Origin of the sequence: Mesorhizobium ventifaucium, assembly GCF_935822925.1 — a bacterium.
GTDB classification, from domain to species: domain Bacteria; phylum Pseudomonadota; class Alphaproteobacteria; order Rhizobiales; family Rhizobiaceae; genus Mesorhizobium; species Mesorhizobium ventifaucium.
Genome location: NZ_CAKXZS010000001.1, coordinates 1 through 180902 on the forward strand (window position 1 = coordinate 1; position 180902 = coordinate 180902).

Below are 180902 nucleotides of genomic sequence, written 5' to 3' on the forward strand. Positions count from 1 at the left end.
CTATGTGTCCAGAATGGACCCTAGGAAAAGTGGTGCCCAGAGGCGGAATCCAAGCGGTGGAAAACTTGCTCTGTTTCCAAATGGTTAGGACTCACGCAATAGCAGGACTAGCCAACAAAAATACCAACAAAATATTTCTGTGGATTGGTTCGGTTCCCGATATCGCTCTATTCGCTCAATGCCATCGCGTCCCAACCTTATCTCAAAAGCCCATTGCTGTCGCTACTCGAGTTTGGTCCAGATAGGTCCTCTCGATCGCATTGCATGGTGCGTGAGCTAATCGCAGGTCCGCTGCCTCCGATTCCCGACCTCTGATCGCTCTACCATTGAAGATGGCGGAGAGAGCGTATTTCGATTCCCTTCCCATCCCATTGGAAATAACTGCATCCTGCTCGCAGAACTACCGTCAGTCTGGGATGTCGGGGCTCGCTTTCCTCAGCGAGCCGAGATCGGGCAGCAGGTGCTCGTGGAAATGCTTTACATTCCATCCAGGTAGCGATGACGATAAAGTTCCAGCATCTCTTCAATCGCTTCGGCAGGCACTCGACGGGTCGAAATCTTGCCCAAACGCCGGTCGAGCAACCCAACTTCCCCAGCCTCTTGTAACGGTCGCGGGCGAAATTGCCGCCCCGACCGCCAAGCAACTCGCCTGCCTACATCATCGAAAGATCGCCGCCATTCCAGCGGCTCAAAACCTCTACAAACTTCTGCATTCTCCGGTCCTGTAGCCATGCTGTCCGTTTCATCCCCAGCCTCCATGCGCTGGCGAAAACCGGACAACTCACGTGCTACCTAATCTGGACAACTCATCTGCTTACGAAACGCGCTCATGCGGCGCTTGCATGACGCACCATGTGAGGCTATATTCTGCCTCAAACGGATGGAGAGTGAGATGCTAGCGTTCGGAAATGTCGCCGACGTGTTGGGGCTGCCCGTCAAAGAGGTGGCGGCGCGGTCGCCTTTCGGGCTGATCTCCCGGATCGAGGATGGACTTCCTATTGGGGCACTCGAGCGTGTTGCACGTCTTCTGGCGCCTGGCGATGCTCAGTTCAAATACCGGCTGATCCCCAAGGCGACCTACGAGCGGCGTAAGATGGTACATCGTCTCTCATCGGACGAGGGCACACGATTGGCCCGCGTGGCGCGCGTCTGGGGTCTTGCTGTCGATGTCTGGCAGAACGAAGAGGAAGCGCGCGATTTCTTGTTTCGGCCGCACCCGATGATTGAGGACAAGCGACCGATCGACGTCGTTATCCTGAGCGAGTTCGGCGCCGAAATGGTGGTCGATATCCTCGGAGGTCTGAAGTACGGCAGCGCTGCGTGACGGCGCAGACTCTCGATCGCACCTTATCGTCCTTTCGCATCGGCGATCCGGCCGGCACCTATCCGATCTTCGACGCGACCGGCTCGACAATCGCGCCAGGGCGATGGAATACGCCCGGAAGTCCTATCATCTACACCAGCGAGCACTATTCGACGGCCCTTTTGGAAAAGCTGGTGCATGGCAGCGGCCGCCTGCCGCCCAACCAGCACTACATCGAAATCACGATCCCGCGCGGGCTGAGCTACGAGGTCTTTTCCCAGCCGTCACTGCCGGGCTGGGACGCGATGCCGGCGACGGTGAGCCAGGGATTTGGCGAAACCTGGTGTTTAGAACGGCGCAGCGTCATCCTGCTGGTGCCGAGTGTCGTGGCGCGTCTCGATTGCAATGTGCTGATCAACCCGGCGCATTCGGAGTTTTCAAGGATTCAGACAAGTCTGCACCAGCCCGTCTACTGGGACCGACGGCTGTTTGGCGCGTAACGGGAGTGAGCCCGCCGCAGCCAGAGATCATGCTTCGAGGTAACCGAGATCTGAGGCCAGGGCGCGCAGGGAATTCTCGCCGATGCCTTCTTTGGCGAGATGGCGCAGTGGCGACATCGTCGCGGTGAGGATTTTGGCCAGAAAATCGCGCCGGTCGAATGGCAGCACCGAATCCAGCGCATCGAGCGCCTCCGCACGGCGGAGTTTTTGGTCTGGTACGGGCCTTGGCAGGCGCGCATCCACCGACGGCTTGCCTCGCGCTGTTCCTTGCCGATGCGCGCCAGGCGCGCCAAGAAACTCCTCATGTGCAAGAATCTCCTCATGTGAACGATGCCGCCGCCGGCGCGGCCGTGCAGCCGGTAGACTGGTCCTCCGAGCTGCTGCGCCTCGGCTAGCATGAATTCAACGGCTTAGCTTGGCGAGGTGGAAGGCCCGCACCCTCGAAAACTGCCCGGAACGGAAAAGCATGCTTTCAGCTTGGCGCTTCAACAACGGCCCGGTCTCGCGATCCGCGAAGTCTGGCGTCAGGCGGGCAGGTCGACTTTGGCTTGGCTTCCGCCCAGGAACCGCGATCACGAGGCTACTAGGCCGGCCCGGAATGGCCGCTCGGCAACGTCGTGATTGTCGACTGACAGAGAGCCGATGCGCGATGGAGATCTCTGATGGCATGTCTCGGACAATCCCGTGGGCCGAGATCGCCGGTCCGCTGGTGACGGCCGAGGACGCCATCGCGCGTCTCGACGAGCGGCTTTCCCGTTCGCCGGTGCGTGACGGTTTTGTCGAGCGGTTTCATTTTCACGATGCGGCGGCCGTGCTTTGGCTCGAGGGCGAATTTGTCCATGTCGAGGATCTCGTCCTGCACGATGCGCATATGGACATCCGCACGCCCACGCACGAACTCACCCGCGCGCGCACGATCCTGCGCGCTCACCGTCAGATCTTTGGCAACGCAGCTGATTGGGCGATCGGCAGGGACGGGATGCGGCAACTCATCGGGCGCGGCGGCGGCGGGGCGCTGCGGAAGGGCCGGGAAGGCGAGGGGACACCGGAGCCGCAGATGCACCCAGATGAGACAATCGAGACGGACGGGCCCGATCCGCTGGCCGAGGAGTTCGCAGCCATCGACGCCGTGCTCGCGCGCTCAAGCGCGGTCCTCGAAGGTGTCGCGGTCGAGCGGCCGTCACGGCCGCAAACGACACCTGAGCGGGATCCGCTAGTCTACGACGCGGATTGGGACGAGCCCGCCCGACTCGACGACTGGCGTACGCTGCTCGATCGCACGGCCGATCTTTCGCCCGTATTGGCAGCTGCGGTGCTTTGGGACGCTTGGGAGGACATCGGCCCGCTGCAGCATCAGCCTTGGCTTGGCACCCTTTTGGTGGCAGCCACACTGCGGCAGCGTCGCAAGACTATCGCTCATCTGCCGGCTCTCAACACGGGCTTGCGTGTGATCGGCCGCGAACGCCGACGCCATCGCAACAGGACGGAGCGATGGCTGGCCTTCTTCGACGCGGTTGTGGAAGCGGCCGCGCTCGGCCTAAAGGAACACGACCGCCTGGGGATGGCGCGAGAACAGATGCTTCGCCGCACCAGAAACCGACGCGGCAACTCGAAACTGCCCCAGCTGATCGACTACGTCCTGTCGCGGCCCCTGGTGTCCAGCGCGATGATCGAAAAAGACCTGAAGGTGACGACGAGAGGTGCGCTTAACCTTGTCGGCGAACTCAATCTGCGTGAGGTGACGGGCAGGGGGCGTTATCGTGCTTGGGGGATCGTTTAGGTCGGCGATGGTGCGACCAAGCACCGAGACGTCAAGGGTTCCGGTTCCCCGCAGGGCAGAATAGAAGCTGGCGCTGGAGATCAGTCAAAAACCCTGGCAAGCGCTCAGTGCACTTGCCGCGTCCGATGGACCAGGAAGATCGACACGGCGCAGGCGACGCTGACGACCAGCTCTGCCTCGTCATCTCCGAGTTGCTGTCCCTCCCGAATGTGTCGCGCCCGGTCTGAAGCAAAGCCCCAGAGCTTTTCCACGGCCTCGTCGAGCGGGCGAGGAAGGTTGAGGCGTGGCACCAGGCGGCCGAGTGTCAGTCCCGGTTCGTTGGCGATGTCGCGTGCAACGCTTTCCAGCGCCGCAATGGAATGCTGGATAGCGCCTGTCCTGTCAGGCTCTGGCCGGCGGGAAATGTCGCGCAAAGCCTCGCGGATTTCGGGGCGGCATTTGTGCGTCCGGTCGCTGTTAGGGCCTCGACGGCGTTGATGGTCGCGGCTGTAAAGGGGGCGCTGCCGCGAAACACGATGCCCTCGTTGTCCTTCAACTCCCAGCCGATGCCCTTTTCGCGGAAAAATCCGTTCAGCTCGTCCCGAAACTGATCCGCCTGCTGATAGTGGAGGCTGCGATGCAGGCGTTCTGCGATGTCATAGACCTTGAACCATTCGCAATCTTCGAGCAGCCCCCGAACCTCATCCCAGATGTTCGGGTATTCGGACCAGTTGTTGCGGTCGGGCGCCACAAATAGGACGGTGCAGACCACATCTCGAATGCGGGTCGGCCCCATTCCTGCGTTGACGGCGATCTGCGCGATGGCAAAGCGTAGATCATCTGGCGCGTCTTCCCGGATGGTGATCTCCGGTTCGGCCGGCTTGAAGCCGTAGCGATCTGAAAATTCTGCGACATGGCTGAAACTATACGATCGAGGCAAGGTTGAATGCGTCCCGGCACCGGAACATTGCATTTGTCCACCTAGCGGAAAACTCGGTTGGCGTCTCGGCGCGATTTGAAGGTCAGCCGATGGAGATTTGGAGTTCGTTCACCTCCACGATAGCGGCAATCTCCGAATAGAGGTCGACCGCTTGGGCCCGATGCAGAGATCGAGATGGCCAGGGAATAGCGCCTTGTCCTTTACCCGCTTCTGGCCGGTGTGCGATTTTCACCAGCCGCCAACGGGATAGACGGCGATGGCGTCATGACCCGCAAGCTCGATCGCACGGCCACGCCACAGATCGCAGTGTAGCGATCCCGCCTGATTGGCCTTGGGGCCGAGCAGCCAGCAGCTTGCTTCCGCTCCGGTTTAGGCCCCGTCTTTTTCCTGGCTGGCGGAGATGCGGCTTCTGAACCGCGCATTCGTCTCGGTGCGTTTCTTCATGTCGAAGCGGAGCCCGAAGGAGCGGTAGGTGTCCGGCCGGGTCGCGGCCTTGCCGGAGAGGTTCGGCTCGATGAAATAGGAGAGCGTCACCTTCATGACGACGATTCGTTCTCGATCTGCTCCAGCGCCGTTTTCGGCCAGGGCAGATCGTAGAAGTGCATCTCGTTGAAGACACCACTCAAAACCTGGTTTTCCAGTCAGTTCTCGCATTCAGCTACCCCCTTTTGTTCCTCGTCGTGCCACGAAGTCCTGGCATCCGTCCTGGGCGGCTCCGTAAGAGCACGTGCAAGTGCGGCATACGTGATCTTTGGCGTCGCGCGGGTCGCGGGTCCCGATAGCCGAACAGCTCTTGGACGCTGTTCGGGACGGCACGTTGATGCTGTTGGCTCCGAGCATCGAGTGCAAATGGACCTCTCTCTACTGCTTTCTCGACGACAACATCATCGAGATCGACAGGGGCGATCGCACGGGTCGCCGGTTTATATCTCTTGAAGGCGGGGGAGAATAGGTCGGATCTTCGACATGTCGGACGTGCGACACAGCGCCATCACCGTAATCGTATTGTTTGGAAACGATTTCCTCATTTGGCTCGACACTTGCGAGGCTGCTGGCGCGGATTGAAGAGAACTCATTCCAAGGGAGTCAGGGGCGCATGGCGACTGCCGCCGTCGCGGTCTGGACGCATTGGCCGGAGGTTTGATGAACAAAAACGTCAATCTGAATTTGGAAGCTCGCGCCAAGACTGTTGGGCGGCCTGAGACATCACTCGCACTCTTTGGCGGAAACCCTATTGTTTCTCCTGGGCGGATAGCGCCATGGCCGGCAACAAAGAGAAAGCACCTCAAGGCACTTCGCACGGTCGTAGAGAGTGGAAAATACCATCGCGCCAACCACCCTATTGTATCGGATCTCGAGCGGCGTCTTACCGACTGGGCGGGGAACTGGTCTGTTCGCGCTGTGGGAAGTGGTACTGCAGCCATCCATGTGGAACTTGACTACTTCAAAGATCGAGGGAACCGCGTTGTCACCGCCGCGCTCAACTGGCCAGGCGCCGTGGGCCCGATTTCGATCAGCGGCCTTGAGCCAGTATTCATAGACGTCGATCTGGACCTGGCCGGTATTGATGAGGGGGCCGCGGCGAGTTGCTTTGAACCTGATGTTGCGGCCGTCCTCATTACGCATCTTTTTGGCAACAACATATTTACACCGAGACTGAGAGCCGTTGGGCGAACGAGGGGAATCGCGATCATTGATGATGTGTGCCAGTCAATTGGTGCCATCAAGAACATTGTCAATGGTATGTATATCGACAGCGATGCCCTTGCACTGTCGGGAAACGGCGCCAAACATCTGGGGGCAGGTGAGTTGGGATTCGTAGTCACAAAGGACCCGAATCTCATACAGCATGTTGATCATGTGTCCTTGACTAGCTCGTCCAGGAACGGGGCACGGATTTTTTCTCCAAACTCGCAGGGATACAATTACCGACCCAATGTGTTCTCGGCCGCGATAGCCAGGTCTCGCGTGAAGGGTCTCGATAAGCAGCTCCAGAAGCGGAGAAGCAACGCGACGCTACTCTGGAATATGGTCGAGCATCTTCCTGGCTTAGTGCCGCTTTTCGATCCGAATGATCACCATCAGTCGATGCTCAACTTTCCTCTGCGCATCGACCTGGAACGGTTCGGCTTTCCTGCTGGTCCGGCGGCGAGAGATTTTGTCGTGAAGTTGCTGCAGGCTGAGGGTGTACCGGTTTGGGTCTGGCTGACAAAGCCCGTCTTTGAGTATTTGCCGGGCATTCGCAAAAAATGGCGTGCGGCGGATTTTCCAAAGACGATCAAGCTTCTGGATACGATGTTTTATGTCTCCGAAATCGCCCCGCCGAACGATGCTGAGGTGATGAAGCTCTATGCCGACGCATTTCATAAGGTCTGGGAGGTCCTTCCAAGATTGGTCTCCAATACCCGGAAGTTGCAAGCGCCGCTTGAGTTTTGAAGAAGGATGGAACATGCAGCCGGCCATAAAGGGTTTTCCGCCTTACGGCATTTCCGTTGTGGTGAAGTTCGGTGGAAGCCTGATGCGCGATCTAGAGGCGTGTAGGGCGGCTTTGGCTGAGCTGGAACGCCTGGGGCGCCGCGGTCATCGAATTTTGATCGTTCCAGGAGGCGGGATACCAGACAAGGCTATCGAGGCTGTTGACGCGACACATCCGCTGGCCCCATTCACGGCTCACCATGCATGTGCTCTCGCCCAGGATCAGACCGCCTATATGTTGTCTGATCCCGCCCTGTCATCCGATCTCGTCGCGTGCTCGACATTGGGCCAGTGCCGGTTCCGCCTGAGAGAAGGCAAGATCCCCGTACTGTTACCGTCTCAGATCCTGTTCGCCCTAGATCCGGTGGAGTGGAGCTGGGATGTTACATCTGATGCGGTCGCTGCCTGGATCGCTTGGCTTACGAATACTCCGAAGCTCGCGATCCTGACGGATGTCGACGGCGTTTATCGTAATGCTTCGACGGGTGATCCCACGGCCCTGATCGCTGAAAGCAGCGCCGATGAATTAGGCCGCCTTGGTCACACTTCAATTGATGCCTGTGCCGCTCACTTCATGTCACAGCACGGGCTTTCCGGCGTGGTGCTCAACGGTGCCCACCCGCATCGCTTGGGTGATTGGCTTGAGGGGAAACAAGTAACGGGCACACGTATCACGTCTACACCTCACATCATTTCTGCGCCGCAAACTGCATTGGGGGCCGCGTAAATGTCTTCTTTGGGGTTGACGGTTTACGGGCCCGAGGTCGCAAAATCCGGCCTGACTGCAGCACTTGACGATTTCATTCGCCGGAAGACAGAACTTGAAATCGAGGAACGATCCTTTGCCGTCCACAGTCGCACTTCCATTGAAGCGTTCTATTCCCTCACGGGATCAACGGGCGGGAAACACTGGCCGCTCGTGCTGGACCTGTTCGACATGCGGCCGGTCTGTGCAACACTATGGATCGGGGACAGCGCTTTATCGAGCCTTCAATATCTGAAGGGCAAGACCCAGCCTGCCCAAGCGGCCAAAGGAACCATTCGCAGTCGCTTTTACTGCGATAATCCAGTCACGAATCTTGTCCACGTCAGCGACAGTGAGAGCTTGATGGACGAGGAACTCAGAATTCTTCGTGCTCACTCCACGGGGACAGGCGACACAAGTTGGCGGGCGCTCAATTCCGGCCGGATTTCACACTCATCGTTCCGCGTGCTGCTTACAAGCTTGGGGAATACCCAAGCACCTCAATCCGACATCTGCAACAGTGGCGACGATGCGGTTGCGAACGCACGCGCTGCATTCGAGCAGGCAGAAGCGCTGGCCGTTAGCTGCGGAATGCTGGAGACAGTCCAAGGATTTCTCGCGGGTGACTTTGCCAGCCTGGAATACCTCCTCAACAGGGTAGGCGGGCTTTCAGCCTGGGACCGCCTTCTGCTCGAGGCGGGCCTTTTTGCGATGCCTTACTGGAACTCACTCATCAATGACTCGCCGGCATTGCTGACTGGTGAGGGAGCATGATGTCGGGCGTATTGTGCACCGCGCTCACGGCGATGGCGCCTAATCGATCAGAAGAGAGTTGGCTCGCGGGCAGCAGCGTCATCGCTCATCTCCTAGAGCGAATCCCAAACGACATTGATATCCATCACCTTCAACAGGACGCATTTGAACATGCAATCGAGCAAGACACGAATGTACTGACACGATTGGGGTTCGTGGCAACTGAGTCAAACGTTTCCTTTAGTGAACTCGAAAGAACCTTTGTCCATGCGCTAGGAACAGTAAAAATCGACTGGGTTATAGAGCCTGAGAGGCCGAAGCCTCTTATTTTTGATCCGACCATCGGTGTACGCGCCAACTATGCGGCCGTCGTGGCACGCAAAATCGAGATGTACAAACACGGCCGCCTCGCCAAACACCGAGAGGATCTTCTTTGCCTGCTCCGCAGCAAAGCTTCCATGGAGACCGAACTCGACATCGCATGCTTCAGATCTCAGCTCGCCGCGTTGGAATTGAGAGCGCCTACCATGAGACGAAACTGATGAACCTGCCTATCGGGAAATCCCACATGACGAACGTAGAAGAAATAAGAGAGATCTTGGCCTCAAGCCAAAACCGCAGTTTTCCATTCCACATGACCGAGTTCGGATTAGATTTGGTTGTGCAGGAAGGGGTGTTTCCTCCAGAAGAGTTCGTTGGCTGGCGATGGGCGACTGAGAATTTCCCCCCGGTTCATGGACTAGAGGTCCTAGAAATCGGGTGCGGGTTTGGTCTGCCTGGCCTGCACCTCGCGAGAGCGGGGGCCAGATCTGTGACGTCCGTTGATATAAACGCCCGCGCAGTCGCCAACACGATTGAAAATGCCGCCCGAAACAACATCTCTAACCTTGAAGCTTTCGAAAGCGACGTTTTCTCTAATGTGCGGCCCAAGCGACGGTTCGATATCATTTTCTGGAATTTTCCCAGCCGGTTCGCCCCGGACGACTATGAACATGAAAACGATCTTGAACGTGGGATAATCGACGCTGGATACGCTTTGCTACGGAGATTCTTATCAGAGGGGCCGGAGTGGCTTACGAACGATGGCCGGATAATCATGGCCTTCGGTAGCGACGCCCGCGATGACATTCTTTCACAGATTGTACGCGAAAACCGGCTTGAAGCATCTATACTAGTTCAGGGATCGCGGCAGGCTCGGACAGCGACATATCGGCTTGTGCAAGTCCGTAAGGGTCACGAAGAGCCATATAGTCGGTTCAGCCAGTCTCGGGTACTCACCGAGCGCGACTCGGGGGCTATATCCGGCCGGCGTCACCAAAGTTTCGATAGCACCAGTCCCTATCGGTAAGAGAAACGAAAATCTGTCCATCTACGCGCATGCGGGAGAAGGCGCACGCATACAAGATGCCGACGGGAACAGCTATGTTGATTTTCACAACAATTTTTCGACCTTGATCCACGGACATCGGCACCCGGCAACCATCGCAGCTATTGCTTCTCAACTGGAGCGCGGCACTTGTTTGGCAATCCGACGGTAGCTGACATCGATCTCGCACAGGCGATTTGCGAGCGCATTCCCGCCATCGAGCGTGTTCGCTTTTTGAACAGTGGGACTGAAGCATTAATGTTCGCGATAGAGGCGGCCAGAGCCATGACCGGCCGCACTCGGCTAGCAAAGCTCGAGGGAGCTTTTCATGGTACTTACGATTGGGCTGAGGTGAGCGCGCGCAGCAGCCCTAACAATTGGGGAGGTGACTACCCGAAATCAAATCCACCGTATCGCAACACGCCCCCGCATGTATGCGAGGAAGTCGTCGTTTTGCCACTCGACGACACCGCACGATCGAAGACCATTATCGAGCAGCATGGTTCCGACCTCGCCTGCATTGTTGTCGATGTGCTTCCCTGCGCCGCGGGCATGATCCCGCTCAACCCCGACTACTTGACCATGCTACAGGACACTGCGAGAAGGCATGGGATTTTGTTGATTAGCGACGAGGTTGTGTCCTTTCGAGTTCACTACCACGGTGCTTCTGCAGCGAGAGGTTTCCACCCTGATCTCGTAACATTGGGCAAGGTGGTAGGCGGCGGATTACCCATCGGGGTGGTAGGCGGGACCTCCGCGACCATGGAAGCCTTCGCTCCCCACGATAGTGCGACAGTACCTCAAGGTGGAACGTTTTCAGCGAACCCACTCACGATGGCCGCCGGTCGCGCTGCACTTGCCGCGCTGACGGTGGGCGAAATTGACCGGATCAACGAACTTGGTAACTACCTCCGTCAACAAGCGGAGGAGTTTGCCTCCCAGGCGGGCGTGGCTATCACGGTGCAAGGGGCCGGATCGCTGTTTCGATTCCATGCAAAGCAGCACCGGCCATTGTCGTATCGCGAAGCCCATCATGATATCGCGGAAAGCGAGGCTCTGCGACGACTGCACGCCGGGATGCTTGAACGCGGCATTTATGTAGCGGCCCCTTTCTGGGGGGGGTATTTCGACTTCAGTGACAAAACTTCACGTCGACGATTTCCTCGATGCCTTCCGCGCATGTCTCCGCGAAACTCCCGATCTCAAGAGACTCGATCGGAGAACTGCCACATGAGCGAAACCACGTCGCCACCGGAATCGGAGATCGCCCTGTTCAGCTTGCTAGTCTGCGACCTCACCGCGTTCGATGACTTTGACACTCAGCTGCTCGCCCTCAATCTGTCCACTTTAAGAGCGGAAAGAGCTGCCGTGGGCGATATTGATCAATTGCTCAGCGCATACAGTATGCTACGGGCAGAATCCGCTCCGGGCGATGTTGCGTACCGTTGCCAAGCACTTCGCAGCAACGGAGACTTTGAGGAAACGCTCAAGCAGATCCTCTATCTTCTTTATTTGGGATCGATTCGCGTCAACGGACACTGGAAACGTTGCGGTTGGAGGCAGCATGAAGACGCGCTCGTTTGGAAGGCGCTTGGCGTTCATTCCCCTATGACCCGGGGGGAGGGTGAGTTTGGCGATTGGGCCGATAGACCGCGACACCGGGCTCGGACGGACCAGCGGAACGAGCGACTGGCGTGAGCATTGACCTCCGCGACGTCGCGATAATCGGATCTGGATTCGCAGGCTCCCTGATCGCAAGTTCATTGGCTGAAGCGGGCATGGATGTTGTGCTGATCGAAGCTGGCTTGCCAATCGAAGACGAGAGGCACGTCAGGCAATGGCGACGCGAGATATTTGCCAACTCAGATGAAGCCGAAATCTTCGCCCCATATGCGGACCTCCTTGCCCCACAAGATAGGGAATACAAATCCGAATATTACGTCCAAGAGGCTACTGGAGCCGACCGTTTCGAAGGTCAGTATCTGCGCGTTGCTGGTGGAACAGGCCTTGCCTGGTTAGGGACAGCGTTGCGTATGTGCCCGAACGACTTTCGGATGCAGACGACATATGGCCGGGGGCGAGACTGGCCAATCACTTATGCGGACTTGGAGCCATGGTACTGCTTGGCTGAAGAAGCAACTGGAGTGGCCGGCAGCCCGGAAGCCGACGTCTCCTTGAATTCATCGAGAAGCAAGCCCTTCCCCATGCCAGCTATACCGCAAAGCTACGCTGATCAATACGCAATTGCTCGGATCAAGGGCCTGCAATTTGCTTCTCAGGAAATCCGTATTGTGCCTACTCCTCAAGCCCGTAACTCAATTGACGGGTATAACGGCCGGCCACTTTGTGAAGGGTATTCGTCCTGCGTGCCACTTTGCCCAATAGGCGCAAAATACGATCCTTTAGTACATTTACGACGCGCACTATTGAATGGAGCGGAACTGCTTGTGGGCGCGGTCGTCTCGAAACTGGACGCGTCCAGCGACGGCCGGATAACTACCGCTTGGTTCGAGCACAGCGACGGCTCGACCGGAAGCCTCCAAGCCCGCGTGTTCGTATTGGCTGCGAATGGGATAGAGACGCCGAAGTTGCTGATGCAGTCCAATCATCAATCTGCCGCTGGACTGGCGAATGAGAGTGGTCTGGTCGGATGTAATCTTATGGATCATGCTGAGAAGCACTCCTGGGCTCTCGTTCCTGATCCGATTTTTCCTTACAGAGGGCCACAATCTACATCGGGGATTGAAATTCTGCGTGACGGGCCATTTCGGAAAGATCGAGCAGCATTTCGGACCGCGCTGCGCAATGACGGCTGGCGCAACGTTAATGGCGCCCCGTATGGTGAAGGAGCTTTATCATCCGCTGCGGTCGGAGGGACGTTAGTTGGTTTGGTCGACCAGCAGGGTCTTATCGGTGAGGATTTGTTCAATGCGGTCCACCGCATAGGAATTCGACAATTTGCACTGCAAAGCATTGTTGAAATACTTCCAAATCCGTCTAACCGGATTACGCTCTCCTCGGAGAAAGACGGCCTTGGCTTGCCTCGTCCGGAAATTCATTTCCGGCTCGACAAATACAGCCGCGATGGGATCGCGGCCGCAGCACGCCTTCATCGAGAGATCTTTCGCGCGTTACGCTGCGACCAAATGGAGTGCGGCATTCATTTGCAAGACGATAGAACTGCGTCGGATGCCGGTGGCAGCCATATTATGGGCACTACTGTCATGGGAAACGATCCAAAGACGTCGATCGTAGACGCGAATTGCATGGCACATTCCCACAAGAACCTTTTGGTTGCCAGCAGCGCAGTTTTTCCGACAGGAGCAGCGGCAAATCCGACGTTGACAGTATGCGCACTTTCCCTTCGGCTCGCCGAATATCTCAAAGAGACAATGCATGCGCGTTAGCCATGGTCGCCGTTCTTCCCTTTTGGGTCGATGTCGTTCAGGCGGCAGGTGGTGATGGATGTCAGCATGACGGCAGCCCGGTCGGCGCCGCGCTGGCTCCCGGCAAATGTCCACGCACCCCTTCCCAGGGCCACACCTCTCAATGCCCTTTCTGCGGCATTGTTGGTCAAGCACATTCTGCCGTCATCGATGAAGCGGGCAAAGTCGTCCCAGCGCGAGAGCATGTAGTTGATCGGCTTGAGGACATCGGAGGAGCGCGAGAAGGTATCGCGCTCGTGGAGCAACCACTCGTGCATGTCATCGAAGAGCGGCTTGCTCTTTTCCTGCCGCACGGCACGCCGCTCGTCAGCGCTGCGGCCGTTGATGGCGCGCTCGATGTCGAAGAGCGCGTCGATGCGCTTGACCGCCTCCAGCGCCGTCGGGGAGATCGGTTTGCCATTCCTCTTGCCCTCGCGGGCATTTTTCTCGACGTCGGCCAGTTCGAAGAATCCCCTGCGCGCATGCGCAAAACAGAATGCGGGCGTGATCGGCAGCTCTTTCCGCTTCGGAACGAAGAGCGGATTGAAGCCGCTATAACAGTCGACCTGCAGGATGCCGCCGAACCGGGCCAGATGTTTTTGTGGGTGCTCACCTCGTCGGTCGCTCGAGGCGTAATAGACCGCCGCCGCCGGCGCGGCGCCGCCGAACGGCTGATCGTGGCGCACATACGTCCAGATACGACCGAGGTCGTGTAAAAACGCGATTGCAGATTGCGTATGACGGCCGCTGTTTCGCTGTTTCGAGCGTGGCAGCGATGAGGCCGCTGGCGGTCGGGGGCGTGATCAGGCGGCGATTGCCGTCATCAGCGGCTTGACGCCGAAGATGTTGATCATGCGCTTCATGTTGTAGGCGAGCACCTGCAAGCTCATCTCGGTTCTGACCTGTTCCAGGGTCTTTGTCAGGAAATGGGTGCTGCCCATCCACGCCTTCAGCGTTCCGAACGGGTGCTCGACGGTCTGCCGGCGGATGGTCATGGCATCCGGCATGCGATCGAGCCTGTCCTGCATCTTGTCGAGGACGCCTTCGTGTTGCCAGCGCTTCAGGCGCTTGTGCTTGTCGGGCGTGCATCTGGGTTTGAGCGCGCAGGACGCGCCCGAGCAAGTCCGGCGACTTGCTAAAATAGCGGGCGAACAGCGACACCTGTTGCAGATACGAAGCTGGGTGTTGAGCGCGAAGTTGCGCACCTGCATGTCCTCGCTCATGCGCTGGCGAAGTTGGGTCATGACAAAACTCCTCCTTTTGTCTGATGGAATGGGCTGCAAGCAGCCACTCCATGCTGACGCAGTCGGAGCTTGTTGTGGACACATGACCAGCACGACAGACGACGCGATCAGATCACGCTGTCGGCACTCACCCTCCTTGCCGCTCCGCATTCGCGGAGCGGGTTAGTCCTAGTCAAGGAATGGAGAGGTGCGCATTACTTGATGTATGGCTTGACGTACGATGCTGGCAGTTGCCCTCTTGCGTGATCGGGCCGCCGGCATCGATGCCATGACCTGAAAAACCTGCTTGGCGATATCCAGACGGATTGTAGTAAACTTCTCCATGGACGGCTCTCCCTCATGTGACTTGCGGCGGCCACAGTATGGCACTTCGATGCCGGAGCGGAGGCCGTCCATACCATCAGGTCACGCCGCTTGTTCGTAGCGCCCGCACGGTTCCATCCTTTTGTGTGGGCTTTCAACATTTCTTGTCCAGCTTCGGACAAAGAAGATTGCGAATTTCTTCCGTCGACGCCTCCTCAGTGCAAAAGTCGTGTGGCTCCCTAGCCTTAAGTCAAATGGCGCGGTGCTTGCTTCAGAGAAAGCACGTACAAGGCTGGGAGCAAGACCATTGCTGATTCCGCGAAACTCCTTACACGCGCACGAGGAGAGCGTCGCGACTTTCGTTGAACCTCGGCACATGGTCGACTCCCGGAGTTTATCGTCGGCAGCTGCATTGCGCTTGGCTGGGCGGAGAGGGCCGACGCGCCAACGCGTGGTGCTCGCCGAATTGCCGTCGACTGGTCCTCATCAGCATGTGCGTGCCGAAAAAGTCCGTGGAAGGCTTACGCAAGCCGAGATCGGCGTCTCGCGAGCAATCCTCCACAACGCGCTGAACCAGTATCCTGAATCGGGAGTTTTGGGCGTTCTCACAGTTGACGCATCATACGCCTATTTCGGTACGGACACTTGCGATCACCATCACCTTTTTCCTCAACATCAATGTGCATTGAAGCGCCACAAGAGTAGAAGGCCGGCCCGAGCCGCCCGAATACACTTAGATCAGCCAACCGACCTGATCATTCGGATGGCAAAGACGAGGAGGAGCCAAGACGTCGCCAACATCCGGATGGCAAAGAGGAGGGGCCGCAAGAGCTTGCTATACCCAGGTCACCTGTGTCAGTGCCAAGCGCGGCGTCCTGTTCTCGCTGCCCCTCGCCTTCACCCGATCTGCTCGTTCTATGAACGGCCAATTTTGAAAGGCCCCCTGGGGAGTTTCGAGAAGGAGGGAATTGACGCGGCCTACTGCGTGTTCGACCACGACGCCTCCGTCGTCAGCGCATGGTCAAACCTTTGCGTCTGCGGGATGTCAAGCGTATCCCGGACGGCTCAGGCGAGATCACGTGCAAGTTGGGCATCGAGCGGTGGATTCGGTATGCGGCCGTGGTGCCACGCCGCCGTGATCAATGATTGAGCAATTGTGTTTCTCAGACGGCAGCGAGAGCAACCCCTATAGGGTGTCGTCGCCGCAAAACGTTCTTGAAACGTCCAAGACCCGTTAAACCTGAGGCCGACAAAGCAGCCATTCTCGTAATTACCACTGCCTCGAAAGTCGACGAATTACACCCGCTGGATTTGCTGGACCTGCGCTTGGCGATCCCATGCGGCATCTTGTGCTGGATATTGGAGCAACGTTCGGATCATGCGGCTGAATGGTGATTATAGACTAGAAGCCTATCGGCGGATGCTTCGCATCCGTCGGTTCGAAGAAGAGGGTATTCGCCAATTTAACGGTGGCAAAATCCCTGGTCCCTTTCACTCGAGCGTGGGTCAGGAAGCCGCTATTGTGGGAGCATGTCTCGCGCTTCGGTACGATGACACGGTGACTGGAACGCACCGTTCGCACGGTCATCCCATCGGAAAGGGTGCTCATCTGAACGCTCTTATGGCCGAGCTTATGGGCAAGGAGGACGGCATTTGTAAGGGGCGTGGGGGATCGATGCATCTTGCAGATCGATCGGTCGGCATCATCAGTGAATCGGCCATTGTGGGGGGAGGCATCCCAATCGCGACGGGATGCGCGTTCGGCGCAAAAGTGCGGCGCATCGACCAGGTCACTCTCTGCTTTTTCGGCGACGGAGCGGTCAACCAGGGCACTTTCCACGAGTCTCTCAACATGGCCTCGCTGTGGAAGCTTCCCGTAATCTACGTTTGCGAGAACAACGGCTTCGCGATCACGACGTCAGTAGCGCAAAGCCACGGGCAGCCCGACATCGCTCTGCGCGCAGCAGGCTACGGGATGCCGGGTGTGACCGTCGATGGGCAGGATGTGAGCGCCGTCTACACCACGACAGCGGAGGCGGTTACACGGGCGCGAGCGGGTGATGGCCCGACTCTCGTGGTTGCCAACACATATCGGTTCGATGAGCACGATTTCCGCTTGGTGATTCCGGGGGAGCCTTATCGATCGATTGAAGACGTCGAGGCTCACAAACGCGACCGCGATCCGATTTTGCTCTATCGCACTCGGCTCATCGAAGAAGGGGTAAACGACCAGAGCTTAAGAGCAATCGAGTACGAAGTCGCCAAAGCCGTCAAGCAGGCTGCAGAATTTGCGTTGTCCAGCCCCATGCCTCGGCCCGAAACTTTGCCCGACTACATGTTCAACTCGCCCCTCCCAGGACATTGCGGCCCCGCAGCTGGGCAGCACAGGAATTGATCGACATGCAAACTGCTGACAACAAGCCCGCCATGACGCGCTTGACGTATCTCGAAGCGCTCGTGCAGGCGCAGATAGAGGAAATGGAACGTGATGAGCGCGTCGTCCTGATGGGAGAGGACATCTTGGTCTTTGGCGGAGACACAGTTGTTCAGCGCTTCGGAAATAACCGAATTTGGAACATGCCGATTTCAGAAGGCAGTTTCACAGGACTGGCAATCGGGGCTGCCATCAACGGATTGCGACCGGTTCTTGATCTCACAACTGCCAGCTTCATCTATCTCGCCTCAGATCAGATCATCAACCAGGCGTCAAAGTTGCGATATATGACTGGAGGCCAGATCGACATTCCGATCGTGTTCCGTTGCTGTATGCATTCGGTCGGTGCCAAGGCGGCACAGCATGCCGACCGGCCCTATCCGTTTTTCATGAATGTGCCGGGCCTCAAGATCATCAGCCCGACAACTGCCGCCGACATCAAGGGGCTTATGAAATCGGCCATTCGCGACGGCGATCCTGTACTCGTCTTCGAGGACCCCCGCCTGTGGCCGCTGAAAGGCGATGTGCCCACAGATCCAGACCATCTAATCCCAATCGGCAAAGCGGATGTGAAGCGGGAGGGGAACGACGTTACTCTTGTCGCTATTGCCGGCGCGATACGCCCCACGATGGAGGCTGTTAACGCACTCGCTGAAGAGAGTATTTCGGTGGAAGTGATTGACCCACGCACCTTGAAACCGCTTGATCATGAGACGATCAAGTCGTCGGTTGCCAAGACGGGGCGGCTTGTTGTCGTAGAGAATGGGCATCGGGTCTGCAATGTCGGAGCCGAAATCGCCGCAGTTATGGCGGAAGAGGCGTTCGATCTATTGAAGCGACCGATTCTGCGAGTGTGCGCCCCTGACATTCATGTCCCCTTCAGCCCTGCACTCGAGAAGGACTTCTTCGCGACGAAGGAACGAATTATCACCGCGGTACTGCGGCTGCTCTAATATTTCAAAGACGCTGAATTGAGTGATACCAACCGACATCGGATACTACTGCGATCCACCAATTCCACAACTCCGACATGCTCGATAAATGGTGGCCTCCGACAGCCGTGGGCCGCAGCGCCGAAGCCAAGTCGAGTGAGGAAATACCTGCGGCAGTAAAGGATTTCGCCGAGCGAAAAGGTTGCAGGCGCTCAAGTGAAATATCCGCGGTGCTCAGCGTACCTAATCGTTGCGGCTATAGGTCGAAAGTAGGACGAACAAACGACCGAACGGGCAAGGAGACCTTATGCAGAACCTCATGGTGAATGGCGCGGCAATTCCGGTGATCGGGCTTGGGACCTGGACGCTGAAGGGCGAAGTCTGCTCGGAGTTGGTCATGCATGCCCTTTCGTTGGGCTACCGCCATCTCGACACTGCGTCGACCTATGAGAACGAGAGTGCGGTGGGCGAGGGACTGCGATTTTCCAGCGTACCGCGCGACGAAGTCTTCGTCACGACCAAAGTCTGGCTTACCCAGATCGCGCCGGGAGACCTGGAGCGATCGGCCGAGGAGAGCCTGAACCGCCTTGGCCTCGACACGGTCGACCTGCTGCTGATTCACTGGCCGAACCCGGAAATTCCGCTGGCGGCATCCATTAAGGCGCTGAACGCGGTTCGGGATTGCGGCATGGCTCGGCACATCGGCGTATCGAACTTCCCCACCGAGTTGCTTGCGGAGGCGGTGCGCCTATCGAATGCCCCGCTTGTGGCCAACCAAGTCGAGTATCATCCCTATCTCGACCAGATCAAGGTCCATACCGCCTGCCGCGCAGCGGGCATGGCGATGGTCGCCTATAGCCCGCTCGGCCGAGGCGAAGCGTTGTTTGAACAACCGGCAATTCGGGACGCCGCCGAGCGCCACCGAAAGAGCCGAGCACAGGTTGTGCTTCGGTGGCATGTGCAGCAAGAAGGTGTCGTCGCCATTCCGCGCACCGAGCGCAAGGAGAGGCTGGCTGAAAACATCGACCTGTTCGATTTCGAGCTTTCCTGCGAAGAGATGGCAGCGATTTCGTGCCTTCGGTCGCGCAACTTGCGCATTTACGATCGCGATTACTCGCCGAAATGGGATGAGCCTGCTTAGGGCCTAAGCTTCGGTAACGGGTTGGTGCAGGTAAGTCCAAAAGAAGTAGCGAGCAGCCCGCCGCACAACATCTTTCGATGGCCGATCCTGTCAGACAGTGCGCCAAATCCAGGTAGAAATCCTGCCATGAGAAGCGAATAGGCGTTGACCATCCACAGCTTTTCCGATGTCGAGGCGCCTAGCTGTTCCGTAAGATGCGGCAGGGTGACGTTGAGGACCGTCATATCGATGCCGACAAGGGCGAGCACACCGGACAGGGCGGCCAAGCAAAACCACGGGCGAGGCATCATGATTAGATCCGAAAGAGCGGCTGATGGCGGAATCCGGTGGAGGACAGCGGATGGTGGTGCGCCAGAGATCGTCGAGGTCCCGACCGCCCATCCGCAGCGTCTTACACCGTTAGCGCGACTTCATCGGGGACTACGGACAGATGGTAAGGTTCTTCTGACGTCCCCTCGACTATGGCCAGCAGATCTTCCAGGCGGCTAAGAATGCGTGTGGCTCCCGCTTCCTTCAGGCGCAAAGCGTGGGAAGGGGTGCAGTGTCCGCCGCCTACAAAACCCACAGCGGTCATGCCAGCTGCAATTGCTGCCGTCACACCGGCTATGCTGTCTTCAATGACGACACAGTCGGCGGCCGACATGCCCATCTTTTCGGCAGCATAGAGAAAGATGTCCGGCGCGGGTTTACCGTTTCGTACCAACACGGTGGAGAAGATATTAGGATAAAAGAGGTCGAACAGATCTGTCTTTGCAAGGGCAAGCCCGAGTCGGTTCGGTGCGGAACTCGAGGCCACGCAGCAGGGTATCTGCAGCGCGCGGATCGTCTCGCGCGCACCAGCTATCGCGGTGAGTTCGGAGAGGTATAGTTCCCGAACACGCTCATCGATGCGGGTGGAAAAGTCGGTCGGAAGGGGCGTGCCCAACTGCGCCTCGATCATACGATACATGTCATTGGCTGGAACACCGGCAAACTGATGGACCGCTTCCTCGACTGTGATGGGACGGCCGATACGGGTTATCTCTGCGGCTTCAGCGGTACTGACGATTATCTCGCTGTCGACCAGCACACCGTCACAATCGAAGATGACCAGCTTTGGTTTGGTGTCCATTATTCATATTCCGAGGAGCGGGCTCGACGTTGGCCCGCTGCAATTCAAGTTACTGGCGGTAGTTTAGGCATCGGCGGATGCACAACTGTACTGTCGGTCCTGTTCGCGAAGCCAGGGCCGTTAGGGCACGCATAATGGATTAATAATCGAAATGCAATGGTATTTATGGAGTGATTCTTACTTGCCGTCTGATGTCCGCGCCATGCCTTTGGCGTGGTCGGCAATAGCGATGGCCAGGGCTTCGGCAAGGAAGACGGCCCGGGGCAGGGCGATCATCTGTTCACGAAGACCAGGCTGCGGCAGCCGCGCCATTTGCAAGACGGCATTCGAAACTTTCGCAAGACTCGACTTCGGATGGCAGGTAATCGCCAACGAGAAGGCGCCAATATGGTGAGCTTTGCGCAGGAACTCGACAGTGTCGGGTGAGGCGCCTGATTGAGAGATCGCAATGGCGGCGTCCTCCTTTGTCATGGTCTCGGCGGCTTCATGGGCGTAGCCAGCATTGGCGAAGAAGCGGGCGTTAACGCCGCTGCGCCGCAAACGATGAAACAGCACCTCGGCGGCAAGTCCAGAATCGCCGGAGCCGTAGATGTTGACGTGGCGTGCGCTTAATAGGGGCAGCGCGGCGGAAGCCAGTACCTCGGGCTGCACTAGCTGTCGCGTATTCAATACGGAGCGTGAAATCAGCGAAACCGTTTCATCGAGGGAGTTGACGGTCAGGCTCACGCCCCTGTTGGGCTCGCTCTCGAGCCGCCCAACCTCGGCGGCAAGGGCGAGCTTGAAGTCAGTGAACCCTTTGAACCCAAGCTCGCGGCAAAGGCGGAATATCGTCGCCTGCCCGCTTTGAGAAGCTGCGCTCAGTTCGCCAAGAGATTGACGAACAGCCTTTTTGGGGTTTTCGAGGATGTACAGAGCAACCCTGGCCAATGCATTGGGAAAGTCTAGCGCGGTCTCCACTTTCAAGAGAACCGGCGTATGCGTCTCGTTCTCTTGTGAGGAAAGCCGCGAGCTCTCACCTTGCATGGCCATATCATTCTCCGAACTCGATCAGAATCTCGCATGGCGTCGCCTGCGCTTGCATGCCTAAACCTCATAGGGCCAGAACACTCTACCGTCCAACCCGTTGAAAACAACCGCTGGAAGTTTTGGGTATGGCTTTGTCTGCTGGGAGACGCACCGACGGAGGAGTGCGGGACCGCCTGGTGGCGGCGTCACTTCAGTTTCGCTACGATGGAGCGTTGCGCCAGCTTCACAATGGATAATAAATCCGTAGTCATTGTCATAGAAGTGATAAGAAACTCCAATATGGACACGTCCACGGAGGAGAGCAATATGACAGGATCCGCAGTTCGGATATCGAAAATCGCAAAGGGATATGGTGCGAGCCGGGTATTGAGAGACATTGATCTGGCGGTTGATGCCGGCGAGTTTATGACCATCGTGGGGCCATCGGGCTGCGGGAAGTCGACGCTGCTGAAGATTCTTGCAGGCCTCGACCAGCCGGATGGTGGATCGATCGAGATAGGCGGCGAGAGCGTGAACCAGCTCCGCCCGAGCCAACGCAACATTGCCATGGTGTTTCAGTCCTATGCGCTATACCCGCATATGCGGGTGCGGGACAACCTGGCAATGCCGTTGATCATGGCAGACTTGCCCTTCGTGGCGCGAATGCCTGTGATCGGTCCTCTAGTGCCCGGTATGAGTGCAAAACGCCGCCAGATAAGTTCGACTGTGAGAGACGTCTCGAAGTCGCTCGGCATCGAAGCGCTACTTGAGCGCAAACCAAGCGAGTTGTCAGGAGGGCAGCGCCAGCGTGTGGCGCTTGGACGTGCGATGGTGCGCCAACCCGGCGTCTTCCTGATGGATGAGCCGCTCTCCAACCTGGATGCGGCGTTGAGGACACAAGTTCGCACCGAACTGGTCCAGCTGCAAAAGCGCCTGAACGCGACATTCCTCTATGTGACCCACGACCAGGTCGAAGCTATGACGATGTCGGACAGGATCGCCGTGATGATGGACGGTAGGATCGTTCAAGTGGCTACACCCGCGGAGATCTATGCTGCGCCGGCAGACATTCGAGTGGCGCGTTTCATCGGATCGCCGCCAATCAACATTCTTCCAGCCAACATCGGCGAAGCGGGTATCGTTGGTCTCCTGGGTGAAAGCCAGAATTTGCGTACCGCTTTGAGGGCGGGAGAAAAGGCGCAAGTCGGCATACGCCCTGCAGATGTGACGGTGGCCGCGCACACGCGGGCGCGCGGCGCCTCTTCAAGCCATGAAGGTCGATTACTTCACACTGAGAACCTCGGAAACGAGATCATTCTCCATCTTACTCTCGCTGGCGACCGACAAGTTCCATTTACGGCGCGGCTGCCACAGAGGGAATGGGCGACGATCCAGGCGAGTGGTGGGAATCCTAATCTTGTCCAGGTTGGACTGCCGGCAGAGCGCTTTCTCGTATTTAACGCTGCCGGCCGGCTTATCCCTTCGAAGGGGGTACAAGTCTCCAAACGGCTCGAGGCGGTGTCATGACCTCTCTTCCGACTTGTGGCACCTGTAGGCCGGCTCGCGCAGTTCCTGACAAGCTACGCGGGGTCAACGCAGCATATTTGTTCGCCTTGCCGGCCGTCGCGCTCATCGCGATCGTTGTGCTAGCTCCGATCGCCGTCGTGATCCTGCTGAGTTTCTCGAACTACAGCCTCGGAGCAACCGACTGGTCTCTTGTGGGGATTGGCAATTATGCCCAATTGGTCCACGATCGCAGTTTCTTGAATGCGCTCTCAAACACGGCTCTTTATGTTTCCGTCGTGGTGTCGATGTCGGTACTGCTGGGTTTGCTCCTCGCGATCCTGGTCCATGGCACCGGCCGTCTGAGGCGGCTCTATGAGGTCATCTTCTTCCTGCCTGTCGCCAGCACGCTCGTTGCGCTGGGGCTTGTATGGAAGTTCATGCTGCATAGCCGCATTGGGCCGATCAACGAGTTGATCGCCGCCCTTGGCCTCCAGCGCATCGACTTCTTCAACAACCCATCGATCGCGATTTTCGCGCTTGCCGCGATCGGTGTCTGGCACTTGGTCGGCTTCAATATGATCCTGTTTCTGGCCGGGCTCACCGGTATCCCGCGGGATCTTTATCAGGCGGCTGCGATCGATGGTGCCGATGGCTTTTGGGACCGCCTGTTTCGCGTCACATGGCCGATGCTCGGGCCGACGACCATATTCGTGACTATTACGTCGACGATTACTGCCTTCCAGGTCTTCGACACTGTCGCCGTGATAACCCATGGCGGACCGGCGGGATCGACCGATGTCATCCTCTATCAACTCTACCAGGCGAGCTTCCAATATTTCGAGACTGGCTACGCCTCGGCGCTAACCGTCGTCTTCCTGATCATCATGATGGCGATCTCGGCTGTGCAGATCTTTGCAGCGCGGGGGGTCCACTATTCATGACCTCCGCCAAACTTGACGTGTCTACCCAAGAGCTTCGCGCGCCGTCCTTGGCCCCGTCTCTCGCCGCTGCGGTCAGACACGGACTATTGCTGATTTTCGCGGCGATCATCCTTCTTCCGTTCGCCTGGATGATCCTCGCAGCGGTAAAGGATCCGTCAGACATTTTCTCCGATCCGTTCTCGCTCGATCCGGCGAAGCTGCGGGCTGTCGAGAACTTCAGCAAGGCCCTGACCGCCGCGCCGATGGGCCTGTTCATGCTCAACAGCCTGATCGTGGTCGTCGGGGTTCTGAGCGTACAACTTATCACCTCCGTTGCCGCAGCTTATGCTCTCGCGCAATTGAAGTTCCGCGGACAAACACTGCTATTCGGGCTTGTGTTATTTGCGCTGTGCATTCCGGTTCAGGTCCCAGCCCTGCCCATGTATATCGCGCTTGCGAAACTCGGGCTTCTCAACAGCTATTTTGCGCTGATGTTCCCCTGGTTCTTTTCGGCCTTTGCGATCTTCCTCTTCCGCCAGCACTTCCGCACGTATCCCCAGGAAATCATAAATGCCGCCAGGATTGACGGGTTCACGGAAATCGAGATCGTGCTCCGACTCATCGTTCCAAGCGCTCTGCCAGCGATAGCCGCGTTCTCGGTCTTCTCGGTGACCGCACATTGGAACGATCTATATTGGCCTCTGATCGTCGTCAACGTGACCGAGAAGATGACCGCCCCTTTGGGCTTATTGAACTTCCAATCGGCAGAAGGCGTCAGCTACGGGCCTCTCATGGCGGCCGCCACCATCATCACCTCGCCGCTAGTTTGCGTTTTCCTTCTGGCGAGGCGGTATTTTGTCGAAGGAGTGACGATGACCGGAGTGAAGTAACTTCCAATTCCGGGCCAGGCGGGACGTCTGGCTTCAGACCCAAGGCTGCACCGCCGCACCCAACAAACATAACTGTTTTTTTATCAACTCAGCGAAAGGAATATCGCGATGAGACAGACCTTGGCTTTCCTGATGGCTGCCGGCCTCACGGCTGCCGCCGCGTTCAGCGCGGCTCCGGCTCGTGCAGAAACCACACTTGAGGTCGTGCATGCCTACGGAGCGTTCCGCGAACGGTTCTACCAGCCGCTTGCCGACGCTTTCATGAAGGATCACCCCGACATCAAGATCAAGTTCCGTGCCCCGGCGACGGATTATTATGAGGGGCATCTGGCCGTTGCCCGCGAGGCCATGACCGGTCAGACGCCAGACATTTTCTTCGCCGGAATGAATCTACTTCCCGATCTTGCGTCGATGTTGGCGCCACGTAACCAGATCACGGACTTGAACCCTTTCCTCGACCAGGAAGGCCAGGCCTGGGTTGATAAAAACTACGACATAAACGTCCTTGAGCTCGGACGTATTGACGGGCACCAATGGGGCCTGCCGTTCAACGCATCGACCCCGATTGCTTACTTCAACGCCGACCTTATGAAGAAAGCGGGGCTTGATCCCCAGCAGCTTCCCAAGACCTGGGACGAGTTTATCGAAGCTGCAAAGAAGATCAAGCAGGCCAACAGTGACGTCGACGGAATGCAGATCAACCTGGCTCTAGGCGACTGGTTTTGGCAGGCCATGGTCTACAGCTATGGCGGCACGATGATGAGTCCCGACAGGACCAAAGTCACCTACGGTGATGATGCGGGTCTGAAAGCGGCTACGACTGTTCGTCGCCTTGTTGAAGAAGTGGGTATGCCTTGGATTGATGAAGATGCTGGCATGGCGCAGTTCGCGGCAGGCAAGCTGGGCATTTTCATCGGTTCGACTGGCGACATCCGTACCATGGACGATGCCATCGGCGGCAAGTTCAAGTTGGTCACCGGGACATTCCCGATGGGAGCCAAAGACGGCCACCTGCCGACCGGCGGCAACTTCGCAACGATCCTGACGCAGGATCCCGAAAAGCAGAAGGCGGCGTGGGAGTTCGTGAAATTTCTGACCAGCCCTGCCGGTCAGAAAGTGACTGTCCTCGGGTCCGGCTATATGCCGACAAACAAGCAGGCTCTGAAGAATGAATATCTCGGTGAGTTTTACGCGAAGAACCCTGACTGGAAGACCAGCTTGACGCAGTGGCCGATTGCTGTGGCCTATTTCGGCTATCCCAACGTCAAGAGCATCAAGGTCTGGAAGGCCCAGTCCGAAGTTCTGTTCCGCATCGGCAGCGGCGACGTCTCGCCAGTAGACGGCCTCAAGGAGATGGTCCAGTCCACCGAAGCGATTGTCAAGGAATAAGCAAGGTGAAGAACGGGGAGGGGCCTGTGCCTCTCCCCGTCTCCACCTCGTTCCGCCTCATCGAAAGCGAGTAGAATGTTGAAAATTATCCACGTCAGTGACACACATATTGCACCCGCCGGCCAGCTGGTGGTTGGTCTTGATCCGCACGAGCGCCTTAGGCAGGTTGTGCATGCCATCAACACGAACCACGGTGACGCTGCGCTTTGCGTCATCACAGGTGATCTGACTGATCGTGGCGACGAGGCTTCCTATCGGGCGTTTCGCGAACTCGTGAGCGAGCTCAAGATCCCTTACCGACTCCTGCTGGGAAATCACGACAACCGGGCGAACTTCCGGCGGGTCTTCGCAGATGCGCCTGTCGATACCCACGGCTTCGTTCAGTCTACCGCCGACTTCGGCGACATCAGGTTGATCTTCCTCGACAGCCTTCACGACGATCATCCGGGACTGGGGCGTCTGTGCAACGGGCGTCTGCAATGGTTGGAGGCAGCCCTGAAGGAGACTGCAGCTGCCGGACGCAGGTCGGTCGTCTTTGTGCACCACCCTCCTTTCTCTGTCGGCGTGAAAGTGTTCGAAGAAATGCTGATCGAAAACCCGGAGCCTTTTCTGAACCGGATCATTGCCGATAAGTCGCTAATGCACCTTGCCTTCGGCCACCTGCATCTCACGACGGCGGGCTCCTGGAACGGCGTTCCCTACAGCTGCAACCGTGGTGTCGCGCATCGCATTGCTTTGAGCCTCGAAGACAGCGTCGCCGAGTTCATCCAATCGGAGCCGACCTTCGACGTGATGCTCATCTCAAGCTCAGGTGTTCTTGTGCATCATACTGCGCCGGTTGCGGATAGCGATGTAATCGCCCGGGAATATGCGACGGAAGACGGTCGGGGGCGGCTCGTCATGATATGACACGCGCCTCAGGTGCCGCGGCGCGTTCCGATCCGAACTTCCTTGTCATTGCGCGAACAATCTTGACCGCTAAGCGGCAAGCTGCTTCGGCCGGTTCAGGAACGCGGCGATCAAGAGCCACAAAAATTGCTTCAGCCACCTGAGCAGGAGGGAGAAGTTGTAACCGGCTGCGGCCAGGATGGCGTTGATCGCATCGCCTTGGGTGTGAGCGAGGCCGCGACGCAGATCTGTCGGGTGGTTACCTTTCTTCATTTCATCCATTTCGGCTCGTGCGACAGGAAGCCGTTCGGCAGCTTTCGCCGCTTCGTACCCAGGCAATTCAAAACCCGTGCCAGTTCGGCGGCCTGGGATAATTGCAATTCTTTTCAAGCGGTTGACCGAAGGGATTTAAAAAATGGCCAAGCAAGTCCGTGTAGCGGACCCGACAAAGGGACAGGTGTGCAACAGCTCCTAACTTCGTCGGTAGGGCTCTGTTGCAAATATGGCTTTAGACGTTATGACCGTGGTGTGAGCGGCGGGCCGCCCTTAGTTAGTTAGATTTCCGCTGCTGGCGGTCGCTTTGGCTCAAGCCTCTACTTTCTGAAGGCGGTTTCGAGCATGGTCATTGCTTCCGACATCGTCGACGGATGTTCCGAGCCACATATGCGATGGCGCGGCGGTCGTCGGCGTACCGGCTATTGACGTAATCCCGCATAGGGGAACTGCGTTTGGTCCGACTCTGGAAGGTGCGCCAGGTCGCCCCCTCCATCGTGTCAAACACCCTGTCGACAAAGACGACAGGCACCTGCCCGATTGCGGACCCAGTCTCTGGAACCGGACTGATCACAGCGAATTTAGAAGAAGCCACGAAATCGTCGGACATCGGACAGCGCGCATAGCAGTCGAATGACGCGTGAATCCCGCTTCCCGCGGAGAATTCTACCCGCCATTCCTGGGAAGACGGTGGGCAACCGACACTACTGCCGGGTTTGTCGAGTGAGCGACACGGGTTGTTCGGCTTGGCTCCAGCTCCCACCATCATTCAAGTCATTGAATAGTATCGAGAACACTTATTCTGAGGCTTTCATGCGCAGTTGGCACGATTTTTGAAGCTTCCTCCTAGGAAGGCGGCAGGAGCTGCCGATTATCTGGCCTTGCCGGCGGTCACGACCGGCCAGACCTTGCTGGTGACGCCCCATATCGTCGTTGCGGATCTGATCAGACAAGGCCTCCTGGAAGTGATTCCCGGCTCGCGTGCGCCGAGCGGCATGCTGGCCTATGCGGTCGACCGCAGCGGCAATCCGGCTCTCGCCCGAGCCTTCTGCCGTTGGCTTACCCGGCTCTGCCGGAAAAAGACGGAGGAGGAGAACACCGGGAAAATCGTCGATCGAAAATCTGCAGCATGCCTGCGGCCGCATTCTCGCCGCCTGCGAAGCCCTTTCGGAAGGTGAGAATACCTATGAGCAAAGCAAAGCAACTGCGTGAGCGCATGGCCGATCGCGGCCTCGTCCACATCATGGCGGCCCATAGCCCGCTATCGGCCATCCTGGCCCAGGAGGCCGGCTTCGACGGTCTGTGGGCGTCTGGCTTCGAGCTTTCGGCGCTTTACGGTCTTGCCGATATGAGCCTGATCACGATGACCCAGCATCTCGATATGCGGGCGATCGCCAGTCAGTCGTCTCTGCCGATCGTCGCCGATATCGACACCGGCTACGGCAACGCCCTGAATGTCATCCACGCCATCCGCGAATACGAAAAGGCGGGGACGGCTGCCGTTGTGATCGAGGACAAGACCTTTCCGAAGGTCACCAGCCTTGCGGCCGACGGCCGTCAGGAGCTGCTTCGGATCGAGGAATTCCGGGGCAAGATCGAAGCTGCGGTCTCGACGCGCAGCGATCCGGACTTCCTTGTCATCGCCCGCACGGAAGCCTTGATCGCAGGGCTGGGCGAAGACGAGGCGCTGAAGCGCGGCATGGCCTATGCCGAGGCCGGCGCCGACATGATCTTGATTCACTCAAGAAGAAGGATCCGGCCGAAATCGAGAGCTTCTCCCGTGCTTGGAAAGGGTCTGTCCCGCTAGTCATAGTTCCCAACGCTTATCCGGAACTCGACGCCACGCGCATCCGCGCACTAGGGAACATCAAGATGACGATCTACGGCAACTATGGTATCCGCGCCGCAACGACTGCGATGCAGGATGCTTTCCGGCGGATCATCGCCGATGGCGGCGTACAGAACGTCCACAAAGACATCGTGCCCGTCGAAGAAATCTTCCGGCTTCAGAAGATGGACCAGGTCAAGGCTGACGAAAAGCGGTTCCTGGCCTGACACTGTCTGCGCCGAGCTGAAGCACTCGAGAACCTGCAATCGCTGCGTTCCCGTTGATGGCGGCCGAGCCAGGCGGTCGTCAACTCGGCTCCATTTTAGGATCGTAACGATGCTTGACCTGATTTAGTAGTGTGGTGCTACGCGGGTCCGTTCATGGCCCCGCTTCCGCTGTTCATGGGGAGCCGAACAGTTGGCAAATTTCGCCTGGCGACGAGAGTGGCCGGGGCGGCGACAATGGGGTCGACACCAGACCGGCATGATCGGGGTGGATACCTGTCTGACGGCTTTTGGGCGCCGAAGTTAGGAAGTGGCTCTAGCTACAGCCGAATACCGCCATCGCACTTGCTGTACACAGTCCATGGTCCTTCACGGTACATCCATGCACGCGGGAGAGGATGGGAACCGCCACCGAGGAGCCTTGCCGTCGATGCGCATGACTGCATCATGGGTTCGGATCGTTGCGATCCGCCGAATACAAGGTTGTGGCGCCTTTGCTGTCACGCCAGGCAGGCTCCCCTCAGGCCGCCCTTGCGCGCCAATCGCCGATCGGCTCCCGCCCAGACCCAGACCCGTCGATACTCCAATGCGAGGACTGTCATGACGTCCCTTCCCGGCAACGATAGCGCTGAGCTCGAGCCTGTCCAGGACGCTGCGCGCTGGCTGCGCCGGTGCCCCGCAAGAGGGGCATCCTGAACAGGCTCTGCGCGCGGCGCTCCGCCAGAAAGTAGGTCGGAACGGAGGGATGGCCGCAAACCGTCGAACAAAGGGATGCCCATCGAAAAATAATCCCCTTGACAGCAAAAGCCCCATACAAAGGCGCCACGGTCCGTTATCGACGCGATTAATCAGTCAGACCTGATCGTGGCGCTGGGCGACGTCTTCGGCTCAGGTCATGCGAGCATCATGATCCCAAGCACCGGCAGACAATAAGGACCTGGGACGGCCAGCTCGTATTCCTCGGAATGGCGGAGCAAGCGGCGGGATTCACGCACTATGTCGCCGCCCTCGACCAGCACGCATTCTTGGAGCCTTCCTTGCAAGCCTCTGGCGCGCAAGCGCAAGACGGGAAGGGCGCTAGTCTAGCGTTCGTGTTGAGGAAGATGGCGAAAGCGCCTGGGACGGCGACCGCGGAACCGAGATCCCGCAATAGGAGATCGCCGAACTGCCGAAGGTGTTGCCAACGCTTGTTCCCGCGGGGCTGACCTATGCCGAACTGTTCCGCACGATCAATGAAGCGGCGTTTCTCGATGCGTCATTCACCGTCATTCCGGACACTTTCCTTGGAATCTATTCTGCCGCCTTGACGACCCAACTGCGGATGCCCAGCCAGAACTGTTTCATCAGCAGCGCGCTGTGGCCTCGATCGGGCATTCATGGGGGCCGCCGTCGGCGGCGCCATCCCGGGGGAAAAGCGACCGCGGGTCATCTGCGGCGACGGCGGCTTTCAGATGACGGCGCAGGCATTGTCGACCATGGCAAAGATGAACATGAACGCCGTCGTCATCGTGGTCGACAACGGCCTCTACGGCTATGAGCAGTACCTCCTCGATCCGCGCTATTACAGGAGCACGACAACTCTGCCGCTGCCTTGTGCCGAGCTTTCCCGCTGGGACTATTGCGGCCTTGCCGCGGCAATGGGAGTTGGGCTGACGGCGAAGGCTGATTCTGTGGCGTCTCTCCGAATGGCTTTGGCGAATGCAAAGGGCCATACCGGCGGACTGTCGCTTGTACAGGCGATAGTGCAGTCGCGTTCGCTTCCGCCGGGCCCATAAGGAGCTGGCGGTTTACGCCAGTGCTTGGAAACCCGGCCAAAATAGCTCGAACTTGCCCGTGATAGGGTAGGCGATTCCAAAGCCGTTGGAGATCGCGAGGAGTTGATCCTCCTCATTTGGTTTCTTCTCAAGGACGATCAGCAGCGACATATTCTCCTTGGCGCGCTGCCTATAATCGAGCAACTGCCCCATAGCGGTTCGAATTGCGTATCGGGCGTTCGCCAGCTCGCATGGCTTTATTTCGGCAAGAATCGTGCCCCTGGTTCCATCGCGGTACCGAAGATCGACACCTGCCACGTTAGGCTTCAGGTCGCTGGCTCCGTTCAACACAAGGAAGTGTTCGAACCGCGCCTGTAGATTGCTGTGTTTCGGAGTGATCTGGGCCTCGTATGCCTTCACGTATCGAAGGTAGGCATCGCTGGCGGCGGAGGGGGTGTTACACCCTGCCATTTTTCTATCTGTTGTTTTTGCGCTTGGGCCGAATAAGCCGTCTAAGCAGCGGCGCGTTTGCCTCACGAACTCGCGAACCTCAGGGGGGCTATCTTTGGACGGTATCCACCAAGGCGTATGGCCCATCCACCCAGGACCTCGCCCTAAAGGCAAAGTGCGGCCCTCAAGTTCCAAGCGTTGCACGTCCTTTGCTAGGGCACGAATTCGATAGGTAGTCACTTCATCCCGGCGATGCTGCTTAGACGGAGGTCTCACAAACTCTTGCCGCTCGCGGAAGACAGTCGCGTTGCGGTACCAACCGACGACTTTTCGGCCCCTTTCATCTGGATCAGTCGCCGTCCATATGACGTCAATACCTTCAACAGAGTCACCAATTCCTCCGATAGTCTCGATTCGGATTTTTCGGTCCTTTTTTCCTTGGATGGTCTCCACGTGGCCATAAACATAACCGTCGCCGCAAACAGCGAAGTTGCACACCTCGTGGCCGATCTCGTTCTCCGAAACCCATTTTCCGCCCCCGACGATTTTGTCGGGCTTGCCAACGAGGCCCTCGTATCGGCTCATCCACCCAACGTTACAGACAGCATTTGCCCCACTAAGCCTTCCTAGCTCGCCCTCACAATTGGCAGGTTCCACTTTCCTGGCTAGGCGGCACTCCGTCAAGGTTTAAGGCGGAAGGAGGGCGCGAAAGAAGCCGCCCGCCATTTGACAGCGAATGGTCGCGAAAGCGCTGTCTGCTTGGCCAGGGTCGCTGCAAAGAGCGGCATCGGCTTCGAGGCCCAAGGTCCGGAAGCAGAGGCGTTTCGCGCGTCGGTCGACCCAGTTAGCGCTACCTTCCCGAACTTGAGGGTGATGCCCCTAGGAATTCAACGAGCCGTTGCTTCACGACATCAAGGTTACCCAGTTCGCACTCCCAAATGACTAGCGTTCTCCAGCCTTGTGCCTCAAGCTCATCCAGAGCGATCTGGTCCCTCGCCGCGTTCCTGGCAAGTTTCGGCTTCCAATACTCGACCCTCGATTTAGGCTGTCGGGCGCGGTTGCACGCTGGGTCTGAATGAGAGTGCCAGAAACAACCATGCACCATGATTACCGCCCGACGCGAAGGTAGAACGATGTCCGGTTTCCCCGGAAGATCGGAACGGTGCAATCTAAAGCGATACCCAGAGCGATGCAGAATCGAACGCACGATACGCTCAGGCGCGGTATTCTTCGCCCGCACGGCGCGCATGACCGCGCTTCGCTGTTCGGAGTAAATATTGTCGGTCATGTCAAATAAATTGGGCTCGACCACTTAATGCGCAACATTTATCGCGGAGTTTGCCGTCAGCTAGAGGACCAGGCAATTAACAATTCTGTGGCCTTATCGTTTGGCTCCTCAACGAAGCTTGCAGACGCCGTTCGTCTCTCCTAAAAGGAGAATCGGCAAATCACATTAGGTGAAGCAAGTTCGCGAACAGCAGCCGAAATGGCTCCGCCAGTGTCGAGGAGAGTGGTAATTCCCAATGGCGAGGGGGCGTTCTTGGGGGCAACATACAAGTACTACGAGTTCTTCGCCGGCGCGGGTATGGCACGTGCCGGACTTGAGGGTGGCTGGAAGTGCGTATTCGCAAATGATTGCGACGAACTGAAGCGGACATCCTACGCGGAGAACTGGGGCGACGATCATTTTGACAGGCGCGACATTGCGCTAGTCGAACCCAGTGATCTTAACGGCCTGGTCGATTTGGCATGGGCATCTTTCCCTTGCCAAGACTTGTCGCAGGCCGGCGCAAAGCTCGGCATTGGCGAAGCAGGCGGAGATGCGGCAACTCGCTCGGGCGCCGTTTGGCCGTTCCTTAGACTCATGCGATGCCTAGCGGACGAACGGCGACATCCCGTCTTGCTCGCGCTTGAGAACGTCGTTGGGCTTCTCTACGCGAACGGCGGCGCGGATTTCAGGGCCATCTGCACGGCACTGAGCGAAATCGGCTATCGCTTCGGCGCATTGATAGCGGATGCCTCGCATTTCGTGCCGCAGTCTCGCCCGCGCGTATTCATTATCGCGTTGCGTCGGGACGTTCCGTTGCCAACCGGAGTTCATGCCGAGCTTCCTACAAACCCTTGGCATACGCAGATTCTTTTGCGCGCCCGCGCAGGCCTTGGAGCCGCTGATGCGGCGAACTGGGTGTGGTGGACCCCCGGCGATCCGCCCGCGACATCGCGCGTCCGGCTCACCGACGTGATCGACCTTAGCGACGATGCCGAGTGGAACTCCGATGATGCAACAAATCGGCTGCTGGGGATGATGTCCAAAACCCAGCTGATCCGGCTCGCGGAGGCGAAAGCCATGGGTAAACCTGTGATCGGCAGCCTTTACCTCAGGATGCGCCCAAACGGTAAGGCAGGGAACATTCAGCGCGCGGAGATCGCATTCGGCGAGACACTCGGGTGTCTGCGAACCCCCAAGGGCGGCGCCTCCAGGCCACGGATCGTCGTGGTCGACGGCGAGAGAGTGCGCACGCGGCTGCTTTCCGAACGCGAGGCTGCTTCACTGATGGGCCTGGGCAGCGACTTCATACTCCCCAAGACTTATAACGAATGCTTCCGTTTAATTGGCGACGGCGTTGTCCCTGCGGTGGTTCGGTTCCTGGCCGACACTCTGCTTGAGCCGCTGGCAAGTCACGCGAAGGCGTTTGTCAGCCAGTCGGCGGACCAGAAAGCGTCCGCATGAATGCGGCCGCACAGGCATCGGACGGCTTCCCGGCAACCTTGCGTGACTGGGAACATACCCTCACCAGAGCGCTGCTGCGTGCAGACGGCGGCAACGCCGATCCCCTCCGATCTTTCGAGATAACGCCGGAAACTCTAGCGAAGCATTGCGGACACACGCCTGACCAGGCGAAGGAAGCCGAGCGCGCCTTCAAACGCGCCCTTCTCAGGGATCCGCGCCTTTACTGGTGCCTCCAATACGGCAGGTATTGGCCAACCACCTCGGAGGTGTCCAACTGCATGGCTATCCTCGCGCTGAGCCTCCTCGTCGACAGCTTGTTGGACGGCGAATATGAGGGTCAGGGCCAGTACCGGGCCAAGCTTGCGCAATGGCTCGGCACACATCGTTCTCTTATGAACCTGCGCGGCATAGCCGCGATGTGGGTGGAACTCGCCACATGGCTCGACAGCAGGGTCGAGTCAGGCGCGCCCTTCCGCCGACTCGTGCTCCCCGACAGCCCGAAGACGTGGACCCATATCGGGTACACGCGATACCTGTCATTTCCGACCAGGCGCGATGTCGCCTTGCTTCGCAGGCAGGTCGAACGAAACCCCGATATGGCCAAAGATCCGAGGGTGCTCGTAGGCGTCCTTGATCCCTTGGTCCACAGCGGCGCCGTGTCATACGGTTTTAAGAGCGCGTTCGAAGACTTCAGGCGAGCGCTTCGAGCGGGCGCCGCCTCAATAGACCATAGGTTCTGGCGCCTGGTCGCCTACGCTAGCCAACTCGCGGGCCATAAGGAGGGATCCCAGGCTTCGTTTTTCATGGAGTTCAACGAGGATGGCGAGCGTCATTACCGGGCCATGGGCGTTTCGCAGCTACTGTTTCCACCGGACATCGGAGATGCCGTGGTGTCGCCAATGCTCGGTGATAGCAGAAACTTGGGGCCATCAATCAGGCGCGGCATTCTGTTCTTTCGTTCCAGCGGTCTCGCCAGTTGGTCAGCGGTTGGCGAGCCTCCAATGGGCGTCGGACCGTTCCATCTCGCGGTCGCCGATCGCCACGTCCGGTCCGCCTCGATCACCGGGACGCGCTTCAAGCGCTCCGGCACGTGGCACGTCACGACCTCGCCTGTTGCGCAGGGCGCAATAGCCGACGTTTTGAGCCAGCTTGGAATCCGTGACGCGAAGCAAACTGTGCGCATGATCGGCTTGGCCGACGGCGTGCGCGTGGGCAAGGATTGGCTCGGCTGGCCGCGGTACCTTCCCCTTGTCGAAGGAGCGAGCGAAGATGTCGAAGTCATGCCGCTTTCGGGCGACAACGCCTCAGCTCTTGCCTGCGTTGATGGCACGCTTAGGGCAGAACGCCCGGTCGACGGCGACTTCGCTTTAGGCGACAGCGAGGGCCGCTGGACTCGCCGGGTAAGATTTGTGCCTCTGGCTGAGGTCCATCCTAGTTTAGACGCAGCAGCCTATTCGCAGCCGTGCCAAGCGGAATGGCGTTTGGCAATTGATCGGCCAATTGATCGCGCGCAACCAACGGATACCGCGTGGACCGACCAACCTTATGAGCATCAGGATATGCTCGAGGCGCTCTACGCGTCCGGCAGAAGCGGCATTCCCGAAGGGGAAGCCGTGGCGATCATCGACCGCGCTGTCGGCTCGCGCGCTTGGGACATGTTGCGCACCCTCCAGGAAGCCTCATTTCTCAGCGCCCGACTACGCGAACGGTGGCGCGGACGCGTTTTCACGCTCGGCCACCCAACGCTGACCGAGATCAAGACCGATGGCGGCGCCGCGGTGGTGGTCTCCGGCGCGTTGCCGGCCCGCCTTGAACAGGACTTCCGGGAAACCGTGATCCTGCAGGGAGGAACTCCCTTCCGTCGATTGTTCGAGAGATCGCAGGCGCCCGCGCTGGTCGGTGCCCTTCACGTCAACGCATCCGGCCTTGCCGACGCGCTGGGCTGGGCGATCGCGGAGGGGGCCGCGTCTCCTGATGGGAGCGCCGCCACACGGCTCATTGAGACTGCGGTTGTAGGAAGGAACTATGGCGCCGCCGGAGTCTGGGACTGGTCGCTCGGTCGTTTTCGCGCGGGCGCTAGCTCGGCTGGAGCGGTATCGCTAGTCAGGCTCGTTCATCCACATCGACGAGACCACGATTTGTACCGCGTGACCGGCGTAAGGCAGCGCACCTTCACTTCTCGCCACGCCGCGATCCTCGATGCACATCTTCAGGCGAGTCGGCCGCTCTTCCGGCTTCACGAGGGCAGGATCAGGCGTATCCCGGTTGAGGGCGCGCTTCCGCTTGAGGTCGCCACGGCGCTGCGGCTGCGGCGTCTGGTGAACGCAGGGACCTCCGCTCATGGTTGGGAGTACGCAGTTTCCCTAGATGATACTAGATGGTTGGCCGGGCTGATGCCGGGTTTGATTGAAGGGGTACGTCACTCGGCCGACGCCGACCCTGCCCGGACTTCCCGCCGCGGCCGCGGCGCGCGCCGGCCGCTATGGATCGGAGGAGGAATCGGGGCATGAAAGCCGACAACTATCCGACACAGTCAATCTCTTCGGCCTCGGAATCGAAGCTGTATATCGGTCGGTTCACGCGCCGCCAAGGCAACTACGGGACGGTGGCCGTTGTGGGCCGCGTGGGAGATGCTGGCATCGATGTCATCGAGGAACCGAAGCGCATCTTTCCGCGTGATGGGTTTGTCGAAACGCACGGGGTGGTCCACGCGGGCCTTGCTGTCGGTGATTGGGTCGAGTTCGATGCGACCAAGAACCAGCGGCCGCGCGGCCCTGAGTACAAGGCCGCCCACCTAAGGCGGATTCCGCGCTATGCGGTCTTGCCTGATGCCGAAAATGCGGTCTATCGCGCAATGTTGACTGGCGAAGGGTGGCGAGGCGACAAGCGGGCCGGACTCTGGGCCTTGCGCGTTTCCGGCGATCGGGTTCTCGTCGTGGAGTTCGAGGCAAAGAAGGATGGCGCTCTGCGCATCGCGCGCAAATCGGCTCGCGATGTGCGGTGGTGGGACTATGATGAGCGCCGTGTCTCACGTGTGCCCACCGACGAAGAGAGTATCTACTTTCCGCCGACGGAGGGACCTGCCGGCATCTTCGACTGGTCCAACGAGGCCGACCACGTAGCGCAAGTCATCCGCTCGCTATCGGACGTGAATGATCCCCATATCGCCGACCTGATCTCGTGGCTCGAGATGCACCAAGAGGAGCAGACTGGCCGCGTTTTCGCAGGGGCGATGGATCATGACGCGGCCCAGGCGTCGCTTCGGTCGGGCGAGCTAGCCCAGCGGCTCCGCGCCGATCGCGAGCTCATGAAGGCTTATCTGGACGCTGCGCTCTACGACGATGACGTGCGCGATGCCCTGGCGCAATGGGCGCGAGAGGGCCACGGAGCCGAAGCGGATCGCCTTCGGAGTGAGCTCGAGCGCGAGATTGCCGACGAGCGAACCCGCCTGACGAAAGAGCTGGGCAAAGAAATCGAACGGAACAAGAAGGAAGGGCTCGAGCGGCTCACGGTCGAGATCGCGGCGCTCGCCGAGCAGCGCCGCCATACGCTTGCGGCCGACGAACGAAACGCTAGGGAAGATCTCGAAAACGAACTTAAGGAGCTCGATGCTCGTTTCGCCGAACGCAAATCCGAATTGGAACTCGAGACATCCCGGCAGGAGGAAGCGCTGGCGGCGGTCAGAGAAGCGACGGTTGCGGCGACAAGCGAACTCGATTTGCTTAAAGCGGACACCGAGGAGGCGCGTTCGCGTCTGCGCGAAGCTTCCACCGAGGTCGATCGTCTGCTTGCGATTTCGGAGAAGCTGAGCGCGCCTGCTGCGACCGCAACGCCCGATCAGAAGACAGGTCCCGCGAACGGCATCGGGCCGCGGTTCCCCGACCGGCCCACCGTGCCCGCCCATGAAAAGGGCCGCGCCATCACTCAGAACCTCCTCCTCACCGACAACGGGAAGGATCAGCTCCGTCGGTTGGCGGTGCTGACCCTAGCGGGCGAGGTCCCCATCCTCTCTGGCTCGGACGTAGCGGATTTCCTGCGAGTCGCAGAAGCGACGCTGTGTCCCGGCCGTTTCACTGTGATTGATGCCGATCCAACGCTCATTTCGCTCGATGACCTCTGGTCACGCGCGGGCAGCGGCGCTCCAACGCTCGTCGCGGCTGCGGCAGCAGCTGCGGGGTCCGGTGCCGTGTTGGTTGTCGTCAGGGGCATTGACCGCTCAGGCGCCCGATTCTGGCTACCCACGCTCCGCGACGCGATACGCGGCGGCGGGCTGCCGCGGGGCCTCCTTGTTTGCTGCACCGTCGCCGACCGCAACCATGAAGAGGTTGCGGCCCTGCCGGACGATGTCCCGTGGATCGATACCCAAGGGACGTTCGTCGCGGGCGCTGCCTTTGCTGCGCCTATGGCTCTTAGCCCGGTGATGCTCGACCTCTCGGCGATTGATCCGGCCGCCGCGCCAGAAGACTTTTCAGAGGCAGCCCAAATCGTCCCCAAGCTTGGCTTCAAGCCTAGCGTCGGGCAAGCGATGCGGGTTGCGCGGATATTCGCTGAGGCCAAGGCGCTGCTTGACGACGACGGCGACGCGCGTCGGATCACTATCGAGCTTGCCCGCTCGATCTCTGGGCAAGCGGGCTAAGACGGCATAAGGGGGGATATTTTGCTTGATCCGATTGGCGGCTTCGACCGCATCAGGGACTTCTTTATCTCGTATGTTGAAACCAGCTTCCGCATCGCTGACAGATCGGTTGCCGAAGAGCGGCGGCGGCTGCTCAGGAAGACCAACATCTTCGCCACGTCGTCGTTCATCGAGCCAGTTTTGCGATACCGGACGCATGCGCTCACCATCGACAAGATGGTTGGCGTGTCGGATGGCCCGCTTGCCTACCTTCCCCGCCCAGTGCAGGTGGCGTTCGCCGAGCTTGCTCTTTCCGGCCTTTTCGACGGCAAGGACGCGACCGGCGAGGTGCGGCGGACCGGGCTGTATGAGCCGTATAGGCATCAGATAGAGATGCTGGAGCGCGGCATTAGGCCTGGGCAGCCCGGAATCGTGACCTCGAGCACGGGCTCAGGCAAAACTGAAAGCTTCATGCTGCCGATCCTTGCCGCGTTGTCGCGCGAGGCCGTCGGCTGGTCCAGGCCATCGGAAGGGTACTTGGCGAACCCGTGGTGGGGGCGCGACCGGGCTCGGTGGAGTCCGCAGCGTCTGGGAGAGAACCGCCCGGCCGCGATGCGGGCTCTGGTACTCTATCCAATGAACGCGCTCGTCGAAGACCAAATGGTGCGACTGCGTCGGACACTCGATTCCGACGAAGCCAGAAAAGTCATGGACGAGAGATTCGAAGGCAACCGCATCTTCTTTGGCCAATACACTTCGTCGACGTCGGTCACGGGCTACGAGGCCCATCCCCGCTTATCGGGCTTCGAAACCGAGAGGAAGCGTCGGCAGCGACGCGGGCGTGAGCTGCGCGCCGACATGCGGAAGGCTGCTGACGACCAGTTGGCCGCGCGAACTCACGACGAGCTCAAGCGCGTCAAGGCCGAAGCTGAAGGCAAGCGGGCACCCGACAAGACGCGCTTCATCTTCCCTTCGCTCGATGGCGGCGAGATGCTCTCGCGCTGGGACATGCAGGCAACGCCGCCTGACCTGCTCGTCACCAACGCCTCGATGCTTGGAGCAATGCTGTCGCGCGAAGTCGAGGAGCCCATCTTCGAGATAACCAAGGCCTGGTTGCAGGGGCGCGACGATGCATATTTTTACCTGGTGTTCGACGAACTGCACCTGATCCGCGGATCAGCGGGAACCGAAGTATCGTTCCTTGTGAAGTCGCTTATTCAGCGGCTTGGCCTCGACCATCCCGACCACCGCCACAAATTGAGGATCCTCGCATCGTCAGCGTCGCTCCCGATGGATGGCGAGCCTGGCGTCCAATCGAAGCGGTACCTGCGCGATCTTTTCGCTCCGTTTGGCACGAGCGCTGGCAAAGGCGATCTCGGGACCACCGACGAGAGCTTCTGGACGGAATGCGTTGTGAAAGGCGAGCCGGATATCCCGAATTGGAATGGCGGCGATGTCGATCCGCAGCCATTCGTCCGGCTCCTCGAGGCGGCGCGTCCCGATGGAACGGGTTTCGTAGCCAGGGTGTCGGAATCCGGCGAGCTAGATGCCGCGCTGGACGAGGTCGCTCAGGCGCTTGGTGTCACGGTGACCGGCGACCAGCGCGTCGCGCGCATCGCCGAAGCGTCGGCCGCGCTCATCACCAGGGCCTGCAGGGAAGGCGAGGGCGTCCGCGCGACCAGTATCGAACAGGTGGCGGCCAAGCTGTTCAGTGGGCAGGGTGAAGAGAACGCTGTCCGAGGGCTGATGCTGGCCCGCGCGTTGCCGGAGAGCTCCCAGTGGAAGGTCAGCGTCAAGCAAGGCACCCCATCGTTCAGGATTCACTCCTTTGTCAGGAACATAGAGGGACTCTTCGGCGCGCCTGAGCTCAAGGACGGCAAGGTCGGTTTCTTGGACCTTAGCGTCGAGCGAGGCCTTTCCCACGGCCAGCCGCAGGATGGACAGGTCCGCGGCCGACGGCTGTTTGAACTGCTGTATTGCGAAGCCTGCGGCGATCTGCTGCTGGGCGGTCAGCGCGGTCGACAGGTCGGAACGCACAGCGCCACTGAATTGCTGCCGTCGACCGCTGAGCTTGAGAACCTGCCGGAAAGAGCGGCGGCCGAGTATTACGACAAGATGTCGTTCGATCAGTTCGCCGTCTTTTGGCCTAGCCGCGAGGCGCCACAGGTCGACGGCCGGGGTTGGGACGGCTGGGAGGCGGCTCACCTCGATGCCGCATCAGGCGTCGTCGCGCTTGGAGAGACTGTTCCTGCCGGACGCATCGGGGGACGGCTATATCATCAGAATGTTGCTGCGGCGCCCAATGGCCGACGCACCGCGCAACCATTCTGCTGCCCAAAGTGTGGGACTGACTACTCTAATCGCCCGACGACATCACGCTCGCGGTCGCCAATACGGGCGTTTCGCACTGGCGTAAGCAAGGCGTCGCAACTCGTTGCCACCGAGCTGTTCGAACTGCTCTACGCGGTCGGTGCCGAGGCCAAGAGCATCGTCTTTTCGGACAGCCGGCAGGATGCCGCAAACCAGTCTCTCGAGATTGAGCGGCTGCACTTGCGTGACCTGAGGCGCGAGATTCTCGTGACCGTGGCGCGCGACTATCTGGCCCGAGTGGCTGCAAGCATGCTTGATACGGAGGCTGCCCTCGAGAAAGCGAAAAGGCTGATGCAAGCGGGAGATGGGGCCGGCGCAGCGCAGATTTTCGCCCAACTCGGCAGCCAAGCTCACGACCCACAGGTCTCGATCGAGAATCACAAGGTCCAGCTTGAACGCCTATTCAGCTATAAGGATGCCTCCCAAGGCGTAGGCGCCCTTATTGAAGAGTATGTCAATCTCGGCATCCACCCCTTCGATGAGCTCGGACGCAAGCCATATCAGCGGCGGCCTTGGTATGAGGCGTTCGAGAAGTCGGACGGTGCGGTAACTTACGCCGCCTGGTTGGACGACACCCAGCAAAGGGAACTCGGCATTTTGATCGAGCGAGAGCTCATGGAGCTCGTCGATGATGTCATCTTCGCCAACACTTTCTTTGCGCTTGAGGAGACAGGGCTCGCCTATCCCTCCATAAGCCGGGATACTGGCCCTGAGATCGACAAGCTTGACGCGTGGTTGCGGGTGTTCGCCACCGCGACTCGCGTGAAAGAAAACAAGTTCTTCGATGACACCCGAGCCACCGAATGGGATAGGGCCTCGAAGGTGCCCCTGACGAACCGCGTGCGCCGCTTCGCGAACGCCCTGCACGGGCCAAATGCGCTTGCCGAACTCGACGACGTGCTCATGGTGTTCGGGAAGAGCGGGCATGTGAACGGCATCGTGCAGGTTGGCCGTGTTTTTCTCAGGATCGCGCAGCCGGGCGATCCCTATTGGCGTTGCGAATCCTGCGAACGCGTCCACCTGCACCGCGGCGTCGGTAAGTGCACGCGATGCTACAAGGGCCTGTCCAACAAACGGAGTGGGCCCGTCGAAGAACTTTGGGAGGCCAATTTCCTCGGGCGGCGGATTGTGCGCGGCAAGCAAGACGATGTCGCTCGCTTCCGCTTGAGGTGCGAGGAGTTGACGGGACAGACCGATGACTTCTCTGATCGGTTGCGCAAATTCAAGGGCATTTTCGTCGACAAACTAGGCGAGGTGGCTCGGCTCGCCCGCGAAATCGATATGTTGTCGGTCACCACCACCATGGAGGTGGGCATCGACATAGGCTCTCTGCAGACCGTCTATCAAGCGAACATGCCGCCGCAGCGATTCAACTACCAGCAGCGCGTCGGACGCGCCGGCCGCCGCGGCCAAGCCTTCTCGTTCGTGGTTACATTCTGCCGAGGCCGGAGCCACGATGCTTACTATTACGCCCACCCAGCCGCGATCACTGGCGACCCGCCGCCGCCGCCGTTCTTGGCGACCGGCCACGATCCGATCCCAGAGCGCCTTCTGACGAAGGTCTGGATGCGTTCCGCCTTCCAGAAGGTGCGGGACGATTACGTCGATGCCGGAGGGACATACCCTGGCGACCTGCTGGTGCCGCCCGATGTGCATGGCGAATACGTACCGACAGACGACTACTACGACGACCCTGAAAATGCCGATTGGAGAGGCAGGCTCCGCGCTGCGCTCGACGCGACCATCGGCGTGCGTGACGCGTTCATCGAGGCGGCGTGCATCGATGTGGCCCAACGCGAGAGGATTCGCGCCGAAGTCACCTCCGACTACTTGGTCGACGAGATAGAAAGCCAGAGGCGGTTCAAGCCGAAGAATCGTCAAGGGCTGGCGCAGTTCCTCGCCGAGCGTGGCCTGCTGCCGATGTATGGGATGCCAACGCGCGTCCGACAGCTCTACCTCGGCTTGCGTCCTGAGTCCGACGAAAAGGACACCGACTATGATTGGTCTACCATGGATCGCGATCTGGATACCGCAGTCTTCGAGTTCGCTCCCGGGTCGGTGGTTACGAAGGACAAGCAGCGGCACAAGGTCATCGGCTTTTCTGGAACGCTCGCGCCGCCGGAACGACGCGGCAGGGATATGTCCCTGGCCGGCCTCTCTCATTGGAGAGAGTCGGAGCATCGGGTAGCCCTGTGCCCGGCATGCGGATCGGCAAAATACAGTCAGGAGCGACCACAAAGCCCAGAGCGGTGCGATGATTGCGGTATCGACATCGAACCTCACCAATTCAACGACTACGTTACGCCCGCAGCGTTCAGGACCGACTTTCGACCTTCAGGCGCCGATCTTGACGCTGTTGGCCGCATGGCGGTGCGAACCGTCGCGACTGTGCTGCACAGCGGCGAGCCCGTGGATACGGGACATCTGCGATTGCGGCGCGGCGCAGGCGTCACCATCATGCAACTGAACGACGGCGCCGACGATGATATGGGACAACCGACGCGCTTCACGGTCCAGGATGCGGAGGATCTCATTGTCGCTGTCCCCAGGATGGCTCCGACCACGCTCGCTGCTTCTCAAGCAATCGAGGTTGGACAGCTGATGCCGCCAGGTCGCTGGCTGCCAGATCCAGCGAGTGAGAGCACTTTCGGCCTCATCGCAAAAAAGGAGACGCATGCGCTCTATCTTGAATTGATGGCCTTCGACGAGCGTCTGACGCTGGATCGAGTCGCAAGGAAGGGCGGCTACAGCCATTTGCCCACTCGCTCTGCGGCGATCAGCGCCACTCAAATTCTTGTCCAGAAGGCCGCGCTCGACCTCGATGTCGCATCCGACGAGTTCGAGGCGCTTGAACCGCGTCTGCGCGAACGCAGGCCGATGCTTCAGATGGCGGACTCGCTAATCAACGGCTCCGGCTTGTGTAGGCGCCTCGGCGAAGACCGAAGCGATGGCATCCCGCACATCGTACACCTGATTCACGAAATCCTCTCGGATGGCGTCAAATGGCCTCTGGTGGACTTCCTCAGGCATGACGATGAGGGTGACCACGCCGCGCGGTGCCAGACATCATGCTATAGGTGCATCCAACGTTACGGAAACCGTTCCTATCATGGCCTGCTCGACTGGCGGCTCGGCCTGGCATATCTGCGCGCGTTGGTGGTGCCGGGCTACACGGTTGGCCTGGACGCGAAAGACCAGGAGTTTCCTGAGACGAAGGGCTGGCATGCGCGCGCGTTTGCGCTTGCAGATGCAGTAGCGGGCATGCGGCCGGACTCGCTTATCGCTGAGCTCCACCAGCCCTCCGGTCTGCCAGCGCTTCGGGAGCGACACCCGGGCGGAAACACCTTCCTGATAGTCAATCCGCTGTGGCGGACTGATGGCGATTTCGGCCGCAGGCTAAGCGGAGGGGCGACAGTGCGATTCGTCGACAGCTTCAACCTAGAGCGACGACCCTTGCGCGCCATAGAACTCGCGCTCGCGGACTGAACGTAAGGCAGAGGCGAGGCAGCCGACTCCGGCTTGAGGTGATTTCCGTAAACTTCCCAGCCGGCGCGATAGTTCAAGTCGCGCTTTCTACAATCGCTAGATCGCCGCGAGGCTGTTTGCGGCTGGACCCGCACGAGAACGTATGCAGTGACAGGGGAGAGGGTGAGGGGATTTGATGCCTGTAACGATGTGCGATCTAGCAAAGACGCTGCCGCTCCTGATCGGCCGTCTCCTAGACCGGGAGACAAAGCTTAAGCGGGGGCGGTTCCGCGAGGAGACGATGACCGACATCTTCACCGGCGCACTTGCGGCATTCGCCGGACCTGAGCTTGTCATCCAGTATCCAGATGAGGCCGTGACAGGCGGTGACCTTGATCTGCGGTTCTGGCACGTAGCTGCGGGGCACGAACTCCAATTGAGGATACAGGCCAAGCGCCTCAGTGCCGCCCGCAACGCCAAGAAGGCAGTGAATATTGCGCATCGCTCCTATCATGAGTTGCTGCACAAGCCGCCTCGTGCGGCCAAGTTCCAGTTTGAAACCCTGCTTGATGCACCCGCGCCTTGGGTGCCGCTCTACATGTTTTACAATCATCAATCTGCGGTGGATGACCGCTTCTTCGCGAGTGCCGGCCCGGCGGTGAGCGGGGTGAACCTCGCCTTTGCCGCCGATATCGCAAAGGAGCTGACGGCAAAGCTCAAGGCTGCGAAGGCCACACCCAAGTCAGTCAAGCATCACAAGCGGCTGAGCTATCTCCGCAAAAACCTGTTCGGACTAGAGGCAATATTGTGTCCGAGTGGCGATTGGGGTGGAGCAGGCGTGCCGTCGCCGGACCTGGTCTTTGCCTCGCTTCTTGGTCGCTGGGAGGTAAGCGGCAAGGGAAACGGACGGACGAAGGACGAGCAAGATGCCATGCGCATCCGGTCAGACCCATCCCGTGTCTCTCCTGAGGGGGCCCCCGGACGGCGCATTTCTGATGGGCCTTCCATAAGGGTAGATCATACACTCAAACGTCCGGCAGTCACGTTTATCTCTGGACGGACTGGCGACAACCGTACCCCTGTCATCACCGAACCTTCCAAGGGATAGCGGCGCTTGCCGCTGGTGACCGCTTCCCGCCGGTCGGTCTCACGCCCTCCACATGGTCGAGCGGAGTAAGTTCTGCATGTGCTCAGGCAGGTCAAGTTCGCAGCGCGCCTCGATCTCCAATAGGTACTTGGACTTGGCCAAGCGATCGCCTTCCCTGACCGCCGGGTAAGCGCAGACGGCCAGAAGGGCCTTTTCCTCTGCTTGGCTCGCTCTGTTGCGATCGGGGATGCTTCCCCCCAATTTCGTGAACTGCCTTGCCAAATGCCGCGTATTCTACCTTATGCGCCTCAATCAGCTCACACAACTCGCTGGACGGCACCAAGTCTTGCCGCCTGCGCTCTGAGGCGAGCGCCGTTGCTGCAACCGTCGACGAGACGACAGCGCTGCTGGAGTGGACCAGCACTGCGCGGCGGCTGATCTTCGACGTGGTGGCTACTCCTCTTCGATCAATGGCGGAAAAATCTGGTGTCGCAGGAACTGTAGCACGCGGGTTCGCACCTTCATGTCAGGATGCATGAGCATTGTCGTTTTTCTGGTCGTGCCATTCAGCGGGTCTTATCGGCCTCGGTCATAACCGGGCTTCCGGTTAGGAATTGACGAGGCCAACCGTCGAGATATTGTGTCGCCCTACCTGACCGCCGCCCTACCTGACCGCCCTGTCTCTCGTGCGATTTATGCCGACAGGAGTGCCTCAGCGCACTTTTCAGGATGACTTGAAACAACTTGCCGCCGACTTCCGCGTCTAGTCGCTCGCGAGGTGCCTCATCTCAGTCTTTAGGAGCTTGATGCGCTCGCTAGCTGTGACCTTTCCATAGGTTGTCCATCCGGCCCGGACTGGGAAAGCTGAGGTTGTCGAAGCTTCAGTGATTCTCGGAGGACCGGATGAACATCCACAAGAATGCCCGTCTGACGCCGCGCGGTCGAGAGCGAATTGTAAGGCAGGTCGAGAGCGGGCAGACGCCGCAGGCCGTGGCCGAAGCCGCAGGCGTCTGCCCGCGGACGGTCCGCAAGTGGGTCGACCGATATCGCCGCGAAGGATCGGCGGGATTGCGAGATCGCTCATCCCGGCCGCATCGGCTGCGCCAGCCAACGCCTCAGGCGGTTGTCGAGACGATCGAACGGCTGCGCCGCCAGCGCTGGACGGGCAAGCAGATCGCTGCCGAGGTCGGCGTCTCGCCAGCAACCGTCAGCCGTGTGCTGCGCCGACTGGGCTTGAACAAGTTGAGCGCGCTGGAACAGGAACCTGTGCGCCGCTATGAACGCGAGCATCCCGGTGAACTCATCCATCTCGATATCAAGAAGCTCGGCCGGATCGGCTCTGTCGGACACCGCATCACCGGGCGATATCCTGGTGCAATCAACCGCCACCACGGCATCGGCTGGGAGTTCGTCCATGTCTGCATAGACGATGCCTCGCGCATCGCTTTCGTCCAGGTCATGCCCGACCAGCGCAAGGAGAGCACCGTTGCCTTCCTCGAGGCTTCCGACGAACGCAACGCCGAGCTGCCGCGATGGCTCCACCGCTATAACTGGCATAGACCTCATGGCAGTATCGGCTCAAAACCGCCCATCAGCCGACTCGGTCTGGCCGGGAACAACCTATTGAGGCTCCACAGCTAGCAAACTGCATTGAGCACGTTGTCGCTGGTGCCCGAGTCTGACTGATGCAAAGAAGGCTGCAAATTTGTGCGACAGCGGGGGATCGATTTGCCATCTCTGGTCATCGACAGCAGCATGCTGCAATCGCAGGAATTGCGATCCTACCTTCAGGCGAGCCCAGACAACTTTGCGGTGCTCGCCGACTACGCCTGGATCGAGATCTACAAACAACGGACGCTGGAAGCCATCAAGCACGGCCTGTCCGTCGTAGGCGACTTCCCTGATCAGCTGATCCTGCTGCGGGCCAACGGCGAGATAATCCAGCTCGACCCAAAGGAGCCGGACCTGCGTGAGCGGATGCAGTTCAAGGGAACAGCCGACAGGATTCGTGAGATGGCCGCCATATTCAGAAGCGCCACAGTCGATGATGCGGTCATCTTGAGGCAACTCCATGGTCACTGGAATTTCGCGAACAGCCTGCTTCCGGTACTGATTGAAGGCGCAGTCGAAATAGCGGCATCTCTGCCCGAAATGGAAGAGCAGATGTTCACCAAGGCCGAAGTCCGCATCATCAGGACGAGCAGCCGATATTCGGCTGCGATGATGGAAACCATTTACGGCGCCGCCGTGCAGATATGGGAGACTCTCGCACAGGCCTATCGGTTGCCATGGCAGAATCTCGGAGACGGTCGCGTCGCTCAAACCTATCTCTTTCGATATGCGCTTGGATTGGTCATTCATCTGCTTTTTCGGATCAGAAGCGGCAGCCAACCTGTCAAGCGGATGGACAGGATGAGCAACGACATGATCGACCTGAGCTTCTGCGTCTATGCCTCTTACTTCGACGGCTTCATGACCGCCGACGAGAAAGCGCGTTGGATCCATGCAAACTTGGTCGCTGCCTTGGAAGCCGTGTCGCGCTGATTCCGATCCGCCCGGTGGACAACCGGATCGTTTTCGCGCCAGCTCTAAGGGACCCCTCCTACGAGAGGAAACCCTGGATGTGGTTCTCAAGGACGTGGCACTGATACGGCCTCATGTTCGGCTCAATGACCAACCACGAGGTGCAAGCGGAAGCGCGCTCCTCGATTTCCTGAAAGGCAACCGCCACAGGCGAACGATCGAGGTCAGCGACGAAGACATCTCGCAGTTCTGGAAGGCATCGATTGGGGAACTGAATATAGCGTTGGTCTTCTAGATGAGCAGTCCGACATCGTCCACGTTCACAGGGCACATGACCTGCCGCACGCTATCATCGGAGCCGTGCTGGGAGCCATGCTAGCGGGATGGACGCACGAGCTGCTGCCTTTCGAGATCGAGTAGAATGAGGACGGCGATGTTTAAGGCATGGGTAGGGGCCAAGTTCGGCGTGGCCGACAACTTCGTAAGTGGCAGGAGGGTTCTCGTCTTGGGCGAATCCCACCACGCAGATGAGCACCCGGTGGGAAGCGTGGTTCCGGAGATGACTCATGACACAATGCGACTCTACGCTTCGGGAACCCGTGAGCGCTGGAGGCGTACCTTCGACAATCTGGCGTGGGCGGTTTCTGGCAAGAACCGCCAGCACCTCGAGCGCGACGGCAAAAGGAGCGAACCCGAAGTCTGGGACTCTCTCGCCTTCTACAATTACATCCCGGTCGTTCTAGCGCCGCGTCCCAGGTCCTACAGGCCGACCAGCGCTCTATTTGGTGGTGAAAGGACAATCTCGGCGTTCGAACAGGTGCTCGCCGAGACAAAACCAGAAATCGTGTTGATTTGGGGCTATGAGCTTTTTCCGTGGGTAATCAGGAACCACTACGCAGACTACGAAGGGCACCCATGGTCGTTCTCCGGCGAGTGGATCGACCTGCCCCGAAATCCACCCATCCGCGCTGTGCGGATGAAGCATCCATCGACTGGCTTCTCGGCGGCAGCCTGGCATGGCGTGGTTCGACGTGCGTTGGATCAGGAATGGCCTTGAAACAAGGGACTCGCTACATCGCGGCGAACGCTTGGCGATCGTTCGCAGTTTTGAACAGCTTCGGGGTGCATCCCATCGCCTAGCGACGCTTGTCAGTCGGAGGGCGTTGAGGAAGACCTTCGAACTCAGCGCAGCGGCGGGCCGCCAACGAAAGTTTGCGTTGGCGAGCCATCCGCCGACGCGCTGTCCGGCATCGAAAATTGATTCCTCGTATGGTTAGTCGCCTGGCGTCCTTGACGAAGCTGATGATCAAGCCGGACCTGCGATCTTAAACATCCTCAGGCGGACTCGCCGTCGAGTTGCCGATTAAGACGACCCAGCACAGCAGCCTTCGCGTCGTCGACGCAATAGACCGGAAACTCGCTTCCAAGTTTGGCTAGGTGACTGCTCCAGGTCGATACCTGCCGCTCGAATTTTCCCGCTTCCAACTCAGCAGGGAATATCAACAGTCTCGGCATCGGATCGACCACAGGAGCTTCGGCTCCTGCGGCTATCCGGGCCACAAGATTGCCGAGCCGAGGCAGAGCTGCTTCTCCGGAAAGCTTCGTCGCCATCCGATGGAAGGTCCGTAGAAGCCTGCATGTCTCGACATAAGCTGCGGAAGCCGCGTCTCGGTAGACAGGGCGGCTGAGATATTTGTTGTAAACCCCCAGCTGCCGGATGACCTCAGGATTGCTCCTGCTGCGCAGCCTGCTGTCGCCCAGGGTTTTCGCCTCCCAGAAAACGACGTTGATGCGCCCCGCCCCGGCGTTCATCCAATGCAATCTCGATATTATTCAATGACTTGAATGATGGTTAGAGCAGGAGCCAAGCCGACAACCCGTGTCGCTCACTCGACAAACCCGGCAGTAGTGTCGGTTGCCCGAGCACGAACAGCTGTCGCGCGAGACGGTGCGCCGGCGCCTGGCCGAGAACGACCTCAAGCCCTGGCGCGAGGACATGTGGTGCATCCCTAAGGTCGATGCGGAGTATGTCGCGCGCATGTAGGATGTGCTCGACCTCTATGCCGAGACGCCCGATCCGAAGCGGCCGGTCGTGTGCTTCGACGAAAGCCCGACGCAGCTCGTCGGCGAGGTGCGCCAGCCGATCCCGGCCGCACCGGGAAGGCGGAGCGCTACGACTACGAATACAGGCGCAACGGCACCACCAATCTGCTCGTCTTCCTCGACGCTCACCGACCCTGGCGCAAGGTGACAGTCACCGAGCGGCGCGCCGCCGATTTTGCCCACTGTATGCGCGATCTCGCCGATGGCCATTATCCCGAGGCCGCCTGCATCCGCGTGGTGCTGGACAATCTGTCCACCCATACGCCGGCCGCACTCTACCAGGCTCTGCCGCCCTCAAAGCGCGACGCATCCTGCAACGGCTGGTGTTCCACTAGACGCCCAAGCTGCCAGCTGGCTCAACATGGTCGAGATCGAGATTCGCGTCCTGCGCAGTCAGTGCCTCGACCGCCGCATCGAAATCGCGACAGCCTCGTTGCCGAGGTCGCTGCTTGGGTAAACCAGCGAAACAATAGCGGTGCCCGCATCAACTGGATGTTCTCAACTGAACAGGCGGGCGAGCTGCTTTCGTGCTTTCGTCGTTTCATGCAAATTAGAGAAACTAAGTGTGCTTGGTTGCATGTTGTTTGTTCTTAGGTATCCGCTATTTATTACCGCTGTTATTGTAAGCTCAGCTTCTAAAGATGTGCATTCCTCCGGACTTCTGAATAAAGGCAAGGCAATGCGCGCGATGGTTAGGGTACCGAGCGTCAAGGAGGAGGACCATCGGCGCATTGGCCGTGAACGCAAGGTTCTGGTTGGTGAGCGGACCTGCCATGTCAACCGGATCAAGGGCCTACTGTTTGCTCAGGGCATCACCGGCTACGAGCCGCTGCGGCGTGACCGGCGACACCGGCTTGAGGAACTGAGGACCTGCGGCGGCGCGCTGCCTGAACATCTGAAGGGGCAAATCCGTTGCGAGCTCGACCGGCTCGAACTGGTGATCGCCCAGATCAAAGAGGTGCAGGCCGAGCGCCGCCCCAGGTTCGGTTCCTTTCAAGGCGCGCTATTTTCGGCGGCCAGTTCGCCGAAATTCTGATGTTGACCGAGGCGTCGGGAAAGTGCGCCGTGATCTTGCCAAGGCGCGCAAGAATCGCTGTCATGCAGTGCCTTGATCGTGTACATCTTAAACTTGCGCGGAGCGTCACGTCGGGAGGCGAGTGACCGGTATGCGATGGATGATCCTGCTGGTCGTTTTCAGTGCTATGGGATTTGTCCTCATTTCAGGACGTGATCGGACCATCGATATTGCCAACACCCTCGTCGAAAAAGGGCAGTTACGGGTTCTTGATGCCGATGAAGAGGAGACTCTTCGCCGTTTCCTCTCGGCATTGCTCTCCTCCGAAAAAGCTGGAGTCGAACTCGCCATTAATCGACGTTACCAGGACGGACCTCTGAACATCTATGTTGTTGATGCAGCTGCGAGGGAAGGCGCGCGCGTCGTTTCCCGTGGCAATGCGGCGTATGTTTCGTCTCCCGATATCCTCTTCATCGAAAGCTCTTACTTCAAAATTGGAGATACGAAGGTATTCGCGCGCTCAAACGATTCTCTCACCGAGAAGGTTCTGTCACCCCTGCGTGTCCAGGCATTTTTCGTTCTGGCCCACGAGATCGGTCACCGCCAGCTTCAGCACGGCCGCGAGTGGTTTGGATGGGAGGGACAGGCGCGCAGCTATGAACGGGAGTTCGAAGCGGACGATTTCGCCATCGCAGCGCTGAAGAGGCTGTACGTCAGTTCGCTCAGTAGAGAGCGTGCCGGTATCCCCGACCCGATTGCGACATCCTTCTTGGAGGAACCGGGACCATTAGAGCGCATAGCAGATCATCTTGGCCACGCCGTTGATTTCTTGGCGGATGAGGTCTTCGACAATCCGTTTCCCATCCTCGCGAACTCCGAAACTCACCCGGCCTTCTTCGGCCGGATGCGATCATTGCTGCAGCGCCTGACGATCGACGCAGAAACAGAAAAGGACGAGCCGGCTCTTGATCGACTGCGCTTGGCGGAAGCTGTCGCCGCGGCCAGCGACTATTTGCTTTCCTTGAAACCGATAGAGATCGAATATTCGAACAGTTTTCAATACGCCTATGTTACCGCCGAGCGGCTTGTCGTAATCGGCAATGACGGGCAGCCCGTCGCCGAAACGGCCTTAATCGACCTTGCGCCGGGACGGCAGTATCGGAAAAACCTGCCGGCCTCGCAGCGTGAGGCAACCGTTCGCTACGCTTGGCCGGGCGTTGCGGGTGAGACACTTGTTTTGCGTCGCAACGGGCACCTCGAGAGGACCGACAACAAATCGGGTGGTAGTCGGTCCACTGTCGATCTGACCGGCAAACTCGGAGATAACACCTGCATCAAGCAATTCCTCCTGCCACCAAATCCGCAATTCGCTCTAGCAACATCCTGCATCGAGGGGCGGCCGCAGGTAAGCATAATCGCCGCCGACGGCAGCATTCGGACGGTGCCCCTTCGCGAGCTTGCCTTTGCTGCCTCCAAGGCTGCCGGCCACAGCTCGGTTATTACCGAGAATTTCGAAGTCAGAGGCTTCGGTCTTGGGGCATCTGGCCTGCCCGTGCTGACTTACACAGATGGAAATAATGTATTTTTCGCCATTCTTTCAGCTTCCCTGGTATCGTCCCCTGCACGTAAGCTGACGCTTAAACCGCATGATTTGCCCGAGCCGATCGTCTATAATGGTGCGCGAGCCCTTCCGGGGGCAATCCTCGCCGATCTATCTGGTAGAGCGTATTACGCTTATGGTGCGCCGATCTTTCGCGATATTGGCGTTTTCGACGCCGAGACGATCTCGGATAGGCCGGTAGCATCCGTCGACCTTTCACCATCGGTGAGCGAGGACAGACTGAACACTCTGTTGCCGATTGCCTCTACTTTTCCGATCGGCCAAGGCCGCCTTATCATCAATCTCGGTCGCGAGGGCGCCTATCTGATGGACTTCATCGACAAGAGCTTGCTGCCAATTCGCCGATCAGGTTTTGATGCATTGGAGCAGGTATTCGCTAATGGTAACGGAGACTGGATATATTATCGGAAGTATGGAAATAGAATACTTGTGTTCAAAGGCAAGGAACATGGCGGATCGTAAACTGCTTTTTTCACAAATACTGGCAGCGGTGGGGCTGTTTTTTTGGTCGTACTACATTCTGACATACGTTCTAGGAATGCCGTTGTTTTTGAATACGGAAAGCGACAACCAGCTCGTGGCACAAATCGGGTTCGGGATTTACGGATACATAATCCTCCTCGTCGGCGTGATGTTGGGTGCCGTCTACCAGGAGCTGAAGATTGCGAAGGCGGACGGCAAAGGGCAGGTCAAGATCGGCGCCACCCTTCGCCGGGCGACGCGAACCGCTGACTTTTGGCTCGGGATCTTCGCATCGCCTGTTGTTTATGCAGTCCTCTTGCAAGCAATCGATATGACAAACGTGACGGCGAGCGCCTTCATCGGAATAACGCTAGTCGGTCTACAGAACGGTTTCGTCTGCAATACGGTCGCCGAGTCCTTTGTCAAAAATGGACCGTCGGGTCAGTCAGCGCCGTCGCCGAAGAATTGATTCTGCGCCCCGATATACATGAAACATTATCCGCATGTGGAAGAGGCCCGCGTGGAAAGCATGGTCGGCATAGCCGGTCTTTTCTGCTATCGAAAGAAAGCCGCACCGCACCGCTATCACGTCCCTTCCATCTTCTGGATGTCTCTATCAAAACACGAAACTCTCCGGAAACTTCGATGCGCCTAAAGCGATTGTTTTTCGACAGATAGCGCCGTGCGAGAGGTCGCGCAGCCCGGTCCTCGGACACTTCTCGGAGACTGCCTCGCATCCAAATCGTCGGTACAGACTAGTAATGCCTCTCCGCAGAGCTCCGATATGAGAGCGAAGTTTCTCCAATGAGCTTTAGGCCGCTGATGGGTTCTTTTGAAAACCCTGTGACACCTTTCCGCAGCGGGCTTGTTGTTTTTAGGGCGGTTAATTTTTCCGAGCACTCGTCGAACTTTCGTACCACTTCGCCCGTCACGCTGTTGTTGTTTTGGCGCTATAATCTCGCGCGATAGTTGGGGAGGAACTGGCGATGGAAATATCGAAATTCGCAGACGAGCAACTTGTCGATCAGATCGCAGCGGGCCGTGAGGCCACGCCACAGGCCGACCCGATGCGACTTATCGAACAGGTTGTTCACCGCGCAAGAGCCGGGGCAGGGGTGGACTTCGATGTCTTCGAATCTCTCCTCGGCGAAAACGACCTCGTCGAAATCAACTACCTCGAACGCGGTCTGTTGGCCGCCAGAGCCGTCTGCCGGATCAATGTTTCAGCGCCCGTCGGTGCCGGCAGCGATTGGGGCACTGGTTTTCTGATCGGGCCACGGCTGCTGCTGACCAACAATCACGTCATCGGCTCCGCCGAGGATGCTTTCAAAGCAACAGTTGAGTTCGGCTACGAGCTTGATGCCGAAGGCCGCCTCAAGCGAACGACTCGCTTCCGGCTCTCTCCTCAAGACGGCTTCGTCACGAGCCCCAAGGAAGTGCTCGACTACACGATTGTAGCGATTGCCGAAAGCAGCGAAGACGGCGCCGCGCCGATCTCGGACTTTGGTTTCCTCCGGCTCGACGCCCGGACCGGCAAGACGGAGGTCGGCCAATACGCAACGATCATCCAACATCCCGATGCGAAGACGAAGCGGATTTCGCTGCGCGAGAATAAGTTCGTCAAATACGGGGACGATGCGGATCCGGAGCGCGATAACTTCCTTTGGTACTCGTCCGATACCGCAAATGGTTCTTCCGGAGCGGCCGTATTCACGGATGCCTGGCAGGTGGTGTGCCTGCACCATGCCGGCGTTCCCGACCGCCAGATGGTTGACGGCGAAGAACACTGGATTCTGACCGACAAGACGACGGTCCCGGCCCGCATCGCCATCAATCTCCCGCCCGAAAAGGTGCATTGGCTCGCCAATGAGGGCGTGCGAATTTCCAAGCTCATCGCTGATGTCGAACTGCGAATTGGGGCCCCAGGGTTCGCGCGCTCTGCCCTCATCGATGATCTCGTCGCGGATGCGACTGGTGTAAAACCTTTTGCCGGAACAACGCCGGGAGAGAGCATCATCGGTCCGCCCATCGTTGCCGCGCCGGCGCTGCGGCTTGTGGCCACCGAAGCAAGACGCCGGCCGACGCGGCACACGCATCCGGCGACATATTTCGATGGACGCAATGGATATCTGCCGAATTTCCTGCCCGTCGAGATTCCGTTGCCGACACTTGGGCAGGATGCTTTGCAGCATGGTTCGCCGGCAAAGGTTGTCGGGGCAAGTGACGATGTTCTCCGCTATCAGCACTTTTCCGTGGTCCTAAACGCCAATCCCAAACGCAAGATGGCGTTTTACACGGCTGTGAACATCGATGGCGCCCGCTGGACCAATCTGGAGCGGGGGAATGACGTGTGGTACTACGACCCGCGTGTGCCAGAGGAGCTGCAAAACGGTGACGAGCTCTATGGTGCCGAACCTGTACCGTCGAAGAACTATTTCGACCGAGGTCATCTCGTTCGGCGTCTCGATCCTGTTTGGGGTGATATCCGCATTGCCAAACAAGCAAATGACGATACGTTCCAATGGACCAACTGCTCGCCGCAATATTGGGGTTCAATCAAGGAGCCGATCTGTGGCAGGGCCTGGAGAATTTCCTGCTTTACAACACGGACGAGGAAGATGTTCAGGCGTCCGTCTTCTCAGGACCGTTGTTTCGTTCGGACGATGAAGAGCACCGGGGGATCTTAATTCCGCAGTTTTTCTGGAAAGTCATTGCCGTTACCGACAAGGACAACAATCTTTACACAAGCGCGTACATGGTCAGCCAGCAGGACTATGCACTCAACATTCCCTTTGAACGTCTGCCCGTGGGTCCGAACAGCACAAAGATGGGTCAGAATTTTCAAGTGCCGGTGACGAAGATTATCGAAGACACAGGCATCATATTTGCCAACGTCGTGCGAAATGCTGACGTTTATTCCGGGCCGTCAGCTGGTCGAACATTGCGAACCGTTGCGGATATTCAGCATCCGCGGCGTTGAGATTGTCGGGTAAAGAACGCTTACAACCAACGATCTGCGTAGGGCGGTGGAACGATATACGCTTGGATCAGCAGCCGTGTTATAATAGAGGCGTTCGCGTGTAGCGCCGTTGAATCAATGCAGCGACTGCTGTCGCGCGGCATGGTTCAGCTTGCTTCTGGACTTTCCTTGGTACTTGCAGCTGCTTCTGCCGCCAAGCGCCTCCACTTGCATACCCGTAGAACGGGAATGGTTTTGCGATCTTGTTTGTTTCCCTCAGACGGACACTGCGGCCGCTCGGCGACGCAACACGTTATGACGGCATTCATGCAGGCGCAGATAGACTTTTCCAACACGCCGGAGTTTGCCCACTTCATGGCGGCCGACCCGGGCTCGGGTCCGCTCAAATCCATGGCATTTATATCTACCCACATCCGTTTTGGGTCGCTTAGCGGAACTCGGCGCGCATCGCGTAGCGCTTCCACACAAGTTCTAGTTTAGCAGTAGGGCCGCCAGGACAGCAGGCAGGCTGGCAAAAGGATAGCCGAGATTATTGAGGACGAGCAGAAGCACAATCGGCGGAATGGAGCGCAGCAGCTAGGATATTGACGTGAGATGCCCGACGGCAACGGCGAGTCGAAACGCGCGCGAAAACGAGCTACCGTGTCAAGAGAGAAAGCTGAGCGGACGGTGAAAAGCCGCCATTCGTGGGTACAAGGAGAACTGCATCAACGAAGAATGTAGGGATTGCAGCTCGACATCGGAATTGGAAGAGTTGCGCGATGGGCTGATCGCTCTTCAAAAGGAGCGCGGGCTCACGCTTGAGGACGCAATCTTCCGAGTAGAGATGCGCCTGAGCGACCACGAGGAAACCCCTTTTGGCAGTTCGATAGCTATAACGTCCCGCAGCTTCTCCGACGACCGAAAAGCTCCGATGCCGGCCAACGATGAGGAGATTCGCAAGCTTTTCCGCACCTTGATTTGAGGTGGCGTCGTTACGTCCTAGCGGGAAGCGCATCGAGAGCGGTTACGACACGAGCTGAAAATGCCATACCAATCGCTTTATTTCGGCGAAGGTAAATAGCTCATCTTCCGGCATTATGCGACGATGAGCTGGAGGACGATTTTCTCTTAGTACCCGAGGACTGGAGCTGCCCACTCGCAACGCGAATGATTTCGCGGCAGAGCCGACGAGCCTCCTATTGGCAGAGTTTGTCGAGTGCCGACTGAAGCTTTGTGCGGGCGATGCCGTTCACATTGAAAGAACGTATGAAGATCTTACCGATATCGCCGCCCGCGTTCACATCGATATCGAGCAGCTGGCAATCCTTTCCACGCACCTGCGCCTTTGCTGTGACGGTGTCGGAGACCGACGCCTTCAAGGAGGCCTTGTCGCTGGTCTTGCAACGCAGATTGGCAACTACCTCAAGACTTGATGTCGCACCATCGGATGTGTAGCAGACACTCTTCAGATGATGGTCTGGTCTATCCAGCCCAGCCCGATTGATGCCTTCGCACCCAAGCCCCTCGATCGCCGGGGTGATCGCCTTCGAGAACAAGTGGCCGACGAGTTCGTCACATGACCTTGCGGCGATGGACCCGCCCATGGGAATTGCAACACACAACGTAACCAGGCAGGCACTTCGTGAGATATCCATGTCAGCCTCCGTTCAGGGGAAGAGTTATGGCGTCAGAAAGTCAGATCGGGAAAGGTGCGCCTCATCAGGCGCAAGGCCGCGACGCCAGTCAGGAAAGCAATTACAAATCCGCCGGCGTAAATTACCGCGGATGTGCTCCACAAGGCATCACCCCCGAAGCCTGAACGAAGGCCCGCGGTCGCCAGTCCCGCCAACGCGCCAGCCGCCGCAAAAATAGCTGCTCCGGCCGCCACTCCCGAGAAAGCCTGCAAGCCGAACCGTTTGCTGAAGAAGAAGGCGGCCATAAAAACGACCGTCAGGCCAGCCCCCAGGCATGCTTTGGCAAGCCAAAGTGCCCAGCTTGCATGTCCTGGCGCGGCCAGAATGTTGCCATCGCCGATCAGGACGATCCCTATGGCCGCGTTTATCAGCAGTGGAGCGATCAACAGACAACTTGCACCGTTAACAGTCATGCCAAGTGGCACGACATTAGGATTGGACCCGTCGGATTTCAGCGCCATGCACAGAACAGGAATCCAACCCATGCCAAGGATTGCCGGGTTGAAGACCCAAGCTTCCTGAGCGACGAGCAGGGGTTGCGTGAGAATCGTGGCGCCGAAGTGCAGCCCTTCGTTGAGTAGGACGAAGTAGACCGAACCCGCGACCGTCGCCGCTGCGCAGGCGACAAATGCAACGACAACTTGCCTCAAAGCCGAATACGCCTGGCGCGCGGTCTCGCTGGGATCGTCAATATTCCCACTGGCTCGGGTATCCCGCAGCAGCACGAATGGCACGATAAACACGAAGAAGATGACCGGCAGTATGAACACCAGCCGCTCGGGCACGCCATTTCTCAAAGCGTATCCGTAAATTTCCACGCTGCTCAGGAATGCGGTTCCCAGACCAATGACCTTGACGTCAAGGCTGATCGGTCCGGGTTTCGTTACCAATTCACCCAAGGTCCGATAGGCGAACCAAAAAACGACCACGAAATTCACAAGAATTAGGAGCCCCTGAATGTCGGTGACGGAGAGCTTGCTGGGATTGTCGCAAAAGGGCATCCCCCGAGACAGGCATGACAGCAGCGTGGCGGTCTGGGAGCCAGCCTGTACCAACAGCGCCGTCGTCAGTATCGGCACGAGGCCCAGGCGCAGCTTCTGTGGAACACGATCCCAAAGAGAGTGACCAATCATGCGAGCCCCCACTATTGACAGCCTATTGCAGATCTCAGTCGGTCAGTTGAACAACCCAAGCATCGCGGTCACACGCTACATTGTGGAACTCGAGAGACTTCGCCGCCTGACCCGCGTGCGCTGCTGAGGAAAATCCACCGATCGTTGAGGTGTTAAAACTCGAGAGCTCGATCCGGACTCCCTTTTGGACCTTGTGAATTTGCGTAGTTATGACGACTGCGAACGATGCCATTTGTGCCCCATGTACCTCGGTTCGGTTGCCGGGCTTATGAATTACGTGCCTATCTGAACGTCATTTAGCTGCCTGGTTGTTGGGGTTTGCTTCTTCACGGCTTCTGCAAATGCCACCGAGATTAATTCCAAGTTGCTTCCCCAGTTGTCGCGATACGCGCCGCAAGGCTCATCAAGCGAACGCCCTCGACGAAACTGTCGGGATGAATGGTGAAGTCAACCGTATGCACACCGGCTTGGCCCAGGCCGTCCTTCGCAATGCCAAGGGAGAAATAGAGCGACGGCCTTTTCGCCGTGTAATACGCGAAGTCCTCCGAAAACATGCCGCGCCACGCCGCGGTTGCCACGGTCCCTGGCCATGCACCCTGGAGTTTTGGAACAATACGCTGAAAGAGACCTTCGTCATTGCGCGTCGGCGGCGCCCCGGGTCTCAACGACCAATTTGCTGCTACATTGTTCGCGGCTGCAAAACGCGCCGTCAGGTCGGTGATCATCGCGTTGATCGACTGAGCGCCATCGGCAGCAATGAAAGGGTCCTCAAACGCGCGGATAGTTCCCCCGATTTCGGCGTCGCTGGGCAGACTATTTGATGCGGAGGACTCCGCTTTCAGTCGGGTGACCGATATCACCATCGGCCGGTTGGCAATGTCGACCTTTCGTGCCGGCAGATAGGACAGGCTCTGCGCAAGCTCTGCGGCAAGCATCGGGATATCGCTTCCCCCGAACGGGGCGGCGGCGTGCGAGCTCTTACCGGTCAGATTCAGGGTGAAGTAACTGCTCCCGGCAAGGACGCTGCCAGGGGCGATTGCGATCGATCCTACCGCTAGACCGGGGGCTGAATGGAGCGCGAAAACCGCCTCAATCTTCAGCTGGTCCAGGATACCTTCCTTGACGATATCGTCGGCGCCGCCTGCAACCTCCTCCGCCGGCTGAAATATGAATACGATTTTCCCAAGGAAACGATCGCGGTGGCGCGCTACGAGTTCGGCCGTGCCGAGAAGGATCGCCGCATGAACGTCGTGCCCGCAATTGTGCATGAACCCGTCGAGCAGAGAGCGCGGCTGATGTTCGGAAGGTTCAACTTGTCCTGGATTTAGCTTGCGGGCATCCAATTCAGAGCGAAGCGCGATAACTGGCCCCGCTTGGCCCGTGTCCATGACCGCGACGATCGCGGTTGGAAGGCTTTCGATTTTCACGAAACCAAAGCCACCGATGGCTTCAAGGCGTTCTAGGAGGAAGTCGTGCGCCTTGGTCTCCGCCTTGCCGAGTTCAGGGTTCTCATGGAGGTAGGAATAGGTTGCACGTACGGTTGGCAGAACGCTGTCGAGATCAACAGCGAATTGGTCCGCTTCGGCGGATGTCGCAATCAGAAAAAGGGCCATTGCGACAAGGAGCGGCCGCCGGACGTGCGCCGTGTTGGCTGACTCAACGGCGATGCGTTTCAGCCGGATCACGCCCTAGTTCCCTCCCTCAAACAACATCACATCGTAGGCGACCGCAACAATGCCGCCGGTTGTATCATTCACATCAAGGCTTGCGCCGCCGCTCGGCGCCACAGTCGCGAATGCGTCAACCTCCAACACGCCGGCCTTGACCACGCCTCGCCACATCAGGCCCTCTTCCGTACTGGCGACGAAGCGGACTTTTCCGTGTGCCTCGAACAGATCTCCATCGAAATCGAATACCTGTGGCCGAGTGGCGTCGCGAATAAGATTGAGGGAACTTGTCAAAGTGAGACCGGCGTCGGTCACCTCATAGAGCCAAAGGTTCTTGTCCGCGGCCCCGACCGAGCAGTTAACGACAAGCAGTTGCCCGTCTATCTCGGAAATGGCGTTAATGCCGCGCTGGGCAGTGGCTGAATATCGCTGACGGAAGCGTTCTTTCCCTGTGGTGACGCTAAACGCGACGATGTCGCCGTCCTCCGAACCAGAGAGGACAAGGTCCCCCTTCCAGGCGGCAAGACCGCGGATGTTTTTCAGCGGGTATGGGCTTGGAATAGGGTTAGCAGATTTAAGGTCTACCGCCCGCAGCAAAGTCAACGATTGATAATTCCGTTTCCACACCAAGGCGAAGCCGTTGGCATGGCCGGTAACGACCAGATCGTCGCCTAGATAGTGGAACTGGGTTGCGCTGTTGGCAACGCCGTACGTGACATCATAGCCAATAGGGAGAGGGGCATCGAACGCTCCCTTCCCGGTACGTCCCCAAAGCGCCAGCTCATTCTCACCATTTGAATAAAGGATCGTCCTCTCGTCCAGCGCGACTACAAGCTCAACACCGGCACCGCCTGCGGTTGCTTGTGTTTGAAGCAGGACTGGCGTCCACTCACCGGCACGCTGTGTCCTAAAGACCGATACGGAGCCATCCCAACGTCCGACGACAAAGGTTTCGGAATCGATCCAATCAACCATTTGAGCGCGGGCAAATTCAGTGGAGGCAGGCCTCAGCTCTAACGGCTGTGAAGAGCCAGGCTGAGTCGAGTGTCCAAGTACCAAGGAGGTCAAAAGAGCCAGCCAGAGATACTTCATGCTTGCCTCGAATGTGCCGACCAACTCATTGAACCAGTAGCCTTCTCGATGTGCCTTTGGGATATTCCCATAAGGCGGCCAACTCGGGAATGGAGTGACAGGTTGCCTTGATGGCATTGTGAGGCTCTTCCGATCCGTTTGTACAGATAGAGCGGACCGTTTTTTTGGGACATTAATATTCCTTATGGTCTTGCGGCTGGGCGCGTTGTTCTATCCTATTGTTGATTTCGAGAGATGGGCACATTTCAGGGGAGGGTGAAAATGAAACACCGCCTGGTCTGCATTCTGACCACCGGACTGTTCCTTGCGGTTCCAGCCTATGTTCACGCAGCCGAAAAGCTGACAATTCCCCAGATTCAAGGTTCAACGCACATCTCTCCCCATGTTCGATCGACGGTGATCATCGAGGGAGCCGTGACCCACATTTTCGGCAACAATTTCATTGTCCGAGATGAAGCGGGGGATGGCAACGACGCAACTTCGGACAGCATCATCGTCCGGCGCAAAGCGACCGGCTTGACCGTGGGTGACCGGGTGCGTGTGGAGGGCGTGGTTCGCGAGTTCAATGAGAACGATGAGCCGCGGACAACAACAGACATCAATGATGCCGTCTTCGAGAGACTTTCTTCAGGCGTGCCTCTACCGCCTGTGGTCATTGGAGCGGCTGGCAGGTTGCCGCCGACCGATATTCTCTTCATTTCGGAACACAGCGCCGACCCGGAAAACTCTGGCGCCGGTTTCTACGAGAGCCTGGAAGGCACGTACGTCCAGATCGACAATCCGGTTGTCGTTGGTCCGACTAACGACTTTGGCGAGTTCTGGGTCGTCGCCGACGGTGGCGCCGGCGCTTCCGGAATGAACTCGCTCGGCGGCATCACCGCTACACCCAGCGACGCCAATCCTGAGAGAATCCAGATTCAGGTGACGGACGCTCAGAAGCCGCAATTCCAACACGCGTTGGGTGACACGTTTGTCAGTATCGAAGGATACGTGACCTACGATCGCGGGCTTTATGAAATTCGGTTGGCAAACACCACCGGCGCCAATCCAAAAGCGTGGGCACCCGAACCTGTCGGAGAGGCACAGGAAGACAATGTGCTGACGATCGCTGGCTACAATGTCGAGAATTTGGATCCCGTCATCGAGGCTGTCGACAAGACGCCCGTCAACGATCCGGATGACGATGTCGGCGTTGGAAAATTCAGTTCGATTGCAGAACACGTTGTCAAGCTTCTAGGCTCGCCCGATATCGTCGCGCTGCAGGAAATGCAGGACAACGACGGTGGCCAATATGGCGAAGTGGTCGCGGCCGACCAGACGCTCAAACTTCTGATCGACGCAATCGTTGCGGCGGGTGGTCCGGCCTATCAGCCGCTCTCTATCGACCCGCTCGATGACACGTCAGGAGGCCAGCCCGGAGGGAACATCCGGGTCGCCTACCTCTACAATCCCGCACGCCTTACCCCCCACGCCTCGACACCAAAGCAGATCGATGCACCTGCTTTCGGCCGGAGCCGTCTGCCCTTGGTCGCGTCGTTCAGATTCCGCGGCAGCGAAGTAACCGTCATCAACGTTCATCTCTCGTCGAAATCCGGTAGCGGTGGCGCCTATGGGGCCATCCAACCACCGATTGACCCCGCCGAACCGGCGCGTATCGCACAGGCTCGGGCGGTGCGCGACTTCGTTAGAAGTCTGCCTGCAGATAGCAATCGGGCAGTCGTCGTGTTGGGAGATTTCAACGCGTTTTGGTATGAGACCCCATTGCTCCTGCTGACCGGCAGCGAACCGCAATTCAAGAATCTTGCCCTCGACGAGCCGCCTTCGGAACGCATCAGCTACGTCTTTGACGGCAATTCGCAATCGCTCGATCACGCATTAACCCTGCTGGGGCCAGGACAGTCGGCCACCATGAAAACGCTGCACGTCAATTCGGTGCAGCCGGACAGCCGAAAAGTCAGCGACCACGATCCGAAATTGGTGAGAATAACGTTTCAGTGAGAAGTCGAGCGTCTGTGCAGTAGGGGCGAGGCCCTCTGCACGACCTCCCTGAGCTCGGTCTGCACACGAAGAGAAGCGTAATGCTGCGTCGAGACTTCATCAAACTCGGAATGGCCGCAATGCTTCCGTTGGCAGGTTGCCGAACTACTGAGGATTTGGAGATAGCGGGCCGCTCCCTTGACGCGCATTGTCGCGTTCAACGCGTCCAACCTGTGCGCTTCAGCACGGAAACCGTTGACAAGCCATTCTCATCATTAACTGCAAAGCGACAGCCCGGAGTCGGGCAGCGAGGCAAAAGGACCCCGCCCGTCATATGAACTGCATGCCTCATAGTGCCTCGCAACATTTCGATGCTGCACTGCGGAACTTTGCGGTAAAGTGGGAGTTCTCTGTGCTTCTAGCAAGCGAGGTCTCATGAGGCGCTTCAAGATTCTGCCGTCGGAATCAGGGCTGTGGTCTGTGATCGATAGCCTGACAGGGCTTCCCGCCGAGAGATACGGTCGGCCGCTCACCGGGCTGACCCGGTACGAGGCCGAAGAGGCTGCCTTTAACCTCAGCGAGAGCACTCCGCCATGGATGGCCTTGGTCAGACATCGCAGACGTTAATCAAGGCTGCCGATTCCACGGATTGGTCGGACGCGATGCGCCTCCCACTCTCATCACACCCGATCGCGTAGCCTCTCACCTCTTCCTTTTGGATGCGCGCGTCATGGCAGGGGGCGCATGTGCTCTCCAGTTCGCCGTACCATAAGAGATTCGGATCGTCGCGGTGCGCCACCAGATGGTTGGCGACCGTGGCGGGAACCGTCGCCCGTTCTCTTGCCGATGAAGTGCGGGGTGCCCGACACCGAAAGGGCGCGCGAGCTCCCGAACCTTCTGCCGATCCTGACACGGGCGATCGACGGAGCCTCATCGAGCAGCAGTATGACGAGTTGATCAAATATGCGGCGGCCCCGCAGCACCGCACGGCCGATGCGGAATCGATCCTGTGCCGCTTTGCGCGGGCGAGCGTGCAGCGCCCGAGCTACAAGGCGCTGGCCCAACTCCGCAAGGCAATCAAGACCATTTTTCTCACCCGCTATCTCGGCTCGGAAGCCTTCCGGCGCGAAATCCACGAAGTGTCGCTTGGCAGTTAATGGTGAGAACGCAGTCGTTCGGTCAGATTTGGCAGTTTATTGCGAGAATGGCGTAGCCCGGATTCTCCATTTTAACTGCAATCGCATCAGTGTGAAGGTCATGAATCCTTTTAATTCTATAAACCGGAATTCCGCTTGCAGTGGTGCTGAACTCCCTGGCGAGGCGACCGGATCTTCGTGCTGGAGGAGAATATCGGACCGGTGCGTCGCGCGGTGAGCAAGGCACGACGGCCCGACCTTCGACGAGTTCGATCTGGCGAAACTGCCGCTCTTTCGCAACGTGGTCGATCTTCAGCGACAGCCTAGCGACCCCGGCTTCTAAACGCCGTCATGGAGTAGCTCCTGCACTCGTTCGACCGAAATGTCCGATGCAAAGATCAGGTCGTGAGGGAATGTCCCTTCCCCGCAGATGATCGGCAGTCGCTCGATCGCGCGACGCACGGGATCGGCTTCTTCCGTGAACCAGCAGGTCGATATCAGAAGTAAAAAGGTTGCGGCGGTTACCGCGAACCCATGGCCGGCGCAGCAAGCGCTCTTTTCAGCAAGCGCCCTGGTCGGGAGCCGGTGACGATGAAATTCGGCTCGGGTGCGACGATTACATGCTCGAGGTTCCATTCGGTCTTCCCGAGCGTGTCCGAAACTGAACAAGAATGTCGGAGCCCCACCCGCTGGCCGTTACAGCCAGGCACCGGCTGGCGAGCAAGCGGTGGAACGAAACGGAGCGCAAATCCGGCACGCAAATTGCTTTGATCTCGTAAGTGAGACGTCGGCAGGGCGTCGTGGAGGACCGAGAAATCAACCAGGAGCGTGCTCGATGCCCGCAATGAGACGGCCAGAACAGGACGATGAACCCAGCCACACCTGGGGAACTGGACCGCTATAGCCAGCCGCGGCGCCTCCTCGTAGATCGCGCCTACTTCAGCCAAGCCGTCCACCAGCACTACGGGGGCCACCCTATGCAGCTCTCGAACGTGGCCACAGCGCGCATGTACATTCAAGTGCGCCCCTCAGCCTTGCGTGGTCCGCTCGAAGCGCGCCAGGAACGCATTGTGTGTGGACGAGGAACGTGCGCTTGGCAGTTCAGGGGGCGAGCGCTCTCGCACTCCTCCGATGCGCCGCACCCATTCTTCTGATCAGCCGGTTTGACCCGCCATGTCGCCTTTGCATTTCATCTATCGTCCCTTTGAGACGCTTATCCGCCCGCTGGATATCCCCTACGCGCCTTTGCCGGCAACAGGTCCGTTTGCGCTGCTTCTGCATTTCGCACGCATGTTCCGTGGCGCCTTGGCGACCATCGCCGTCTTCATGATGGCGGTCGAGGGAATCAACCTCGCGGTGATCTGGGGCATGTATATCATTGTGGACGGGGTGAGCACGAACGGTGCGGCGGTTTTCCTTGAGGAAGCTTGGCCTATGCTCACGTTCCTCGGCCTGCTGATGTTCCCCGTGCAACCGCTGCTGATGTTCATCGCCAAGACATTGGGTTCCCAGGCAGTGTACGTATGCATGCCCGCGGCTATGCAATGGCATGGCTACAAGGCGGTCGAACGTCAGGACCTTGCATTCTTCCACGATCTCTTCGCCGGCCAGGTGGCGTCGCGTATTTCGCAACTCGCCGTCGCCGTGCAGCAGCAGATCGTCGTAGCGTCTTCCAGCATACCGTATTTTCTAGTGCAGTTTCTCGGTTCGCTTTCGCTGCTTGCCACGTTGTCCTGGCCGCTGGCGCTTCCGGTCTTTTTTTGGATCGTGGCGAACGCCGCAGTCGCGGTTGTGGCAGTGCCATATTTTGCCGTGCGGTCCCGCCACTCTGCCCGCGCGCGCAGCCTCGTCGTCGGCGCCATGACCGACCTCTACAGCAACATCCACGTGGTCAAGCTGTTTGCGGCCGAAGACAGCGAGGCGGACGCAATGCGCACCATCATGGGAGATGCCATCGAGACGCAACAGCTTGAACGGCGCATCCACTTAACAACCGACACCAGCGTCGTCCTGCTGAACGTCCTTCTTTCGCTGACCAACATCGCCGTCGGGCTCTGGGGACTCGTGGCCGGTTTTGTCACCACCGGCCAATTTGTTGCTTCAATCGCACTCGTTCAGCGGCTCAACGCCAACTCCCTGGCCTTTCTCCAGCTAGGACAGCAGATATTCCAGGCTGTGGGCACGATACGCGACGCGATGCCGGTCATCACCACGCCTTCAACGGTAACCGATGTCTCCGGAGCCAGGCCGCTGGCCGTTATCGCCGGCACGGTCGAGTTCAGGGATATCCGGTTCGAATACCGGCAAGGAAAAGGGGTAATCGAGAATCTATCGCTCAGGGTCCGCGCCGGCGAGAAGGTCGGGCTCGTCGGCATGTCGGGGTCCGGCAAGTCAACGCTTGTCAGCCTGCTTCTGCGGTTCTTCGACGTAAACGATGGCGCAATCTTCGTCGACGGCCAGGATATCCGTTCGGTGACGCAGGCAAGCCTGCGTCAGAATATCGGGGTCGTGACCCAGGATGTCTCGTTGCTCCATCGCTCTGTCGGGGACAATATCCGTTACGGCCGGCCGGATGCCTCGCCGGAGGAGGTCGAACGCGCCGCAATGCTGGCCGATGCGGACGGTTTCGTGGCCGATCTCAAGGACAGCGAAAACCGCACCGGCTACGATGCTTTCGTCGGTGACCGCGGGGTGAAGCTTTCTGGCGGCCAGCGTCAGCGGGTCGCCATCGCTCGGGTGCTGCTTAAGGACGCGCCAATCCTCCTTCTAGACGAGGCGACTTCTGCCCTGGACAGTGAAGCCGAGGCGGCGGTCCAAGAAAAACTCGAGCTTATAATGGAGGGCAAGACGGTGATCGCCATTGCCCACCGCCTGTCGACGATTGCCAGCATGGACAGGATCGTCGTGCTCGACAAAGGGCGCATCGTTGAGGAGGGCTCCCCCTCGGAGCTACTCAAACGCGACGGCCTGTATGCCCGCCTGTGGCGGCGGCAGACCGGCGGCCACATTGCCGACAGTTCCGAGGAGAGATAAGCCGACTGGAAGGTCGTTCGTCACGGCTCCGCGCTGCTCGCAATGCTTGGCTGTTGTCGTAGAGAGCGGGCATGTTCGCGTTAGACAAATCTCGGCTTTCGCCGCCTCCGTCGCAAATGTGTGGGAATGGGCGACGAGATGCCACAAGAGCTCTTCGGTTCTATCGCGAGAAGCTGACCGCCCGCCGCCGTGCCGATGCTGGTACCGCCGAGTCTTAAGCAGTAGTGATCGCTCGACTTCGTCTCCGACCGTTCCACATCCTCACTGTCGTCGACGATTGGACGCGGGACACAAAGCGCGCTGCTGAGGCGGTGCCCGAACGTGCAAGGACACAGAAGCTTACGATACGAGGGTTGAGCCGAGTCGAAAAACGCATTGGAAACTCCGTCTGGTGCAATCCGGACCGGGTCACAAGGCATGGTACAAGAGTTGGGTGGCGCAACACCGCTGGTTAATTGCGCCGGTGCTATCGCGGCCTCTGGTCCGCAACGGCGCAGGCAACACGCCGAGGAGCAGGGGCGCATGGCAGATTGCCCCAACCGGCTCGACGTCGCCATGCTCGACGAGCTTCGGGAATTGGGGTCAGCGAACGCATAACCGGCAGGGCCGGGGGGTGGCTCGTTTGCCGACGCCACTGCAATTGGCCCCGCAACGGGGTCGCGAGCCGGAATTCAACCAGGCCGTTCGCCCTAAAACTGATCCAGCTCAAGGCAGCCCACCGCTACCCATGTAGAACGGGCAACGAGCGCGGTGCGCACCAAACAAAGGGCAATGACCAAAGCCGTCCTCGACATCGCATCGGAGTTCAACGTCTTTGCACCAATGCCCAGGAATGGTCGACGCGACAAACAACTCCCCGCGTACAGGCGCTGAGAGCCGCCGACGTTTAACTGAAAATCACAAACGGGCTATCCCGATCCCTGGGGGGCCAAGGAGGCCGCCCCATGAATCGCTGCACATCATCAGTTGCAATTCTTGCTTTCGCCACCGTCTGCACATTGTCTGCCGTCGCTACGGCGGCGGATCGGACCATCTATGCAGCGCCCGACAAGAGCCTCGTGTTTCTTAGTGGCGTCGGCTACACGTGGCTCAAGGCCAACGAGCTTGTCTACGACAGGGGCAGATCACAATGGGCACGAACAATCCGCCGCTTTCGCCCGCGGACGTCGAACGCTTCGGGCCTGATCCCCTGACCAGCTTCCGCACCAATCTGGCGTCGGTTGAAGAGCGCATCACGCTTGCTTGCGCACGGGCCGGGCGCGACCGAGCCTCCGTGCGGTTGCTGCCGATCACCAAGACGGTGCCGGCCCATATCCTGCGATATGCCTTCGACGTCGGCATCAGCACCTTCGGCGAGAACAAGATCCAGGAGGCAATGACAAAGTGCGAGGCGCTTCACGATCTCGCCATCGACTGGAGCATCGTCGGACATCTGCAGACCAACAAGGCCAAATATCTGACCCGCTTCGCGCGTGAGTTTCATGCGCTCGACAGCCTGCGGCTCGCCGACCTTCTGAACACGAGGCTGGAGCGCGAAGATCGCTTCCTCGACGTCTATGTGCAGGTCAACACGTCTGGCGAGGACAGCAAGTTCGGCCTCCATCCGAACGCACTGCTGCCCTTCGTGGAGACCCTCGATCAGGTTCCCCGTCTCCGGCCATGCGGGTTGATGACACTTGCGCTGTTTTCCTCCGACATGGCCAAGGTGCGGCCTTGCTTCATTCTGCTGCGCCGGCTGCGGGACAAAGCCGTGAAGCACAACGCCGCGCTCACCGGACTCTCCATGGGTATGACCGGAGACTTCGAGGAAGCCATCGAGGAAGGCGCCACTGTCGTGCGCGTCGGTCAGGCCATCTTCGGCAAGCGGCCGACGCCTGACGGCCACTACTGGCCGGGTTTCGTCCCCACCGATCGAGGAATTGAACCATGATTTTTCGCAAACGGCCTGTCTGCTTTTCCGATCACCCCCGCCGATCGTTCCGGCCGGGTCGACGTTGACGCGCTACGGAAACTGGTCAGCCGGCTGATCGCGGCTGAGGTCGATTCCATCGGCCTGCTCGGCAGCACCGGCATTTATATGTCACTAATGCTTTCGCCAATCATCAATGTTGCAGAGATGGGCGCAGCGGCGAAGCTGCCAATCTCCCTCCTTGCGGGGGAGATGGCCGGCAGGCCAGGGCGAAACATTCCAGATACGCTGTTGAAGCATATCTCGCCGCTGAGTTGGGAACATATCAACCTGACAGGCATCTACACCTGGGACACCGAGCATCAGATGCCCGAAGGCTTTCGAACCCTTAGGCTACCGACCCCAACCCGGCGAGCCGCATGAGTTTCACGATCCGTTCGGGCTTAGCGCAAGATTTTGTACAGCTCTTGTCCTCACCCCAGATTGTGAGCTAAGGACACCTTTCGTCCTGACAATCATGGTATCCTGCAAAGAAGATGCGGAGTGGCAAGCGGCCAGTCACTCGGACACTGGCTGCCTGTGGGAATGTCCACGAGGCGACACTTGGGTGAATCATATATGGGCACGTCGAGTAAGATGACGAGACGATATTTCGGAACGGACGGGATCCGGGGAGGGGCCAACAAATTTCCGATGACCGCCGAAGTTGCGATGAAGGTCGGCATGGCTGCCGGCCTGTCGTTCCAGCGCGGCCACCATCGCCATCGGGTCGTGCTCGGCAAGGATACGCGGCTGTCGGGCTATATGATCGAGAACGCGCTGGTCGCGGGCTTCTGTGCCGCCGGCATGGATGTGTTCCTGCTGGGGCCGATTCCGACGCCGGCGGTCGCCATGCTGGCGCGGTCGCTGCGCGCCGATATCGGCGTGATGATCTCGGCCTCGCACAATCCCTATTACGATAACGGCATCAAGCTGTTCGGCCCCGACGGCTACAAGCTGTCGGACGAGATCGAGATGCGCATCGAGGCGCTGCTCGACCAGGATGTCGACATTTCGCTGGCCGACACGGATGGGCTCGGGCGCGCCAAGCGCGTGGACGGCGTGCACGACCGCTATATCGAATTCGCCAAACGCACTCTGCCGCGGTCCATGTCGCTGGCGGGCCTGCGCATCGTGGTCGATTGCGCCAACGGCGCCGCCTACAGGGTGGCGCCGGCAGCGCTTTGGGAACTCGGCGCCGAGGTCATCACCATCAACAACGAGCCGAACGGCTTCAACATCAACGAGGAATGCGGTTCGACGCACCCGGTGGGCCTTTCCAAGAAGGTTCATGAAGTGCGCGCCGACATCGGCATAGCGCTCGATGGCGACGCCGACCGCATGGTCATCGTCGACGAGAACGGCGCTGTCGTCGACGGCGACCAGATCATGGCGCTGATCGCCGAATCCTGGCATCAGAGCGGCCGCCTGGCAGGCGGCGGCGTCGTCGCCACCGTCATGTCCAATCTCGGCCTCGAACGCTTCCTCGGTGAAGCCGGCCTGCAACTTCACCGAACCCAGGTCGGCGACCGTTACGTGGTCGAGCACATGCGCGCGCATGGGCTGAATGTCGGCGGCGAGCAGTCCGGCCATATCGTGCTGTCTGATTTCTCCACCACCGGCGACGGGCTGGTCTCGGCGCTTCAGGTGCTGGCCTGCATCAAGCGCCAGAACAAGCCGGTCAGCGAGATCTGCAAAAAGTTCGAGCCGGTGCCGCAGCTCATGAAGAATGTGCGCTTTTCCGGCGGCGAGCCCCTGGAGACAGCACCCGTCAAGGCCGCGATCGAGGATGCCCGCAACCGGCTCGGCAAGTCCGGCCGCCTAGTGATCCGGCCTTCCGGCACCGAGCCCCTGATTCGGGTTATGGCCGAGGGCGACGACCAGAAGCTGGTCGAGACGGTGGTGAACGACATCGTCGGCGTCATGGCCGAGATCAAGACCGCTGCCTAGACGTGCGGCGCTTGATGCGCCGATGGTCCTGCTCGATCCGATTGTTGAGGTACTTGCTCTTGCGGATGCGGATCGGCTTCAGCGCTCGTCGCGATCGATTCCGCAGACGGTGTTCGGCGTCGCAGGAAATGATCGCCTCATGATTGGTCGGGCTGCCGTCGATGACGATGCGATCCGGTCTGCCGTGGCGCTCCAGGCCTTCCGGAAGAAGCGCTTGGCTGCCGGCAGGTCGCGGTGTTCGCTGAAGAAGAACTCGACCGTGTCGCCGACGCCGTCGACGGCACGATAGAGATACATCCATTGGCCGCGTATCTTGATGTATGTCTCGTCCATGTGCCACTTGCCGGTGACGGCGCGCTTGCGCCCGTTGAAGCGCTCCAGAAGCTGAGGCGAGAAGTGGACGACCCAGCGGTGCACAGTCGAATGGTCGACGTTCAGGCCGCGTTCGGCCATCATCTCCTCCGGACGCGCAGGCCGAGATTGTAGGCCAGATACCAGCGCACGCACAGCAAGATCACTGTTCGGTCGAAATGACAGCCTTTGAACATAACAAGCGCGCTCCCCGAAAAAGAGAGGGCTTCCCAGATATGGCTGCCATTCCGTTTGCGACAGAAACACCGAGCCTCCGTCATTCAGTTCCGCCAGTTCAGCGGAAGGCCGACGCTTTCACGCTCGCCGGAGCGCCTCGTTGAGAGCGATGCGGGTGAGCCAGGTAATTGAGCATGTTTTATCCTAGCGTTCAGAAATGAGCCAGTTCAGGCGCTATAGATTCCAATAGGGCAGCCAACTCAGGTTCATCGACCAGGAGTGCTGCTTGATCCGGCTTAAGCCAGGCCCGTCTTCGATACTTCTGCTCTTTCCATTCATCCAGCTCCTGCTGCACATAAAGCGGGTATACTTCAACACTTACCGGGACAAACGTGTCCTTCAATCGCTTCCAATAATGGAAGCTGCCAACGGATTGCTCATGCAAAGTACCCACTACGCCGGCTTCCTCACCCGCCTCTTGAGCTGCAGCCTCGCAGTCTTGTCGACCCTTCATCGGCCACCCCTTGGGCAAGATGAAGCGGCCTGTTTGCCGAGACGTTAGCAGCAAGATTTCATCGTCTCCGTCTGCAGTGCGGCGATAAGGCAATGCGGCAACCTGTGCGATGGGCGTACCACGGCGCGCTCGCTTCTCCAGCTTCTTATTCTTCAACCAGCCATCCATTTCGCTAAAACCTTAGCCCGTTTTGTCGGTAGCGGGCTAAATTTTGGCGATAGCCACAGCTGGGTTCTTGGACGACTCCGACGTCGTCTTTGCACGCAAAACTGCCAATCTTCAATCAAGGCGTGAAGGATCTTCGTTCAGTCAATTTCGTTTGAGTCAATCGTACTGCTTGCCGTGAATGGCAGCTATAAGGCAGCGAAATATGAAGGGCAACTCAGGGTCACGATTTGCCCTTGAAGTTCCCCAGATCGAGAGTTCGCAAAGCGTTTCCGTTTCGCCCGTGCAACGGCCACGCCGCCTGTATAGCGCAGGCATTGGGTCTCGGCCGATCGACTGTCTATCGGGAAATGAGGCGACTGGGCATCAGTCGACCGGCGTAGCGAGCATTTCCGACGTGGCCCTTGGCGTTTGCCTCCGACAGGCGCTCGCTTACCTGAGGCGCCATACGATGCCCGTGGATATCCCATCAGGCCTTCAGGTGACGGAAGAACCTTTGGGCAATCGACCAACTCTGCCAGATCGATTGTTTGTGTGGCCGCAACTCATCGACGACGTCGCGCCAGTGGCCGCCGCGCGCCTCGGCCGAGCGGACGAGTTGGCGCCGATGTTGTAGTGGCGATCCGCGTCGTCATGGCCGGCAATCCAGGTCGAATAAGGCTTTGTCGCAAACCTCCTACAACCCGCTACGTTGCAGGAGTTAGTGGCTAAAACCGAGACGAGCCGAGATGGACACTAGGGTGGACACTACCAAACACGGAGTTTGATATGACGACGGGAGTGTTTGCGATGGTGTTTGGCGCGGCTGTTTTGCATGCGGCATGGAACGTCTTGGTCAAGGTGAATGCCGACAGGCTAGTCATGATAGCAGTCATGATGATGAGCCAGGTTGCCGTCGGTATGGTGGTTGTCCCATTTGTGGCGTTCCCGACAAGAAAGCTGGCCATATATTTGGGCTTCATGTGTGCTTAATACAGCCTACTGCGTATTTCTGATCAATGCATATCGTTATGGAGGTCTGAGCCACGTTTACCCCATTTCTCGGGGTTGCTCACCGCTGGTCGTAGCGTTCATCTCCGTCGCGATCGTGGGTGAAACACTGACCATGCAGGCTGGCTTTTCGGTTGTTGTTATCGCTCTGGGTATCATGAGCCTAACCGTGACGCATGGCGCGGGAGGCTTCCGGGAACCAAAAGCAATGCTGTATGCGGTGGGCACGGGCGTATTTATCACCGGATATACGGTCGTAGATGGTTTAGGCGCCCGTCTTGCCGAAAGCGCAGAAAGCTACACTTTCTGGTCTCACCTCTTCAACGGTATTCCGATAACCTTGGTGCGTTGTATCTGCGAAGGGGGCAGGTTCGGGTCTCGCTGCAGAAATGCTGGAAGGTCGGAGTGCTCGGGGGCATGATTTCTCTGTTGGCGTATTGGATTGTCACTTGGGCAATGACAAAAGCGCCTTTGGCTTTGGTATCCGCAGTCCGGGAGTCAAGCATGGTGTTCGCTGGGGACTGTCAGGAATTCTGTGCGCTGAGCTTCGTCGGTACGAAATGCACCCACACCCACGACAAGAGGCGTTTTGCCGCCGATGCATTCCACGGCAGCCTGGACGGCACGCTTCCTTTGCTCCCTCGTGAGGTAAGCATAGCCGCCCGTGCTTCCGAGCAGCCCGGTGGAGTCTGCTCCCGCGTGGTGAATGCGCTCGAGAAAACGAGCCAGTGCCTCGGTGTCGACATGCCCTTCCGTATCGGTTGGCGTGAGGGGGAACGCCGACAGGCCACGAAACAAAGTCATCATCTATCTTTTCGAAACTACATACGGGAAAGCAGCATACGCAGCCCGGCGAACGCGAAGAAGATCGCCAGCAGACTTTCGATCCAGCGGCGACAGCGGCGATACAGAGCCACCATCGGCGGTGTGGAGAAGACAATGGCGTAGCCGCAGAAGATCGTGACACTTAGGACGGCACAGCCGCCCAATATCGCCGCGATGCTCTGCCACGACGAATTCGGGCCGATCCCCAGCGTGACGAGCGCGATCCATGCCAGCACGGATTTTGGGTTCGCCAAATGCATCAAGAGGCCCCTTCTATAGAGCTCACCCCGTGAAAGAGCGACTTCGTCGGCCGACGCGCGTGCCGCCAGCTTCTCGTTCGACGTAAGCGCCGACCGTCCCGCCCTGAAGGCGAGGAATAGCAGGTAGAGGCCGCCGAAAATCTGCAGAACGAGCAGTGCCTGGGCGTACCTGGCCAACAGGGCGGAGATGCCGGTCGAGGCCATCAGACCCCAGAAGATCGAGCCGCTGACGACGCCCGAGGCGAGCATGAGCGCAGCACCTCTGCCGCGAGCCATCGCCACGCCCATGATGCGCATGTTGCTGGGGCCCGGGCTTCCCGCGGCAATGACATATGCAGCAAAGACAATGAGCAACTGATGGAGATCGACATTCATTCTCGGAGCCCTTGAAATTCTCATTCAAATCAATAAATGCGCCCGACCGGAAACGTCATTTGGTGATGGCGATAGCTTGGCTGACGATCCTGTAGCCCGGCATCAACGCGTTCAGCCCTTCGACCAGGGCATCCGTCGCCTCCGCCAGCGCTTCGTCGGGCATGGTTTCCAACGCCTCCAATATGAACCATATCCGGGCTGTTGCGGCCTCCAGGCGGGTTCGAGTTCCTTGTCGCCAGTTCCAGCGTCTGCAGGTGACGCCAATGTCGTCGCGCCAGATGACCTCTCCCAATAGAGGAGGATCGTCGACTGCCTCCCCGTTCATCAGAGTGTCGAACGTCTCGGTCCCGTCCGCGATCGTCAGGAAGGGTCGCCCGACATAGGCGTCGTGGTTCTCTCCGCCCACCGGGATTGCGTATTTCAGGCTGACAGCGTTGTAGAGATCGACGACTGGGTTGATCGTGGGAAGGGTGCCGTCTTTCAGAACCTGCTTTCTGAGGGCCTGGGCTGAGCACGGCGCCGCGGTTAGGCTTCGCGCCAAAGAGGACGTAGGCGTCGGACCAACTCGCCAGATGAGCTTCTGCCCAAGCCGGGCCACCCGCCAACACGCAATCGCAGGCTTCAGCAAGCAATCGAGGATCGAAATGTCCTTCTGCAGCTGAAGTGGCATCGACGTGGACGCTCACGGCTCTAAATCCCGATGCAATATTCTGAATTCGACCATCGATGATTGCACCCTCAAACATCCAGGCAACTCCATCAATTCAAGCGCAAGCAATCCATGAGCCGCGCGACCAGTGACGATCGCTTCCTTGACTACAAGCTAACATTGCAGTTGGCTGGCCCAAATTAAACTGCCACTTTTGGAGATTTTCATTGGTCCAGTATAAGGAGGGTTCTCGCAGGACGGGAGCGACGCGTCGAATTTATCAATCCTTGGTCAAGCAGATCGAGGCGTGAGGACGGTGTCGGTGACGCTCTACCTTCAAGTCGCTCGCTTGCGGAAGAACTGGGTGTTTCGAGGAGACTGTGACCGCCGCATTCGACCAACTCATTTCGGAGGGCTATGTCTGGGCAGCAGGGACGGAAAGCGTCGGTTGCGGCCGCAGGGCGGCCGAGCCAGGTCACCCCGGCCGACGGTTCGGCGATGGCCACGCGCCAACTCTCAGCCTATGCAGCTCGTGCGATGGCTCTGCCGTCGAACAGCACCGCCGGGAGGCCGCCGCTTAAGTTCGATTTCTGCCACGGGGATGTCGCGTCAGCGGACTTCCAACGGCCCCCTGGCGAAAGGCGATGAACACCGCCTTACTCACGCATCGCGACAGATTGGGACGATGGCCCGGCAGGAAGCCATAATGGTGTTGGCGTAACGCTTTTAGGTTGAATGCCCGATGCGAAGGTAGCTCAGGCGGTCGCCTTTTGCGGCCGGCTGAACGTATTTTCCGGGCGCGGCAAACCGAAATGGTCTCTCAGCGTTGCCCCGTCATAGTCGTGCCGGAAAAGTCCGCGCTTGCGCAAGATCGGTACCACCTCTTCGGCGAATATAGCGAACCCGCCTTGCAGATAGGGTGGCATGATATTGAAGCTGTCCGCGGCACCATTGTCGAACCATTCCTGGATCTTGTCGGCAATCTGTTCGGGCGTCCCGGCCTGGACCCAATGGCCGCGCGCCCCGGCGAGGCGGTGGAGCAACTGGCGGATGGTTGGATTTTCGCGCTCGATGATGTCGAGGACGACGTGGAAGCGGCTGCTCGCACCGCGCTCGCCCTCTACGTGGATAAGCTCACGCGGAAATGGCCCGTCCAGATCGTAGCTGGAAAGGTCGGCGTCTACGATGCGGCGTAGCTGGTGAAGAGAATATTCCGGCTGCGTCAGCTCATTGAACTCGTCATGCAGCGCGCGGGCTTCCGCCTCGGTGGAACCGATGAAGGGGCTGATGCCGGGCAAGACCTTGACGTGGTCAGGGTTGCGGCCAACCGACTTCACGCGCGCTTTGATGTCAGCGTAAAATTCCTGCGCGTTGCCGAGTGTCTGATGGGCTGTGAATATCGCCTCGGCATAGCGGCTTGCGAATGACCGTCCGTCTTGCGACGAACCTGCCTGGACGTAGACCGGACGCCCCTGCGGCGAGCGCGGAAGCGTGAGCGGTCCCTTCACCCGATGGTATTTGCCGATGTGGTTGATTGGGTGGATCTTGTCGGTGTCGGCAAAGATTCCGGACTCCCTGTCCGAGACGAGCGCGTCGTCCTCCCAACTGTCCCAGAGCTTCGTCACCACATCAACGAACTCGCCGGCGCGCTCGTAACGATCGGCGTGGGTTGGATGTCGGTCAAAGCCGAAATTCAAAGCTGCGGACGCATCGCCCGTCGTGACGATGTTCCAGCCGGCGCGCCCGCCGCTCAAATGATCGAAAGAAGCAAACAGCCGGGCCAGGTTGTAGGGTTCGTTGTAGGTGGTCGAAGCCGTGGCGATGAAGCCGATGCGTTCCGTCACAGCAGCGAGAGCCGAAATCCATGTCAGCGGCTCCAGTCTGAAGCGGCTTGCGTAGCGAATGTTGTCGGCAAGCGCGGGCCCATCGGCAAAGAACAGCGCGTCGAATTTGCTCGCCTCGGCCTTTTTCGCCAGTTCCTGATAATAGGAGATATCCAGCACTCTCTCAGGGGCGGAATCCTTGTAGCGCCAGCCGGCTTCATGATGGCCGCCAGGATAGATGAAAAGGTTGAGATTCAATTGTCGTTTTTCGGCGGGCATAGTTCGTCCTCCTGGGTGGTGATGCTGAGCGACAGGTCTTGGGGGGCCGTTCAGACGGGCAACACAGGCTTTGTCTCGACGCCGAGATGACGCAGAAGTTGGGAGCGGATCTCGCCGAACCGGCGATCGCCGTGATCGCGTGGCGTGGGGATATCGATCGCGATGTCGGCGGCGATCGCGCCGTTGTCGAGCACCAAAACCCGGTCCGCCAGCGTTACGGCTTCGTCCACATCATGGGTAACCAGCAGCACGGCCGGCTGGTGACGGGCGCAGAGCTGGCGCAGCAGATCGTGCATGCGCAGGCGGGTCAGCGCGTCGAGCGCGCCAAACGGCTCGTCCGCTAGCAGCAGCTCAGGATCACGAACCAGCGAGCGCGCCAATGCCACCCGCTGCTGCTCGCCACCAGAGAGTTCGACCGGCCACGCGTTCTCGCGGCCGCTCAGGCCAACCTCATCGAGAGCTACCCGTCCGCGTTCGGCGGCTTCCGGCAGGTCGAGGCCAAGAACCACATTCTCCAGCACTCGTTTCCATGGCAACAGCCGGGCATCCTGGAACACCACCGATTTCTTGTCGGGTGTTTCGAGTCGGCCGGAGCCGGAGACTTTGTCGTCGAGATCGGCGAGCGCGCGCAACAATGTACTCTTGCCCGACCCGCTACGGCCGAGAAGGGCGACGAACTCCCCCTTCTCGATGTCGAGGCTGAGGCCGTCGAGGATGGTTCGCGGCCCGAAACTTCTCACAAGGCTCTCGACCCGCACCACCGGCGCGCCGCTCAATCCGCCAAGGTGCGACGCCATGACAGGGACCTTTCCTGGAAGAAGCGGACGATGCCGTCGGAGGCTAGACCGAGCAATGCGTAGACGACGAGGCCGACGATGATGATGTCGGTCTGGCCGTAGTTGCGTGCGAGATCGATCATGTAGCCGATGCCGCTGGTGGCATTGACCTGTTCCACCACCACCAGAGACAGCCAGGCATAGGTCACCGCAAAACGCAGGCCAAGGAAGAACCCTGGAAGGGCGCCGGGCAGGATGACCTGGCGGATGAATTCGCCGTAGCCCATTCGCAAGGTCTGGGCCAGTTCGACATAACGGCTGTCTATGCTGCGCAAGCTGCTGTGGGTCTGGATATAGATCGGGATCAGGACAGCCAGCGCGATGGTCGTTACTTTCATGCCCTCGCCGATGCCGAACCACAGCATCAGCAGCGGGATCAGAGCGAGCGTCGGTATCGCCCGCTTGATCTGAACAGGGCCGTCGATGATGGCCTCACCAAGCCGCGACAAACCTGAAATGAGAGCAAGGATGGTCCCGATCAGGATTCCGAACACCAGCCCCTGTGCTGCCCGCCAGGCAGACGTCATCAAATGATGCTGAAGCTTCCCTTCGGCGATGAGATCGATGGCGGTGCCGACAACCGACCAAGGCGCCGGCAGCGTTCTTGGATCGATCAGGCCGGCGATACTGCCGATGGACCAGATCACGAGAAGAAGTGCGGGCCCGATCAGCGCGCCAAACGGGATCGTTCGCCCAAGTGCGAGTCGCCTCGTCCCGGTCTTGCGGGGCTCCACGGCCGGCGGGATCAACAACCTTTCATCCGATGCGGCAGGAAAGGCGGGGGCAACTGCGGCGGTGTTGGAGAATGCGTTCATCGGTGTCGTCTCCGGTCTCGGAAAGGAGGCGTCAGGAAGCGTTCAGCGCGTTTGTGGCGATCGCCTCGAAGCGCCTGTCGAACAGGTCCTCGGCCTTGATCGCGGGCTTGTTCAACTCCTTGGCCAGGAGATCGATCGTCGCCTGCTGGCGCACGATCACGTCGTTCCAGTCGGAGGGGATGTCGAACCGACCATCAGCGTTGACCAGATACTGGCCATCTTCTGTGTTGAGGCCCTGGGTGGCGACGTAGTATCCCTCGATCCACTCCTTGGGATGCTCTTCCACCCAACGGGCGGCCAGCGCCCAGTAGCGCACATATTCGCCGAGAGCGGCTGCTTTGGCCGGGTCGTCAAGCACGGCTTGTGGGGCATAGAGATGGGCTGGATCATCGCGCAAGCCGTGCGGGATGGTGGCAGCGCCGTCGGCGCCATACTGGCGGAGATAGCGCTTGATGAGGACGCCCGAGATCGGCGCGACGTCGACTTGCTTGCCGGCAAGTGCCACCGGATAGGCATCGCCTTTGCTGGGCAGTTCGATGAGATCTACATCCTCCTTTTCCAGGCTGGCGGCCTGCAGGATCCTCAACACCAGCGCGCCTTGTGCCTGACCGGGGCTGAAAGCAATCCGTTTGCCGCGCAAATCCGCGAGCGTCTTGACCTCGACTCCCGGTGCAATGCCGAGTTGATAAATCGGGCGCGCAACCGGTTCCTTGCGGAACTTCGCGGCAATGATCTTGACCTTGAGCCCCGTCCAGGTCGCGTGGATGGGTGGAATGTCGGCAACGGATCCGACGTCCAATGCGTTGGCGCGAAAAGCTTCGATTGTCTGTGGACCGCCGCTGATATTGGCCCATTCGACCTCAAACGGCAGTTGATCGATCAGCCCCGATAATTCCAGGGCCCTTTGCGTCTCGGGATCGCCGATACGAAGCACAGTGCCCGCCGGGATTTTGGTCGGCAGTTTGCCAGCGTCCGGGCTACCCGCCTGGGCAATGAGGGGGAAGAAAGAAGCGACCAAGCCTACCGCGAACGCGGTCACGAACCCATCAAACCTCCTTCTTGAAAATCTCTCCACAGCTAACACCATCGTCTTGCTCCAGTTTTGGGAAGGCTCCGAATTTCGCTGCTAGTATGTCCAGCGATTTGATAGACTATAAAAGTATCAGGTGCTGTTCTTTGCCACCCAAAGGAAACGCTGTTCGCCTCGAATGCTCATTCGGAGCACGCGCCGCCCAACAACAGGCGGCTTAGGGCGCTGCAGAGCAGGTCCCGTTCTGACCGGCGCCAACTCACGTCGTCGCCAAAAGCGGTTCCTGATGCCCTATGCGCCTTGCCAGCGAGTTCGGCTTGGAACAGGACCCAGCGTGAAGCTGCTAGCAGAAAAATCGCTTCGGCTCCGGTCGTGGAAGGACAGGCACTATGGCCTGCGATGATTACCGGCCGATAGGAACGGCCGGGCTCGTAAGGACCGGAAGAGCTGCTGTTTCCTTTTTGGGGGTTTTTCTGAAAAGTCTTCAGCCTAAACCTCATTATTGTGGTCCAGCCGTCGTATTTTCCAAGGCCAATGCACGGTAGAGTCATAGCACTTTGCCGCCTGCGCGGCACAGTAAGACGGCGTAGACCGTCAGGCTCTTCAAAAAACTATTCAGAGGGGATCGTCATCATTGATCCGGCGACTGGGAGGCTCGGCCGGTTGAAAAGAGGACGTTGGCAATGGGACGGCCACGAGATAGCTGGGGTGATCCACGCCACGCACTTGCACGGATCACCTGCCAAAAATGGCGGACCGGTCCCGGAATCGAGCCGCCGTCGCGGGTTTTTCGCGGCCGTAGCGGCCTCGCTGTCTGCTGTGCGCTTGGCGAAGCGCGCAGCAGATGAGAACCTGCGTGGGTCCCGCGGGCGCTGATAGTGCAGCCCGAGATACGGCTGCTCGACGAGCCGCGAGGGGCTCTCGAGGCCATGACCAAGATTTCCATACAGGAAGACCTGGCGCGCATCTGAGCGAGAAAACGTCATCATGGAAAGGCGTGTCAGCCGGCGCGGGCGTTTCGCGCCTCCAGCGCGGCATTCATCCCTGTGAGTCAGGCTTGTTTATATAGCGAAACTTCGACAAAAAGTCGCTCCGACTCGGATCGGGAGAAGGGAGCAGATATGGTCTTTCGATTGAAAGAGCGACTTGGCAAGAAACTTGAGGAAGAAGTGCAATTCTTCAAATGTTGGCAGAAGGATAAGAAAGGTGTGGGCGCACTCATGCCCACGTCGATCCATGCGGCGCGCCGCATGGCCAGTGTGGTCAACCCGCATTCTGGATTGCCGGTTTTGGAGATTGGTGCCGGGACTGGTGTCATCACCAGGGCCATCCTGGAAAGAGGCATCAAACCGCATCGGCTGACTTCGGTCGAATATTCCAAGGATTTCTATGACGGCCTGGTGCGACGCTTTCCGGGAGTGGATTTCCGCTTGGGCAATGCGTTTGCCTTGGAAGAAATTCTGGGGGAGCGCCGGGAAAAGTTCGATTGTGTCATAAGCGCAGTGCCGATGTTGAGCTTTCCGATGCAACAGCGCCTCACACTGCTCGAGGATTTGCTCGCACGAATCCCCGCCGGGCGACCTGTGATCCAAATCACCTACGGTCTTCTGTCACCGGTGCTCAAAATGCCCGACCGGTACATCGTTTCTCACTATGATTTCGTCGTTCTCAATGTTCCCCCCGCACAACTCTGGACCTATCGACGAGCAGTGTGACCACAGGGACGCGAGCGCAGGTGGCTTCGGAATCCTTGTACAGGACTGCAAAGCCGACTGAACTTGGTGCTAGGGCCAGCCATTCGCGCCCTAGCTGGACCGCCTTCCATTCCGCATTTTCTGAGGATCGATGTGATCGCAGCAGAGAGATGATGTTCGGCTACAAGCATTGAGAGCGGCGAAGCTTCCGCTAACGCCTATGTTTCTCCGGTATTTCGGAGATGCATTCCTCGAGACGCGCCAGGCGGAACTTCGCAGCGAAGTTCATGTCCGGCTTCGAAACGTCGATGGCGTCCTTGAGGTGTGGGCGCTATGAGGTCGCGCTCCAGTTCCGCAATGCGCGCACGCACCTGCCGAGCCTCGTCCTGACGCAACGCCTTGATCCATCCACGCCCGCGCATCGGACTTCCTGCCAGCACCCGACAGTGCACCGCTGGGTCGTTCACTTCTCGCCCAGCTTCGGGAGCGCTTCAACGGGCGCAAGCGCGCGCCCTCACCGGCAAGTGGCACATGGACGAGACATACATCAAGGTACGCTGCCAATGGATCTATCGTGCCGTCGACCGCGTCGGCGACATGGTCCGAGTTCTTCTTCAGCGAACACCGCGACCTGCCGGCAGCCAAGCGCTTCTTCCGGAAGGCCCTGGAGCGCCACGGCAGACCGGATCGCATCGTCATCGACGGCAGCCCGACCAATCATGAGGCGATCATTTCCTGCGACGCCGAACACCGTCTGCGGAATCGATCGCGACGAGCGCTGAAGCCGATCCGCATCCGCAAGAGCAAATACCTCAACAATCGGATCGAGCAGTTCGCGCCGCGCAAGATGGCGTCGGCCTGGGGCGCGCAGTTGCGCATGACGTTGGCGGCCTTGCCGGCGCATAGCGGGAACGAGGCCAGGGCGGCCTTCTTACGTTTAAGTACAGTCCGACACAGCAGGACAACGGTGTTGATTGCGGCGTCTTCGTGGTGGACGGCACGCGCGAGCTGGTTCAACGATCGGCGGACGAGCAGCGGCCCGAAACCCAACAGCCGCTGCCGCGATCGTCGCCTCTCGGCCAGCGTGAAGTTTTTCGATGTTCTCGGGTTTGAAGTAGCAGACCATTTGCTCGACAACGGATTGATGATGCCCCGGCGACGTGGCCAGGCGACTAGGAATGGGTGTTGATGTCCTGCTCAATCTGCCGTGCTGATTCCAGAATGTCATCGAAACTCGGCGGAGTGCCGAAGATCATGGCCGCGGTATTGGCATAGTCGCGCGTGAGCGCGTCCACCATCTTTGGAGCGGGCGCGATCGCGAAGCTGCCCGGGACTGCTGAGGCGAGGTCATAGTCGGGACGGTCGAAAAACATTCGTGCGTGCCGGACACAATCGGCGCCAAGATCGAGATCGCCGAGCGCGGCCTTTCCGGTCTCGGATCCGAGAAGACAGTGCAGGTCGTAATAGTGCCGAGACACCCGCTGGCCTTCCTGCCGCAGTTCGCCGCGCCGCTCGTGCCAGCGGCGCAATCCGTGGGCGATCACCACCTTGTCCCAGAAGGTGCGGGTCGCCTCGATCGTGGTCACGTCGGCGACGGTGAGATCAATGCCTGCCGCTTCTTCCGCAATATAGGGGGTGATCGTGATGGGGTGATTGGGATCGAGCGCCGATTTCGCCCCGGACTCGAGGCGTATGGCCGGTCGCACATAGGCGCTGTCACGCGGCTCCACCTCGGGGTACCAGAGCAGCAGCGTCTGCCCATCAGGATCGGCTTCATCGACTTCCACGCGGCCGACCCCGTTGGTACCGTCCGCTAGTTGAGCGGTGAGGAAGTCTCTCAGCGGCCCTGTGATATACGCACGGCAGGCGTCTCGGATGGCGTCGAGCTTGGCGCGACGCTTCTTGTTCGACAGTCCCTCAAGCTCTTCGACGGAGGCAGCCTCGTCGAGATCGTCGCGGAACACGGTAACGGAAAAACGCTGGATGAGGCCATAGCCTTTTGATAGCGACGTCCCGCCCTTGAAAAGCAGCCGTGGCTCCCCCTCAGGCCGTTCGTGGTAGAGCGAATTGAGAGTCCAGCAGACCCAGAAATCCTTTTCGACATTGCCTACCGGAGCTCCGATCCGATTGGCCGTGGCGAGGAACAGGTCGAGCCGGTCACGTGGGGATGCCGCGATGATCTGGCGGTAAGCATCGGTACTCATGGCTTCGCCTCCTGCGGGTCCGCCCTCAGAATTTCGCGGAGGAACTCCTGCATCCAGATCGGCACGGCGGAGAGACCGGCGCGCAGATCCTCGCGAATGGCCTCGCCGTGCTTGGGGTCGGCAAAAAGGCGGCGCAACGTCGCCTGGATACGCTTCCGTTCGCCCTTCTGGGTCAGCATGTCCTGCATCCAATGCAGGGCCTGGACGACCCGCATCCCCGGCCGATCCGCCCAATAGAGGCGGCTAGGGGCAGCGTATTTGAAGTGGATTTCCTGCGTGCCGAGCTTGATTGGCTTCAACCGCGCATCGACCAGCACTTCTATTCGGGCGGGGACGGCGGTCGTCAGGCCGAGGTCGTTGGCGGCCGTCATACCATCGATGACGGCGCGCGCCCGATCGCGGCGCGTGACGGCGCGGATCACAGCGCGATAATCCGGCACGGTGGCGCGGCCAGTCAGGTTGTTCGTGCGCGGCCGGTCATAGAGGCCTCGGTCGATCCGGCGCAGCTCCCGGCGGCGGCCAGGCGCTGCAGGGTTTTGTCCACGGCGGCGCGCGCGCCGAGATCGGCGAAGTCGCCGGGGGTCCAGACCTCGTCGGGTTTGGACTCAATGCGGGCAAGCAGGCGCGAGCGAAGATCGGCATTGGGCTCAACAATGGACATGTCCGAAATATGCGACAAGTTTCGGACAAAAGGCAAGGTTTGAGTCCGAAATATGCTACAATTTTCGGACAATCCGCGGTCGCGCCCGCGCTGAGGCGCGCCGCCATTTCGCCGCTGGCGGCGCCAGACGAGTTACCCCCGGGCGCGGATGCTGTAGGTGTCTCTCGACGATCCAGCGCAATACAGCACGTATGTCGATGAGGCCGAGCGCCTGCGCCTTGCTCGCCGGCATGCCGACGCGCAGGCCAGCCGTTGCGCTGCCGCATCGGTGGCGAGGACGACACGGCGACTGGCGCACCTATCAGCGCTCGCTAATGAACCCCCGCCGTGGTCCTAGTGGTGTGGGTAATGGCCCTCACGCCGGCGCAGCGAGAACCTTCTGGACCGCCGAAGGTGAACATCCGGCCACCTTGGCAACCTGCCTAACGGACAGCCGCTCGGCCTGATCAGATCATGGTCCAGCACCACGGGCCTGCCGGTCTTCCACGGCTCGCCCTTGGCTTCCGCCTTGGCTTTGGCCTTGGCGATCCCTTCCATGTGCCGTTCCTTCCTGAGAGCCGTCTCAAACTCGGCAATCCAAAGGATGCTAAACACGAGCTTCCCCGTCCGGGTGGTCGTATCAAGCGAGGCATCGTCCTGCACCTTGAACCCGACACCCTTCTTATCGAGGTCCTTGACGATCTGGCGGAGGTGCGCCGCTGTGCCAGTCTATCGACCTTGGAAACCGAGCACGGCAGTTATTATGAACGGAAAGGCCGCGCCGCCAACCAGCAAGGAATTACGAGGGCATGCGCGAAGTTGCTTAGTTGGTCGGCACGTTCGCCGTGCCGGGCGCTAATTTGGGCTTCGCAGGATGGATCGCAGAAACGACCATGCCTCCCGCTGCTCTTCATCAATCGCTTTGGATTCGTCCCAACCTTGCAGCCAAGAGCGTCGCTTTTTGGTCAATAGGGGATAAGGGCAGGCCGATCGGGGCAGCTTTAGGCAGTAATGCGTCTATGCCTTCGTCTCTCGGGTCGGGCTTGCCCACGTGTGTGCCTCCCTATGCTTTCCGCCAGGCGCTTCTATTCGCGCGGAGTTAAAGACGGTTCAAGGGTCAGAAGAGGAAACCGACCACGGCAGTTATTATGAACGTAAAGGCCAATTCCGCGACTTGGCCGAGAAGGAGTTGTAAAGTGCGGCGGCCTACCCCGCGCGGCGAATTTCCTCTCGCTTCGGAAGCTTCCAGTTTGGTCTTGGGAAATGACAGGTGTAGCCATTGGGATAGCGCTCGAGGTAGTCCTGATGCTCCGGCTCGGCCTCCCAGAAATCGCTGACCGGCACCACCTCGGTCACGAACTTACCGGGCCAAAGCCCGGATGTTTCGACATCGGCGATGGTGTCTTCCGCAACGCGCTTTTGCTCGTCGTCTTTATAGAAGATCGCCGAGCGGTAGCTCGCGCCGACATCGTTGCCCTGGCGGTTGCGCGTCGTTGGATCATGGATCTGAAAGAAGAATTCCAGCAGATCGCGATAGCTGATCGTGTCTGGATCGAACACGATCTCGATCGCCTCGGCGTGGCTGCCATGATTGCGATAAGTAGCGTTAGGCACTTCACCGCCGGTGTAGCCGACGCGGGTGGAAATCACGCCGGGGTAGCGGCGGATCAGATCCTGCATACCCCAGAAGCAGCCGCCTGCAAGCACAGCGCGTTCGGTCGTCATGGTCTCTGACCTCCTGAATTTGGGTTCATCGCCAATATAGGCATTGTTGCCATCTTTTTTCAGGCGCAGGCCATTTGACACCAACGCGTCGCCCGATGGAGATTACCCTGACGCCAGCGCAGTGTGCGCTCCACGTCAGTCGAGACGATCATGGGCAAATATCGAGACTATCGCGAACCACGCCGGCATCGCCATGACGATGACCCCGTTTCCTTTTCAGAACGAGCTTCTGAGCCAAGCTACTTTCACCGGCCAGCGATTGTGGCCGCAGACCCTGTCGACGCCGAGATATTGTGGTTCAATGCCAGCAAGGGTTTTGGCTTCGTCAAACTGTCGGACGGCACGGAAGCTTATCTGCACATCCGAGTGTTGGAGGCTGCCGGAAGCCGCGCTGTTTCCGAGGGAACACGTCTCAAAGTCGCGGTTGAACAAAGTCCAAGAGGTCGTCAGGTCGTGCACGTGCTGGAGATCAGCGATCAGATCGCGAAAACGCCGGCAGATGCGCGCCTTGCTGGGGGGTCCATCGCCGGGATGGGTGGTGCGCAGCTGGAGAGCGAGGGCACGGTCAAATGGTACAATCCCGAAAAGGGCTTCGGCTTCATTTCTCCCGAAAACGGTGAGAAGGACGTCTTCGTTCATGCCACCGCGCTGACCCGCTCAGGGCTCAGCGTGCTGGTGGAGGGACAGAAAGTGTTTGTCGAATGCGGGCAGGGCAAGAAAGGCCTGGAGGTCCGGAGCATTCGCCTCGCCTAGAAGCCAATACGTTGGCCAAGGGCCAAATTGGCGCTCATACAAAGAAAAAGCCCACTGCCGGGAGGAGGTGGCAGTGGGCTCGATTTGAAATGCAGCGCGGGAGGAGGTGCACCGCATTCAGCGCCGGCATCGCATCTGGGAGGAGTAGATGGCCGGCAACAGGATCATATCGATCGCCGCAGATATTGCAATGCACAAATTTCATATCGCATGCGCGAAGGCATTACCTGGGTGCAAGCATCGACATTGTCTCGAAAGAGCCACCCACCAAATCGTTGCAATAGATGGCGGCTTTATTTTGCCCTCCTTTGCATTGTTGTAAGGAGGGCAGAATACTATGCCGAGCGAGCGCGGCCGTTCTTATCGAAAGTCCCGTGGTTTAGGCAGCTTAGTCGGCATAGTTGCCGGCTCGGGATAAGATCCCTACGAGCATATCGACAGCATCAAGGTGAAGACCCGCGATTCCGATAAAAGCTGCAGCTGATATACCGTCATCATGTGGTAGTCTGGCCCGCATGACGACGCTTCATCTCAATTGGCGCGGAAGACGGTGAATCCGGCAAAGCCGAATAGAACGCATCCGCCGAAATGGATCGAGCCTCAGCTGACGCGCCTGGTCGACGAAGCGCCCAACGGCCCCGATTGGCTTCACGAAATCAAGTACGACGGATACCGCATGCACGCGCGAATCGACGGCAGCGACATCCGCTTGCTCACCCGCACCGGCCTCGATTGGTCGCATCGCTATCAAGCGACGATAGCGGCCCTCCGCGCGCTGCCGGTGAAAGAGGCATATGTCGACGGGGAGCTGTGCGCCGTCCGGGCAGACGGCGTCACCTCCTTCAGCCGCCTGCAGGCCGCTATGGACGAGGGCCGCACGGGCGATCTTGCCTTCTTTGCTTTCGATCTTCTGTTCCTGAACGGAGAAAGCTTTGCGAAGCTGCCGCTCATCGACCGCAAGGCGCGACTGGAAGGCCTGTTTTCGACCGACATGCCTGGCCTGCGCTTCAGCGATCACGTGATCGGCAACGGGCCTGCGTTCCGCAAGCACGCCTGCCGGCTTGCACTCGAGGGCGCAATCTCAAAGCGGATCGACAGCGCCTATGCATCCGGCAATCGCGGCCTGTGGGTCAAGTCAAAGTGTCTCAACAGAGAGGAATTCATCGTCGTCGGCTGGACCGATCCGACTGGAAGCCGGTCGCACATCGGCTCGCTGCTTCTCGGCTACTACACCGATGATGGTCGTCTGTTATATGCGGGCCGCGCCGGCACGGGCATCACGGTTGCAGAGCTCAAGCGATTGGCTCGCCGGCTTGGGCCGCTTCAGACAGCTCGAATGCCCCTCGACGTTCCGCCGCCGCGCGAGAGCCGGTTCGGCTCGCCGCTTGAACTGTCGCGGGTGCATTGGGTCAGGCCTGAAGTGGTGGTCGAGGTCACCTATCTCACCTGGACGGAAGACAATCTCCTGCGCCAGGTCTCGTACCAAGGCGAGCGTCAGGACAAGCCAGCCCGGCAGGTGGTGCGCTCCCCGCCCCATCCCTGATCGACATCGGGCGCCGTTTCGTTTCAAGTCACCCGACTTGCTCTACCTGCAATGTGCCGGGGGGAAGGGCCTTGATCAGCGACTTCGCCGACACCGAAGGGTCGAGCCAATCCGCCCACGCGCCGCGATCGAGGATAACAATCTGCCTGTCGTGATAGGGCGCGATATCGGGCCCAGGCTCCATCGTCAGCATGGTGAAGGCTTCGCCGACCTCCGGCGTGTCACGCCAGATTCCAGCAATGCAGAAGATCGGCTCGTCATTCTTTGTGAAGAGCCACTTGTCTTTTCGCTTCTTCTTGGGATCTATCGGATCGGTGAACTCGTAGAAGCCGTCCGCGACGATGAGGCACCGGTTAGAAGAGAACTCCCGGCCCTCCGAACGGAAATTATAGACGGGCCGCTTGTTCGGTCCGGGCCAGCTCCAGCGCCGTTGCACCATGTCGCCTTCGCCTCGGACGCCCTCGATAGTCCTGATGATCGGCGCCACGTCCGTGATCTTGATGTCCTCGCGCGCCTGGAGGTTCGGCGCTCCTTCTCCGAAGCGGATCTTGATCTTCAGGTCGGCAAAGTCCTCCACGATCGAAGCGACATCCACCGTCAATCGATAATCATTGCACATCGGTCCTCCGTCTGTCCTCCGTCCGATCGCATTGCACCGCGATCGAACCGTAACCTGCCGGTCCCCTATCGGCCCCAATGCGCTCATTTCGGAACATGCCCAGCCGACTAAGTGGCGATTGGAAATCAATACCCCTGCGCCGCAGTGTTCTGGTTTGTGCCTCAAAAATCGCATAAAAGGCAGTGTGGAACGGGCTGAGCAGTTCCTGACCGCCCGGCGCCTATCCAGCGGCGATAATAATTCAGATGTTCGCAGATCGGTCGCTCCACTTCCCGATCGGCGAACGCCAGCAAGGAAATGCATCAGATCCCTGGTCTTCGGCGTTAACGGCTAGGTGCCGCAGACGCAGACGTTTGCAACTGCCAGGAAAGGCTTTCACCGGTAGCAGTCGGTCACGCACACGACCCAGATACAGCACGGTAACAGCAGCGAGCCCGCCGCGTGAAGAGCTTGGGACGCCGCTCGGTTCGAACCCACTGCTCCGGCATAGTCTGCCGGGTTATGCGCACGATTGTCGCTAAGCGCCGAGCGGATTTTCGGCCAGGGGAACTCCGGGCATTCCTCGCGCCCTCGCCCTCGCGCAACACAGCATGCTTAACAGAAACGATAGCACGCACTCTCACAATTAATGGCCAGCGACGGCCGTTCGGCAGCGGGCTTCGTCGCTAGCGAGGACGAGGGTGTCGAGTCTACAACCAAATGTCGGGGGTCGGACATGGACGGCAGCTTACCATTCAGGTCATTGAAAGCTTTATTCCTTTGGCACGATTAGTGCAACGGATGATCCGCAAACGTTGCACGGAACCGATAGAATGTGAGGGGAGCGTCATCCAGATTTTTGCGTTGACCGTCCACTCAGTCTTCACCCAGTGGCAGCCGCGCAGGCGCTGGCGGACGCCAGCCAGCCCGATACCCCATCGATCCAGTCGGCGGAGAACAGTAGACAGAATGGGAGAGACACCAGTATGAACTGCGAATGTGAAATGGTTGCTCGGGTAAGCGCCATCGCCTTGCTCTGGACGGCCACCGCTGCATCGGCGAACGAAGGCATGTGGATGCCGGCCCAGACTGCGGAAGTGGGCGCGGCCATGCGCGCGGATGGGCTCCAGATCGATCCCGCGCAGCTGAGCCGACTGGACGCTGCCCCGCTCAACGCGATCGTATCATTGGGCGGATGCTCCGCCTCCTTCGTCAGCCCGCAAGGACTGGTCGCGACCAATCATCACTGCGTGTTCCGATCCATGCAGTACAACAGCAAGGAGAGCCAAGACTATCTCACCAACGGCTTTCTGGCGAAGAGCCTGGGTGAGGAATTACCCGCGGTGCCCGGCAGCCGCATCTATGTGATCGAGGATATGCCGGATGTGACCGCCGACATGCTCAAGGGCGTATCGGACAAGCTGAACGGCTTTGCCCGCTATGAGCGGCTCGACACGAACCGCAAGGCGCTGATCGCCGCATGTGAAGAACAGCCCAATCGCCGCTGCGACGTAGGGTCCTATTATGGCGGCGCCTCCTACTATCTCCAGCAGAAGCTCGAAATTCAGGACGTGCGCCTCGTCTATGCGCCCGGGCTCGGCATAGGTAACTTCGGCGGCGAAACGGACAATTGGATGTGGCCGCGCCACACAGGCGACTTTGGCTTTTATCGCGCCTATGTCGCCCCTGATGGTTCCTCCCGGCCTTATGCGCGCGACAACGTGCCCTACCGGCCGAAGAACTGGCTGCGCATCGCCTCTAAAGGCGTGCAAGAAGGCGATTTCGTGATGGTCGCCGGCTTTCCCGGAGCAACCAATCGGTTCCTCACCGCGGATGAAGTCCGGTTCAACTTCGCGCACTACGAACCGCTGTTGCAGCATTTGCTGTCGGATTATGCGGCCCAGATCAAGCAAGCCACGGCAGGCAATCGCGAAGCGCAGATCCGCTACGCCTCCATCCTGCGAGGCGTGGAAAACTACAAGAAGAAGCTGGCGGGCGATCTTGCCGGCGCCGACGCGATCGGCCTCGACGGGCGCAAGGCTAACGAGGAGAAAGCTTTTCGCGCCTGGGTCACTAAGTATCCCGTACGGCAGACGCGCTTCGACGCAGCAATCCGCGAACTGGACGCGATGGTGAGCGAGAATAGCCGGGCTTCGCTGGCGAGGCTGCGCCAGGCGCTGCTGGACCGCGCGCAAATCCTCTCATCGGCACGCACTCTCTATCGCTGGGCGAAGGAGCACGAGAAGCCCGATGAAGATCGCGAAAGCGGCTTTCAAGATCGTGACCGTAACGAGACCGTGGATCAACTGACGCAGATCGAACGCAGTTATCTGCCCGTCATCGATCGCAAGCTGTTCGAGGCTGCGCTCGATGAATATCGCCGGCTGGACGCAAAGGACCGCGATACTGCGTTCGAAACCACTTTGGACCAAATTGGCCTTGACCGACTTTATGCAGACACCAAACTCGCAGACACGGCAACGCGGCTCGGCTGGCTCGGCAAGCCCGCTGCTGCCTTCGAGGCGTCGGACGATCCTTTCATCAAGCTGGCGGTCGCGCTCTATCCCGGCGACATAGCTGCGAAGCACGCTGCGAAGGACCGCGCTGGACGCAGCCAGGCGGCTCGCGCCATCTATATGCACGGCCAGCGTGCCTACCGCCAGGCAATCGGCCGGCCGATGTATCCCGACGCGAATGGCTCGCTGCGCATCACCTGGGGCAAGGTGGCGGGGCGAACACGCGACGGGCAGATCTGGATGCCCTTTACCACGGCCGAGGGACTTCTGGCCAAAGAAACGGGCAAGGGTGAGTTCGACGCTCCAGATGCGGCTATCGCAGCGATCCGAGCCAAGGATTATGGCCCCTATGTCGCGCCGGCGCTGGGCACGTTACCGGTCAACTTCCTGTCCACCGCCGACATCACCAACGGCAACAGCGGCTCGGCGACGCTGAACGGACGCGGCGAGTTCGTGGGTCTCGCCTTCGACGGCACGCTCGAGGGCGTAATTTCTGACTGGGAGCGCAACGCGGACCGCAGCCGCAGCATCCATGTCGACGGTCGCTTCATGCTCTGGACCATGGACAAGATTGACGGCGCTAGCCGGTTGCTCAAGGAGATGGGAGTGCTACCGGCGTCGCGCTCCTGAGCGGGGTAGTCTGGCGGTAGGCGAACGAGTCGGCGTCAGCCAGCCAGAACGGCACATCGGGACATTGACGTGACCTTGCCACAGCGATCGTTGATCGTGCTCGAATCGGCCGGCGCTCCAACGCATGCGCAACATTCGAAGGTTCGCCAGCGCCTGAGCAGTTGCCAATTCCGTTTCCCCCTTGGCATACCCGTCCAATGACGTAACTCGGTGCAGTCGCACCGAGCAACGCTTGTTCGTCTACTCGAAAACGAGCAACCCGAGTTCTGAAGCCGCGTTGAACCGACTATTCCCTCGCAATGGAGACAAGACGATGCAGCTCTTCTGTGGAGAAAATGCCGAAATGAAAACCGCCGGACAGGAACAACGGCGGTCCACAGGAACGGGAGGCCACAGATGTGCAAGGTTTACGCGAGACAGGATCCCGAAGGATACCGCCAGACCAACCGTTCGGTCCGTGTTGCCGGCCATTCGACCAGCATCCGGCTCGAGGCCGCTTTTTGGACACTTCTCGACGAAATTGCCGAGAGCCAGGGTCTGTCAACGACGAAATTTATCTCCAAGCTCTGTGACGAGGCACTCGAGATCAACGGAGATATCCCGAACTTCGCGTCTATGCTCAGGACTACCTGCGCACTCTATCTGCGCGGTTACCGGCCCTCACACGACGGGCGTCTTAAATTCAAGCGAAGCTGCGTGAAGGCGAGAGGGCGCAGGTGGAGCATTTGCACCTGCGCGCGGACACGAATTTGCTCGGTCGCTAGACCTTGGATCAAGCGGAACGCTGGGCAGACTCTTTCCCTAGCTGGTGACTCCGCCGGTGAATGCTTGTTTGCGTCGAACCGTTTGTAATTCGCTCGACTGGCATTGATGCGCCCCTCGTGGAACGGGATAAATCTGCAGGGGGATAGGAATGGTGCCCAGAGGTGCCCGACCCGGTCGGTGCTTATTTCGAAGCCTCTGTAAACTCGCGCATATACACAAGCCCTAGGCGATACCTGTGTCGCCGATGCCGCAATGGCAGGATGCTTACAAAAGAGGACATATCAGACCTAATAGCTGAGCGGCCGTTGTAGAAAACCTGAAAAATATCAATCAATCAAAGTATTACCGCCTTGGCATGCTCCTTGCGAGCTTCATGTAGATCTTAGCAGTGTAAGCGTTCTTATCCGGGATGCAGCGCTCACCGGGGAGGTAGAAGCCTTGAAGTCCAAAGATGTGCGTGCCCAAGCCTATTCGATGCCGCTGACAAGCCCCGCCTACCCGACGGGGCCATATCGCTTCGTGGACCGCGAGTACCTTATCATCACCTACCGGACGGACCCCGACCGGCTACGCGCCGTAGTCCCTCAGCCACTCGAATTCGATGATCCCTTGGTAAAGTTTGAGTTCATTCGCATGCCCGACTCTGCGGGTTTCGGGAGCTATATTGAGTCCGGCCAGGTCATTCCCGTTAGGTTTAACGACGTGATCGGCGGCTATTCGCATGCCATGTATTTGGACGACGGACCGCCAATTTTGGGTGGCCGTGAGTTGTGGGGATTCCCGAAGAAATATGCACATCCTGCGTTAGAGGTCTATGGAGACACACTGGTCGGCACCCTCGACTACGGCCCGGTCCGGATCGCAACAGGCACCATGGGCTTTAAACATTGGGCGCTCGACCACAGCGAGGTTCTGGCCTCGCTGTGTCAGCCGACATTCCTCCTGAAGATTATTCCGCATGTCGATGGCAGCCTGCGCGTCTGCGAGTTGGTACGCCTTAAGATGGAGGACGTGACATTGAAGGGCGCATGGGGTGCTCCCGCAGGCTTGGACTTACGGTCGCATGCACTCGCGCCGATTGCAGAACTGCCGGTTCTGGAGGTCGTTTCAGCCGCCCATTTCATCGCGGATCTGACACTCGGCCTCGGGACAGTTGTTCACGACTATCTGGCCGAACCGCAGGCGGCGTGAACCCGAAGTCAAGGTGATCAGAAAACGACCAGCATGTAGGTCGGGCAACAAAGAAAGTTGGCTGTCACGAAGCAGCATCAAGCCGTTGCGGAAAGTTTTCGGTGTGCCGTTCGCGGACGGTGTGGCCGTGCGACGACTGTTGCTATGACGATGAGCCCACCTCGTAAAGCTAGATCGGAGTCATCGGATCTCGTAACAGAATCCCGCGCTCACAGCCCCACTCTGCGAGGTCTCTGCGAGGGGCGCTCTATATGTCGCGGCGTCTATAGCGCGGGGCGACGCGTCAGTAAAAAATGGAGTTGGTGAAAGCTGTGGATTCAAGAGTTCCTGTTGCCGAGCAGAAAACGAAACCGAGCTTCCCCGATTTGGCATCGGCGACCAGCCATGATCGTCCGTTCTCCTGGCAAACATCAAGAAAACAGAATCGACTTTTCAGCGGCATCGACCCGATACCGGCGATAATGGCCGTTTTCGCTCCATTTCGCTCTTGGTCGCAGGAAGGTTGCCCGAACCGCTCTACGTCCATGAGGGCGTTTTGCGCTACCAAACATTTGATTACGACGTCGAGCTCGGCAGCTACTTGTATTGTTGGTAGCAAGTTAGCCAGAGCCATGCTGGTCCGAAATATGTGGACATTTTTCGGACACTCGAAGGCTGAAAGTCGGCATTCGACCGATAGTGTTGATTTAATCGCCGTTGATCGGCTGGCGGTGTCGTGATTCCATCCACCTGTTGATTCCGGAGGGAATGGGACGATGATGGGATCGCAGGTGGCACCGGCGCAGTTGTTCTACGATTTCTGTCTCGATGATCATGTCCCTGATGACCACCTCCTTCGAAGGATCGACCAGTTCCTCGATCTGGAGAGCGTCCGCTCGGAGCTGAAGCCGTTCTACAGCACCATCGGCCGTCCCTCGATCGCTCCCGAGTTGATGATGCGGATGCTGCTCGTTGGATACTGCATGGGCATTCGATCCGAGCGACGGCTCTGCGAGGAGGTTCACCTCAACCTTGCCTATCGATGGTTTTGCCGTTTGGGATTGGACGGCAAGGTTCCTGACCATTCCACCTTCTCGCGCAACCGCCATGGCCGGTTCCGGCAGAGCGACATCCTGCGGCACCTCTTTGAGACCGTGGTGGAACGCTGCCTGAGCGAAGGCCTGGTAGGTGGCGAAGGGTTTGCGGTGGACGCCAGCCTGATCGCGGCCGATGCCAACAAACAACGCTCGGTTCCGGGCGACGAGTGGCGCGCCGCCGATTTTGGTGCCGGGGCTGGTCGAGCGGTACGAGAGTATCTCGCAACCCTGGATGACGCCGCTTTCGGAGCGGCCAGTGAGGTCACTCCGAAGTTCATCTCACCCTCCGATCCGGCGGCGCAGTGGACCGGAGCGCACAAGGGTCATGCCTTCTTCGCTTACGCCACCAATTATCTGATCGACACCGACCATGGCGTCATCCTGGACGTCGAAGCCACGCGCGCGATCCGGCAGGCTGAAGTGGGAGCCGCGCGCTCCATGATTGACAGGACCGGGGACCGCTTCGGCCTGAAGCCGACGTATCTGGCCGCCGACAGCGCCTACGGATCGGCAGCGAACCTCGCCTGGTTGGTCAAGGAACGGGAGATCGCGCCGCATATCCCGGTGTTCGATAAGTCCAACCGGACGGATGGCACTTTCTCGCGCGCCGACTTCATGTTCGATCCGGACGCGAACGAATACACCTGCCCGGGTGGCAAACGGCTGGTGCAGTTCCGGCGCAGCTACAAGACGCCGCGCACAGGCATCACCAGTGCGGGCACGCGGCTTTACCGCGCCAGCCAGCACGACTGCAAAGTCTGCGAGTTGAAGCCGCAGTGCTGTCCGAATATGCCCTCTCGTAAGATCCCCCGAGATCTGAACGAGGATGCCCGCGATGTCGCCAGGGCAATTGCCGAGACGCCGGAATATGAGCGGTCCCGTCATCGACGGAAGAAGGTCGAGATGCTGTTCGCGCATCTCAAGCGCATTTTGCGGCTTGGACGTCTGCGACTGCGCGGTCCCTCAGGCGCGCGCGACGAGTTCCTCCTCGCCGCTACCGCCCAGAATCTCAGAAGATTGGCAAAGCTCCGACCACCGGCCGGGCCGATGATCGCTGCCATGGCGTAAAGGAGGGACAGCCGCCGCTAAACGAAACACTGCAAGTAGCGAGACCCGAAAACTGCGGCAAATCTGGCCGGATCGACCCGACCAAGAGCCATGCTGCCGTCCCGGCAACGACTAAATCAACAATATCGACCCAAACACGCCGCAGACCATTCGACCTTGTGTCGATGAAGATGCGCCAGGGTATGGAGTGGGCTGGGATCAACCAGCGTAGGTCAACGAACCGAGTATGGTTTGGTTGCGATGGAGAGGCGGACGCCAACCACATCTTCAATAATGCCCGCCTGCTTATCGCCTTCACCATCGAGGTAATGCGACGAAATTCGCCGCGCCTCAGGATCGCTCAATGCTTTCTTTACTGCGGCTGGTGCGTCATCCTGACTCGAGCAACGGAGGTCGGAGTTATGGCCCGCGAAGTCGAGTTCCAGGATGACGATGTGCTGGTCACGTCGCGCAACCCGCTGAAAGGCACCTTGCTGCTGATTACGGATGACGATGATGAGGTCGAACTGCAACTCGACCAGGAAACCGCCCAGGCATTGATGAGTGCGCTGGGAGCCTTTCTAATGGAAGGCGTGGTTGATCCCCTATAGCTCCCCTGCCAAACCCACCAGCGCGCGCTCCTGCCGACCGCAGTCGTTACGCCGCCCTTGCCTCTGGTCGCCCTGGCGGGCTTGCTTTGCCAGCGAACGCCTTCCACACTTCGGCTCGCGGCAACTCAAGTTCGTCACGGGAACCTGGCGCAGGTCGCTCAGCCCTCGAATTGACTTGGACCTGTCTTGGTCAACAGCAACCCGTCGCACCAAACGTGGTCTACGCATCCCCACTCACAGGCGGCAGCCGCATCAGGAAAAAAACCACGTCCATTGAGATTTGCACTCGTGTTGCAGAGCAGCGAAATGCCCGTGAGCTTCTCATATTCCATCAGAAGTTCTGCGATTGGGTGTTCAGAAGTCCTCGAAACAGTCTGAAGTCGCGCTGTCCCGTCGAGATGGACAACCGCCGGGATTTTTTCTTTCCACTCCGAACGGGTTCGGTGATCGAACAGCATGTAAGGATCCGGCGTGCCGGGGTCAAACATGTCAGGTGCACGATCCTCCAAGCATATTGGCGCTACCGGCCGGAAGTGCTCTCGAACTTTGATTTTGTTGAGATGGTCCTTCATTTCCGGCGAAGTTGCGGCCGCCAGGATGCTTCTGCCTCCCAGAGCACGTGGACCAAGCTCTGCGCGGCCTGCAAGGAACACCACAGGCTTGTTGTCGGCGAGCACGCTGGCAAGTTCTTTCAGGCTGCAAGCAGCAGATTGCCAACCAGGCGGAACCTTGCCATGGCTCACATTTGGCCCGCTGTAGACTGACCAGTCGAGATGTACGAAACCATTGTCGGCGGCCAGCGCGCAGCAAGCGGCACCGATCGCCGATCCGCTGTCGTTTGGAAACGGAGGCACCCAGACTGCGTCGAACAAACCGCTCGCCCGAAGGGCGCTGTTCCATTTGATGTTCAGCCCGCATCCGCCGGCTATGCACAGGTTTCGGGTTTCGGGAACCGAGTACCCACGCAGCGTGCTTGTCATCCCCCGGACGAGAAGACGCTCTACGAAGGCATGGAACGAAGCAAGAATGTCCTCGGGCGTTTCGGGGATTAACCGCGACGCGCTGGCATCGAAGAAGTCGTGCACAGCCGTGAGTAACGCGTCTTCACTGTGGCTGTTGTTCCTGTAGCCAAAGGCAAGGTCCGTATCCCCGGCGAAATGATAGTCGTAAAGCTCCTGAAACACATTCATGATGTGTTCATGGACCACACCGAGCGCGATATAGGCCATCAACTTGCCGGCGATACCGAGATTCCAGCCAGTCCGCAGTTCTTGCCTGTAAGGACCGAAATGTTGGCCCGCGGCGGCATAGGCATGGCCTATCATCGGAAACAGGCACCCAACAAATCGGACTCCACTTGGCTCGACGTAGTAAAGCCGCGGAAAGATGCAGCCGTCCCATACCAGACAAAATGCCGGTTCCTCTGCTTTGGCGAATGAGCTGGTGCAGTATGCGGAAGCCACGTGCCCAAGAACATGCGGGTAACTTTCATAAGAAAATACCCCATTGTCGAGCATGAGACCGGAACCTTGACAGGCTGTCAGGGGATTTTCGGCGTCCCGTTCCACATATGGCGCGCCGTTGAGAGTGATAGGGGAGCCCTTACTCAGAACCTGGAATTCCGACTGGATCTCACCGTCCCATCCGTCAATGACGAACCGGTCGATATCGCGCGGAGCAAGCCCGTTTTCCGCCAAAACGGCGACGACCGTCTCAAGCCGCTCGATATGTTGGTACCGTGGGTTATTGTCGAGCTTCTCCTGCTCGATGCAAAAGACTAATCTGCCGTCTTCCACGACAGCGATTCCCCCGTCGTGCGTCAGCTTGATACCGCAAATGCGCATAGTAGATCCTTGTCGAGGTGACCGTGGAGCAACCGCAGAAACGGCTGGAAAACATAGCCGTGGGTTTTGATGTTGCGCTATGCAGGATCATGAGGAACCGGTAAATTAGATTGTTTGGATGTGAGGCATCCGCGCGGTGAATGATAAGGTCTGCCGCGTGATCTAGAACAAGATGGCTGACACCAGCGCTGTGCGGCACAGTGGGAAGGGCTGGCCACTGCAAGCCGCTGGGCAACGATGTGCACGGTCACGCATCACCCGCGCCACGAGAGGTCCGCGCTCCCTCGGCACCGAGCGTGCGCGTACTGAGCACGAAGGTGTCGCGCTAGAGCCTTCCCTGATCAAGCTACTCTTTAGGTCTCTATCGACAGGTCTCTATAGACAAGACTTTCGATGGCGGGGGCAGCGCCCAAAGGGCCTATTCGCCTTTTTGAATCGCGCCGTCATGTTGGAGGCACAACATCTGACACCGACGGATCCCGCCTGCAGATCGGCAGCGGAACAGAGCGGCTAAGCGCGTGTGAGGCTAGCGCGGGGTAGGTCAAACGGGCATTGTCTCGGCTCACAGATGCAGTGGTACCGGGTCGGCTCGGCAAAGAAGACGAGCGGGACCCTATTGACGGATATCGCCTTGGGGGCGGAGAGATGACCGGCTTGCACAGATTTGAGAGGGCGGTCGTTGTTCAGGTTGGCCGCCACAGTTCTGAGCGTATCGTATTCGATGTCAACCAAGCGGCCGCTATCCTGATCAGTGACCTTCATCATCGGACCGAGAAACGGAGGGTAGCGATGGACGCTTGTCTGCAGGTATTGCGTGGTGAGGCCCATTCACCAGCTGCTCGAAGGGCTTTTGTGGCAGCAGCGCTTGAAGCAAAGATCCTTCGCAGCGATTGAATGCTGTAGCGCATCAAGGTTTTGATGCTTCGAGTGGAAGTCGTCTGGCCCGAATACTCTTCCGGAGAAATGTAGGCGTTGGCGGCCCGGAACGCAGCTACCTCCCTCGCCGGTAAGACGTTCTGCCAATCGAACGAGGACGTGATTGGCGTCGGGACCTGTCGACCCATCGGCGATCAGCACGCCGCGCGCATTGTTTCCGATCAGATTACGGAGAACATCTCGGCTAGTCCCATCGAAAGGGTCGGTGCGTACATTTTCCCTCGGCGATATGAAGTCGCGCGGCTTACGATCCGACACCTGATCCTAGACGGTCCAGGACGCCGGCGAGCTGGCACTTCGCGGCAGCGGAAAGCGGCTTGATTGGCCGTGGGGGCTCGGCGGAACAGATTTCGAGGAGCTCGGCGATTGCGTAGACGACGCGAAGGCTCGAGAACGTCTTAAAAAGCTCCCACACCGGGGCCAGGGTGGCGTCGATCCGGTGTGCTTCTGTGTGGTCGCCGTGCTGAGCGGCTCTGACCATCCTCAGGCAGGGGTCGGGCAAGATGCCACCGAGGACGCTGTACCATGTATCGGCGCCTGCGATCAGGGCCTCGGCGGCGTTCCAGTCGCCGCTGTAGCCGATCGAGAATCCTTTCGGCACAATTTTTTTCTGGTGCGCAAGTTGGCCTTTGATAGCATCGCCCCGGTCGGCTGAGTTTTTAATTGCGAAAATCCCAGGCAGCTGTCCCAGACGCTCGATGAGCGCTGGCGTGAAGCGAAAATGCGTGTTTCCAGGATTGTCGTAGATCACGATCGGTAGGCCGCTTTCGCGCGCCACTGTCGAAAAATGCTCGAAAACTTCGTCGTCAGTGAGCGGGGTGTAGGAAACAGCCGCGAGCAACCCCGCGGCTGCGCCGAGGGCCTTCGCATCACTTGCATAGTGTACCGCTTCATCGGTGCGCAAAGCGCCCACGCCCACCACGAGCGGGACTCGTCCACGCGTCTCGTCCAGCGCCTCGCAAATCGCCCGGCGGCGTTCCGCGCGCGACAGATACATGTAGGTGCCGGTGCTACCGAGCAGGCCGATGGAATCCACCTTTGCTGCGCAAAGCCGCGCTATCAGCTTTCGAAGCGCCAGGACATCGACGACGCCGTCACTGTCGCTTGGCGTTATTGGGAAGGCCGAAAGGCCGCTCAGGAAAGCCATGCTGAAGCTCCCGTTGTTACATTGGGTGAAGCGTTGGGCATCAAATCCCGTCCAGTGCCTGTTCTAGATCCGCGATCAAATCGGCGGCGTCTTCGAGCCCTACCGACAGACGCATGAGGTCGTCGCCGACTCCGTCAGGCAAATGCGCGTCCGTGCGGATTGACTTGCGCGAGCGCGTCAGGCTTGCCGGATGATAGATGAGACTGTCAGCGTCACCGAGGCTGACCGCCCTGATGATCAGCTTGAGCCGGTCCATCATACGGCGCGCGCCCTCGAATCCCGTTTGGAGGCCGAGAGCCAACATGCCCGAGCCTTGCGACATCTGTCTGCGCGCGATCTCATGGTCGGGATGAGAGCCGAGAAATGGATAGCTAACCCAAGCCACAGCCGGGTGCGCCTCGAGCGCCTGAGCGACCGCAAGCCCAGAGGCACTGTGACGCGCCATACGCAACGTGAGTGTCTTCAATCCGCGCAAAATCAGGAACGCCGACAGGGGCGAGAGCGCTGCCCCGGTGAGATAGCGCAGGCCAGTTTCGCGCAGCAGGTGCAGTGTTTTCGCATCGCCGAGTATCACACCGCCCAGAGCATCGCCGTGGCCATTGATGTACTTGGTCAGCGAATGGATCACGATGTCGGCTCCAAGTTCCAGCGGACGCTGAAGGGCGGGCGAGGCGAAGGTGCTGTCGACGGCGACCTTCACGCCGCGAGAATGGGCGTGTTCGGCAATGCCGGCGATGTCGAGGATACGGCTCAGCGGGTTGATTGGCGTCTCGAAGAACACGAGCCGGGTCCTGTCAGTGATGGCGCCATTGAGATTGCTCGGATTCGACAGGTCGACGGCAACGACCTTGATGCCAAACTGCGGCAGCCCCTGTTCGACCATGGCGAGCGTATTCGAATAGAGTGTTTTGTGGACAATGAGTTCGTCACCTTGCGAAAGCAGCGAAAGGATCAGCGTCCCGAAGGCGGCCATCCCCGAGGCGAGTACCAGCCCAGCTTCGGCTCCTTCGAGATTGGCGAGCCGCTTTTCGAGGATCTCGGTGGTGGGGTTGTATTCGCGTGCGTAGAGCCTTCCGCCAAGCGCGGCGGCGGCTTCGTTTGCTGCCACGCTTTCAAATCCATAGGTCGATGTAAGAAACACCGGCGTCTGAACGGAATTGGAAAAGCCGGCCAGATCGTAGCCATGATGGATGGCCCGGGTGGCGAATGCGAGACCGACGTCGTTCCGGGACGGCGTTGATGTTGCCTCGGCTTCAAGCTGATCTTCGGCGCTGGTCATCGGCTTTAGCCCTCTTGATTTCGGGGACAATGCCGTCACACTAACTCAGAGGGAACGTCCAGTTGGCGATGAAAGAAATGGTCCAGCCTTCTCCTGCCGCGTCGACGGTTCGCTCGCAAGGCCCGGGCGCGCGCCAGATCTGCGAAGCTCTTCGCGAGCAGATCCTGGGCGGGATCTATGAAACGGGCAGCCAGCTGCCGTCGTCCCGCGGCCTCGCAAATGAACTCGGTGTGTCGCGAACCACGGTCACCGTGGCATATGACCAGCTGGTCGCCGAGGGTTTCATCGAGGTCATTCAAGGCGCAAGACCTCGCGTTTCATCCTCGCTAGTCCGGAGTAAAGCGACCAGCGCGGTCCCGAAACGGACTGGCCCGATCCACCTTTCCTCTTACGGCGAGCGACTGCGCGCCAATCCGCCAGGGCGCGATTACCTCCCCAACCGCTTCAAGGTCGATTTCCGTTATGGCGACCTCGCGCCATCTGATTTCCCGGCGCTGACGTGGAAGCGCGCGATGAACGTGGCGATGTCACAAAGCCCCGGAAGGCTGGCCTACCACGATCCACGCGGCTCGCATCGCTTGCGCCAGGCGCTGCAGGGATATTTGTGGCGTGCCCGAACCCTTAGCTGCCAGGTCGAGCAGATCCTCGTCGTCAGCGGATCACAGCAGTGCCTCGACATGTGCGCGCGACTGCTGCTCGACCCTTCTGACAGCTTCGTGATCGAGGACCCCTGCTATAGAATGGCGCGCCAAGTCTTTGCCAGCACAGGAGCCACGCCCGTCGCTGTCGCCGTCGACAACGAGGGCATGAAGACCGAGCTGCTGCAGGAGATCCCAGCGCGGCTGGCCTATGTCACCCCGTCGCACCAATTCCCGCTCGGCGGCGTCTTGTCAATTTCGCGGCGGTATCAGCTCCTCGAATGGGCTCGGCGCAATGACGCCTATATTATCGAGGACGATTACGATGGCGAGTACCGGTACGACATTCGACCGGTGGCCCCGCTGCATAAGCTGGAAGACCGCAGTTCCGTAATCTATGTTGGCACGATCTCCAAGACACTGTCGCCGATGCTGCGCATCGGCTACCTGGTGGTTCCGGCCGAGTTGCAAGACGTCTTTGCGATGGCCAAGCAGCTTCTGGACAGGCATTCTCCGGTTGCGGAACAGGAGGCGCTGGCCTCACTCATCGAGAGCGGTGCATATGAAAGCCATGTGCGCCGCGTCCGCCGTCTTAACGGCGAGCGGCGAGAGGCACTGCTTGCCGTCCTTCGACGCGCGTTCGCAGACAGCATCGCCATCGAGGGGGCCGATGCAGGGCTGCATGTCGTCGTCTGGTTCAAGGATCTTTCCCGGTCGCTGGAGGACGTCCTGGTTGAAGAGGCGCGGCAGGTCGGGGTTGGCATCCATCCGATCTCATCGCTGTACATCCGAGATGAAGGCCGCGCTGACCGGATTGGACTGGTGATGGGCTATTCCGCCCTGACCATTCGGCAGATCGAGAATGGCGTTCGGCTCCTTACTGGCGCTGTCCAACGGGTAAAGAGTTTTGCCGAGGATCCGGCAAGATGCTCAATACCCGCCCTGACAGCGAGCGGACCTGGCTCGTGACCCCAGAGTCGCGCCGGCATTGATCGCAGACTGGATCAGCAAGACTTGCCAGGACTGGCTCTGTCGGCCAGTCCGGGTCCCGGGCAGGACTCTGAACCCTGGGACCTGGGGAAGGGAATTCTTGAGGAGACTCTCAAATCCGGTGGAAGCAAGGCGCGGTCGCGGCCTGCTTAAAGGAGAAAGCGTTGTTGGATTTTCCGCTGATCGACGAAGAAATAGCAGAGATCGCACCTGACTTTCGCGCAATCAGCATTCTTGTTGATGCACAGGACAGTGCGCGAGGCGTCATGGCTCGGGACGTGTTGGGAGAGGCTTGCGATTTCGCCCGAGCGGGGGGACCCGCCTGGGGAGAAGCGCACTTGGCCAATTGGGCCGAGGCATACGTCCGGTTCGGCGCGAAACCAAACCGGACGCCATGCTCGGCGCAGGCATTGAAAAAGCGGGTGGAGAAGGATGGCCGAATCCCACCAATAAATCCTGTCGTCGACCTCTACAATGCAGTGAGCCTGCGTTTCGCAATACCGATTGGCGGCGAAAATTTCGATGCATATGTCGGCAAACCGCGGCTGACGATTGCCGTAGGAACGGAGTCCTTCCACACTGTTTTGAATGGGGAAGCGGTCATCGAAAGCCCTTCCAAGGGGGAGGTCATCTGGCGCGACGATCTGGGAGCTACATGTCGTCGCTGGAATTGGCGGCAGGGCACGCGCGCCCGGTTGGAGACGGTGGGCGGCCGCATGTGGTTTATTTTGGAAAGCTTGGCAGCGATGCCGGAAGAGGCGCTGGAGCAGGCGGCAAAGATGCTCGTGAGCGGTCTGAAAGAGCTGGCACCAGGGTGTAAGGTCTACAAGCAGGAAATCACCACAGCTAAAGGCTCCGCTGCCAGTCTCGACAGGCGGGCCGGTTGAGGAACCTGCCCGCCCCGATGTATCATCGTTCACTCGCAACCCGACTCTGCGTTCCTTTGCGGCCCTGATAGGCAGGCCGGGCAGCGATCTCGATCGAGTCGCCGCCCGCTCACCCCGTGGGGCGAGCTCTCCGTGGCGAAGCTGTGACGCCGCGTGTGCCGGCCGTGCCGCTTGACGGCGTTGGCGCTTTTGCAGTCTCGGCGACGATCCGATGAACCTGCAGCGTCGGGTAATCGCGTGCTGCCCCGGGAAGCCAGCCGCCGCGGCGACGCCCTGCTGCCGCCCGCCATTCTATCAGCAGCGCAGTCGGCTAAGCCGGCGGCCGACAGCATGGCATCACATGCACTGGCCGCTCCTCCTTCCCTTGAACGAGCCGCACGAGATGCGCCATCCCCCGCGTACGGTATCTTCAACAGCACCCCATCAGGGCCGCCGCCAGAAAGGCTGCCCCTGATCTATCTTTATCGCCGGCAGCTCGATCTGTAGCGCTACCTGGCGACGGCGGAGCCACGGACGGTTGAGCAAGCTAAGAGATGCCGGGGGCGTGCAGAAGCCGCAGAGTCCCCACTGTTGGACCGCCAAATCGTTGGCCCGATACCCAGCTGCCATGCCACTTCACCAACTGGACGGCTTCAATTGCAACGAACTGGCTGTTTCCAGAGGGCCAGATTGCCAGTATCTGAGCTGCAACGCACACACGGAGTTCCCCCGATGTACACCCCTCCGGCCTTCCGAGATGATGATATCGATTTCCTGCGAGCGAGCATCCGCGCAGCGCCGCTGGCGAACTTCGTCACCGCCACGGCCGAAGGACTCTTCGCCTCGCCACTGCCCCTCTTGCTAGATGAAAGCGAGGGCGAGCACGGCGTGATCTACGGCCACCTCGCGAAGGCCAATCCGCAGTGCCGTGTTCCGCCGCTGTGCGATGGCATGGCGATCTTCATGGGACCGGATGCTTACGTCACCCCGGCATGGTATGCGGCCAAACAGGAAACCGGGAAGGTTGTGCCGACCTGGAATTACGTCGCCGTCCACGCCTATGGCCCGGTCGAGTTCTTCGAGGATACGGGCAGGCTGCTGGACGCCGTGCATCGCCTGACCGACCACCACGAGGGTGGGCGCGTCTCGCCTTGGGCTGTGTCGGACGCGCCGCCGGATTTCGTGCAGGCGCAACTCCGCGGAATTGTGGGCCTGCGCATGCCGATCACGAGGATCGAGGGCAAGCGCAAGATGAGCCAGAATCGGAGCGCGGCCGACCGCGCCGGAGTGGCTGCGGGCCTCGCGGCTAGCGAGCGGGCATCTGACCGTGAGGTCGCCTCTCTCATCCCATAGCAACATAAACTTCGTCGGTATCGACCACCATGCCAGATTTAACCCAAGTCGCCCTAGACCTTGCTGCGGCGTTCGTGCTCGCCATAACGCCTGGTCCGCGGAGACTCTATGTTGTCGCCCGCAGTCTCGCCGGCAGTCGCCCCGATTGCGTTCAACAAGCTCGCCGACGTGTTGCGCTTGTTCAAGGCCGCACGGCGGCGCGTCCTGGATGGATCCAGAGGCTGAGGGAAGGTCGGGGAGGCGCTATGATCGCGCTGGGCATCGGCCGCTACGAAGAAGCAGCCTGCCACATCAGTTTGGCTCCGGATCGGCGCAGCATCTCTCCGGGCTGGCTACTCCGCGGAAGCAGCTGGATAGCCTTGAGCCATCTTCGGTCATTTCGCCTGGCAGATCAATGTTCTCAAGAGGCGCGGTAGTATCCGTTGCGTGAAAGTCGGCTCACAATGAGAGACAATCGTGTGAATAAAGAGCGGGTCAGTTCGATTGGCTCGCCTTCCTATGCCGATCAGTTCGGCGTCGTAAATCAACAAACGGCAGAAGCCAGTCACCCGATAGTGGCGGCCGCCTTGATGAAGGAAACCCACTCCGTGCGCCAGGCGACACTTCGGTTTGCACTCGACCACATGGCGACGCCCGGGCTTGATGTCGGGACGTTCTTCGCGCTCGCACGCGATCTCGGTCTGACCGACGTGCAAATCCGGAATAATCCCTGCAGTAAGGCTGCTGTGCGCGGCAAGCCGCCGGCGGATGTCCGGTCTGCCGCTGCCGAAGCAGGCATCACGATTATCTCGGTCAACGCCTTGCAGCGATTCAACGAATGGACTCCCGCCCGCAAGGCCGAGGCCAGCAAGCTCGCCGATTATGCGGCCGCCTGTGGCGCCCAGGCGCTTATGCTGGTGCCGGCGAACGACGGTTCGTGGTCCGCCAATGGCGAGCGCCCAGGCAATCTCCGCGTCGCCTTAAAGGCGCTCAAGCCGATACTTCAGTCGCGGGGTCTGATTGGGCTCATTGAACCCCTTGGCTTCCAGACCTCCTCGCTTCGATCGAAGAACGAAGCGGCTAAGGCTATAGCCTGGGTTGATGGCCAGTCCGTCTTCCGGCTTGTGCACGATACATTCCACCACACACTCGCCGGCGAGACGTCCTTCTTCTGCGATCTGACCGGTCTCGTGCACATTTCAGGCATAAACGATCCAACCTTCTGGATTCACCCGGATCGCATCCTGGGAGGTTCCGACAATTGCAGCCAGATCCGGGCGCTACTTGATGGCGGCTATACGGGTCCCTTTTCTCTTGAACTCGTCGAGGAAGTCCACGCGTTGAATGACTCTGCAGGCGCATTTGCCGCCAGCATCGATCTCATCCGACACGGGCTACTCACGCGAGTGCCGGTTTAAGGCGCGTAGGCAATTGAGCGGAGAAGTCGTTCGAGATCGCTCCTATGTCCTGCTCATGCGGGTGCTTGCCGGATAACCATTGTCAAGACTGGCCATGGACCGCCTTGGGCGGCCGCGGCAGTTCGATGGGTCCGCAAGGCGAAGGTTGGATCTGATGCTGAGGGCGGCGGGTATCGGAACTTTCGAGTTTGACGATGTCTGATTGGATCGCAGGGGCGAAGCATAACGTAGCCCGTTCTAAGTCGGGCTTGCGCCGAGCCAATTTGGCGTTTCTTAGACAAAGTCTATGAAAACCGTTCCAGTTTGCGAGTACATTTCTGCACGATGGTGCTGTGGTGCTCGTCCGAGACGGACACGTAATAGCGACCGTTGAAGAGGAGCGCCTCAACCGGATCAAGCTCACCAACAAGCTCGCAAGTGGGGCGATTCAACACTGCCTTTCAGCCGCTGTGGTTCAGTTCAAAGAGATCGATCGGGTAGCCTTCTACGCTGCCGAAGCTATTGTAACGCCGCCCTCGAGAAGATGCTTGTTTCCAGCCGGACGCTTCCATCCTTTAGGATGCTAAAATTGATGGTACAGAAGCTGTTCGCGCAGGAGTTCGGCACCGAGCTGGGGGTTCGCGTCTCTCATTTGTAAGTCATCCCGCCGCGCCCACTTCCATCTCCATCAGCCGCTCGGCGGCAAAGCCGATCATCTCGCGCATTGATCGGCGTCGGGGTCTTCTTCACGAGCCCGCGCAGGTCCATCATGTTGGTCATCGGTGCTTCCTTCGAATCAGGTTGTCAGCAACCCAACCCTACCGAAAAACATCGATAACCCCCGCTACGCCGCTCGCTCGCTACCGCGCTGTTGAGGGCGCGCTCGCGAGCGGCTTCTCCACCGTCGAGCTACACCCCGTCCCAGGGCGCGACCCGCAGCACTGCCAGTGCAGATTGGGTCGCGCTCTTGAGCGGCTTCTTTCAGTTCGTATGCCTGCCATCGATGTACCATCGAAGATGCGGGAGATGGTTTTTTGCATGCTGCGGGAAATCCACCACCTCGTCGATCCCGAGAGATGGCATAGCCACTTGCTCTTAGGGGCTCACACCCGGTCTGTTCGGGGGTGTGCGCCGCCAGCAGGGCTTGCTCGGGCGGTCGGATGCATATAGCTCGACTACAGAAGAATCGGCCGGACCTTCGCTCGTCGTCTGCCGCGACTTCCTGCGCGATTCGTGTTCAACAAGGAACTACCTATGAGGCGGCAGCCCCGGGCATTCACGGTGGAGATCAGACAGAAGCGCAGTTCTCAAAAACGGAGTCGTTCGATCTGGGGCGATGTCGATCTCACCGCAGCAACGGCCGAAACAAGAAGGGAACTCGAGGAGATGGAGTTGCCAAATCGTCGCCTTGTTGACTCAAGCGTCGTAGCGCTTGATGCTGAACACATGCACAAACCGCGAGCGGAGCATCTCATGGCAAATCCCCTGGACGCAGAACCAGTAACAACTGCAACGCAACGGCAGCCAAATTGGAGACGCTTGAAAAGAAGAAGGCCAAACGGTCGCCGAAGGCGAAGGCTGAGCCCAGGCCGGCTGCTCGGAAGAATGCCCCTAGCGCGGCGTCCGAGGCGAAGGAAGCACCAGCAGCGACCGTCCGGGCCGGACGTAAGACCTACTCTGAAAAGGAGCGCGCGCAGATGCTCGCCCTGATCCAAAAGTCTATCAGTGGCGGCGACACCCACAAGAGCGCCGTAAAGCAGGCCGGCATCTCGGAACAGACCTACTATCAATGGAAGAAAGCTTCGCCGCCTGCGCCGGTTGGTGACGATCTGAAGGACCTCGTCGCGCTTGAGGAAGAAAACAAGCGACTGAAGAGCCTGCTCGCGGAACGCCTGCGCAAGGAGAACGCGGAACTGAAGAGGAAGCTCGGGCTTTAGTAACCCTGAATCGCAGATCGGAGCGCCAGAATTCTTGTCCGACGCGCTATCCGAGAGCTCATAGTTTACGCGTCCTATCTGCGCTTCGAACCGCACCAGCTGGTCTCGACGCGGCTGGAAGGCATCATCGGCGAAATCCCGCATACGCCGCTCGATCAGGCTGTCGCCGAGGCTCTGAAAGATATCGGCATCGCAACAGTGAACGGCGTTTCCAAAGCCGCCTGAACGCAACGTCGAAAAGGGACGCCTAAGCTTAGAGCCGCCCCATCAGCAGCAACAGCAGAACCACCACCAGCACCACACCGACAATGCCTGAAGGTCCGTAGCCCCAGGAGCGCGAATGCGGCCAGGCCGGCACCGCGCCGATGAGGACAAGGATCAAGATGATGATGATAATGGTGCTGATCGGCATGAGACATTCCCGGCATTTGCTTCAGGGCAATGCCCTCGCATTGCCGGGGACCAGGCGGCCTTTGCCGGTCGAAACGACAAACCTGTCTATTCGGCGGCTTTCGGGAAGGCGATTGCCGGCTCGGTGCCGGTGTCCGCTGTCGGCGTGTCCGACGAAATCTCGCCCTTACCGCGGCGGAACAACCGGCTGATCAAGCCGCGCCGTGCGCCCGGCTTGACCTTGGCACGAGTGAACACCATCAGCATCGACGGCGTCACCACCAGCGTCAGCACCGTAGCGAACGACAGGCCGAAGACGATCGCCGAGGACAGCGAAATCCACCATTGCGTCGACGGCGCATTGATCGTCGTCTCATGATGGAAAATTTCCAGCCCAAGGCCGAAGGCGATCGGCAGCACGCCAAGGATGGCCGACACTGCCGTCAGCACCACCGGGCGCGCACGCTCGCGGCAGGTCTGCAGCACGGCGTCCATCTTGTCCCAACCCTCTTCGCGCAGCCGGTCATAGGTGTCGATCAGCACGATGTTGTTGTTCACCACCACGCCGGCAAGCGCGATGACGCCGATGCCTGACATGACGATGCCGAACGTCTCGCCTGTCATCAGCAGCCCGAGGAACACGCCGACCGTCGCCATGACCACGCAGGACAGCACCAGCCAGACGCTGGTGAACTTGTTGAACTGCGCTAACAGCACCAGGAAGATCAGGAAGATCGCCGCCCCGAAGGCCTTGCTGAGGAAGGCGCTGGCTTCGGCGCTGTCCTCGTTCGAGCCGGCCAGCTTCCAGCGTATGCCGCTGCCGAGATCCATGTCGGTGACGGCCCGGGTGACCTGCTGCTGGACAGAAGCGACTTGTTCGCCGGCGGCAACGTTGGCCTGGACGACCACGGTACGCGCGCCGTCGATGCGGTTGAGGATGCCGACCGTCGGTTCGGGCTTGCGCACGACGAAGTTCGAGATCGGCACCGAGCCTTGCGAGGTTTGCACCCTAAGCTCGTCGAGCGTCGACAGCGTGCGCCGGTCCTCCGGCAAGCGCAGCCGGATGTCGACCGCCTTGTCGGCGCCGGCAGGCCTGTATTCTGAGAGCTTCAAACCGTTGGTGACAAGCTGCACCACGGTGCCGACCGAGGTCGGGCTGATGCCGTACTGGGCAGCCTTGGCCCGGTCGACCTCGAGCGCCCAGTCGACGCCGGGCGGCGGCAAGCCGTCGGAAATGTCGATGACGCCGGGCACCTTGGCGATGCGCGCCGCCACCGCACGCGCCTTCTCGTCCAATCCCTTGGGGTCGACGGCCGAAAGCCTGATCTGGATCGGCTTGCCGGTCGGCGGGCCCGCTTCCGGAACGCGGACCTCGACTTCGACGCCGGGAATGCCCGCCATGACGCCGCGCAGATCGTTCAGGATATCGTTCGCGGATTTGCGCTCGCGCCAGTCGATGAACTCATAGTTGATGACGCCGACGACGTCTTCAGGCACATCCTGGCCGCCGCCCTCGGACTTGCCGACGCGTGTATAGACCGACTTCACGCCCGGCCAGCCAAGCAGCCGGTTTTCGGCGATCTTTGTCGCCGTGTCCATTTCGGCCACGGAAAGGTTGCCGCGGGCATGCACATAGAGCAGGCCATAGTCGGGTTCGACACTCGGGAAGAACTCGACGCCGGCGCCGTACTTCGAATAGCCGACGAAGATGGCGGCCAGCAAGACGACGGTCAGCACAATCACGGTGATGGGGAAACGCACCGCTTGCTTGACGACAGCCATGTACCAGCCGTCGCGATTGCCGTCCTCATGATGCTGCGGCGCCTTGGCGAAGATTGCTCCCAGCGTCGGTGCGAACACCAGCGCGTAGAGCATCGAGGCCGAAAGCGTGACGATCAGCGTGATCGGCATGTATTTCATGAAGTCGCCGATGATGCCCGGCCAGAACAGCAGCGGCGAGAAGGCGGCTATACGCGTCATCGTCGCCGCGATGACCGGACCGGCCATGCGCTTGGCGGCAAGCGCGAAGGCTTCCTGCTTAGGCATGCCCTCGCTCATCCGCCGTTCGGCGAACTCGGTGACGATGATGGCGTCGTCGACCAGCATGCCGACCGCCAGAATGAGGCTGAACAGCACGATCATGTTGATCGTGTAACCCATCATGGCGAGCAGCAGGATGCCGATCAGGAAGGAGGACGGAATGGCGAGGCCAATGAGCAGCGAGGCGCGGCCGGACAGCGCGTAGAGGATGACGATGAACACCAGGATCACCGCGATCATCACGTGGTTCTGCAGATCGCCGAGCAGCTGGTTGACGAAGACCGACTTGTCCTGCGTGTAGGTGACGTGCATCCCCTCGGGCATGGTCTTGACGAAGGTATCGGACACTTCCCTCACCTTGGTGAGCGTGTCGATCAGATTGGCGCCGATGCGCTTCTTGACCTCGATGGCGATGGCCGGCTTCCCGTTGAGGCGCGTCACCGTCTCGGCATCCTTGAAAGTCGAGCGGATCGTCGCGATGTCCTTGGCCTGCACCACGGCATTGGGGCCGGCGACCACCGGCAGCGCCGCGACATCCTCCGGCGTCTCGATCAATGACGGCACCTTGACGGCGTATTTGCCCTGCGACCCCTCGATGTTGCCGGCGGCGACCAGGCTGTTGGAAGCGCCGACGGCGCCGATCAGCTGGTCGAGCTGCAAGCCATAGGAAGACAGTTTCATCGGATCGATGACGACCTCGACGAGATCGTCGCGGGAGCCCTGCAGCGAGCCTTCGAGGACGCCGGGCACTTCCTCGATGCGGTCTCGCAGTTCGCGCGCCGCGGCGGCCAGCACGCGTTCGGGCAATTCGCCGGACAAGGTGACGACCAGCACCGGGAATTCGGAAATGTTGACCTCGGTGACGACGGGCTCCTCGGCCGCCTGCGGCAGGTCGGCCTTGCCGTCCTGCACCTTGGAGCGCGTATCCTGCAGCGCCGTCGCCAGGTTCGTCTGCGGCTGGAACTCGACCAGCACATAGCCGCCGCCCTGGAAGGCGGCCGAGCGCATTTCCTTGAGGCCCTTCAGGCTTTTCAGCTTGCTTTCCATCGGCCGCAGCAGAAGGCGCTCGGAATCCTCCGGCGAAATGCCTTGATAGATCAGGCTGACATACATCATCGGGATCGGAACGTCGGGTTCGGCTTCCTTCGGCGTCGACTGATAGGCGACCCAGCCTGCAATCAGCAGGAAAACCAGGACCGAGATGGTCAGGCGGGCATTGTTGATTGCGAGTCTGACGATATCCATGACTTATGCCTGCTGTGCTTGTCGGGGAGTGGCGAACGGACTGACGTCGCCGGGCGAGGCCCGGCGCCGGCACGCCTGCGCTACTGCGTCCCGGCCGTGGCCTCGCCGATCAGCTTGTTGATGGTCGCCTGGTCGGCCTCGACCGGCTTGACCTCATCGCCTTCCTTCACCAGTTCCTGGCCTGCGACGATGATGCGCGCATCGGCCGGTATGCCGCCGAGCACGAGGCCGGTCGGCGTGTCGTCGACGAGGTCGATCGGGAAGAACGCCACCTTGTTGTCCTTGCCGACGGCGCGGATGCCGAGGTCGCCCTTGTCGCCGAGCGTCACCACCGAACGCGGCAGCAGCACCGCGTCGGTCGGCAGCGCGCTGAGCTGGATTTCCGCCGTCATGCCGGCCGGCACGGAGCCATCGGCATTGGGGATCGCGACCTCGACACGGAAGGTGCGGGTCGCCGACGACGCGTCGCGGCTGATGTAGCGCACGGTGCCTTTCACGGTCTGGCCGCTGACCAGCCGGACATTGGCCTTGTCACCGATCTTGAGATAGCCGAGGTCGCGCTCGCTGATCTCGCCGCGCGCGATCACCGGATCGAGCTTGATGATGGTCGCCACCTCGCCGCCCTGCATGACGGAGCTGCCGAGTTCCACCGGCACCCGGTCGATGACGCCGTCGAACGGCGCCTTGACTTCGTTGCGGTCGAGTTCGGCCTGCGCGGTATCCAGCTGAGATTGCGCCTGGGTCAGATTGGAGCGGGCGGTGTCGAGCTGCAGCTTGGGCAGATTGCCGGTCTTGGCGAGCCGCTCGGCGGCATCGAGCTCGGCCGTGCGCTGCGCCACGAGCTGCTTGGCGTTGTCGACCATCGAGATCTTTTCTTCGGCGGCAAGCATCAGCACGAGGTCACCGGTCTTGACGTGCTGGCCTTGGCTGACCGGCAGCCTGTCGATGACGCCGGCGACCCGGGTTGCCAGCACCGCGCGTTTGTCGGCCTCGGTCAGCCCGGAAATGCGGATGGCGCGCGCATAGGTCTTGCGCGGCGGCGTCACCACCGCGACCGTGCGCAGCGGCGCCTTCGGTTCGGCTTGCGCCGTCTTCGGCTTGCTCGCGTCCGGCGCCTTGCCCTGCTCGACTTCGGCTGCCTTGGCCTTGTTGGCCGCTACGCTGCCGACCGATGAGAATTCGCCTGTCACCATCCACGCCGCGAAACCAATAAGCACAACAATGGCTGCAAGCTTGTGAAACCTGATTTTAGGCATCGTCATTTTTCCACTGCGGGTTCACCTCTGTATGAGGGAAGCGGTCCTCGTTGATGCCGGAGAGGAGAAGCCAGCCTAGGTGAAGCAGCAGTTGCGCGACCACGATCAGATGGCACAGAAGTTTGGCTTCGAGCGTGAACCGAGAACGGCGCCAGTCAGAGACCACCGACGTCAAAGAAGCGGGCGTAAGGTCCATCCGCGAAGTGGAGCTGCAACTCATCAAAATTCTGCACCGTCTGGTCTAGCGCTCGCGTTTCCTGGCGCTGAAGGAGGGCGCGATCAGATAGCTCAATGGCCGGAGCGCCCAGGAAATCCCAAACCTTTCCCAGGCAAGCAGCGGGTTCGTGAAGGAGGCTCTCGTATTCGACTACAAGCAGGTGGCTCGGCGTGAAGGAGTGCTCGATGCGAGCGTGGAAATCGTCCGCGGCTTTGAAGTAAGCCTCGCAGTCAGCGATTGACAATCTGACGCGCGGCGGCCGAGCGGCGTCCGAACTGAATTTCAGCCACTGGCCGCTTTGCCTTGCCTGTGCAAAGGACCGTAGCGATTCCAATATGTTTCGGGTTACGAGGATGACCTTGAGTGCTGGCCAACGAGTCAGTTCAGCAAAAAAAGCTGGGCGATCGTGAAATTGGGGTTCATTGATCTTGCAGCCGATATGCGTCACGTTCCTGTAGTCTGGCGTGGGATAGCGCAAATAGGCTTGTTCGAGGAGCTCACGATCGGTGCGTAGCAGGCGATCCTTCCCGGGCCAATTGGTATCATACTCATTGAGCAACTCACCGTTGCTTAGTACGGTCGGATGCTCATTTAGCAATTCCTCCAGATAGTGTGTGCCAGTCCTTGGCATGGCAAGGATAACAAAAGGCTGAGGTGTCGGCGTGCGGTGTGTCATTGCTATGTGTTTCCAGCTAGTAGTGGTCGCGAGGGTTTGGGGCAGACCAGGGCACAACAAGCTCGGCTGCTATGTCTTGAACGGGGACTCGATTCGCCCTCATGCAACCGGACCGCTCCTAGACTTTTCGCGGCCGACATCGGCGGATGCTTGCGGCAATGGCTAAGTGGCGGCTTCGCTTTAGTGTTGCTGTGCCACGCAGCTTGGCTCCAGCTCTGATGGTAACCAGTTCGCGATCCATCGAGGCCTCCTTCTCGGGCCGTCGTCAGCAGCGTCAACGCATCAGGCGTCGACGAAACAGCGCAGCAGAGAGGAAAAACGGCAATACCGCATACATACAAAGTGCGCCGATATGCAGCCCGACGTTGTCTGCCGCGTGGCCAAGCATTACCGGACGGATCAGGTCGATAGAGTTCGCCAGCGGCGAGAAGGCCGCCAGGCGCTGAAAGGCGCCTGGCAGCTGGCCGACTGGAAAGACCGCGCCAGACAGGAACAGCATGGGTGTGATGACGAGCGTCTGATAGAATATAAAATAGTGGTAGCTGGGCGCGAGCGCGATGACGACCATTGCCAGGCTGGCAAAGGCGAAGCCGGTGAGAGCGACGACCGGCAGCACATAGGGGACGGACGTCCACGCCGCATAGCCCAGGGTGGCAGCAACAATGGTAATTGCCGTGCCGGCCAGAAAGGCCTTGGTGGCTGCCCATGCCAATTCACCGAGAACGATGTCGCCCAGGGTAAGTTGTGTATGCAGGATTGCTTCCCAGGTGCCCAGGTCGCGCATGCGACTGAAAACCGCGTATATTGTTTCGAAGGTCGATGCGGTCATCGCGCCTGTCGCGACCATCCCGGCTGCCAAGAAGGCAATGTACGAGGCGCCTTCAACCCGACCTACCATTAGTCCAAGACCAGTACCGAGCCCGAAAAGGTAAATCATCGGATCGGCAAGAGTACCGAGAAGCGACGCAAATGCGACCTTCTTCCACGCCAGATAGTTGCGGCGCCACACCGCAATCCAGTTCCACGCGTTGGCGGGCAGTGCCGCCGCAAGACCTTCACGCATCATTCACTTCTCCATCTCGCGTCCGGTTAGCCGCAAGAAGACGTCCTCCAGACTTGGTGGGCGCTCTAAAATCCGCAGACCCGCGCGCCCGCGAAGCTGGACACGCACCTGCTCTGGATCGGGCGCATAGCAAAAGAGTGTCTCGCCGCTTACCTCAATGCGCTGAACGTACGGCTTAATCAGCGAAGTCAGCTCCTGCGGATTCCCGCCAAAGATCTCGATCACATTGCATCCAATATGTTCGTCTATCAGAGCATGAGGGCTGCCCTCGGCAATCTTGCGTCCCCGCTCCAGTACACACAGCCGATCGCATAGCCGCTCAGCCTCTTCCATGAAGTGGGTAGTCAAAATAATCGTCTTTCCGCTCGCCAGCAGAAAACGCAGCCGCTCCCAGATCAGGTGGCGGGCGTGCGGGTCGAGGCCGGTAGTCGGCTCGTCCATTATAAGGAGCTGGGGGTCGTTGATCAGCGCGCGTGCCAACGTTAGACGCCGCTTCATGCCGCCTGATAGCTGGCCGACGCGTGCGTCCGCCTTGCTCTCAAGGCGGGCAAACTCGAGGAGAGATGGAACGACCCGTTGAATCTCCCGTGTACTCATGCCGAAGTACCGCCCGAACACCACCAGGTTCTCGCGGACCGTGAATTCCAGGTCCAGGTTGTCGAACTGCGGAACGACGCCTATGCCCTTGCGGGCCAAGCGACTTCGAGCCGGCACCGGCACTCCGAGCACTGTGATCTTACCCGAGTCAGGCCGGGTCATGCCGAGGAGCATGCGCGCAATCGTGCTCTTGCCTGCACCGTTCGGCCCCAGCAGGCCGAAGCACTCTCCCGTACCCACGGCGAATGACAACCCGTTCACAACGAGCTTGCTGCCAAATGACTTGGTTACGTCGTTAAGGTCGACTGCTACATTGGACATGCGTCTATCTCAGGCTGAAACAGGCCAATCGGCCGGCCGGCTGCCTACGTTCGAGGTTCTGGTCCAGAGCAGCCGTATCTGTGCTGGTCCTTTGGGAAATGACAGCGGAGAAACGCGTGTCGCTCCCGTGCAAAAAAGGGTCGAAAGCCTACGATCGCATTCGGCTGGTTCCCGTTCCGATCGTTGATGCATGCCTAAGCTCTCGACGTATTGGCAACGAAAGTTATTCGGTCAGTCGGAGCTGTGAAGAACCCCAGGCTTAACCAGCTGTGCAGAATCGCGCGAACGATCCGCCGTACGATTCGAGCCGGCAATTCCCGGGCTGCCTGTACCATTTGCTCTGGTGATCGGGTTTGCGATGATGATCGGCTTCTTGCTCCCGTGGGGCTGGGTAGCATTTTTGCGCGACAGCCAGTCACTGTTGCTCAATGTACACAACGCATAAGCTTTCAAGGGAAGGAGGAGAAAGATGTTGATGAACGTGTGCAGAGAAAAGCCGAAAAACCGAGATTGGCGTGCACGAAAAGCTATCACGGTGCATCGAATGGTCGTCATGCCGGCAATGATCACTGCCGTTGGCCAAGGCACCGTATCTGTCAATGCGAGCTCTGCGAGCCCGGCTAGTACAGCGACGGCGAGCAACAATGGGCCGAGATTCTGTCCAATTACGTCCAACGTGAGATAGCGATCGAGGCTCGGCAACAGGCGCAGTGCCAGCAGCGTGTCGCGGAAAGTGCTTCGTGCCCATCGTAGTTGTTGGCGCAGATAGGGCCCCAGCTTATCCGGAACGACTGTCGCCGCGATCGCGTCCGGAACGTACTCGGTCCGAAAGCCTGCTTTCAGCATCAGGATGGTAAGATGGCGGTCCTCGCCGAAGTCGCTAGGCTTGCCCCTAAACAGCTGAGTCTCGTATTGATCTAGCAGCGACATCAGAGAAGAGCGGCGGTACATTGCACATGGGCCGCAACAGCACATGACCGCACCAAAGCGAGCCTGCGCAGCGCGCTCCTCGTTGCAGGCGAGCCAGTACTCCATGTCAATCAGCCGGGTCAACCAAGTGTCGCTCCGGTTGGATGCCGTCAGCTGGCCCATGGCGGCGCCGATCGCTGGATCCCGCATCCTTGCGGTAAGTTTCGCAATCACGTCGGGCTCGAGAGTCGTGTCAGAGTCGACGCTGAGCACGAAATCTCCAGACGAGCCACGGATCGCTGCGATCTGCGCCTTGCGTTTGCCGACATTGTGGGGGAGCTGAATAAACGTGAATCTGGGGTCGTCTACGTAGGCGTGATGCACCGGCGTGAGGGCCTTGCGATTTCCAGAACCGTCATCCACCACATAGACGTGCAGCTTTCCGGCGTATTCCTGGTTGGCAACCGAAGCCAGACAGGCCGAAAGTGTACGCGGCTCCTCATTGTAACAGGGGATAATGACATCCACGCTCGGCCAAAGGTCGGAGGCGAGCAAGTCGTCCGAGATTGATGCAACGTGTCCCGACTGCGCGTAAACCGCTTGCATACCTTTATAAACGGTCGAGAGCAGCGCATAACACGAAACGGCGACGGTACTGGCTGTGGTAAGCGGGTCCATAAGATCTCGTTTGTTCAATGATGTTGAGGAAGGGGTCGGACTGTGAATCCGCGGTCGTGCAGCGCTGGAATCAGGCGGGACAGCGCCATAACCGTCTGCTCGCGTGGATCGCTTTGAGAGCGCTCGCACCCGTCGTGCAGGAGCACAATCGCGCCCGGGCGGAGACCGGCAAGAACTGAATCGACAATCGAGTCGGCGCCGGGGCGAGACCAGTCTCGCGGGTCTACTGACCAATGCAGGGGTGCCAATCCAGTGCTCGCCGAGGCTGTGAGAACTTCTTCGGTCCAGCTCCCATACGGCGCACGAAAGTACCGCACCGCAGCGTGGGGGCACGCCATCATGATGGCGCTGTTCGCCTCAAGGATTTCACGTTCAACTTCGCCGGGTGCGCATTTGGACAGGTCCGGATGAGTCATCGTGTGATTGGCCACTTCATGCCCATCTGCAATCATTCGCCGGATAAGCTCCGGCCGGTCTACAGCCGCGTCACCGATCACGAAGAACGTCGCCGGTGTCCGGTGTTGCGCCAGCAGGTCGAGGACCTCCGGTGTCCAAACGGGATCGGGGCCGTCGTCAAACGTGAGATAGACGCTGCGCTCTTCGGTGCCGTCAGCGCAGTCACTGGGCACTTCACATATACAGTCCAGATGTTTCATAGCTCCGGACCGTTCCGCTCGATGAAGGTGCCGGACGGCCACTCGTCCATCGAGCGCCCGATCGGCGAGACCAGGACGAGATCGTCCTCCAAGCGTGTGGGCGGCAGGTCGGGATGTATGTCTGCCAGGGTCGAGCGGATGCGAACGTCCGGCACAATCTTCCCAAGCCCCGCATTGCAGAGCCTCTGAATATGATTTCGCATTTCGTGCCGAACCGTGCCGAAAGCGAATGGAACGCCCATCTGCTCCAGCGCTGGATACAGACTGCGCATCGACAAGCTGATGCCGAGGCCCTCAAGATCCCGACGCACCCCGTACAATCCGAGTTCGGCCACCAGCACGTCGATCTCGCCAACTTTGATGAACCGGCGCAGTAGACCGAGATGTGCCGCTACACCGTGCGCGTCCCTACCAATTGCGCGGAACTCTGGCCTCGCGCCGGCCCAACTGCGGCCGCCTTCGAATCGCCTTGCGGAGAAGGTGCCAGTCCCTCCATAGGTTTTGTGCAAGAAGTCTGAGAGCTCGACATGCTCATGCAGTTGCAACTCGTTTTCCCAACACAACCTCCACTGCACTTCAGAGCGCATGGAAAGACCTCATTCGTTCGTGTTTTCCTGAGGTAAGCGCCTAATGACGGGGAGCTTGTCGCGTCGAGCAGACGCGATATGGCTTTCGCAGATCACCGAGGAACTTTAGCCGCACTGGACATGCGATCCGGCCGACACCGGAAGGCGTACGCCAGAAATGCTGTCCGGCACCCACGCAAGCATTAAGTTCCTTTAGGGCTTGCTTACATCCTTGTAAGGTCCCTATGCGACGTTCAGCAAAACTGGTAAAATCGTTTGTTTCGATGAAAGGTATCCACTCGATGGATAGCCGCGCCCATGCGTTTCAAGGGACTTGATCTCAATCTTCTCGTTGTGCTGGACGCATTGCTGGCCGAGCGCAATCTCTCGGCGGCGGCACACCGCATAAACCTGAGTCAGCCGGCCATGAGTGCGGCCGTCGCCCGGCTGCGCGATTTTTTCGGCGATGAACTGTTCAGCATGAACGGTCGCGAACGTATTCTGACGTCACGTGCGGTAGCACTTGGCCCCGCAGTCCGCGACGCTCTCCTGCGCATCCAGTCCTCGATTATTTCGTCCGATCCGTTTGACCCAAATCGATCCGATCGCCGCTTCAGGATCATTATTTCCGATTTCGCCACGCTGGTGTTTTTTGAAAAAGTCGTGGAGCGTGTCGCTCGGGAAGCCCCCGCCGTCACGTTCGAATTGCTGCCTCTCGATGACAACCCAAATGAGCTCCTCCGGCGAGGCGACATCGACTTTGTAATTCTTCCGGATATGTTCATGTCGGGCGCGCATCCAAGCGTGGCGCTTTTCGATGAGAAGCTGGTATGCGTGGGCTGTGCCGCCAACAAGCAGCTGCCACGGCAGCTTACATTTGAGAGATACCTGTCGATGAGGCACGTCTGCGTCAGGTTCGGACGTTGGCGCAAGCCCTCCATGGAGGAACTGTTCTTGCTTGAGCACGGCCTGAAAAGACGTGTCGAAGTCGAGGTGCAGGGCTTCAGCATGGTGCCGCCAATGGTGTCCGGCACAGCTCGTATTTCGTCCGTGCCCCTCCGGCTGGTTAAGCACTTCGAAAAAACATTCCCCCTTAAGGTCGTCGAACTTCCGCTGCCGCTTCCCGTTTTCACCGAAGCCGTCCAATGGCTGGCCAACCACAACAGCGATCCGGCCAGCATCTGGATGCGGGAGATAATGGTGCAGGAAGCATCCCGGCTGGCTACTCCTGCGAATCCACGAGAGGCCCCCAGCGCTCCTGGACTTGTGTCGGCCGTTACCGCCCACTCTCATGTTGCCTGAGGCGACAGATCGTCAGCTGATTGGCAGGTGTTGCGCTTGCAGACTGTGAGACTCCCGGGGCGAGGAGCGGAACTCGAAGTGCATGTCTCTGGGTCGGGTACCGCGTCCGGATTCGCAGCTTGGCTGGCCTTGGTCTAGGCTTGCTGGGGCCATCGTGGGTTTATGCCGCGGGTGCGGTCGATGGTCGCTTCGAAGCTCTGGTTGGAGTTGTCAGCTGGCATACGCTTGGGTGCAGAAGAAGTCCTCGATCAGATGACGCGAGAGGCGGCGGCAAGGCGCGCCTCGGATCGTGCTGGATCACGATCTTGGCGCCGCGCTCGTTCAGATCGGCAATGATGGTGTTGCTATTGAACCCCGTGTCGGCGTTCGGATCGCCGAAGGCGACGCCCTTGATGGGCGGGCGAAACCCACCGTATCGAAGCGGCCTCCTGACAGGAGGACGAAGCACGCGAGTGCCGAGCGCATCGGTGAGGGCAAGGATCTTTCATGTCGACCTTGGGAGGGCCTGTGGCCTGGCTTTGATTCCCCTTTGCGCTGCCGCGGCACGTGCATCAACTCATTCGCCCGGCCATGAGTGCAGCCGTGGCCCGGCTGCGGGATGAACCGTTTACGACAAGCGCCGCGGAGGTTTGATCCGCATTGCAGCACCACTTGCCCTGCAAACGCGGCGGTGAGACCTGTCGCGTGATGCCTACGACAAGGTAGGCTCCGGTCACCCCGTGCTCAGATCATGGCCATGCCGCCATTGACGTGGATGGTCTGGCCGGTGACGTAGGCTGCTTCATCGGAGGCGAGGTAGGCGACGGCGGACGCGACTTCAGCGCTGGTGCCCATGCGCCGCGTCGGGATCGCCGCCATGATCGTCTCTTTCTGCTTGTCATTGAGCTTTTCGGTCATCGCCGATTCGATGAAACCCGGGGCGACGCAGTTGACGGTGATGTTGCGGGTGGCGATCTCCTGCGCCAGCGACTTGGAAAAGCCGGTCATGCCAGCCTTAGAGGCGCAGTAATTGGTCTGACCGGGATTGCCGGTGAAGCCAACCACAGAGGTGATGTTGATGATGCGGCCATGCCGGCGCCGCATCATCGGATGGGTGAGTTCGCGGGTCAGCCGGAACACGGCGGTCAGATTGACCTCAAGCACGCTATCCCAATCGGCGTCCGCCATGCGCACGAACAGCCCGTCCTTGGCAATGCCGGCATTGTTGACCAGGATATCAACGCCTTCGAGCTCGACCTCCGCCTTCTGGCCGAGCGCCTTGACCTCGTCGCGGTTCGACAGATTGGCCGGGAAAAGTTTTACCCGATCGCCGAGTTCGTCAGCCAAGGTCTCCAGTTTCTCGACGCGGGTGCCGTGCAGGCCGACAATGGCGCCCTGCGCATGCAGCACACGGGCGATCGCCTCGCCAATGCCCCCCGATGCGCCGGTGACGAGCGCCTTGCGGCCGGTCAATTCAAACATCTTTTCTCCTCATTCTTCAGGCCGGTGAATTCGGTCACCTCTGAGTGTCGCCGAGCCAGAAGTCTCGGCTCCAATGAGTGGCTTCCTCGCCGCTCCTGATCCGCGCCAGGACCCCGCTGCGAGGTAGAATCGTCTATGCAGCCCAAACCGCGTTGGGCGAGTTCGCGCAATTGGCCGCGGCCGGCCTCGGCTGCGAGACCAGGCGCGGCTCGACCGACCTGACCACCTGGAGCTGACTGGTGGTGCACTGGGAGAGCCTTCAGACTGCCAGCAAAGCGACGGCGCCCGGAAGGGCTTTGCGGCAAACATGTCGGAGGCTTACTATACGTGTTTGAAGGCTAGAACTGAATTCACGCCGCCCATGGCAAACGCGTTGCTCATGGCCACACGCACCTTACGCTCGCGCGGCACGTTGGGCGTGACGTCGAGATCGCAATCGGGGTCTGGCTCGCGATAGTTGGCGGTCGGCGGTACGACGCCCTCCTGAATCGCCATCACACAGGCGATCATCTCAAGCGCACTCGCTGCACCTTGACAGTGCGCGTGGGTGGATTTGGTGGAAGAGACGGACATCGAATAAGCATGCTCACCGAAGACGCGCTTGATCGCCGCCGTTTCGATTTGATCGTTGGCCTTGGTGCCGGTGCCGTGCGCGTTCAGGTACTCGACGTCCTCGGGATTCAGTTTCGCATCGGCAAGGCAGGCGCGCATCGCGCGCTCCGGCCCGTGAACTGCCGGCGCGGCGATGTGGGAGGCATCGGCAGACAGGCCGATGCCGGCGACCTCGGCAAGAATCGTTGCACCCCGGGCGGTAGCATGCTCATAGCTTTCCAGTACGGCCATGCCCGCACCTTCGCCCAGCACCAGTCCCTTCCGGTCGGCGGAGAAGGGCCGGCAAGTATCCGGAGCGAGCACGCGCATCGCTTCCCATGCCTTCACCATCATAAACACGAACGGCGCGTCGCTGCCTCCCGCAAGCATCACGTCGGCCCGGCCGTACTTGATCTGGTCTACGGCCGAGGCGATCGCATGATTGCCCGATGCACAGGCGGTAGTGACGCCGAAGACCGGCCCGCGAAGGCCGAGGCTCATGCTGACTTGGCACGCAGCCGCGCTCGGCATCGCCTTTACTCCGGAGAACAGATCAACGCGGGACGCTCCCCCCAAAAGGACGTCGCGGTAGCCTTTTTCGGTCGCATCGTAGCCGCCGAAGGCGACGCCCACTGTTGCGCCAAAGCGATGGGCATTGCCTTCATTGCAGGAAAGTCCGGCCTGTCGCATGGCTTCGCGTGCTGCAAGCACGGCAAGCAGGCTGAAACGGCCCATGGCGAGCAGCTGCCTGGGGTCAACGTCGTGCTCAGGCAGCGTCTTGATCTCGGCGCCGATCGTGCCCTCCAGCCCGTGAAGCTGTGCATTGACAATGGGACCGATGGCCGATCGGCCCTCGCGCATGCCTCTCCAGATGGAGCCGACATCGGTGCCCAGTCCGCACAGCCCGCCCAGTCCGGTGATAACGACCCGCCGATCCATTCAAGCCGCCTTGTTGAGCAAGCCGCGGATGGCTTCCACCATGTCGCCGACAGTTTGGAGATCAGACCACGCCTCGGCCGAGTTCATCTCGATCTTGATGCCGTAGGCCTGTTCGAGATCCCAGAGCACGTCCGCCAATCCCAGTGAATCGATGCCGAGCCCAGTCACTTCCGTCGCAGTGGTTATTTCGCCGACGGACGCTGCAGTCGTTCCCTCGGCGTTCTCCGATTCGACGCGCTTCCTGATTATCTCTACGATTTCCGTTGTAAGTTGATCAGACATTATTTGTTTCTTTCCATTTCAGCTTGTTTTTACGTTGGGGTGACTTGACTCCTGGGCAGCGCGCGTCCGGGAAACTAGCCATTAAACTTGTGCAACTGACAAAGCTTAATGCTCATACCAGCCGGATGAGTCCGGCTGGTCTGCGGCGCAGGCTGCGATGGCGAAGAACGTCGCCGGGAGCCGATTTTGCTAGCCACTCGGGACAGATATGTAGTCCCGGAGTTTCATAGCTCCGGACCGTTACGGTCGATCAGCGTGCCGGAAGGCCACTCGTCCATCGAGCGTCCAATCGGCGAAACCAAGACGAGCACGTCCTCCAGGCGCGTGGACGGCAGGTCGTGATGCACATTTGCGCGGCTCGAACGGACGCGGACGCTTGGCACAATGGTGGCTAGGCCCTCTCTGCAGTACCTCTCAACATGGTTGCGCATTGCGTGCCGAACCGTGCCGAAAGCGAATGGAACCCCCATCTGCTGCAGGACTGGATACACCGTGCGCATTGCAAAGCTGATTCCGAGCTTCTCAAGATCCTGACGAACGCCATACAGGCCCAACTCAGCCACTAGGACATCGACCTCGCCAACCCTGATGAAGCGGCGCAGAATACCGATGTGTGCCGCTACGCCCTGAGGGTCGCTGGCAATAAAGCGGAGTTCCGGTCTTGCGCCGGCCCAACTGCGGCCACCTTCGAATGGCTTTGCGCCGAAGGCTCCGTTTCGTCCATAGATGTTTCGGAAAAAATCGGAGAGCTCGACATGGTCGGCCACTTGCAAGTTATTTTCCCAGCATAACCTCCACTGCACGGCAGAGCGCATGGAAGATTTTCTCCTTTCGGGTTGTCCTTAAGACGCTCATCGCGGCATAGAGGCAGCGGGTGATCGGTGCGTCAGGTGTTTGTCCATGCGAGATTTCAGCACAATGATAAAATCGTTTGTTTCGATGGAAGGTATCCACTCTATGGATAGCCGCAGAAATGCGTTTCAAGGGGCTTGATCTCAACCTTCTCGTCGTGCTGGACGCATTGCTGGCCGAGCGCAATCTCTCGGCGGCGGCACGCCGGATAAATCTCAGTCAGCCGGCGATGAGTGCGGCCGTCGCCCGGCTGCGCGATTTTTTCGGCGATGAACTGTTCAGCATGAGCGGCCGCGAACGTATTCTGACGTCACGTGCGGCTGCACTTGGTCCCGCAGTCCGCGACGCTCTCCTGCACATCCAACGTACGATTATTTCTTCGGATCCGTTTGACCCGGCTCGATCCGATCGCCGCTTCAGGATCATTATTTCCGATTTCGCCACGCTCGTTTTTTTTGAGAAAGTCGTGGAGCGTGTTGCCCGGGAAGCCCCCGCCGTCAGCTTCGAATTGCTGCCTATCAACGATAGCCCCGATGAGCTTCTCCGGCGCGGCGACGTCGATTTTGTAATTCTCCCGGATTTGTTCACGTCGAGCGCGCATTCAAGCGTGGCCTTGTTCGGCGAGAGGCTCGTATGTGTCGGCTGTCCCACGAACAGGCAGCTGCCACGGCAGCTTACATTCGAGAGATATCTGTCGATGAGGCACGTCTCGGTCAGGTTCGGACGTTCGCTGATGCCGTCCGTCGAGGAATGGTTCTTACTTGAGCATGGTCTTAAAAGACGTGTCGAGGTGGCCGTGCAGGGCTTCAGCATGATCCCACCCATGGTGTCCGGCACAGCTCGTATTGCGACCATGCCCTTCCGGCTGGTTAAGCACTTCGAAAAAACCTTCCCCCTTCAGATTGTGGAACTTCCGCTGCCGCTTCCCGCTTTCACCGAAGCCGCCCAGTGGCCGGCACTCCACAATACCGATCCGGCAAGCATCTGGATGCGCGAGATAATGATGCAGGAGGCATCTCGCATGGCTGCTCCGCTGTGACAACACGGGAGGCTTTAGGCGCCATTCCATTTACTACCTCCGCGACCAACTGCTTTCGCGTCGACAGCACGCGCTGGACGAAATCAATGCTGGCGGCAAGCGCGCCCGCGAGCTCGTCCAACGTGCGCACTTCCTCGACCAGCTCGAACGAGAAGGGTCCCGCGTAGCCATCGTCAAGCAGCGCCTGGATCTGACTGCCATTGTCGGAACCTCCAAGAAAGCAATCCGGGTAAATCCAGAAGGTCGGGTCGTTCACGCCTGAAATGTGCACCAGTCCGGTAAGCTCGCCAAACAAGGACGTCTCCCCAGCCAGGGTATGGTGAAAAGTATCGTGCATCAGGCGGAACACGGACTGGCCATCAACCGCGGCAATGGCATCGGCCGCTTCCTTCTTTGATCGAAGCGAGCAGGTTCGAAAGCCCAGCGGCTCGATCAGGCCGACAAGACCGCGCGACTGGAGGATCGGCTTGAGCGCGTTTAGAGCGAAGCGGAGACTGTCATGGCGCTCGCCAGTGCTGGCCCGCGAGCCGTGGTTGACCGGCACCAGCACGACCGTCTTAGCCCCGCACGCCGCCGCGTAGTCGGCCAGCTTGTTCGCCTCCGCCCGACGGGTGGGAGTCCAGTCGTCGAAGCGCTGCAAGGCGTTCATCGAGGTTATCGTGACGCCGGCTTCGGTAGCGGCAGAGCGGACCTGCGCAGCCGAAATGGCGTGTGTAACAGGATTGCTGAAATGATGGTCACGGATTTGAACATCGGTCAGGCCCTGATCACGCGCAACTGCGAAAATTGCACTGACGTCGACCGATGGGGCCGCCATGTCTTCGAGCGCAAAGCGGGGAGATACCTGGCGCATGGGCGGAGCTTTCCTTCCAGAAATGCGGCGCCAGTCTTGTCTGGCTTCTCCGCGCGCCCCACTGCAGGCCGATGCACAAACCTGATTGGAGCAGGCTAGTCAATCGAGCGATTCTTGCATTTATGAAAGGAATGTCGGCCATGGCGATAGATCACATCATTTCAGATGTTTTCCGGCAGATAGATGTCAAACGGCAGAAATGTCTGCCCCGGCGTCTCCGCCGTGCCGGTCTTGATGGCGCGATCCATCAGCAACATCAGCTCCTGGCAAAGTCGGCGCAGTGGCGTGGCGACCGCCATCGTGATGATGTCATCAGCGAGGGCCTCCCGTGACTCCGGCGTGATTTCATTCACGATCGCCACGAGATCCTGACCTTTGCCCTCTTCCCGGAGCGCTGAGATAGCGCCCTCCATGCCACCGCCGGCCACGTAGAAGCCGACGAGCTCAGGTTCCCGCTGCATAAGGTCCAGCAGCGCCTCGTAAGTGATCTGTCGTTTCTCAAGGTTCACGAGCGTATCGAGCACCTCGAATGCTGGCTCGTTCTCACGGAAAAAAGAACGAAAGCCGCTTTCCCGTAGCTCGTGACCCTGGAAACGGTGGCTGCCGACAAACACCGCCACCTTGCCAGGCCGTTTAGCGGCCTTGGAGAACATCCAAGCTGCCGTCCGCCCGACCCTGCGGTTGTTGAGACCGATGTAACCCTCGCGCACGCCAGCGGCGAAGTCAGAAAGGAGCGAGAAAACCGGGATGCCTTTTGCCTTGAGCTCCTCGACTGCTGCCGTGATCTTCGGGTGGTCCGGCGCCACCATGGCGATCGCGTGGCATCGGCTACCAAGATCCTTAAGGAGGGTGGTCAGGTCCCCGGGCAAATGTGATGGCGCGAATTCGATGAGCGGAATGCCGTGGAAGGACTGGGCCGAACTCACCGACGCTTCGACCTCGCGCGCGAACTCCTGGTAGAAATGCTGGGCCGGTTTTCTCAAGATGAAGCCTAGCCGGTAGCGCGGCAGATCCCGTTGCAAGCGCTGTTTGATGAGACCCGCAGCATGATAGCCGATCGCGTGGGCGGCCTCGTGGACCCGCCGCGCGGTCTTCTCCCGCACCGGCAGGCGAGCGTTCAGGACCCGATCGACAGTCGCCACGCTCACCCCGGCTTCGCGGGCGAGATCGACAATTGTGGGGCGCTTTGCCGTCGCTCCAATTCTGATCGGCTGTCTCTCTGTCATCCGGCGCATCCCAGCGACGGTTCGGGGCGGCAAAGTGAAAATTTCGGCATCCTACACGATCGACAGCCTATCCAATGAACGGCGCTCCAGGCGCAACCGCGCGGGTGTCGATCTACGGTTCGTTTCGATAAGGCGTCCATATTTCTTGTACTCACCGCATTTGGCGCTTCTGATCTGTGGCCCGCGAAGCACTGTTTAGAGCCAGCGAGCCGATTGTTTCGTTCGGATGTTAGCCCGGCGACTGGATTAGTCGCGCTGCAGCAATCTTGCTGGGGCGGATGGCCGGTTTAATCTCTCGGCAAGCTCCCGCAGAAGGCAGCTTTCATGCGCGCTTCGTCCAATTCGCCTTCCCAGCGGGCGACAACGAGCGAGGCCACCGCGTTGCCGACTACATTCGTCAGCGCTCGGCATTCGGACATGAAGCGGTCCACGCCAAGGATCAGAGCCATCCCAGCAACGGGAACGCTCGGGATTACGGAAAGCGTAGCGGCCAAGGTGATAAAGCCGGCGCCTGTTATACCTGCGGCACCCTTCGAGGAAAGCATCGCGACAAGCAATAGGAGGACCTGGTCGGAAATCGACAAGTGCGTGTTCGTCGCCTGGGCGAGGAAGAGGGCGGCAAGCGTCATGTAGATATTGGTGCCGTCCAGATTGAAGGAATATCCAGTCGGGATAACGAGACCCACGACAGAACGCTTGGCGCCGGCCTTCTCCATCTTTTCCATGAGCGAGGGCAGCGCGGCCTCCGAGGAGGACGTTGCCAGGACCAGCAGCAGCTCTTCCTTGATGTAGCGCACGAGAGAAAAGATCGAGAAGCCGTTGTATCGGCAGACCGCGCCGAGAATCCCGAATACGAAGAAGAAGGCAGTGAAATAGAACGTCGCGACCAGCATCGCGAGGTTGGCCACCGAACCGATGCCATATTTGCCGATGGTGAAGGCCATGGCGCCGAAAGCGCCGACGGGCGCGGCCCTCATCAGAATGCCGACCAGCTTGAACACCGGCGCAAGGAGCGCCTGAAGCAAAGAAAGCACAGGCTTGCCCGTGTCGCCGACCATCGCCAGAGCGATGCCGAACAGGACCGAGAAGAACAGGACCTGCAGGATGTCGCCTTCGGCGAAGGCACCAACGATCGTTATCGGGATGATGTTCATCAGAAAGCCGGCCACGGACTGCTCGTGGACCTTGGCGGCATAGCCCTTCACGGCCTGAACATCGAGCGACGCCGGATCAATGTTGAGGCCAGCACCTGGCTGAACGACATTTGCGACTATGAGACCGACAACCAGTGCGAGGCTCGAGAAGGTGACGAAATAGATCATCGCCTTGCCGGCGACCCGGCCAACCTTTTTGAGGTCGTTCATGCCGGCAATGCCGGTCGTGACGGTTAGAAAGATCACTGGTGCGATGATCATTTTCACGAGCTTGATGAAAGCATCGCCGAGGGGCTTCAGAGCCTCTCCGGTCCCCGGACAGAAATAGCCCACTGCGACACCGAGGGCGATGGCGGTAAGCACCTGCACGTAGAGCTGGGCGTAGAAGGCCTTGCGGGGCGTGGGACCCGCGCTTCGGATTGGTGGAACCAACAGCTTTTCTCTCCCTGACCGGACGGGGTGGGGCTCCTCCCTTCCCGCGCTTCTCCCATCGCGGCGCTCCGGTCAAACGCTGCTGCCATCTCAGCCGCAAGCGTTGTGCCAAGTGGAAACCCGCGCCCAATTATGCGTATTCCGCCGCTCGGTCACGCAGCTTCAGTGAGGCTTGTGCGGGTTTCCGCACTGGTTGCCTCCATTCTTGGCGAAATTCCGCACCTAAGGCTCCGGCAATGGTCCGTGTCTGAAGCAATAGGTCGGTAGAGCACGGATGATACAACAAGGGCGCGTTGCAACCATTGCTTTTGCCCGGCAGAGCGGCCGCCGGTCGGTATCTCTGGGGTCCCGATGTGCCCCTCCTTTCTTTGTCTTGTTTGCGACTGACCGCGCACCGGTGTGGAGGATTCCCTACACAACCGTGCTTCGCCGCGCTCCCGTTGCAGCCGAGTGCGTCTCGAAGGGGCAGTGGAGAAGACCGGTGATTCCGCCAGGGCGCAACGGTGTGATTCAGGAGATGCTTCGTAGCACGAACATAAGCCGCGCTCGAAGACAACTTTGCGCCATGGCATGCGCCGCAGCGTGTTCTATTGTCAACGGCATCAATAGCGAGGGTATGAATGGTTGCTGCGATCCACTCAGTGAGCCGCTACCGCTTCCGCACCACCTGATGGGGCGCTGGAAGCACGCACAGGCGCTCGGTATGCTCAGCGCGCCGCGCACCCGCCGAGACGCCGGGGTAAACATCTCTGCCGTTCGCATCGATCTGCGAGCAACTATCTGAATTGATGGGATTCTGTCATGTCGTCCTACTTTCCTTTCACAAATGCAAGGAAAGCTCGATTGACTAGCCCCCGTCGTTCCCGCTCTGTAGAGCAACGTGTGGTTGCGCTCGGGAGGAGCCTGAACCGCGCCCCACTTCAGTAAGGATAGCCAAGCCATGCCTCAAGCATTGCCTCCGGCGTTTTTCGTTCTTGCCGATCATCACGGCCTGACCGACGCCCAAAACCGTGACCCACTTTTGATCCAATGGCAGCCAGTATGCCGGCTGCGGAAGTCGGCGTGCTGCCGTGACGCCGGGTCACAGACTATCCGTATCGACGTCTCAAGCGTTTCGATGAGCGGCTCCTACGAGCGAGCAAGCGCGCCAATCATGCGGTGGCCCGCGGGGCGAAGAAACTCTTGCTGGTGCCGGCCATCGGTGGCTCGGGCCTCGATGCCACTTGACGAGGCCTCTACGCCCGGGGGGGCGTCGCAGGTTCAGATGGCGCGGCGTTGCTTTCGCGGCCCGAGATCGAGGATGACATGCTAGACCGGGACAATAATGGCCAACCTGAAGAAAATGCTGGGCAGACGCCGCCATGCTGCTCGTCGCTTCATGACGGGAAAAGGGATGACTCAGAATCCGCTATTCTGCCGTCGCGCGCGAGCGTGCTTGCTGGCATATGGGAAATAGTGAAAGCACTCACCGCCCCCTCCGGGCTCGACGTCACGCTGGCCAAGGTCGTAGACCTCCTGCGATCGTTTCTGCAGATGCGGCACGGCATCATCTCTCTCTTCGATAGTGATGGCGAACTGGAAATCACCGTAGGCGCCGGCTGGACCGAGAGCTGCGGTGAGCGCTGCCGGACGTATCTGCCGCGGAAGGCAATCGACCATATTGTGGCCACGGACACGCCCCTGGCCACCGAGAACATCGCGGTTCATTCGGCTTTCACCGCCGCCGACATGGAGGTGCTCGGGGTCTCCGAAAACATACCAGTGTCCTTCGTCGGCGTTCCCATCCGCGTCGATGCGAATGTCGTGGGCACGCTGACCATCGACCACGTACTGGACAATGGCTCAAGAGTTTGGCTCGATTACAACCTCTGTCTGCTTCCCCTAATCGCCAACCTGGTAGGACAGATAGTCAAGTCGCATCGCTCTTTCGACGGCGACCCCGAGCAACCGATGGCACAGCAGGATTTGCTGCCAAAGCAGAAGCATCCGGCCCGGCAGCGTAACAAGATTCACGTTGAGGGGATGATTGGCGACAGTTTGGCGTTGCGCGGTCTGCTTGAGAAAGTCGCGGTCGTAGCTAAGGCTAAGATTGCGGTTCTGTTGCGAGGCGAATCCGGTACCGGCAAGGAGCTGGTCGCCAAGGCTATCCACGAGTTGTCGCCGCGCGCCAAGCGGCCCTTCATCAAGCTCAATTGCGCGGCGCTGCCCGAGACAGTCCTGGAATCCGAATTGTTCGGTCATGAGAAGGGTGCATTCACCAGCGCGTTCAACTCACGCAAGGGGCGCTTTGAGCTCGCCGACAAGGGGACGCTGTTCCTGGACGAGATCGGCGAGATTTCGGCCTCTTTCCAGGCAAAGCTCTTGCGCGTGCTGCAGGAGCAGGAGTTTGAGCGCGTCGGCGGCAACCAGACCATTAAAGTCGATGTTCGCATCATTGCCGCCACGAACAAGAACCTGGAAGAGGCGGTTGCCAGAAACGAGTTCCGTGCCGACCTCTATTACCGCATCAGTGTGGTTCCCTTGCTGGTGCCAGCGCTACGCGAAAGGCGCAGTGATATTCCGCTACTCGCCGCTGAGTTTCTCAAGAATTTCAACGGTGAGAACGGCCGGATGCTGACCTTCGATCCCAGTGCGATTGAAGTCCTGATAAACTGTGATTTTCCCGGCAACATTCGCGAGCTCGAAAATTGCGTGTATCGGACAGCAGTTCTGGCGGCGGGACCATCAATCGGGAGAGGCGACTTTGCATGCTGCCAGGGCAAATGCTTCGCCGAGGCGCTGCACAAGAGCAGATTTGGCAAAATCGCGCTGCAATCCCCGCCGATCGTGCCGCTGCCAGCGGTTGCGGCCATACCGCCCGCTGCTGCCGCCGTCGCAGTCCCGCCTGAGATCACAAGTCAGCCGCCGCTTGGCCCTGCCGGGGCAGTCCAGCTAAATGGTGCAAGAATGACCGATGCTGAACGTGTCATCGAGGCCATGGAAAGATGTGGCTGGGTGCAGGCAAAGGCGGCACGCCTGCTTGGACTGACGCCCCGCCAGATTGGCTACATGTTGAGGAAATACGGCATCGAGATCAAGCGTCTTTGAAGCTAACGACCGAAGCGAGTAGCGGGGACCGTGCTTGTGCCCCTGGAAACGGGTGATGGGGACCTCACGTCAGTGCCAACTTTCGATCCAATCGCACAGTCCGGCTGACCCCGCGGCTGTCGGCTTCACGACGCACCTGGGTTTGAAGGCAGCGCTATCATCGATGGTCCAAGCCATGTCTCGATATCACCAGCCCGTGCCGGATGCACTGGGACTGAAACGGAGAAAAAATCATGTCGGATGCAAAACTCGGAACTGTGCTTTCCTCTCTCTCGCAAGTGGCGAGACAGTTAGATGTTCTGCTATCCGACAAACCGGCGCCGGATGCGAGTTGCGTCAAGCTAAATACGAACGAGAACCCGTTTCCGCTGCCGACAGTCATAATGCAGAGTGCAATGGCGGCTCTCGAACGGCAGTATCTATATCCAGAAGACGACAACGTCAGCTTGAGGCAAGCAGCTTCTGAAGCCTACGGCGTCTCCAAGGATCAGGTGATCGCCGGAAACGGATCGTCTGAACTGCTTGGGCTTATTTACAGAGCTTTCCTGGTTCCAGGAGACAGCGTGGCGATGATGTCGCCCGGGTTTTCGTTCAACCGCAAACTTGCCAGTTTGCAGGGTGCTCAATTTGTCGAAGTCGAATGGGGCCAAGATCATTCCTTGCCCGTAGAACAATTGCTTTTGGCGCCTGCAAAAGATGCCAAATTCATTCTGCTGGCTAATCCGAACAATCCGACCGGAACGTTTGTTCCGGTGGCCGATATCGAACGTTTAGTATCACAATCAGACCGCATGATTGTCTTGGATGAGGCCTACGTCGATTTTGCACCGGATAATGGTCTGCATCTCATCAATTGTTATCCGAATCTCCTGGTCTTGAGAACGTTCTCGAAAAGCTATGCCACCGCCGGCATTCGCGTCGGTTTCGGACTTGGTCACCCTGAAGTCATTGGCAGGCTGCGAAATCTTCAGAACGTCTTCAACATGAATGTGATCGGCCATGCGGTTGGTATCAGCGTCCTTGGGCACCGAGGCGCCTATGCCGAGAACCACAAGCACATCAAGCATGAAAGACAGCGAGTGACGATGGCGCTGTCAAAACTCGGATTTTCCGTAATACCTTCCCACGCAAATTTCCTGCTAGCACGTGTGCCAGCGGGGCAGGAAGGCTCATGGTGGCAAGCAGCCTTGGAAAGGCAAAAGATACTCGTTGCCTTCTTTCCTGATGCAGGTTTGGAAAATTACATCCGCATTAGCATCGGCACAAAAGATGAGATGGATGAATTTCTTGAGGCCGCCAGCGACATAGCTGGAACGGCGAAGGAAACTATCCCGCTGTGCCGGCCGTCAGCGGCCGCTGCTCCTGCCTTAACCAATCGATAGTTCCCCGGCCATTAAGCGCGCCGATAATTTGAATTTGCTTGCACCATTGCGAGCCACGAACCGTTGCAAAGAGTTGGAGAAAATTCGTGAAGAATGCCTTCCCCCGGGGCCTGACCATCGGCATATTCGACCATCTGGACGAGGACGGCTGCGAGATTGCCCGGCAATACGCCGATCGCCTGAGTTTAGCAGAGGCGTGCGATCAGCTTGGCTTCTATGCATATCATCTGGCAGAGCACCACTGCACTCCGCACGGGAGGGGCCCATCGCCGAATCTGTTCTTATCCAGCGTCGTCCAGCGCACCCGGCACCTTCGCGTCGGCCCGATGGTAATGCTCCTTGCCCTTTATCATCCACTGCGTGCGTTCGAGGAGATCTGCATGCTGGACCAGTTGAGTGGTGGCAGGGTCGAACTGGGTATAGGGCGCGGCTCTCTTCCAGTCGAACTGGGTTACTTCGGGATTGCTGCGGAGGCGGCGCCAGGTCACTATGCGGAAGCCAGCGAAATCCTTATCAAGGCGATGAAGGGCGACACGCTGTCCTATCGCGGCCGCCATTTTGAGCTGAATGACGTCCCTTTGACGCTGAGATCTCATCAGCGCCCCCATCCACCGACATGGATCGCCACCAATAGACCCGAGTCGGCCAGCTGGGCCGCTGCAAGTGGCGCCAACATCGCATGCCTAGGACCTGCCTCTTCGGTTCGAAGAATTACGGATGCATTCCGAGCCTGCCGGGAGCGCAGTGCCGACGCGGACGAGCGAGGGCCATTTCTTGGAATGCTCCGCATGGTCGTGATCGCGCGATCGGAAACAGATGCATATGCGCTCGCGGCACCCGCTTACGAACGATGGCTTAAGAGCTTCAGGTTCCTCTACGACCTCAATGCGCTCCAGACGCCCCCAAATCTGCCGCTGAGCTTGGATGCAGCAATCGAGAGCGAATTGTGCGTGGTGGGAACGGCATCTTCTGCGCGACAAGCTCTTCTTGATCAGCTCGAAGAGGCCGGTGCTAATTATCTACTTTGCCAACTTGCATTTGGGAATCTGTCCTTAGACGCTTCGCTATACACCGCAAGGACGATCCAATCTGAAATCATGGCTCGAGTTACCTGACGTGCAATGCGCGTTCCGCGTTCGGAGTTGAATTTCTCCGGCGCACCATCACCTTCCCGGTCCCGCGCATGATGCCGATATAGTGCTTGGTGTGTGGGTGGAGGGCGCGCACGCTTGTGGAGGCCCTAGATATTTGAACGGCCTGCCGATTAAGAAATCGCCCCGATGTCGTTTCGCAAGAGAGGGCGAACTTGTGCGTACCAGGCCAAAGCTCCGGTTTCTGAGGCATAGAGAAGATTGCTATAGCTCATTATTTAAGGCACTATGAGTTATAGAAAGGTGCGCTATAACTCATGGCATGGAATTGGGAGCAGGCTGACTGGCCGCATTTTACCTACGATAAGGAAGGATTGGAACCGCTGGAAAGGGAATTCCTGCTGCGATCGGGTGAGTTCCTGGGTGTCTTTCGGCACGTCGGTTCTGACGATCGCGACCAGATACGCATCGATCTTATTAGCGAGGAGGCCTTGAAGACATCCGCGATCGAGGGGGAATACCTCAACCGCGAGAGTCTGCAATCATCCCTGCGCCAGCAACTTGGACTGGGCAGCGAGACCAGGCGCATTCCTCCTGCCGAGCGCGGCATCGCGGAAATGATGGCCGACGTGTATTTACATTTTGGCCATGTCCTCTCGCATCGCACTCTCTACGCTTGGCACAAGATGGTGATGTCAGGGGAACGGCGTATTGAGACCATTGGCAATTATCGCCAGCATGCCGACGTCATGCAGATTGTTTCCAATCGGCTGGATAAGCCCAAAGTGCATTTCGAGGCACCTCCCTCGACGCGGGTAAAATCCGAAATGGATGCTTTCACCGCTTGGTTCAACGATACCGCGCCTAAAGGTAAGACGCCGCTCCCGGCGTTGACGCGAGCCGGTATCGCGCACCTTTATTTCGAGAGCATCCACCCATTTGAGGATGGCAACGGTCGCATAGGCCGTGCCCTCTGCGAAAAGGCGCTTGCTCAAAGCCTGGGTGAACCAAGTCTCATCGCCTTGGCATACACGATCGAACGCCACCGTAAGGCCTACTACGACAACCTGCAGGCCAGCAATAAGAGCAACGCGGTAACAAATTGGCTGCTCTACTTTGCCAACACGATCCTTGAAGCGCAACGCCTAACGCTGGTCCGCGTCGAATTCTCTGTAGCTAAAGCCAAGTTTTACGAACGTTACCGAAACCAGTTCAACGAGCGGCAGGAAAAGGTCATCGCCCGAATGTTCCGCGAAGGCATCGACGGGTTCAAAGGAGGGCTCAGCGCCGAGAGTTATATCGCCATCACTCAAGCATCGCGCGCGACGGCGACAAGAGATCTGCAAGACCTCGTTTCCAAGGGCGCGATGATAAGAACTGGCGAACGGCGACACACACGTTACGCCCTGAACATTCTGGATGACCTCAGGTAAACCGCAGCACAGATTTATTGCCACCTTACTCGCGCAGCGACACGTGCGAAGTTTTGAGCAAAAAGGTCTATGAATTCAGGATCGCGCTGGGCAAAGCCTGAGCGCACCAAGTCCGACTTAAACGGGTCCGTCTGCATTTCGCTGAGAATTTCAGGGCGACGGTTGCGGTGCCAGCGCGTTTTCATCTTCAAGTTTCGGCAATCTTCATGGCACTTCGGGCGACCGAAGCGATAACGGCCAACGCATCGGCGGTGCCGCTTCGCCTATCTCAAAATCACCTTCGGTCTGGCCCATCTGGTTTGTTACATGGGCAAGCAAATCACGTCCTTGTGACGCGCCGATGCAAAGGAATAGACGGCCGCCGCTACCGTTCCGGACAATTGCCGAAGTGCAAGCCGCACTTCAGCTCGGTGGCTTAGCCGTGGTCAAAATCATCACCTCGCCGTGCAGTCGCGCCTCATGACCTGGATGATGGCGGAAAGGCCGGCTCACGAATGATTAGATCGTTCGAGATCGGGTCCAGTCAGTGCCGGGCGTGTTCGCATTGGCTGTGATCGGCCAGCACCTCAATCACCCGGCATTCGCCGACCTTCCCGTGCCGGCAGCCTTCGACCATGAGTTCCAGTTCGGCCTTCAATGCCGTGAGGCTGCGTATCCGCTGAACGACGTCGGCCAGCCGCGCCTGGGCTATGGTGTCGGCCGTGGCGCAGGGCTGGCTGGGATTATCCTGCAACGTCAGCAGGGTGCGGATGGCTTCGATGTCGAACCCCAACTCGCGTGAATGGCGAATAAACGCCAGCCGGCGCAAATCGCTCGTCTCATAGTGCCGTCGATTGCCCTCGCTGCGCTTCGGCGCGGGCAGCAGGCCGATATGTTCATAGTAGCGGATGGTCGGCACTTTCACGCCGCTCTGTCGTGCCGCTTCGCCAATCGGGACACTGCGCATGATTTTTCGCTTGCTCCTCTAGTCGCTAGAGAATGTAGCGTGCCGCTGGAATGGTTCAAGGAGTGAGACGATGGCTGCAACCGCCGCACAAACCCGTTATCGCGTCGAAGGCATGGATTGTGCCGGCTGCGCGACGAAAATCGATAGCGCGGTGCGGCGCATGCATGGCGTCCAGGATGTGAACGTCTCGGTCACTGCCGGCACCATGACCGTCAGGCACGCTGCCGAAAGCGACCTCGCCGCGATCGAGAAGAAGGTGACGGGCCTCGGCTATTCTGTGGCTCAGCTCACGAGCGAAGCCGGACAGAATGCCAAGCCGGCCGGGCACGGCACCAAAGGCGGCCATGACCACGCTGGCCACGACCATACTGGCCGCGAACATGCCGGCACAGCCAAAGATGACCACGACGACGTGGAGGGCTTGCATGGCCACGACCACACGCCGGCCACGGGGCCGTGGTGGAACAGCGTCAAAGGCCGGCTGAGCATCGCCAGCGGCGCCGCATTGGCCGCAGCTTTTGCGATTCACTATGTCTGGCCGGCCACCGGCGTCTGGCTTTTCATTGCTGCCATGCTGATCGGACTGGTGCCGATTGCACGGCGAGCTGTGATGGCCGCGCTCGCCGGCATTCCCTTCACCATCGAAATGCTGATGACCATCGCGGCGATCGGCGCCGTCATCATCGGTGCCGGCGAGGAAGCCGCCACCGTGGTCTTCCTGTTCCTCGTCGGCGAGTTGCTGGAAGGCGTGGCCGCCGGCAAGGCGCGCTCCAGCATCCAGGCGCTGACCACGCTGGTGCCCAAGACGGCATTCCTGGAGGAGAATGGCGCTACGCGCGAAGTTCCGGCCGAAGCCCTTGGGGTTGGCGCCGTCATTCTGGTGCGACCGGGCGATCGCATTCCAGCCGACGGCAAGATCATCGAGGGCGAAAGCGCCATCGATGAATCGCCGGTGTCGGGGGAAAGCGTGCCGGTGCGCAAGGGCGTCGAAGCGGACGTATTCGCCGGCACCATCAATGGCGACGGCGTGTTGCGCATCACCGTCACGGCTGCGGCGTCCGACAACACCATCGCCCGCATCGTCAAGCTGGTCGAGGAGGCCCAGGAAAGCAAGGCGCCGACGGAACGCTTCATCGACCGTTTCTCACGCTGGTATACGCCCGCCGTCGTCGCCGTGGGGGCTCTGGTGGCCGTCGTCCCGCCGCTGGCCTTCGGCGGCGACTGGAACGAATGGATCTACAAAGGCCTGGCGCTGCTGCTCATCGGCTGCCCCTGCGCGCTCGTCATATCGGTGCCGGCGGCAATCGCCGCCTCGCTCTCGGCCGGCGCCAGGCGTGGTCTTTTAATGAAAGGCGGTGCGGTGCTGGAAGGCTTGGGCAAGATCACCGCCGTTGCTTTGGACAAGACCGGGACGCTGACTGAAGGCAAGCCCGTGGTGACGGATGTCGTGGCCATCGGGATCAGCGAAAAAGAGGTGCTATCGCTGGCCGCTGCACTCGAAACCGGATCGAGCCATCCGCTGGCTCTGGCGATCCTGCGAAAGGCCAAGGCCCAACGCGTGCCGGTGCCCCCGGCGGCAGAGGCCAAGGCGCTCGGCGGCAAGGGCGTCGTCGGTCGCATTGGCGGTAAGAACGTCTTCCTGGGCTCGCCGATCGCTGGAGGCGAGAAGGTCGCGCTGCCGGCCGAGCAGGTGGCCCGCATCGCCGACCTCAACGACCAGGGCAAGTCGGTGTCGGTGCTGCTGATCAACGATGTGCTGGCCGGTTTCATCGCCATTCGCGACGAGCCTCGGCCGGACGCGCAGGCCGGCCTCAAGGCGCTGACCGATGTTGGCATCAGGACTGTCATGCTGACTGGCGACAACCAGCGCACGGCGGCAGCAATCGGCAAGCACCTCGATATCGAGGTGCGCTCGGAACTGCTGCCCGAAGACAAGCAGCGCATTGTCGGCGAGTTGAAAGGGCAGGGGCTGACGGTCGCTAAGGTCGGCGACGGCATCAACGATGCGCCGGCGCTCGCCGCGGCCGACATCGGCATTGCCATGGGCGGCGGCACCGATGTCGCCCTGGAGACGGCAGATGCGGCGGTGCTGCATGGCCGCGTCGGCGATGTCGCGGCGATGATAAAACTGTCTCAGGCGACCATGGCCAACATCAAGCAGAACATCACCATGGCGTTGGGGCTGAAGGCGGTGTTCCTGGTGACGACCGTAGTCGGCATCACCGGCCTGTGGCCCGCCATTCTCGCCGACACAGGCGCGACGGTGCTGGTGACAGCCAACGCCATGCGGCTGTTGCGCTGGAAAGGTGGGGTGTAGATTGCCGCCTTCTATGTCGTTTGGGACGGCTCGATGAGCAACAACCATTCGCATCGAAGCGGCGCTTATTATTCGCTCGCGCCGTTTATCGGGGCATTTCTGGCGATTGCCCTTTGGGGTGAGCCGCTGACTGCCCGGCTGGTGCTGCCGGCGTGCTGATGGGGGTAGGTCTCTTGCTGCATCTCGCAGCGAGCCGTGCCGGCGCTTCATGGCCATCCCCGACTGCCAGCGCCGCGACGTCAGCGAAGTAGGCCGCGACGTCACGCGAGCGGCGGAAGCGCGTCGGATCATCGATCGCAGTCATGATCCAAAGCGCCGTCACCGGACCGACACCTGGGATAGCCATGAAGCGCCGGCACGGCTCACTACGCCCGACAATTTTCACGACGAGATCGTGCAGCCGGCAATACTGTTTCTACCGCGTCGCGCACCGCCAGCATCGCGTCCAACAGTTCGCTCGGCAGCGGATCGTCCGCCACCGCTTGGCGCACCGCCCGCTCGAATGCCCCGCGTCCGACCTTGCCCAAGCGGGTGCCGAACGACTTCAGCGAGTGCCGGATGGCGTTCTCTAAGTCGAGGAACTGGGCTTTCAGATTGCGAGATACTTGGCCGATCTTTGGCCGGAGTTCGCCGATCGGCGGGACTCAGATAAGATGGGGCAGGAAGAATGAAGGGCGCTCCAAACATGATCTCTGCAGAGCTTGTCGAAGCGCGCGAGTTTGCAAACAGGCTGCGCGAAAATCTGCCGGCTCGTATCGACGCTGCCGCTTTAGGGGTTTGGTCCAAAGCGCCATTCCAATTGCTGTGCGCACGCGAAGCGCTGATCTGGCGGAGCGAAGAGCTGGCGCGCAATGCATGCGATGCTCTTGGACGCGAGGACCTGAGCGTTGCCGCCCTTTTGACCCGAGCGCTCACCGAGAATGCTGCCCTGGTGTGGAAACTCTGGGAGATTGTCGATGCGCGGCATACCCATTCACCGCAAGACCTGAACGATCTGCTGATACGGCTGCTCTTGGGCTCACGTAAATGGCCGGATGGGCCACAGGCCATGCAAATCCTGAGCTGTATCGACCGCATGGACAAAGCCGTACCCGGGGTGCGTGCCAGCTACGAGAGCCTGAGTGAAATCGCACATCCGAATTGGTCCGGCGTCGCCGGACTATATTCTAAGCCCGACCCCCCACGGTATTTGACAGATTTCGGACGCGGATTGAGGGATACAAAGAGCACCGTCGACATGATCGCCAATGCGCTGCTTGGCTCGCTCGGCTTGTTCGAACTTGCGTACAATCGAATATCCGAAGCCATGCCGGAATTCCTGGCGGAACTTGAACCCATTTGACCGAATGAACGCTCCCAGGTCGCAAGCATGGATCACGAGCAAGCGCAGAAGTCCTACGGCACCGATCGAGCGCAACTCGTCTACGGAAGACGCCCCGACGGGACATTCGCTCATATAGGCGAGGTCGCGCGCGGGCTGGCTTGCGGCTGCGTCTGCCCGGCCTGCAATGGGCAACTGGTGGCCCGGCTGAAGGAGGATCACCGGGTGGCGCATTTCGCCCACCACGATGTTGAGGCCTGTGGAGGCGGTCCGGAGACGGTTTTGCATTTGCTGGCAAAGGAAGCGTTTCGCAGCAATCCGAAGCTGATCCTGCCAGAGCGGCTTGGGCTCGACAACAAACGCGTGGTGATGAAGCCCAGCCTGGAGGTCGAAACCGAATTTCTTCGGCTCGAGTACAACGATTCCAAGATCATCATTCCCGACCTCTATGTTCGCGCACTCGGCTATGACCTGTTCGTCGAGGTCGCCGTCTCCCATTTCGCGGACAGCGCCAAAATCCAGCGCCTCAGGGAACACAAGATCCCCGCCGTCGAAATCGATCTGTCCAAGCTTCCGCGTGACTCGCTAAGGGATGCCATCAACGAGGCGGTGCTGAAAACCGCAACTCGTCGGTGGCTTTATCATCCAGGCATCGAAGCTGCGCGGGCCAAGCAAGACGCAGATGAGCTCAAATGGCAGCAAGAACGGGGCAGGCGCGAGGCTGCCGCGACGGCCAAATACCGAAGCCGGGTCGAGCAAACAGCGGCAGCATACAGACAGGCATTGGCGAACCGGGTCGGCCGAGACTTCGTCGTCCCACGCGAGGTCGAGCTTCAAGCGATCGGTCTTGCAAAGTTTGTCGGTCGCGACGTCCCGGGCTTCGCCTGTTTTTCCGAACCGCCGGCGGTATGGCAAGCCATCATCCTGGCCGAGGTCTTTCATGATCGCTGCCTCGGCAACGCCCAGTGCAAAGCCGTGCCGATCGTCAACCATTTGGAAAAACGCCGGCTGATCCAAAACGCCTTTCTGCGTGTGTCTGGCGAGGTGGCAGACGATGTCACCGCGATCGATGCCCGCTTCGCCCCGGCGTGGAAAGCGGTCGACAATTATCTGAAATATTTGCTCGGTGAGGGTGTCCTTATCCCGCAAGGCTTCGGTGTCATACTCGCCCCGGCGTTCGCTAAACCATGGAACGTGAGGACCCTGGCTGCAAACCAAAGAACCGCTTTGATTCAGGAGACCGTGCAGCGGGTAGGGTGGATACTTGGCAAGCTTCCAGAAGACGAACGCGCCGGCACAACGGTCGACCAGTGGCTGCAATCGATCCACCAGGAATCCGGTTTGACCTATGACAAGGCACTGCGCTCGGAGGTCGAGGCTCCCAAGATCATCAGCGAAATCGCAACCATTGTGCAGATGCTGGAAGGGAACGGTCCTCTTTCCTATCGGACCGCAGGGCTGCCTATCGGCAATGCGATTTCCCGCCGCAAAGCCAAAATGGAAGAACAGGCCGAAGTACGCCGCCAACGGCAGCTGCTGGAGGCAGGTCGCCTTCGTCACTCGCGGCGTGACCGTTTATGCGTCGATGCAGAAACGGAATTGAACGGCGAGGATCGAAGCGCGTTTCTGCACACCAAACGAGCGGACATGAACGATATGACGCCCGTGGAACTGGCGGAAGACAGCGAGTCTGGATTGACTCGCGCGCGGGAGGCTCTGTCGGTCTTTGTTGGGCAGCGCCGTAGGGAGGCCGAGGCTGCGGCCGAGAAAGCGGAATATCAGGACAAGATCCGCGAGCTGGCAGAAGCGCGACTTTCCCCCGCGGACGCGATGGCGTTTCTGAAAGCACGTGAAGACGATATCGGAGCCCCACTGCAATACGTCAAAGACGAAACGACGTTTCAGAAGGCCTGTGCAAGACTGACGCAATGGGAGAACGAGTTCGGAAGCCCGTTCTGAGATTCGGGGGCGGTGAGCCAGTTTTTAGACAAGCAGACATCAATCTTACTACTTATCGGCTATAGGCAGCGTGCGTCGCCTCGTGTCTGGAGAAGCCAATCCGGCCGACAGCCAGAGCATCGCTGCCATACTCGGCGCCGGCAAGGACTCCGTGGGCCGCGAGCAGGCCGAGCGTATCAACGCGCTCGTCTCTCCTGAGAACCGCCAGGCGCTTCGCGATCTTGCGCTGATCACCGCCAAGCGCCAGGAGCGCGATGCTACGATGTCGGCGATCGGCGGCCTCGCCGCGGGCGCCGCGATCACCGGCATTCTATCGCGGCCAGCGACTGCCATGCAGGCCGCCGTGATCTCGCGCGGGCTGGCGCAACTCGTTACGTCACCAGCGTTCCGGAAATGGGTCACGAACACCAAACAGGCGCATGTCGGGCCGATCGGTGACGCGCAGGCCATCGCCTTGACGCCGGGAGCGGTCCACACGATTACCGGCGCACTCGGCGAAAACAACGACGTTCAAACGGCGCTCGACTGGCTGAACGAAGGGCTTTCGCAGCTCGACGAGGCGGGAAAGCGCGTCGTTCGCCCGCCAAAGGGCACGGGTTCGTGGGAGCAGTATTTCGGTGGCGATGAGATGATGGACGCGATCATGCAAAGGCGCCATTAGAAACCGTACTCTACGCCCTTGTCTGGAAAAACGCCTATTGCTTGTCTCTGGGCAATCATCTTCGCCTTGAAGGCTGTAATCCTGGCATCAAATGACGTTACGTCCTCGCCGAACACGGACTGTTGTATGTCAACGAACGCCTTGAGGCACATGCCGCCCACCCAGAGCATCCCAAGGAAAAAGTACCTAAAGTCAGCGTCATCTTCTATCGCCTGATAAAAGCTCAAGCTAACCTTTCCGCCCGGGTGTTGGATTACGCGATTTGCCAGGGCCATTGGATCGGCATGAGCATGCTTGCTGTGGCTGTAGAAAACAGTCTGCAGCGCCACTACAATCGGGGGGATGTCGGCGGGTAAGCCGCTCTTTTCAATCTCCTTTCGAATCTTACCCTGCAGGGTGTTGCGGTGTTTGAAGTCGTTCAAATATTGGTCTTCCGTCATCCTGCCTATTGACATCATAACGGCGTAGAATGCTGCATCCGTCGCTTGACGGCTCGAGGAAAACCCGTCGCTAGTATGTTGGCGCATGCTCGCGGTGCAGGCTTTCAGCGTCGCAACCCGCGCCAAGTGACACAAAGCGTAATATTTCATCTCTCCCTCCCCCATCACCCGGTTGCGATTTTGGAAGTCGTCGAACATTCCTTCCAGTTCGTCCAGGAAGGGAAGATCCTCTATCAATGTCACGATGGAACCGACGAAGTTGTTTGCGTCGTCGGCCGCCATATATCCGAGCCGCTTAGGTAACGTGGTCATCTCTGCAGCACCTTGCGGCTTGTCGATCAGCCCTCTAACGGCGGACCGGTTCCTGCGGCAAACGTAGGACTTATAGGGTCGCGCGGCAAATGGAGCCAACATCTAGAAGAACCAAGACGTGCTCCCGCCGGCAAAGCGCCCTTATGATCGTCGACGAGCCCGCCACACAGACCGCCTTTCCGTGTTCCCTTGACTCTCGCCATGATTGAGCGCCGAATAGCCATCTACTTGGGAGGGCGGAATGAAATATCTGATTTTTCTTAGTGTTCTTTTTGGCGCCTATAGCGTTGCCCCGGCGTTCAGCCATGGCGGCGGAACAGACTCAAACGGCTGCCACACGAATCATAAAACTGGCCAATATCACTGCCATTAGGGCGGCTTACTATGATCAAATGTTTTGCGCTCGCAATCGGACTCGTTTTGGGCGCGTCCGATGCATATGCTTGGGATGGGACGGATACGACGACTGGCGAGTCTGTTGAGATTGGCAAGGGTAATCTTGTCAGGACGGGCAGGGACATCGAAATATTTGATAGTGGTGCTGGCGAATATCGAGACGTAACCGTCGAAAGTATCCGGCGACACGGATCGACAGTTGAAGTCGAGGTCTACGACAACGAAAGCGGCGAGTATCGGACTCTTGAAATGGAAGACGACTGATCTCGCTCATCAACTGCGCTGGCGCAGCGGCCGCGACATCTTCTTGCCAGTTGTTGCCGGCCATCGGTTCAACGATGTATAGAAGCACCGCCGGCAATCACCGGCGAGCTAGTCGTCATGACGCCTGGAATCATGGAAGAAGGCCCGTGCCATGATGAGAAGCGGCCGGCCCGTCTAGGTTCGTGATGATCGGCCGCAGGGAAGACTTAAAGCCCCGGCCGTGGCGCGACGGGAGCGACAGCAGATGACTGATTTGGCCGAAAATTATTCATTGTCCCGGTCCCGGCATTGGTAGCGACTCTTCTACCTGCGGAACGGGAAAAGGGTGTGCCCCTAACGGAAAGAGAAGTCCTACAAATCAGAGATCAGGCTCCGTCCATCGCGATGCCCGCGCATGCCTATCGGGCAGTCATAGAAGCTCGGGGTTACGACGACATTGATCCTGAGAATGTGTGGGATGAATGGCAGTTGGCGCGAAAATCGCTTGAGGCAGAGAACTAGCCTTGGGAAAATTCCACGTCACACCTTGCTGTGCGCGTAGGAATATGTTCCCCTAGGATGGTTGAGGCGATCCACTCAAAGGGAGAGCCAACATGGTCAGGCACCAAACACCCCAAGCAACTTTCAGAAGCTGCGATCATCGCAGGGCATTGGTGGCGCTGAACCAGACGCTGCTCCAGACAGTGAAGGAAGTGACCGGGAGGCCCGCGCCCTGGGTGCAGTGGCACTCGACAGGGCCGGCGCTGCCCCCTGCCTAGGCAGGCGACCTATTGCGAACGCTCGACCGCAAATGTTGGGGCATCATCTCCCTTGCCTGCCTGGAGAAATTCAACGATGGCAAATAGAAGTTGCTCGGCCAAGGTCCTATTCATAGCCAGCTCGATCGTGCCGGTGTCGGTCTCCAGTTCGAGGATTCCGATCAAAGGCTCGGCTGATAGGAGTGTGGTGTCGACGTCGAGAAGTTTGTTGAATCCGGATTTACTGGGCTTGCGTTTCATAGGGCCTCCCTTCTAGCGCCCGTCCCTTGCCTCGCGCTAGGCGCTCCGGCGGAGCGCATTAAATTCCTTCATCCCAAAAATCCTGCAGCGATGCGTGCCGAAGGTCTTCCTCGCCCTTTAGATGCTTCACGCGGGCCTTGATGCCCGGCTTGACCCACTGCGTAGCCGGCCGCTTTGGCATGTCCTTGAGCGGTGGCCCGGCATGTTCCTGGACGCGCTTCCACAGCCGCTCACGCATCTCGCGATTGACGCTCGCGAACGCACTGCCGACATATTTCCGGGTTCCAGGCTCAGCCATCAGAGCAAACGCCGGCTTGCCCCTCTCGCGTTCAACTCCGAGAAGTTCAAACTCGCTTTCCGTGAAAGATTTTGTCTTCAGCCAATTGGTAGTAGGGCCGCTGCGATATTTGCTGTCTCGACGCTTTGATACCATCCCCTCCAGGCCGGCCGCGTCGATCAGATGATAAATCGCATTAGCCTCGCCCGGCATCGTCTCGCTGAACTGGATGCGGCTGTCAGACCCAATAAGGCCGGCCAAGATTTCCCGCCGATCCTCAAGCGCCATGTCGCGCAAGTCGTGGCCGTTGAGATGCAGGAGATCGAAGGCGACGAAATAGAGGTCGTGCTGGCGCCGCGTGATGGCCTTGCGCAGCGCGGCAAAATCCGAAAGGCCAGCCTCATTCAAGACGACGACTTCGCCGTCGACGATGGCGTTCTGTACGTTGAGACCTTTGGCTGCCTCGACCAGATCGCGGTATTTGGAGGTCCAGTCGAGTCCGCGGCGGGTGAAAATCCGTGCACCGCCGGCGTCGACGATGATCTGGGAGCGATAGCCGTCGAATTTGGCTTCATGCATCCAGTCATCGCCTTGGGGCGGCTTTGCTACCAAGGTAGGCATCATCGGCGGAATGAACTCGAGCCGGCCGACGCCGGTACTTACAATTTTACGCACTTATTCGATTCTAGGCACCAGGCTTATATTAGCCAGAGTGAACGGAACGTGATTCCGCAGGGCTGCGGAAACAAAATATGCCGGCCAGCGTTCCCATTAATCGAAATCCACCAGGAGGACGAAATGGCGGATGATAAGAGCAAGCGCGATCTTCGGGATCGCAACAAGGTGTCGGCGGACGATGATTATGAGGTGAGGTTTTTCGCTCTGCAGAACAACATCACGCCGGAGCAGGTGCGCGAGCTTATCCGCGAGCACGGCAGCGATCGGGCAACTCTGACTGAGGCCGCGAAGGCATTGCCGACTCAATGACCAAATTTTCCGACCTGGGGCCGCCGATCACTGGCACGCGACACGGCGAACCCGTGAAGGATGAGGGAGAGCATTTCTTTTCCTGCCGAATTCGATTCATGAGTAGCCAGCGCGATGCGCGGGATCGATGGCCTCCGCTCGAAAAAGGCGGTGAAAGCAGGGCCTATTTGCGTTGCGCCTACCGACCCAACGGCAGCTTTGACGCTGAGACAAGTTTGTCCTCGTCAGTGATACCGGCCGCATAATTTGCCAGGATCCGGGACGCGAGAGCCTCACGGAGATGTTCGGAGTCGCCCTCCCTCTTGAGCCGGTCGAACACGCGGCCCAGCGTAGCTACTTCGGATGCACTGAAGACGCCAAATTCTTTAGCCTTTCGATTAATCGGCATACCACCCCCTCCGGCAAAAACATTCTGCGCAACTAATATGATTCAGGATATCTCGGACAACAAAAAAAGCCCGCCGCACCTTTCGGCACGGCGGGCGAGACTTCGAAGTCGTTCACCAGGCACAGGGGTGTGGGCGGGGGTAGTGTGCCCGGTGAACCGAAAACCTATGCACGCCGTCGGGACGCGTCTACCAACCGGCGGTTGGAAGTATTGAGCGCTAGAGTAGAGGAGCGTAGCAGCCCCTCCTCTTTGGCAGCAGCCTCGTTCCCTACGTCGTCGGGCGTGAGCGCACATAGGCGCGGCCCTACTGATGCCGCGCGAGCCGGTCCATGGGTGCGTTTGCTTCGGCCAAAATAGTCAGCGCTTGCTCGACTTTTTGAGCCGAGGCGTCAGTGCGCTTGATGTGCCGGATCATTTGCTGCCTCAGCCGCGCGAGCCTTTCGGCGCGATATACATCGCCGTATCTCGCAGTTTCAAGGTGGAGGGTCGCGAGCCTCATGGGCGACGATTCCGATTATCTAGCAGTAGAATTCGCGAATCCGCCTTTCGTTCCGATGTCCGACCTTGCCTCGCAAAGGGCTGCCGGGGAGCCGCGATGAATGAGCCGCCTCATTGCCAAAAGATTCCGCAGATGCTGCTCAGTCGACCGCGGGGCCAACCAGACGGTAGCGGAAGTGATTGCGGATGTGTGGTCGTTGAAGAAGCGGCCCTTGGCAAACGCGGCCTTGAACGCGGCAAAGGGTCTCCGGTGGGACGTCCTCAAACTCGTATCGTTTGCCGCCGGCGACGAGCCACACCGAAAGGATTCTGCTGTCCGGATCGTATTCCGTTTTGCGTATCGAGGTGGATGGCATGACGGCCGCTCGACCAAAAGACGTCAACGATCGGGTGGGCCGTCGCGTTCCTTGTTGGGGGTGCGCAAGGCCCAGGAAGGTGGTCCCGGCGACCACGAGGTCAATGGCTTCATGACCACGAAGCCGAACGCTCTTGCCACGGACCTGTCCGCGCGACCGTGAAGGCCCACTGGACTCTCCGGAGCAAAAAACGCATTGTTCCCGAGGGAGCGGGGACTTGGACAAAATCTCGATATAGTAATCGGTCTGGCCAGTGGAGGAAGCGCGCTGGCTTAAGGCGGTATCGTGCGCGACTACTCTCGGGCGTGCCGATGCGGCTGGTGTATGTGACCATCGCGGCAGTGGCCGCATTCGCGACACAGTACTTCCTGCAGCACACCGACGGTTTCCAAGAAGCAGTGAAATGGATCGGCCCGGCTCCCGCTCCGATAGCGGGTGTTGCTTCCGTAATCGACGGCGATACGATCGAAATCCGCGGACAGCGTATTCGTTTCAGTGGAATCGACGCCCCGGAGGCCGCGCAACAGTGCGATGACGCCAAGGGCTTCCGCTACCAGTGCGGTGCGAAGTCCGCCGCCGCCCTTGACACCTTCCTGGCAGCCTCGAGGCCGGTCCGGTGCACTTTTGTCGCTTGGGACCGCTACGGCCGCTTTCTTGCCGACTGCTCGCGGGCCGACGGGAAAAGCGTTGCCTCGTGGCTGGTGGAGAACGGCCAGGCGCTCGACTGGCCCCGTTACAGCCAAGGCGGCTATGCAGGGCAGCAGGCGAAGGCCAAGGCGGCGAAGGTCGGTCTTTGGGCTGGCGAGTTCGAGGCGCCATGGGATTGGCGCGTTGAGCAAGCGGACCATGCCCGACCGGCCGTCAGCCAGCCTCTCGGCATCATCAGCCGACAGGTAGTGCAAAGTTACTCGTGCCAGCCGCGGCGGACTTGCTCGAAAATCAGCTCATGCGATGAAGCCCAGTAGTATCTCAGCAACTGTCCGTGGGGTGGCAGGCTGGACCGCGATGGCGACGGAAGGGCATGCGAGACGCTGTGTTAGAGGCAGCCAAGTGTTATGCGAGTGCATCTTGCTTAAGCAAATTGATCTTTTGCCAAACGTCTTTATAGACAAAATGGGCTCTGGCGTAGAGGATTAGAATAGCCAATGGGAGGGGAACGAAATGCACAATGGTCGTAAAGAGAGCAAGCGGCTCGCCCATGCAAGATTGGTCCACCGCAGCGTAGAACGACCAATATAGGGCCGCCAGCCCGAACAAGCATGTGACGGCCGCGCAACACGTTACCCAGGTGGCCAAGCTATCGTCATTGATTACGATCTCTCGCTTTGCCGATTCCAAACGTGCCCGAAGGCTGCCGGCTGATGAGGGGTTTCTCACCTTTCTTGATGCGATTAACGTTTCGATTGCCGCGATCTGGCGTGCAAGAGGGCCTCGAGGGACAATTGCTAGCTCTTTGAAAATCGACAGCGCCAAATTTAATCCGAATGCTAGTTGAAGCAGTCCGGAAAACTCATTGAGCCGAAAACACTCTGTTGCGAGCGACTGAGATGCCATTGAAACTTACCCCCCGACCTTCGGCCGTCGAAAGCATCCGCGGCGCGCGACGATTGTCAATCGAAGCGGTCGCGATTGAGGCGAATATCCGACCAGATTTGCTGACCGAAATTGAAACGACCCCGACCGATGTGAGCAAGCGGGTGGCGTTCTCACTTGCCTCCGCTCTGGCTGTACCGGTCCAGTTCCTGTTCGCCAAAAACGTAAAAATCGACGCCAATATGCCCGATTTTCGCACCGCCAATAACAGGCCAGCGGTTCTTACATCGGCAGGACTGACGCGAATCGCGCGCGCTCGTTCTATCGCCGCCTACCTGGCGGACCGAGCGTTCGAAGACTGCACCAAGTTCGCCAATACGAATAGCGTGACCATCAATCAGCAGTCGACCGCGCAAAAGCTACTGAAATCGCTCTATGTCCCCGTCCATCGCCCCGACGGATCGGTAGATCCGACCCTGACGTTCAGAGAGACGCGTGTATCGCTAGAGCGGAAAGGCATCATCGTGCTCTGCGATAGGGTAGCGGACCCGTTCCGTGGGTTTTGTTACTCTCCCACCGGTGACTTTCCTATCATCTTCGTGAACACAACCGGACAGCGGCCCGCTACCAAGCTGTTCACACTGATGCATGAAGTAGTGCATGTGCTCCTTGGCAAAACGGGAGTTTCGGACCCGGCCATTCTCAACAACCAGGTTGAAAGATTCTGCAACTCGGTAACTGCCTCGGTCATGATGCCTGCAGAGGAATTTTCCCAAGCCTACAAAAGGGTCGCGGGAAGGGATCCCAGGGCCGTCGTTGATATCCTTTCCAGACGATTTGGCGCCAGTAAGCAGGCGAGCGCCTTACGCGTCTCTGATCTGGACTTGAGCAAAGGCTTTTACGGGGCGTGGTCTGCGACGCTGCCGTCTAAAATCCCCATGATCGAAGAAGAAGATGAAGGTGAGGAAACCAGCGGGGGCGGTGGGATCAGCTCGCAGATTGCCAGGTTCGGATATCTTCTGCCTAACATGCTCACTGCCGCCGTCGACAGTAAGGCAATCTCTCAGTTCGATGCGTACCGGCTCACCAATCTGAAGCCAAGTACGATAAAGCAGATCGCCGCCATCGGTGTTAACCGGCTGGGGCCATAACGGCATGGCCTATAGCGGCATCAATTTTGTGCTGGATCTAGAGGCATGTCTCTATTTTAGCGAAGCTGGCGGAAACCTGAAAGCCGCTCTGTTCCAACGAGCCACAGTCGAACGCATTGCGGTACCCAAAGAGGTTTTCGACCAGATTCGCATCTTCGACAAAAGCTTGGCCGATGAAATATTGGAGTCGGACATCGAAATTGTCGAACTCGATTCCGATGTATACGTCGCCGCTGGCGCACTCAATGAAATCTTTATGACCTCAGGGCATCGGTTAAACGCTGCCGCAAACGAAAAGGTCCCCGTCATAGCGCTCGTCCATTGTGCGCAAAATGGTGCTAAGCCGCCATGCCACCTTGTATCCGGCGATAACGGACTCCACTCCTCGTCAATGAGAAGCCTCTGTGCCGCCCTGAAAGTCCCCTTTATGGAAGTCACCAGCTTCTAGCAGCATTTGGCGCTGTGTGGGAGATTGGTGTGGGACCAAGTGGCAGATTTGCTCGAAAGCCCAGCAAAACGACTGTGCCCTTCCCGAGAGATGGGTGACAGTTCATTCCGGAGCCATGGGTTATACTTTCGGCCCTTTGCAAGGAGAGCAAGGGTGCTTTGGAAGGAGTGTAGCCAAATGGATGAGCTGCTGAAGTTCGTCGCGCGGGTTCTGGATGGAGAGAAGATGGCGGTGCTGTGCCGGGATTTCGGCATCTCGCGCAAGACCGGCTATAAGAGCCTCAAGTGACCTGCCACTGAACTTTCATCCGGTGGCGATTAGAGCCTCGGCCGTTTCTGTTACGCCGTATGGCCTGGTTTGAGCAACCGGCGGAGACGCGAAGCCTTCATTGAGCGCAGCGTCGGAGCCGGTTGCGGCGAGGTTCCGGCGAAGGCCGCTGGGGTCTGGTAGCCGAGCGAGGAATGCGGCCTCGCGCCTGCCTCCATTCGGCAATGGCACTGCGGGCGTGGTCGAGGCCAAAGAACAGGCTCTCGTTCAACAGCTCGTCGCGCATTCGGCCGTTGAAGGATTCGACGTAGCCATTTTACATCGGCTTGCCCGGCGCGATGTAGTGCCATTCGACGCGATGATCCTTCGACCAGGCGAGGATGGCGTTCGAGGTGAACTCTGTGCCGTGGTCGGAAACGATCAACTCCGGCTTGCCGCGTCGGGCGATCAGGTCACCCGGAACCGCCGCCCGCAGGCGAACTGGTCATGGACGAAGTCCAGCGACCAGCGCGCGTTCGGCTTCGCCTCAACCAGGATCGGCGCCCGCGTGCCGACCGCTCGTCGCCGTGCCCGGCGCTTGCGCACCGTCAGGCCCTCCTCGCGGTAGAGCCGGTAGATGCGATCGATCCCTGATGGCTCGCCCTCTCGCTGGAGCAGAATGAACAGGCGTCGATAGCCGAAGCGGCGGCGCTCGTTGGCGAGGTCGCGTAACCTTGTGCGCAGCTCCGTCTCCGGCGGACGCCGGGACCGATAGCGGACCATCTTGCGATCGGCACCGACGAAGGAACAGGCCCGACGCTCCGACACGCCCATGACGGCCTGCAGATGCGCGACGGCTTCGCGCTTGGCGGCGGCCCTACTCGCGCAGTGCCGACGCTTCGAGCATCTGGTCGGCGAGCAGCTTCTTCAGCTTCGCGTTCTCGTCTTCCAAGGCTTTCAGCCGTTTGGCATCGCAGACGTCCATCCCGCCATACTTCGCCTTCCAGTTATACAGCGTCGCCTCGGAGATCCCATGCTTGCGCGCCAGGTCGCCCGCCTTTGCTCCCGCCTCATGCTCACGCAGAACCGCGATGATCTGCTCTTCCGTAAGCCGCTTTCTCTTCATCAGTCCGTCCTTCAATCGAGGCCGGACTCTAATCTCAGATGGAGGAAATTACCCGTGGCAGGTCAATGGAGCAATCATTCTGCCGGGCGTCACGATCGGCGATGATGCGGCCGTCGGCGCTGGCAGCGTGGTCACTCGAGATGTTCCCGCAGGGGCGAAGGTCATGGGAAGTCCGGCTCGGGTAAGATGATTTGGTGAGGCGGTTCGACGCTAAACCTGGAGCTCCATGTTGCCTGGTGAACTGTGCCGATTGGGCATCGATGCGCATTTCGCAAAAGCCGGACAGTGTTTCGCCAATCTCCGGGCAGTTTGGCGGCGACCGTCCTTGGGTGCCTTTTGCGTTCACGGATGGTTGCTTTCGCCGGTTTGAGGCCGGTTTAGGGGCGCGGCCTTTTTGCTCTCCGCATTCTGTCGCCCTGGAGCACCATGCGATGTGCGGTGTGCGTTTGCACGATCCGTTCGAGAATGGCGTCGGCGACGGTGAAGGTGCGATGAGGTCGTGCCATCTGGCCACCGGGACCTGGGCGGTGCGGCGATATCGTTCCTCGCGATTTCGAACAGATGCGAGCGCTGTTGCTCGGTAAGGGATTGGGTTTCGAAGCCATCGAGGACGAGTAGTTGCGCGGGTGAATTTGTCGAAGGCGTGGGAAGCGTCCACTGGGATGGGCGAGCGCAATCCTCGAACAGGGCGGCACGTGCACATAGAGCACCGAAACGATCGAGCCCTGCCGCTTGCCGGCCGAAGGCGCCGGCCAGCCACGACTTGCCGGTTCCGGTCTGGCCGGTGATGATCAGGTTCCCATGGCCGCCCGGGATTTAGCGCAATCGCTGTCCGCGCTTTCGCCGGTGCCCCTGGACGGTCAGATACGGCTCTCAAGGAGCATCAGGTACGAGAGGCGGCTTGTCCGGTCGGATCGGCTTCCTCTTCGGGAATGTCGTCGAATGACGAGTAGTTCAGATTGTAGAGTTTGGAATAGAGCCCGCCCATTGCCATCAGTTTTTCATGGTTGCCGGTCTCAATAACCTGGCCGTTCTGAAGCACGATGATGCGATCGGCACCACGGATTGTGGCGAGACGGTGAGCGATGACAAGCGCAGTCCGGCCTTCAAGGAGCTTTCTGAGAGCCTTCTGGATCACCATTTCCGTGTAGCTGTCGATGCTGGCGGTGGCCTCGTCAAGAACAAGGATCTTGGCGTCTGCGACGAGAGCGCGGGCGAAACTGACAAGCTGGCGCTGACCGAGAGAAAGGTTGCCGCCGCGTTCGCCGAGTTGGGTTTCATACCTGTCGGGAAGTCTCATGATGAAGTCGTGGGCGCCGACCAGCTTGGCGGCCTCGATCACCGTCTCCCGCGTGGCTTCCGTCTTGTGGTAGCGGATATTCTCAAAAACCGTCCCGGTGAACAGAAACGGCTCCTGCAGCACCATAGCGATCTGAGTGCCGAGCGATTCCTGGGTGAGATCGCGCACATCATGTCCGCCAACCAGCACTTGGCCTTGCTGAACATCATAGAAGCGGTGGACGAGGGCCATCGCGCTCGATTTACCAGAGCCGGTCGGCCCGACCAAGGCGACCGTCTCGCCGGGATTGACCCGGAAAGAGACGTTTTTCAGCACCGGCTGTTTGGGATCGTACCCGAACGTGACGCTCCTGAACTCGACCGAGCCGTCCATTTCGGGCGCAAGGATCCTGGCATCCGGTTTGTCCTGGATCTCGATCCTGACGTCGAGCACATCGGTCAGGCGCTTGCCGGAGGCCATTGCGCGCTGCATGACGGAATATTGCAGAGTTAGTGAGCGAATTGGGTCAAAGAAGCGTTGGATATAGAATATGTAGGCAACCAATACGCCCACATCGACGCGGCCATTCATGATCATGGAGCCGCCGACCACAATGACGACAGCCATGGCGAGGCCGGTGAGGCCATCGACGATCGGGACCATGACCTGTGCATACCTGGCAGCGGTCAGGTGAGTCGTGAGGTCGGCATGTGCCTTGTCGTCATACAATACGTAGTTGACGTACTGGCGGTCCATGGACTGGACGGTTCGGACGCCTTGAATCGCTTCGGCCAATGCGCCGTTGACGACTGAATTGGTCTCTTGTGCAGCCATGAAGGCCTCGCGGGCACGCGGCAGCCACACGATGCGGATAATCAACAGGGCCGGCAAGACCGAGAGCGTCAGAAAGCCGAGGCTGAAGTTGACCGACAGCATTACGAAGATGATGCCGAAGAGAAGCGCAATGTCGCCTACGGAGTAGATCGAGTTTTCGAGAAATTCGTGGATAGAGTTGACGTCGCCCTGAAGGCGAGACATCAGGCGTCCTACCTCGGTCTTGTCCATGAAGGAGAGCGATGCCTTCTGCAGATGGGCAAACATGGCGCGGCGGATGTCGAAGAGGACGTTCTCGGCCATTTTCCCTACCACGGTTTCTTGCGCGTAGGCGGCGCCGAAATTAACCAGAATGGCAAGCGCAAACGCGACGGCGGCCTCAAGGAGGGCGGAGGCATCGGCGCCTGCCGGAGTTATGGCGTGGTCGATCGCGTAGCGGATGATCAGCGGGATGAGAAGCTGCGTGCCAGTGAAAATCAGCAATGCGGCAAGCGAGACGACCGCCATGGCTCGGTAGGGACGAACGAAGGCCCATATGCGGCGAATGATGTTCTTGTCGAAAGCCCGGCCAAAGATCTCCTCCTCGATGCGATGGGACCCGACGACCGCGCGCGGAGGGCGTCTACCGCTATCATTCGGTTCGATTTCGAGTTCGTTGGCGTGCCGCTTGGCCATCAGGGCGCGCCTCCAAACGTGGTCGCAATGTCATCTCCCGGGCGCAACTGAAGATCATAAAGGGCCTTATAGCGTCCTCGCTTGGCCAAAAGCTCTTGATGGGTGCCGCGTTCCACGATCTCGCCGTTGTCGACAAACAGAATCCGGTCGGCGTGCTTGAGTGAACTCAGCCGGTGGGCGATGATGATCGTCACCCTATCCTTGGCGAAACGCCGTATCGCCGCGCGGATGCGCTGCTCTGTGGCGGCGTCGATCGCGGCCATTGAGTCGTCGAAAATGACGATTGATGGGCGCAACATCATCGTGCGAGCCATGGTGAGACGCTGGCGCTGGCCGCCAGAGAGAGAGGCGCCACGTTCGCCGACGACCGTCTTGTAGCCCGCGGGGAGGCCAAGAATGTAATTGTGCAACTGGGCGGATTCGCTAGCTCGCTCGATCCGCTGTTCCTTCGCCCAGGGGTCGCCATAGGCGATGTTGTTCTCGATGGTGGTAGTGAACAGGAATGCATCTTGCTGTACGACGGCGACCGCCTGGCGAAGCGTGGCGAGGGTAACCCCGCGGATGTCCTGCCCGTCAAGCATGATGGTGCCCCCAGTGACATCGTAAAAGCGGGGGATCAGGTGAGCCATTGTCGATTTTCCCGAACCAGGCGGACCCACGATCGCGATCGTCTCGCCCCTACGGGCGCTAAAGGTGATATTCTTCAGAATGGCGCGGTTTCCGGTGCCGGGATATGCAAACGAGACATTGTCGAAGCGCAGAGTGCCCTCCCCGATTTCAAGCGGTCTGGCGGTGGAAGCATCCCTGATCGTGATGTCCTGGTCGAGCAGACCGAAGAGGCGCGAACCGCAAGTGTAGGCGCGGGCGAAGCCGTTGACCATCAGACCGATCTGGCGGACGGGCATTTGCAGGATCGTCATGAAGGCCAGAAACATCGTGAGCGTCCCAAGGCTGATCTGGCCGGCGATGACCTTGTTGCAACCGATCCAGAGGACCAACCCCATGGCGAAAAAGAAGGCCAGGGTCATTGCCGACGTATTGGGCACGTAAACGTCAACCTGCTCGTGGGCGAGTTTGAGCGCGTTTTTCGAGGCGCGGTCGAACTTTACCATTTCATAGGCTTGTGCCGAAAACGCCCGGACAACGCGGATGCCCGCGAGATTTTCCTCCATCACGCGGCCTAGGACGGAAAGCCGCTCCTGCAGGTCGAGCCAGATGACGCGTAGCTTAAGCTGCGTGACCGACGATCGCCAGGCTACGAAAGGCACGAAGCTTAGCGCGATGAGACCGAGCACCGAGTCGGTTGAGATCATCATGTAGGCGCCGATCCCGATCAGCATAGTGAGCAGAAGCAAGCGAACCAGGACGGTGGAAAAATACATCCGCACGCCGTCGAGATCGAGGATGCCGAGAGTGATCAGGTCGCCTGAATGCACCCGGTCGTGAAAGGAAAAGCTGAGGCGCTGGACCTTATCGTAACAAGCCAGCCGCAGTTCATATGCGACGTGATGCCCGACGGCTTCGGCAAAATAGTTTTGCGCCATCGTGAAGAGGCCGCGTAGCGTACTCGCGGCGAGAAGCAGGAGAGCCGGAGTCCATAGCGCTTGTTCTGCAGCCGTCCCCGTGACACCACTCCCGATTGCCACCTGGGTCTGGTCGACAGCCCAGCCGAGAAGCCGGGGAATTAGCAACTGCAGGATCACGGCTATGATCGTCGATCCGATAGCTAGCGCGACCTGCCACGGGTGCCTCAAATTCATTCGCGTCATGCGCAGCAGCGTGCTCAAGCCCCGGCCCCACCCGGCCGCTTTCACATGCGCGGACGATTTGAGAGAGGTCGTGCCAACAGCATCACTGCCCACGGAGTGTCCCCGACTTAATTTTGGGCCTTCGGAAGCAAGCCGGTCGACTCACATCAAGGCGTCCTCAAGTTGATCCAGGCCACCATCGGCTCAAGACGCTGATCCGGCGAGTTGCGCCACGGCTTCGCTCGCTGGCATGTCAATCACCGTGATCCCGCTTGCCGCAAGGAAACGGGCTTCGTTTCTGGTCAGCGTTTGCCCGTCCATTATCGCGTAACGGGGGCCTTCTGAGCGCTTCATGATCTGCCTGGCGTAAGTGCGCAGCATCTGATCATTGAAGCGGCAGCCGACGAAGAAAAAGCCCCGGTCGACGCGTCGTTCCTTGACCACGTCAGGGATAGGCGTCTGGATATCGATTTCAGTCAGGGCTTCGACATAGTCGGAATCGGCGATGAGGAAATTTGCGGCCGGCCTAATACTGCCATGTGGCGCATAGAGAACCGTCTTTGTCGCTGCTCCAGCCTCGAGTTCCCTTCCCGACAAGTCGTAAGTTCTGGTCCAAATGTCGCCAACTTCGTTCGCCCGTGTAACGCCTTGTATCTCGACGACGTCGGTTCGGCCGGCCTCTGCCAGCGCCGCGCGCATGGCGCCTTCGTACCAGCTGTCGATGATGAGGGAGAGCGGGAGTTTTGCGAGCCAGGCGTGGAGGATGCTCGGCGCCGCCGGCCCCGCAAATATATCAGTCATCCAAGCTTGAAGTGTGCGGCGATGCCGGCGCTGTTCGATGAACTGCGCGACCGACCACATATTGGTGCGGATCTTCGAGGGGGCTGGCGCCCGCGTGTTGAGTGCCTCGGCAACGGCTTCGGGGGTACACGGTACAGGCGGCTCAGCAGAGCTGAGCCGGAGGAGACCCGGACCGAGATACGGGATCACCTGATCGGAGACTAATGCTCGTCTGGCCAGCCCAAGCAGCTTTCGGGCAAAACTGTCCCGGACGACGACTAGGTGGCCCGAGGTCGGGATCGTGTTCATGCTCGTTTCCTCTTGACGCCTCTCATTGACGGGCGGCATCAGTCCCCGTCGGAAAGCTTCCTTGCCTCGACGGTGATCGGCAGCCGCGTATGCGGCGGAAGATCGGGAAGGAGGAGCCGCCAGCCGTTCCTGAGCGTTACGACCCCGCCCCACAGGTCCTGGTTCTCGAACTTGATAATCGGCTCCTCGAGATCCTTTTTGGGGACATACGCCGACAACCCGGCCTCGGTCCTGCGGATCATTACTTTCATGCGGCCGTTCCTTTATTGGCGTTTTCTTCGGCACTGCAGGGAGCGTCGGCTTTGTCGAGGCTCGTCAATTCACGCGCTCGCATGCCGACGACCGTCCCACGGTCGATCCATTCGACCGCGTAGATGAAGAACTGCTGGAGAAACGTGCCAATGTCTCGCACGTAACCTTCTTCGCCCTTGCGCACGAGATTTTCGCCGATCTCCCTGCCAGGATAGGTGCCGTCATTCCTAACGTGACGAGTGGCACGGACCCGCTCTCCCGGCCTAAATTGGGGAGGCCTGCGGATTTCGACCTCCTGTTCGCGTGCGAGCCACATGGCCGGTTCCTTGTTCTTTTGAGGCTACAGTTCGAAGAGGCGCTCAGGCATTCCCCAGAGACAGCCTGTGTCGGTACCGCGCAATTGGAGTCAGGCAGGAACGCAGGTCTTCGGCATCGGACACACCGAGGCACATTGCTGCGTATCGAAGACCCCCTCGCATTCGGTGCACTTCTGCGGCTCGACCACGTAGCTCTCGCCTTTGAACTTGATCGCACCGGAGGGGCATTCGAATTCGCAGGCGCCGCATTGCGTGCATTGGGATGCGATAATCTTGAAAGCCATTTTGCCTCCTGGTTCGGGTGGAATGAGACGGCTCAGGCGATCGCCGCGAGTGCCGGGACGCCGGACTCGGCGGCGTAAATCGCGCCGATTGCCGTTTCGATATAGTCATGGCCGTAAGCGTCGGTTGCTCGGATACCGGCGTCCGCGAGCTGATCCTTGGGGCAATTTCCAATCTTGACGCAAAGCACGACGTCTATGCCTTCCAGCGCAGCGATGACGCCGTCGAGAGTGGCGTTCTCGCCCCAACCCCCAAGGCAATACTGCTCAACCTTGCGGTGCCCGATAAAGTTGATCCCTATCGGCGACGCTTCATACACCTGGAATTCCTTGGCATGGCCGAAGTGTTCGTTGACGCGGCCGCCGCCCTTAGTCGCCACCGCAACGAGGAGGGACTTGCCGGAGCTCGTTGTCTTGACCATTCCGATCGCTTCGCTCCTGGCCGCCAAGCGATCACGGCGCTCGTCCGCGACCAGCTCTCGATAGGCTTCGCGCTTGCCGGCATCGTAGGTGAGCTCGCCGGGAATCTGGTCGAGTGTGAATTCCTGGCCACGATCCTCACCCAGCAGGCCGACGGCATCTGCCCGGCACTGCCGGCAGTGGCGCATCAACTTGGCGCCGCCTTCAAGACGATCCTGAAGAGCCTTCATCTCCATTGCATTTGGACCGCGCTGCCCGGTCAGTCCGTAGTACGTGCCGTGCGCCGGGTCGGAAATCAGAGGCATGACATTGTGCAGGAACGCGCCGCGCTGCTTGACCCACTTATTCACCTCAATCAGGTGCTGGTCGTTCACTCCAGGGATCATCACCGAATTGATTTTGGTGAGGATGCCGCGCGCGCTCAGCATCTCTAACCCCAGCATCTGCCGCTCGTGCAGAATCCTGGCGGCTTGGACGCCGACGTAGCGGCGATGGTCGTAAAAGATCCAGGGATAGATCTTTGCGCCGACTTCCGGATCGACCATGTTGATCGTGATCGTCACGTGATCGACATTCATGTCGGCAAGCTCGTCGACGTGGTCCGGCAGCGCGAGCCCGTTCGTAGAGACGCAGAGCTTGACGTCGGGGATTTCCCTGACGACGCGTTCGAACGTTGCCTTCGTCTTCTCCCAGTCGTAGCAGGCATCGCCCGGTCCGGCGATGCCAAGCACGGAAAGCTGCGGCACTTCGTTGGCGACCGCGATAACTTTGCGTACCGCCTGATCGGGCGTCAGCTTTTCCGAGACAACCCCGGGCCGGCTTTCGTTGGCGCAGTCATATTTGCGATTGCAGTAGTTGCACTGGACATTGCAGGCCGGCGCGACGGCGACGTGCATGCGCGCGAAATAGTGATGCGCCTCTTCTGAAAAGCACGGGTGATCCTTGATCTTGTCCCAGATAGCCGGATCCACATCGTCCGGCCTTGTCGACGACCCGCAGGAGGAAGATGCGCAGCCACCCGAATTCGCGCTCGCCAGCAACTGGTCGGAGAACCTTGCGCCGGTCAGGCTCTCAACCGAAATTACCGGTGCGGACATCGAACGGCTCCGTTGCGGGTTAACGTCGCAGTTCAAAACGCAAGCGCAATGCCAACTCAAAAAGCTGGCACTATGATCACGAATTGGCTTTTCGCGTCGGATAACAAGGCGTTGCTCCGACATCGCTTTGTCGGACTTCCGACAGTGGCTACGCGCAGAACGTGAGGAAGACGACTCCGGCCGGACATCATTTCGAAAGAGAAATCCCGTGTCGATCCTTCACTGGTGATCGCCTCGGCACAACCTTCTCGACCGGTCTCCGACGAAGATGTAGGTCTCAGCGACGGCGAACTCGTCCGTGGTGAAGTTGCCGCCGGATCCCTGTGTCGGCATGGTTCGGGTTGGGAGAGTCGGTGCGTCCCCTTTACGCTCGTCAAGACGCCGGGAAAGGCCCGGCGTCGCCGCGATGAAGGGTGTGACGATCGTCAGACGCCTCGCGCAGGTTTGGCTCGCGCTCGGACGGATTCTCGCGTAGCTGGCGCAGTGTGTGGTCTTGTTCTCGACGTCATGAGAGAACGCTAGAATTTCTTCACCTCGATACCATGTCGGCGCAAAGCGTATCCGACTTGCCGCGGCGTCACGCCGAGGATACGAGCGGCCTTGGCCTGAACCCAGCCGACCTTCTCCATCGCGTCGATCAGCCGGTCGCGTTCCGTCAGGCGCGGGCCTATTGCAGGAAAAGCAGGATCGTTTGGAGGGGCGGCCGTATGAGGTAATACGTTGTCCTGTGCGGTGCCGAAGCGCCCGGCCGGGATCCGCGATCCAATGGGCGTAATGTTGCTTCGAGTGCGCTCGTCGCCGGTATTGCCGCTGTGCGAATGATCGGCTCTTTTCCAGAGGAGCCAAGACAGGCATTGGTTATTGTTGCAGGCAAAATCCGACGGAGCGATTGTCCTGGAACGCGCTAGCGTGGCCGTCCTTTGCACGCAGTTCTCCAATTCGCGGACGTTACCAGGGAAGTAGCATTGCGAGATAAACTCGAGCGCCGACGGCGCGAAGGCGAGTTCGAGATGGTTGTCCTTGTTGAATCGTTCGAGGAAGGCGTTCGCAAGGCGAGGAATATCCCCCGGTCGCTCTCTGAGCGGAGGCAGGATGATTGGCACCACATTGATGCGATAATAAAGGTCGGCCCTGAAATCCCCGTTTACGACAGCCGTCTCGAGGTCCCTGTTGGTGGCGCATATAAGTCGCACGTCGACCTGCAGCGTCTTGGTACCGCCAACACGCTCCAGTTCGCCTTCCTGCAAGACGCGTAACAGCTTGGCTTGAAAAGCAGGCGAAATCTCGCCGATTTCGTCGAGTAGAAGCGTTCCCCCGTTTGCCAGTTCAAAACGGCCGGCGCGCTGGGAAATTGCCCCTGTGAAGGCACCTTTTTCATGCCCGAACAGCTCCGACTCCAGAACGCTTTCCGACAGGGCGGCGCAGTTCAATTTGACGAAAGACTTCCTCCTCCGGCGTGAAAGCTTATGGATGAGCTGCGCGAAAAATTCCTTGCCGGTTCCGCTTTCGCCACGCAGAAGCACGGTGGAATTCGTCCTTGCTATTATGGAGACGGTTTCGAGCACCTGCTTAAGAGCGGGACTTTCCCCGATGATCCCGTCCATTTTGACAGGCGGGTGGGGGACGGGGTCGGTCCTGTCCTCATCGCGCGAATTCTCCGGTATCCATTGCTCATCGACGCGCCGCTCACGATCCGTAGTCAGGGCGCGATGGAGGCGAATAGTTCGGCCGACCAGGTTGGCGACCATCGTCAGGAATCCTATGTCCTCATCGTAGCGGGAGCCGGTGGCGCTGTCTCTTACGCGGTCGATCGACAACATGCCAAGGATCTTATGCTCAGCCTTCACCGGGACGCCAATGAAGGCAATTGGGAGGGAATTGCCGCTTGGATAAGTTTCAAGGTCATCCTGAAATAGCTCGGATGTGCCGAGGTCAGGTATGACGAGCCGCGTCCCCGTAGCGACGATCTCGTCCACTACGGCCTGTGGTATGGTGGGGTGAGTGCCTGATCGGGCGGTATCGGGGTTGCCAGCACTCGCGGCAATCTCCGGCTCACCTTCAGCGTCCAGTACAACGATTGCTCCGTGACGCATCTGCACAAAAGATGGGAGTATATTCGCGACATTGGCAAGCGTAATGTCCAGCCGGGCGGGAGCGGTCAGGGCCTTCGATATCTCGTAGATTCCCCTGAGCCAGACATCAGCTTGGGACATCGCATCGCTGGACGGCTCGCGGAGGGTGTCTCGAGATCCTACTCCGTTGACCCGATCATCCGGCCGTATGTGAGCCATGGAAACACCTCAGCGGTTGTGGTCCAGGGTGCTCCTCCCAAGCGCCTTTTCCTTTTCAATTCTGGAAGCACAGTGTTCACCCGATCCTCCCTTTTGCGATATGGTGCAAGCAAAGGTTGGCGCTCGGTCGTAACGTCAGGAGTACACAGGTGCACACCCATCAACGGTGCGAACGCCGATCATCCGAACTTGAAGAGGACACCGAAGCCACCGCGCGGATAATTCCATTCGATCTCGCCACTGGTCTCGCACAAAATGCGGCAGGTGCCGCACTCCATGCAGCCATCGGCGGTGATTTCAACTTGACCTTTGTCGTTCAACTCATAGCATTTCGCTGGACAGACGCGGGTCAGCGCGAGCAGATTCGCGCTTGGCTGCTTGTGCGGTCGCACCTTTATATGCGGACGGCCGGAGTCCACCAGATAGCGGTTCTGGTAAAGCTTGTCCTCGACACGTAATTTTGTCCCTGGGTTCGTCATGTCGTCAGTGCCTCACCGCCACGCCAATGCCAGGCGGATCGCGTCGCTGACCAGCCCCAACCGCGAGCGCGCCTTGATGAAGGCTGCCGTGGTCGCTTTTTCCTTTTCGATCTTTGGCGTGCCGTCGACACGCATGAAGTTCTGCGCGGCTTGCGACATCAGCCGCGGGTAGGTCGTGAAGAAATTGCGGGCGTTGGTGTGGAGTAAAGCTGGCATGTCTTTGTATTTCCGCAGGTCTTTGACTACGAAGGATTTCTCCAGCATTGTCTTGTAAAGGGCGAGGTTCCGTTTGGTCATCGGATCGTTGCGTCTTTTCACCTGGATGATAGCCTCAGCCGCAATGCGACCGGAGGTCATGGCGAGGTTCGAACCCTCACGGTGAACGGCGTTGTTCAATTGCGCGGCATCGCCGACAACGACCCAACCGTCGCCAAAGAGCTGCGGAATAGCCTTGTAGCCACCTTCGGGGATGAGATGCGCCGCGTATTCTTTCACCTCCGAACCGGCGATCAGCGGCCGGATCGAAGGATGGTTTTTTAGCGCGTCGAGAAGGGCGTAAGGGCTCTCCATCTTCGCGGCGAAATCCGAGACGAGGCAGCCGATACCCAGTGAGATCGATTCCTTGTTGGTGTAGAGGAACCCGAGCCCGGCCATGCCGTGGGATATCGTGCCGACTGCCTCGATCACGCAGCCTTCACTCCCTTTGACCCCGAACCGCTGCTCAATGACCTCTTCGGGCAGGAAATGCATCTCCTTGACTGCGAGTGCCACCGCTTCCGGCTTCAGCATCTTGCGCAGACCGCCCCGCGTGCCAAGCAACCCGCAGACACCTTCTGCAAGAACAACTACGTCCGCGTAGATCGCTCCGCCGGCCCGATCCGTGCGGACGCCGATCACCTTGCCCTTGGCGTCGCGGACGAGTTCCGTCACCGTCGTCTCGCACAGAACCGTCGCGCCGGCCCCGCGCACCCTGCGTGAAAACCATTTATCGAACTGGGCACGAATGATCGTATAGCGGTTGGGCTTCACCTCGTTGAAGTCGTCCGACCGATAGTGAATCCCGGTGTGGGAGGTCTCGTCCATCACCCAGAGCCGCTGTTCAACCAGATGCCGCTCGAGCGGTGCATCATCCCGGAAATCCGGGACGATCTTCTCCAGCATGTTCGCGTACATGATGGCGCCCTGGACGTTCTTGGAGCCCGGATATTCACCTCGCTCCAACTGGAGTACCTTCAAGCCGTCGCTTGCCATAGTGTAGGCAGCTGCGTTCCCGGACATGCCGGCGCCGATGACAATGGCATCGAACTCTTCCTTGATCATCTCCAACTCCCTTAGCTCGCAAGCTTGTCGCGACTGTGCGGCGAAAGCCGCCGGGTGAAGGCCTCGATCAGTGCGGGCAGAAAGCGAACCGCATCGGTGACGATACCGAGGTGAGCGAAATCGAAAATTGGCGCGTTCGGGTCGGTGTTGATGGCCACGATAAGATCGGCTCCCTCAACTCCCACGCGGTGCTGGATGGCGCCGGATATACCGGCCGCTATGTAAAGCTTCGGCCGGATTGTCTTGCCAGTTTGGCCGATCTGTCGATCGGCCGGCATCCAGCCCTTTTGGACCAGCGGCCGCGAACAGCCAAATTCGGCGCCGATCGCTCGCGCGAGACTCTTCACAAGCTGCAGGTTCTCCGCCCCGCCGAGACCGAGTCCTCCCGCAACCACCACATCGGCATAGGCGAGATTGGCGGTCCCGGACTGGCTATCCGGAAGGAACCCAAGCACTTTCGTGACGATTTCATCCTCGGCTAGTGACAGCTCGTGCGCGATGACACGCCCCATCGCTCTGTGTGCCCGCTGCGGCATGGGCATGACCCTCGGTCGCACCGTCGCCATCTGCGGCCTGTAATTGAGCGTGTAGATCGTGCATAGCAAGGAACCCCCAAAAGTCGGACGGGTCGCGGCGAGTGAACCGTCGGCATCCACGTCGAGTTCGGTGCAGTCGGCCGTTAGCCCTGTCAGCAAGGTCGTCGCGACGGAACCGGCGAGATCCCTGCCGAGCGTGGTCGCACCGAGAAGCAGGATCTCGGGTTTGTAAGTATCAACCAGATCCGTCATTGCCTTGGTGAAAGGCTCATTGCGATAGTCGGCGAGCAGCGGCGCCTCAACGAAGTAGACAAGGTCGGCCCCATAGGCGAAGGCCTCGGCGACTGCGTTCTGGGTGGCTTCTCCAGGCGGTCCGAGCACAGCGCCCGCGAGCTGGACGCCAAGTTTGTCCGCCAGCTTGCGGCCCTCACCAAGCAGTTCAAAGGATACGGGATGGACCTGGCCGCGTTCGAGCTCAATGAAAACCCAAACGTGCCGATAGTCCCTGAAACGCTCGGGCAGCTCCTTCTTCATCCCGGCACGGCCGGCGGGCGGGCGAGGGGTGTCTGGGTTCGCGCTCGACATATGGTCTGCTCCTTGCCGTCACGCGGCTTCGAAGGCGAGTTCCGGTTCCAGTGCCGGCTGGCGGGTGAAAATTGCACCAATCAGTTCGTCGGCGAGATCGCGCAGCGTCTTCTCGGCGGTGTCAATTTGCACCGCCTTTTCCGACCGCGGGGTAGGGGCGAAAACGCGTTTGACGACGGTCGGCGAGCCACGCAAGCCGCATTTGGTGAGGTCTTCAATGCCGGCCTCGGCCGCACTCCATTTCACAATCCGGCTGCGCGCGGCACACAGGGCGTCTTCGATCGAGCCCCGGCGCATCTCGTTTGTGCCTTCCAGCATCGTGATGAGGCAAGGCAGCCTGCTCTTGAGCTTCTGGGTGCCGCCCTCGCAACGGCGCTCGACCGTGATCTCGCGGGCAGCAAGATCGATGGAGGCGATTTTCGCGACATAGGTGAGTTGAAAGAGATCGAGACGCTTGGCGATGCCGGGCCCGACTTGGGCGGTGTCGCCGTCGATCGTCTGTTTGCCCGTGAAGACCACGTCCGGCGGGCCGAATGTCTCGCCAATCTTCGCGATTGCCTGGGAAAGAGCAAAGGAGGTCGCCAGTGTGTCGGAACCGGCAAAATAGCGGTCGGTCAAAAGCACCGCGCGATCAGCGCCGTAGCCGAGCGCCTTGCGCAGGCAGTCCTCTGCCATGGGTGGACCCATAGTGAGCACTGTGACCTCCCCACCATAAGCGTCGCGTAGCCTGAGTGCTTCTTCCAGGGCAAATAGGTCGTAAGGGTTGATGATGGTCGGCACACCCTGGCGCATGATGGTGTTCGTCACCGGGTGGACCCGTATCTGAGCCGAGTCCGGCACCTGCTTGATGCTGACGACGATGTGCATTGGCGTTCTCTACGCTGTTATCCCGATGCGGGCCGGCGGTGCGAGTTCTTGGCTGCATCATTTGTGCCAAGTGTTTTGCGGCCTCTTTTCCCTGAAATTCGGCTGGTCATTTCTGAAGGCGCCGTTGCGATGCCCGAATTGTCGGCTTCTTGACATTGTCGCGTCGCAACAATGTCGCACTTATTCCCTGCCGAACCGCTTCAGGACGGATTCGAACGGAACGAATGTCCGGCCCGGCGTGTGAGGTTTGTCCGGATCGTGGTCTTTGAGCACCTTGAAAATCCGATGCGTGAGCGGCGAGGAAACCGCGAAGTCCTCGTAGGCGCGTTCCAGCATGGCGCAGACGCGCGCGGCGATCACCTGGTCGGGCAGACCGGAGAAATCTTCCTCTGCAAGATATTGGCCCATACGCTTCATGATATGGAGCCGTGAAACATTGAGCACCTTCGGATCATACGAGACGCCAAGGACAGCGAAGAACTCCTCCGCGGACGACAGGCCTTTCAGTCGCGTGAGGATATTGGTGAAATCGATGGGACGTCTGTCAGCGAAACAACTCATTGCATTCTCCCTTGTTGCACTGTGGGATCAGATACGCTCTGTTTTGCAGTCGCGAAATCCGCGGTTGGTAAACGAAATGCGCTGAGTCAGCGAGGCAATCGCTTCGTCGACAGGACTGGGCATCCGGTGCCCAGGCCGGGCGTGGCGCACGGGCGCCAATGCCCGCAGCGCTGGGCGAGCGGGATGGGCTCGACTATCTCTGCATTGGCCCTCGACCTTGCGCTCGGCCCCGACCGAGGTCTTGCCGCCAGCACCAATGAGAAGACGGGCCGGCTGCGGCCGGATTGCGCGCCTTGATCTCCGCAAGGTTTTGGGCGTCATAGCCCATAGGACAGCGGAAGCTGGAGCGTTCTTGCCTGATCGAGGCCGAGCTTGGCGGCAAGTTGGATATCCGATGCGGGCAACGAAAGATTGACGGCGCGGACGCCGTTCTCGACCGCTGCATCGAGATCCTGTGAGATCATCCGGCACCAGGCCGTGAGCCGCACCGGGAGACTCCGCGCGACCACGGCGCGAATTGCGTCGCTCTCGTCGGCGCCCATGACCGGCGTGCCGATCTCGATCTCAGGCACGCCGGCTGCCGCAAGCGACTCGGCGATCGCAAGTTTTTCCGCCACCGTGAAGGCAACGCCGGGTGCCTGCTCGCCGTCGCGCAGGGTCGTATCGTTGAGAAAGACCTGACTGATCATGAATGGTGGCCGGTTCTTCTGCCGCTTAGACCTGGAACGCAATGAAGGTCTTCGGCACCCCGGCTATCCGGCTCAGAAGTCGAAGCGTCGCGCAGCTTCTCCACTATTGAAGGCAAGACCTCGAGCACCCGGTCCACGTCTTCTTGGTCGTTGTCACGCGCGAAAGAGAAGCGGACCGCCCCATATGGCATTTTCATCGCGCTCAGGACATGGCTCGGCTCGGCACAGCCGGAGGTGCAGGCGGAGCCCGAGGAACAGACGATGCCCTTGCGGTCGAGGAGATGCAGGATTCCATGGCCTTCGATACGCTCGAAGCCGATGCTTGCGGTGTTCGGCAAGCGCTCCAGGGGATCGCCGTTGACGAAGGTGTTTGGGACACGCTGGACAAGCCCGTTCTCCAGCCGGTCGCGGAGCCACTTTATCCGTGGGGTCTCCTCATCCATGAATTTCAAGGCGAGTTCGGCTGCCATGCCGAGCCCGACTATGCCGGGCGTGTTTTCGGTGCCCGCACGCCGGTCGCTCTCTTGGTGACCCCCTTTGATCAGGGAGTGGAAGCGCACAGCGCGCTTGACGAAAAGTGCACCGGCCCCTTTTGGTCCATGAAATTTATGGCTGGAGAGCGACAGCATGTCGATAGCGGTCGATTTCAGGTCCATCGGGAGCTTGCCGACTGCCTGCACGGCATCAGTGTGGAAAAGGGCGCCGACTTCCTTGGCCAATTCGGCGAGCTTGGCGACGGGGAAGATCGTACCAGTCTCGTTATTGGCCCACATGATCGAGACGATTGCCACGTTCGGGTTGAGCGCGGCCCGGTAAGCGTCAATGTCAAGCCGGCCCTGGCAATCCACCGGGATCCTGTGCACCTTGACGCGGCGCGTCTCCTCGAGATGCGCGCAGAGCGTCAGAACGGCCGGATGTTCGACGGCGGAAGTCACAATCTCTGTTCGGTCAAGCATCACCTGGAGCGCCGAAAGAATGGCAGCATTGTCGCTTTCCGTTCCACCCGAAGTGAAGGTGATCTCGTCGTCGAACTCCGCGCCGATCAGCGCCTGCAGCTGGCGCCGCGCGTTTCTCAGCGCGGCACCGGCAAGGGCGCCAAAACCGTGCGCCGACGAAGGGTTGCCGAATTGATCCGTAAGCAACGGCAACATCGCTTCAAAGACTTCAGGATCGACCCGTGTCGTTGCGTTGTTGTCGAGATAGACAACTTTCATGGGCTGTGGTCCTCAATGGTGCGGAAGGGAGGCGCAACCCGGTTGCATCGAGCCTTGCGCATGCCGTTGCTGGCGGAGACGATCCAGAAGCGGTGCAGGTGCCCCACAGATTGGCGCAGATTGGGCCGCCATCGCACCGACAAGCTCACCTCAGGCGCACTCTCTCCTTCTTCGGCAATCAACTACAGGACTTGCCGCAGGAGCACTTCCCGCTCGCATTCGGATTGTCGAAGACAAAGCCGGAGGTTTCGAGACCCGTGACGAAGTCGACGGCCATGCCGGCTACATGCGGCTGGGTGCCGGCGTCTACGAACACCTTGATCCCATCTGTCTCGATGATCGCGTCGCCCTCGCGCGGGACGCTCTCCAGGCCCATCGAGTATTTGAAGCCGGAGCAGCCGCCGGCCTCGACCATGATGCGAAAGCCTTCTGCCGGCTCACTAGCGGCGGAAAGAGCGGTCTTGACGGCGGCAACGGCCTTGTCGGTGAGCGTAATCATCGCTCGCTTTCTCCTCGGTGCGTGACACTTCGCGGATCACCGTGCATAGACCGTGCCAATGGGAAAAAATCGTTTCCGGACAGTGCGACATCGCCAACGCGGCGACGATTCTGGTTCGGCTGTTGCCGCGAAGGCGTTGGGCAACCGACACGTATTGTCGGATTTGTCGAGACAGCCACAAAGGGGGTGGGCTCAAGTTCCCTCTGAACTGGCTCGTAAGCCGGGTTTCCGAGACGCTTCGAGCAATTGGCACGACTTTTGAGCTCTTTTTGGCGAGGGCGAAGACGCCCGACCGATAGTATGCGCAAGCAGGGGTGAAGACATGCACCAGCGCGAGAAACCTTCGCCGGAGAGAATCCGGCGGGCACGCGAAGACAGCCCCAAAATCCGCGACCGCGATCTCGCCGGCCAATTGGGCATTTCGGAAGCGGAGCTTTTCGCGGCACATTGCGGTTTTGGCACGGTGCGCATCGAGCCACGCGTTAATGATGTGCTAACCGGTCTCGAGGCGGTCGGCGAGGTGATGGCGCTGACCCGCAATGCCAGTGCCGTGCATGAGAAGATAGGCATCTACGATAAGGTGTTCACCGGCAAGCATCACGCCATGGTGCTCGGCAATGACATTGATTTGCGCATCTTCCCGAACCTGTGGGCACATGGCTTTGCCGTCGAGACTCGCGATGGCGGGGAGATCCACCGCAGCCTGCAATTCTTCGACGCCGCAGGCGAGGCAGTGCACAAGGTGCATCTGAGACCGTTCTCCAACCTCTATGCCTATCAAAAACTGACAGACGAGCTCCAATCCTCGAACCAGGAGCCGATCGTGTCGGTTAAGGGGAGGTCAGCCGAAAATGACGCAAGGATTCCGGACCAAGCCGCTACGGTCGATGACCTACGGGAGCACTGGAGTCGGCTGACCGACGTGCACCAGTTCTTCGGCATGCTGAAGGCCCTGAACCTCAGCCGCCGCCAGGCGGTGCGCATGGTCGGCCAGGATTACGCCTGGCTGCTCGACAATGCTGCCGTTGGCGCCATGTTCCATCGTGCGGCCGAGGACGAGATGCCGATCATGTGCTTCGTCGGCAATCGTGGCTGCATCCAGATTCATTCCGGCCCTATCAAGTCGGTCAAGCAGATCGGGCCTTGCATCAATGTGCTCGACGAGACTTTCCACCTGCATCTCAGGGCCCACCACATCCGTGAGGTTTGGGCCGTGCGCAAGCCGACCAGGGACGGTCACGTCACGTCACTCGAAGCCTATGGCGCTAACGGCAAGATGATCATCCAGTTCTTCGGGACGCGCAAGGAAGGCGAACCCGAGCGCCACGACTGGCGGCTACTGGCCGAGAACCTGCCGCGCATTCAACGTTCAACCGCCGCTTGAGGTGAGGCCGATGCATATTGATTTCCGGTTTCGCTCGGCGTCCGCGCCGCTACTCTGGATTCTGCTGACCACCAGTCTGCCTGCCGAGGCGGCCAACGAGGGCACAGCTGTCTTTTGCGGCCCGCCGCGGATCGCCTCGATCGTAGGCGCCATTCCCGAGGGCGCCATCGCGCCTGGCGAGGATCGCATCATTGCTCCCTTGCGATGAGCCACAACCGGAACTCCGCGGTAAAGCAGCCCAATGTAGGCAAATGCATCAGCTGCCCGCGGAAGGGCATATTGTCGGTCAATTGTCCAACATCCCAGCCCTGTACGGCAGCGGGCGGGAGGAATTGGTCGAAGTGAAGTCGATTGGTCCCTCCGTCAAGTTTCCAGAGGACGGCCTCCACAAAGGCATCATCGAATTATCCTTCGCCGGCAAGGGCCCTTCGCGCCTAATGCCAAGCCCGAAAAGCTAGCGTCCGAGACGGATGCAAAGCTGAACACGGCAGCCCGCATCATCAAAGAACGCTTAGCGCATCCTGTTCGCGCTATCGGCGAAGCGCGGCTAAGATTCTTGCCAAGAGCACCAACACAGCAGTCAACCGCTGGGTTGCCGGTGCGACCAGTGCGGTCGAGGATTTCTCCGGCTACCAGCAGATGCCCGACAAGGCGATCGCCATCGCCAGGCCGATGTGATCCTGACGCAGAAGTATGTGGGGCTGCCGATCTCGGCGGTGAGCTATTTGCGGGCGCCCTGAAGGGCGCCGGCGGACGTGGACCTTGTTCTTGCCATACGCGCGGCCGATCGCGGCCCGTCTCCGGCTCGCTCAGCCGCTCGACGGCAATCCAATCCATCTCGCGCAAGAGATCGGGATCCGGAGCCTTCTCCACGAGCGCGCCGGTTCACCATGTCGTCGGTCATCGATCATCCTTCGAATTAGTTGGGTCAGCAACCCGACCTTACCGACGAAGTGTCGATGACGACGCGAAGCCGCTCGCTCGCTACAGCGCTTGTGGAGGGCGCGCTCGCGAGCGGCTTCGCTACCGCCGAGCTACACCCTCTCTCGCAGGTGACCTCATTCGATACTTAGCCTCTTTGACTCGGCTCCTCGTTAGCTTTCTATTCCGCAAACCTTGTCGTGTCTGGAACGGTCATGAATGTCGAAATCCCTACCAAGGGTAGCCTCAGAAGGGCCGCTACAACGCAGATATGAGCAGCGCCAATGGTGCGCTTATTCGGCACGCAATTTGCTCGACATTGTCATCGGAGGCGATGTCGGCAGTGCGTTGCGGAGCTCAGCGGTGACGAACAGCCTTGCGATCTCAGTCGAGCGCGTAAACGCCTGAACGCAGGAGAACCAGATGGCGACCAACCCGATTCCAGATCATGTCCCGCCGGAAATGGTGGGCGACTTCAACCTTTTTGCGTCGCCAGGCATGTCACCGACGCCCAACGGCGACCCGCACGCAGCCGTCGCTTGCGTGCATGCCGGACCGCGAATCTTTTATTCGCCCTGGAACACGCGTACCGGGCAGGGTGCTTGGGTCATCACTCGCGCCGCAGATCAGCGCCGGGTGCTGCAGGAGACCGAAAACTTTTCCAGTCATCGCAACATCTTCGCATCTGCGCTGGGCGAAGACTGGCCGACGATCCCGCTCGAACTCGATCCCCCTTCCCATGCAGTCTTTCGCTCATTGCTCAATCCGCTCTTTTCGCCGAAGCGTGTAACGGAACTGGAGCCCGCCATCCGCGAGCGAGCGATAACGCTTATCACGAGGATCGCCTCGTCGGGCACAAGCTGCGACGCGATGAAGGATTTCGCCTACCCTTTCGGAGTCAGCATCTTCCTTCGCTTCATCGGACTGCCGGAGCACCGTCTTGAGACGTTTGTTGCCTGGGCGAAAGATCTGCTCCACGGCGATGATGTGAGACGGCCGGCGGCGGCTCGGACGATTGTGGCGTTCGTGGACGAGCTGGCGGCGATGCGCCGCAAAAAGCCCGCCGACGATTTCATGAGCTTCATTGTGCAGGCGCAGGTCGAGGGCCGCGGGCTGACAGACGAGGAGATCCGTGGCATTGGCGTGCTCGTTTTGGTGGCGGGGCTCGACACGGTCGCTACAGCCATAGGCTTTGACTTGGCCTATCTCGCGCGAAACCTGGAAGATCAGGAATTGCTCCGAAAAGAACCGGACCGGATCGTGCGCGCAGCCGAAGAACTGCTGCGCGCCTTTCCGAGCGTCCATATGATCCGCGTGGCACGGAAAGATATCGACTTCGAAGGCGCGCCGATCCGCAAGGGGGACTTTGTTTCCTGCGCCACGATGATTGCAAATCGTGACCCGGCGGAATTCGAAGCCCCCAACACGGTCGATCTGACGCGAGAAGGCATCCGCCACGCCTCCTTTGGCTATGGTCCCCACCGTTGCCTTGGCTCACATCTCGCCCGGCGGGAAATTGTCATTGGCCTGGAGGAGTGGCTGGCGCGCCTGCCGCCCTTTCGGATCAAGGAGGGAACGGCACCCATCACCCATGGCGGCCAACTGTTCGGGATAGAAAATCTGATCCTGGACTGGGCCTAAACCTAGCCCGGCCTGAGCCGGGCACAGACGTTGGAGGTCGCCTTGCGCATCATCGTTCACCAAGCCAGATGTCAGGGTCATGCGCAATGCGCGGCGCGAGCGCCGGCAGTCTTCAAGCTGGATGAGGCGGGTTACATCCTCGCCGGTGACATTGAGGTTGCGGACGGGGAGCAACTGCTTGCGTCGGATGGAGTGCGATCCTGCCCCGAACTTGCGCTGGAAATCGACGATCCACCCGCTGCGCGAATCGCTTCGGAGGCCACCCCCAAACCGAAGACAGAGGTCCCGGAGCACGTCAGAACCGCCGAATTTGCGACAGACCCGACGGGCCAAGCGAAAATCGTCGAACTGCTCGACCGCGAGGCGATCCGCGACTGCCTCTATCGGTATTGCCGCGGGACAGACCGCGCCGATGAGGCGATGCTGCGCAGCGCGTACTGGCCCGACGCCCATGACAGCCACGGGCCGTATCGCGGCCCGGCCGAGGGCTTCATTCGGTTTGCGCTCGATGTCTTCAAGACCGGACCGCGCAACATCCATCAGATCACGAACATCCTGATCGAATTCATCAGCGCGGCAGAGGCCGCAGTCGAGAGCTATTTCACCGCGCTGCAACGCGGACCGGACCAAGACGGAGAAGTACGCCAGATGCTTCTATGCGGGCGCTACTGCGATCTGTTTCAAAAGAGGCAAGGGGAGTGGCGGATCGCCGAACGGACCGTTGTCTACGATTGGATCGAGGAGCAGATCCCACCGGCGGTGCTTGAGGCAGAACGGTTCGGCCAGCGACAGCCGACTGGAGCACCGTATCCGGACGATCCGGTCTACGCGCTCGGGAAGCGTCGCATTGCTTCTCGCGACAATGCCTTCCCAGCTTCGGAACGGGAGAGCCGCATCAGTGGGACGACGGACCATGACATCTTTGCAGCGGAAGAGCGATTATAGCGACCCCAGCGACACCCTGCAGGGGTGAAGATGCGGCCGGCGGGATTGCCTTTCTGCCCTGCGACGGAGACGGGACCATGTCCGCCCATAACGATGCATGTGTCCGCGCAGGCCAATACCCCACCTTTGAGCCGGAGAAGGGGTTCGACGAACATGTCCTTGCCTGCGTTCTCTCGTGTGCGCTCAAGGAGGTCGAGGATGGCGAAGCGACAGCGACGGAGTCAACAGGCCTTTCCCTTGCCGAGCTGCGCGAGGTCTTGCCCCGCAGTTTGTCCGCCACCGCTATGGCAACCTTCGCCTTGGAAGACGTCAGCGATCCTGAGCCGGGCATGGAGGAAGAACTTCTGCGCGGCCTGCTGCTGGCGCATGCCCGGCCGGGGCACCCGGCGAGCGCCCGCTTCGCTAAGATTGTCGCCCGGCGCGCCATGCGCGACGACCATCTGTGGCAGGACCTTGGTCTTCTCAATCGGGCCGAGCTCAACCGCCTGCTTGCCATCCATTTTCCGATGCTGGCGGCTGGCAATACCCAAAACATGAAATGGAAGAAGTACTTTTACCGCAAACTCTGTGAGGCCGAGGGGTTTTTGCTATGCACTGCGCCCAATTGCCGGGAATGTAGCGATTTCGACAGTTGCTTCGGACCGGAGGACGGCGAATGTGTAGAACGCATCACATTGATTCAAGGGCCGCTTTTCGTCACGAGTCCTTGAGGCTTTGATCGCCGTTGCGCCACAAGCGCTTTTCCCGGCGCCGCTGTATGGAGGAGGGGATATTCATCGCCTCGCGATATTTGGTGACGGTGCGGCGAGCGAGATCGATGCCGCATTCCTTGAGCCGGTCAGCGATGTCATCGTCCGAAAGCACGCTATCAAACGATTCTTCGGCGACCATCGCCTTGATCCGATGGCGAACAGCTTCGGCGGAGTGCGCGTCACCGCCTTCGCAGGAGGCGATCGCGACAGTGAAGAAATACTTGAGTTCGAACACCCCGCGTGGGGTAACCATGTACTTGTTCGACGTCACCCGGCTTACAGTCGACTCGTGCATGTTGATCGCGTCAGCGACCGTCCTGAGATTGAGGGGGCGTAGGTAGTCGACGCCATATTGCAGAAAGGCATCCTGCTGGCGCACGATTTCAGTTGCAACCTTCAGGATCGTCTTTGCGCGCTGATCGAGGCTGCGGATTAACCAGTTCGCGTTTTGCAAGCATTCGTTGAGAAATGTCATGTCTTTCGATTTTTTGGCGGCTCGGCTTGAAACCTCCGCGACATAGCTTTGGTTGATCAGCACCTTGGGCAGCGTGTTCGGATCAAGTTCGATCTGCCATCCACCTCCGTGCGCAGGCATAACCCAGACGTCCGGTATGACGCATTCCGGCGTCCCCGATTGGAATGTGTTTCCGGGCTTGGGGTCGAGCGCACGGATTTCCTGCAGCATGTCGAGAAGATCCTCTTCATCGACGCCGCAACGCAGCTTCAGTTTCTGAAAATCGCGTCGCGCAAGCATTTCAAGGTTGGCAACCAAAACCGCCATCGCCGGGTCAAACCGGTTTCGTTCGCGCAACTGTATCTCAAGACATTCGCTGAGCGTTCGTGCGAAAATTCCGGGTGGATCGAAGTGCTGCAAGATACCCAGAACCCGCTCCACATCGGCCTGCCCGACGTTTAGGTTCCCGGCCAGGTCCGAAGGACTTACCTGAACATAGCCAGTGTCATCCAGATGACCGGCAAGCTGATTAGCAATCAGCCGCTCGTGCGGTGTGAAGGCAGTGAGGGAGATCTGACGAGCGACATGGTCGTGCAACGTTTCGGCTAAGGCGACAAACTCCTCGAAGGCAGGACGATCACCCGGCGCGGTGTTGGTCGCGTTCGACTGGGATTTCCCTTGCCTGGGCAGGTCCGGGGACCCAGCCCAGCTCGGTCCTTCAACCTCGCCAGGCCCCTCGTCGTTTGGCGCAGGCTCCAGAAGCGGATTCTTCTCGAGCTCTTGGTCCACGAATTGATGCAGTTCGGCATGCGTCAGTTGCAGCAAGCGAATCGACTCGATGAGTTGAGGCGATGCTGCAAGAGACTGTTTCTGAAGTAAGCCAAACGAAGATTTCATGGTCAGTTCATTGTCAACGAAGCTCTTGGCCGTGGCTAATTGGATCTCTCACAGGTCGAGGCTTCCACACGCGCATCACATTTGAACGACTCAAACGATGCGCCTTAGGGTTTCGCCTTTCGTGCACGGTCTCGCCAAAAAACGCCGCTGCACATAGTCGGTCGATCCTGCGCCAGATCATGCAGCGGCCCTCAATGTTTGAAGGACGTTCTGCGGGGATGAGACGCCATAGGGGTCGGTCTCGCAGTTGTCGGAGAAACCTTCCTCCTCAAACCACTGCTCCACCACACCATTATTGACCAGAGCCGCGTAGCGCCACGAACGCATACCGAAGCCCAGATTGTCCTTGGCAACCAGCATGCCCATTTTGCGCGTGAACTCGCCTGACCCATCCGGGATCAGCTCGACTTTCTGCAGCCCCAAGGACTTCCCCCATGCATTCATGACAAAGGCATCGTTGACCGAGAGGCAGTAGATCGCGTCAATCCCCTCCTTCTTAAATTCCTCATAGAGATCTTCGAAATTTGGCAGTTGGTAGGTCGAGCAGGTCGGGGTGAAAGCGCCAGGCAGCGAGAACAGGAGGACGCGCTTGCCGGCAAAGTAGTCGTCGGATGTCCTTTCTTCCCAGCGGTATGGATTTGGCCCCGGGACTGAATCATCGCGAACACGCGTGAGAAACGTGACGAAGGGCACCTTCTTTTGACCGGTCATTCAACTTGCTCCTTTAGAAAAAACTGCCGCACTGGACTGGGCTGGCGCACTACCGCGCTGGGGTCCTGTGAGCTTCGCGTGCCAGCCATGGTGCGGTAGTCGCTTTCTTCGTGGTTCAATGCGCTCTAAGCACGAGTAGCAAGCGGCATGCCATTTCCGATGAAGCTGCTTCTGCACCAACCCTTTCACTTCGGGGACGACGTGTTCGGCAAGCCAATGCGCGCTAATAGCCGTCACGTCATCACACTGAACAAATGTCCTGTGTAGCGCGGATATTCAGCGCTCCCCATCGCAATGGGAAAGTGCGAAGCAGGCAGGCCAAGCCGATGCACTGTCCGCATACCGGCAGCACGGCATAGCGCCTGCCGCTAGCGAATTGTTGCGTGCCGGGGCACAGCTATCGCGATCATATGACTCGCGCAGCGATCATCAGCGCGCGCGCTTTCAGCAAGCACCCTGATCCGGAATGGGTGAGCATCGAACTCGGCTCCGGTGGGACGATCACAAACTCCCATTTGCTCTTGCCAAGCGTCTCTATCGGGGACCTTCTTGTGTCCGAAATTTAACAAAAATGTCGAGACTCACCGAAAGTCGTCAAAGCGGGGTTCGGTTAACGGCAGGCGGGAAGCGGAACGGAGCGCCCGTCCGGCACGCGAATTGTTTCGATCGTCTCGTCGTTGAGTGTCGGCAGGGCGTCGGCCAGGACCCGGAGAACCCAACGAGACCGCACTCGATGCTCGCCACCGCGAGAACCCAGCCATACCTGCGATCCAGGCCACTGCCCGCCCTGCCAGGGCGCCTCCCAGATCGCGCCTCTGTCTGCCAAGCTGGTTGGAGACCACAACATGCGGCGAGCAGGCCGGCCCATTTTCGACCTCTAGGCCCGGTCGGTCAACAAGGACTTGCAGAACGCGGGAGTGAGCTTGCCCCGGTGGATTACGACGTTCTCGTGGCCGATCGCAGCGCGGGCGTCTTGCCACTGCCGATTATGCCCGCGCTGTTCATTGGACTTGACGTGGCAAGCGGCGAAGGCTGCGTCATCCAGCATTGCCAACTGCCGGGCATGTACCGGCCGGTTCGTATGGATGTGCACCCACATCGGACTCGGCATGGCACGATTACGCAGCACCTTGGGCTGCAGCCTGATCTCGAACAGCGAGCCTGGCTCCCCCTTCAACGCCCGTGGTCGATCCGCAGGCTCCAACTCCTCGG

144 protein-coding genes and 25 pseudogenes are annotated in these 180902 nt (G+C 59.4%); 89 read left to right on the forward strand and 80 right to left on the reverse strand.

Translation table 11 applies throughout. From position 1 onward, the window contains the following. Window positions 1–892 precede the first annotated feature (892 nt). On the forward strand, window positions 893–1324 hold the full coding sequence (locus tag NMG70_RS00005) for an Xre family toxin-antitoxin system antitoxin (protein WP_077379097.1): 432 nt from the start codon (window positions 893–895) through the stop codon (window positions 1322–1324). Continuing rightward, entirely contained in the window at window positions 1321–1803 is a 483-nt protein-coding gene (locus NMG70_RS00010) for an RES family NAD+ phosphorylase (RefSeq protein ID WP_077378684.1), read from the forward strand. Before NMG70_RS00005 ends, NMG70_RS00010 begins: the two co-directional genes overlap by 4 nt. A gap of 30 nt (window positions 1804–1833) precedes the next feature. Here NMG70_RS00010 and NMG70_RS00015 read toward each other — a convergent pair. Then, window positions 1834–2034: pseudogene (locus NMG70_RS00015) on the reverse strand (integrase); the annotation flags it as partial. Between the two features lie 436 nt (window positions 2035–2470). On the opposite strand from NMG70_RS00015, the gene NMG70_RS00020 reads away from it, so the two are divergent. After that, window positions 2471–3583 (forward strand): RHE_PE00001 family protein, encoded by a 1113-nt coding sequence (locus NMG70_RS00020; RefSeq protein ID WP_301555113.1) that lies wholly within the window; start codon window positions 2471–2473, stop codon window positions 3581–3583. A gap of 304 nt (window positions 3584–3887) precedes the next feature. On the opposite strand, the gene NMG70_RS00025 is transcribed toward NMG70_RS00020, so the two are convergent. Next, window positions 3888–4535 carry an AbiJ-NTD4 domain-containing protein gene (locus NMG70_RS00025; RefSeq protein WP_244554961.1) on the reverse strand — a complete coding sequence of 216 codons (648 nt, stop codon included), beginning with the start codon at window positions 4533–4535 and terminating at the stop codon, window positions 3888–3890. Window positions 4536–4871: 336 nt separating this feature from the next. Then, entirely contained in the window at window positions 4872–5042 is a 171-nt protein-coding gene (locus NMG70_RS00030; RefSeq protein ID WP_244554962.1) for a hypothetical protein, read from the reverse strand. Between the two features lie 603 nt (window positions 5043–5645). Here NMG70_RS00030 and NMG70_RS00035 point away from each other — a divergent pair. The 8 genes from NMG70_RS00035 (at window position 5646) to NMG70_RS00070 (ending at window position 13248) form a co-directional block, all read left to right on the forward strand. Further along, window positions 5646–6938: a DegT/DnrJ/EryC1/StrS family aminotransferase gene (locus NMG70_RS00035; RefSeq protein WP_077378693.1), complete on the forward strand. Its 1293-nt coding sequence runs from the start codon at window positions 5646–5648 to the stop codon at window positions 6936–6938. Then, complete coding sequence (locus tag NMG70_RS00040; protein ID WP_244554963.1) at window positions 6928–7704, forward strand: amino acid kinase family protein; 777 nt, start codon at window positions 6928–6930, stop codon at window positions 7702–7704. Before NMG70_RS00035 ends, NMG70_RS00040 begins: the two co-directional genes overlap by 11 nt. Further along, window positions 7705–8496: a nucleoside-diphosphate kinase gene (locus NMG70_RS00045; RefSeq protein ID WP_254022705.1), complete on the forward strand. Its 792-nt coding sequence runs from the start codon at window positions 7705–7707 to the stop codon at window positions 8494–8496. It begins immediately after the preceding gene. Continuing rightward, entirely contained in the window at window positions 8493–9017 is a 525-nt protein-coding gene (locus NMG70_RS00050; protein ID WP_077378702.1) for an alkaline phosphatase family protein, read from the forward strand. The genes NMG70_RS00045 and NMG70_RS00050 overlap by 4 nt, the downstream gene beginning before the upstream one ends. A gap of 92 nt (window positions 9018–9109) precedes the next feature. Continuing rightward, a complete protein-coding gene (locus NMG70_RS00055; RefSeq protein ID WP_244554985.1) occupies window positions 9110–9823 on the forward strand; it encodes a methyltransferase in 714 nt (237 codons plus the stop codon). Between the two features lie 49 nt (window positions 9824–9872). Further along, the gene (locus NMG70_RS00060; RefSeq protein ID WP_254022829.1) at window positions 9873–10013 is read left to right on the forward strand and encodes an aminotransferase class III-fold pyridoxal phosphate-dependent enzyme; all 141 of its coding nucleotides are present in this window, start codon (window positions 9873–9875) and stop codon (window positions 10011–10013) included. Further along, a complete protein-coding gene (locus NMG70_RS00065) occupies window positions 9992–11539 on the forward strand; it encodes an aspartate aminotransferase family protein (protein ID WP_244554964.1) in 1548 nt (515 codons plus the stop codon). Before NMG70_RS00060 ends, NMG70_RS00065 begins: the two co-directional genes overlap by 22 nt. Then, window positions 11536–13248 carry a GMC family oxidoreductase gene (locus NMG70_RS00070; protein WP_077378708.1) on the forward strand — a complete coding sequence of 571 codons (1713 nt, stop codon included), beginning with the start codon at window positions 11536–11538 and terminating at the stop codon, window positions 13246–13248. The genes NMG70_RS00065 and NMG70_RS00070 overlap by 4 nt, the downstream gene beginning before the upstream one ends. Before the next feature lie 20 nt (window positions 13249–13268). On the opposite strand, the pseudogene tnpC reads toward NMG70_RS00070, so the two are convergent. The 3 pseudogenes from tnpC to NMG70_RS32760 form a co-directional block, all read right to left on the reverse strand. Next, window positions 13269–13970 (reverse strand): annotated as a pseudogene (tnpC, locus tag NMG70_RS00075) (IS66 family transposase); the annotation flags it as partial. A 99-nt stretch (window positions 13971–14069) separates the two neighbouring features. Further along, window positions 14070–14375, reverse strand: a pseudogene (locus NMG70_RS00080) (transposase); the annotation flags it as partial. 1 nt (window position 14376) lies between these two features. Beyond that, window positions 14377–14510: pseudogene (locus NMG70_RS32760) on the reverse strand (integrase); the annotation flags it as partial. Window positions 14511–15189: 679 nt separating this feature from the next. Here NMG70_RS32760 and NMG70_RS32765 point away from each other — a divergent pair. From NMG70_RS32765 to NMG70_RS00100, 4 genes are all read left to right on the forward strand, one after another. After that, window positions 15190–15963, forward strand: coding sequence for a transcriptional repressor (locus tag NMG70_RS32765; RefSeq protein WP_367185470.1), 774 nt, complete (start codon window positions 15190–15192; stop codon window positions 15961–15963). A 270-nt stretch (window positions 15964–16233) separates the two neighbouring features. Then, a complete protein-coding gene (locus NMG70_RS00090) occupies window positions 16234–17208 on the forward strand; it encodes a thiamine pyrophosphate-dependent dehydrogenase E1 component subunit alpha (RefSeq protein ID WP_254022830.1) in 975 nt (324 codons plus the stop codon). A gap of 5 nt (window positions 17209–17213) precedes the next feature. Beyond that, on the forward strand, window positions 17214–18200 hold the full coding sequence (locus NMG70_RS00095; RefSeq protein WP_210189838.1) for an alpha-ketoacid dehydrogenase subunit beta: 987 nt from the start codon (window positions 17214–17216) through the stop codon (window positions 18198–18200). Between the two features lie 286 nt (window positions 18201–18486). Further along, window positions 18487–19320, forward strand: coding sequence for an aldo/keto reductase (locus NMG70_RS00100; RefSeq protein ID WP_077378714.1), 834 nt, complete (start codon window positions 18487–18489; stop codon window positions 19318–19320). On the opposite strand, the gene NMG70_RS00105 is transcribed toward NMG70_RS00100, so the two are convergent. The 3 genes from NMG70_RS00105 to NMG70_RS00115 form a co-directional block, all read right to left on the reverse strand. Further along, the gene (locus NMG70_RS00105) at window positions 19317–19610 is read right to left on the reverse strand and encodes an MFS transporter (RefSeq protein ID WP_254022706.1); all 294 of its coding nucleotides are present in this window, start codon (window positions 19608–19610) and stop codon (window positions 19317–19319) included. The genes NMG70_RS00100 and NMG70_RS00105 overlap by 4 nt on opposite strands. Before the next feature lie 101 nt (window positions 19611–19711). Continuing rightward, complete coding sequence (locus NMG70_RS00110; protein WP_077378720.1) at window positions 19712–20431, reverse strand: HAD family hydrolase; 720 nt, start codon at window positions 20429–20431, stop codon at window positions 19712–19714. 177 nt (window positions 20432–20608) lie between these two features. Continuing rightward, the gene (locus tag NMG70_RS00115) at window positions 20609–21460 is read right to left on the reverse strand and encodes a MurR/RpiR family transcriptional regulator (protein ID WP_254022707.1); all 852 of its coding nucleotides are present in this window, start codon (window positions 21458–21460) and stop codon (window positions 20609–20611) included. A 225-nt stretch (window positions 21461–21685) separates the two neighbouring features. Between NMG70_RS00115 and NMG70_RS00120 the strand changes: the two genes are divergently transcribed. The 5 genes from NMG70_RS00120 (at window position 21686) to NMG70_RS00140 (ending at window position 27050) form a co-directional block, all read left to right on the forward strand. Further along, window positions 21686–22963 (forward strand): ABC transporter ATP-binding protein, encoded by a 1278-nt coding sequence (locus tag NMG70_RS00120; protein ID WP_254022708.1) that lies wholly within the window; start codon window positions 21686–21688, stop codon window positions 22961–22963. A 236-nt stretch (window positions 22964–23199) separates the two neighbouring features. After that, window positions 23200–23883, forward strand: a complete 684-nt coding sequence (locus NMG70_RS00125; protein WP_254022709.1) for a carbohydrate ABC transporter permease — start codon at window positions 23200–23202, stop codon at window positions 23881–23883. Beyond that, window positions 23880–24752 (forward strand): carbohydrate ABC transporter permease, encoded by an 873-nt coding sequence (locus NMG70_RS00130; RefSeq protein WP_077378726.1) that lies wholly within the window; start codon window positions 23880–23882, stop codon window positions 24750–24752. The genes NMG70_RS00125 and NMG70_RS00130 overlap by 4 nt, the downstream gene beginning before the upstream one ends. A gap of 108 nt (window positions 24753–24860) precedes the next feature. Continuing rightward, window positions 24861–26141 carry an ABC transporter substrate-binding protein gene (locus tag NMG70_RS00135; RefSeq protein WP_077378727.1) on the forward strand — a complete coding sequence of 427 codons (1281 nt, stop codon included), beginning with the start codon at window positions 24861–24863 and terminating at the stop codon, window positions 26139–26141. Window positions 26142–26216: 75 nt separating this feature from the next. After that, window positions 26217–27050 (forward strand): phosphodiesterase, encoded by an 834-nt coding sequence (locus NMG70_RS00140; RefSeq protein WP_077378728.1) that lies wholly within the window; start codon window positions 26217–26219, stop codon window positions 27048–27050. Window positions 27051–27119: 69 nt separating this feature from the next. Here the strand turns inward: NMG70_RS00140 and NMG70_RS33125 are convergent. Next, window positions 27120–27263: pseudogene (locus NMG70_RS33125) on the reverse strand (IS5/IS1182 family transposase); the annotation flags it as partial. Between the two features lie 911 nt (window positions 27264–28174). Here NMG70_RS33125 and NMG70_RS00150 point away from each other — a divergent pair. From NMG70_RS00150 to NMG70_RS00165, 4 genes and pseudogenes are all read left to right on the forward strand, one after another. After that, window positions 28175–28396: pseudogene (locus NMG70_RS00150) on the forward strand (LysR family transcriptional regulator); the annotation flags it as partial. Window positions 28397–28488: 92 nt separating this feature from the next. Then, window positions 28489–29109, forward strand: a complete 621-nt coding sequence (locus tag NMG70_RS00155) for an isocitrate lyase/phosphoenolpyruvate mutase family protein (protein ID WP_254022710.1) — start codon at window positions 28489–28491, stop codon at window positions 29107–29109. A 65-nt stretch (window positions 29110–29174) separates the two neighbouring features. Further along, the gene (locus tag NMG70_RS00160) at window positions 29175–29357 is read left to right on the forward strand and encodes a hypothetical protein (protein WP_254022711.1); all 183 of its coding nucleotides are present in this window, start codon (window positions 29175–29177) and stop codon (window positions 29355–29357) included. A gap of 1373 nt (window positions 29358–30730) precedes the next feature. Next, a complete protein-coding gene (locus tag NMG70_RS00165) occupies window positions 30731–31129 on the forward strand; it encodes a thiamine pyrophosphate-dependent enzyme (RefSeq protein WP_254022712.1) in 399 nt (132 codons plus the stop codon). A gap of 12 nt (window positions 31130–31141) precedes the next feature. On the opposite strand, the gene NMG70_RS00170 is transcribed toward NMG70_RS00165, so the two are convergent. Continuing rightward, a complete protein-coding gene (locus NMG70_RS00170; RefSeq protein WP_254022713.1) occupies window positions 31142–32143 on the reverse strand; it encodes a hypothetical protein in 1002 nt (333 codons plus the stop codon). A 265-nt stretch (window positions 32144–32408) separates the two neighbouring features. After that, window positions 32409–32846: a very short patch repair endonuclease gene (locus NMG70_RS00175; protein ID WP_301555114.1), complete on the reverse strand. Its 438-nt coding sequence runs from the start codon at window positions 32844–32846 to the stop codon at window positions 32409–32411. Between the two features lie 252 nt (window positions 32847–33098). Here NMG70_RS00175 and NMG70_RS00180 point away from each other — a divergent pair, with 252 nt between their 5' ends. The 8 genes from NMG70_RS00180 (at window position 33099) to NMG70_RS00215 (ending at window position 49406) form a co-directional block, all read left to right on the forward strand. Then, a complete protein-coding gene (locus tag NMG70_RS00180; protein WP_254022714.1) occupies window positions 33099–34289 on the forward strand; it encodes a DNA cytosine methyltransferase in 1191 nt (396 codons plus the stop codon). After that, the gene (locus NMG70_RS00185; protein WP_254022715.1) at window positions 34286–36799 is read left to right on the forward strand and encodes a hypothetical protein; all 2514 of its coding nucleotides are present in this window, start codon (window positions 34286–34288) and stop codon (window positions 36797–36799) included. Before NMG70_RS00180 ends, NMG70_RS00185 begins: the two co-directional genes overlap by 4 nt. Then, entirely contained in the window at window positions 36796–38925 is a 2130-nt protein-coding gene (locus tag NMG70_RS00190; RefSeq protein ID WP_254022716.1) for a hypothetical protein, read from the forward strand. Before NMG70_RS00185 ends, NMG70_RS00190 begins: the two co-directional genes overlap by 4 nt. A gap of 21 nt (window positions 38926–38946) precedes the next feature. Further along, on the forward strand, window positions 38947–44760 hold the full coding sequence (locus NMG70_RS00195; protein WP_254022717.1) for a DEAD/DEAH box helicase: 5814 nt from the start codon (window positions 38947–38949) through the stop codon (window positions 44758–44760). A 187-nt stretch (window positions 44761–44947) separates the two neighbouring features. After that, complete coding sequence (locus NMG70_RS00200) at window positions 44948–45847, forward strand: DUF6615 family protein (protein WP_367185471.1); 900 nt, start codon at window positions 44948–44950, stop codon at window positions 45845–45847. Between the two features lie 882 nt (window positions 45848–46729). Next, window positions 46730–47467 carry a helix-turn-helix domain-containing protein gene (locus NMG70_RS00205; RefSeq protein WP_254022719.1) on the forward strand — a complete coding sequence of 246 codons (738 nt, stop codon included), beginning with the start codon at window positions 46730–46732 and terminating at the stop codon, window positions 47465–47467. 87 nt (window positions 47468–47554) lie between these two features. Beyond that, on the forward strand, window positions 47555–48370 hold the full coding sequence (locus NMG70_RS00210) for a hypothetical protein (protein WP_254022720.1): 816 nt from the start codon (window positions 47555–47557) through the stop codon (window positions 48368–48370). A 412-nt stretch (window positions 48371–48782) separates the two neighbouring features. Continuing rightward, the gene (locus NMG70_RS00215; RefSeq protein WP_254022721.1) at window positions 48783–49406 is read left to right on the forward strand and encodes a hypothetical protein; all 624 of its coding nucleotides are present in this window, start codon (window positions 48783–48785) and stop codon (window positions 49404–49406) included. A gap of 278 nt (window positions 49407–49684) precedes the next feature. On the opposite strand, the gene NMG70_RS00220 is transcribed toward NMG70_RS00215, so the two are convergent. Then, window positions 49685–50161 carry a hypothetical protein gene (locus NMG70_RS00220; RefSeq protein ID WP_254022722.1) on the reverse strand — a complete coding sequence of 159 codons (477 nt, stop codon included), beginning with the start codon at window positions 50159–50161 and terminating at the stop codon, window positions 49685–49687. Between the two features lie 100 nt (window positions 50162–50261). On the opposite strand from NMG70_RS00220, the pseudogene NMG70_RS00225 reads away from it, so the two are divergent. The 6 genes and pseudogenes from NMG70_RS00225 to NMG70_RS00250 all read left to right on the forward strand — a co-directional run. Next, window positions 50262–51046: pseudogene (locus NMG70_RS00225) on the forward strand (IS630 family transposase); the annotation flags it as partial. Between the two features lie 91 nt (window positions 51047–51137). Further along, a pseudogene (locus tag NMG70_RS00230) lies at window positions 51138–51425 on the forward strand (IS110 family transposase); the annotation flags it as partial. Between the two features lie 202 nt (window positions 51426–51627). Next, the gene (locus NMG70_RS00235; RefSeq protein WP_254022723.1) at window positions 51628–53550 is read left to right on the forward strand and encodes a phage exclusion protein Lit family protein; all 1923 of its coding nucleotides are present in this window, start codon (window positions 51628–51630) and stop codon (window positions 53548–53550) included. Continuing rightward, a complete protein-coding gene (locus NMG70_RS00240; RefSeq protein ID WP_254022724.1) occupies window positions 53537–54019 on the forward strand; it encodes a hypothetical protein in 483 nt (160 codons plus the stop codon). Before NMG70_RS00235 ends, NMG70_RS00240 begins: the two co-directional genes overlap by 14 nt. Window positions 54020–54617: 598 nt before the next feature. Next, window positions 54618–56530 (forward strand): annotated as a pseudogene (locus NMG70_RS00245) (DNA/RNA non-specific endonuclease). 745 nt (window positions 56531–57275) lie between these two features. After that, window positions 57276–57494, forward strand: coding sequence for a hypothetical protein (locus NMG70_RS00250; protein WP_254022725.1), 219 nt, complete (start codon window positions 57276–57278; stop codon window positions 57492–57494). Window positions 57495–57708: 214 nt separating this feature from the next. On the opposite strand, the gene NMG70_RS00255 is transcribed toward NMG70_RS00250, so the two are convergent. The 4 genes from NMG70_RS00255 to NMG70_RS00270 form a co-directional block, all read right to left on the reverse strand. Beyond that, entirely contained in the window at window positions 57709–58167 is a 459-nt protein-coding gene (locus NMG70_RS00255) for a hypothetical protein (RefSeq protein ID WP_254022726.1), read from the reverse strand. Window positions 58168–58199: 32 nt separating this feature from the next. Then, complete coding sequence (locus NMG70_RS00260; RefSeq protein ID WP_254022727.1) at window positions 58200–59339, reverse strand: hypothetical protein; 1140 nt, start codon at window positions 59337–59339, stop codon at window positions 58200–58202. Between the two features lie 353 nt (window positions 59340–59692). Then, entirely contained in the window at window positions 59693–61024 is a 1332-nt protein-coding gene (locus tag NMG70_RS00265; RefSeq protein ID WP_254022728.1) for a M20 metallopeptidase family protein, read from the reverse strand. Window positions 61025–61027: 3 nt separating this feature from the next. Next, window positions 61028–62098 (reverse strand): hypothetical protein, encoded by a 1071-nt coding sequence (locus NMG70_RS00270; protein ID WP_143744568.1) that lies wholly within the window; start codon window positions 62096–62098, stop codon window positions 61028–61030. A 261-nt stretch (window positions 62099–62359) separates the two neighbouring features. Between NMG70_RS00270 and NMG70_RS00275 the strand changes: the two genes are divergently transcribed. From NMG70_RS00275 to glmM, 6 genes and pseudogenes are all read left to right on the forward strand, one after another. Further along, window positions 62360–64096 carry a DUF8508 domain-containing protein gene (locus NMG70_RS00275; RefSeq protein WP_254022729.1) on the forward strand — a complete coding sequence of 579 codons (1737 nt, stop codon included), beginning with the start codon at window positions 62360–62362 and terminating at the stop codon, window positions 64094–64096. A gap of 852 nt (window positions 64097–64948) precedes the next feature. Further along, window positions 64949–65214, forward strand: a pseudogene (locus NMG70_RS00280) (Tn3 family transposase); the annotation flags it as partial. A 1170-nt stretch (window positions 65215–66384) separates the two neighbouring features. Continuing rightward, window positions 66385–68244: an ABC transporter ATP-binding protein gene (locus NMG70_RS00285; RefSeq protein WP_077378751.1), complete on the forward strand. Its 1860-nt coding sequence runs from the start codon at window positions 66385–66387 to the stop codon at window positions 68242–68244. Between the two features lie 1129 nt (window positions 68245–69373). Beyond that, the gene (locus NMG70_RS00290) at window positions 69374–70174 is read left to right on the forward strand and encodes a YggS family pyridoxal phosphate-dependent enzyme (protein WP_077378757.1); all 801 of its coding nucleotides are present in this window, start codon (window positions 69374–69376) and stop codon (window positions 70172–70174) included. Between the two features lie 30 nt (window positions 70175–70204). Continuing rightward, a pseudogene (locus NMG70_RS33130) lies at window positions 70205–70306 on the forward strand (dihydrodipicolinate synthase family protein); the annotation flags it as partial. A gap of 483 nt (window positions 70307–70789) precedes the next feature. Then, window positions 70790–72142 (forward strand): phosphoglucosamine mutase, encoded by a 1353-nt coding sequence (gene glmM, locus NMG70_RS00305; protein ID WP_254022832.1) that lies wholly within the window; start codon window positions 70790–70792, stop codon window positions 72140–72142. Between the two features lie 4 nt (window positions 72143–72146). On the opposite strand, the pseudogene NMG70_RS00310 reads toward glmM, so the two are convergent. Then, window positions 72147–72690: pseudogene (locus tag NMG70_RS00310) on the reverse strand (IS6 family transposase); the annotation flags it as partial. A gap of 191 nt (window positions 72691–72881) precedes the next feature. Next, window positions 72882–73340: an NUDIX hydrolase gene (locus NMG70_RS00315; RefSeq protein ID WP_342188137.1), complete on the reverse strand. Its 459-nt coding sequence runs from the start codon at window positions 73338–73340 to the stop codon at window positions 72882–72884. Window positions 73341–74117: 777 nt separating this feature from the next. On the opposite strand from NMG70_RS00315, the gene NMG70_RS00320 reads away from it, so the two are divergent. Both NMG70_RS00320 and NMG70_RS32775 read left to right on the forward strand, forming a co-directional pair. Beyond that, a complete protein-coding gene (locus tag NMG70_RS00320) occupies window positions 74118–74321 on the forward strand; it encodes a hypothetical protein (RefSeq protein ID WP_077378774.1) in 204 nt (67 codons plus the stop codon). Continuing rightward, window positions 74266–74760 carry an EamA family transporter gene (locus tag NMG70_RS32775; protein WP_367185473.1) on the forward strand — a complete coding sequence of 165 codons (495 nt, stop codon included), beginning with the start codon at window positions 74266–74268 and terminating at the stop codon, window positions 74758–74760. Before NMG70_RS00320 ends, NMG70_RS32775 begins: the two co-directional genes overlap by 56 nt. A gap of 119 nt (window positions 74761–74879) precedes the next feature. On the opposite strand, the pseudogene NMG70_RS00325 reads toward NMG70_RS32775, so the two are convergent. The 7 genes and pseudogenes from NMG70_RS00325 to NMG70_RS00355 form a co-directional block, all read right to left on the reverse strand. Next, a pseudogene (locus tag NMG70_RS00325) lies at window positions 74880–75143 on the reverse strand (dihydrodipicolinate synthase family protein); the annotation flags it as partial. 17 nt (window positions 75144–75160) lie between these two features. Continuing rightward, complete coding sequence (locus NMG70_RS00330; RefSeq protein ID WP_077378777.1) at window positions 75161–75799, reverse strand: LysE family translocator; 639 nt, start codon at window positions 75797–75799, stop codon at window positions 75161–75163. Between the two features lie 55 nt (window positions 75800–75854). Then, window positions 75855–76545 (reverse strand): annotated as a pseudogene (locus NMG70_RS00335) (B3/B4 domain-containing protein). Window positions 76546–77203: 658 nt separating this feature from the next. Continuing rightward, entirely contained in the window at window positions 77204–78550 is a 1347-nt protein-coding gene (locus NMG70_RS00340) for an LLM class flavin-dependent oxidoreductase (RefSeq protein WP_254022730.1), read from the reverse strand. Between the two features lie 50 nt (window positions 78551–78600). Further along, complete coding sequence (locus NMG70_RS00345) at window positions 78601–79347, reverse strand: ABC transporter ATP-binding protein (RefSeq protein ID WP_077378783.1); 747 nt, start codon at window positions 79345–79347, stop codon at window positions 78601–78603. After that, entirely contained in the window at window positions 79323–80201 is an 879-nt protein-coding gene (locus NMG70_RS00350; RefSeq protein ID WP_077378786.1) for an ABC transporter permease, read from the reverse strand. The genes NMG70_RS00345 and NMG70_RS00350 overlap by 25 nt, the downstream gene beginning before the upstream one ends. A gap of 31 nt (window positions 80202–80232) precedes the next feature. Further along, entirely contained in the window at window positions 80233–81285 is a 1053-nt protein-coding gene (locus tag NMG70_RS00355) for an ABC transporter substrate-binding protein (protein ID WP_254022833.1), read from the reverse strand. Between the two features lie 806 nt (window positions 81286–82091). On the opposite strand from NMG70_RS00355, the pseudogene NMG70_RS00360 reads away from it, so the two are divergent. The 3 genes and pseudogenes from NMG70_RS00360 to NMG70_RS00370 form a co-directional block, all read left to right on the forward strand. After that, a pseudogene (locus NMG70_RS00360) lies at window positions 82092–82199 on the forward strand (ABC transporter ATP-binding protein); the annotation flags it as partial. 153 nt (window positions 82200–82352) lie between these two features. Next, a complete protein-coding gene (gene pmtA / locus NMG70_RS00365) occupies window positions 82353–82946 on the forward strand; it encodes a phospholipid N-methyltransferase PmtA (protein ID WP_077378791.1) in 594 nt (197 codons plus the stop codon). Window positions 82947–83353: 407 nt separating this feature from the next. Then, window positions 83354–83757 (forward strand): annotated as a pseudogene (locus NMG70_RS00370) (IS6 family transposase); the annotation flags it as partial. A 340-nt stretch (window positions 83758–84097) separates the two neighbouring features. Here NMG70_RS00370 and NMG70_RS00375 read toward each other — a convergent pair. From NMG70_RS00375 to msrA, 5 genes are all read right to left on the reverse strand, one after another. Further along, a complete protein-coding gene (locus tag NMG70_RS00375) occupies window positions 84098–85129 on the reverse strand; it encodes a nucleotidyl transferase AbiEii/AbiGii toxin family protein (protein ID WP_254022731.1) in 1032 nt (343 codons plus the stop codon). Beyond that, window positions 85126–85635: a DUF6088 family protein gene (locus NMG70_RS00380; RefSeq protein ID WP_367185474.1), complete on the reverse strand. Its 510-nt coding sequence runs from the start codon at window positions 85633–85635 to the stop codon at window positions 85126–85128. The genes NMG70_RS00375 and NMG70_RS00380 overlap by 4 nt, the downstream gene beginning before the upstream one ends. After that, a complete protein-coding gene (locus tag NMG70_RS00385) occupies window positions 85584–85790 on the reverse strand; it encodes a hypothetical protein (protein WP_254022732.1) in 207 nt (68 codons plus the stop codon). The genes NMG70_RS00380 and NMG70_RS00385 overlap by 52 nt, the downstream gene beginning before the upstream one ends. 333 nt (window positions 85791–86123) lie before the next feature. After that, window positions 86124–86432 (reverse strand): recombinase family protein, encoded by a 309-nt coding sequence (locus NMG70_RS00390; RefSeq protein WP_244554968.1) that lies wholly within the window; start codon window positions 86430–86432, stop codon window positions 86124–86126. 543 nt (window positions 86433–86975) lie between these two features. Further along, the gene (gene msrA / locus NMG70_RS00395; RefSeq protein WP_254022835.1) at window positions 86976–87494 is read right to left on the reverse strand and encodes a peptide-methionine (S)-S-oxide reductase MsrA; all 519 of its coding nucleotides are present in this window, start codon (window positions 87492–87494) and stop codon (window positions 86976–86978) included. Window positions 87495–87644: 150 nt separating this feature from the next. On the opposite strand from msrA, the gene NMG70_RS32575 reads away from it, so the two are divergent. Further along, window positions 87645–88247: a cold-shock protein gene (locus NMG70_RS32575; RefSeq protein WP_077379102.1), complete on the forward strand. Its 603-nt coding sequence runs from the start codon at window positions 87645–87647 to the stop codon at window positions 88245–88247. A gap of 550 nt (window positions 88248–88797) precedes the next feature. After that, the gene (gene ligD / locus NMG70_RS00410; RefSeq protein WP_254022733.1) at window positions 88798–89790 is read left to right on the forward strand and encodes a non-homologous end-joining DNA ligase; all 993 of its coding nucleotides are present in this window, start codon (window positions 88798–88800) and stop codon (window positions 89788–89790) included. Window positions 89791–89818: 28 nt separating this feature from the next. Here ligD and NMG70_RS00415 read toward each other — a convergent pair whose 3' ends face one another. Continuing rightward, window positions 89819–90409: an SOS response-associated peptidase gene (locus tag NMG70_RS00415; protein ID WP_254022734.1), complete on the reverse strand. Its 591-nt coding sequence runs from the start codon at window positions 90407–90409 to the stop codon at window positions 89819–89821. A gap of 869 nt (window positions 90410–91278) precedes the next feature. Between NMG70_RS00415 and NMG70_RS00420 the strand changes: the two genes are divergently transcribed. From NMG70_RS00420 to NMG70_RS00430, 3 genes and pseudogenes are all read left to right on the forward strand, one after another. Continuing rightward, window positions 91279–93534 (forward strand): S46 family peptidase, encoded by a 2256-nt coding sequence (locus NMG70_RS00420; protein ID WP_254022735.1) that lies wholly within the window; start codon window positions 91279–91281, stop codon window positions 93532–93534. A 396-nt stretch (window positions 93535–93930) separates the two neighbouring features. Further along, window positions 93931–94215 (forward strand): annotated as a pseudogene (locus NMG70_RS00425) (ribbon-helix-helix domain-containing protein); the annotation flags it as partial. Between the two features lie 522 nt (window positions 94216–94737). Next, entirely contained in the window at window positions 94738–95490 is a 753-nt protein-coding gene (locus NMG70_RS00430; RefSeq protein ID WP_077378813.1) for an acetoacetate decarboxylase, read from the forward strand. Window positions 95491–95773: 283 nt separating this feature from the next. Here the strand turns inward: NMG70_RS00430 and NMG70_RS00435 are convergent, their stop codons facing one another. Continuing rightward, window positions 95774–96103: a hypothetical protein gene (locus NMG70_RS00435; protein WP_254022736.1), complete on the reverse strand. Its 330-nt coding sequence runs from the start codon at window positions 96101–96103 to the stop codon at window positions 95774–95776. A gap of 142 nt (window positions 96104–96245) precedes the next feature. Between NMG70_RS00435 and NMG70_RS00440 the strand changes: the two genes are divergently transcribed. Both NMG70_RS00440 and NMG70_RS00445 read left to right on the forward strand, forming a co-directional pair. After that, window positions 96246–97634, forward strand: coding sequence for a transposase (locus NMG70_RS00440; protein ID WP_254022737.1), 1389 nt, complete (start codon window positions 96246–96248; stop codon window positions 97632–97634). A 164-nt stretch (window positions 97635–97798) separates the two neighbouring features. Then, complete coding sequence (locus NMG70_RS00445) at window positions 97799–98224, forward strand: hypothetical protein (protein WP_254022738.1); 426 nt, start codon at window positions 97799–97801, stop codon at window positions 98222–98224. 158 nt (window positions 98225–98382) lie between these two features. Here NMG70_RS00445 and nodU read toward each other — a convergent pair whose 3' ends face one another. Further along, the gene (gene nodU / locus NMG70_RS00450; RefSeq protein ID WP_254022739.1) at window positions 98383–100068 is read right to left on the reverse strand and encodes a nodulation protein NodU; all 1686 of its coding nucleotides are present in this window, start codon (window positions 100066–100068) and stop codon (window positions 98383–98385) included. Between the two features lie 645 nt (window positions 100069–100713). Here nodU and NMG70_RS00455 point away from each other — a divergent pair. Further along, entirely contained in the window at window positions 100714–100962 is a 249-nt protein-coding gene (locus tag NMG70_RS00455) for a DUF982 domain-containing protein (protein WP_254022740.1), read from the forward strand. 286 nt (window positions 100963–101248) lie between these two features. Here NMG70_RS00455 and NMG70_RS00460 read toward each other — a convergent pair whose 3' ends face one another. After that, the gene (locus tag NMG70_RS00460; RefSeq protein WP_254022741.1) at window positions 101249–102151 is read right to left on the reverse strand and encodes a dihydrodipicolinate synthase family protein; all 903 of its coding nucleotides are present in this window, start codon (window positions 102149–102151) and stop codon (window positions 101249–101251) included. 40 nt (window positions 102152–102191) lie between these two features. Then, the gene (locus NMG70_RS00465; RefSeq protein WP_254017815.1) at window positions 102192–103430 is read right to left on the reverse strand and encodes a trans-sulfuration enzyme family protein; all 1239 of its coding nucleotides are present in this window, start codon (window positions 103428–103430) and stop codon (window positions 102192–102194) included. Window positions 103431–103498: 68 nt separating this feature from the next. Here NMG70_RS00465 and pdxR point away from each other — a divergent pair, with 68 nt between their 5' ends. From pdxR to NMG70_RS33135, 5 genes are all read left to right on the forward strand, one after another. Beyond that, the gene (gene pdxR / locus NMG70_RS00470; protein ID WP_254022836.1) at window positions 103499–105037 is read left to right on the forward strand and encodes a MocR-like pyridoxine biosynthesis transcription factor PdxR; all 1539 of its coding nucleotides are present in this window, start codon (window positions 103499–103501) and stop codon (window positions 105035–105037) included. Between the two features lie 185 nt (window positions 105038–105222). Then, on the forward strand, window positions 105223–105945 hold the full coding sequence (locus NMG70_RS00475) for a B3/B4 domain-containing protein (protein ID WP_254022742.1): 723 nt from the start codon (window positions 105223–105225) through the stop codon (window positions 105943–105945). A 711-nt stretch (window positions 105946–106656) separates the two neighbouring features. Then, window positions 106657–107277 carry an FMN-binding negative transcriptional regulator gene (locus tag NMG70_RS00480; protein WP_254022743.1) on the forward strand — a complete coding sequence of 207 codons (621 nt, stop codon included), beginning with the start codon at window positions 106657–106659 and terminating at the stop codon, window positions 107275–107277. Between the two features lie 569 nt (window positions 107278–107846). Next, window positions 107847–108674 (forward strand): TIM barrel protein, encoded by an 828-nt coding sequence (locus NMG70_RS00485; RefSeq protein ID WP_254022837.1) that lies wholly within the window; start codon window positions 107847–107849, stop codon window positions 108672–108674. Between the two features lie 335 nt (window positions 108675–109009). Next, on the forward strand, window positions 109010–109240 hold the full coding sequence (locus NMG70_RS33135; RefSeq protein WP_425293537.1) for a hypothetical protein: 231 nt from the start codon (window positions 109010–109012) through the stop codon (window positions 109238–109240). 61 nt (window positions 109241–109301) lie between these two features. On the opposite strand, the gene NMG70_RS32580 is transcribed toward NMG70_RS33135, so the two are convergent. Beyond that, a complete protein-coding gene (locus tag NMG70_RS32580) occupies window positions 109302–109433 on the reverse strand; it encodes a hypothetical protein (RefSeq protein WP_301555115.1) in 132 nt (43 codons plus the stop codon). A gap of 749 nt (window positions 109434–110182) precedes the next feature. Between NMG70_RS32580 and NMG70_RS00495 the strand changes: the two genes are divergently transcribed. Further along, on the forward strand, window positions 110183–110590 hold the full coding sequence (locus NMG70_RS00495; protein WP_254022744.1) for a transposase: 408 nt from the start codon (window positions 110183–110185) through the stop codon (window positions 110588–110590). Between the two features lie 253 nt (window positions 110591–110843). Here the strand turns inward: NMG70_RS00495 and NMG70_RS00505 are convergent, their stop codons facing one another. From NMG70_RS00505 to NMG70_RS00545, 9 genes are all read right to left on the reverse strand, one after another. Then, window positions 110844–111002 carry a DUF3309 family protein gene (locus NMG70_RS00505; RefSeq protein WP_077378844.1) on the reverse strand — a complete coding sequence of 53 codons (159 nt, stop codon included), beginning with the start codon at window positions 111000–111002 and terminating at the stop codon, window positions 110844–110846. A gap of 86 nt (window positions 111003–111088) precedes the next feature. Next, window positions 111089–114265, reverse strand: a complete 3177-nt coding sequence (locus NMG70_RS00510; RefSeq protein ID WP_254022745.1) for an efflux RND transporter permease subunit — start codon at window positions 114263–114265, stop codon at window positions 111089–111091. 80 nt (window positions 114266–114345) lie between these two features. Continuing rightward, the gene (locus NMG70_RS00515) at window positions 114346–115521 is read right to left on the reverse strand and encodes an efflux RND transporter periplasmic adaptor subunit (protein WP_008878236.1); all 1176 of its coding nucleotides are present in this window, start codon (window positions 115519–115521) and stop codon (window positions 114346–114348) included. Between the two features lie 155 nt (window positions 115522–115676). After that, on the reverse strand, window positions 115677–116414 hold the full coding sequence (locus NMG70_RS00520; protein WP_077378850.1) for a sulfotransferase: 738 nt from the start codon (window positions 116412–116414) through the stop codon (window positions 115677–115679). Window positions 116415–116688: 274 nt separating this feature from the next. Continuing rightward, window positions 116689–117477 (reverse strand): ABC transporter permease, encoded by a 789-nt coding sequence (locus tag NMG70_RS00525; RefSeq protein WP_008878233.1) that lies wholly within the window; start codon window positions 117475–117477, stop codon window positions 116689–116691. Window positions 117478–117480: 3 nt separating this feature from the next. After that, the gene (gene nodI, locus NMG70_RS00530; RefSeq protein ID WP_008878232.1) at window positions 117481–118395 is read right to left on the reverse strand and encodes a nodulation factor ABC transporter ATP-binding protein NodI; all 915 of its coding nucleotides are present in this window, start codon (window positions 118393–118395) and stop codon (window positions 117481–117483) included. Between the two features lie 231 nt (window positions 118396–118626). Then, window positions 118627–119982 (reverse strand): chitooligosaccharide synthase NodC, encoded by a 1356-nt coding sequence (gene nodC / locus NMG70_RS00535; RefSeq protein WP_008878230.1) that lies wholly within the window; start codon window positions 119980–119982, stop codon window positions 118627–118629. A gap of 14 nt (window positions 119983–119996) precedes the next feature. After that, the gene (gene nodB / locus NMG70_RS00540) at window positions 119997–120638 is read right to left on the reverse strand and encodes a chitooligosaccharide deacetylase NodB (RefSeq protein ID WP_254022746.1); all 642 of its coding nucleotides are present in this window, start codon (window positions 120636–120638) and stop codon (window positions 119997–119999) included. Beyond that, window positions 120635–121225, reverse strand: a complete 591-nt coding sequence (locus NMG70_RS00545) for a NodA family N-acyltransferase (RefSeq protein ID WP_008878227.1) — start codon at window positions 121223–121225, stop codon at window positions 120635–120637. Before NMG70_RS00545 ends, nodB begins: the two co-directional genes overlap by 4 nt. A gap of 297 nt (window positions 121226–121522) precedes the next feature. Between NMG70_RS00545 and NMG70_RS00550 the strand changes: the two genes are divergently transcribed. Beyond that, entirely contained in the window at window positions 121523–122506 is a 984-nt protein-coding gene (locus tag NMG70_RS00550; protein ID WP_008878226.1) for a LysR family transcriptional regulator, read from the forward strand. Window positions 122507–123229: 723 nt separating this feature from the next. Here the strand turns inward: NMG70_RS00550 and fabG are convergent. Further along, window positions 123230–123967 (reverse strand): 3-oxoacyl-[acyl-carrier-protein] reductase, encoded by a 738-nt coding sequence (fabG, locus tag NMG70_RS00555; protein WP_254022747.1) that lies wholly within the window; start codon window positions 123965–123967, stop codon window positions 123230–123232. A gap of 77 nt (window positions 123968–124044) precedes the next feature. Here fabG and NMG70_RS00560 point away from each other — a divergent pair, with 77 nt between their 5' ends. Further along, the gene (locus tag NMG70_RS00560) at window positions 124045–124203 is read left to right on the forward strand and encodes a hypothetical protein (protein ID WP_254022748.1); all 159 of its coding nucleotides are present in this window, start codon (window positions 124045–124047) and stop codon (window positions 124201–124203) included. Window positions 124204–124288: 85 nt separating this feature from the next. Here NMG70_RS00560 and NMG70_RS00565 read toward each other — a convergent pair whose 3' ends face one another. The 3 genes from NMG70_RS00565 to NMG70_RS00575 form a co-directional block, all read right to left on the reverse strand. Continuing rightward, window positions 124289–125497: a beta-ketoacyl-[acyl-carrier-protein] synthase family protein gene (locus NMG70_RS00565; protein WP_077378864.1), complete on the reverse strand. Its 1209-nt coding sequence runs from the start codon at window positions 125495–125497 to the stop codon at window positions 124289–124291. After that, a complete protein-coding gene (locus NMG70_RS00570) occupies window positions 125498–125779 on the reverse strand; it encodes an acyl carrier protein (RefSeq protein WP_008878222.1) in 282 nt (93 codons plus the stop codon). A 224-nt stretch (window positions 125780–126003) separates the two neighbouring features. After that, window positions 126004–126594 (reverse strand): NodA family N-acyltransferase, encoded by a 591-nt coding sequence (locus NMG70_RS00575; protein ID WP_008878221.1) that lies wholly within the window; start codon window positions 126592–126594, stop codon window positions 126004–126006. A gap of 158 nt (window positions 126595–126752) precedes the next feature. Here NMG70_RS00575 and NMG70_RS00580 point away from each other — a divergent pair, with 158 nt between their 5' ends. Beyond that, window positions 126753–127670, forward strand: coding sequence for a LysR family transcriptional regulator (locus tag NMG70_RS00580; RefSeq protein ID WP_040594270.1), 918 nt, complete (start codon window positions 126753–126755; stop codon window positions 127668–127670). Window positions 127671–127746: 76 nt separating this feature from the next. Here NMG70_RS00580 and NMG70_RS00585 read toward each other — a convergent pair. The 3 genes and pseudogenes from NMG70_RS00585 to NMG70_RS00595 all read right to left on the reverse strand — a co-directional run. After that, window positions 127747–128523 (reverse strand): annotated as a pseudogene (locus tag NMG70_RS00585) (TIM barrel protein); the annotation flags it as partial. Between the two features lie 161 nt (window positions 128524–128684). Continuing rightward, window positions 128685–129749 carry a LacI family DNA-binding transcriptional regulator gene (locus NMG70_RS00590; protein WP_008878216.1) on the reverse strand — a complete coding sequence of 355 codons (1065 nt, stop codon included), beginning with the start codon at window positions 129747–129749 and terminating at the stop codon, window positions 128685–128687. A 287-nt stretch (window positions 129750–130036) separates the two neighbouring features. After that, window positions 130037–131335: a dicarboxylate/amino acid:cation symporter gene (locus NMG70_RS00595; protein WP_254017824.1), complete on the reverse strand. Its 1299-nt coding sequence runs from the start codon at window positions 131333–131335 to the stop codon at window positions 130037–130039. A 1305-nt stretch (window positions 131336–132640) separates the two neighbouring features. Here NMG70_RS00595 and nifA (NMG70_RS00600) point away from each other — a divergent pair. From nifA (NMG70_RS00600) to NMG70_RS00615, 4 genes are all read left to right on the forward strand, one after another. Beyond that, complete coding sequence (nifA, locus tag NMG70_RS00600) at window positions 132641–134422, forward strand: nif-specific transcriptional activator NifA (protein WP_254022749.1); 1782 nt, start codon at window positions 132641–132643, stop codon at window positions 134420–134422. A gap of 233 nt (window positions 134423–134655) precedes the next feature. Continuing rightward, window positions 134656–135804 (forward strand): histidinol-phosphate transaminase, encoded by a 1149-nt coding sequence (gene hisC / locus NMG70_RS00605; protein ID WP_077378873.1) that lies wholly within the window; start codon window positions 134656–134658, stop codon window positions 135802–135804. 86 nt (window positions 135805–135890) lie between these two features. Next, window positions 135891–136919 (forward strand): LLM class flavin-dependent oxidoreductase, encoded by a 1029-nt coding sequence (locus tag NMG70_RS00610; protein WP_077378876.1) that lies wholly within the window; start codon window positions 135891–135893, stop codon window positions 136917–136919. Between the two features lie 293 nt (window positions 136920–137212). Then, window positions 137213–138328, forward strand: coding sequence for a Fic family protein (locus NMG70_RS00615; protein ID WP_254022750.1), 1116 nt, complete (start codon window positions 137213–137215; stop codon window positions 138326–138328). Window positions 138329–138851: 523 nt separating this feature from the next. Here the strand turns inward: NMG70_RS00615 and NMG70_RS00620 are convergent. Beyond that, window positions 138852–139274 (reverse strand): MerR family transcriptional regulator, encoded by a 423-nt coding sequence (locus NMG70_RS00620; RefSeq protein WP_077379107.1) that lies wholly within the window; start codon window positions 139272–139274, stop codon window positions 138852–138854. Between the two features lie 70 nt (window positions 139275–139344). On the opposite strand from NMG70_RS00620, the gene NMG70_RS00625 reads away from it, so the two are divergent. Both NMG70_RS00625 and NMG70_RS32585 read left to right on the forward strand, forming a co-directional pair. Continuing rightward, window positions 139345–141591 carry a heavy metal translocating P-type ATPase gene (locus NMG70_RS00625; protein ID WP_254022751.1) on the forward strand — a complete coding sequence of 749 codons (2247 nt, stop codon included), beginning with the start codon at window positions 139345–139347 and terminating at the stop codon, window positions 141589–141591. A gap of 54 nt (window positions 141592–141645) precedes the next feature. Next, window positions 141646–141779: pseudogene (locus tag NMG70_RS32585) on the forward strand (EamA family transporter); the annotation flags it as partial. A gap of 19 nt (window positions 141780–141798) precedes the next feature. Here the strand turns inward: NMG70_RS32585 and NMG70_RS00630 are convergent. Beyond that, window positions 141799–142184 (reverse strand): annotated as a pseudogene (locus tag NMG70_RS00630) (transposase); the annotation flags it as partial. A gap of 74 nt (window positions 142185–142258) precedes the next feature. Here NMG70_RS00630 and NMG70_RS00635 point away from each other — a divergent pair. From NMG70_RS00635 to NMG70_RS00645, 3 genes are all read left to right on the forward strand, one after another. Continuing rightward, entirely contained in the window at window positions 142259–142933 is a 675-nt protein-coding gene (locus tag NMG70_RS00635; protein ID WP_254022752.1) for a hypothetical protein, read from the forward strand. Between the two features lie 27 nt (window positions 142934–142960). Further along, window positions 142961–144871, forward strand: a complete 1911-nt coding sequence (locus NMG70_RS00640) for a competence protein CoiA family protein (RefSeq protein ID WP_254022753.1) — start codon at window positions 142961–142963, stop codon at window positions 144869–144871. Window positions 144872–144941: 70 nt separating this feature from the next. Next, window positions 144942–145532: a hypothetical protein gene (locus NMG70_RS00645; RefSeq protein ID WP_254022754.1), complete on the forward strand. Its 591-nt coding sequence runs from the start codon at window positions 144942–144944 to the stop codon at window positions 145530–145532. On the opposite strand, the gene NMG70_RS00650 is transcribed toward NMG70_RS00645, so the two are convergent. Next, the gene (locus tag NMG70_RS00650; protein WP_254022755.1) at window positions 145529–146284 is read right to left on the reverse strand and encodes a hypothetical protein; all 756 of its coding nucleotides are present in this window, start codon (window positions 146282–146284) and stop codon (window positions 145529–145531) included. The genes NMG70_RS00645 and NMG70_RS00650 overlap by 4 nt on opposite strands. 241 nt (window positions 146285–146525) lie before the next feature. Here NMG70_RS00650 and NMG70_RS32780 point away from each other — a divergent pair, with 241 nt between their 5' ends. Continuing rightward, window positions 146526–146657: a YHYH domain-containing protein gene (locus NMG70_RS32780; RefSeq protein ID WP_367185466.1), complete on the forward strand. Its 132-nt coding sequence runs from the start codon at window positions 146526–146528 to the stop codon at window positions 146655–146657. A gap of 11 nt (window positions 146658–146668) precedes the next feature. Then, window positions 146669–146944 carry a DUF5334 family protein gene (locus NMG70_RS00655; RefSeq protein ID WP_254022756.1) on the forward strand — a complete coding sequence of 92 codons (276 nt, stop codon included), beginning with the start codon at window positions 146669–146671 and terminating at the stop codon, window positions 146942–146944. A 767-nt stretch (window positions 146945–147711) separates the two neighbouring features. On the opposite strand, the gene NMG70_RS00660 is transcribed toward NMG70_RS00655, so the two are convergent. Beyond that, window positions 147712–147942 carry a hypothetical protein gene (locus NMG70_RS00660; protein WP_254022757.1) on the reverse strand — a complete coding sequence of 77 codons (231 nt, stop codon included), beginning with the start codon at window positions 147940–147942 and terminating at the stop codon, window positions 147712–147714. 58 nt (window positions 147943–148000) lie between these two features. Continuing rightward, window positions 148001–148843: an ATP-dependent DNA ligase gene (locus NMG70_RS00665; protein ID WP_436798322.1), complete on the reverse strand. Its 843-nt coding sequence runs from the start codon at window positions 148841–148843 to the stop codon at window positions 148001–148003. Window positions 148844–149017: 174 nt separating this feature from the next. Between NMG70_RS00665 and NMG70_RS00670 the strand changes: the two genes are divergently transcribed. Continuing rightward, the gene (locus NMG70_RS00670) at window positions 149018–149206 is read left to right on the forward strand and encodes a DUF3606 domain-containing protein (protein ID WP_254022758.1); all 189 of its coding nucleotides are present in this window, start codon (window positions 149018–149020) and stop codon (window positions 149204–149206) included. A 692-nt stretch (window positions 149207–149898) separates the two neighbouring features. Here the strand turns inward: NMG70_RS00670 and NMG70_RS00680 are convergent. Continuing rightward, a complete protein-coding gene (locus tag NMG70_RS00680; RefSeq protein WP_254022760.1) occupies window positions 149899–150093 on the reverse strand; it encodes a hypothetical protein in 195 nt (64 codons plus the stop codon). A gap of 666 nt (window positions 150094–150759) precedes the next feature. Here NMG70_RS00680 and NMG70_RS00690 point away from each other — a divergent pair. Then, entirely contained in the window at window positions 150760–151413 is a 654-nt protein-coding gene (locus tag NMG70_RS00690) for a thermonuclease family protein (RefSeq protein ID WP_254022762.1), read from the forward strand. A gap of 27 nt (window positions 151414–151440) precedes the next feature. Further along, window positions 151441–151488 (forward strand): annotated as a pseudogene (locus NMG70_RS32785) (excalibur calcium-binding domain-containing protein); the annotation flags it as partial. A 13-nt stretch (window positions 151489–151501) separates the two neighbouring features. Here the strand turns inward: NMG70_RS32785 and NMG70_RS00695 are convergent. After that, complete coding sequence (locus NMG70_RS00695; protein ID WP_254022763.1) at window positions 151502–152002, reverse strand: hypothetical protein; 501 nt, start codon at window positions 152000–152002, stop codon at window positions 151502–151504. Between NMG70_RS00695 and NMG70_RS00700 the strand changes: the two genes are divergently transcribed. Next, a complete protein-coding gene (locus tag NMG70_RS00700) occupies window positions 151996–153132 on the forward strand; it encodes an ImmA/IrrE family metallo-endopeptidase (protein ID WP_254022764.1) in 1137 nt (378 codons plus the stop codon). The two genes, NMG70_RS00695 and NMG70_RS00700, sit on opposite strands and share 7 nt — an antisense overlap. Window positions 153133–153136: 4 nt before the next feature. Then, complete coding sequence (locus NMG70_RS00705; protein WP_254022765.1) at window positions 153137–153580, forward strand: hypothetical protein; 444 nt, start codon at window positions 153137–153139, stop codon at window positions 153578–153580. 303 nt (window positions 153581–153883) lie between these two features. Here NMG70_RS00705 and NMG70_RS00710 read toward each other — a convergent pair. Further along, window positions 153884–154952: pseudogene (locus tag NMG70_RS00710) on the reverse strand (integrase core domain-containing protein). 61 nt (window positions 154953–155013) lie between these two features. Here NMG70_RS00710 and NMG70_RS00715 point away from each other — a divergent pair. Beyond that, window positions 155014–155142 (forward strand): annotated as a pseudogene (locus NMG70_RS00715) (sugar O-acetyltransferase); the annotation flags it as partial. Between the two features lie 693 nt (window positions 155143–155835). On the opposite strand, the gene NMG70_RS00725 reads toward NMG70_RS00715, so the two are convergent. The 16 genes and pseudogenes from NMG70_RS00725 to NMG70_RS00800 form a co-directional block, all read right to left on the reverse strand. Further along, window positions 155836–157740: an ABC transporter ATP-binding protein gene (locus NMG70_RS00725; RefSeq protein WP_254022766.1), complete on the reverse strand. Its 1905-nt coding sequence runs from the start codon at window positions 157738–157740 to the stop codon at window positions 155836–155838. Next, window positions 157740–159602 carry an ABC transporter ATP-binding protein gene (locus NMG70_RS00730; RefSeq protein ID WP_254022767.1) on the reverse strand — a complete coding sequence of 621 codons (1863 nt, stop codon included), beginning with the start codon at window positions 159600–159602 and terminating at the stop codon, window positions 157740–157742. The genes NMG70_RS00725 and NMG70_RS00730 overlap by 1 nt, the downstream gene beginning before the upstream one ends. 90 nt (window positions 159603–159692) lie before the next feature. Then, window positions 159693–160577 carry an SIR2 family NAD-dependent protein deacylase gene (locus NMG70_RS00735; RefSeq protein WP_254022768.1) on the reverse strand — a complete coding sequence of 295 codons (885 nt, stop codon included), beginning with the start codon at window positions 160575–160577 and terminating at the stop codon, window positions 159693–159695. 38 nt (window positions 160578–160615) lie between these two features. Continuing rightward, window positions 160616–160828, reverse strand: a complete 213-nt coding sequence (gene nifT / locus NMG70_RS00740; protein ID WP_040594248.1) for a putative nitrogen fixation protein NifT — start codon at window positions 160826–160828, stop codon at window positions 160616–160618. Then, window positions 160825–161145 (reverse strand): nitrogen fixation protein NifZ, encoded by a 321-nt coding sequence (locus NMG70_RS00745; RefSeq protein ID WP_254022769.1) that lies wholly within the window; start codon window positions 161143–161145, stop codon window positions 160825–160827. The genes nifT and NMG70_RS00745 overlap by 4 nt, the downstream gene beginning before the upstream one ends. A 90-nt stretch (window positions 161146–161235) precedes the next feature. Beyond that, window positions 161236–161430, reverse strand: coding sequence for a 4Fe-4S dicluster domain-containing protein (locus NMG70_RS00750; RefSeq protein ID WP_077378901.1), 195 nt, complete (start codon window positions 161428–161430; stop codon window positions 161236–161238). 32 nt (window positions 161431–161462) lie between these two features. Further along, complete coding sequence (gene nifB, locus NMG70_RS00755) at window positions 161463–162944, reverse strand: nitrogenase cofactor biosynthesis protein NifB (RefSeq protein ID WP_254022770.1); 1482 nt, start codon at window positions 162942–162944, stop codon at window positions 161463–161465. 518 nt (window positions 162945–163462) lie between these two features. Next, entirely contained in the window at window positions 163463–165157 is a 1695-nt protein-coding gene (gene nifA / locus NMG70_RS00760; protein ID WP_254022771.1) for a nif-specific transcriptional activator NifA, read from the reverse strand. A 257-nt stretch (window positions 165158–165414) separates the two neighbouring features. Further along, complete coding sequence (locus NMG70_RS00765) at window positions 165415–165714, reverse strand: ferredoxin family protein (protein WP_008878188.1); 300 nt, start codon at window positions 165712–165714, stop codon at window positions 165415–165417. A gap of 12 nt (window positions 165715–165726) precedes the next feature. Further along, on the reverse strand, window positions 165727–167034 hold the full coding sequence (locus NMG70_RS00770; RefSeq protein WP_254022772.1) for an FAD-dependent oxidoreductase: 1308 nt from the start codon (window positions 167032–167034) through the stop codon (window positions 165727–165729). Between the two features lie 11 nt (window positions 167035–167045). Then, window positions 167046–168155: an electron transfer flavoprotein subunit alpha/FixB family protein gene (locus NMG70_RS00775; protein WP_254022773.1), complete on the reverse strand. Its 1110-nt coding sequence runs from the start codon at window positions 168153–168155 to the stop codon at window positions 167046–167048. Window positions 168156–168173: 18 nt separating this feature from the next. Beyond that, a complete protein-coding gene (locus tag NMG70_RS00780; protein WP_123150875.1) occupies window positions 168174–169022 on the reverse strand; it encodes an electron transfer flavoprotein subunit beta/FixA family protein in 849 nt (282 codons plus the stop codon). Window positions 169023–169202: 180 nt separating this feature from the next. Continuing rightward, window positions 169203–169583 carry a nitrogenase stabilizing/protective protein NifW gene (nifW, locus tag NMG70_RS00785; RefSeq protein WP_123150874.1) on the reverse strand — a complete coding sequence of 127 codons (381 nt, stop codon included), beginning with the start codon at window positions 169581–169583 and terminating at the stop codon, window positions 169203–169205. 338 nt (window positions 169584–169921) lie between these two features. Next, window positions 169922–170272, reverse strand: a pseudogene (locus NMG70_RS00790) (hydroxymethylglutaryl-CoA lyase-like TIM-barrel protein); the annotation flags it as partial. Next, the gene (gene nifS, locus NMG70_RS00795) at window positions 170269–171486 is read right to left on the reverse strand and encodes a cysteine desulfurase NifS (RefSeq protein WP_123150873.1); all 1218 of its coding nucleotides are present in this window, start codon (window positions 171484–171486) and stop codon (window positions 170269–170271) included. The gene nifS and the pseudogene NMG70_RS00790, both read right to left, overlap by 4 nt. A gap of 178 nt (window positions 171487–171664) precedes the next feature. After that, window positions 171665–171985, reverse strand: a complete 321-nt coding sequence (locus tag NMG70_RS00800; RefSeq protein WP_077378924.1) for a HesB/IscA family protein — start codon at window positions 171983–171985, stop codon at window positions 171665–171667. 322 nt (window positions 171986–172307) lie between these two features. On the opposite strand from NMG70_RS00800, the gene NMG70_RS00805 reads away from it, so the two are divergent. The 6 genes and pseudogenes from NMG70_RS00805 (at window position 172308) to NMG70_RS00830 (ending at window position 177586) form a co-directional block, all read left to right on the forward strand. Beyond that, window positions 172308–173369 carry a hemin-degrading factor gene (locus tag NMG70_RS00805; RefSeq protein WP_254022774.1) on the forward strand — a complete coding sequence of 354 codons (1062 nt, stop codon included), beginning with the start codon at window positions 172308–172310 and terminating at the stop codon, window positions 173367–173369. A 10-nt stretch (window positions 173370–173379) separates the two neighbouring features. Further along, entirely contained in the window at window positions 173380–173577 is a 198-nt protein-coding gene (locus NMG70_RS00810) for a hypothetical protein (protein ID WP_254022775.1), read from the forward strand. 1136 nt (window positions 173578–174713) lie between these two features. Beyond that, window positions 174714–175931 carry a cytochrome P450 gene (locus NMG70_RS00815; protein ID WP_077378936.1) on the forward strand — a complete coding sequence of 406 codons (1218 nt, stop codon included), beginning with the start codon at window positions 174714–174716 and terminating at the stop codon, window positions 175929–175931. 42 nt (window positions 175932–175973) lie between these two features. Then, a pseudogene (locus NMG70_RS00820) lies at window positions 175974–176096 on the forward strand (ferredoxin); the annotation flags it as partial. Window positions 176097–176270: 174 nt separating this feature from the next. Then, window positions 176271–176876: a nuclear transport factor 2 family protein gene (locus NMG70_RS00825; RefSeq protein ID WP_254017914.1), complete on the forward strand. Its 606-nt coding sequence runs from the start codon at window positions 176271–176273 to the stop codon at window positions 176874–176876. 77 nt (window positions 176877–176953) lie between these two features. Next, entirely contained in the window at window positions 176954–177586 is a 633-nt protein-coding gene (locus NMG70_RS00830; RefSeq protein WP_254022776.1) for a nitrogen fixation protein NifQ, read from the forward strand. Here NMG70_RS00830 and rpoN read toward each other — a convergent pair. The 3 genes from rpoN to NMG70_RS33145 form a co-directional block, all read right to left on the reverse strand. Then, complete coding sequence (gene rpoN / locus NMG70_RS00835) at window positions 177573–178979, reverse strand: RNA polymerase factor sigma-54 (protein WP_254022777.1); 1407 nt, start codon at window positions 178977–178979, stop codon at window positions 177573–177575. The two genes, NMG70_RS00830 and rpoN, sit on opposite strands and share 14 nt — an antisense overlap. Window positions 178980–179156: 177 nt before the next feature. Further along, window positions 179157–179690, reverse strand: a complete 534-nt coding sequence (locus NMG70_RS00840) for a peroxiredoxin (protein ID WP_008878171.1) — start codon at window positions 179688–179690, stop codon at window positions 179157–179159. Window positions 179691–180567: 877 nt separating this feature from the next. After that, window positions 180568–180902 (reverse strand): T3SS effector XopP-like protein (locus NMG70_RS33145; protein ID WP_495663983.1); only part of this gene is annotated, 335 nt, incomplete at its 5' end.

Excerpts from the sequence above, each read along its gene's own strand:
- NMG70_RS00120 (WP_254022708.1), top strand. The coding sequence starts at position 21,686 with ATGGATAATAAATCCGTAGTCATTGTCATAGAAGTGATAAGAAACTCC.
- NMG70_RS00700 (WP_254022764.1), top strand. The coding sequence starts at position 151,996 with ATGCCATTGAAACTTACCCCCCGACCTTCGGCCGTCGAAAGCATCCGC.
- NMG70_RS00110 (WP_077378720.1), bottom strand. The coding sequence starts at position 20,431 with ATGGACACCAAACCAAAGCTGGTCATCTTCGATTGTGACGGTGTGCTG.
- NMG70_RS00375 (WP_254022731.1), bottom strand. The coding sequence starts at position 85,129 with ATGAGTACCGATGCTTACCGCCAGATCATCGCGGCATCCCCACGTGAC.
- NMG70_RS00525 (WP_008878233.1), bottom strand. The coding sequence starts at position 117,477 with ATGCGTGAAGGTCTTGCGGCGGCACTGCCCGCCAACGCGTGGAACTGG.
- nifA (WP_254022749.1), top strand. The coding sequence starts at position 132,641 with ATGCTAGACCGGGACAATAATGGCCAACCTGAAGAAAATGCTGGGCAG.
- NMG70_RS00160 (WP_254022711.1), top strand. The coding sequence starts at position 29,175 with ATGACGATCTACGGCAACTATGGTATCCGCGCCGCAACGACTGCGATG.
- NMG70_RS00055 (WP_244554985.1), top strand. The coding sequence starts at position 9,110 with ATGACCGAGTTCGGATTAGATTTGGTTGTGCAGGAAGGGGTGTTTCCT.
- nodI (WP_008878232.1), bottom strand. The coding sequence starts at position 118,395 with ATGTCCAATGTAGCAGTCGACCTTAACGACGTAACCAAGTCATTTGGC.
- NMG70_RS00465 (WP_254017815.1), bottom strand. The coding sequence starts at position 103,430 with ATGACCAGCGCCGAAGATCAGCTTGAAGCCGAGGCAACATCAACGCCG.
- NMG70_RS00095 (WP_210189838.1), top strand. The coding sequence starts at position 17,214 with ATGCAAACTGCTGACAACAAGCCCGCCATGACGCGCTTGACGTATCTC.
- NMG70_RS00775 (WP_254022773.1), bottom strand. The coding sequence starts at position 168,155 with ATGTCGAGCGCGAACCCAGACACCCCTCGCCCGCCCGCCGGCCGTGCC.
- NMG70_RS00090 (WP_254022830.1), top strand. The coding sequence starts at position 16,234 with ATGCTTCGCATCCGTCGGTTCGAAGAAGAGGGTATTCGCCAATTTAAC.
- NMG70_RS32575 (WP_077379102.1), top strand. The coding sequence starts at position 87,645 with ATGGGCAAATATCGAGACTATCGCGAACCACGCCGGCATCGCCATGAC.
- NMG70_RS00640 (WP_254022753.1), top strand. The coding sequence starts at position 142,961 with ATGGATCACGAGCAAGCGCAGAAGTCCTACGGCACCGATCGAGCGCAA.
- NMG70_RS00035 (WP_077378693.1), top strand. The coding sequence starts at position 5,646 with ATGAACAAAAACGTCAATCTGAATTTGGAAGCTCGCGCCAAGACTGTT.
- NMG70_RS00345 (WP_077378783.1), bottom strand. The coding sequence starts at position 79,347 with ATGGCGTCGCACCTTGGCGGATTGAGCGGCGCGCCGGTGGTGCGGGTC.
- NMG70_RS00100 (WP_077378714.1), top strand. The coding sequence starts at position 18,487 with ATGCAGAACCTCATGGTGAATGGCGCGGCAATTCCGGTGATCGGGCTT.
- nifA (WP_254022771.1), bottom strand. The coding sequence starts at position 165,157 with ATGTCCCAAGCTGATGTCTGGCTCAGGGGAATCTACGAGATATCGAAG.
- msrA (WP_254022835.1), bottom strand. The coding sequence starts at position 87,494 with ATGACGACCGAACGCGCTGTGCTTGCAGGCGGCTGCTTCTGGGGTATG.
- NMG70_RS00005 (WP_077379097.1), top strand. The coding sequence starts at position 893 with ATGCTAGCGTTCGGAAATGTCGCCGACGTGTTGGGGCTGCCCGTCAAA.
- NMG70_RS32580 (WP_301555115.1), bottom strand. The coding sequence starts at position 109,433 with ATGACCAACATGATGGACCTGCGCGGGCTCGTGAAGAAGACCCCGACG.
- NMG70_RS00725 (WP_254022766.1), bottom strand. The coding sequence starts at position 157,740 with ATGGCCAAGCGGCACGCCAACGAACTCGAAATCGAACCGAATGATAGC.
- NMG70_RS00435 (WP_254022736.1), bottom strand. The coding sequence starts at position 96,103 with ATGGCTCTGGCTAACTTGCTACCAACAATACAAGTAGCTGCCGAGCTC.
- NMG70_RS00175 (WP_301555114.1), bottom strand. The coding sequence starts at position 32,846 with ATGACCGACAATATTTACTCCGAACAGCGAAGCGCGGTCATGCGCGCC.
- NMG70_RS00045 (WP_254022705.1), top strand. The coding sequence starts at position 7,705 with ATGTCTTCTTTGGGGTTGACGGTTTACGGGCCCGAGGTCGCAAAATCC.
- nifB (WP_254022770.1), bottom strand. The coding sequence starts at position 162,944 with ATGTCCGCACCGGTAATTTCGGTTGAGAGCCTGACCGGCGCAAGGTTC.
- nodB (WP_254022746.1), bottom strand. The coding sequence starts at position 120,638 with ATGAAACATCTGGACTGTATATGTGAAGTGCCCAGTGACTGCGCTGAC.
- NMG70_RS00520 (WP_077378850.1), bottom strand. The coding sequence starts at position 116,414 with ATGACACACCGCACGCCGACACCTCAGCCTTTTGTTATCCTTGCCATG.
- NMG70_RS00350 (WP_077378786.1), bottom strand. The coding sequence starts at position 80,201 with ATGAACGCATTCTCCAACACCGCCGCAGTTGCCCCCGCCTTTCCTGCC.
- nodU (WP_254022739.1), bottom strand. The coding sequence starts at position 100,068 with ATGCGCATTTGCGGTATCAAGCTGACGCACGACGGGGGAATCGCTGTC.
- NMG70_RS00770 (WP_254022772.1), bottom strand. The coding sequence starts at position 167,034 with ATGATCAAGGAAGAGTTCGATGCCATTGTCATCGGCGCCGGCATGTCC.
- NMG70_RS00260 (WP_254022727.1), bottom strand. The coding sequence starts at position 59,339 with ATGATTGGTCACTCTCTTTGGGATCGTGTTCCACAGAAGCTGCGCCTG.
- NMG70_RS00235 (WP_254022723.1), top strand. The coding sequence starts at position 51,628 with ATGATCCTGCTGGTCGTTTTCAGTGCTATGGGATTTGTCCTCATTTCA.
- NMG70_RS00545 (WP_008878227.1), bottom strand. The coding sequence starts at position 121,225 with ATGCGCTCTGAAGTGCAGTGGAGGTTGTGTTGGGAAAACGAGTTGCAA.
- NMG70_RS00840 (WP_008878171.1), bottom strand. The coding sequence starts at position 179,690 with ATGACCGGTCAAAAGAAGGTGCCCTTCGTCACGTTTCTCACGCGTGTT.
- NMG70_RS00580 (WP_040594270.1), top strand. The coding sequence starts at position 126,753 with ATGCGTTTCAAGGGGCTTGATCTCAACCTTCTCGTCGTGCTGGACGCA.
- nodC (WP_008878230.1), bottom strand. The coding sequence starts at position 119,982 with ATGGACCCGCTTACCACAGCCAGTACCGTCGCCGTTTCGTGTTATGCG.
- NMG70_RS00200 (WP_367185471.1), top strand. The coding sequence starts at position 44,948 with ATGTGCGATCTAGCAAAGACGCTGCCGCTCCTGATCGGCCGTCTCCTA.
- NMG70_RS00800 (WP_077378924.1), bottom strand. The coding sequence starts at position 171,985 with ATGATTACGCTCACCGACAAGGCCGTTGCCGCCGTCAAGACCGCTCTT.
- NMG70_RS00185 (WP_254022715.1), top strand. The coding sequence starts at position 34,286 with ATGAATGCGGCCGCACAGGCATCGGACGGCTTCCCGGCAACCTTGCGT.
- NMG70_RS00620 (WP_077379107.1), bottom strand. The coding sequence starts at position 139,274 with ATGCGCAGTGTCCCGATTGGCGAAGCGGCACGACAGAGCGGCGTGAAA.
- nifS (WP_123150873.1), bottom strand. The coding sequence starts at position 171,486 with ATGAAAGTTGTCTATCTCGACAACAACGCAACGACACGGGTCGATCCT.
- NMG70_RS00815 (WP_077378936.1), top strand. The coding sequence starts at position 174,714 with ATGGCGACCAACCCGATTCCAGATCATGTCCCGCCGGAAATGGTGGGC.
- NMG70_RS00780 (WP_123150875.1), bottom strand. The coding sequence starts at position 169,022 with ATGCACATCGTCGTCAGCATCAAGCAGGTGCCGGACTCGGCTCAGATA.
- NMG70_RS00320 (WP_077378774.1), top strand. The coding sequence starts at position 74,118 with ATGACGACGGGAGTGTTTGCGATGGTGTTTGGCGCGGCTGTTTTGCAT.
- NMG70_RS00190 (WP_254022716.1), top strand. The coding sequence starts at position 36,796 with ATGAAAGCCGACAACTATCCGACACAGTCAATCTCTTCGGCCTCGGAA.
- NMG70_RS00285 (WP_077378751.1), top strand. The coding sequence starts at position 66,385 with ATGTCGCCTTTGCATTTCATCTATCGTCCCTTTGAGACGCTTATCCGC.
- NMG70_RS00140 (WP_077378728.1), top strand. The coding sequence starts at position 26,217 with ATGTTGAAAATTATCCACGTCAGTGACACACATATTGCACCCGCCGGC.
- NMG70_RS00025 (WP_244554961.1), bottom strand. The coding sequence starts at position 4,535 with ATGCAATGTTCCGGTGCCGGGACGCATTCAACCTTGCCTCGATCGTAT.
- NMG70_RS00635 (WP_254022752.1), top strand. The coding sequence starts at position 142,259 with ATGAAGGGCGCTCCAAACATGATCTCTGCAGAGCTTGTCGAAGCGCGC.
- NMG70_RS00615 (WP_254022750.1), top strand. The coding sequence starts at position 137,213 with ATGGCATGGAATTGGGAGCAGGCTGACTGGCCGCATTTTACCTACGAT.
- NMG70_RS00115 (WP_254022707.1), bottom strand. The coding sequence starts at position 21,460 with ATGGCCATGCAAGGTGAGAGCTCGCGGCTTTCCTCACAAGAGAACGAG.
- NMG70_RS00575 (WP_008878221.1), bottom strand. The coding sequence starts at position 126,594 with ATGCGCTCTGCCGTGCAGTGGAGGTTATGCTGGGAAAATAACTTGCAA.
- NMG70_RS00415 (WP_254022734.1), bottom strand. The coding sequence starts at position 90,409 with ATGTGCAATGATTATCGATTGACGGTGGATGTCGCTTCGATCGTGGAG.
- pmtA (WP_077378791.1), top strand. The coding sequence starts at position 82,353 with ATGGTCTTTCGATTGAAAGAGCGACTTGGCAAGAAACTTGAGGAAGAA.
- NMG70_RS00745 (WP_254022769.1), bottom strand. The coding sequence starts at position 161,145 with ATGTGGCTCGCACGCGAACAGGAGGTCGAAATCCGCAGGCCTCCCCAA.
- NMG70_RS00680 (WP_254022760.1), bottom strand. The coding sequence starts at position 150,093 with ATGAGGCTCGCGACCCTCCACCTTGAAACTGCGAGATACGGCGATGTA.
- fabG (WP_254022747.1), bottom strand. The coding sequence starts at position 123,967 with ATGTTTGAATTGACCGGCCGCAAGGCGCTCGTCACCGGCGCATCGGGG.
- NMG70_RS00220 (WP_254022722.1), bottom strand. The coding sequence starts at position 50,161 with ATGAACGCCGGGGCGGGGCGCATCAACGTCGTTTTCTGGGAGGCGAAA.
- NMG70_RS00385 (WP_254022732.1), bottom strand. The coding sequence starts at position 85,790 with ATGTCCATTGTTGAGCCCAATGCCGATCTTCGCTCGCGCCTGCTTGCC.
- NMG70_RS00665 (WP_436798322.1), bottom strand. The coding sequence starts at position 148,843 with ATGATGCCTACCTTGGTAGCAAAGCCGCCCCAAGGCGATGACTGGATG.
- NMG70_RS00625 (WP_254022751.1), top strand. The coding sequence starts at position 139,345 with ATGGCTGCAACCGCCGCACAAACCCGTTATCGCGTCGAAGGCATGGAT.
- pdxR (WP_254022836.1), top strand. The coding sequence starts at position 103,499 with ATGAAAGAAATGGTCCAGCCTTCTCCTGCCGCGTCGACGGTTCGCTCG.
- NMG70_RS00030 (WP_244554962.1), bottom strand. The coding sequence starts at position 5,042 with ATGAAGGTGACGCTCTCCTATTTCATCGAGCCGAACCTCTCCGGCAAG.
- NMG70_RS00275 (WP_254022729.1), top strand. The coding sequence starts at position 62,360 with ATGAAACACCGCCTGGTCTGCATTCTGACCACCGGACTGTTCCTTGCG.
- NMG70_RS00750 (WP_077378901.1), bottom strand. The coding sequence starts at position 161,430 with ATGGCTTTCAAGATTATCGCATCCCAATGCACGCAATGCGGCGCCTGC.
- NMG70_RS00105 (WP_254022706.1), bottom strand. The coding sequence starts at position 19,610 with ATGATGCCTCGCCCGTGGTTTTGCTTGGCCGCCCTGTCCGGTGTGCTC.
- NMG70_RS00735 (WP_254022768.1), bottom strand. The coding sequence starts at position 160,577 with ATGAACACGATCCCGACCTCGGGCCACCTAGTCGTCGTCCGGGACAGT.
- NMG70_RS00505 (WP_077378844.1), bottom strand. The coding sequence starts at position 111,002 with ATGCCGATCAGCACCATTATCATCATCATCTTGATCCTTGTCCTCATC.
- NMG70_RS00515 (WP_008878236.1), bottom strand. The coding sequence starts at position 115,521 with ATGCCTAAAATCAGGTTTCACAAGCTTGCAGCCATTGTTGTGCTTATT.
- NMG70_RS00695 (WP_254022763.1), bottom strand. The coding sequence starts at position 152,002 with ATGGCATCTCAGTCGCTCGCAACAGAGTGTTTTCGGCTCAATGAGTTT.
- NMG70_RS00205 (WP_254022719.1), top strand. The coding sequence starts at position 46,730 with ATGAACATCCACAAGAATGCCCGTCTGACGCCGCGCGGTCGAGAGCGA.
- glmM (WP_254022832.1), top strand. The coding sequence starts at position 70,790 with ATGACGAGACGATATTTCGGAACGGACGGGATCCGGGGAGGGGCCAAC.
- NMG70_RS00340 (WP_254022730.1), bottom strand. The coding sequence starts at position 78,550 with ATGCCCGCCGAAAAACGACAATTGAATCTCAACCTTTTCATCTATCCT.
- NMG70_RS00655 (WP_254022756.1), top strand. The coding sequence starts at position 146,669 with ATGATCAAATGTTTTGCGCTCGCAATCGGACTCGTTTTGGGCGCGTCC.
- NMG70_RS00570 (WP_008878222.1), bottom strand. The coding sequence starts at position 125,779 with ATGTCTGATCAACTTACAACGGAAATCGTAGAGATAATCAGGAAGCGC.
- NMG70_RS00480 (WP_254022743.1), top strand. The coding sequence starts at position 106,657 with ATGTACACCCCTCCGGCCTTCCGAGATGATGATATCGATTTCCTGCGA.
- NMG70_RS00050 (WP_077378702.1), top strand. The coding sequence starts at position 8,493 with ATGATGTCGGGCGTATTGTGCACCGCGCTCACGGCGATGGCGCCTAAT.
- NMG70_RS00550 (WP_008878226.1), top strand. The coding sequence starts at position 121,523 with ATGCGTTTCAAGGGACTTGATCTCAATCTTCTCGTTGTGCTGGACGCA.
- NMG70_RS32765 (WP_367185470.1), top strand. The coding sequence starts at position 15,190 with ATGGTCGACTCCCGGAGTTTATCGTCGGCAGCTGCATTGCGCTTGGCT.
- NMG70_RS00135 (WP_077378727.1), top strand. The coding sequence starts at position 24,861 with ATGAGACAGACCTTGGCTTTCCTGATGGCTGCCGGCCTCACGGCTGCC.
- NMG70_RS32780 (WP_367185466.1), top strand. The coding sequence starts at position 146,526 with ATGAAATATCTGATTTTTCTTAGTGTTCTTTTTGGCGCCTATAGCGTT.
- NMG70_RS00270 (WP_143744568.1), bottom strand. The coding sequence starts at position 62,098 with ATGAAGTATCTCTGGCTGGCTCTTTTGACCTCCTTGGTACTTGGACAC.
- NMG70_RS00830 (WP_254022776.1), top strand. The coding sequence starts at position 176,954 with ATGTCCGCCCATAACGATGCATGTGTCCGCGCAGGCCAATACCCCACC.
- NMG70_RS00705 (WP_254022765.1), top strand. The coding sequence starts at position 153,137 with ATGGCCTATAGCGGCATCAATTTTGTGCTGGATCTAGAGGCATGTCTC.
- NMG70_RS00670 (WP_254022758.1), top strand. The coding sequence starts at position 149,018 with ATGGCGGATGATAAGAGCAAGCGCGATCTTCGGGATCGCAACAAGGTG.
- NMG70_RS00255 (WP_254022726.1), bottom strand. The coding sequence starts at position 58,167 with ATGGATATCTCACGAAGTGCCTGCCTGGTTACGTTGTGTGTTGCAATT.
- NMG70_RS00215 (WP_254022721.1), top strand. The coding sequence starts at position 48,783 with ATGTTTAAGGCATGGGTAGGGGCCAAGTTCGGCGTGGCCGACAACTTC.
- NMG70_RS00565 (WP_077378864.1), bottom strand. The coding sequence starts at position 125,497 with ATGGATCGGCGGGTCGTTATCACCGGACTGGGCGGGCTGTGCGGACTG.
- NMG70_RS00130 (WP_077378726.1), top strand. The coding sequence starts at position 23,880 with ATGACCTCCGCCAAACTTGACGTGTCTACCCAAGAGCTTCGCGCGCCG.
- NMG70_RS00445 (WP_254022738.1), top strand. The coding sequence starts at position 97,799 with ATGAAGATGCGCCAGGGTATGGAGTGGGCTGGGATCAACCAGCGTAGG.
- rpoN (WP_254022777.1), bottom strand. The coding sequence starts at position 178,979 with ATGAAATCTTCGTTTGGCTTACTTCAGAAACAGTCTCTTGCAGCATCG.
- NMG70_RS00170 (WP_254022713.1), bottom strand. The coding sequence starts at position 32,143 with ATGAGCCGATACGAGGGCCTCGTTGGCAAGCCCGACAAAATCGTCGGG.
- NMG70_RS00330 (WP_077378777.1), bottom strand. The coding sequence starts at position 75,799 with ATGAATGTCGATCTCCATCAGTTGCTCATTGTCTTTGCTGCATATGTC.
- NMG70_RS00155 (WP_254022710.1), top strand. The coding sequence starts at position 28,489 with ATGAGCAAAGCAAAGCAACTGCGTGAGCGCATGGCCGATCGCGGCCTC.
- nifT (WP_040594248.1), bottom strand. The coding sequence starts at position 160,828 with ATGAAAGTAATGATCCGCAGGACCGAGGCCGGGTTGTCGGCGTATGTC.
- NMG70_RS00455 (WP_254022740.1), top strand. The coding sequence starts at position 100,714 with ATGACCGGCTTGCACAGATTTGAGAGGGCGGTCGTTGTTCAGGTTGGC.
- NMG70_RS00460 (WP_254022741.1), bottom strand. The coding sequence starts at position 102,151 with ATGGCTTTCCTGAGCGGCCTTTCGGCCTTCCCAATAACGCCAAGCGAC.
- NMG70_RS00165 (WP_254022712.1), top strand. The coding sequence starts at position 30,731 with ATGGGGGCCGCCGTCGGCGGCGCCATCCCGGGGGAAAAGCGACCGCGG.
- hisC (WP_077378873.1), top strand. The coding sequence starts at position 134,656 with ATGTCGGATGCAAAACTCGGAACTGTGCTTTCCTCTCTCTCGCAAGTG.
- NMG70_RS00290 (WP_077378757.1), top strand. The coding sequence starts at position 69,374 with ATGGGCACGAACAATCCGCCGCTTTCGCCCGCGGACGTCGAACGCTTC.
- NMG70_RS00650 (WP_254022755.1), bottom strand. The coding sequence starts at position 146,284 with ATGACCACGTTACCTAAGCGGCTCGGATATATGGCGGCCGACGACGCA.
- nifW (WP_123150874.1), bottom strand. The coding sequence starts at position 169,583 with ATGAGTTGTTTCGCTGACAGACGTCCCATCGATTTCACCAATATCCTC.
- NMG70_RS00485 (WP_254022837.1), top strand. The coding sequence starts at position 107,847 with ATGAAGGAAACCCACTCCGTGCGCCAGGCGACACTTCGGTTTGCACTC.
- NMG70_RS00805 (WP_254022774.1), top strand. The coding sequence starts at position 172,308 with ATGCACCAGCGCGAGAAACCTTCGCCGGAGAGAATCCGGCGGGCACGC.
- NMG70_RS00690 (WP_254022762.1), top strand. The coding sequence starts at position 150,760 with ATGCGGCTGGTGTATGTGACCATCGCGGCAGTGGCCGCATTCGCGACA.
- NMG70_RS00510 (WP_254022745.1), bottom strand. The coding sequence starts at position 114,265 with ATGGATATCGTCAGACTCGCAATCAACAATGCCCGCCTGACCATCTCG.
- NMG70_RS00440 (WP_254022737.1), top strand. The coding sequence starts at position 96,246 with ATGATGGGATCGCAGGTGGCACCGGCGCAGTTGTTCTACGATTTCTGT.
- NMG70_RS00660 (WP_254022757.1), bottom strand. The coding sequence starts at position 147,942 with ATGAAACGCAAGCCCAGTAAATCCGGATTCAACAAACTTCTCGACGTC.
- NMG70_RS00590 (WP_008878216.1), bottom strand. The coding sequence starts at position 129,749 with ATGACAGAGAGACAGCCGATCAGAATTGGAGCGACGGCAAAGCGCCCC.
- NMG70_RS00765 (WP_008878188.1), bottom strand. The coding sequence starts at position 165,714 with ATGACGAACCCAGGGACAAAATTACGTGTCGAGGACAAGCTTTACCAG.
- NMG70_RS00810 (WP_254022775.1), top strand. The coding sequence starts at position 173,380 with ATGCATATTGATTTCCGGTTTCGCTCGGCGTCCGCGCCGCTACTCTGG.
- NMG70_RS00240 (WP_254022724.1), top strand. The coding sequence starts at position 53,537 with ATGGCGGATCGTAAACTGCTTTTTTCACAAATACTGGCAGCGGTGGGG.
- NMG70_RS00020 (WP_301555113.1), top strand. The coding sequence starts at position 2,471 with ATGTCTCGGACAATCCCGTGGGCCGAGATCGCCGGTCCGCTGGTGACG.